186 protein-coding genes, 1 pseudogene and 2 riboswitches (1 of these 189 cut by a window edge) are annotated in these 230,686 nt (G+C 49.7%); of the genes and pseudogenes, 40 read left to right on the top strand and 147 right to left on the bottom strand.

The window, feature by feature from the left end:
* From AC0YNS_RS18600 to AC0YNS_RS18695, 20 genes are all read right to left on the bottom strand, one after another.
* A partial coding sequence (locus tag AC0YNS_RS18600) for an immunoglobulin-like domain-containing protein (RefSeq protein ID WP_475782482.1) occupies positions 1 to 4,389 on the bottom strand: 4,389 nt, incomplete at its 3' end.
* Between the two features lie 754 nt (positions 4,390 to 5,143).
* Entirely contained in the window at positions 5,144 to 5,884 is a 741-nt protein-coding gene (locus AC0YNS_RS18605) for a glycerophosphodiester phosphodiesterase (RefSeq protein ID WP_475782483.1), read from the bottom strand.
* 30 nt (positions 5,885 to 5,914) lie between these two features.
* Positions 5,915 to 6,745: a carbohydrate ABC transporter permease gene (locus AC0YNS_RS18610; RefSeq protein ID WP_475782922.1), complete on the bottom strand. Its 831-nt coding sequence runs from the start codon at positions 6,743 to 6,745 to the stop codon at positions 5,915 to 5,917.
* A gap of 108 nt (positions 6,746 to 6,853) precedes the next feature.
* Positions 6,854 to 7,726 (bottom strand): carbohydrate ABC transporter permease, encoded by an 873-nt coding sequence (locus AC0YNS_RS18615; protein WP_475782484.1) that lies wholly within the window; start codon positions 7,724 to 7,726, stop codon positions 6,854 to 6,856.
* A 1-nt stretch (position 7,727) separates the two neighbouring features.
* Positions 7,728 to 8,804 carry an ABC transporter ATP-binding protein gene (locus tag AC0YNS_RS18620; RefSeq protein ID WP_475782485.1) on the bottom strand — a complete coding sequence of 359 codons (1,077 nt, stop codon included), beginning with the start codon at positions 8,802 to 8,804 and terminating at the stop codon, positions 7,728 to 7,730.
* Positions 8,758 to 9,675 carry an HAD family hydrolase gene (locus AC0YNS_RS18625; protein ID WP_475782486.1) on the bottom strand — a complete coding sequence of 306 codons (918 nt, stop codon included), beginning with the start codon at positions 9,673 to 9,675 and terminating at the stop codon, positions 8,758 to 8,760. Before AC0YNS_RS18625 ends, AC0YNS_RS18620 begins: the two co-directional genes overlap by 47 nt.
* A gap of 84 nt (positions 9,676 to 9,759) precedes the next feature.
* Positions 9,760 to 11,130: an ABC transporter substrate-binding protein gene (locus AC0YNS_RS18630; RefSeq protein WP_475782487.1), complete on the bottom strand. Its 1,371-nt coding sequence runs from the start codon at positions 11,128 to 11,130 to the stop codon at positions 9,760 to 9,762.
* Positions 11,131 to 11,339: 209 nt separating this feature from the next.
* The gene (locus AC0YNS_RS18635) at positions 11,340 to 11,969 is read right to left on the bottom strand and encodes a glycerol-3-phosphate responsive antiterminator (RefSeq protein WP_475782488.1); all 630 of its coding nucleotides are present in this window, start codon (positions 11,967 to 11,969) and stop codon (positions 11,340 to 11,342) included.
* Positions 11,969 to 12,829, bottom strand: a complete 861-nt coding sequence (locus AC0YNS_RS18640) for a metallophosphoesterase family protein (RefSeq protein ID WP_475782489.1) — start codon at positions 12,827 to 12,829, stop codon at positions 11,969 to 11,971. The genes AC0YNS_RS18635 and AC0YNS_RS18640 overlap by 1 nt, the downstream gene beginning before the upstream one ends.
* A gap of 231 nt (positions 12,830 to 13,060) precedes the next feature.
* Entirely contained in the window at positions 13,061 to 14,077 is a 1,017-nt protein-coding gene (locus tag AC0YNS_RS18645; protein ID WP_475782490.1) for a glycoside hydrolase family 172 protein, read from the bottom strand.
* A gap of 26 nt (positions 14,078 to 14,103) precedes the next feature.
* Complete coding sequence (locus tag AC0YNS_RS18650) at positions 14,104 to 15,780, bottom strand: bifunctional diguanylate cyclase/phosphohydrolase (protein WP_475782491.1); 1,677 nt, start codon at positions 15,778 to 15,780, stop codon at positions 14,104 to 14,106.
* Positions 15,764 to 17,662 (bottom strand): SpoIIE family protein phosphatase, encoded by a 1,899-nt coding sequence (locus AC0YNS_RS18655; RefSeq protein ID WP_475782492.1) that lies wholly within the window; start codon positions 17,660 to 17,662, stop codon positions 15,764 to 15,766. Before AC0YNS_RS18655 ends, AC0YNS_RS18650 begins: the two co-directional genes overlap by 17 nt.
* Positions 17,659 to 18,051 carry a DUF1987 domain-containing protein gene (locus AC0YNS_RS18660; RefSeq protein ID WP_475782493.1) on the bottom strand — a complete coding sequence of 131 codons (393 nt, stop codon included), beginning with the start codon at positions 18,049 to 18,051 and terminating at the stop codon, positions 17,659 to 17,661. Before AC0YNS_RS18660 ends, AC0YNS_RS18655 begins: the two co-directional genes overlap by 4 nt.
* Before the next feature lie 11 nt (positions 18,052 to 18,062).
* Positions 18,063 to 18,611: a SiaB family protein kinase gene (locus tag AC0YNS_RS18665; RefSeq protein WP_475782494.1), complete on the bottom strand. Its 549-nt coding sequence runs from the start codon at positions 18,609 to 18,611 to the stop codon at positions 18,063 to 18,065.
* Between the two features lie 277 nt (positions 18,612 to 18,888).
* Positions 18,889 to 19,449 (bottom strand): GNAT family N-acetyltransferase, encoded by a 561-nt coding sequence (locus tag AC0YNS_RS18670; protein WP_475782495.1) that lies wholly within the window; start codon positions 19,447 to 19,449, stop codon positions 18,889 to 18,891.
* Between the two features lie 183 nt (positions 19,450 to 19,632).
* The gene (locus AC0YNS_RS18675) at positions 19,633 to 20,490 is read right to left on the bottom strand and encodes a metallophosphoesterase family protein (protein WP_475782496.1); all 858 of its coding nucleotides are present in this window, start codon (positions 20,488 to 20,490) and stop codon (positions 19,633 to 19,635) included.
* 497 nt (positions 20,491 to 20,987) lie between these two features.
* Complete coding sequence (locus tag AC0YNS_RS18680) at positions 20,988 to 23,042, bottom strand: AIPR family protein (RefSeq protein ID WP_475782497.1); 2,055 nt, start codon at positions 23,040 to 23,042, stop codon at positions 20,988 to 20,990.
* A gap of 3 nt (positions 23,043 to 23,045) precedes the next feature.
* Positions 23,046 to 24,071, bottom strand: coding sequence for a PD-(D/E)XK motif protein (locus AC0YNS_RS18685; protein ID WP_475782498.1), 1,026 nt, complete (start codon positions 24,069 to 24,071; stop codon positions 23,046 to 23,048).
* Position 24,072: 1 nt separating this feature from the next.
* Positions 24,073 to 26,823, bottom strand: coding sequence for a Z1 domain-containing protein (locus tag AC0YNS_RS18690; protein ID WP_475782499.1), 2,751 nt, complete (start codon positions 26,821 to 26,823; stop codon positions 24,073 to 24,075).
* Positions 26,823 to 28,313: an ATP-binding protein gene (locus AC0YNS_RS18695; protein WP_475782500.1), complete on the bottom strand. Its 1,491-nt coding sequence runs from the start codon at positions 28,311 to 28,313 to the stop codon at positions 26,823 to 26,825. Before AC0YNS_RS18695 ends, AC0YNS_RS18690 begins: the two co-directional genes overlap by 1 nt.
* Before the next feature lie 183 nt (positions 28,314 to 28,496).
* On the opposite strand from AC0YNS_RS18695, the gene AC0YNS_RS18700 reads away from it, so the two are divergent.
* Positions 28,497 to 29,150 (top strand): HhH-GPD family protein, encoded by a 654-nt coding sequence (locus AC0YNS_RS18700; protein WP_475782501.1) that lies wholly within the window; start codon positions 28,497 to 28,499, stop codon positions 29,148 to 29,150.
* 13 nt (positions 29,151 to 29,163) lie between these two features.
* On the opposite strand, the gene AC0YNS_RS18705 is transcribed toward AC0YNS_RS18700, so the two are convergent.
* The 19 genes from AC0YNS_RS18705 to AC0YNS_RS18795 all read right to left on the bottom strand — a co-directional run bounded on the left by AC0YNS_RS18705 (position 29,164) and on the right by AC0YNS_RS18795 (position 63,148).
* Positions 29,164 to 30,897 (bottom strand): DNA cytosine methyltransferase, encoded by a 1,734-nt coding sequence (locus AC0YNS_RS18705; protein ID WP_475782502.1) that lies wholly within the window; start codon positions 30,895 to 30,897, stop codon positions 29,164 to 29,166.
* 147 nt (positions 30,898 to 31,044) lie between these two features.
* A complete protein-coding gene (locus AC0YNS_RS18710) occupies positions 31,045 to 31,791 on the bottom strand; it encodes a DUF6339 family protein (protein WP_475782503.1) in 747 nt (248 codons plus the stop codon).
* 5 nt (positions 31,792 to 31,796) lie between these two features.
* Positions 31,797 to 32,648, bottom strand: coding sequence for a hypothetical protein (locus AC0YNS_RS18715; RefSeq protein WP_475782504.1), 852 nt, complete (start codon positions 32,646 to 32,648; stop codon positions 31,797 to 31,799).
* Positions 32,638 to 34,572: a hypothetical protein gene (locus AC0YNS_RS18720; RefSeq protein ID WP_475782505.1), complete on the bottom strand. Its 1,935-nt coding sequence runs from the start codon at positions 34,570 to 34,572 to the stop codon at positions 32,638 to 32,640. Before AC0YNS_RS18720 ends, AC0YNS_RS18715 begins: the two co-directional genes overlap by 11 nt.
* A 1-nt stretch (position 34,573) precedes the next feature.
* The gene (locus AC0YNS_RS18725) at positions 34,574 to 35,644 is read right to left on the bottom strand and encodes a DNA cytosine methyltransferase (protein ID WP_475782506.1); all 1,071 of its coding nucleotides are present in this window, start codon (positions 35,642 to 35,644) and stop codon (positions 34,574 to 34,576) included.
* Between the two features lie 567 nt (positions 35,645 to 36,211).
* Entirely contained in the window at positions 36,212 to 37,975 is a 1,764-nt protein-coding gene (locus AC0YNS_RS18730; protein ID WP_475782507.1) for a GTPase, read from the bottom strand.
* Positions 37,972 to 40,479: a GTPase gene (locus AC0YNS_RS18735; protein ID WP_475782508.1), complete on the bottom strand. Its 2,508-nt coding sequence runs from the start codon at positions 40,477 to 40,479 to the stop codon at positions 37,972 to 37,974. The genes AC0YNS_RS18730 and AC0YNS_RS18735 overlap by 4 nt, the downstream gene beginning before the upstream one ends.
* 400 nt (positions 40,480 to 40,879) lie before the next feature.
* The gene (locus AC0YNS_RS18740; RefSeq protein ID WP_475782509.1) at positions 40,880 to 41,545 is read right to left on the bottom strand and encodes a DUF6946 family protein; all 666 of its coding nucleotides are present in this window, start codon (positions 41,543 to 41,545) and stop codon (positions 40,880 to 40,882) included.
* A 10-nt stretch (positions 41,546 to 41,555) separates the two neighbouring features.
* Positions 41,556 to 41,873 (bottom strand): hypothetical protein, encoded by a 318-nt coding sequence (locus AC0YNS_RS18745; RefSeq protein ID WP_475782510.1) that lies wholly within the window; start codon positions 41,871 to 41,873, stop codon positions 41,556 to 41,558.
* Between the two features lie 46 nt (positions 41,874 to 41,919).
* Entirely contained in the window at positions 41,920 to 45,141 is a 3,222-nt protein-coding gene (locus AC0YNS_RS18750) for a UvrD-helicase domain-containing protein (RefSeq protein ID WP_475782511.1), read from the bottom strand.
* Positions 45,134 to 47,788, bottom strand: a complete 2,655-nt coding sequence (locus AC0YNS_RS18755) for a PD-(D/E)XK nuclease family protein (protein WP_475782512.1) — start codon at positions 47,786 to 47,788, stop codon at positions 45,134 to 45,136. The genes AC0YNS_RS18750 and AC0YNS_RS18755 overlap by 8 nt, the downstream gene beginning before the upstream one ends.
* 399 nt (positions 47,789 to 48,187) lie before the next feature.
* Positions 48,188 to 52,042: a hypothetical protein gene (locus AC0YNS_RS18760; RefSeq protein ID WP_475782513.1), complete on the bottom strand. Its 3,855-nt coding sequence runs from the start codon at positions 52,040 to 52,042 to the stop codon at positions 48,188 to 48,190.
* Positions 52,039 to 54,213 (bottom strand): hypothetical protein, encoded by a 2,175-nt coding sequence (locus AC0YNS_RS18765; protein WP_475782514.1) that lies wholly within the window; start codon positions 54,211 to 54,213, stop codon positions 52,039 to 52,041. The genes AC0YNS_RS18760 and AC0YNS_RS18765 overlap by 4 nt, the downstream gene beginning before the upstream one ends.
* 26 nt (positions 54,214 to 54,239) lie before the next feature.
* Positions 54,240 to 57,608, bottom strand: coding sequence for a tubulin-like doman-containing protein (locus AC0YNS_RS18770; RefSeq protein ID WP_475782515.1), 3,369 nt, complete (start codon positions 57,606 to 57,608; stop codon positions 54,240 to 54,242).
* Positions 57,609 to 57,653: 45 nt separating this feature from the next.
* Positions 57,654 to 59,864 (bottom strand): vWA domain-containing protein, encoded by a 2,211-nt coding sequence (locus tag AC0YNS_RS18775; protein WP_475782516.1) that lies wholly within the window; start codon positions 59,862 to 59,864, stop codon positions 57,654 to 57,656.
* Between the two features lie 329 nt (positions 59,865 to 60,193).
* Complete coding sequence (locus AC0YNS_RS18780) at positions 60,194 to 61,435, bottom strand: vWA domain-containing protein (protein ID WP_475782517.1); 1,242 nt, start codon at positions 61,433 to 61,435, stop codon at positions 60,194 to 60,196.
* A 30-nt stretch (positions 61,436 to 61,465) separates the two neighbouring features.
* Entirely contained in the window at positions 61,466 to 61,762 is a 297-nt protein-coding gene (locus tag AC0YNS_RS18785; protein ID WP_475782518.1) for a hypothetical protein, read from the bottom strand.
* Positions 61,763 to 61,767: 5 nt separating this feature from the next.
* Positions 61,768 to 62,070: an HIRAN domain-containing protein gene (locus tag AC0YNS_RS18790; protein WP_475782519.1), complete on the bottom strand. Its 303-nt coding sequence runs from the start codon at positions 62,068 to 62,070 to the stop codon at positions 61,768 to 61,770.
* Positions 62,071 to 62,194: 124 nt separating this feature from the next.
* Entirely contained in the window at positions 62,195 to 63,148 is a 954-nt protein-coding gene (locus AC0YNS_RS18795) for a helix-turn-helix transcriptional regulator (protein ID WP_475782520.1), read from the bottom strand.
* 436 nt (positions 63,149 to 63,584) lie between these two features.
* Between AC0YNS_RS18795 and AC0YNS_RS18800 the strand changes: the two genes are divergently transcribed.
* Positions 63,585 to 64,247, top strand: coding sequence for a 3'-5' exonuclease (locus tag AC0YNS_RS18800; protein ID WP_475782521.1), 663 nt, complete (start codon positions 63,585 to 63,587; stop codon positions 64,245 to 64,247).
* Positions 64,248 to 64,313: 66 nt separating this feature from the next.
* Here the strand turns inward: AC0YNS_RS18800 and AC0YNS_RS18805 are convergent, their stop codons facing one another.
* The 10 genes from AC0YNS_RS18805 to AC0YNS_RS18850 form a co-directional block, all read right to left on the bottom strand.
* Positions 64,314 to 65,618 (bottom strand): DNA recombination protein RmuC, encoded by a 1,305-nt coding sequence (locus AC0YNS_RS18805; protein WP_475782522.1) that lies wholly within the window; start codon positions 65,616 to 65,618, stop codon positions 64,314 to 64,316.
* A gap of 21 nt (positions 65,619 to 65,639) precedes the next feature.
* Positions 65,640 to 65,987, bottom strand: a complete 348-nt coding sequence (locus tag AC0YNS_RS18810; protein WP_475782523.1) for a hypothetical protein — start codon at positions 65,985 to 65,987, stop codon at positions 65,640 to 65,642.
* Positions 65,988 to 66,182: 195 nt separating this feature from the next.
* Positions 66,183 to 66,893: a hypothetical protein gene (locus AC0YNS_RS18815; protein ID WP_475782524.1), complete on the bottom strand. Its 711-nt coding sequence runs from the start codon at positions 66,891 to 66,893 to the stop codon at positions 66,183 to 66,185.
* An 89-nt stretch (positions 66,894 to 66,982) separates the two neighbouring features.
* Positions 66,983 to 67,489: a hypothetical protein gene (locus AC0YNS_RS18820; protein WP_475782525.1), complete on the bottom strand. Its 507-nt coding sequence runs from the start codon at positions 67,487 to 67,489 to the stop codon at positions 66,983 to 66,985.
* Positions 67,490 to 67,686: 197 nt separating this feature from the next.
* Positions 67,687 to 70,317 (bottom strand): DEAD/DEAH box helicase, encoded by a 2,631-nt coding sequence (locus AC0YNS_RS18825; RefSeq protein ID WP_475782526.1) that lies wholly within the window; start codon positions 70,315 to 70,317, stop codon positions 67,687 to 67,689.
* Positions 70,289 to 71,554: a hypothetical protein gene (locus AC0YNS_RS18830; RefSeq protein WP_475782527.1), complete on the bottom strand. Its 1,266-nt coding sequence runs from the start codon at positions 71,552 to 71,554 to the stop codon at positions 70,289 to 70,291. Before AC0YNS_RS18830 ends, AC0YNS_RS18825 begins: the two co-directional genes overlap by 29 nt.
* On the bottom strand, positions 71,554 to 72,297 hold the full coding sequence (locus AC0YNS_RS18835; protein ID WP_475782528.1) for an OmpA/MotB family protein: 744 nt from the start codon (positions 72,295 to 72,297) through the stop codon (positions 71,554 to 71,556). Before AC0YNS_RS18835 ends, AC0YNS_RS18830 begins: the two co-directional genes overlap by 1 nt.
* Positions 72,294 to 73,742 (bottom strand): MotA/TolQ/ExbB proton channel family protein, encoded by a 1,449-nt coding sequence (locus AC0YNS_RS18840; protein ID WP_475782529.1) that lies wholly within the window; start codon positions 73,740 to 73,742, stop codon positions 72,294 to 72,296. Before AC0YNS_RS18840 ends, AC0YNS_RS18835 begins: the two co-directional genes overlap by 4 nt.
* A gap of 176 nt (positions 73,743 to 73,918) precedes the next feature.
* Positions 73,919 to 78,286 carry a hypothetical protein gene (locus AC0YNS_RS18845; RefSeq protein WP_475782530.1) on the bottom strand — a complete coding sequence of 1,456 codons (4,368 nt, stop codon included), beginning with the start codon at positions 78,284 to 78,286 and terminating at the stop codon, positions 73,919 to 73,921.
* A gap of 42 nt (positions 78,287 to 78,328) precedes the next feature.
* Positions 78,329 to 80,491, bottom strand: a complete 2,163-nt coding sequence (locus AC0YNS_RS18850) for a Z1 domain-containing protein (protein WP_475782531.1) — start codon at positions 80,489 to 80,491, stop codon at positions 78,329 to 78,331.
* A gap of 542 nt (positions 80,492 to 81,033) precedes the next feature.
* Here AC0YNS_RS18850 and AC0YNS_RS18855 point away from each other — a divergent pair.
* Positions 81,034 to 81,732 (top strand): hypothetical protein, encoded by a 699-nt coding sequence (locus AC0YNS_RS18855; RefSeq protein WP_475782532.1) that lies wholly within the window; start codon positions 81,034 to 81,036, stop codon positions 81,730 to 81,732.
* Between the two features lie 255 nt (positions 81,733 to 81,987).
* Here the strand turns inward: AC0YNS_RS18855 and rlmD are convergent, their stop codons facing one another.
* The 4 genes from rlmD to AC0YNS_RS18875 form a co-directional block, all read right to left on the bottom strand.
* A complete protein-coding gene (gene rlmD, locus AC0YNS_RS18860; protein ID WP_475782533.1) occupies positions 81,988 to 83,454 on the bottom strand; it encodes a 23S rRNA (uracil(1939)-C(5))-methyltransferase RlmD in 1,467 nt (488 codons plus the stop codon).
* A gap of 100 nt (positions 83,455 to 83,554) precedes the next feature.
* Positions 83,555 to 84,469, bottom strand: coding sequence for a diacylglycerol kinase (locus AC0YNS_RS18865; RefSeq protein ID WP_090978955.1), 915 nt, complete (start codon positions 84,467 to 84,469; stop codon positions 83,555 to 83,557).
* A 155-nt stretch (positions 84,470 to 84,624) separates the two neighbouring features.
* Entirely contained in the window at positions 84,625 to 85,485 is an 861-nt protein-coding gene (locus AC0YNS_RS18870) for a sirohydrochlorin chelatase (protein ID WP_475782534.1), read from the bottom strand.
* Entirely contained in the window at positions 85,428 to 85,718 is a 291-nt protein-coding gene (locus AC0YNS_RS18875) for a YerC/YecD family TrpR-related protein (protein ID WP_090978952.1), read from the bottom strand. Before AC0YNS_RS18875 ends, AC0YNS_RS18870 begins: the two co-directional genes overlap by 58 nt.
* Before the next feature lie 236 nt (positions 85,719 to 85,954).
* Between AC0YNS_RS18875 and AC0YNS_RS18880 the strand changes: the two genes are divergently transcribed.
* On the top strand, positions 85,955 to 86,578 hold the full coding sequence (locus AC0YNS_RS18880; RefSeq protein WP_475782535.1) for a hypothetical protein: 624 nt from the start codon (positions 85,955 to 85,957) through the stop codon (positions 86,576 to 86,578).
* Between the two features lie 82 nt (positions 86,579 to 86,660).
* Here AC0YNS_RS18880 and AC0YNS_RS18885 read toward each other — a convergent pair whose 3' ends face one another.
* The 21 genes from AC0YNS_RS18885 to purE all read right to left on the bottom strand — a co-directional run bounded on the left by AC0YNS_RS18885 (position 86,661) and on the right by purE (position 112,357).
* Positions 86,661 to 87,659 (bottom strand): inorganic phosphate transporter, encoded by a 999-nt coding sequence (locus AC0YNS_RS18885; RefSeq protein ID WP_475782536.1) that lies wholly within the window; start codon positions 87,657 to 87,659, stop codon positions 86,661 to 86,663.
* A gap of 18 nt (positions 87,660 to 87,677) precedes the next feature.
* On the bottom strand, positions 87,678 to 88,292 hold the full coding sequence (locus AC0YNS_RS18890; RefSeq protein ID WP_090978944.1) for a DUF47 domain-containing protein: 615 nt from the start codon (positions 88,290 to 88,292) through the stop codon (positions 87,678 to 87,680).
* Positions 88,293 to 88,556: 264 nt separating this feature from the next.
* Positions 88,557 to 89,351 (bottom strand): class I SAM-dependent methyltransferase, encoded by a 795-nt coding sequence (locus tag AC0YNS_RS18895; RefSeq protein ID WP_475782537.1) that lies wholly within the window; start codon positions 89,349 to 89,351, stop codon positions 88,557 to 88,559.
* A gap of 36 nt (positions 89,352 to 89,387) precedes the next feature.
* Positions 89,388 to 90,494 (bottom strand): DUF3048 domain-containing protein, encoded by a 1,107-nt coding sequence (locus tag AC0YNS_RS18900; RefSeq protein ID WP_475782538.1) that lies wholly within the window; start codon positions 90,492 to 90,494, stop codon positions 89,388 to 89,390.
* A 453-nt stretch (positions 90,495 to 90,947) separates the two neighbouring features.
* Positions 90,948 to 92,456, bottom strand: a complete 1,509-nt coding sequence (locus AC0YNS_RS18905; protein ID WP_475782539.1) for a sensor histidine kinase — start codon at positions 92,454 to 92,456, stop codon at positions 90,948 to 90,950.
* A complete protein-coding gene (locus AC0YNS_RS18910; protein ID WP_475782540.1) occupies positions 92,456 to 93,268 on the bottom strand; it encodes a response regulator transcription factor in 813 nt (270 codons plus the stop codon). The genes AC0YNS_RS18905 and AC0YNS_RS18910 overlap by 1 nt, the downstream gene beginning before the upstream one ends.
* Before the next feature lie 138 nt (positions 93,269 to 93,406).
* Positions 93,407 to 94,798 (bottom strand): hypothetical protein, encoded by a 1,392-nt coding sequence (locus tag AC0YNS_RS18915; protein ID WP_475782541.1) that lies wholly within the window; start codon positions 94,796 to 94,798, stop codon positions 93,407 to 93,409.
* 22 nt (positions 94,799 to 94,820) lie between these two features.
* Positions 94,821 to 95,777 carry a polysaccharide deacetylase family protein gene (locus AC0YNS_RS18920; protein ID WP_475782542.1) on the bottom strand — a complete coding sequence of 319 codons (957 nt, stop codon included), beginning with the start codon at positions 95,775 to 95,777 and terminating at the stop codon, positions 94,821 to 94,823.
* Positions 95,778 to 96,044: 267 nt separating this feature from the next.
* Positions 96,045 to 98,423, bottom strand: coding sequence for a beta-galactosidase GalA (galA, locus tag AC0YNS_RS18925; RefSeq protein WP_475782543.1), 2,379 nt, complete (start codon positions 98,421 to 98,423; stop codon positions 96,045 to 96,047).
* A gap of 141 nt (positions 98,424 to 98,564) precedes the next feature.
* Positions 98,565 to 99,836, bottom strand: a complete 1,272-nt coding sequence (gene purD, locus AC0YNS_RS18930; protein ID WP_475782544.1) for a phosphoribosylamine--glycine ligase — start codon at positions 99,834 to 99,836, stop codon at positions 98,565 to 98,567.
* Between the two features lie 30 nt (positions 99,837 to 99,866).
* Positions 99,867 to 101,414, bottom strand: coding sequence for a bifunctional phosphoribosylaminoimidazolecarboxamide formyltransferase/IMP cyclohydrolase (gene purH / locus AC0YNS_RS18935; RefSeq protein WP_090978920.1), 1,548 nt, complete (start codon positions 101,412 to 101,414; stop codon positions 99,867 to 99,869).
* A 196-nt stretch (positions 101,415 to 101,610) separates the two neighbouring features.
* Entirely contained in the window at positions 101,611 to 102,222 is a 612-nt protein-coding gene (purN, locus tag AC0YNS_RS18940) for a phosphoribosylglycinamide formyltransferase (RefSeq protein ID WP_475782545.1), read from the bottom strand.
* A complete protein-coding gene (gene purM / locus AC0YNS_RS18945; protein ID WP_475782546.1) occupies positions 102,222 to 103,265 on the bottom strand; it encodes a phosphoribosylformylglycinamidine cyclo-ligase in 1,044 nt (347 codons plus the stop codon). The genes purN and purM overlap by 1 nt, the downstream gene beginning before the upstream one ends.
* 61 nt (positions 103,266 to 103,326) lie before the next feature.
* Entirely contained in the window at positions 103,327 to 104,805 is a 1,479-nt protein-coding gene (purF, locus tag AC0YNS_RS18950) for an amidophosphoribosyltransferase (RefSeq protein ID WP_475782547.1), read from the bottom strand.
* Entirely contained in the window at positions 104,790 to 107,033 is a 2,244-nt protein-coding gene (gene purL / locus AC0YNS_RS18955; RefSeq protein WP_475782548.1) for a phosphoribosylformylglycinamidine synthase subunit PurL, read from the bottom strand. Before purL ends, purF begins: the two co-directional genes overlap by 16 nt.
* Positions 107,011 to 107,706: a phosphoribosylformylglycinamidine synthase subunit PurQ gene (gene purQ, locus AC0YNS_RS18960; protein WP_475782549.1), complete on the bottom strand. Its 696-nt coding sequence runs from the start codon at positions 107,704 to 107,706 to the stop codon at positions 107,011 to 107,013. The genes purL and purQ overlap by 23 nt, the downstream gene beginning before the upstream one ends.
* A 3-nt stretch (positions 107,707 to 107,709) precedes the next feature.
* Complete coding sequence (gene purS / locus AC0YNS_RS18965; protein ID WP_090978904.1) at positions 107,710 to 107,952, bottom strand: phosphoribosylformylglycinamidine synthase subunit PurS; 243 nt, start codon at positions 107,950 to 107,952, stop codon at positions 107,710 to 107,712.
* Positions 107,953 to 108,270: 318 nt separating this feature from the next.
* Positions 108,271 to 109,161 (bottom strand): phosphoribosylaminoimidazolesuccinocarboxamide synthase, encoded by an 891-nt coding sequence (locus tag AC0YNS_RS18970; RefSeq protein ID WP_475782550.1) that lies wholly within the window; start codon positions 109,159 to 109,161, stop codon positions 108,271 to 108,273.
* 236 nt (positions 109,162 to 109,397) lie between these two features.
* Entirely contained in the window at positions 109,398 to 110,693 is a 1,296-nt protein-coding gene (gene purB / locus AC0YNS_RS18975) for an adenylosuccinate lyase (RefSeq protein ID WP_090978898.1), read from the bottom strand.
* 6 nt (positions 110,694 to 110,699) lie between these two features.
* Positions 110,700 to 111,875 carry a 5-(carboxyamino)imidazole ribonucleotide synthase gene (gene purK / locus AC0YNS_RS18980; RefSeq protein ID WP_475782551.1) on the bottom strand — a complete coding sequence of 392 codons (1,176 nt, stop codon included), beginning with the start codon at positions 111,873 to 111,875 and terminating at the stop codon, positions 110,700 to 110,702.
* On the bottom strand, positions 111,872 to 112,357 hold the full coding sequence (purE, locus tag AC0YNS_RS18985) for a 5-(carboxyamino)imidazole ribonucleotide mutase (protein ID WP_090978892.1): 486 nt from the start codon (positions 112,355 to 112,357) through the stop codon (positions 111,872 to 111,874). Before purE ends, purK begins: the two co-directional genes overlap by 4 nt.
* 206 nt (positions 112,358 to 112,563) lie before the next feature.
* Positions 112,564 to 112,664, bottom strand: a riboswitch (purine riboswitch).
* Between the two features lie 369 nt (positions 112,665 to 113,033).
* On the opposite strand from purE, the gene AC0YNS_RS18990 reads away from it, so the two are divergent.
* Genes AC0YNS_RS18990 through AC0YNS_RS19000 form a run of 3 tightly spaced genes read left to right on the top strand, consistent with a single transcriptional unit; the run spans position 113,034 to position 115,413 of the window.
* On the top strand, positions 113,034 to 113,918 hold the full coding sequence (locus AC0YNS_RS18990; protein ID WP_475782552.1) for an ABC transporter ATP-binding protein: 885 nt from the start codon (positions 113,034 to 113,036) through the stop codon (positions 113,916 to 113,918).
* Between the two features lie 12 nt (positions 113,919 to 113,930).
* Positions 113,931 to 114,728, top strand: coding sequence for an ABC transporter permease subunit (locus AC0YNS_RS18995; protein WP_475782553.1), 798 nt, complete (start codon positions 113,931 to 113,933; stop codon positions 114,726 to 114,728).
* A 25-nt stretch (positions 114,729 to 114,753) separates the two neighbouring features.
* Positions 114,754 to 115,413, top strand: a complete 660-nt coding sequence (locus tag AC0YNS_RS19000; RefSeq protein ID WP_475782554.1) for a TetR/AcrR family transcriptional regulator — start codon at positions 114,754 to 114,756, stop codon at positions 115,411 to 115,413.
* Positions 115,414 to 115,475: 62 nt separating this feature from the next.
* Here AC0YNS_RS19000 and AC0YNS_RS19005 read toward each other — a convergent pair whose 3' ends face one another.
* From AC0YNS_RS19005 to AC0YNS_RS19025, 5 genes are all read right to left on the bottom strand, one after another.
* The gene (locus AC0YNS_RS19005; RefSeq protein ID WP_475782555.1) at positions 115,476 to 116,870 is read right to left on the bottom strand and encodes an NCS2 family permease; all 1,395 of its coding nucleotides are present in this window, start codon (positions 116,868 to 116,870) and stop codon (positions 115,476 to 115,478) included.
* Positions 116,871 to 117,004: 134 nt separating this feature from the next.
* Positions 117,005 to 117,104, bottom strand: a riboswitch (purine riboswitch).
* A gap of 142 nt (positions 117,105 to 117,246) precedes the next feature.
* A complete protein-coding gene (locus AC0YNS_RS19010; RefSeq protein ID WP_475782556.1) occupies positions 117,247 to 117,417 on the bottom strand; it encodes a hypothetical protein in 171 nt (56 codons plus the stop codon).
* A 37-nt stretch (positions 117,418 to 117,454) separates the two neighbouring features.
* Positions 117,455 to 117,601, bottom strand: coding sequence for a hypothetical protein (locus AC0YNS_RS19015; RefSeq protein WP_475782557.1), 147 nt, complete (start codon positions 117,599 to 117,601; stop codon positions 117,455 to 117,457).
* Positions 117,602 to 117,713: 112 nt separating this feature from the next.
* Positions 117,714 to 118,709: a Gfo/Idh/MocA family protein gene (locus tag AC0YNS_RS19020; RefSeq protein ID WP_475782558.1), complete on the bottom strand. Its 996-nt coding sequence runs from the start codon at positions 118,707 to 118,709 to the stop codon at positions 117,714 to 117,716.
* Positions 118,706 to 119,740, bottom strand: coding sequence for an alcohol dehydrogenase catalytic domain-containing protein (locus AC0YNS_RS19025; RefSeq protein ID WP_475782559.1), 1,035 nt, complete (start codon positions 119,738 to 119,740; stop codon positions 118,706 to 118,708). Before AC0YNS_RS19025 ends, AC0YNS_RS19020 begins: the two co-directional genes overlap by 4 nt.
* A gap of 155 nt (positions 119,741 to 119,895) precedes the next feature.
* On the opposite strand from AC0YNS_RS19025, the gene AC0YNS_RS19030 reads away from it, so the two are divergent.
* The gene (locus AC0YNS_RS19030; protein ID WP_475782560.1) at positions 119,896 to 120,813 is read left to right on the top strand and encodes a helix-turn-helix domain-containing protein; all 918 of its coding nucleotides are present in this window, start codon (positions 119,896 to 119,898) and stop codon (positions 120,811 to 120,813) included.
* A 282-nt stretch (positions 120,814 to 121,095) separates the two neighbouring features.
* Here AC0YNS_RS19030 and AC0YNS_RS19035 read toward each other — a convergent pair whose 3' ends face one another.
* Positions 121,096 to 122,157, bottom strand: a complete 1,062-nt coding sequence (locus AC0YNS_RS19035) for a peptidylprolyl isomerase (protein ID WP_475782561.1) — start codon at positions 122,155 to 122,157, stop codon at positions 121,096 to 121,098.
* A gap of 338 nt (positions 122,158 to 122,495) precedes the next feature.
* Here AC0YNS_RS19035 and AC0YNS_RS19040 point away from each other — a divergent pair, with 338 nt between their 5' ends.
* Positions 122,496 to 123,278, top strand: a complete 783-nt coding sequence (locus AC0YNS_RS19040; RefSeq protein WP_475782562.1) for a hypothetical protein — start codon at positions 122,496 to 122,498, stop codon at positions 123,276 to 123,278.
* A 305-nt stretch (positions 123,279 to 123,583) separates the two neighbouring features.
* Here the strand turns inward: AC0YNS_RS19040 and guaA are convergent, their stop codons facing one another.
* The gene (gene guaA, locus AC0YNS_RS19045) at positions 123,584 to 125,122 is read right to left on the bottom strand and encodes a glutamine-hydrolyzing GMP synthase (RefSeq protein WP_475782563.1); all 1,539 of its coding nucleotides are present in this window, start codon (positions 125,120 to 125,122) and stop codon (positions 123,584 to 123,586) included.
* Between the two features lie 595 nt (positions 125,123 to 125,717).
* Positions 125,718 to 126,845: a ParM/StbA family protein gene (locus tag AC0YNS_RS19050; RefSeq protein WP_475782564.1), complete on the bottom strand. Its 1,128-nt coding sequence runs from the start codon at positions 126,843 to 126,845 to the stop codon at positions 125,718 to 125,720.
* Positions 126,846 to 127,055: 210 nt separating this feature from the next.
* Here AC0YNS_RS19050 and AC0YNS_RS19055 point away from each other — a divergent pair, with 210 nt between their 5' ends.
* Both AC0YNS_RS19055 and AC0YNS_RS19060 read left to right on the top strand, forming a co-directional pair.
* Complete coding sequence (locus AC0YNS_RS19055; RefSeq protein WP_475782565.1) at positions 127,056 to 128,060, top strand: M23 family metallopeptidase; 1,005 nt, start codon at positions 127,056 to 127,058, stop codon at positions 128,058 to 128,060.
* Positions 128,032 to 129,498, top strand: a complete 1,467-nt coding sequence (locus AC0YNS_RS19060; RefSeq protein ID WP_475782566.1) for a bactofilin family protein — start codon at positions 128,032 to 128,034, stop codon at positions 129,496 to 129,498. The genes AC0YNS_RS19055 and AC0YNS_RS19060 overlap by 29 nt, the downstream gene beginning before the upstream one ends.
* 359 nt (positions 129,499 to 129,857) lie before the next feature.
* Here AC0YNS_RS19060 and AC0YNS_RS19065 read toward each other — a convergent pair whose 3' ends face one another.
* From AC0YNS_RS19065 to AC0YNS_RS19075, 3 genes are read right to left on the bottom strand one after another with little or no spacing between them, the layout of a single operon-like run.
* Positions 129,858 to 132,503 carry a transglutaminase-like domain-containing protein gene (locus AC0YNS_RS19065; RefSeq protein ID WP_475782567.1) on the bottom strand — a complete coding sequence of 882 codons (2,646 nt, stop codon included), beginning with the start codon at positions 132,501 to 132,503 and terminating at the stop codon, positions 129,858 to 129,860.
* Entirely contained in the window at positions 132,481 to 134,004 is a 1,524-nt protein-coding gene (locus tag AC0YNS_RS19070; protein ID WP_475782568.1) for a DUF58 domain-containing protein, read from the bottom strand. Before AC0YNS_RS19070 ends, AC0YNS_RS19065 begins: the two co-directional genes overlap by 23 nt.
* Entirely contained in the window at positions 134,001 to 135,047 is a 1,047-nt protein-coding gene (locus AC0YNS_RS19075; protein WP_475782569.1) for an AAA family ATPase, read from the bottom strand. Before AC0YNS_RS19075 ends, AC0YNS_RS19070 begins: the two co-directional genes overlap by 4 nt.
* A gap of 180 nt (positions 135,048 to 135,227) precedes the next feature.
* On the opposite strand from AC0YNS_RS19075, the gene AC0YNS_RS19080 reads away from it, so the two are divergent.
* Entirely contained in the window at positions 135,228 to 135,788 is a 561-nt protein-coding gene (locus tag AC0YNS_RS19080; RefSeq protein ID WP_475782570.1) for a GNAT family N-acetyltransferase, read from the top strand.
* Between the two features lie 266 nt (positions 135,789 to 136,054).
* Here AC0YNS_RS19080 and bcp read toward each other — a convergent pair whose 3' ends face one another.
* Genes bcp through AC0YNS_RS19100 form a run of 4 tightly spaced genes read right to left on the bottom strand, consistent with a single transcriptional unit; the run spans position 136,055 to position 139,263 of the window.
* Positions 136,055 to 136,537: a thioredoxin-dependent thiol peroxidase gene (bcp, locus tag AC0YNS_RS19085; RefSeq protein WP_475782571.1), complete on the bottom strand. Its 483-nt coding sequence runs from the start codon at positions 136,535 to 136,537 to the stop codon at positions 136,055 to 136,057.
* A gap of 20 nt (positions 136,538 to 136,557) precedes the next feature.
* Complete coding sequence (locus AC0YNS_RS19090) at positions 136,558 to 137,349, bottom strand: ABC transporter permease (protein ID WP_475782572.1); 792 nt, start codon at positions 137,347 to 137,349, stop codon at positions 136,558 to 136,560.
* Positions 137,350 to 137,353: 4 nt separating this feature from the next.
* Positions 137,354 to 138,148 (bottom strand): ABC transporter permease, encoded by a 795-nt coding sequence (locus tag AC0YNS_RS19095; protein ID WP_091224106.1) that lies wholly within the window; start codon positions 138,146 to 138,148, stop codon positions 137,354 to 137,356.
* Positions 138,145 to 139,263 carry an ABC transporter ATP-binding protein gene (locus tag AC0YNS_RS19100; protein ID WP_475782573.1) on the bottom strand — a complete coding sequence of 373 codons (1,119 nt, stop codon included), beginning with the start codon at positions 139,261 to 139,263 and terminating at the stop codon, positions 138,145 to 138,147. The genes AC0YNS_RS19095 and AC0YNS_RS19100 overlap by 4 nt, the downstream gene beginning before the upstream one ends.
* Before the next feature lie 260 nt (positions 139,264 to 139,523).
* On the opposite strand from AC0YNS_RS19100, the gene AC0YNS_RS19105 reads away from it, so the two are divergent.
* Both AC0YNS_RS19105 and AC0YNS_RS19110 read left to right on the top strand, forming a co-directional pair.
* Complete coding sequence (locus tag AC0YNS_RS19105) at positions 139,524 to 140,600, top strand: LCP family protein (RefSeq protein WP_475782574.1); 1,077 nt, start codon at positions 139,524 to 139,526, stop codon at positions 140,598 to 140,600.
* 166 nt (positions 140,601 to 140,766) lie between these two features.
* Positions 140,767 to 142,083 (top strand): glutamate-1-semialdehyde 2,1-aminomutase, encoded by a 1,317-nt coding sequence (locus AC0YNS_RS19110; RefSeq protein ID WP_475782575.1) that lies wholly within the window; start codon positions 140,767 to 140,769, stop codon positions 142,081 to 142,083.
* A gap of 300 nt (positions 142,084 to 142,383) precedes the next feature.
* Here the strand turns inward: AC0YNS_RS19110 and AC0YNS_RS19115 are convergent, their stop codons facing one another.
* The 8 genes from AC0YNS_RS19115 to AC0YNS_RS19150 form a co-directional block, all read right to left on the bottom strand.
* The gene (locus AC0YNS_RS19115) at positions 142,384 to 143,079 is read right to left on the bottom strand and encodes a DUF5808 domain-containing protein (RefSeq protein WP_475782576.1); all 696 of its coding nucleotides are present in this window, start codon (positions 143,077 to 143,079) and stop codon (positions 142,384 to 142,386) included.
* On the bottom strand, positions 143,076 to 143,486 hold the full coding sequence (locus AC0YNS_RS19120) for a GntR family transcriptional regulator (protein ID WP_475782577.1): 411 nt from the start codon (positions 143,484 to 143,486) through the stop codon (positions 143,076 to 143,078). Before AC0YNS_RS19120 ends, AC0YNS_RS19115 begins: the two co-directional genes overlap by 4 nt.
* A 99-nt stretch (positions 143,487 to 143,585) precedes the next feature.
* Entirely contained in the window at positions 143,586 to 144,428 is an 843-nt protein-coding gene (locus AC0YNS_RS19125) for an inositol monophosphatase family protein (protein ID WP_475782578.1), read from the bottom strand.
* Between the two features lie 199 nt (positions 144,429 to 144,627).
* Positions 144,628 to 145,302: a sortase gene (locus AC0YNS_RS19130; RefSeq protein ID WP_475782579.1), complete on the bottom strand. Its 675-nt coding sequence runs from the start codon at positions 145,300 to 145,302 to the stop codon at positions 144,628 to 144,630.
* 5 nt (positions 145,303 to 145,307) lie between these two features.
* Positions 145,308 to 146,138 carry a hypothetical protein gene (locus AC0YNS_RS19135; protein WP_475782580.1) on the bottom strand — a complete coding sequence of 277 codons (831 nt, stop codon included), beginning with the start codon at positions 146,136 to 146,138 and terminating at the stop codon, positions 145,308 to 145,310.
* A gap of 195 nt (positions 146,139 to 146,333) precedes the next feature.
* Positions 146,334 to 146,894 (bottom strand): TasA family protein, encoded by a 561-nt coding sequence (locus tag AC0YNS_RS19140; RefSeq protein WP_475782581.1) that lies wholly within the window; start codon positions 146,892 to 146,894, stop codon positions 146,334 to 146,336.
* Positions 146,895 to 146,975: 81 nt separating this feature from the next.
* A complete protein-coding gene (sipW, locus tag AC0YNS_RS19145; protein WP_475782582.1) occupies positions 146,976 to 147,551 on the bottom strand; it encodes a signal peptidase I SipW in 576 nt (191 codons plus the stop codon).
* Positions 147,548 to 148,645 (bottom strand): hypothetical protein, encoded by a 1,098-nt coding sequence (locus tag AC0YNS_RS19150; RefSeq protein WP_475782583.1) that lies wholly within the window; start codon positions 148,643 to 148,645, stop codon positions 147,548 to 147,550. The genes sipW and AC0YNS_RS19150 overlap by 4 nt, the downstream gene beginning before the upstream one ends.
* 380 nt (positions 148,646 to 149,025) lie before the next feature.
* Here AC0YNS_RS19150 and AC0YNS_RS19155 point away from each other — a divergent pair, with 380 nt between their 5' ends.
* Entirely contained in the window at positions 149,026 to 149,367 is a 342-nt protein-coding gene (locus AC0YNS_RS19155) for a helix-turn-helix domain-containing protein (protein ID WP_475782584.1), read from the top strand.
* On the opposite strand, the gene AC0YNS_RS19160 is transcribed toward AC0YNS_RS19155, so the two are convergent.
* From AC0YNS_RS19160 to AC0YNS_RS19185, 6 genes are all read right to left on the bottom strand, one after another.
* The gene (locus AC0YNS_RS19160) at positions 149,364 to 149,513 is read right to left on the bottom strand and encodes an anti-repressor SinI family protein (protein ID WP_475782585.1); all 150 of its coding nucleotides are present in this window, start codon (positions 149,511 to 149,513) and stop codon (positions 149,364 to 149,366) included. The genes AC0YNS_RS19155 and AC0YNS_RS19160 overlap by 4 nt on opposite strands.
* A gap of 1,055 nt (positions 149,514 to 150,568) precedes the next feature.
* A complete protein-coding gene (gene fabI, locus AC0YNS_RS19165; RefSeq protein ID WP_090978824.1) occupies positions 150,569 to 151,339 on the bottom strand; it encodes an enoyl-ACP reductase FabI in 771 nt (256 codons plus the stop codon).
* A gap of 144 nt (positions 151,340 to 151,483) precedes the next feature.
* The gene (uvsE, locus tag AC0YNS_RS19170; protein WP_475782586.1) at positions 151,484 to 152,485 is read right to left on the bottom strand and encodes a UV DNA damage repair endonuclease UvsE; all 1,002 of its coding nucleotides are present in this window, start codon (positions 152,483 to 152,485) and stop codon (positions 151,484 to 151,486) included.
* Positions 152,482 to 152,799: a hypothetical protein gene (locus AC0YNS_RS19175; protein ID WP_475782587.1), complete on the bottom strand. Its 318-nt coding sequence runs from the start codon at positions 152,797 to 152,799 to the stop codon at positions 152,482 to 152,484. The genes uvsE and AC0YNS_RS19175 overlap by 4 nt, the downstream gene beginning before the upstream one ends.
* Before the next feature lie 386 nt (positions 152,800 to 153,185).
* Entirely contained in the window at positions 153,186 to 154,382 is a 1,197-nt protein-coding gene (locus tag AC0YNS_RS19180; protein WP_475782588.1) for a D-alanine--D-alanine ligase, read from the bottom strand.
* Between the two features lie 70 nt (positions 154,383 to 154,452).
* Positions 154,453 to 155,655 carry an amidase domain-containing protein gene (locus tag AC0YNS_RS19185; RefSeq protein WP_475782589.1) on the bottom strand — a complete coding sequence of 401 codons (1,203 nt, stop codon included), beginning with the start codon at positions 155,653 to 155,655 and terminating at the stop codon, positions 154,453 to 154,455.
* 304 nt (positions 155,656 to 155,959) lie between these two features.
* Here AC0YNS_RS19185 and acnA point away from each other — a divergent pair, with 304 nt between their 5' ends.
* On the top strand, positions 155,960 to 158,680 hold the full coding sequence (gene acnA / locus AC0YNS_RS19190) for an aconitate hydratase AcnA (RefSeq protein WP_475782590.1): 2,721 nt from the start codon (positions 155,960 to 155,962) through the stop codon (positions 158,678 to 158,680).
* Between the two features lie 67 nt (positions 158,681 to 158,747).
* Here acnA and AC0YNS_RS19195 read toward each other — a convergent pair whose 3' ends face one another.
* The 3 genes from AC0YNS_RS19195 to AC0YNS_RS19205 all read right to left on the bottom strand — a co-directional run bounded on the left by AC0YNS_RS19195 (position 158,748) and on the right by AC0YNS_RS19205 (position 161,587).
* On the bottom strand, positions 158,748 to 159,839 hold the full coding sequence (locus AC0YNS_RS19195; protein WP_475782591.1) for a glycosyltransferase family 4 protein: 1,092 nt from the start codon (positions 159,837 to 159,839) through the stop codon (positions 158,748 to 158,750).
* Entirely contained in the window at positions 159,836 to 161,062 is a 1,227-nt protein-coding gene (locus AC0YNS_RS19200; RefSeq protein WP_475782592.1) for a glycosyltransferase family 2 protein, read from the bottom strand. The genes AC0YNS_RS19195 and AC0YNS_RS19200 overlap by 4 nt, the downstream gene beginning before the upstream one ends.
* 156 nt (positions 161,063 to 161,218) lie before the next feature.
* A complete protein-coding gene (locus AC0YNS_RS19205) occupies positions 161,219 to 161,587 on the bottom strand; it encodes a hypothetical protein (RefSeq protein ID WP_475782593.1) in 369 nt (122 codons plus the stop codon).
* Between the two features lie 178 nt (positions 161,588 to 161,765).
* On the opposite strand from AC0YNS_RS19205, the gene AC0YNS_RS19210 reads away from it, so the two are divergent.
* Positions 161,766 to 163,010 carry an exo-alpha-sialidase gene (locus AC0YNS_RS19210; RefSeq protein WP_475782594.1) on the top strand — a complete coding sequence of 415 codons (1,245 nt, stop codon included), beginning with the start codon at positions 161,766 to 161,768 and terminating at the stop codon, positions 163,008 to 163,010.
* A gap of 62 nt (positions 163,011 to 163,072) precedes the next feature.
* On the opposite strand, the gene AC0YNS_RS19215 is transcribed toward AC0YNS_RS19210, so the two are convergent.
* Positions 163,073 to 163,819: an IclR family transcriptional regulator gene (locus AC0YNS_RS19215; protein ID WP_475782595.1), complete on the bottom strand. Its 747-nt coding sequence runs from the start codon at positions 163,817 to 163,819 to the stop codon at positions 163,073 to 163,075.
* 260 nt (positions 163,820 to 164,079) lie between these two features.
* Between AC0YNS_RS19215 and AC0YNS_RS19220 the strand changes: the two genes are divergently transcribed.
* On the top strand, positions 164,080 to 165,147 hold the full coding sequence (locus AC0YNS_RS19220) for an alpha/beta hydrolase (RefSeq protein ID WP_475782596.1): 1,068 nt from the start codon (positions 164,080 to 164,082) through the stop codon (positions 165,145 to 165,147).
* A gap of 68 nt (positions 165,148 to 165,215) precedes the next feature.
* On the opposite strand, the gene folE is transcribed toward AC0YNS_RS19220, so the two are convergent.
* The 10 genes from folE to rfbC form a co-directional block, all read right to left on the bottom strand.
* Complete coding sequence (gene folE, locus AC0YNS_RS19225; protein WP_475782597.1) at positions 165,216 to 165,809, bottom strand: GTP cyclohydrolase I FolE; 594 nt, start codon at positions 165,807 to 165,809, stop codon at positions 165,216 to 165,218.
* Positions 165,810 to 165,852: 43 nt separating this feature from the next.
* Entirely contained in the window at positions 165,853 to 166,092 is a 240-nt protein-coding gene (locus AC0YNS_RS19230) for a YneF family protein (protein WP_475782923.1), read from the bottom strand.
* A gap of 200 nt (positions 166,093 to 166,292) precedes the next feature.
* Positions 166,293 to 167,327: an HD-GYP domain-containing protein gene (locus tag AC0YNS_RS19235; RefSeq protein ID WP_475782598.1), complete on the bottom strand. Its 1,035-nt coding sequence runs from the start codon at positions 167,325 to 167,327 to the stop codon at positions 166,293 to 166,295.
* A 24-nt stretch (positions 167,328 to 167,351) separates the two neighbouring features.
* Complete coding sequence (queG, locus tag AC0YNS_RS19240) at positions 167,352 to 168,500, bottom strand: tRNA epoxyqueuosine(34) reductase QueG (RefSeq protein WP_475782924.1); 1,149 nt, start codon at positions 168,498 to 168,500, stop codon at positions 167,352 to 167,354.
* A gap of 34 nt (positions 168,501 to 168,534) precedes the next feature.
* Entirely contained in the window at positions 168,535 to 169,212 is a 678-nt protein-coding gene (gene lepB, locus AC0YNS_RS19245; protein ID WP_475782599.1) for a signal peptidase I, read from the bottom strand.
* 5 nt (positions 169,213 to 169,217) lie between these two features.
* Positions 169,218 to 169,769, bottom strand: a complete 552-nt coding sequence (locus tag AC0YNS_RS19250; RefSeq protein WP_475782600.1) for a DUF402 domain-containing protein — start codon at positions 169,767 to 169,769, stop codon at positions 169,218 to 169,220.
* 129 nt (positions 169,770 to 169,898) lie between these two features.
* The gene (locus tag AC0YNS_RS19255) at positions 169,899 to 170,321 is read right to left on the bottom strand and encodes a GNAT family N-acetyltransferase (protein WP_090978788.1); all 423 of its coding nucleotides are present in this window, start codon (positions 170,319 to 170,321) and stop codon (positions 169,899 to 169,901) included.
* A gap of 269 nt (positions 170,322 to 170,590) precedes the next feature.
* Complete coding sequence (rfbD, locus tag AC0YNS_RS19260; protein WP_475782601.1) at positions 170,591 to 171,463, bottom strand: dTDP-4-dehydrorhamnose reductase; 873 nt, start codon at positions 171,461 to 171,463, stop codon at positions 170,591 to 170,593.
* Positions 171,460 to 172,452 (bottom strand): dTDP-glucose 4,6-dehydratase, encoded by a 993-nt coding sequence (rfbB, locus tag AC0YNS_RS19265; protein ID WP_475782602.1) that lies wholly within the window; start codon positions 172,450 to 172,452, stop codon positions 171,460 to 171,462. The genes rfbD and rfbB overlap by 4 nt, the downstream gene beginning before the upstream one ends.
* A gap of 8 nt (positions 172,453 to 172,460) precedes the next feature.
* On the bottom strand, positions 172,461 to 173,018 hold the full coding sequence (gene rfbC / locus AC0YNS_RS19270) for a dTDP-4-dehydrorhamnose 3,5-epimerase (RefSeq protein ID WP_475782603.1): 558 nt from the start codon (positions 173,016 to 173,018) through the stop codon (positions 172,461 to 172,463).
* 293 nt (positions 173,019 to 173,311) lie between these two features.
* Here rfbC and AC0YNS_RS19275 point away from each other — a divergent pair, with 293 nt between their 5' ends.
* Both AC0YNS_RS19275 and AC0YNS_RS19280 read left to right on the top strand, forming a co-directional pair.
* Positions 173,312 to 173,923 (top strand): superoxide dismutase, encoded by a 612-nt coding sequence (locus AC0YNS_RS19275; RefSeq protein ID WP_475782604.1) that lies wholly within the window; start codon positions 173,312 to 173,314, stop codon positions 173,921 to 173,923.
* 191 nt (positions 173,924 to 174,114) lie between these two features.
* Positions 174,115 to 176,337, top strand: a complete 2,223-nt coding sequence (locus AC0YNS_RS19280; RefSeq protein WP_475782605.1) for a methyl-accepting chemotaxis protein — start codon at positions 174,115 to 174,117, stop codon at positions 176,335 to 176,337.
* A 186-nt stretch (positions 176,338 to 176,523) separates the two neighbouring features.
* Here the strand turns inward: AC0YNS_RS19280 and AC0YNS_RS19285 are convergent, their stop codons facing one another.
* A complete protein-coding gene (locus AC0YNS_RS19285; protein WP_475782606.1) occupies positions 176,524 to 177,360 on the bottom strand; it encodes an alpha/beta fold hydrolase in 837 nt (278 codons plus the stop codon).
* A gap of 157 nt (positions 177,361 to 177,517) precedes the next feature.
* Between AC0YNS_RS19285 and AC0YNS_RS19290 the strand changes: the two genes are divergently transcribed.
* On the top strand, positions 177,518 to 178,519 hold the full coding sequence (locus tag AC0YNS_RS19290; protein ID WP_475782607.1) for a hypothetical protein: 1,002 nt from the start codon (positions 177,518 to 177,520) through the stop codon (positions 178,517 to 178,519).
* A 419-nt stretch (positions 178,520 to 178,938) separates the two neighbouring features.
* Here AC0YNS_RS19290 and AC0YNS_RS19295 read toward each other — a convergent pair whose 3' ends face one another.
* The 3 genes from AC0YNS_RS19295 to AC0YNS_RS19305 form a co-directional block, all read right to left on the bottom strand.
* Entirely contained in the window at positions 178,939 to 180,618 is a 1,680-nt protein-coding gene (locus tag AC0YNS_RS19295) for a ribulokinase (protein WP_475782608.1), read from the bottom strand.
* Positions 180,619 to 180,700: 82 nt separating this feature from the next.
* Positions 180,701 to 181,396 (bottom strand): L-ribulose-5-phosphate 4-epimerase, encoded by a 696-nt coding sequence (araD, locus tag AC0YNS_RS19300; RefSeq protein ID WP_475782609.1) that lies wholly within the window; start codon positions 181,394 to 181,396, stop codon positions 180,701 to 180,703.
* Positions 181,397 to 181,467: 71 nt separating this feature from the next.
* Positions 181,468 to 182,598 (bottom strand): substrate-binding domain-containing protein, encoded by a 1,131-nt coding sequence (locus AC0YNS_RS19305; RefSeq protein ID WP_475782610.1) that lies wholly within the window; start codon positions 182,596 to 182,598, stop codon positions 181,468 to 181,470.
* A 204-nt stretch (positions 182,599 to 182,802) separates the two neighbouring features.
* Between AC0YNS_RS19305 and AC0YNS_RS19310 the strand changes: the two genes are divergently transcribed.
* Complete coding sequence (locus AC0YNS_RS19310; RefSeq protein ID WP_475782611.1) at positions 182,803 to 183,186, top strand: DUF6220 domain-containing protein; 384 nt, start codon at positions 182,803 to 182,805, stop codon at positions 183,184 to 183,186.
* A gap of 50 nt (positions 183,187 to 183,236) precedes the next feature.
* Here the strand turns inward: AC0YNS_RS19310 and AC0YNS_RS19315 are convergent, their stop codons facing one another.
* Together AC0YNS_RS19315 and AC0YNS_RS19320 are read right to left on the bottom strand one after the other, a co-directional pair.
* The gene (locus tag AC0YNS_RS19315; RefSeq protein ID WP_475782612.1) at positions 183,237 to 184,418 is read right to left on the bottom strand and encodes an ATP-binding protein; all 1,182 of its coding nucleotides are present in this window, start codon (positions 184,416 to 184,418) and stop codon (positions 183,237 to 183,239) included.
* 217 nt (positions 184,419 to 184,635) lie between these two features.
* Entirely contained in the window at positions 184,636 to 184,827 is a 192-nt protein-coding gene (locus AC0YNS_RS19320) for a hypothetical protein (protein WP_475782613.1), read from the bottom strand.
* Positions 184,828 to 184,904: 77 nt separating this feature from the next.
* Between AC0YNS_RS19320 and AC0YNS_RS19325 the strand changes: the two genes are divergently transcribed.
* Genes AC0YNS_RS19325 through AC0YNS_RS19335 form a run of 3 tightly spaced genes read left to right on the top strand, consistent with a single transcriptional unit; the run spans position 184,905 to position 188,800 of the window.
* Entirely contained in the window at positions 184,905 to 187,235 is a 2,331-nt protein-coding gene (locus tag AC0YNS_RS19325) for a sensor histidine kinase (protein WP_475782614.1), read from the top strand.
* Entirely contained in the window at positions 187,232 to 187,864 is a 633-nt protein-coding gene (locus AC0YNS_RS19330; protein ID WP_475782615.1) for a response regulator transcription factor, read from the top strand. The genes AC0YNS_RS19325 and AC0YNS_RS19330 overlap by 4 nt, the downstream gene beginning before the upstream one ends.
* A gap of 18 nt (positions 187,865 to 187,882) precedes the next feature.
* The gene (locus AC0YNS_RS19335; RefSeq protein WP_475782616.1) at positions 187,883 to 188,800 is read left to right on the top strand and encodes a polyprenyl synthetase family protein; all 918 of its coding nucleotides are present in this window, start codon (positions 187,883 to 187,885) and stop codon (positions 188,798 to 188,800) included.
* Between the two features lie 3 nt (positions 188,801 to 188,803).
* Here the strand turns inward: AC0YNS_RS19335 and AC0YNS_RS19340 are convergent, their stop codons facing one another.
* From AC0YNS_RS19340 to AC0YNS_RS19350, 3 genes are all read right to left on the bottom strand, one after another.
* A complete protein-coding gene (locus AC0YNS_RS19340) occupies positions 188,804 to 191,647 on the bottom strand; it encodes a response regulator (protein WP_475782617.1) in 2,844 nt (947 codons plus the stop codon).
* 213 nt (positions 191,648 to 191,860) lie between these two features.
* Complete coding sequence (locus AC0YNS_RS19345) at positions 191,861 to 192,682, bottom strand: hypothetical protein (RefSeq protein WP_475782618.1); 822 nt, start codon at positions 192,680 to 192,682, stop codon at positions 191,861 to 191,863.
* Positions 192,683 to 192,765: 83 nt separating this feature from the next.
* The gene (locus AC0YNS_RS19350) at positions 192,766 to 193,395 is read right to left on the bottom strand and encodes an NAD(P)-dependent oxidoreductase (RefSeq protein ID WP_475782619.1); all 630 of its coding nucleotides are present in this window, start codon (positions 193,393 to 193,395) and stop codon (positions 192,766 to 192,768) included.
* A 137-nt stretch (positions 193,396 to 193,532) separates the two neighbouring features.
* On the opposite strand from AC0YNS_RS19350, the gene trxB reads away from it, so the two are divergent.
* Positions 193,533 to 194,495, top strand: coding sequence for a thioredoxin-disulfide reductase (gene trxB, locus AC0YNS_RS19355; RefSeq protein WP_475782620.1), 963 nt, complete (start codon positions 193,533 to 193,535; stop codon positions 194,493 to 194,495).
* A 33-nt stretch (positions 194,496 to 194,528) separates the two neighbouring features.
* The gene (locus tag AC0YNS_RS19360; RefSeq protein ID WP_475782621.1) at positions 194,529 to 194,987 is read left to right on the top strand and encodes a Dps family protein; all 459 of its coding nucleotides are present in this window, start codon (positions 194,529 to 194,531) and stop codon (positions 194,985 to 194,987) included.
* A gap of 424 nt (positions 194,988 to 195,411) precedes the next feature.
* Here the strand turns inward: AC0YNS_RS19360 and AC0YNS_RS19365 are convergent, their stop codons facing one another.
* On the bottom strand, positions 195,412 to 197,358 hold the full coding sequence (locus AC0YNS_RS19365; protein ID WP_475782622.1) for an ABC-F family ATP-binding cassette domain-containing protein: 1,947 nt from the start codon (positions 197,356 to 197,358) through the stop codon (positions 195,412 to 195,414).
* Between the two features lie 156 nt (positions 197,359 to 197,514).
* A pseudogene (gene pyk, locus AC0YNS_RS19370) lies at positions 197,515 to 198,513 on the bottom strand (pyruvate kinase); the annotation flags it as partial.
* 129 nt (positions 198,514 to 198,642) lie between these two features.
* Between pyk and AC0YNS_RS19375 the strand changes: the two are divergent.
* Positions 198,643 to 199,431 (top strand): AraC family transcriptional regulator, encoded by a 789-nt coding sequence (locus tag AC0YNS_RS19375; RefSeq protein ID WP_475782623.1) that lies wholly within the window; start codon positions 198,643 to 198,645, stop codon positions 199,429 to 199,431.
* A 698-nt stretch (positions 199,432 to 200,129) separates the two neighbouring features.
* On the opposite strand, the gene AC0YNS_RS19380 is transcribed toward AC0YNS_RS19375, so the two are convergent.
* Complete coding sequence (locus AC0YNS_RS19380; RefSeq protein ID WP_475782624.1) at positions 200,130 to 200,786, bottom strand: SOS response-associated peptidase; 657 nt, start codon at positions 200,784 to 200,786, stop codon at positions 200,130 to 200,132.
* 121 nt (positions 200,787 to 200,907) lie between these two features.
* On the opposite strand from AC0YNS_RS19380, the gene AC0YNS_RS19385 reads away from it, so the two are divergent.
* Positions 200,908 to 201,834: a helix-turn-helix domain-containing protein gene (locus AC0YNS_RS19385; protein WP_475782625.1), complete on the top strand. Its 927-nt coding sequence runs from the start codon at positions 200,908 to 200,910 to the stop codon at positions 201,832 to 201,834.
* Between the two features lie 65 nt (positions 201,835 to 201,899).
* Here the strand turns inward: AC0YNS_RS19385 and map are convergent, their stop codons facing one another.
* The 9 genes from map to AC0YNS_RS19430 all read right to left on the bottom strand — a co-directional run bounded on the left by map (position 201,900) and on the right by AC0YNS_RS19430 (position 214,009).
* Positions 201,900 to 202,643: a type I methionyl aminopeptidase gene (gene map, locus AC0YNS_RS19390; RefSeq protein ID WP_475782626.1), complete on the bottom strand. Its 744-nt coding sequence runs from the start codon at positions 202,641 to 202,643 to the stop codon at positions 201,900 to 201,902.
* Positions 202,644 to 202,750: 107 nt separating this feature from the next.
* On the bottom strand, positions 202,751 to 202,939 hold the full coding sequence (locus AC0YNS_RS19395) for a hypothetical protein (protein WP_090978737.1): 189 nt from the start codon (positions 202,937 to 202,939) through the stop codon (positions 202,751 to 202,753).
* Between the two features lie 217 nt (positions 202,940 to 203,156).
* Positions 203,157 to 203,381, bottom strand: a complete 225-nt coding sequence (locus AC0YNS_RS19400; RefSeq protein WP_475782627.1) for a hypothetical protein — start codon at positions 203,379 to 203,381, stop codon at positions 203,157 to 203,159.
* A 105-nt stretch (positions 203,382 to 203,486) separates the two neighbouring features.
* Positions 203,487 to 203,930, bottom strand: coding sequence for a PaaI family thioesterase (locus AC0YNS_RS19405; RefSeq protein WP_475782628.1), 444 nt, complete (start codon positions 203,928 to 203,930; stop codon positions 203,487 to 203,489).
* Positions 203,887 to 205,623, bottom strand: a complete 1,737-nt coding sequence (locus tag AC0YNS_RS19410) for a long-chain-fatty-acid--CoA ligase (protein WP_475782629.1) — start codon at positions 205,621 to 205,623, stop codon at positions 203,887 to 203,889. Before AC0YNS_RS19410 ends, AC0YNS_RS19405 begins: the two co-directional genes overlap by 44 nt.
* A gap of 16 nt (positions 205,624 to 205,639) precedes the next feature.
* Positions 205,640 to 207,436 carry an acyl-CoA dehydrogenase family protein gene (locus tag AC0YNS_RS19415; RefSeq protein WP_475782630.1) on the bottom strand — a complete coding sequence of 599 codons (1,797 nt, stop codon included), beginning with the start codon at positions 207,434 to 207,436 and terminating at the stop codon, positions 205,640 to 205,642.
* A 516-nt stretch (positions 207,437 to 207,952) separates the two neighbouring features.
* Positions 207,953 to 209,155 carry an acetyl-CoA C-acyltransferase gene (locus AC0YNS_RS19420; protein ID WP_475782631.1) on the bottom strand — a complete coding sequence of 401 codons (1,203 nt, stop codon included), beginning with the start codon at positions 209,153 to 209,155 and terminating at the stop codon, positions 207,953 to 207,955.
* A 51-nt stretch (positions 209,156 to 209,206) separates the two neighbouring features.
* Positions 209,207 to 211,630 (bottom strand): 3-hydroxyacyl-CoA dehydrogenase/enoyl-CoA hydratase family protein, encoded by a 2,424-nt coding sequence (locus tag AC0YNS_RS19425; RefSeq protein ID WP_475782632.1) that lies wholly within the window; start codon positions 211,628 to 211,630, stop codon positions 209,207 to 209,209.
* 15 nt (positions 211,631 to 211,645) lie between these two features.
* The gene (locus tag AC0YNS_RS19430) at positions 211,646 to 214,009 is read right to left on the bottom strand and encodes a (Fe-S)-binding protein (RefSeq protein WP_475782925.1); all 2,364 of its coding nucleotides are present in this window, start codon (positions 214,007 to 214,009) and stop codon (positions 211,646 to 211,648) included.
* Positions 214,010 to 214,292: 283 nt separating this feature from the next.
* Here AC0YNS_RS19430 and AC0YNS_RS19435 point away from each other — a divergent pair, with 283 nt between their 5' ends.
* Both AC0YNS_RS19435 and AC0YNS_RS19440 read left to right on the top strand, forming a co-directional pair.
* Positions 214,293 to 215,081, top strand: coding sequence for an electron transfer flavoprotein subunit beta/FixA family protein (locus tag AC0YNS_RS19435; RefSeq protein ID WP_475782633.1), 789 nt, complete (start codon positions 214,293 to 214,295; stop codon positions 215,079 to 215,081).
* A gap of 538 nt (positions 215,082 to 215,619) precedes the next feature.
* Complete coding sequence (locus tag AC0YNS_RS19440) at positions 215,620 to 216,645, top strand: electron transfer flavoprotein subunit alpha/FixB family protein (protein WP_475782926.1); 1,026 nt, start codon at positions 215,620 to 215,622, stop codon at positions 216,643 to 216,645.
* A 426-nt stretch (positions 216,646 to 217,071) separates the two neighbouring features.
* Here the strand turns inward: AC0YNS_RS19440 and AC0YNS_RS19445 are convergent, their stop codons facing one another.
* The 6 genes from AC0YNS_RS19445 to AC0YNS_RS19470 all read right to left on the bottom strand — a co-directional run bounded on the left by AC0YNS_RS19445 (position 217,072) and on the right by AC0YNS_RS19470 (position 220,082).
* Positions 217,072 to 217,542: a GNAT family N-acetyltransferase gene (locus AC0YNS_RS19445; protein WP_475782634.1), complete on the bottom strand. Its 471-nt coding sequence runs from the start codon at positions 217,540 to 217,542 to the stop codon at positions 217,072 to 217,074.
* Positions 217,543 to 217,632: 90 nt separating this feature from the next.
* Positions 217,633 to 217,878, bottom strand: coding sequence for a hypothetical protein (locus AC0YNS_RS19450; RefSeq protein ID WP_475782635.1), 246 nt, complete (start codon positions 217,876 to 217,878; stop codon positions 217,633 to 217,635).
* 34 nt (positions 217,879 to 217,912) lie between these two features.
* Positions 217,913 to 218,218, bottom strand: coding sequence for a Dabb family protein (locus tag AC0YNS_RS19455; RefSeq protein ID WP_475782636.1), 306 nt, complete (start codon positions 218,216 to 218,218; stop codon positions 217,913 to 217,915).
* A 72-nt stretch (positions 218,219 to 218,290) separates the two neighbouring features.
* Positions 218,291 to 218,713 carry a GNAT family N-acetyltransferase gene (locus tag AC0YNS_RS19460; RefSeq protein ID WP_475782637.1) on the bottom strand — a complete coding sequence of 141 codons (423 nt, stop codon included), beginning with the start codon at positions 218,711 to 218,713 and terminating at the stop codon, positions 218,291 to 218,293.
* Positions 218,704 to 219,276: a histidine phosphatase family protein gene (locus AC0YNS_RS19465; RefSeq protein WP_475782638.1), complete on the bottom strand. Its 573-nt coding sequence runs from the start codon at positions 219,274 to 219,276 to the stop codon at positions 218,704 to 218,706. Before AC0YNS_RS19465 ends, AC0YNS_RS19460 begins: the two co-directional genes overlap by 10 nt.
* A gap of 197 nt (positions 219,277 to 219,473) precedes the next feature.
* On the bottom strand, positions 219,474 to 220,082 hold the full coding sequence (locus tag AC0YNS_RS19470) for a DUF2238 domain-containing protein (protein WP_475782639.1): 609 nt from the start codon (positions 220,080 to 220,082) through the stop codon (positions 219,474 to 219,476).
* A gap of 116 nt (positions 220,083 to 220,198) precedes the next feature.
* Here AC0YNS_RS19470 and AC0YNS_RS19475 point away from each other — a divergent pair, with 116 nt between their 5' ends.
* The 6 genes from AC0YNS_RS19475 (at position 220,199) to AC0YNS_RS19500 (ending at position 224,571) form a co-directional block, all read left to right on the top strand.
* Positions 220,199 to 220,399, top strand: coding sequence for a hypothetical protein (locus AC0YNS_RS19475; protein WP_475782640.1), 201 nt, complete (start codon positions 220,199 to 220,201; stop codon positions 220,397 to 220,399).
* A gap of 137 nt (positions 220,400 to 220,536) precedes the next feature.
* Positions 220,537 to 221,811 carry a threonine ammonia-lyase IlvA gene (ilvA, locus tag AC0YNS_RS19480; RefSeq protein ID WP_475782641.1) on the top strand — a complete coding sequence of 425 codons (1,275 nt, stop codon included), beginning with the start codon at positions 220,537 to 220,539 and terminating at the stop codon, positions 221,809 to 221,811.
* 224 nt (positions 221,812 to 222,035) lie between these two features.
* The gene (locus tag AC0YNS_RS19485; RefSeq protein WP_475782642.1) at positions 222,036 to 223,220 is read left to right on the top strand and encodes an MFS transporter; all 1,185 of its coding nucleotides are present in this window, start codon (positions 222,036 to 222,038) and stop codon (positions 223,218 to 223,220) included.
* A 22-nt stretch (positions 223,221 to 223,242) separates the two neighbouring features.
* Positions 223,243 to 223,848 (top strand): TVP38/TMEM64 family protein, encoded by a 606-nt coding sequence (locus AC0YNS_RS19490; RefSeq protein ID WP_475782643.1) that lies wholly within the window; start codon positions 223,243 to 223,245, stop codon positions 223,846 to 223,848.
* A gap of 19 nt (positions 223,849 to 223,867) precedes the next feature.
* The gene (locus AC0YNS_RS19495; RefSeq protein ID WP_475782644.1) at positions 223,868 to 224,179 is read left to right on the top strand and encodes a hypothetical protein; all 312 of its coding nucleotides are present in this window, start codon (positions 223,868 to 223,870) and stop codon (positions 224,177 to 224,179) included.
* A gap of 98 nt (positions 224,180 to 224,277) precedes the next feature.
* Entirely contained in the window at positions 224,278 to 224,571 is a 294-nt protein-coding gene (locus AC0YNS_RS19500; protein WP_475782645.1) for a transposase, read from the top strand.
* Between the two features lie 53 nt (positions 224,572 to 224,624).
* Here AC0YNS_RS19500 and AC0YNS_RS19505 read toward each other — a convergent pair whose 3' ends face one another.
* Together AC0YNS_RS19505 and AC0YNS_RS19510 are read right to left on the bottom strand one after the other, a co-directional pair.
* Positions 224,625 to 225,650, bottom strand: coding sequence for an FUSC family protein (locus AC0YNS_RS19505; RefSeq protein WP_475782646.1), 1,026 nt, complete (start codon positions 225,648 to 225,650; stop codon positions 224,625 to 224,627).
* Positions 225,647 to 226,783: a DNA alkylation repair protein gene (locus AC0YNS_RS19510; RefSeq protein WP_475782647.1), complete on the bottom strand. Its 1,137-nt coding sequence runs from the start codon at positions 226,781 to 226,783 to the stop codon at positions 225,647 to 225,649. Before AC0YNS_RS19510 ends, AC0YNS_RS19505 begins: the two co-directional genes overlap by 4 nt.
* Before the next feature lie 190 nt (positions 226,784 to 226,973).
* On the opposite strand from AC0YNS_RS19510, the gene AC0YNS_RS19515 reads away from it, so the two are divergent.
* Positions 226,974 to 227,993 (top strand): diacylglycerol/lipid kinase family protein, encoded by a 1,020-nt coding sequence (locus tag AC0YNS_RS19515; RefSeq protein ID WP_475782648.1) that lies wholly within the window; start codon positions 226,974 to 226,976, stop codon positions 227,991 to 227,993.
* A 44-nt stretch (positions 227,994 to 228,037) separates the two neighbouring features.
* Here AC0YNS_RS19515 and AC0YNS_RS19520 read toward each other — a convergent pair whose 3' ends face one another.
* A complete protein-coding gene (locus AC0YNS_RS19520) occupies positions 228,038 to 229,843 on the bottom strand; it encodes an ATP-binding protein (protein WP_475782649.1) in 1,806 nt (601 codons plus the stop codon).
* 175 nt (positions 229,844 to 230,018) lie between these two features.
* On the opposite strand from AC0YNS_RS19520, the gene mscL reads away from it, so the two are divergent.
* Both mscL and AC0YNS_RS19530 read left to right on the top strand, forming a co-directional pair.
* Complete coding sequence (mscL, locus tag AC0YNS_RS19525; RefSeq protein WP_475782650.1) at positions 230,019 to 230,525, top strand: large conductance mechanosensitive channel protein MscL; 507 nt, start codon at positions 230,019 to 230,021, stop codon at positions 230,523 to 230,525.
* A gap of 4 nt (positions 230,526 to 230,529) precedes the next feature.
* Positions 230,530 to 230,686: the 5' end (the start) of an NUDIX hydrolase gene (locus AC0YNS_RS19530; protein WP_475782651.1), read on the top strand. 503 nt of this gene lie beyond the right edge of the window; the window shows 157 of its 660 coding nt (coding positions 1–157); the start codon lies at positions 230,530 to 230,532; its stop codon lies off the right edge, out of view.

Below are 230,686 nucleotides of genomic sequence, written 5' to 3' on the forward strand. Positions count from 1 at the left end.
CGACAGCGTCACGGCTTGCGTTACACTTGCAGCTGTTTCGCTGCCGCCATAACCAACTTCCAGTACCGTCTTCGCTGCGGCTACCGCTTGCTCATCCGTTTGCTCCAACTCAATTACAGTCAGCGTGAACGTCTTGGTCTCGCTTGCTGCGCCCTTAGTGATCGTCGCAGTCAGCGTTACTGTCGCATCGCCCAAACCATATGATCGACGCGTTACCGCACCTGTCGTTGCATCGATTGCTGCATCATCGGATGACCACGAAATCGTCACACCGTTCTGTCCTGTTGCCGACAGCGTCACGGCTTGCGTTACACTTGCAGCTGTTTCGCTGCCGCCATAACCAACTTCCAGTACCGTCTTCGCTGCGGCTACCGCTTGCTCATCCGTTTGCTCCAACTCCATTACAGTCAGCGTGAACGTCTTGGTCTCAGTTACTGCATTCTTCGTTATCGTCGCAGTCAGCGTTACCGTTGCATCTCCCAATCCGTATGCCAAACGCGTTACTGCGCCTGTCGTTGCATCGATTGCTGCATCATCGGATGACCACGAAATCGTCACACCGTTCTGTCCTGTTGCCGACAGCGTCACTGCTTGCGTTACGCTTGCAGACGTATCGCCGACACCGTAACCAACTTCCAGTGCCGCCTTCGCTGCGGTTACCGCTTGCGCGTCTGTTTGTGCCAGCTGCGGTACGGTCAGCGTGAACGTCTTGGTCTCGCTTGCTGTGCCTTTAGCAATCGTCGCGGTCAGCGTTACCGTTGCATCACCCAATCCATATGCCGGACGCGTTACCACACCTGTCGTTGCAGCGATTGCTACATCATCGGATGACCACGAAATTGTCACTCCGTTCTGCCCTGTTGCCGCCAGCGTCACTGCTTGCGTTACACTTGCAGCTGTTTCGCCGCCACCGTAACCAACTTCCAGTGCCGCCTTCGCTGCGGTTACCGCTTGCTCATCTGTTTGCGCTAACTCTATTACAGTCAACGTGAACGTCTTCGTTTCGATTGCTGCATTCTTAGCTATCGTCGCAGTCAGCGTTACTGCCGCATCGCCCAAACCATATGACCGACGCGTTACCGCACCTGTCGTTGCATCGACTGCTACATCATCGGATGACCACGAAATCGTCACGCCGTTCTGCCCTGTTGCCGCTAACGACACGGCTTGCGTTACACTTGCAGCTGTTTCGCCGCCACCGTAACCAACTTCCAGTGCCGCCTTCGCTGCGGTTACCGCTTGCGCATCCGATTGAGGCAGCTCTTTCACAGATAGAGTGAATGTTTTGGTCTGGCTTACTCCACCTCTGGTGATTGTCGCAGTCAACGTTACCGTCGCATCGCCCGCTCCGTAGATCGGACGCGTTACCGCACCTGTCGCTCCGATTACTGCTGCATCATCGGACGACCACGTAACTGTCGTTCCAAGCAATCCTGCCACAGGCAGCGTTACCGCTCCTGTTACGTTTGCAGCTGTATCCGTACCGCTATAACTTACTTCTAAGGCCGTCTTAGCTGCGGCTACTGCTTGCGCATCCGTTGGCGCCTGCTCCAATACGGTTAGCTCAAATGTTTTTGTCTGGCTTATTCCGCTTTTGCTAATCGTCGCAGTTAACGTTACCGTTGCATCGCCCGCTCCGTATGCCGGGCGCGTTACTGTTCCTGTCGCCCCGATCGTTGCCGGAACGTTGGACGACCATGAAACGGTCGTTCCATTCAGCCCTGCAACCGGCAAAGTTAACGCTTGCGTTACGCTTGCAGACGAATCACTTCCACCGTAACCGATGGCCAGTGCCGTATTTGCTGCGCTAATCGTATCCTTCGTCACGCTAACCGTCAGCGTTCCGGAAACATTACCCACCGGATCCGTGACAACAATGGCAATACTATTGGCTCCCTCCGCCAGTTTCGAGAGGTCGATTGGCAATGTCGCTTTACCGCCCGCAGCCACGACGCTCGCTCCGGTTTGGAGAACGTTCGTGCTCCCAACTTTCGCCGTCACCGAAGCTCCTGTTTCAGCGTTCACGATGATGTTGAAGTTTGCGGTCTGAGTAGTCCCCGCTTTGTCAGCCGTTCCATCTTCTATCGCGTCTATTGGTGGTTTCGTATCCTTTGTTACATGAACCGTTAAATCTTCGGAAAAGTTGCCCGAGGCATCTTTCAAAGAGATCACAATTGGGTTGTCGCCTTCCGTCAACTTACCGATCGCTATCAGAAGTGTCGCTTTCCCGCTACCTACAGGTACTTCTGTACCCGATTGCAAAACGTTCACGCCGCCAACTTCCGCTTTGGCTTTTGGCCCGTTTTGGGCATTCACGACGATATTAAAATCGTCTCTCTGAGTTGTCCCCGCTTTATTAGCAGTGCCATCCTCTGTCGGTGTCTTATAAATCGTGACTGCACCGGAAGCTGCCGATTGGGAGCCATCTTTGTAATTCACAGTGTCCCCGATCGCTTTGACTTTGACCGTATAATTGCCTGCTCCTGCAGCACGCATAGCGGCTAGTAGATTTGTACTCGTGCTGCCGCCGGCGGCTACCGAGACTGGGCTGCCCCAGATGGATCCGTTACGGTACAGCTGCACCTCATAACTAACCGCTCCGGTCACACTTCCCCAAGAAGCTGTTCCATCCGAAAGAAGCTGTACCCCCGCAACCTGCGATAGCGATGGAGCCGTGTTCGTTACGTTGACGGCTGTCCTAAAGAATGATCCGCCGGCGTTGATGTGTACGGAAATGGTCTGCCAACCAAGAGGCAGCTGGGACAAATAGGACTTCTTAATCGTCACCGTACTGCCTGATACGGTATAATCCATACCTGGTATCAACATCGTCCCATTATTGCTGACACTCTTAAAAGTACCCGAAAACGTGATCGGAATGTCCGTTTGATTGGAACTCCGCTTGTCAAATGCAGTTATCGAGGGAACTACATCTCCCGTGCTTGCCCAAGTATTATTATCCCCATTCGTAGACTTAAGGAGTCCCGAATCCCCGGCAGCATAAAATGCCCCACCGCCACTGCTATAAGTAACGAACCATAACGGGTTATAGTCAATAAGATCAGACCTCACCAGTGTCCAGCTTGCACTGCTGTCTGCCGACTTATAAATAGACCCCGTTTCATCAACTGCTATAAATAGGGCGTTTGCAAAAACAATCGATGTGAATCCATACTCCGAAACAGCAGGAGATTTTACGGTCCAATTGATTTTGTCCGTTGATACGAGCATGGTCCCCGGAGAGTCGCTCACTGCAATATATTTACCCATCCCGCTGGCAATAGACTTTAGTGCAGGTACACGCTGTGACAGAGCAACAGACGTCCAATTCGCATAATCCGTAGACGTTTTAATAAATCCGTCGTTGCCATGTTTCCCTACAGCAATGTAGGTTGTACCGTCGAACATAACATCGGACACCACACCGCCGTAGGCGTAATCCCAAGCAGTTCCGTTTCTCGAAACGACAATTCCATCGTTACCAAGCTGCATATAGACCCCATTTGCATAGAACCCATTTTGCGCGGTCATCGTAGTGGTTTTTGGAGCTTGCTTCGTGAAGGATGTGCCGGTTGAAGACGTAAAGACTGCGCCGTAAGATGTCCCATCACTTCCAAACAAATAGTACCCAGTACCATCATAAAGGCCGCCGAAAACTTGACCCGTTATGCTGACGGGTGTCCAGGTATATCCATCTGTAGAGGTATAAGTCCCCGCAAGAGGGTCGTTTGCATAGAAACGATTATTTAGACCAAGAACGGAGTTGATAAAGAACGATTTAGTACTATCGATCTTCTTTTGAGTCCAAGTGGTTCCATTGGTCGAAGTATGTACGTATCCGCCTGAATCGCCAATTACGATTGCAGTGCCGTTGAATCCGATGGAGGTAAGATCCTTGCTCGTCCCCACAGAGGACGGGTACCACGTAACGCCATTGGACGACTTGAGCAGCGTTCCACTGGCAGTGACCGCGTAAAACGCATTGTCCACCGTAACGAAAGCAACTTTCGCAATCCTGCTCGTAACCGTAGAGTCTCGCTGCGTCCAAACCGCACCGTCGGGCGACGTCATAATCGTCCCGTCGTAACCCACTGCTACGAACACATTATTACCAAAAGCAACACCTGTATAGGTGATGTCCAGTCTCGTTTTATCTGCGGCAATTTGCCAATCAAGCCCATTCGCAGACGTTAGGATTTTGCCGTAATAGCCTACCGCAACGTAGACCCCATTCCCATATGCAGCACCAGAGATGGGCTCATTTGGAACAGAACTGGTCAGCGCACCTGTCGATGCGGCAGACACAAATGCCTTTTGCTGAAAAAACACGCCAAAAGCAAGCATAAAACAAATAAGCATGATGATGGATTTTGATACATTTCTACTCACTAGTACACCTCTATTAACTATTAGTTTGAACTGATTCATGAATCAAGCTGCTTACTGACTTGTTGCCAGTAACAAGGATCCTATCACGACCTTTCATTTGGCCTTATATACAAGCATCGCTATGTGTGTAGATCAAGGTGCTGCGCCAGTACATTATCAAAAACTATTATAGCGTATATCACTACCTTACTAGTCATATTTTGTCGAATATAAATCTTTTTTTCTGTAAAACATTCCTCTCAACTAAAAAAACTCCCCAAACGGGGAGGTTATATCTACGAAAGCTCCATCTGCCGATTCTTCGAGAACTCCGAGAACTCCGAGAGCGCACCAGTTCCTTTGAAGGCGCTTCTAGGATCGCGGCCGGCGACGCAGACGTTAGCTCACAAACACCAGAAAGACACGGAAAGATATTTCCGTGTCTTCCAAAGCTGCCCGAGAAAGTCTCGACGGCGTGAGGTTTCTTTGTGCATGTTTAATTCATCCGTGCAAAAGAACAACAGCTAACGGTTGTCAGCGTGCTTATTTCATGAAAAAATCGGCTTTTCAAACGCTAACGGTTGTGACAGCACTTATTTGCTGCAAAAGGGTTGATTTCCATGAGGAAATGGCCACTTAAGCTCTCTGGCAACCGTTAGCGTATAGAAATAGCTTTTTCATGTAAAATAACCACTCTCACAACCGTTACAATTTTTGAATGTTGTTGTTACGGGATCCACTTGTCATAATGCTTCGTGGTGACGCTATTGTGTCTCTAAGCCTTAACTGCGTCGCCACGCACAATGCGCAGCACGCGATCCGGATAATTCGTCGTAATCCGAATATTCGGATACGCCTCGATAATCCGCGCCAGCACCTCCGAATCATCTACCGTCCAGACACCCAGATCCATGCCGAGCGTCGTCATCTCGTCCACCAGCTCTTGCGTAACGAAGCCATAATGCACCGACAGGCCTGTTGCGCCTGTATAACGAAGCTGCTCCGCAAGCAGCGTCGGCTTGCCGAGGAAGATCAGAGCCGTCGCGATCGACGGGTCGATTTCATGCGCCCGCTTCATGGAATCATGATTGAAGGAGGAGAGCACGATTTCCTCCTGCATGCCGTGCCGCTGAATCAGCGAGATAACCCGCTCCTCGATGCCTTCATATTCATTGGCCAGCATCTTCAGTTCCACATGCAGCTTGCAGCAGCCTTTGGCAAGCAGCAGTACCTCCTCCAGCGTCGGAATTCCCTGTCCCGCAAAAGCAGGATCAAACTTACTCCCCGCATCGAATTGACGCAGCTCTTCCAGCGTATAGGCTTTGACCGGACCTGTCCCGCTCGTTGTGCGGTCCAGCGTATGGTCGTGAATGACAACAGGGACGCCGTCCTTAGACAAATGCACATCCAGCTCAATCATCGGAATATCCGGTTCACTTAGTGCCAGCTCGAATGCTGCCATCGTATTCTCCGGCGCCTCTCCTGAACATCCACGGTGTGCCACAATTCTTACCATCGTCACTTCATCCTTCCCATCACTCTTCTTTTATTTGACGCCGTTATACACGAAAGCCTTGATAATCTGCCGTTGCGATAAGAAGAATACGATGAGGATCGGCACTACCAAGATCACGTTGCCGGCCATCAGAATATTCCACGTCGCAACGCCTTCTACTTCTCGGATCTTGGCGATGCCGAGCGGCAGTGTTCTTGCTGTTTCGTTAGTGGTCATGACAAGCGGCCAGAAATAGTCGTTCCAATGCGCAATGAAGCTAAACAAGGCGAACGTCACCAGCACCGGCTTCACGAGCGGCACCATGATCTGGACAATAACCTTCCATTCGGCCGCCTGATCCAGTCGCGCCGCTTCGATCAGCTCATCGGAGATTTGCATGAATGCCTGCCGCAGCAGGAAGATGCCGAAGGCGCTGGACGCGAAAGGCAGGATCAGGCCAAGATGCGTATTGAGCAGCTTGAATGCACTCAGCTCCAGGTATACGGGCAGGAAGATCAGCTGAGCCGGAATCATCAGTGTCACCATGACGATGCCGAACAGGAAGCCCGAACCGACGAACTTATATCTGGCGAAAGCATACGCAGCCGGAATGATCGTCAGCATCTGCAGAATCAGAATACCGACCGCAATGATGACGCTGTTCATGAAATAGTTGAGGAAGGGTCCCGTGTTCCACGCTTTCGAATAATTCTCCCAAACCGGATGGAGCGGAATCCACTGCGGTGGGAATACCATCGTTTCGGACAGTGTCTTCAGCGATGTGGATAGCATCCAGAAGAACGGCATTGCAAAAATCAGCACCAGCACCAGAAGGCCAATCGTATTTAACCCGCCCAAAAGAGCAGATATCGCACGTCTGATCGTCGCTTCACGGGTACGCGCATGACCCCGCTTACTGCTTGCAGCAGCAGTCCCGATAGATGGCCCGCTGATCGTATTGTCTACGGCTTTCAAGAGCTTCACCTCTTCTTAACGGTAATGAACGCGCTTCGACAGTAATTTGAAATAGATAATCGTAAGGATCCCGATGATGACCAGCAAGATGACGCCGGCCGCAGAAGCATAGCCGATCTTGAAGAAGCGGAATCCGTTCTCGTAGATGAAATAGACGAGCGTATTGGTGGAGTTGATCGGGCCGCCTTGCGTCATAATGGCGATGGTCTCGAACACCTGGAACGAACCGATCATGTTAATGATCACCAGGAAGAAAATCGAAGGCGACAGCATCGGCAGGATCAGCTTCCTGAACGTCGTCCAAGGTTTGGAACGATCCAGGGAGGCCGCTTCATAGATATCCGGCGGGATGCTCTGCAGCCCTGCGATGAACACCAATGCGTTGTAGCCAAGCCCTTTCCATACGGCTACGATGACCAGAGATACGAGCGATGTGCTTGGATGGGACAGCCATGCCAGCTTGCCGAAACCCACGAGCCCGATTACCCAGTTGAGCAGCCCGTACTCGGGATCCATCAGCCAACTCCACAGCAGGGATATCGACACGAGCGAGATAATGTGCGGGCTGAAGATCGCGCCTTGAACGAAGCCGTGAAAGAAGCTTTTGCGATTCAGCCATAGGGCGAGCAGCAGCGCAATTCCGGTCGTCAACGTGACCGTCAGCAGCGTGTAGATCGTCGTGTTCGTAAGTACCTGCCGGAAATCCGGCTCCGACAGCAGGTCTTTGAAATTCTGCAGGCCAACGAAAGTCTTCGTCGGGCTGACGAAATTCCAATCGAACATGCTTAAGTAGATCATGTAGAAGATGGGATAGATGAAGAACAAGGAGAACACGATAATCGCCGGAGCGACCATGCTATACGGACGCAGTCTTTCCCATACGGTCATGTTATCTTCCTCCAGCCGTCGCCAATTGTTTCGCGCTTGCTCTGGCCTCCACGCCGCGCAGTCTCTCTCCGTTCAGCCCGAAATAATAGAGCTGCTCATACGGAATCGTGACCTTCACGTGCGCGGCCGACTCGAGCGGCGCAAGGAAGGTTTTGACGAAGAAGATGCCGCTTCGCGATTGGATCTGATAAATATTTTCCGCTCCCAAACTCTCACGGGTTAGAATCTCGCCTTCGATGTCGTAGCCTTCGACCGCTTCGGCCGCGCCAATCAGCGCCTGCTCCGGACGGAATCCTACACGGCCCACAGTGATAGAGGACTGGATCTCCAGCTCGTGGATATCTCGCACATCCATCATGTTCATGGCCGGCGTTCCGATGAACTCCGCAGTGAATTGGTTAGCCGGGTCGTGATACAGCTTCATCGGCGTATCCGCCTGCTGGATAACCCCTTTGTTCATGACGACGATCTCATCGCCCATCGACATCGCTTCTACCTGATCATGCGTCACGTAGACGAACGTCGTGCCAAGGCGCTTGTGCAGCTGAATCAGCTCCGTTCTCATCTGGTTGCGCAGCTTCGCGTCCAGATTGGACAAGGGCTCATCGAGGATGAACACCTTCGGCTTCTTTACCATTGCCCGAGCGAGCGCTACCCGTTGACGCTGACCGCCGGATAAGTTCTGGGGCTTCTTGTTCAGATGCGGTGCTAAGCCGACAATCTCGGAGATGTCCATGATCAGCTTCTCGCGCTCGCTCTTGGCAATGCCCATGTTCTTCAAACCGAATTCAATATTGCCGCGGACGGTCATCGTCGGATACAGCGCATAGTTCTGGAACACCATCGCCACATCCCGCAGCCCCGGCGGCGTATCGTTCACGCATTTATCGTCAATCCAGATCTCACCGCTCGTCAGCTTCTCAAGTCCCGCTACCATGCGCAGCGTCGTGGATTTGCCACAGCCCGAAGGGCCGACAAGAACGGTGAACGATCCATCCTTGATGGTCAGGTTTAAATTTTCAATAATCGTCTCATCCTTGAATTTCTTGCCTATCTGCTTCAGCTCGATCTTTGCCATCCGCAATGTTCCTCCTTGTGATGGATTCTTGCATCGTACGCATAAGCTGCTCCAGCTCTTCCAGATGGTGCAAACGCAAATCCCAGACCTCCCGATCACTGCTCGGATAAGGAGAGATAAAACAAGTTCTGCCGCCCAGCTGCTTCACCGGATGCAGATCATTCCACGGGTTATCCCCGATCGACAAAATTTCATGCGCCTGATACCCTTGCTCAAGCAGCGCTTGGATGTATGAATGAAGGCCGTTAGGCTTATTGGCGTCGTACACGACCTCTTCGAAAATATGACGGATTCCCATGTAGCTCGTGAACTCAATCCCGGAGATGTGATGGGTATTGGTCATGAGCGCTTTTATCTCGACAGCGGTCAGCTCTTGGATGGATTGGAACAAGTCGGTGTGGCAGATGAATTGATAGCGAGTTTCTTCGACCATTTCCTTACGAACCCGATCGAACGCGGCTTTCAAATTCTGTTCGGGAAGTTTATATCTGTGGTTGAGAGCCGCCGCAATTCCCCAAGGGTCGCCAATAGGAACCAGATGCGGCACTTGGGCAGACACCGTTCCGTAACCATGAGCTTGCTCATCGGCCACTTTAGTCCCCTCCCAGGTATTGCCCCGGACGAACAACGTTCCCTCTCGAACCAACCACAAATCATCCTGCTTATGATAGAAATGTCCGAATTGAATCTCATGCTCGCCGGCCCGAATCGCTCTCCCTAATTGAATAGTTGCCTCGGTTTCACCCTCATGCGCCGTTCCCTCTAGCAGGTAACGGATATACCGATCCAGATAGGTATCTTCCTGGTAGAGCGTTCCGTCCATATCGAAAATAACCACTTTAATCGCAGATAACCAATTCTCGTTGTGCATGAATGCAAGCTCCCCTTGCTCTTAGGATGACAAGGAGAAGACACTTGCGAGCGCAAGGCTCCTCCTTGGTTGTAGTGCGAAATCTTATTTGGCGAGCAGCTTGTTGGCTTTCTCCGCCGCTTCATCCATCGCTTCCTGCGGAGTCACCTTCGGATCGAGAATCGCCTTCTCGATAGCTCCTCTGATGATCTTCGCCACTTCCGGATAAGCGTTCTCCATCGGGCGCGGTCTGGCGAATTCCAGTTGGTCTACGGCTACTTTGAATTGCGGGAACTCGATAAAATGCTGCTTCAGCTCATCGCTCTCTACGGCAGACATACGCGTCGGCAAGTAACCGACATGCTTGTGCTGGTAGATGGTGTTTTCCTTCGACGTCATCCATTTGAGGAATTCCCATGCCGCTTGCTTCTCTTCATCGCTGCTCTTCGACGTAATAACCAGCTGACAGCCGCCTGTCGGCACGCCGTAGCTGACATTAGAAGGCATGAACGCCGTATCCATCTCGAAGCCGCCTTGCTTAGCCAGTTCCAGACTTCCCGTTACGCCTGCTGTCGAAGCAAATTTGAATGCGGACAATTGGTTGGACCAGTCTTTGTCAGCCGTTGCTCCCGCTTCGTCACCCATCGGAATCTTGATCAAACCTTCGCCGACCAGCTTCTTCCAGAACTCTACCGGTGCTACGCCTTCAGGCGAGTTGAATGCTGCCGTCTTGCCGTCTTCGCTGAGCATCTTGCCGCCGCTCTGAGCAACGAGTCCCTCATAGAACCAGATATCCGCCGGCACGGTCATGCCGAGCTTGCCTTTCTCCTTCAGCACTTTGGAGTATTGCTCCAGCTCGTCCCATGTCTTCGGACCGGCAGGGTCAAGTCCGGCGTCTTTGAGCATCGTGACGTTCTTGTATAGAATCGGCGTGCTGCGCATGAATGGAAGGCCGTACAGCTTTCCGTCGACATACGCGTTGCCCATCAAACCCGGGTTGAAATCATCCAGCATTAGCTGATCCTTGTCTTTCTCTGCAAAAGCGGTCAGCTCTTCCAGCATGCCGGAGTGAGCGAATACGCCCGTGGAGGAGATTTCAAGATCGGTAACCGCAGGCGCATCTCCGGCTGCGAAGGCTGCTTGCACTTTCGCGTGAAGATCGTCGTAAGTACCTTGGTGTTCAGCTATGACTTCGTATTTGTCCTGCGATTCATTGAAGGTTTGAACCATGTGCTGCTTCGCTTCTTCAATCTTGTCGCCATAGGCATACCAATATTTGATGACGATCTTCTCGGCTGCAGGTGCTTCTGCCGGGTCTGCTGCTCCTGCCGTCGTATTGTTCGTGTTGGCATTCGCGCTAGTGTTTGTGTTTGCGCTAGTGTTGTTGTCCGTGTTCGTTTCGCTCGCTCCGCATGCCGACAGCACCCCTGTTGTCATTAGCATTGCAAGTGTCACAGTAGTAAGCTTCTTAACCATCGTCCAATCCTCCACCTTTTCTCTACTTGTTTTTGTACAATCGGCAGGTGCAACAAAAGAAACCTTAATCCTGCCGAGGGCTATTAGCCCTCAAGCGGATAAGGTTTCTCCATTACTCCAACCGATCGCTATTTACTTTTCATAATGAATGATACAGGAGTTTCGTTAACGCCAGGTTATCCTATTGCAAAGATTATATGGATTTTCATCTAGTGCGTGAGGAGCGAAGAGCCGATGCATTTCCATAACTCCGGCTTTGACGTCGAGATGGCAGCGGCTCCGTGTTTCAAACAATTCTCTGCCTGCTCCGGCTCGTACAGCAAACCTCCGGTAATGATCGGAAGCGAAGTGAACGCCCTCACCTTGTCGAAAATATCAGGGATACGCGCAGGCATGACTTCCACGATATCCGGCTCGCTCTGGGCGAGACTCTTCGCGATGTTGTCCAAGCCTTCACTATCGACGAGGAAGAAACGCTGAATGGTGAGCAGCCCCATCTTCTTCGCGGTTTTCACGACATTGGTCTTGGTCGAAATAATGCCTGTCGGCTTGATGACCTTCGCCAGGTAATCCAGCCCGTAATTGTCCGTACTGAGGCCGCCGATCTTCTCCAGATGCAGGAAGACCGGGAGCTGGTGTTGCTTAAACACGTCCACATATCCTTGTATGACGCCGATGTGCCCGGTTAACAGAAAGACGCCGCTCAACTGGTTGCGTAAGGACAGGGCGGTCTCGATATGCCTCGGGTCCTTAATGGAAGCGATCATTCTGTGCGCGGCGAGGCGCTCCAGAAATGTGGCATGGTTCAAAGCAGCCTGCTTCGTTCTTGTTGTCTCCATTATTGGGGCTGCTCCGCTGTTGCTGTTACCGGCGACAAGGGAATGTTGTATTCCCGGTCGGCGTCTAGCCCGCGAGCGTCGGGGTTGTAGCGGTAATGCGAGATATGTCTGTGAAGGGTTTCAGCATGCTCCATCAGGCCTTCGTCTTCGACTGTGGCATCTATGGTCGAGATCCGGATGTGCTCATCCTCGAGCTCGACGATTCGGAAGCCAGGCTGATCCAACGCTGCGGCCAACTGCACGAACGTCCAGTTGTTCTGCGCTACGATCGAATTCACATGCGTGTGTCCGTTGAAATAAACACCTGTTCCCTGTTTCCGATTGAGAATGCGCCACATGTCGATGCTCGGATGAATGGAGCCTTTGTCCAGCTCCGATCGGGTCGTCGTCTGATACACAGGGTGATGACCGAAGACAAGCAGCGGCTTCGTGCCGGATTTCTCCACGCAGTACTCCAGCCACTGCAGCTGCTCATCATCCATCCAGCCGCTCCAATCGGCGGTGTTCATCTCTCTGGCCGTGTCCAGAAACACCAGCGTCGCCACGTCTGTATCGATGGCGTGATAACGCTCCTGCCCCGTGATCTCCAGTACCTGCTCACGTGTTTGCGAGTAGAGATCGTGGTTGCCCAGCACATGAATGAAATTCCGCTCCTCATGCCACAGCAGATCATACACGTCCAGCAGCTCTTCGCGCGAGCCGAAATTCGTCAGGTCCCCAAGCGATATATGCAAATCGGCATCGGTATTCAGGAATTGCTCCAGCAGCGTCCCGTAGAAAGCCGTCCTAGCTTCCGGCAGACCCGGAATCGCGGTATCGATGTCGTGATAATGTAAGTCACCCATTAGCAGTAGTTTCATTCGTTCTCTCCTCCTGGAAATACGGATTTTGCAATGCTCACCCTCATGTTACAGAGCGAGTGTTGATTGTCCGTTAAGCGTAGGAGATGTTTTTGTAAAGGTTTTGGGTGGGGAAGGGGCAGAGCGATTGTTAGCCATATCTGGTGATCGAAGAATGGAAATAAACCCGATTTCCACTGCTAAGCGGAAGTCGGGTTTATTGGGTTCTAAGCGATTGTGAACATCCCAGGCTTAAGGATAAGATTGATGATCCGTGTCGCGCCGTCTGTACATACTCATCAACTTGTCGACGGGAAGCTTCTCGGGAAGCGGTGCAGCCCTATCCTGATACCAGTAGGCGGTCGAAGAGTACCAGTAGGGCTTCAGGTGCTTTGCCTCCCATGGGTTCACGAACGAGATGCTAAGATTCTTCTCGAATGCAATGGCGTCATGTTCGTGAAACCGATACATGCTGATCATCGAACGCAGCGTGTCTTTCAGCGGCACGCCGTGCAGCTCTCCGTAAAATTCGCCGTCCCTGAAGTACCAGCCGCCATTGAAATAATCTTCCAGTCCGGTGCCAACGATCGTCGGGTTCTCGCGGTCTTCCGTGTCGATGAACATATATTCCGGCGCTTCCAAGTACGACAAGTAGTTGAGATCCTCTCCCTGCATGGACAGGCAGCATCCGACGTAATGGCCGCGTCCTTGAATGTCTACCAGAGGAAGCGGGTCCGTGCCTCCTAGACGGGCCGTCCGGAAGAGGCAATGGAACCGCCCGGCATTCTTCGGTAGTTCGTCGTATTCCTCGTAGTTGGCGTTAAAGAAAACATCAAGCGGGATGCTCTCATGCAAGTTCTCAAGCTCAATGCGCACTTGATTGTATGGCATCAGGAAGTAGGAATAGAATCCTCCGCTCGACATTCCGATATAACGTGAGACGAAGTGCCGGAATTCGCAATGGCCGATGCCGAAGAAATCGCCGATCGGACATTCCACGGACGGCTGTGACTCCCCGTCCCAATAGATACGGATGATGAGCTTCTTCAACGTAGATGTATCATTCTCGGCTTGCGTTTCCCAATGTCGCCAGAACCATCCGGGAAAGGTCAACCACATCCGGCTGATCATGCCTGGCTTGTCACTCTCTACAATCGTGCGCGGAGGCTCGCCGGGCATGATTCTCACCGTCTTGCTCTTGGTAACGGGATCGAAGGTCGTGAATTGACGGGTTGTCGCTTTTCTAATTTCATGTAAAGCGGGGAACATACTCATCTCTCCTATTCGCCTCTACTCTATCGTTCTGGCTGGATTATGGCTACGTTTGGCAAACGCTCAGAAATTGCTTTGTCGTCTCCTTCACGCAAGAATGCCAGCCACGCAGCCGCCAGTTGAGGATCAAACTGCCTGCCGGCCAGCGCTTCGATCTCGCGCTGTGCTTCACTCGCACATAAGGCTTGTTTGTAAACCTGATCATGTGTCATGACATCGTACGCATCCGCAATAGCAAGCAAACGGGATAGGTATGGAATTTGCTCCTGTGACAGCCCATAAGGATAACCGCTGCCGTCCCAGCGCTCATGCATGCCTCGAATCGCTTCGGCAAGCGCCCATTCGCCGATAGAAGCCGCCATCCGGTAGCCAACCTCACTATGGCTCTTAACGATCTCCCATTCTTCTTCGTTTAACGAACCAGGCTTGAGCAAGATATCAGAGGGAAGCGCCAAATAACCGATATTATGCATGGAAATCAGCGACTCCAGCACCTTCATGTCATGCGAGCTCGGCTGCATGCCGATCCAAAGGGCGAAGCGGGTTGCCTGTTCAGCCAGCCGCCTCTGATTCTTTCTCTCCACGAAGAGCTTGTCATGCAGTGCGGAAGTCACGCTTTTCATCATCTCGGCACGAACCAGTTGATTCTCCCGAAGCTTATTCTTGTACATCTGCTTCTCTGCGGCTACAAATGCAGTCATTAACGGCATGTCCGTATTCACGATTGCAGCGGATCCGATTGCCATGGATACTTGCACGGAATCGATGGTCGACTGCTCGCATGCCGCCTTCAACCGAGCTGCTGCAGCATCGCAATTATCCTTGTCCGTGCCTGGCAGAAGGACTACAAACTCGTCCCCGCCCCAACGGGCCAGCGTCGCCGTTTCGTCATCGAACACAGATTGTATCAGCTCTGCGCTGCGAACTAACAGTCGGTCGCCTTCGTGATGTCCGAATACATCGTTTGCCAGCTTTAAGCCGTTTAGATCAATGACAAGCACACTGACGGGCAGCCACTCAAGAGGAGGAGGCAGACTCAGAACAGGCTCCAAATAATTCCGGTTATAGAACGACGTCAACGGATCCCGATAACTTAAATATCGAATGCGTTCTTCGGAAGCAATTCGTTCCGTTACGTCGGTTATAATAAGCAGCAATAGGGGATCATCGGTCATTTCATCTACGATGGGGCGGTATTCCAGCGTCACGACAGCCTCCCCGATCATCGTTCTCTCCGGCATACTTGCAAGCAGCAGCCGGCCTTCGTTCAACGAAACGCCGGCACTTAGTGCCATGCTTAACAACTTGCGAAGTGTCGGTACATCTTCATGGGTCGAGCCGAAGAGCAAATCGACAATATCCTCTCCGAAGACGCTTCTGCCGAAGATGCGCTTACACTCCTTGCTGAACTGAGGATTGACGCGCAAATTGGAGCCGAATGTGAGGAAGCCTTGATTCGCATGATCCAGCAAACACTTCAAATCATTCTCGCGGCGCCTGAGCATGCTTGACTGCACATCGCTGATAGAAGCGATCTTCTTGGACAATTTCATCAGCTTCTCGTATTCAAGCAGCAGCCCCTCATACTCCTTTTTCAAGTCGTCCGCCGACAGCTCAGAACGCTCCAGCTCCTGCTTGCTTCGGAAGAGCACGCTCTGCTCATGCCGATAGATGTCATTATGCTTATCCAGATTCCCCATTCGATTCCCCTCTGTACCTGTGCTCGTCGTCGCCTACAAGAAAAGAAAGCACTGTAATATCATCACGCTGTCGCACTTCTCGCATATAGGATTCGAGAGATTGCATAATCTTATCGCGCTGCTCCGTCTCCTTCAAATCCCAAATGGACAGTAACAGCTCCTCAAACCGCTTTCGCCCGAAGGCATGATCCCGGTCTCCGCCGTTCTGGTCCATTAGTCCATCCGTTAAGAGATACATTCTTGCTTGGCCTTCCGGCAACGCAACATTCGTAAACCGGTAATCGCTTGGCGTGCGCCGATAGCCTATGCCGCTGCGGTCTCCCTTCCACGACTGCAATCCATCCGAGTCCAGCCTATATAACCAGCAGGACGCCCCGGCAAAGGTTACAGACCCGTCTTGCTCTATGGCGCATAAGCCGATGGACAAGCCGTCGTCCGTTATCCCCTCTTGCCCCCCGCGATGCAGCGTTTCCTTTATCAGCCGGTTCAGCTCCTCCAGCATATCCGCCGGGGTATAGCCGGCATCCGTCTCTACAATACGATTGAGCGAGGACAACGCCAGCATCGTCATGAACGCTCCGGGGACGCCATGTCCCGTACAATCTCCCACCGCAACGAAAGTTCTGCCGTGCCGCTGCGACACCCAGAAGAAATCGCCGCTGACAACATCTCTCGGCTGCCAGACCACGAAAGGCGCTCTCAGCAGCTCCTCGATCGCCTCGGGCTTCGGTAGAACGGATTGCTGCAGCAGACTCGCATAATTAATGCTGTCCAGCATCTCCTGGTTACGCTCCGACAGTTCCTTCGTCCGAAGTGTAATCTCCTCTTCCAGCCGCCGGTTCAAATCAACTGCCCGATTGTACGGATTTGCAATTCTGCGGGAGATATAGAAGAAGAATCCAATGGTCCCCAGAATGGTAACCAAAGCCGCGAAGGCCGTATTCCAGCGTATCGACTGCAGGAAGCCTGTCGTTTCCCGTCTCTCTACCTCGACGTATAACTGATGATCCGTCGATCGCAGGTGCTGTCTGATTAAGTCCACTCTGCCGGCTTCTGGCCGATCATAGTCCAGAACGACCATTTTGCCTTTCTTATCGCCGTCGATCTTCGACAGCTGACGTTGTGCCGAATCCGGCAGCACCTCGCTAATATTGCGTCCGTTATCGGAAGCATCGTCGGACAGATAAATTTCCCCATCGCTGCCGGTAAGCCATAGATTGATCCCTTTGCCGTCCTTATACGAATCAAACTCCTCCGACAGCTCATCCAGCTTCATGCCTACGCCGACGATACCGAGCGGCTTGCGGAGATCATCACCGGCCAAGACGTTGATGAAGGCGAATACGCCATGAAGCTCCTCATTATTATCAAAGTTAATGGATACCTGCCGCCCAGCTGCCAACGTATCGAAGAACCAGGCGTCCGAAGGATCTTCCTTCTTGATAACGGACAGCAGCCTGCCGTCGTAACTCCAATACTTGCGAGTGGATACGCCTACGATAAACGTAGCGCTGTAGCCGAGCTCCTCGTGCAGGTAGCTTGTCTTCTTGCTGATCATATCGGCAAGCCGTTTGTCCTTCTCTTCACCGGACAGCCACTCCAACACGAAAGGGTCATGGGAGAGCGTAAGCGACGTTTCCACTGCTCGTTCAATTCTACCGTCCACGCGTGCCGAGATAGAGTTCGCGAGCGACTGCAGATCACGCGTCTTCAGCTTATGCAGCGCTTCCTGCTCCGTGACTCTATAGATATAGGAACCTATTAGAATAATCGATAGAGCGATTAATGCGCTAGCCAGCACCATCACCCTGCGAATGCCAATATCTAATTGTCCATCAACAATACCCCTTGGCGCAATCCGCTGCCGCCCCTCTTCCTTCACGCTCCCGAACCTCGCGGGAGTATAGCGAACGGCAACTGCAGGTCTTCCTTAAATTCTTCCGCACATTCCTGCTCAGCTTCATTCTCTTCGTCGCAGAACCAGCGAACCTCGATCTTTTTGCCGCTTACAAACGCTTTGTCCAGCCTTTCCAATATATGCATTAAACATTTGGTGCTGCTCGTATTGACGTATGGCAGCTGAAGCTCAATTGTGACAATGGTGGTCTGCTTCATTTGGTCCAAGTAGTCATCCAGCCAGTTCATCAGAGGTTCATAGAATCGGAACGCATTCTCAGGAAAGGATTGACCTGTTATAACCAGCGTTCCTGCTTCCGGATCGAACCGGACCTCTGGGGTGCTTTTCGTTGATTCAACATATAATGAATTCATGCTGACACTCCTCATACAGTGGCCTTCAAAGTAAAAAAAGATAACCCATTATTCCGATCTACGATGGAATACTCCAGCTTAGAAGACGATTTACGCGCCATATCGATGAGTCCAAGCCCAGCGCCCGTTTCCTCCGGCGCGATCTCCGCTTTCAACTTCATTTTGTACAACGCTTTAAGCTCCGGCTTGTCCATCAGAATCAGCGAATCGAGATAGGCTTGAAGCGTTTGGGCATCCTCGTTATGGATCAGATTGCCGGAACAGACCATATAGCCTGCATCTTCCTGCTTGCCGATGGTCACAATGCTCGAATACAGCATTAAGTCATGATGAGGACTGCCGGACTTTGCAACATTATATTTATTAATATTTTGCGTTTGCTCGATGAATAAAGAGAAGATGTTGTACACTTCGTTCTGTGGACGGTGCTCCGTTTCCAGATAAGATTTTACTGCCTCTCCATATTCTGCAATAAGCGCTTGCGACAATTTCCCTGAGAAGCAGATCAGGATTCCGTGAGTACGCAGCGCTTGCTGTACTTCCAACACATCAATCATCATGAGTCAGCCCTATCCCCTAATCCCAAATTCATATCCGCAGCTTGTAACCTCGGATACGTCATATCAATGGAATAACATATCTTTACACATTCGACAACCCCTCTCTTCCTCCTGCCCCAATGTATGAAAATAGAATCATTCTCGCTCGAAATTTGTCGAATCACGAAATGAATCGAACCTATAATAAGAAAAACCGTCCACTCACATCGTGAGAGACGGTAATCGCATCATTGTCATCCTTTATTACAGCCCTAGGGCTGCCGTTTTGTCGTTGTTGTTATTCTATATCTCCGCCACGGTACGCTTTCTCATGATATTTGGTGATGATTGAGAACAGCGATTGTCCATCATCCTCCGGCTTAAACGTTGGCTCCAGCGGTAAATACATTGCCTGATACGTCTCAGGCACCCAGATATAAGGATGCACATAACTTGTAAGCTGAAAGCTTGTCCGCTGCCAGAATTGGATGCGCTCCGCATTCTCCTCCGTTTGCTCCGCTTCAACCTCGATAATGATCGCGCGGCAGGATTCCGACGACTTCGCCCACTCGCTGATCGCTTCCACACAATGGCGGCCAAGACCGCTGCCTCTTCGACTTGCCCGCACGGCGAGATAATCGAGCACGAGCACTTGCGCCTCACGGTCAGTAGCTGTCAGCGCCATAGCGACGACTTCGCCCGCCTCCATCCATGTATGCAGCTCGCTCAGCTTGCGCTGAAACATGCGGCGGATCACGCCTTCGCTCTTCCCTCTATGTTCGGGAAAGGCTTCCCGGTACACCGGCTCTACCTTGCGCCACAAGCGCTCATCCCAATTCGATGTAACTTGATAGTTCATTAACGTGACCTCACAGGTGCTCGCTCGAGCTGATTGATGACAAATTCATTTTCTCTCGTGTTCCTAACTACCCTTCTGGTCATTATACCACACGGTCTTGACTTCCAAATCGTGAACGAGGAAAGACCCAAGCGTGGGTTGCAGTTCAGGGTTCGCTTGGGTCTTTGTGTTTGTGGAGATTTCTTATAGGGGTTGCGCCGCTGTTGATGTTCGCAAGGAAATCACGCATCGTCGGTCTGCATCTTGTCCCCGGCCGTCCGGATTAGGATCAAAAAACGGCATATACTTGTGCATCAGGTCGGCATGCTCCATCATCTCATCGTCTGCCACATCCACCGTGGAGATTCGGATGTGCTCTCCCTCAAGCTCCACGATCCGGAAGTCAGGATAATCCAGACAAGCTGCCAGCTGCACGAACGTCCAATTGTTTTGGGAAACGATCGAATTCACATGTGTGTGACCGTTGAAATAGACGCCTATTCCTTGCTGTTTCCGATTCAGAATGCGCCACATATCAATGCTGGGATGAATCGATTCATTGTGCATGTCCGACCTTGTTGTCGTCCGATAAACAGGGTGATGACCGAAGACAAGCAGCGTCTTCGAGCCGGATAGCTCTACACAAGCCTCCAACCAACGCAGCTGTTCCTCGTCTACCCAACCGCTCCAGTCCATAATGTCCAGCTCTCTGGCCGTATCCAGAAACACCAGCATCGCCTCGTCCGTATCTATCGCGTGATAGCGCTGCTGCCCCGTCATCTCCAGCACCTGCTCGCGTGTCAGTAAGTAAAGATCGTGGTTGCCCAGCACATGAATGAATCTCCGATCACGCTTCTCGTACTGCAGCAGCTCATAAACCCCTTGTAGCTCCGAAGGCGATCCCACGTTCGTCAGATCTCCCAGCGATATATGCCAATCCCCAACCGTATTCATAAAACGCCCCAGCAACTTGTGGTAGAAAGCAAACCTAGCCGCAGCCAGCCCCGGAATCAATTCTTCGATATCGTGATAATGCAAGTCACCTATCAGAATCAATCTCATTAGCTCTCTCCTCCTGGAAAAACCTAATTTAGCTTCTTTCCTAATGGTAAAGAGCAACTATTGATTGGTTATTAAGTGGGGGAGAGTGATAGCACGAGACATCCAATTCATAAATTATGAACCCCCGTGCTTTTAATGCATCAGACTTTACCTAATACAAAAAGCGTATGCACATTACATACGCTTTATCTTAATAAATTTTAACTCCAACAACAGCTCACTTCTAAATAAATGAAGTATCATTCCTTAATTAAACTAAGAAGAAACCCAAGAGTCTCTTCATCCAACTGTAATGACTGGCTTGTCTTCTCCGGTCGTTCTCTATCGACCGTACCATAAGTGTCAATTTGTAAATACTTTTTCCCATCTTCACTAAAAGTGATATAAGTTCCCTTTACAGGCTTATGAATTTCTGCCTTTATTTTATTGTTTTTCTAAGATTACTTTTTGAAAGAAGAGCCACATTGCATTCCTCCGAGGTATCCATGTAATAAGGATTACTTTATAAACCACGCAGCTCTATTCTTTGTTGCTTTACTTCCATTAGAACTAAATGCAAAGCCGTACCCCAGCTTAGTTAGTTCCTTAATGATTTTGTTACACTCTAGGGTATCAACAACCCATAGGCAGCCGCCACTTGATCTCTTATCTATGAATTCAAGTGATGCTTCTTCCAAGAGAGCAATCAACTCTGAAATACCACTTAAAGAATCAGATGTATAACTTGGTTTCGTTTCAGCTACAATCGACTCTTTAACAGCCGTCGTTTGATACATACTTTGTGTAAGTGATCTCACTTCTACAGCATATTTATCCTTAAATTCATTCCAACAAGCTTCTTTTTTACACCACTGACTAATATTCGTTCCTTGAGAAGATGGATTAGAGATAAAATTCCATGTTATATCAGCTGTTTTCCGAATCATCTCACCCATTATTGGGCTAATCTTCTGATTGTCCCATACATCTGTAAGAGAGAAATACTTCTCAGTAGCGTATGAAATCATGGCAACTGTATAAGCAACAACATTCGCCTTGTACCCAGGAAGCTCCATTTTCTTGACAATATCATCAACAGCTGTAAAGAATATCGCTTTTGCGATCGCCATTTTAAAGAACTCAGCATCAATTTGCTGCTTTCTCTTAGCCAAGAGCTGCATGAAATCAGTAAAGTTAGCTTCATTTCCCTTCGATACGGTATGGGGAACCTGATGCCATGCCATAAAGTATTTTGCTAGCTGTGTTTTTGATATAACCTGCTGTTTTGGATGCTGCAGCTTAAACTTCTCTTTAGCTGAGCGGGTCCCTTGTCGATTTAAATCTACAGCGTACTGCCCGCGTGCGCGTTCATAATACCACTTTTTATCAGATTTCACTCCACCAGGTGCCGGTGCCCAAATATTTCTAGATAACTGTTCGAGTTGAATATGCAACGAGTCGTTTGCACCTAAATCCGAGAAAGAGATTTTATTTTGTGTATTCGCATACTTAGAGATGCGGGCAATAAGTGTATCTACACGTTGTTCTTCAGTTGTTTTAAGCAATGTGAGCTTCGCCTGAATATGCACACCGCTAATGTCTATACCTGCTTGCCATGCGTGATGTAATGAGGCTGTTGTTTGGCCACCATTTACAATCTGCCAACCAGTCAAGGACTGAACACGATAAAGGTTGGAATAATTGTTAGTTTGCTCAAGAACAGCATCTTCGGCCGTTGTTGAAATTCCATTGTTGTAAGCTATAAACCGTTCCTTTTCTTTTTCAAGTGTTTCTTTAATTCCCTTATTAACCGAGCCTTTTGTCTGAAGGAATGATCTAACGTTGCGCTCGATTAATCTCTGACCAAATTTTTCATATGTTTTTGCAAGAATAATTCCGGGTATATATCCGATATAAACTTCAAAATCGCAATCGTTATTATCGCTACTAGGTACTTTCATTAGTTCGAACGTTTCTCCGAAATCACTACCAAAGTTAAGATTAAAGGACTCCGTATCCTGCATTTCATTAATGAGTTGGTAAAGCCGTTCAATATCCCACACTTGAACGTTAGCTTCGTCAACCTCATCAATAGTCACGCTTACTGCGTCATTTGATTTATATACACAATTAGTGAGCATTATTATTTCCACATGCTTTATCTGATTTGCAAAGGTCTCTATTAAATGGGCTAAGTCATAAGCTTCAGCACTAGACTCATCAATAAAAGGCTTGAGTTTTCCGGATGCACATTGCTCATAAAACTTAACAGCCTTTTTAACAGCACGTTCTACATCTGCTCGGCTAACCGACCTTACCTTGTCATACGGCATCTCATGCACGGCAACAAACAGATGTAACTTACAAGCTTCCTCGTCGAACGTATAAGCATTAACTTTAATACCCTGTCCAGATTTTTGCCAGAAGCTTGGATGGACATTCTCCACCACACCGTTTTCCTCAAGGTGCATACACATTTTTTCTACAAACACAGCTTCAGCGTTGCCGTGATAACTGTTTAACTCGTCTAGTATCTGCTGAAAGAAATCTTGCGCGAATTCTTGAAGATCCATTGTTTACAACTCCTGAATCATATCAATAATTTTCGTATCCTGGACAATGTGATCTTGAAGCCCATCTAGAATAATATCGTAACGAACATTGGTTATACCTTTTGGCAGTTCACCAATAGACACTCTTGGAAAATCATGATTGACAGTATAATACTTTTTCTCAAGAACTCTATATTTTTCTGCCTGATAACTCTCCGATTGATTTTCAAGATACCCTACTTGGAACAGAGCATCTTGAAATACTTTCAAGTACGAAGGCCAGCCGCTTAATAGTATTTTGATCTCTTCAATAATATGAGATAAAGACTCTCCGTTATTTTTAGAAGGTTTGAGTGATAGCACACAAAGAATCAGGTTATCTACTTCATCACCTGTTAGCTGCTCCTCACTGGAAATTGTCACCTTTAGTGGGTTGTAGGAGAGAGTAGTCTTTACCTCAATCCCCAATCCATCAAAACGAAAATCGACATGCTCCTTATAAGGACCTCGCCAATTAGTAACAATCCCAGGATTTACTCCTTGCTGCAATAGACCTCTTAGCACATGGACTTCCCCAAGCAATCCACGGCGTTGTTCTGGAGACAACCCATCAACTCCAATATTACTGAAGAAATCACTCCATCTTTGGAATGTTTTATGAAGTGAGCCAAAAATCTCTTGTGACTTACTCAGCCATAAATCTTCTAAAAGATTGCTAATAAATGCTTCGAATGTAGCATTATCATTATTTGATTGAGTCAGGGTAATACAATTTTGATTCGATAGAGGTCCAATTTTGTCAAAATGGACTTTAGCAACTTTCGTGCCTCTACATATAGGTAGGTACTTCAAACTTACATTACCATGCTGCTGAAATATAGGAATGATAAGAATGCGTCTTTCTTCTTCTGGCTCTATGGCTAAGAAGAATATTTCCTTATGACCATTGCGCAGCTCTCTGACAATCATTTTATTATCTGCTGTATAACTAGATCTATTGACAGTCATATCGCAATCTAAATCTGATAATAGAGCTCGTATATCGTACATTTTACTCTCCACCATGAATAGATTTATTTACAATCATACTACGTTGGTGACGAGATACTTTGCTCTTCGGGAATGAAATAGCAAAACCAATAGCCATTTCTTTATCTGTAAGAGCAAGATCGCGTTTTGCTTTTCCCATAATTGTTTCTTCAACCTTATCGTCAGCTATTGGATAGAGAAGAAGAAGCCCCTTCTGTGCACTCCTCAATCCTCTAATTTTCGCCTGGAGGTTGGCTTTATGTTTCCGCTCTTTTGTCTCTTCACCTGCTTGCTTAATTAACTCCAGCTCTTTATGCTGATTATCATCAAAGTCTAAAAATTCATGACCCTCAGATGTTAAAATACGTATACTAATCGATTGTGAGTTTTTCGAGTAGTGTTCAACCTCACCTTTACGTTTTACGCCGTTGTTTATTGATAAATTAGCTATCTTCCTTTCACCATCACCAGCATTAATAAGAATCACAGTCCAATTAATCAACTCATTATCTTGGTTACATTTGATAATGTAATCCTTGATACTACTCGTATCCACTCTAGTAAGATTGGACGGGGTCTGATATTCCTCAAGGAAGTTCAAAATATGAGCTGGCTTTACATCATCCCAACGATAATGCTCCTTGGATGTTGAATTTTGGTTTTGGGTCCCAATATCCTCAATTAAATGTTCAGCTGCTGCAAAGTTCTTCGCAAAAAACGCTTTGTTATTATCAAATACTGTTGTCTGAACCAAACTCGAACTATAAGACACACTAACCTCACGTGCAGATCGCATTTTATCAGGGCTTGTAACTTGAAGATCTGGATGCGCACCTATCTCTAGAACGTACTCTTCTGGAGAATATCCGAATTCAGACATCTCTTCCAACTGTCCGCGAAGCTCTTCCGTTGCGATCGCGATGTGATAAAACCAGTTTGCGAGCTCTTCCGTTGTATAGATGCGGCATAAATCAAAGTAGCCTTCTCGGTAACCAAACCATCTGCCCATCTGCATTAACGTATCATAAACTTTACTAGTCCGCAGATAATAGCTTACAGTAAGACCGTCTAATGTCAGGCCACGAGATAACTTATCGCCACCAACAGCAAGTACATAAAGTCCTTCCTTATGTTCTTCATAATCTAATGCGTCACTACTTTTTCCATTAATCTCTTTCACCTTCAACTTTTCAAGCACATGTACGATCTCTTCTCTCACTTGGATCCATGTAAACATATCACCACTATCATTTCGAGCAGCAGATGTAACTACAAAGTCAGTATTATATAAATCCATCATTGCTTCATCGTGACTCGTTGCAGTACCACCGTACCGAACCGCATCTTTTATATTCGTCATATAATCTTTAATTTTGTGATAGACCTTTTTTTGAACGTCAGTAAATCTAGTAACGTGTACTAGCATGGAGCTGTGTTTATTTCCTTGGCCTCTTAATCTTCTAACTGCCGTCGCAATCAAAAAAGCATAAATACTTTTAATTAAGTCTGTTGGCAAAGGACCAGGAAAATGATCCTTCTTATGATTCTCAGGAATAAATTCCTTCTCTTGTACGATTTGTCGAACTAAACTCCCCTGTTGATTGTCGGCATCATCATTCAAGGAGAAGTATTCAGCCGGTCCTGCATAGTTGTTAGGTTTAGGAAGTGCAACAATAAAATCTCGTGGAAACAAATCCTGACCATGAGCAGCTGAAGAAGAATCACGATCGATAAGCATATTTGCAAATGGAGTTGCCGTATAGCCTACATATGCCCTTTGATCGAAAGTATTGAAAATTTTACGTATAAGCCCATTAATTGTTGATGGGTCAAATTCTGGATTGATTTTGTCATCATCATCATAAATTTCTGAAGTGTTTACAGTCGCCTGATCCGCCTCATCATCAATAATGAGGAGCGGTAGATCCGGAACAACTTTATGATCCAGGCCTTCTCTCGGCACAGCATAGTGACTCTTTTTCTGAAGATAATTTAATAGGTTAGTTAATACCGTCTTATTCTTTTTGACAACCAGCAGAATAGGAGGCTTAAACATAGTAGTTGCTTTCTGAATCGTAAAGTCACCATTATTATCCGAGTTAGTCAATGAAATGATAGGGTCGTGGAATTGGTAGCCTTCCATAAGTCCCACTCCAACCCTATAATCACTTGTTTGCTTCGTTTTCATGGAGAAGCCGATAACTTCTTCGTCAAGTCGAACTTGAGTTTGACTTCTAAGGTTATTATGCAACCCCCCCAAGACGATTACGACTTTATATCCAACATCAAAAGCTTTATTGATAACAGCAGTGAAATTGGCTGTTTTACCAGACTGAACATAACCCATAACAAGGCCTTTCCGCTCAAATTGCTCACCTTGTTTACGAGGATCATCCAATAGACCAAGAATTTCATCAGAAGTTGAATCCAATGAATCGATAGTCGATTCAGACCATTTCTTCTTAGTTCTAAGGTAAAACTTATAGCGATTCCACTGTCTCCAGTTTGTTTCATTTTTCACTTCATTATCAAGCCAAGGTTGGTGCCCATTCTTTCCACGTAAAATGGCTGGTATTGAAACGGTTGTATTAAAACTTGTTCTCAAATCTTCTACCAAGCGCTCTTTCATTTCAGCAGAAAGGCCCATCATTGTTTGAAATTGCCCTACGACAGATTCAATGACTTGATCCTGCTCTTCCTTTGCATTTGCCAGTTTAGGTTTTAATATAGGTAAAATGGCTTGTTTAAGATCCTCAAATTCTAAAACACTCACTATATTTCCTCCTTTAAACTAGCTTCTAATAATTCTTCTGGATATTTAGCAAACGAAGGCATTGCCTTTAGTGAATTGACAATATCTTTTATAGGTACTTTCATTTGTTTGTATATCTTAACAATATTATGCATCTGAATTTTGTCAGACTCATCAACAGTGAGATGAGCAGAGGTATCAGATTGCGGTGTATATACCAAAGTATTGATTGGGCAGAACTCTTGAAGAAGCTGCAGGTAGCTATCCAACTGCTCAACAACTTCTCCATCAATCTTTTCCTTTATACTTTGTAAAAGTGGATTCTCTTTGTATATCATAAAAAAGGATCTTTGATTTCTTGTCGACTGATTCCAAAGCAAGTCAATATCAGTGCGCCCCTTTGATCCACTAATCTGCTTCTGTGGAACACCTCTATGGTAGTACACTTTCTGCGACAATTCTCTTGCCTTTTCTGCCCAGCGTTTTAAAGTTTCAATTGATTCCTGAGGTGGCCTTGCCACTGATTTCTTAACATCGATTTGCCAGTCAAAATCTGAATCTTGCTCAATATCAACCCTTATTCGAGCTAACTTTGCAGCCTCCTCCTTGGGAAATAAGGAAAACCAGCTGCTTACCGTTAATAGACGTTTATTTCGATAGATATAAAATCCTTGTTGGTCGTACCAACCATAGGGTCCACCTGCATCTTTATGCTGATCTTTGGACATCTTACTATGATGAGGAAGAATAAAGCCTTCAATGGATATTAACTTTCCATCAATATACATTTGCTCCTTACTCATTTCATAAGTATGCTGCAACTTTGTGCAGAAGGGATCCCAAGGCACCAATTCGTTATTATTAAGTGTCATCCGTACACGGCCATTCCCCTCTAGAAACCGCTGGAATACCATGTTCAGATGTCTCTCTAAAGAGTTAATTTGCCGAAAGAACTTCTTTTCTTTATTGTTCGTATATGGTGCCAGAACGACTCTATCTAACTTTTCTATTAGTACTATCGTACCGGAGGAGTTCCCGATACTACCTAAAAACTCTAAAGAATCAGAGTATGCATGTTTCCGTAATTGCCACTCATTATTTTGTTGAACAACTTCTAAATCCCAACAACGAATGTGCACGTTACTTTCTCTTCTAGTCATAACTGTGAGTCGCTGTCCTAATGAAAAAGAAGCTGTCTTTAAGCCCATACCAAATCGGCCTAGCTCTTTAGCTCCACGTTTATCAAGTGGGTTTTTGGATCCAAGTCTCATGGCATTAGTTAACTCTTCTTCGGACATCCCTCTACCATTATCCTCAATTCGAATATAACTCCGCTCTTCTCCCCATTGCATCTGAATGGATATCTGCGTTGCCTTTGCGTCCAGACTATTATCGATAATGTCAGCTATCGCTGTTTCAAGAGAATAACCAATAGCACGTAATGATTGAATTACAGGTGAAGCATCAGGCGTTACAATTTCATGAAGTTCGTTTGAACTATCGTGAGCCATTCAACATTCCATCCTCTTCCAGAGATAGTTACATATACCCACTTAAGCATAACAGAGCGTTCCGATTATTGTAAATGTGTAATGTATAACAAAGAACATTAAATACAATAATATCCAAATTTTAAACAAATGGTAATTCGAGCTTGTTACTACCTTGAGTAAGAGTGAGGAGGTTGAAGCTATTTGAATATCCAAAAGGAATTTTGGGGAAAGTTATTAGAGTGGTTTAAGACCAATGCGCGATCTTACCCTTGGCGGATAACTAATGAGGTTTATCACATCATAATTGCTGAAATCCTTCTGCAGCAAACTCATGTACGAAAAGTAGAAGCGGTTTATTATAAGATACTTAAACAATATCCTAGTTTCACTGAACTTTCACAGGCTAATCAAGATGAACTTGTATCACTTATCGAACCTATAGGTTTAATATATAGAGCGAGTCGCCTTATAACAATAGCTAACATCGTAGAGAATGAACATGAAGGTAATTTACCTAACACCTATAAGTCATTAATTGCGCTTCCTGGTGTCGGTGATTACATTGCAAAAGCGGTGCTTTGTTATGGCTATGGAGAAAAAACTGTTCCTGTAGATACAAATGTCATTCGATTGTTCACCAGGTATTTCGCTCTCAACTCAACAGCAGCACGACCTCGTACAGATAAAAAACTATTTCAAGCTATAGCATCGCATTTTACATTAGAGTTGAATTACAGAAATGCAAATCTGGCGATATTAGATTTTGCAGGATTAATATGTACATCACATAATCCGGTATGCTCGATTTGCCCATTGGCAAGCAGCTGTGAATACCAAAAAACCCTTACCGATTAGTAAGGGTTTCAGCTTATATACGCGATGGAGCAGCTTCTTTTTTTGCTAAGTTCAGAGTTTGGTTTGTAATTACGTTAACCAATTTATTTTCTTCTTCTAGTTCTACATTGAGGTATTCCAGCATTCTTTCTGCTAGAGCTCTGCCTAACAGAGGCGGTACCGCATTTCCAATTTGTTGATACTGAGAATCCTTCGGCCCAACAAACTTAAATTTATCTTGAAAAGTTTGAAGCCTAGCTGCCTCACGAATACTAATTGCCCGATCCTTCGTAGGATGTATCCACATGGACTTACGTACGTTAAGGACAGTACCTGATTGACTATCATATTTCAATCGTAAATAAACCGTATTTTGGGTTCTATTAGGATTTGTATATGAAGCCTTCAGAGAGTCACTCAAATTATGAAAGTTATCCCCTTCATTTAAGACCTCGAATCTTTTAATAGCATCAACGGTTGAATCTGTCATAATGTGATTGTGAATTTTTGGTTCATCGGCATTTAGATACTTCTGAAGAGGATTTGAAAAATCCATTACTAACTTCTCCACTGGATCATTGTTCTGGATGTCGGTCTTCGGAGAATAAGCCTCTAGATCACTAATCGCGTTATAAACTTTGTACTTCTCCAATCCACTGACACGTTCTGGAAGCTGAATTTCTGCATTCCCTGCATATTCCTCTTTAATTCCAAGAATACATAATCGCTCTCTATTTTGTGGTGCTCCGAAATCAGATGCATTTAGTATTAAATTATCAGGATTAGTATTAAACTTATATTTTAGCTTCCTAAATCTTGCCTGCAAATAATCCAAAACATTGTAAGTTTCTAGAGTAATGACTATATTATCACCATCACACCTAAAGTCATCGGAATGAATCTTCTTCTCTTGAATCTCATTTAACTTCTGCAGTACTTTTTGTGATTCGCTGATAATTTTAAGATCGTTATACAACTTAGTTAGATTAAAATTATCGGGTGATATCCAATATTCTTCAACCTGGCAACGAATTTCGTTCCAAAGTTGCTTATATGCCGAGTTGTCATCCCAAAATCCGTTGTGAAGCGTGTCCCAACGATTTCGCACATAATTAATGAATGGATCTTTGTCAAGCTTTAGATACTTTTCAAATTCTTTCTCTTTCCTTAACATATGTGAGATTTTGGATAGGAAAGTTTTATCATGAATCATGAAGCCCTTTGCACCAAAATGATTCACACTCTCAACCAGCTGTTGCCCCCAAGGAATCGCTTCTCCTAATACAATGACCTCGGGTTTTAGAGTAATTCCTAGATCAGCGAAGCTTGTCTCATCGTCTATTTCGGCATAAAATTTATGTTTATCTGATTTTAAAGTTTTTACATTTTCCATTAGGAACGCATCTGGGTTTAGTTTTTCAATGACATTAACATATGCTTTGACCAATTGATTATTAGTGGAAATTAGCTCACTCTTCTGCCGGTTCGCATTAGAGAAACCTTGGCACGGAGGCCCGCCAATGACAATATCCACTTTCTTGTCTTGAGTTTTAAGTGATCCTAATAGTCCATCTATTTCAGACTTAAGAAACTCATTAATATCACCATACATCATAGTACCCGGGTGATTTAATTGATATGTTGAGCTGGCCCATTTATTATTCTCTATAGCAGCAACAATTTTAAACTTACCAGTTTGCAAAAAACCACTGCTTAGTCCGCCAGCCCCGGAAAACAAGTCAACAACGTTTAGTTTACTCAAACTCATTACCCCGCCTTCAGAACTAATGTTCTTATTCACTCTAAAAGAATATCATTCCATATTAGCATTTTCAACTTAAAATATTACCATGTATTTTCAAAAGCTTTTAAAGTAAAAAACCGCACAACATTATTGTGCGGCCTTCTATCTATTCTAAGCAAGTTTAGCCAACTTAAATGATATCATATCTTCAAGTTCAACTTGTTCATAAGAATCCAGTATTGTTACTCCGCCTAGATGATTTATATACATCATGAGTGAACGGAACTGTTCTCGACTAGGGGTTCGGTTTTCCGTTTTCTCCAAACTAACAAGAGAACTCAAAATAGCTTTAGTTATTACTGGATTCCTAGAAAAACTTCTCTCTAAAATACTTTGCGTAATATCCAGCTTCGAGAGCAGCATTTTAGTCAATTCAAATGGATTTTCTCGACTTTCATCGTAAGAGACGTATCCGTACCACCAAAGTCTAGCAATTCCATTTCGAATTAATGCTCTGTCTCTATTTGCCATGAAAAAATATCGCTCTTGTATTATATCAGCAGGATTACTTTTTTCCTTCTCCATATAAGTCTCTACCGGCCAACGCTTCCTCATATAAGCCCAAAATACAACATGAGTTAAATAGGTCCACAAGCGCTCATCTGTTGCTTGGGTAATTGTCAAATTCTTCATAGCAGTATAAATACGTTTAGTATTTTCATAATCGAAGTGCATGGTTGAACTTTGCGGAAGGAGCAGGTCCACATCATGCATCCGGAACCTAGTTTTCCTTGCCCATTCTTGACCTTCAAAAAGGGATCCTAGCCACTCCTCATCTAATTTATATTTATCAAGATTGGGCTGAATGTTAACCTTTATCTCATCTAAAATAGCTGTATCCAAGTATTTCAAATCCATATTGCTTAACCCTCCTCTTCCACATTTTCAAGAGCTACCAGAGCAGCGGTAACTGGGTCTCCAATTAATTTCTGTCCAATTACGACAACCGAATCACTTGAATTTAATAAGTCAATATTCATACCTCTGAGTCTTTGCTGTATTACTTGATACCACCTGCAGTCCTCATATTCGAATGCATCTTCAACAGTTCTCATCATTTCAAGGATAGAAACAAGTATGGGTAATGTAATTAATGATGCCAGCAGCGGCCGCAAACTCTGACTTACAGATAAATACTTGTAACGTTCGAAGTTATCAGCATTTAATTTGATAACAATTTTATTCCCCGAGCATTCATAATCAAGCGGTTGTGAATCTTCTCCATGATTCGGTACAACTGAGAAAATGGAAGGAATACGCTGAAGCGGATCTACATCTTTATCTGCGTAGAATGTTCGCTCGGAATCAATAGCTAATACGTCGCCTTTTTTAATTAAGAAGGTATGTCCGTTATAATCTTCATGGAATTCTGCTATCCTGTAGTTCTCCATTCCTTCTGCTGCGAGAACGAAGGCGCAAATTTGCACCTTCCCCTCTAGATCATCTGCTTGTATTTCGAAGGAAAAAGCATGATCAAATGAAGTAAACATTTTACGGTACCTGGTACTCGAACATTCAAAATGGAAAGCGAATCTTGCTTTTTGATCTAAGATAAGCTGATTAAGATCATCACTACTTGTGAAACAAGTAACCTCAAAGATATAGGTATTCCGAGTTTTTTGAGTTTTTAATGATGTCTGGAAATCTACGTCAACTACGTCATCAGAAAAAAAGGACAATACAGGATGAGGGAATTGCCGATAATTAATTTGCATGTATGGAAACCTCCAGCGCGCACCGCAGCGGCTCATCTAATGTAATGATAACGCTGCATTTGTTATCTTTTAGAAAGCTAATCGGACCTATTTTGCCATCGTTGCGGACATGAATGGACTCATCCAGCCCTTCAAGAACTGCCGAACGAATTGAAGCTGGTTCTCCACCAACCTCACCAACGATCTTGATCCCTAAGTAACCTAGTCTATTATCGTCAACCTGAACTGTAACTTTATATTGTCCTGCTTTAGGATCGATACAAAACACTCTTGAATGGTTCAATTTAAGCGGTCGTCTTTTGGAGGACTGATCCACAGGCTTATTGCTACTTTCATTTGTTCCAGAGTCTGGCGAATCAGTATCTGTTGAATCTCCATCGTCCTTACTGTCATCATTATTTGGTTCTTGATCGTTAGAATCTTCATCCATGTCATCAGTGTCATTTTCCTCGTTTGAACCCGCATCTTTATCAACGGAATCCTGCCCTGCAGCTTGCTCCATAGCGCCAGCGTATACTGCAGCCGCCATCGGCCTTCTGACAAATTCTATTTCGATATCTTTTGTCTCCGATTTATCAAATGATCGAGCCTTACCCGCATTAGGTGTTTGCTGCATGCCAGAATTATTCTCTAGCATATCAGGCAAATGATCACTCATTCCCTCTACATCCAGTTCTTCAGTCTCCATGTTAATTACAATGGACTTTACTTTGTCATTAATCCATGAATATAGTTTTTTAATGATCCCCTTTGCATAATCTGGATCTTCATAACGTTCCGGTTCCCAGGCAGTATGAGTAGGGGGCTCGATCTGTCTTAGGAACGCATTTAACGATTCCCCTTTAGCTTGTAGTACACCTGCAAATTTGAAAGGAGTGCGAAAGTTCCCTTTATCATAAATTTTCATTCCGGTTGATCGCACCATAGCTACTCGTTTAGATAAGTCTTTACCAGGAAGAACAAAAAGATCGATCCGTCCCATACCAAGAAAGTTCTCATCATAAAAGTGCGCTCTATTCGATAATGTGAAAGCTTCATGATACTGATAAGAATATGATTCCGTATCATCTTTCATATACATCTCTAATAGATCAGAGAGAGTAGCAGAATTAATTGTTGTAGTCCCCACTTTCACGACCAGTTTCTGCTCTAGAATAGAAACAAAAAAGTTCTCGAGTACAGACTTAATGACCTTTGTTTCCCAACCTTCTTCTGCGTGAAAACCAGCTACAAAAATATCTGTCCCCGTTTTATCTCTTCTGAAAGCACAATCTATTTCATCCTGCTCATAAATTGGTTTATTGCGAGACTCTTGACCGAAGTAACCGGTACCTTGAGTCGGTTCATCAGTAATGTCCAAATGTGTTACAAGCTTAGAAACGCCTTGGAATGCAAAAACTCCCTCATTATCATAAGTGCCATAAAAAACGGTCCTTAGATCAGAACATGCAAACGGAGCGTGTTTTCCAATCCCAAAAGATCCACCTGACTGCGAGCTTTTGTTAGATGATCCAACCGATTTAATTAAGTTATGCCAACCACCCTTGTTATCTTCCAGTGATCCGGTTAGTCCAGTGGTATTGAAATCGCTAATTTTTAAAAACGGAATTTTTTCTTGGTTCATAATAGAAAACGCCTGGTTGAAGAAGTTCGAGGTCTTCGAATTGTCAGACCAGTAGGCAAGACAAGATTTCAATGATTGGATAAACTGCTCCTTACCAGGAAATAAGTTTGAATCTAGATATTCCAACGTAAAATGAACTTCTACAGGACGTGATGCATCACTACCCTTAGCATCACATGAGTTCTGATTTATCTCCCTCGCTAGTGAGTCCCATGGGTTACCTTTGAAAGTTTCAATACCAGCGTCATTTAACCCTGTAACTTGACCATAATTATTATGCGGAAATTTCCAACCAATCATGTTATGACCCCTCAATCATATTCAGTTGATTTTTACATTCGATTGCAATTTTCTGAACTAAATCTACAGTCACTGCATTGCCTATTTGTTTGTATTGATGTGACCTTCCCATTCCTTCTGGAAATGTAAATTCGTCATCAAATCCTTGTAGACGAAGGCACTCACGAGGCGTAAGTTTCCTTATCCCCCAATCATCCTCTATAACAGGAACATTATGTCCACCCGCTCCCATATTGGCAGTGAGTGTAAACGAGCAATCCGATTTATTTTCTCTAACATAGGCCCTTCTAAGAAGATAGATGGAATTATGTCTGCCTTCTTTCTTTGCCTTTTCCATCTCTTGTACAAACAACTGCCCATACTTACTTTCTTTATCGAAATAGAGCTCAGGCTCGACTGGCTGATTCAGGTCAAAAAAACTTACAAGTTCTCGTCGCACCGTTGCTTCAACAGGGAACTGGAATGTATTCTTTTTAAAAATGTCGTTTCTAAAAGCAACCATGTATAATCGTTCTCTATTCTGAGGTATATCTGTATGCAAATTTGTATTAAGAACCCTAGCATTAGGGTTCTGTTTAGATAGTTCGCCGCCCTTAAGCAAATTAACACTAAATAAGTACCCCGCGGATCTTAATTCCTCTCTAATAATGGAAATTGTGTTACCATTATCATGACTAAGTAGATTTCGTACATTTTCTAAAACAACCATTTTGGGTCTCTCCGAGCCAAACTCTTTCAGTAACCTTATAATTTGAAAGAACAATCTCCCTCGAGCATCATCGAATCCCAATTTATTCCCTGCCTGTGAAAACGATTGGCATGGGAAACCTGCTGTTAAAATATCTACTTGTGCAAGGTTATCCGCACTAACTGAGAGTTCTTCAATCGATTTTTCATACAATTCCACTTCTGGGTAATTGTATCTGTATGACTGGCACGCATGAGTATCGATCTCATTCGCCCAAACGACTTGAAACCCTTCTCGTTTAAACCCTCTGCAAAATCCCCCGATGCCCGCGAATAGACTTGCAACTTTATACTTATGTGTGGAATCCTTGATGTTGTATGACAATACTTTCACCTTTTTCTCAAGTTACTTATAGATTAAATGTGCAACCTATTATTGTTCTTCTTCAAGGGCACAAATTCCTCTATAATCCGACAAAAAAGGCTATTACTATTTTCCCCATATACATTTTTATTTCTTGCTCAAGCATAAATGATTGCACTTGCCTAAAGATCTAATACTATTTAACCATCTAGGTTTGACAACAGTATGCCAGGGAACGAATGTTTGTGTTTTTTTATCACAGAGGAAAAGTAATTACATACAACGTTTAACAACCTCAACCAATGGTTGAGGCTATTAGTTAAGTTAATTAAAGTCTCTAAGCCTATGATTACATAGACTTTGGTAATACGGGGGATAAATGCGTACAATTAGGAATATCTTGATTTCCACTTGGTACAGCTGTTCCAGCCCTTCATCAAGAAATGCTTTTGGATACAAACCTGCTGCTCATTGGGATTATATTCCCAGACTCGCATCATGCCAACCCTCGGCTTTACTTCCTGTCCACCTTGATACCCATTCCAATGCATACACATGGCACAAATTCGAGTGGTCGGCGAACACAACTTATAAGACATACGGCTCAAGCCCTACTTTAGCAAATGATTCATCATGGATACCTGACAGCAGCTCCTGGAACTCATTACGAAATGCCAATAGCTTCTTCTCAAAATCCGAATTAGCTTGATGCTGGCTAATCGCTTCATTCCGACGTTCTGAGATTTCATCGAGTACATCGAAGTAGAAGTCATTCTTGTACAGCTCGAACTGTCGCTTAAATTCAGTCTCAAGCGATTCCGCTAGCTCGATAAAATCGCTCATACATGTCTGCTTCGCCGCCATCACTTTCTGGAAGTTTATGTTCTCTTTACTCATTTGAACCATATCCAGAATAATAGTCGCGATGGATAAAATCGGTCCTAATGCTTTCATAATATTGCCTAGTTTAGCAGCCAAATTGACTGCCTGCCACGGCTTAAAGCTGTGTCCGAAGAACTTGCCAATATTATAGATGCCTTTGTGCAAATTTGTCCCAGCTGCCGCGGTGGAACTGAAGAAGAATCCAGCCTGGGTAGAAGCTCCTTTCATTGTTAAGTCTAAGATGCCTCCGCTCACTTTATTCACGATCGAAGCCATTGATTTAAAGCTCTCCTGCATTGCGCTTAAATTACCGAAATTGACATTGGAGATGTTTAGATCAGCTGCATGCTGAATTTGGTACATAAAAGCTACGCCAAGATCGCTTTGGAATATGTCTTTTATTTCTGCATTTAAACGCTCTTGCTCCTCCTGCAGTAATTGCTCGAACCGGTTGCTAGCCTCTTCCACCAGACGCTGGATAGAAGCTTCAATTTGCTTAGTCTCTCCGTCAAAATCCACGTCAGGCTGCCCTACCTTAGCGGAAAGCCCGCTGCCTAACCCAACAATGTTGGCCCGGAGCTCTCCGGTGATCCACGATAGCTGGACTTCAATATGTCGGATACTTTTCTTTACTCGGACCTCAATTCGATCAAGTAACATATAGAATACTTTGTTATCGGAATTCCCAGAAGCCTCAATGAGTGCTTTATCAAGCTCGGACATTACAAGACGAAATGGAGTATCCATCTTGCCTAGCAATCCCTTCATCTCGACAAACTCATTAAGTTGAAGAATAAATTCATCAAAATGGGACATTGACTTATATGCTGGCTTATTATGGCTAACACCTTCTAAATAATCTGCAGCATCAATAAAAGAGATGTTAAAGTCCTTAATGTCATATGGACGCAAAGAATGCCCAAGTGTTTCAAGGTAATTTCCCTTCAACTCTTCATAATCACCGGGTTCCATAGACATCTTGTTCACGACGAGGTTCATCTTATGACGGAAGCTGTCGTGATAGGCAAGCTTAATGAAATTATTGAGAATAATATCATCAAACAGGTCGCTCGTAATGACGAATACCAGCAAATCAGATGCGCGAATCGCTTCGTAGGTTACGGTATCGTGATCTGCCCGATCTGTGTATAGCCCTGGAGTATCAGTTACCGTAATGCCATTCCATTGATATTCCGCAGCTTGATCAGTGGCAATGTCAGCATCAATTTTAATATGCCGATTACCAGTTAAAGCTGATATAATAGAGGATTTACCTGAACTGTACTGTCCTATGAAGGCCAGCTTTAAAACAGAACGGTTATTCAATTCCTGCAAAATTGTTTCGATTTGATCCGCGATTGTCGAAAACACTTCAGACTGCTGGCTCAAAACTGCTGCTGCTTCCATAGATAATTGAGTAAATTGTTCGCTTATGGCCCCTAAGCGGAAAGTATGATTATTTACTGTCATCCTGCTTGCCCCTTTTGTGTAAGTTGTTTAGGAATCGGAGATAAAATAATAGTTTCCTGTATTTTTTCGCTGACAGCCTGACGACGTTGCTCCGAGATCCGTTCTCTTGTATAAATGGTGATACTTTGTCCAAATTCGCGTTTGACACCAGAAACTGTACCGGCAATAAGAGTATCGTTTATTTCAATCGGTATTGTTTTGGACTTTTTAGCAAAATTAAGTATCCGCCAACCCAATGCCCGACTTAATCGGTTGGCACTCACTTCAAGCCCATCTTGAACTTCATTGATCTGCATATGCATTCCCGTACAGATCTGGACCATATCTTTGAAATAAGTATCCAATAATCCTGACACTTTCATATGTATTTCATTGAAATGCCGGTCAGCATTGTTCATCAGCTCTTCCTCCTGATCTGCGATAGAAGATGTGAGCGATGACTCTAATTTCTGAATTGCTTCTCTGATCTTTGTCTCCCTTGATTTAAAGAGACCGGATACTAATCCCAGCAAGCCGGCAATCCCCCCAATTATCCAGCCAATAGGATTAGAAGCCAAGAATATGGCAAGCCCTACTCCTAATATCCCTCCGCCGGCTGATAGAAAGCGAAGCATATTCCGAGAGCTAAATGTGCTGGATGTCCGGATATCCATTCCTTTTGCACGCAGCATTTCCTCCGAAATGGCCAAATCCTCAACAACCTCATGGAGATAATTTTCAATATCCCCCATATACCCGTTGATTTGACTTTCCATTCCACTTCGAATCATTTGCTCAAAGCCAATTGAGCGGACCCGTTCGGCCCAAGCTTCCTGAATTGTATCTTGATTCTCATCATAATACTCGTTTGCGAAGGTGGCCACCTGCTCGCGCAATTTGGAAAATTGAGCAGAAATATGTTGCTGTATGAGTCTTCCATATTTCTCATAGTTCCGGCTAGTCATTTTCTTACTATTGGTCTGAGTGCTTTTCAACTTGTTCATAATTACTAAGAGGTCCTGTAATTGTTCATGAACAGCCTTACGCGTCGTCTCAATTGTAAAATACGTGCCGTCCAATATCGTTTGTGATCTGCGAATAACACCGTCATCTATAATTGCCAGCCTGAGTGAGTCGAGGAATTTGCCAACATGACTAGCCTTAAACAAGATATCTGCATGCTGCTCATACGTATCCATACGTGACATCTGTGCGGCAAGCAGTTGGACGGGAATAATTTCAAAAAGTTCCTTCTTGTAGTGCTGTGCGGCATATCTTCTAATACGTTCGATATGACCTTTAATAGATCTCTCATCCGTCCGATCATACATCAGTTCTGGATCTTGCAGAAACTCGTTAAAACGAACTTCATGGAGGAGGTTTTCTTTAAGGTTAAGCAAAATTACAAATGGTTTGTTCTTCTCTCGAACCGTTCCGAGGAATTTAAATTCGCTCTCTTGGACACTGTCATTCTTAAGCACATAACAAATCATATCGGACTCATCAATAATCGATTCGGCAATTTCTTCGTCGCTTTTACCACCTGGGGCACCTATCCCTGGAGTATCGATAATCCTAATGTTTTTCCAATTGTAAACACGATTGAATCGAGTTGTTCTCTGTTTGCCTTTTCCAATAGCATCTGCACCTTCCCCCGTCACAATTGCATGCAAGGTACTCTTGCCTGCTTTCGTCTTGCCGAGAAACGAGATTGTAAATGAATGCATGGCACGTTTCTTCTTTAGAAGGGACTGCTTCTGAAAAGTAATCAGAGGCTGTAACTTATGTTGAATCGCTTGCTGCAGCGCCTCCATACTCCCTTTTACGTCGAGCTCTTCGTCTTTATTTTGTTTCATATGCTTAACAGTGTTCTGCACATTCTCCAGCAGTATCTGCAAAGCTTGCTCCGATTGTTCCAAAATAGGTTGCACATAACGATAGTCGCTTTCAGCAATCTTACCGCACACCTCAATCGCACTCGTATATTCAGGCCCACTGAGCAGCAGTTTGGTCTGGAAATCCTGTATTCGTTCACGTGTACCACGTCCTGCTAAACGCGAGGCCAGCTTAAGCATACTATCCGCCATTTTGGAATAGAAAAAGGGATGCAGCTTCTCGCCTTGTTCTTCCGGCTGCACTACAGCATTTTCAGTCGAAAGCTTTGTCTGTGTATCCTGCTTCAGTTTCTCATAGTCTGCAATAGACACGCCCAACTCTTTCACACTGAGCTTGAGAACCTGTTCCTCAGATGGATCTAGATAATCGTCAACCAACGCAATTGTTACACCCATGCCAATAATGTCTATTCTGGACTTTTCATCATATTGACCGCGAATTGAATCCAGCAGTTGGACCAGCGTCCTTCTGCCCTCTTGATCAACATAGACAGCCTGAACTCGTTTGTACGCATCCTCTGTCGCAACCGCTTCTGTCATAAACATATCGAGGAGTTGGAGCTCCCGGTCGTCGATCTGCCCATCCGAAATAATAATATTAGCCAAATACTCAAAAACATCATGATTCATCTTGTTGTACTCTCCTTATTAGCTATAGTGATAATACTAATCCATCTTTCTAGCTAAGACACAAGCAAATCCATTCCAACAGTTAGAAGTTTTATAAGAACACATTACAATATATTGGTGACAGCACACTGCCATGGAACATACGTTTGTAGGTATTCTTTCTCTCTAAGTAAGCCACTCCCAAAATCTGCACACTAAATATTCGTCAAATTATTACAAAAACCTCTCTGTTTTCCATCCTAAATAATCACAAAATTATATTTATTCCTCAAATTATAGTTCATTGGAATTGTTACTCGTGATTATTTAACAGATGCGAATGTCCTATAATCATAGTAGATAAAAATAAAGATACCACCAAAAACTAGGAGGTATCTGATATTGTAGACGCTTGGAAGATCTAGCTGCATGCATCATTAACCCAACCAAAAGAAAGGTCCACTTCATTCACAAGAACTGGATGAATGAGTTGATCTATTTGTCCATTACAATTAAACAGCTTGACGAATGCACAGTAATCATCAAACCAAGCAGAAGTGTCGCTGAAGGAATGAACGAGCACTATTGCCTTCTTAGCATTTAGTTTCTTAGCCTCCAATATTGCTGATGCCGTCCGGTGCAACAGTTGATATCGAATGTTGTCTAATGACAATGAGATAGGAATTTCTAATGTATTTATTAGAAACTTTAGTCGTTGCAGTTTACCTTCACTTGCTTCATATATCCAGTCCTTTACCTTTTCACCAAAGGGTTCATTAACCTTTCCTTCAACCATTATGACAACCAGGTCTTGATTTGCCTTCCCTAGAATAAAGAGGTCATTTTGCGAAGGAGCCTTTTTATTATCCAAATAAACCTGGTATTCAGGGAACGCGTAGAGGATTCTCATGGTACTAAATTCGGTATCATTAAATATAGTCTGAACCTTATTTGGAAGGCCATCAGATTGCGTCCAAGAATTCGCAAGCTCAAAGGCTGAGAAACCTTTCTTCCACTGCTTCTCTGGATCTGCGAGTAATCGCCTCCAATCATCAAGATTACCAGTTAGAGCGCAAAATGTTTTCATGACACCCTCCTTAATTTTCTTCTACATATCCAGAATCCTTCAGCCTCTTACGGGCTTCCGATAGTTCCTCATCTGTAAAGAGATGAGCGTACTTTGGCGTGTAGGCTACAAGCTTCTCTACGGTTAGATCAAGCCGCTTTCTTGTCCATAACTCAGTAAATCCACTACTAGAATGACTTGAAAGAACAAACTTCTTTGCAGTTTGTAACGAATGGTCAGGTGAAATAAGCATTTGTAGAAATCGGGTTGCATTGTACCCAGTTTCTTTTTTTGCTATATGATAGATATTGATCATATCCTTGTGAAACTCCTTAAGAATATCACTCATACTAACACCACCTCTCGATATGATTTTCTGTGATAACTTTCACCAACTAAACCCTCACATACTCATTCCGATGCAGAAACCACAATCCCAATTCCTTCACTCGAATCCCAAAAGCCCGAGCCAGCTCATCAGCATATGCCTTAACCTGAGGCCGATAGAAATCCACGAATGCAGTCTGATGGCCGTCTTCATAGACGTCAGTCTTAAAGTCAACGATGATCCAACCATCTTCCTCTTCAAACAGGTAATCGATAACGCCCTTAAGAATGGTACGAGCTACTAACTCGTCCCCTGCCATCTTTTCCATCTGAGTTCGATATGGAAGCTCGTGAATTCGTCTCTTCGCAGCCAATCCCCGCCTCCAGATCTCATGCCGCATAACATTATCTAGCATTGAATTTACATCCTCTAGTAGTGTCTCCACCAAGCCCTCTTCATCTGCAATGGCTCGTATCTCTGACTCCATCTCTTCTGGCGTCCTGCCGGTTCCAATAAGCTCAATACATCGATGTACGGTACTCCCAAATGCCATTCCCCGCCCTGCTAACGGACGCGGAGGCTGCACGCCAGCGCCTTTGGTGATCTCAGTGACAGATGCAACTCGGTACGAATGAATCGCAAGAGCTTCGCGTTGCTGCCGACCACTGCTAGCGTCCTCTACTTCATCGTGCCTCGCATCATATACAGGCGGTGTGATTTCTCGTACTTTTACATCTTCAAGCTCCTTCGCATCCTGCAGACTGCTCTCAAATCCGCTCCACGGATCAATTGCAGGTCGATCAGGGTATCTGCTAATGACCAGAAGCTGCTTAGCCCGAGTAGCAGCAACATAGAGGAGCCTCTCCTTCTCGGCATTCATATACAGGCGCTCTCGCTCCGCAAGTTCAATCCACCTTGGAGGATGAGCGATAACATCATTTTGATATCCCTTTTTACGTGTAATGCTGAAATACCCTTGAACCAAATCCCCAGAGCGATCAATATGTTCAGACGCATCATGATCCGATTCCCCGCATGGACAAGCTAAGAAGACAACTGGAGCTTCTAATCCCTTAGCCTTGTGTAAATTCATAATCCACACAGCATCCTGCTGACCCGCAAATAAGTCTTCTCCTTCTACTGACGCCTCTTCAGTCAAACGCACTAAATACGCGCAGAGCTCTGGCCAACTTGCAACAGCTGCTTCTTCCCGCTGTAGAAGGTACAGTAATTTAATCAATGTACCCGCCCGAGTCGAGCCGCTTTGTCCCATAGCAGCAAGCGGAATCAATCCCAAATCATTTATAATAAACAGGAGTGCCGATAAAGCCGGCATTCTTCGAACTTTTCTCCAAAAAACAGATAGTTGTTCCAAGGCTTCAAATACTGGCATAGCTGTTGCAGATACACCTGAACGATCGGGTAAATATGTATACGAAACTGGGAAGCCTTCCATTTTATAATGGAACAATGCATTATCACTTACGCCAAACAGCACACCACGCAACACCGCGAGAAGAGCGATTCGATCATCCGAATCATTTAAGCTTTTGGCAAGTGTAGCCAAACCTCTGATTTCCTCATACAGCGTCGAGCTGCCCGCCGTTACAGAAGGTATGCCGTAACCTTCAAGCTTCTGTGCATATAAGTGCAGAAACTCCCTGCGCTTATGCAGAATGAGAAAATCCCCAGGTACCGCAGGTCTCGAAACAACTTCCCCTGATAAGCTCTTCTCTAGGATCTTTAGATTCCCCGCACACGCCCAAGCAATATAACGGGTTACCCAATCAGCATCAGCTTCTGCGATAACAGCTTTTCCGCCTTGCAACTTTGGAATGGTTAACGTTTGAATGCCGTACTGTGCGCCAGAGCTATTAACCGGATTGGCTGAGTTCGTCTCCATCTGGACAAAAGCAGCCTGATGCTCGGTTTCAATTCGTGGAAACCGTGAGTTGAATTCATAGTTAACAAACTGACCAATGGCATGCACGGATCTAAAATTCGAACTCAGCTGCAGCACTTCACCGCACAACTTGATCTTGCTTTTCACCGCATTATAAGTAGAAATATCTGCTCTGCGGAAACGATAGATGGACTGTTTGGGATCACCAACGACGAATAAAGATCCAGGCTTCGGAGTCGCGTTACGCCAATTGGATTCAGCCGGATTGTCACCCGTAAGCAGAAACATCAACTCTGCTTGAATCGGGTCCGTATCTTGAAATTCATCAACGAATAATCTGCTATAACGATCAGCGAAGAAAGAACGCACTTCACTATGTTCGCGAAGCAGCGATGTTGCCCGCATCAACAAATCCTGAAAATCCAGTAGCCCCAGCTCATTGCGCCTTCTGGCGCAGAAATGAATTGCCGGCATGACAAACGCAATTAACTGTGGATACAGATGCTCCCGCCATGATCGCAGAAAGGGATTTAGGACTCGGAATTGCCACTCTTGAAAAGCCAACTTAAAATGCTTGGCCATCTCTTTATCCGTCCATCGATTTAAGGTTGCTGCCACTTCCCGTTCAAACACCAGCGCCAGATTCAGAACGCGCATGTCATCCTTCAAGCCATACAAATCAATCATCCGTCTGCCTTCCCGAATCATCTGCTGCAGTTTATCCCAGCCTTTCTCCGGCTTGAAGGTTGGCATGTAATCGAATGCCTCATCCATCATAGATGGCAGCGATAGCCGGATTAGATCAAAATCAGGACGCGGTACAAACCGCAAATCAATGTGTACATCGGTATACAATGAAACTCGATTATACACCTGTCTAAGATCCTCAATGGAGACCTGCAGCGACTCAAGAGCCTTAATTTCTTGCTCCTGCCCAGCTTCGTTCAACTGCAGCAGATAATCATCCCAGCAGCGGTCCTGGAATCTCAAAGCTTCTTGATCTTCCAGCTCCCGGAACATCGGGTCGAGCTTCGCCTCAATGGGACGCTCACGCAAGAGTCTGCCGCAGAAGGCATGAATCGTACCGATATAACAACGGTCAATGGATTGCAGCGCTTGACGTAAAAGCGGTGCAACGGTTTCAATTACAGCAGTTCTCAAACGCTTCTCCAGCTCCAACCGAAACCGGCTCTTAAGCTCATCCGCTGCTTTACGTGTGAACGTAATCGCTGCCATCTGCTCGGCAGTTGCCTTGCCGTTCTCAATTAGTGCAATCATTCTGCCTACTAGAGAGGTCGTCTTTCCGGACCCGGCTCCCGCTTCAACCAGAAATGTCGTATCCAAATCTTGAATGATGCGATCTCTGGCTACTTGATCATTATGCATATTGGGCTGCCTCCTTGACCTGAAGCATGGCCGCTTCATTGCCGCATACTTCTCGATAATCGCACCATCTGCAGTGTGCAGCATCAACAGTAGGAGCAAATGTACCGGTTTCAATGCCATGAAGCATCGTGGTCAGCAGCTCGGATAGTTCCCCTCGTCTGTTTTGAATCCGGGACACTTCCTCCCCTTTTCCCCGTTCAGTCGGAAAGTAGTAGGCGGACTCCACGACTCGCGCATCCGAATCAATACCTTTCTTTCTTAACCATTGTTCGACAGCCACTGCGTACAACGCATGCTGAAGCTGCGTACCTTGAGCGAAGTAGTCATTCTCATCATATTTGCTCGGTCTTCCCGTCTTATAGTCAAAGATCTTATATTCATGCGGCCGAAGTTCATCTACCCGATCCACGAACCCTTTCAGCCGAATAACGAGGCCATTCTCTAACACCACCGTCAGCGGCTCGTCTTCCACTTCCAGCTCCAGCTCGAAATAACGCGGTTTTGTCATCCGTTGCTTCTCTACTTTAAAGAAAACGTCCACATCCTTCCGGATAGACTCTGCTTCCTTATGGAAGATATGCGGGCTCGGCGGCGGTACAATAACCTGATACTCTTGAATCGTTTGCTCCGTAAGTTCCAATAACCGTGCACGATCATGATGAGGCTCACCATTTTTAGTCAGTGATATGGCTTCTTGTAAATAGAGATAATAGATACGGTGCAGCAGACTACCCCGATCCGCTGCTCCCAACCATTGTGAGCGGTCGAATACAGCTATATCTTTATCACGAATCTTCAATATGAAAGAGTAGTAGAATTTTCTCGGACACTCCGCATACCGCTCTAGTTGCGTCACGCTCAGATAAGCTTCCGAATTCTCTCTATACTTAATGGTAAATGTACCCGTATCCAGAACCCCATTATCTCCGGAATGGGCAGCTTGATATGCTTTAGAGGCAAAACGGTACGAACCTAGCAATGAAGTTAACCCGTTGCTTAGCCTGCTTCCATCCGTTAATCGACTCAGCCATCGGTCCGTGCTATCCAAATGATAAGCCGTCCCCTCACCCTTCACAGGCATATAGCCAACAGGTGTTCCCAGGTAGCTGTTCATTGTCGAGAAATCCATTAACGGATTGCCACACAGTGCTCGACAAACCTGAAGCAGTTCAAATGCCGCATTCTCTTCTTTCTGATCAAATGGATCATACGAACAGAAGCTAAGTGTCACGTTTCCGCTGACTTTGCCTAAACGACTGTTTCTTTCCAAAACCTTCCGTTCAGCTCGCTGTGCCGAAGTAGGTAAATGACCGATACGATCCCGCTCCTTATCGAGCAATACCGGATCCTGCCTCGTCTGGACCGACCATGCAGATTCATTCATACCCACAATATAGGTGTGATGCCGCCCAGAATCCCCGCCTTCCTGCAAGGAAGAGACGTAAATATGTCCGCTTCTCGGACCACTACCGAGAATGCTTATGTCGGTTAATATTTCCTTCACATATCGAATGGAACTCTCACTGTTTACCGTTTGCGGATTAACAACGGCTAAGGAATCTGCTTGATTGCGTAATGCCGAGAGCAACGCCGCGTCTTCCGAGCTAGCAGAAGCTGTATAGCTCTCCAGAAACTGAATTAATGCCTGCAGTACGGTTAGCGGATTCCAATCGCCTTCTTCCGGCAGAACTGCAAACAAACTGCCAAAAACAACATTCAGTAACCCAACTGCCGGGTCTTCTGCTCCAACAACAGCCTTATTCAGAACCGTATATCGTGCTCTTCCCCAGCCAATCCCACTTTGTTCTAAGCATCGAGAAATAGAGGCCGTTGAAACCGGATCTTCGTCGTTCCGAAAAGAAATAAACCCATGCCTAAGCGCATTCAGCATGCAGTCTACATCATGGTTACCAGACAACCATTCCAGATAGGCATGCGCTGCTTTGCCTACTTGCGAGAATGAGGCAGGTAACCCTTTAGAGAATGTACAAGGTATATCTAAGGACTGTGATATGGTGTGCATCACCGTGCTATATGTATTGTAGTCAGAGAGAATCACTTCTACCTTGTCAAATGGAATGCTGCTACTGCATATTCTTCGCAGCACTTCACGAATTTCAGCTATGCTACCTGCTGCCTGAAATAATTCTGGCTTCGTAGCCGGTTGTAAGAAGAGCGCCTCTGGGAATAGCAGCTCTTCTTTAATAACATGAAGACGAGTCCCTGCAAGCCGAACCAGCATCTCTCGCTCCATGCTGGAATTCCCTGCTGTATCCCTTGTAATGATTAGTTCATCTTTGGTGCTGCTGCTTGGAGTTAAACATGGCCGCAGCCCGGCAAAATCGGTGAAGTTTCCGTCTGTTAAGCGGTTCTCATACGCAGCTAGAAGCTCTAACATGTACGAACCTTTTTGCATATTTTCAAACTTATCGACTGTTAATTCAGATGACAGAAGGCCTGCCTCTCTAAGCTCCTGAATGGCATGATGAAAACTCTCGACAATGCCCGGTGTGATCATCTCAACCGGGAGATAATCGGAATGCTGCTGAGCCATATCCATCATTACATTGTTAATAAGCCAGAAGGTTTGATCTCCGCTGAGTAATGTAAGTCCCCGCCTTACTAACTCCTGCTTCGTTCGTTTCATGATCAAAGACCTTATCGTTTCAATTTCTACATTCATAATTGGACCATACTCCGTGCAGATTCGGTTCAACCATTGCTCGCCCTGCTCATACCGATCAACCAGGATGATTTTCCGACAAAAGAGGTTCTCCCTGCAAATCTTATACAAATTTGTCATCCAAGATTGATTCATATGTCTTACACCGCCTTAGCTGCAATAGGTTCCTTAGTTCCGTGTATCCGCCTTAAAGACCACTTAAATGAATTCGCGATCATTTATGAATCTCCTTGTTATCCCCATTTCTTCCTGTATATCTATTTTAGTACTCACTAACGACATCATGATGACAGCGAATATATGTTCTAAGCACCAAATAAACGCGAAGAAGCATACTCCACAGTGAGGAATATGCTTCTTCTTTCACGATTTTCCCGGTTTTTTTACATCAACTCTGCCATAGGTATCCAACAAAACAGCAAAAACATCGTCCGCCTCAGGGTGATCCTGAAGCTTCTTTAGCAAAGTACGGTATCCTTCCCCATACTCATCGTTACGATCCATCCAAATAACTCGCATTACTTCCGCTAAGTCCGCGTATCCCAGCCTTTCCAGCACATAGATGCCCGCCCATACGGCATGGCCCTCTAGCTCGGTATTGGATAAGACCTCCATTTGCAAGTTATCAACCTGCCAAGTATAGGTCAGCTCTTTGGCGAGTGCCACCACAGCATTCATTCTGGTCGTATTCTCCGCCAATTGGATACTTACACTACCTTCCTCAGAATGAATGGCTTGACCATACCGTGGAATACCTGGCACTGACATGTACAGAACGACTCCTTCGGACATCTCATCTCTATGGAGTAGTCTGTCTTTCGGAACAAGAACAATATCGATACGATCTCTTAGATGAATCCTAAGTTTGTCAACTAGCACATCTCTAACTTCCTCGAACACAACCAGCAGGTCATCCTGCGTTTGGATCGGATTGGTACTCTTAGGCTCAGGTTGTGCTGATTTGACCAGAGGCACATCATCCAACAACTCCACAGTTGCAGCTACCTCAGTATCGGCAGTACTGCCTTCGGCTGCCTTGCGTTGTTCCTGCCGACGTCTCGTACGTTCATTTTGCAACATGGAGACCAATTTATTCCGCAGCTTCATTTCTTCATCAATTGCAGGCTCCGCCTCTTCCGGTGCCCTATTAACCGCAAACTTAGCATGCTGTATACGCAAAGTCCGAAGCGATGGCTCCTTTAGCCAGCGCCGCATTACTCCTGCAAGTTCCCGCAATGCTAAATCACTTAACGGTCTATTACCTCCATGACAGAGATAGTCGTCTCTGCCAGCTGTTTCGCTTACCTGTTCAAATGCCCAGTAGAGGTAATCATCCAAGATCTCAATAAAATGATTCCAGTTTTCCATCACACTCTCAATTAGACCAAGATTGCGCTCGCTGTCCTCAAAAATAAACAGTTGCAGAATCTCCTTGGTATTCCCCTGCAGTGAGATTGATTTCAAACGTGGAACATAGAGGCCAAGCCGCTCTCGTGAGACATTCCGACCGATATTGTCACTATAAAATGAATCCGGCAGCGGCGTCGTAACACTCAGATTATGATGATTATGTGGATACAACGTCACGAATAATTCATTAAGAAGGTAGGAGAGCGTTAACGCCAGCCGGTCGGGTTGTTCAAACTCGGCATACTTAGATTGAATCATAATGGATAAGACACTACCCTGAATAAGTGTGCGTCGCGCCCCTTGGTCCTCTTCGCTGAGCGGCACGTACACGGCACGCTCGCTCTGCAGGTTGATGCCGCCTTCAAAATCGAAGTACCCGTTGGTTAGTACTTCGAAACTCCGAAAATCACTTCGTAATGTTAGTTCAAACCAATCGATCGTCCACCTAACAGGCTTACCGCTTGGTATGGTGAGGCTGTCCTTGCGAAAGGTGTACGTACGGCTCTGCTTATAAAAATGTGGACTTGTCATAGGCTCCGCGGCCAGCTCCAGGCACTTTAAATGATCATCGATCCGATTAATCCGATACCATCGGCTGTTAAACGCTGTGATCTGACCGGGGAGATACTGTTGATACACATCTCCTCGCAGCTGCGCTATAGTGTCCCCATTTTGCAGCCGAACTGCATAACCGGACTGCATTCTTTTGTTGTATCGATCAGCTTCCTCAGCGTTCAGTCGGTATAGAGTGTTCTCACTATAACGTCCCTCTGCACGGTCAAACCGCTTCAGGAATCGCACCTCAAGCATATCTCTCCGTACAGTGCTCCTTCCAAAAAGCTCAGCATACTTCCGTACCCCGTCATCTGGGGAGCTCTCCTCTATGCCAGCGTGTCGGAGACTAGCCTGCAGCTCGGCGGTGGTCAGCCAGGTCCGTGACAATTGGTCCATCATAAAGAGATAGTTAGTCTTGAGATTCGCCATAGGCTTTGGCACGATGGGGGCGATTTTCCGATGGTTTTGCAAATAATAATTCTTGTTGTCCGCTAGATAATCTCGCAGAAGATAAGGAGGAGAAACCACCACCACAATTGTGTTTTCTTTACCTACAGACCACCATCGACCAATGCTATTAATAAGGTTTCGCGAGGCATCGCGCATGATGATCACCGCATTGTCGCGCTCGGCAACCGTCCAATCGCGCACGTGCAGCTCAACCCCTGTCCGCAGAAGATCGGCGGTTAGGTTTGGCAGCCTGTAGTCTTGTACTGCGTGCAAAATATTTTCGGATAACTCGTCCAAATTGTCGCGTCCGGGCATGCTGTCATAATCGACGATAAGCAAGTCATCAAGCCCCAGTTTAAGTGCAGGAAGAACAAGACTGGCTTCAGGGTCGAGTACCCGGTGCGCCAGACGTGGCATAACCCCTGCTTGAAGCATCCCGCGCTCCTGTGCAATGGACATAAAATACAGTTCTCTACTCCTGATTTGGTGAATCGTGATATCATCCGGCAGGACGGAAAATATTTTCTGCATCGCATCTTTGAGTGATTCCGCCCAATCTGAGAAGACGACAAACTGCGGTTTGCTACTTAACCCCACACTCAGCCTGCCTGCGAACAATTTCAGATCATCGCCATACTTAGAGAACAGCCTCTCACCATCCACCACAAAGACAACAAGGTCGGACCTATGCTGCTCATGCTCATGCTGGATGTAATCCGACAACTTATCCGAAAGAAGGTCGCTGGCCTTTACCAGCAGCAGGTTAGCTTCAAGATTCTTTTCTACCGCATCCCTCAGCGAAGCGGCCGTCCAGGCAAAGGTAGGGCCTCCCGCTTCTCTTACTCCTTCGTAGAACCAAGCAATTCCTTGAGTAAGATCCTGTTGTGACTCTACAATCATCAGCAGTTTCTTGTTCTGGAACAGAAGTCTGTAAATCTCCGGAAAGATTATCCGGCTGGTCGACCTAAACATGCCGTCCCGGACAAGCAAATGCCTCCCCTGCATTAGTGCCTCCACAACTGCCATCGCATCCCCGCTTCCCCGCGTCTCCACCTTATCTTCCGACTCCAAAGAATCACTGATAACGCCGGAAGTCAGTATTTGCGATGGCCATAATCTGCGGTACTCCTCGAACAGATCACGGAATGGAACATGGGCACGTACCCTCTCATAGCGGCGCGTCTGCATTAGCAGCTTACCCTTGTCTCCGCTAAGGAACCAACTGCATTCAACCAGCACTAGAAACGAAATCGCCAAATAGTCGGGCAGCAGCGATCTGTACGACTCAACCCCCGGAATAATTGCGAGCGCAAAATACACGGCAAGCAGTAACCCTGCAATAATGGACGAATAACGGAAAATGAGGCCGGCATACAGGTATTCCGATTTAAGCCTCACCTTCTCTTGATGGACTTCAAAGAACATCAGGAGCGTATTCCCTGTGTTTAACTTTCGTAATGGTGAAGTTTTCAATTTTTTCTTGCCTGCCAAACTGCCGAAACTGCGTTGTCCGAACATCAAAATAACTTTAATAATCGCAAAGACGGCCAGGTAGGCCAGATTGGCTACCAATAACAAGTAGGGCGATAGCCATGGCAAAGAAGCATCCAGCAACCTCTCAATCCAAACGCCGATTGAACCATGAAACACTAGAACGACCACTCCAGCGCCAAATGCCAATGGCGGTAACCAGAACTGTAAATAACGCTCGCCTCTCACGTGATTGGAATGCTTTAGAAATCCGACAACAATAGCATAGATGATGAGGATGCCTATCAATAATGCCCATCGAAATGTATTCATAACCGATACACCCGATCATGTTCGTACACAAGTCGTTCCACCGGATAGAGTAATGGACCTTTAATGACATCACGAGACATGCCAACGACAAACTCCGCCATGGCTTCCGTATCCTGTCCATTGCCGGCTTGTTCCCATAACGGGCAGTAGACCGGATGCGCAGTTGCATCCTTATCAAACCATGATTGCTCGTCATACCAGCTCTCCAAGGATTGATCCTGTACCTCTTTCACCTGGATATTCAAGAGATAAGCGAGACGCTTTCCAATATCAATCGCCTCCTCCAGAGCTGTCTGATGAAACCGAAGCTGCAAGTTCTGTTCGCCTTTCTCGCTGCTGAACCTGCTAACGTCGTGTATTCGATTTGTCAGTTTCAGCAACTTATACAGCCTGTTCAAGTAATCCGTATATTGCTTCTGTGTATCCTCCTGCAGCATCTTGAGCTCATCTAAGCGTTTATTAGTCTTAAGAGTCATTTTCTTTATTAAGGCGATGATTCGACCGCGTGACACACGATGGCAGAGTGCGAGTACTACTGCAACCACAGCTGGATAAGCGCCATAAACGAGAATGGGTTGCAGGTTGTCCGCCGCGGCCATCCTGCCCCCATTCCATTTCACAACCACGGGCACAAGCAGAATCCCTGCCACTATGCAGGAGAGCCAACCAATCTGGCGGGGGGCAGGCATCCCGTGTAGAAGATAGACCATCTCCTGCTTCGCCTGCTTCGTGTAGTCATTCCATAGCGATACCGCTGCAGGAGCGTGCGGAACCGTCGTGAGCAGCTGCTGCCTAGTCTCACTCACTTCCGCTTGAAGATTATGGATAATCTCCTCCGGCGATTTCTTAATAAAAGCTAATGGCTCTTCCTTGAGCTTTTTCTGGATATCCAGTTTTAGCATGCCTTCCTTTGCTAAATGGAGCACTCGCTGATCACGCCGTTCCATCATTTCTCGTGCCTCGTCCTCGAATACACGGAACTGTTGCTCGAATTGTGTATGCAGGCCATATTTGAACTGCGGTGTCGGCATCTCCATCTCTTCAAGCGACTCTCGTCCGTGCGGGAGTGCCATCCAAGCCGCATAATCCGGCACCATGTCAAGGCGCCTGTTACGGAGCGAATCTTCTATGCGAGATTTAGATATATAAAGTCTTGTAAGATAACGATTAAGCAGTAAGCCTAACTCTCGCTCTCGAATCGACACGTCCAACGTATACGCATTTCCCTCCTGCCAATAACGCGATACAGGACCGTTAAGCGTAATTGCGTTTATGGCGTAAACGACCTTGAGCAGCGTTCTTACTCTTCTTGCAGCAAATTCTTGTGGATAAGGGACGCGGATAAAAATATAGGAGGCAATCGACGCCTTCGTGCCCATTAGTTCTTTCAGAACGAGCTTCAAATCATCTGAAGGTTTATAACTTTTCAGCTTTGGGGAAAGCGGCGGTTTCTTGATGAGATCAATGCGAGAGTAGAACCCGTTCTCCACGTCACTGATTTCTTCCTCTTTGAGTACATCCGTTGGAATGGAAGCCGGATCAGCAGTATATTGCTGTTCGATTCTCCTCTTCTCTGTCAGCATGTCTCCGAAGCTCACCTTCACCTGTTCTACCTGGATCTCTAGGAGCTCCAAATACGCTGGTTTTGGAGACTCCATTGGACCAGCATCATTAAGATCAGGCAGAGCCCATGAATGGTCAAGTGCTGTAATCTCATCCAAGTGAAACAAATTACTTTCACCTCTGGGCCTGCTCGGCAGATAACCGTGGATGTCGAGTGTCCAGACTTCCCTTAAAGACTTATTCAGCGGTGCCCCGTCCTCTTCCCGCTCAATTCCGTCGAGAGCAATAATATAAACTTTGTTAGGTGCGAGTTTTCGGCTCTTGAGCTCACCTAGGAACAGCTCACGAAATCTAGCAAGCTGCGAACTTAACCGCTCACGAAAATCCCGCTCCTGGGAGATGTTCATCATCCAAACCAACTGCCATTTTTCTACCATATTGACATGCAGATACTCATTAACTCTGCTCAGCAAATCATGATAAGCCGTTTTGCTGTTGGTATGGCGAAAGAAGACTAGTGATCCCGATGCAATTCCTGAATGGAGGAAGCGTTCGATAAGGTTCCAATCTTGAGGGGGCTCGTCATAATGCACTACAATTGTCAGCATTGCATCATTCCATCCTTCAGCGGGAGCTAAACTCTCGCTATAGTATCTAGTCTACTTTTAATTAGATTCTCCCATTGCCCGTATGTATAAGAATCAGTTTCAACCATCTCTCGTTGGGCTGAGTTATCCCAAAGCTGCTTAATGAAGCAGGAAGCCATCTCGCTTGCGAGCGTACTGCGATGACTGCCATACGTGTCCTTAAAATAGTGTTCGATCTCATCCAACAGCAGGACCCGCAGGCTGTTCGCCTTCTCGGAGAGATCCTGTCGTGAAGAGTCTTCCAGTTCGTACAGAAACAGAATATCCAAGATATTGTTCACTTTCTTGTTGGTCATGGATAGTTCGGAGGCGTGCTTAATGAAAGGGTGATTCTCGATGATGTCACCATTTTTCTTCCGGTCATGATCGAACTCTTCTCTCTGCCGTTCCAGGATTTCCTCGCAGATGATTGGATTATGCAGCAGCCCCCTATGAAGCAGGTAGATCTCGCCGCCAATATCCCTCCCATTTCGGTAAATCAAACGAGAGCTCGTCCGGTCCATATACTGATAGAGATACTTCCCATGCGTATTCTTCATTGCAAGCCACCCATAAATAATGCCAAGTACAAAAGCCCGGTCCACACGCTTGTTATCGAGCTCCGCCTGTTTGGGATTCAGATCCGGCATGAAGGCCGGCACGTGCCAGCGCCGATCAAGATGCGGTGTGACCCCCGGTTCATTCCGATTAAGCCGTTCAACCCGCTTCTTATAAGCGGCATAATACTGCCCGGCAGGCTGTACATACGTATCGGAGTAATCCCCCGATGAGAACTTACCGAAATTCTGTACGCTGAGACCATAATGGGCCCGGTAGCAAATTAGCTCATACCGTGAAAAAGCTGTATCTGCAATCGCTTGTTCACCGAACAGCTCCTGCCTTTGATTTGTCGTGAATGATAGCAGACTGTCCGGATGAATGCCCCAGAATCGGATCTCGCGGCTTTCCGGAATACTTGGAATAAAAGGACTGGATAGTTCTTTCAACGCCGCTGTCTTCTTTTCAATATAGGATGCCGGTTCCTTGTCCAAAATGGCAGCTTCACGCAGCAGGGCAGTCGTCAAATCGATATCCAGACGATCGATGCAGCGCTCCCTGGTATCCTCTCTGAGATAAGAAAGCACATGTTGGCGGTATAGCTCTTCCACCCGTAATTCCTGCTGCATTTCCTCTGGGAGACGATTCTCATTTCGGCGGCAGAACTGCGTATAGTGAGCCTTGTAAATTTGCCCGGCCACATCACGCGGCAGCACGTCGTTATCGAACATGCGGCGAATGCCTTCCCAGGTTTTCTGCATCATGGAGGCAGAAGCCAGCACGTAATTTTTTGGGGTGTTATCGGTATTCTCGAACTTCGTCTCAAGGCGTCCCATTTCATGGAGCAGATTAATACGCGTGTCTTTAAGATTGTCGAAAAATCGCTCCCAGTCCTTACACATTTGCTCGATCGACTGTTCTATGGAACTTAAAACAAGCTCCAGCAGCAGGGAGCGCTCATATCTTTTCAATGTCGACAGTTGGCGGGTTGCCTTCTCTAGGTATTCCGCACGAAAATCTTTCAACTGATTCTTATAGAGTGTGCTGATCACGTTCTGCTTCAACGCGTTATCCACGCGCTGCTGGGCGGACTCTTTACGGTCCGTACGGCTTAAATTGTAAGCTTCCGGATACTTATCGATCTGCTGCTTAGCGGTAGTATTTTGAGTGCGAAGTGTCTGACGCTTCATCCGGAGCATCTTCCTGATCTGATAGAGCATGTACCGAACTGCAATCGGATGAACAGGTTCGGGTTTACCTAGGAACCAGGTATTTAATCGGTAACCTTGACCCTCGGTGAACTGCTGTACATTCGCATCCTGCTCAATAATTTGGTAAGCGGCATAAGTCCGATATTCATAGACCTTTTTGTTGATCTGTTCCAGATAGTAGGATAGCTGGCTCTCAACTCGGTTAATCTCCTGTTTCATCTGCATCTTAATGCCAAGCTTGCCCTCGTCCACACGGCTGTTCGCTTCAAGCGATCGCAGCTCCGCGTCATCATGCAGAATATGGTTAACAAACTCCTCCACTTTGAGAAGGAACGCTTCTGATTTCATATCTCCGAGTTGGCCCTTTTCCAGTTGTTCGTACGCTTGGCGGTATACCTGGGTGTAGAACGGCTGCGGCTTCTCGTCATTAACCATTTTTTCCAGGTAAAGCATATAGAGACCGCCACGGTCAGGCCGATCGCGCACCACGCCTCGACGCAGATCCCCATCATACCGGTCCATTTCTTCCTCAAAGAGACTATCCAAATAGAGCCAGTTTTCACCCAACCCTTCCACCGACCGCTTGAGCGCGCAATATTCGACAATATCGTGATAGGGATATTTCAAGGAGGCGACTCCCGCACCACAGAATCTGCCGCGGCCTTCAGACGAAATCAGCTCGAGGATCTGATTATCCTCCTGAGAGAAATGCTTAGCTGACATGGGGCTGAACAACTGCAAATAAATCGTCCTTGTAACAAGCTCGAGATAATCGCTAAACCCGTTCAGATGCTGACCCTTGAGATTCTCATAATCGTAAAAAAAGCAAAAATCAAACGGCAGCTGCTTTTCCGTTACAGCATGGGTCACATTGCCCTCGAGATCTTCCTGATTCGGACGATATTCCAACTCGATGGTTACGCCGTCCTCTTCCTTTTGGCTCCACTTGCCGGCAACGCTTAACGTGATTGCATTTAGTTCCTTCATGCATGCATAACCATTGGCCTGAACCGACTCCCACTCCCGATGGTCCAGAATACCCGTATGTACGAACAGATCAGGAAGCAGAAAAGCGCCTCGAATTAGAACGCTCGACTGTCCAAACCGGCTCTCCAGCACCTCACGGAGGTACATCGCTACCTGAAGGAATATGCCGGATCCCGTACCACCTGCAAGGGAGCTTAGAATAATTACGCGTACTCCTTGAACCGTATTATCGCGCTGCAGCGGGAAAATCTCGTTGATACTTTCCCAGAGGCCATTCATTTTTCTTTCTTCCATAGCTGCGCGAAACGCAAGCCTGGATACTGCGCGAATTTGTCCTGCACCTTCTGTCATCGTTTTCCGATTCAGCTGCGGGTTCTCCGGAAACCATGACTTGAGCGATTGGTTCTGAGCCAGGTACTCGCCGACAGACCGTGTCGTACTGGTTTGTGTCACGTTGCCCTTCAGATGTACCAGCTTTTGCAGGCTGTTCACATCCGTGTCAAATGCGTGGATTGCGACTCGATCCCGGCTGCCCTCCGGAATCCTCCCGTAGATTTCATTGACGATCTGTCCGCCGATTCCACCAAGACCGATCAGAATTGTTGGTACACTGTTTGACATATCTGTTCCAGCTCCCTTCTAATGCTTGGATAATCGAAAGAATCATTATTTACAATAACGGTATATCGTCTCCACCTGACCGTTGCGGATTACAACTACATCATTGTTGTATATTCGGCGGTCGCCTCTGCCGACATCCTCATCCAGCAGCACTTCCTCCGCCACTTTCATGCCCGGAGTCTGTGAGCTCTTTGGCAGAACAATATAATCATCCTTCTCACCGGCTTTAAACGTACAATCTTGGATAAGAGCCATCTCCGCTTTATAGGGAATGAGCCAACGATTCAACCAACCGGTTTGAAACGTTATCGAAGACTCGTACCCTCCTAAAGTTCGACCGTTAATTATAGTCCGATTCATAACAGACATGTACGATGACTTGCGGTTAAAGCGCGACTTCTTAATCATGCCTAACAACCACCATACAAATAGAATCAGTCCTACCAGCAAGAGTATCGGAATGCCCCATCGGTACAACCAAGGCACATCTTTAATAAGGGCCTCATAGCTGATGCTAGCCTTCTCATTTGGAAATGTACCGTTAATCGTCAACGTTAATGGAATTCTACCGGCATCCGTAAACCAGATATTCCATTGGGGATGCGGCTGAAGTCTAATCTCACTGCCTTCCTGATAGATATCGAAATGGATTCGTTTTCCTCCGGTATCGACCTTGAGAGAAGGCATAATTTCCTTTAGTTCTTCGCTGCTGATCGGTATGCCATCGGCTGTGGCGAAGAACCGAAGCGGCTCTGCTTGATCTAGCTTATCTACACGAGTCGACCATTCCACCTGCCCTGATTCCATGCCAAATTTTCGCTGCGCAGATCCATGGAATTCAATCGATTTCTCATTCTGATAAAACCCTCGGATATGGACAAGCGCCTTCACCTTGCTGAGGGTCTGGCTTGGGAGATCAAACGGCGCCGTGTATGCTTGCAGTTTGTTGTCCCACTGAAATTCCAGTGCCGCATTGTCATTAAGCACACCTGTGATATCCACGAGTTTCTGCGTTGCGGGTAACATACTAAGGGGCTCGTTCATGGCGTTACTTTTAACTAGCTTAATCTGGGCAAGCATCTGACCGCCGAAGAAGAACTCCTTCTCCTTCTCACCGAGCGTGCCGTCTTCATTACGTTTATGTACAGTCAACTGGAAGTCAAGCGCCGGCTCCACCAAAAACTGCAAGCGCTTCTGTCGCTCCTCGGATCCCTTGAGTTCAATCTGATACTCTCCATCTTGCATAACTCCTTCAGCCGTCAGATCGCGATAGTGAGTAATCTGACCGAGAATCGGCGGATGGAGTCTTGTAGGATCGACGGGGGTTTTTATTTGGAACAGCCCCTCCAATCCTGCCCCGCCACTCTGGTTAATGGTCAACTTGCCATTGCTCTTCGGTATTGAAACCCCTGCAGAATCCTGAACCACTTGTTCCAGCATCGTTATCCGTTTGATGGGAAATAGAGATTTGAACTTCACCAATCCGTCAGCAAAAACGGGATGCAGATTATCGTTTCCAGCCCCCGCTGAAGGATCACGGTTCGTAATTAACGCCGCAACTTCGCTGACTTTGCTAATAATATTTTGCTGTCCGTTGCTCTCAATAATCTTGGCGTCGAGCGAATCCCGCCACATTGCTTTAATCGTGTTCATCGTTGTTTTAGCATCATCGTTCAGATATTGTTCAATCGTAACTAGAGCACTTTGGGCTTTAACGTTATATGACTTCATTTTATTTAGATACGTTTGAAATTCCTGGTGTGCCCTATTCAGCTTACCTTCCTGATCCGCAACGTCACCATTATTCGGATCGAAGTCACTAAACACACCGTCAGTCAATACGACTAACCAGAACTCTGAGTCTGCGTTCTCCGCGGCCTTCTCTGTTAAGTGTTTCATTGCTGTCTCTACCGAGAGGAATGGCGTAGATGTGTTTTTATCGACGGTCCATTGCTGTATAGAATCAATGGAGCTCTGTCGTTTATCTTGTGAAAGCGCTATCTCCTCTACGATACTTGGATTGCTCATTCGCGTCACATACAGCCTATCTTCAGCTCCCAGCAAGCCTGCAAGACTCTGCACGGAATAATTCGCATACTTCCAGTTATCAATAAGCTTGAGTATCCCTGTTGAAGGATCACGTGTATATTTCATGCTTCCGGAATCGTCGAATACCAGGGCAATTACACGATTTTTGATAAAAGACTGTCCGGCAGGTCCGGTTGCAGCTGCCAGCGCTCTATTTGATTTCGACAACCATGCAGGAGTACTCGTAAGCAAAGTCGATAAGGAAAACATTATTAAAATTCCTATAATTGTAATTTTTCTCATAAACCCCCCTTATCTATTGAAAACAGTGGAACATTCGTTTTGTAATTTTAGAATAAGTACCTCATTGATACAGAACGTATCATATTTTGATACGAATTTCTACTCTTATTTCTAAAAGAAGCATTTATTGCTCTGGGTCTTCTAGCCTAGTGCTCTTTTCCATTACATGAGGATGACAGCGAAGAGGTAGTTTGGTCATGCAAGAAAGCATACTCCACAACAGGGAATATGCTCTCGTTGCCAACACTATTTGATTATCGCCGCTTCATCTGACGGTATTTTTGCTCATGCAGTTCTTTACGGGTGCGGCTGGAATAATCGAAATTTTCTAGCCGGCTGTATAATTTCTCAGACTCTTCCGCTAAGATCGGTGCACCCAGCTGTACGGACATCGCAAGCATTTGATCGGCCTGCTGCTTAAGCATTTCCTGTCCACCCTCCATATCCCCGCTGTCAAAGGCATCCATTGCCGCTTCAATTACTTTGGCGGACTGGGTCAGCTGCACCTGCTTCTGAACATCAGCATTAACGGGAAGATTCAACAGCTGAAGATCATTCGTAAATTCCGCATGAACCTCGCAGCTGTATGAACAAGCCACAGCTCCTTCCGAAACATCGACGTAATCCCAGTTTAATAGAAGCACCGGATGCTCACCTTGCTCATGCGGATCAAGGCTGAGTTCCACTAGAATTGTTTTTACCTCCTCATGATAAAGATCGCCGACAAGCACGGTATGCTCGCCTAAGTATTGCTCAGACTTATGACCGTAGATGCCCGTAATTCGAGCCGAATCCGTTGTCTGCAGCGTCAGCTTCATATTTTGTGATACTACATTAAGCAAGCCTTGAAGCTCTTGTTCGAAGATAGCAGGGATATTGTCTGGCTTGTCGATATAGTAGAAATTACCTCCACCATGCTCAGCGATCGCTTCCATTAGCTCCTCGTCGAACCCGTCACCCACCCCCATCGCCGTAACTCCCACTCCAGAGGAACGGAATTCCGTAGCAATAGCGGCCAGCTTGTCCTTATTTGTAATACCTATATTTGCATGGCCGTCCGACAGGAGAATGACACGATTTACAACGCCTTCCTTAGCTCTCTTCCGAACATACTGCGCTCCTTCGATTAAACCGCCGCTTAAATTTGTACTGCCGCCTGTCTGGATCGATTCGATCTTCTGCTTCATTAAGTCCTTGTGCGTTACCTTCGATGGGGGGAATACGGTGCGTACTTCATCGTCAAATGCTACCAGACTAAGTCTATCCCCTCCATCCATCTGGTCGATGACGAATTGGCAGGCTTTCTTGCTGTATGCAAGCGGCGCACCATCCATAGACCCACTCCGGTCAAGTACAAGAGATAGATTAATCGGAGCCCGCTCCGAGTTTGAAGATGCGTTGCCCTTGACTTCAATGAGCAGATATACTTTCTCTGTTCCACCAATAGATAGATATGGGCTGCTCCATGCGTGGCTGAATAATACGGTTTGATCCATTTTCGAGTTCCTCCTGTCGATTTGTCCGTACTAAATGGCTGACTTCCTTGTGAAGCGGTTGTTTCTAGCCGTGAATGTATTGAAACTGATAAATTCGAGAATGCTGAGGCAGGAAATTAATGTAACTTCCTGTTTATCCGCATTTATTTCATAACGCCAATAAGCTTGTTGAAGATAAATAACCGGCTCACCTCTCCACTCAAGGAAATAAAAATCACGTTTGGCTTCATCTCTAAGTTGGTTTTGAAAGCAACTGAAGTCCATTTCGATTGCATGGCCTCGTTCGCAATAACGGTCAAAGGCATGTTTGGTCAAATGCAGCTTCATTTGGCTTACTCCCCCTCCGAAAGTATCTCAATAATCAGCGTATCTTTAACAACGAAACGAATAACTCCCTCTGTAGTCACATCGAAAGAATCATAAATTCTCCCTGCACTTCTGCAGCCCTTCGGTACTGTAGCAATACTGTTTGCAACATGGCCGATTTTCCCGAACGGTTGGATCTCGGCTAGCACAGCTTCCTCATCGTGTACGTTATCCGGCTCTTTCGTTAACTTCACTTTCATGCCGACTCTGACCATTTGTGTTCCGTGATAATGATTCGTTCCGGTTACAGCGACAAACCTTTGCTCCATCTCGTGTACACTCCCGCTGTCTTTTGTCTTTATTATGCAGTTCTGTTACGACAGCATAGGCGTCAGCGAATGTTTGTTCGGCCATAGAAAAAGGAGACCTGTATTCAGGTCTCCTCATAAAACACTATTTGTTGTACATCGCTACCCATTCATCCAGCTGTTTCTTTAACGAATCCCTAACTGACTTTGGCTCCAGTATTTCCGCAGCAGGCCCATATTGAAGAATCCATCTCATGAATTCTTTCTCGTTATTTACCGTTACCTCGAATGTCATGCTGCCATCTTTATTATCTTTCATGCGCGGATGCACGAACAATTCTTCTTCCTTGATGTATCGGGCGACTTCGGCACTGAAACGAACTTTGAAAGTAATATTCTTGTCACCTTGCTCGATGGACCAAGTGTTCTTCAAATACTTCTTGATATTGAACTCGCCCTTATCGAACGACTGGGCCGTAAGCTCTGCTTTCAAGAAACGGCTGATCCGGAACGTCCGAATGCCTTGCTTCAAATGACAATAGCCGATTAAATAAAACCGTTGATCCCGTGGAACAAGATAGTAGGGATCGATTTTACGCTCAGTTGTCTCATTACGTGACTGCGTGTGGTATTCCGTATGAATCGTTCTCTGCTCTAGAATTGCCTGTATGATGGGCTGCAGAAAATTCGGGTTCTCTTTGCGATATGCCGGCGTTCCCATTTGAATAATGCTGGTGATATCCTCGATAATATTGTTTTGACGAGACTTTTCCTTCAAATGAGTTCCCATTACTTTATCGTATGCGGTTTGAAAACCGGGCGGCAGCTTGTCATGATCCAGTACAGAAGGGAGTAATGAAAATACCAACGCTTCCTGTTCAGAGAAATTGAGTGGATACATGAAAAATCTGCCCATAAACCGGTATCCGGTTCCCCTGCCTTCGTTGGTAACAGGAGCAATATGGTTGAGAACATCGAGGTCCCTGTAAATGGTACGGATATTTACATCACACTTCAGTGCGAGGTCGGCAGCGGAGATACCCGGGTTCGCTTGAATAGCGTTAATAATATTAAAGATGCGGATGACTTTATCGATCATACTTGTTCTCCTCAGAATCGTTTTACAAATCTTGAAGAGTTATATTCGACATCATTCGGCCGCATCCTCCAAATATCTGCTACTCCTGACAATTATTCCTTATACATACACCATGATCATCCTTACTGCTGTATTTCACCTTCAATTGCATATAAAACGCTAAAGTATCCTTGTGACTAAGACCTAGTTGTTCAATTATTCTTGCTACCTCTAACTGAATCACTTTATCGCAAACCATATGACCCCTCCATAACAGTTCCGAATATAACCTCATGGTAGAGGATTATTCTGACAACCGCATGTCATGGAACGTACGTTTGTGGAAAGAAATGTGATAAGCGATTATTAATAATAGTCAAACACCCGTTCGTGACATCCTGCTGTCACTTCAATCAATTATGCTAACTATAGCTAGTTGAAATCGGAGGGAACCTGCATGGATTACATCGTGTTTGATATGGAGTTTACTGTTTTGAAGGAGAAGCAGCATCAGGCCGAGATTCTAGAGATCGGAGCAATTAAACTCAGTGATGAAGGCGGGAAGCTGTGGATGACTGATTTGTTTCACACCTACGTCAAGCCCAGCAGCATTTCTCCCCTCTCAAGGCGCACCACAGAGTTTACCGGTATTACTCAAGAGGATGTGGATACGGCTCCTTACTTTCACGATGCGATTTCCTTATTCCGTTCCTGGCTCGGAACAAGCACGTACTATTTATGTTCTTGGGGGCCGGATGACAAGCATCAGATGGTGCGACAATGTAGCTATCAAAGGCTGGACTTGAATTGGTTCCGCAATTATAACGATATCCAACTCATGTTCACTCGTTTGAACGGCGGAGATCACGGGCAACGTTGGGGACTCAAAAAGGCTCTCAAACAGCTTGAGCTCCCCTTTTTCGGGAAACAGCATAATGCGTTGGATGATGCATTTAATACAGCAAAGATATTTACGCAGATATTCGCGCGGCTTAATCTTGAACAGAACAATATAGCGGATGAACCGCTCTATACTTCTAAGCTCGTCTACACAGACTGTGTTGATGACAAGTATTCGCCTTTTGGAAAGTTAGCAGGTTTATTTGAATCAGTCATGTAACTTGTGTCTCTCAAAATAAGAATGACGCGAGTAAGTCCTCGCGTCATTCTCTGCAAAAGGATTTTGTTAATCAACACCGATTTCAATCAAAATTTTATTTGCCTCAGCTACTGGCAGCTCCTGTACTTCTTTGAGCTTGCGTTCGATCGCTCTAGTACTTTTTGAGGCTGTATCGATCGAGTTACTTGCCTCCTGGAGTTTCTTTTGTGTCTTTTCAAGCACGTCTCCAAACTTTCCAAATTCTGTTTTGACTGCACCAAGCAGCTGCCATACTTCGCTAGATCGTTTTTGGATAGCTAAAGTTTGAAACCCTAGCTGCAGACTGTTAAGAACAGCTGTTAGCGTGGTCGGACCCGCTATAATAACACGATGCTCTCTTTGGATCGATTCCCAAAGACCCGGCTTACGTAAAACTTCAGCAAACAGTCCCTCAATCGGCAAAAACATAATTGCAAAATCAGTCGTATTTGGTGGGTCGATATATTTTTCCTTGATCGATTTTGCTTCATTCTTTATCCTAGCCTCAAGGAGTTTAGCATGTTCACCAGCAGCCTGGTTATTATTCTCCTCAAATGCTTCTAACAGTCGCTGGTAATCTTCAATTGGAAATTTCGAGTCAATTGGTAGGAAAATAGTAGAATCCTCATTATTCTTGTCAGGAATCTTCACCGCATATTCTACTCTGTTATTGCTGCCTTTCTTCGTCACAGCATTTTTTGCATATTGCTCAGTCGTAAGGGTTTGCTCCAATAAATTTCCGAGCTGGATCTCCCCTAAAGTTCCTCGCGTTTTAACATTGGTGAGCACTCTTCTGAGATCACCGACTCCGTTTGCCAGGCTCTTCATTTCACCGAGGCCTGTATGTACAAGTTCCAGACGTTCACTAACCAGCTTAAAGGATTCTCCTAATCGTTGTTCCAACGTTGCATGTAACTTTTCGTCGACAGTAGCCCTCATCTGTTCAAGTTTATTATTATTATCCTCTTGTAGGTGAAGTAGTTTCTCTTCCACTGTATTCCTGATTTTATCTAGCTTAGTCTCATTTATCATAGTTAAATCTGTTAGACGCGTCGAAAAGCTATCCAGTAAATTTTTCTGCTGGGAAGACATTTCTCCAATATTGGTTATCAGCGTCTGATTCATTGTATTCATCGAACTGATCTGTTCCTCGCGATTCAATTTTGCCGCTATATTTGCTTCTTGTCGACTAAGTGAAGATTGATCCATTATAAATTTCTTGAGATCATCTCCCTTTCTCTCTAGTTCTATGCGCAGCTCGGATGACGAATTACCTTTCTGTTTCCCGAGAATGAATACTGCGATAATAAAAAGCAGTGTAAGAGTATTTAGTATCAGAAGAGCTACTGCCATCTTCGATTTCCTTCTCCCGGCTTATATTTTTTTTACCTGAAGGGTTTGAATCGTTTTATGTTCGAAGGTTCCCTCTAAGATAACCTCTGATAGAATTCCCAGCTTTACCATACTAGATATTTTATTAGCATCTGCTTTTGAGACAAGCCTCCAAACACCTGGTTCAGGTAGCGCTTCAAATAGCTTGGTGGTATCGTAATCTCTTCTCTCTTGGTTAATGAGACGTACCTGGTAGTCTCCAGAATTAATTATATCGACTCTCTGTGCGGCACAAAAAGAGATAATATTCTCCCTTAATCCCTCCAATTCTTGTTCCATTTGTTTCTGCTTCTGCTTTAAATCGTAGTACCGTTTTAGTTTTTCCTCCATACTAAATCACTCCCTTAGTTTCCGTCCCTTCATTCTATGAATGCATAGTGATCCATAGTACTGAAAGTGAATTAATGGGAAACTTAAAGAGAACTTCCCCTTTATTTAGGGAGTTCTCTTTAAGTTTTATTCTAGACTTACTTCAGGCATATTACATTTCATTTCATTAAGATCTACGATTATTGTTTTCTGTATTCACTCATCAAAGTAACCTTTTTTATCTATCGGTGAGTGTTTGAAAACACCATAACTGTTAAATTGACTATTACTATATTCGCTTCCCTTTTTCTTCGTCTTTTGATTACTTGAAATTTTAGAAGAATTAGATCTCTTTCCTAGTTCGTCTGATGAAGACAAATTTGTTTCATTTTTTATTACTATTTCATAAGGCTGGAAATTAGTCTGTAAAGACACATAATGATGCCTTCGTAGCATCCACTTTCGACAAGATGTGCACTGAAAGGCAGTGCACGGGATATAATCAGCACTACTTCCTTTCACTATCCTGAGTTCGATATTGCACTTGACCAAAATAACCGCACACTTGGTACAAGTGTCGGCATGATCATGTAGTATACTATCAATAAACTCAAGCCTTATTACTTTTGCAGCAGGTTTCTGATGCAAATTGGGAAGCTCGACATTCCGTTCCACTTTCTTATTTTCTTGCAATAGCCAGCTATGATTCTTTCCGTCCAGTACTTTCTGAAATGAAGATAACGCATACCCCTTATCGCACGGCTTACAGTACCACACATCTGTATTCATATAAGTAGTATGCCCTTTTCTTTGGATTGAGGTATACAACACTTCCAATTTACGTGCAGCCAAATTACCATTACACGTTTTACATTTCATTATAGGCACATGTACCAACTCGACACCTTGTAGCCTGAATATACTCATGACTTACACTATCCTTTCAAGTGCAGAGTTTTTCGAAGTATATATTAGCCTGTGTTCAAATATATCGATCGTTACTGACACCTCAAAAATCAGAAATCTTGTATAACCTCTTTCTGTAAAACTCTCCCTCTAGTCTTTCTAACTTTCTCGGCCCATTCAAAAATAACACTGGCAGCCGGCTGCAATCGAATGCCACTCCACTCTTGTTTAACGTTATGATGAGAATTTATGTAATTACGCTTCAGATATTGGGATGGTTTAATATTATGAAAACTGAATTGTAAATTAAATAATGAAACATATGTAACCTCATGATTGAGATATATATCTACACCTTTGATTTTTTTAAGTAGTACTTGCTCTATGCCACCAACCACATACTCTTTAAAAATATAGCGTTTGGCAAATTCCCCTGTTTTATCCTTTTTAACATATGCATTCAATAAGTTCATACATGAAAAGAAGTATAGAGCATCATATTGATCATTTATATGAACAAGCGCACTTATATACGCCTTAGATGCTTGGCTTTCATTTATTTCCGGAAAGATCGCTGTTTGATTATCAATGAGGTGTAATAATTCGTATTCCGTCATATAGGTGCTCCTTTTCTTCAACGAGTCCATTAATTAATGTTCCGCCATTACTGATACCCTCAGAATAACACTCTTCTGTGACAATTAGCTGTCAGAAACACTTGTTCTTATCAAAGTTCCATAAATAAAAAGTTGAGAGGATTACTCATCAAGTACATCCCCTCAACTCTTTAGCTAATTAATTCATATTCATACATCTAAATGTCCACAGCACTCGCCATTAACCTATCTTCCAACATCTTCTTAATCTCATTTACATCAAAAGGCACTATTACATTCTCCGCCATTTCACGTTTACTCTCAAGTAACTCATGCATGAGTTCTTCTACCGTACCTTGCGGGAAGTTCTGAGAATCCCGGGTAATGATGTGATGAACATAAACGTCTTTCTCTTGGCCAATACGGTAGGCTCGGTCAGTGGCCTGGTTCTCGACTGCTGGATTCCACCAACGTGTATAGTGGATAACATGGTTGGCACTTGTAATCGTTAACCCTACCCCTGCTGCCTTCTGAGATAGCAGCATAACGCCGAACCCCTTAGTCAAGTTAAACTCCCGTACAACCGACTGCCTATTCGGTGTATCACCATCTATGATGGGCACGGATATTCCGTAACGATGCATAAGTACACGCTTAACTATACTGTGGATACGTCGGAACTCAGTAAAGATGAGTGCTTTTTCTCCTCGTTCCTTCACCTGGTCTAAGATTTCAATTACCTTAGCAAGTTTCGGTACTTCATTTAGCTCAAGAGTCTCGTAATTCGGAATGATAGCTCCAGGATGCCCATACAATTGACGGAGTTTGGTTAACATATTAAGAATAGCAACTTGCCCGGTTCCCTTTGTCTGCAGCATGGATCGAGAGATAGCACGTTGAACCGAAGATGCTTCAATATAGATTGGGTCTTTCTCTATCTTCTCAGGTAAGTGATCCGCAAGAACTTGTTTCTTAGTTCGACGCATGTAGTGAGGTTCAATCATCCGAAGCAGTCCATCATAATCTGTATTCGCACTAAATCGATTACGAAACTCTTTTAATGAATATAGGCATCCCGGTTGAACAAAATCCATAATAGCCCACAGTTCATCCATACTATTCTCAACTGGTGTTCCCGTCATAGCAAGCCGGAAATCGCCTTGCATAGCCCGAAGTGCGCGAGATCTCTGACTTGTATGGGATTTAATATTTTGCGCTTCATCACATATAATGGCACAAAAGTTGATTTTACCAAAAATCAACTGATCCGTTTTTAATGTGTCATAGCTGGTCAACACGAGATCGTATTGGCTAATTTGCTCATGGGACCGTAACCGGCCGCTTCCATGATGCACATATACACTACGGGATAGAGCAGGAGCAAATTTCTCGATTTCCACGAGCCAGTTCTCAATCAATGCTATCGGCAGCACCAGTAATGTTGGTTTCAATAGATTTCTATCCTGCTGTCGCAGCAAAAAAGCAATAACTTGAATCGTTTTCCCAAGCCCCATATCATCAGCCAAGAGCCCTCCACGGCCTTGTTCATACAGACGACATAACCATTGATAACCTTCCAGTTGATGCTGGAATAGATCAGCTTTCAGACCTACAGGAAGAGGATATAGTGATGGATTATACTCATTCTTAGCGCTTACGGAATACTCCAGATTCTCTTCATTCTCCATGATGTCAAGTACATGACCTCTAGACGGGTCAGCTTCCTCCTCGACCCTATCGTCGCCGAGAAGCCTTTTCCGTAGAGTCGGATCTAGGTACACCCATGCACCATCATGGACTACATATTGCTTATCTGGATTTTCTTCCATTAAAGCTCTTAAAATGGACTCATCTATCGGTACGCTTTCACCCGACTCACTATCAAACCAACTGATTTTGCCGCCCCCTATTGGACGTGGATGAGCTTTTTGAATCGGAATAATTCCTCGTACCCTGTTCGAAAAAGCTTCTAAATCAATCATATAGTCGGACTCTGGAAGAAGAGCTGATGGATTCTCAAGAAACATGGGCACTTCTTCCCCATGAATATGCCTCTTAGTGAGCAGTTTATTCAGTTCCTCGCTCACTTTCGGGCTTCTAACATAGCGTTCACGCCGATCGCCTTTAGAGAAACTCTTTCTCGGGTTAGGATCTTGAAGAGTCTCACTTTCAAAATCATTCTCTCCACGAGGTACAAGTTCAATATGTTCCGGACTGTGTACCTTAACATCGATATCATATTGATCAATCACATGATAATGTTCTTTCTCTAAGAAAGAGTCAGTTCGAATCCCCGCTTGCTGGGCTAACCCCTGACAAACAGCAACCTTCTGGTAAGGGTCCTGATATGAAGTATCCTGTATTGCGTTTCTCAAACGATAGATTTCCTCAGGAAGCAGAAATAGTGATTCCTTCGTTTCCACAACTGCACCAATAACTTTTCCAATTCGTTCAAGATTTCGCCCTTGATTGTCCGCTAGATCTAGCCGCAACTTTGCTTCTTGCGGCAATGACTCCAAATGGAGTGTTCCGGTAACTTCAGCAGGCTTGACAGGCAGCCCTAAAGTGCGAAGGATTGCTATCCCATCTTCATCATTAATCATCTTGAAATAGGTCTCATAGGGCAGCAGACCTTCTTGAAGCACTTCTAAGTCATAAAGATCTTCCCATGCTATATAGCGCTCAAATCCTGAAGCCTTATATAAGTTTTGGATCAATTCCTTATTCAATGGTAGCTGAAGTTCATCAATCTGCTTACCGACTACTTCTTGGAATGATATCTTCACACCAGTTTCAGTTATGCCGAAAGTTGTTTTAAGCTCACTCAGCTTCTTTTTGAAGAAGGACATGTTTGTTTACCTCCCACCCTAAATTGCTACGCAACCAGTGGTCAAAAATGTGCTGCCAAACCCCAACGTGCCTGAGCCACCCGCCATCTACAACAAGTTCTTTATTCATCAATTCAACACGTTTCACATCACCAGCATAGAACGACTGATTTTTTTTCATTACTTCACGTCGTGCTAATAATTGATCAATCTTTTGCTGGTAATGCATTTTAAAAGTTGCATTGTCATACACGTAAACCGCACCACCTCCTAAAACTTCCATGACGACAACATCAGGGAAGTACATCAGAAGCGTTGTGTTCTTATCCACTACCACTGCATCATTCAAACGACTAATAAATTTCTCCCAATATTTATAACGTTCATGATTAATATTAACATCCTTAAAAAATTCCTTGAGCGTTTTATTTAGTCTCCAACGATGGAATTTCTCTTTCTCCGCCTGCCCAACATTTTCCCATAATATGGGCTTATACTTGTAAGTTCCCATTAAGTCGTAAATCAATTCTGCTAACTTAGCCACTTGATCCAAATTACAGTTTGCAATTAAGCTATGTACCATCTGCTGCTGTTCCTGGCTGGTAGCCCCATAGAGAATCGATAGGTAAAGTTGCTGCTCTTGAAGAAAAAAAGCTGCCTTTGCTTCCTTTAATGTTTCAAGAAATACGGTTCGGTAGAAGGTATGATGCTCACTAACAACATAAACAGCAATTCGGTCTTTGAATGGACCTGCATCCACGGAAACTAACTGACCACTCAAATAAACAATGGGATTTACATCATGGAGATATCTTCTCCATTGATCCCTTGATGAATCTTGGAGTCTTCTTTCGATCGTATCAGGATGAGTTAGATACGCATACTGAACAAGATGCCACATTGGATCTATCACACCGACCTGATAGAATGCTTCTAACATAAGCCTAAATGAACGGTGGTTAGTTTCTATTTGGCCTCTTATCGTATGTACTAAAGCTACCTTCCACTCCATTGACAACTCGTGCTGAAATAAAAATGGTAAAAGACCTTTCTTTCGCCGGTTAAGTCTAGTTGTCCATTCTCGGAAAGCTTCTTGATTCCCTGAATCCCTAAGCAGAACAAACTCGGCATATAACTCATCAATACTATTCTGATATTTAGAGAAATCGATTGGTTTTACCTTTTCTGTCCTGCCGTTCTTCAGTTCATACTCCACAACCCACGTCTGCAACGACATTGGAAGATACTCGAAATTCATTACTGTCGCACCAACTTCTCAATGGCTTGGAATGCTTCTTCATCTTTTAACCGGAACAGAAACTCTACCCTACGTGATTTTTCTGCATCGATTTTCCCATTGCTCGTAAGTATTGGTTCACTGAAGCTTCTGCCATTACAGGTAACGAATTTTTGACTATAAGCTCGCTGCGAGAAGTTAGGGAAATCATCGCTATACATATACTTCAGCACTGAAAATGCCCTGTTCTGCGATAGCTCCATATTATACATATAGGTCCCATTGTCATCTGTATGACCTTCAATCATAATTGTAGCGATTTTACTTTTAAATTTTTCTTGAAGTAAGATTCCCATATACTTAGGAACAAAGTCCTTCAAGAATGCCTTACCATTATCTGAGATTGTATAAGACTTAGACTCGAACAGAATACTCCCCGGAAAACGAATCGCTCCCGTTTGTTGATCGATCTCAATTTGTAAATTGGACTTCTTGAAGAATGCCATTAACTCCTTGATAATCTCGGTTTTAAGACCAATGGCTTGCTCGATCTCTTTTGTCTTCTGTTCAGCCATTTCCCTTAACTCTTTAGCCTGTTCTTGCGACTCTTCAGCCTTCTGTTCTGCAGCAGCCCTCTTCTCAGAGCTGTCTTGAACATCTAGAACAACGACAACCATAATAAGCGCAAAGACCATAAGCATAACACTCATTAAATCTGCATAAGACATCCACCAATTTACATTCTCTTTTTTGTTACTTTTCATGATGCGGATACCATTTCATCTTTTTGGTTCGTTAGGATCTCGCCAAGTTCCTCGAATACTTCCATCAACTCTTCCTGCAGTTCATGCATCCGGCTAACTGTTCCGGACATACTTTGCATGGCTTTAGTTAATGTATTATCGAAATGATTGTATGTCTTACTCAGGCCACTATCTATATTGTCTGCAAAATCTTTGACAGAAACGTTTAGCACATCTCGGGTAGCTTTCATATGCTCACTAGCGTCCTGCCAATGCGTCTGCATTTGTCCAATCTGATGCTCGACACGATTCAAGTAGTATTCAGACTTCTCTAATGTATCTATGACTACGTCATTTGTTTTGGAGCGTAACTCTGTCAGCTCTGGTAAGAGCTTCGTCTGAATGCCTTGCATTTCAAGCAACTGTTCTTGCATCATCCCAACATTCATGACCACATGATTCACGTTTTCGCTTAGCTTCTCTGAGTCGTTCACGATTTTACGGAACTGATTGGACATATGTGAGAATTGATCCAACGCATCCAAATGCTGACGTTCTGTCTCTTTATAACGATTTACAATGTCGTTCATCGTTTCTAGCATCTTCGATTGCATTTTTTGAGTCTGTTCGATAAGATCACTGAATGCTTGAACGGTTTTATCGGTTCCACCTGTAATCTGGTTGACCAAATTCTTAGTAATATCTTGCGATTGATGCTGAGAGATATGTACTTGCTGCTGCATAAGGTCTGTTATTGGACGCATCGCATTTTCTAATGCATCTGTGAGTAATGTCTTCAAATGATCAGCCTGATTTCTCGAAACCTTCTCAAGTCGATTCAAGAACAACTCTTCATCATCAGCATTAAGCAGAAAATTTAGCCGTTCTGCATGCCAATCGATCTGTGCTTCAAATTGTGCACTACTAAAACGATCAATAATAGTCCACAAAATTGATAGCCCAATACCCAAAATTGATGTATAGAATGCGGACTCCATGCCGGAAAGAAGTTGACGGATACTCGTCTTCAGCGTATCTGTTGTTCCCAGATCAAGATGAGCCAATCCAAATACGAGACCGATAAATGTCCCGAGAACACCGAGACTAACGAAAATACCACCCATTACATCGACCCATGCTCGATAACCCATGTGATGATTTAGAGCCTCTGCCCCTAAATAAGGCTCTATTCGAATCCGTTCATCTGCATTCTTCTGAGAGACACGGTCAAAGTACCTTTTCCATTGCTGAGCATACTTTATTTTAGAAGTGCTCTTATCACTAAAAATAATATTAATCTGCCGATCAAGATCAGCTGAAGAACTCCCTTTATGTAACATATCTAAACTACCTTTAATTTGTCTCATTAACATCCACTCACGTAAAATTAATCTACCTAGCAGAATGCCAGCTAATAAAAACACAACAATTTGAAGAGAAATCCATAACTCTTTATAAAGCTCCACTCGCAGCCGCTCCCTTGGGAAATTTCGTTACTCACACTATACAAAATAGTACTATAATCCCAGATTTTTGTCTTTAGCAATAAAAGTGATTTACTGGAAACAGATGTATACTTTGGGATGAAAAAAAAACAAGCTGACACCGGTTTATTCGAAGTCAGCTTGTCTTTACATCTCGACTATTTGGATAATAAGGTAGTTGAATCTAATATAAATGGAGCAGATCCGTCGTCAAGTCTGGTTACCGTCTCAAATAAAAAGCGACCGTCTTTCGAATACCTGTACTCCATCAATTTATTTTGGAATTGTTTCAATGATGTTTGACCATTGAATTCCAGCTTCAAAACATGGGCAATCCAATCCGTTTCACTCTGAATACGAGTATCCTCAGTTCGAACGATGATACAATCAACCGAACCAAGAAGCCTAAACTTCCCGCTTTTCCTTACACAATCAATGAATAAATCCTCGGTCCATTCCAGACTATTATCTAAAGCTGGGAAATCCTCCGGATTCCAAGCGGAATCTAAGGTCACGAAATATCGTCCCTTCGCTTCCTCGCTATCTAGAAGCATAGTAACGAAAGCAACGAGGCTTTCCTCCTTCTCATCCGACCAACCAAGGCAATTGCGATGAATATACTCCCCGAATTGCCCACTTTGGTAGTAATAAATATTCCTGCTGCTCGCTAATGCCATATCCAGTGTCTCTTCTCTAGCCCCTACTTCCTCAGTCACCCAGTGGTAGACCAATTCCCTTGGAACCTCAGCTCCTTGATCTTCAATATACTGTTCCACCATGTTGAGAAGTGTCAACTCTTCCAATGGATGATCTTCATGAGCAATAAGAGGATATCGTACAAAGCGCATACTGGACAATTCTAGGCCCTGCAGCAAATCATATAACAGATAGGACGATGTAATTCCCATTTTAGCGCAATCATGACTCGCAAGCTCATACAGTCTGTTAACATGAATAACACCTGTTTCAGATAGCAGCGGCTCTAATTGTTGAATAATAGGTCCAAAATCCTGCTCATAGTACGGATAGAACTCTCTAAGTGCAACTTTTCCAAGATCGGCACTAACGAAGTCACGGTCAGCGCTAATCGAGAAATCAAGCGTGAACCACTTCCAACCACGCTTGCGAATGAACTCTTCGCGAAGTTGTTCCACCGTCAGCGGTTCCTGATGCTCACGGATGAATACTTTGATTTGTTCGCCATTACTTAGTTGGAATGCGTCATCTTTATGCCAGATATGCGGAAATTTATTTGGCGCAAGCTGATCCGAACCATATTTGCGAAGCATCGTATATAACGCATATTCATTCGGAACATTGCCATGAATGAGTCTCTCCTCAAACAATTGGAACAGCCGACCTACTGAAATTGGACTTCTACGCTCCAACAGCTGCAGGGCTTGATCGGAAACTTCTTGAATAAGTTCTTGAGCGACATGAACAAAGGAATGATGGATATAAGTTCCGCGTCCCCACAGATATGCGATCTGGCTATATTCATCCCGCTGAATGACCGAAGTAAAATCACGATCTCGTGTAAACTCATCTGGGCGAATTCTATTCGCTCTCTCGCACAACTCGCCGGCTCTTTTGTATATCTCCACACCATCAGGATAATAGCGCATGACCATCTCAACAACTTCATATTTCATCGTTTTGGTTAGAATGTATTGACCATCTGCAGTTTCAACAAGTTCCGTTTTTACGATCTTGTACCCTAAATCAGAAGGAAGATCCGAACTTGCAAGTTCGGCTGTAATAGATTTAACTTGCTCAAGCGGTTCTAACCTTCCACGCATTGCTGCACGGAAACTCTGGCGTAGTTTCTCCGCTTTAAGCTCGAACTCCTCTTGGGATTGGATCGTCCACCAACCATAATGTTCGAGATAAACCAGCCCTTCATACTCCTCTACTACCTGTTCAATCATGCCATGCGTGAAACTTCCATTAATGTCAATCGGATAATAATAATAATTTCCATTTTCTTCGCAAGCTTCTTTAAGCGCCTTCTCCAGCATAATTACATCCGGATGAAACTTCTTGAGCATTTTGTTAATGACTTGTCGAACTCGCTCACGCGTTAGCTCATAACGCTGGCCCAGCCATTCCAAGGTAGCCTTGCGACCTTCTCTTCTTTCCATCCAACGCAAGTGGAGGATTTCAAGATTACGGTTTTGAGCAATTTCACTCTCCGAAAGTTTCTCCGCTAAAATAGTTTCCACGTGCTTAATGCTAAATGGAATGCGCTTCTCGATGGACATCCCTAGCCACTCCTGCGCCTGCTGATGCTCAAGCTGGGTAACATTTAATAGCGAACTTAGATGTGTTATAAATTTGGTGACAGCCGTTCTCCCTGTTCCTCGAATGCTTAATAACATATCAAGCCTCGTTGGAAGATCCCCAACCTTCAACATTTGTTTGTCTATTAAGCTCTGTATAAGTCGAGGAACATTAGGAAAATATGCAGGATCCAGTTCGGTATCATAGTCGTTCTCCTGAAGTTCTACGACGGTATCTTGCCATATCAACTTCCCACTCAGACTTGCAGATTGAGAATCATATTGAAGTGCGTTTACATAAACTGCTGGATCATTTTCTTCAACTGGTTTACAAACGAACGTCGCCAATTGATTAAGCATTTTCTCAATCGTTCCCGCACCGGCACCTTTAATTCGCGTAATCAACTCGCTTAAATCCGACGGAAGATCTCTCAAATAAATAATATTACATGGTGACTTCATTTTACCGAGCAATGCAGTACATCCATAGATAGGAATGCTGCTGATTTCCACATCTAACAGACTGTCCGGAATCTCTAAAGTGCGTCCTTGAAAGAGCACCATAAATGATTCATTACGAACAGCCTCCGAATGATGCGCATTTGCATCCGACTCAGGATTATCTGTAATAGGATCAATCTGCATAAATTGCTCCATAATTTGAATCGTATCCTGATAACGCCCTCGCAGTAACCACTCCAAGGAAGGCAGTGGAACACCATTTAACTGATCGGTCAAGCGAATGCCGAATCTCTCCAACATTCTGGACACATCAAGAGACAGTACATCGTGAAGAACAACGCCCGGCTTCAGTCCATTCAATATTGAAACGTTCGCTGGACGTTCCAGTTTAATAAACCGACTTAATTCTCCTCGGAATTCCACGCCAAAGAACCACAGCTGAACTAGCACATCATGAAGAAGCTTCGGCTGCTTACGATAAAGCTCCTTCAGTTTTCCCTCTGTCCAATCTTTAAAACAAATGATATCAAGATCGTTAGAGATTTCGCTTAATCGGCTCGGCTGATACACGTCAATACGATTAAAGCTGATTTCAGTCGGAACGATTACACCATTCTCAATCGCATTGATTTCATCTGACTCTTCGACACTACTTACCGCTTTCTCTTCCGTTTCGGTCACCGTTTCCTCTACTGGATTAGCTACCGCTACAGAAGTTGAAGTTAACTGAACAGTTTCTTCGCTGGATTCAACATCATCAGCTGCATCTGCATCTTGTTCATTTCCCAAGCTTTCTGCAGTCAGTAATTCAATATTAACCCACCGCTGTGCTGACGGGTCTTTTCCCATCAGAAACCATGCTGGCTGACGCTTCGTGGATTGGCTGCCATTGCGTGCAAAACGGAAATAAAGACCTTGTGGTTTTAGTGAGAATAACATGTCTTTATGTTCCCATCCGCCAATAACCCATATAGCCCCACCATTGCCCCGCTTATCCAAGACTTCTAACGAGATGCTATTCAGGTATTCTGCAATTTCAATCTCTTGATTTGTCTCTTTCGTTTCGACCGCAACTGCTACCGCAGCTTCTTGCTCAGCAACGAGTTCTGCTGTAGCTGTTGTGTCAGTCGTGTCAGTCGTGTCAGTCGTGTCCGTTGTGTTCACATTGTCGTCTTTCGTAATCTCGTTACTTTTACGAGCCCATTCGTCCATACCAACAGCAAACTTATTGAGCATCTTTTGAATCTCAATAAACCTTTCGTCAATGGAAGATAGCAGCTTCCCTGAGACTTGATCTTCAATTAGCTTTTGGAGTTTCTCGCTAAGTTCGTTTGTCGATGAATTCTCTTTATCTGGGTTGTTAGTCGTTGCAGGCATAGGCATAACATACGTCGGTATCTCCAGAGTTACCGGTCCATAAGCTTCAGCATACCAAGCGCTCAATTCAAACAATTGTCGATGTGCCGTTAATGCGATATCTAAGGGTATTTCTCTAGCATCGTGAGCTGCCGAATTACCATTCTTTCGAAGCCATTCAAAACTGTTTCTAATTAAAGGATCAATGAGTTCTTTTCGTTCGAGCAAATGGAGCCGGTCAATTTGCTTAATCGCATATACCGGTTCCACTTTTTCATTTCGAGCTACAACAGTCGCTAATTGTTCACCGAATAACCGGCCCTGCACTAACATCGAGCGCGGATTCGTCCAGAGCGACTGTTCTGCTTCTTTAACAAGCGATGCTAATTCTGGAATTATGTCTTTAAGTAGAAGATATGAAGAAGACATTCGTCTGCCTCCCGCTAAAGTATATTCTCGAGTTGAGTTGATTTAATCCGCGAATAAGTGATTCGCAAACACAACTGTCTGTATTTGCTTAGGAGCTACGAGTACTGGCCAGTAGAAGGGGTTCCCATTCCAACCGACAGCGTTACCATTTTGCTTCAGTAGAATTACTGCTGGAATATCCGTTGCTAGATTCTTTGCATGACCCTTCTCTTGATAAGAGTCGGGGGAGTTCTCGAGACGTCCGTCCTGTTTCATTCGTGCAATATCCCGATTTCGCCTTACAATAACCCAAACTTTACCTTGGCGATCCTTGTCTTTACTTATCGTTGCTAGATATTCAAGACTAGCAATAAAGGCATCTTTATTCCAGGAATGCCCTTCTTTGAAGGTCTCTGCAATATGATTCACGATTCGTACCATATCACCGACATCCATAAGAAACTCGTCTGGTGTATTACTGCTGTCAGAGCAGTATGTTGATATCAGCTTATCAATAGCCTCCACATGCTTTGAGGTGTGGGTCTTGGCCTTCTGCTCGAAGCCAACAGGAAGTAACCTTGAAGAAGGTTTCAACGTTGTTGTATCCGCAAGCATGATTTTATTAGGGGAACATGGAATAATCTGATTGGACAAGTCCTTTTGAACAAAGATAACCCCTTTGTCGTGGTTGCCCTTCTCAAAAGCATCGCGCAGTGCAGTATCAAACTCATGAATGCGCTGCATAACAGAATAAATATCCGACGTGGTATAGAAGCGCGTTACAGTCAAATCCTCAATTGGTCTCGCTCCGTACATACGAGAATGCTGCAGTACAGTATCCTGTTGAAACGTCTTTGGGCGGCGTCCATAGTAGAAACCAATTAAGTTGCCAATCGTGATTCCGCGATCGAGAATTTGGCCGCCAATAAAGATATTCAATGGTGTCCGCAGCTTCAATTGCCCGGAGGTATCCAATAGCTCATTAACATCTTTCTCCGAGTTCACCTTTGTAATCATGATGTGGCCACCATCTAATGCCTGCTTCACTTCCTCTTGAACTACCGCGAAGCTTGGCAGCTTCAACTGAGAGAGCTCGATAGATAACTTCAGATTTGCATACGCTTCTTTAAGTAGTCTCTGGAACAGTGCAGAGTTGTCCCGAGATTCTTCCGTTAACTTCTCCGCAATGGCATCAATGATGCTTTCTTGCCAACCATGAGCAGCTTTGTTCTGCTCGGTATGAATAATAAAGCTGAATTTCTTCGGTACTTTACTCTCCTGGCGATCTTGAATACGTCTGATACAACCGCCAACGATAAAGTTTACAAGTGCATTTCGTAGTGAAGCAATCTTCCCGCTAATGAGACACTCCTCGATTTTGAACACGCGACGATCCTGCTTCTTCAGAACGTCAAGTTCACCTGCAGGTACTTCCTCGTACAGGTGATATGCGACAGTACCTTCTTCTTCACTTTCATGAAAGTAGAAGTCACCACCAATATACTTATCGTGTATGGGAACAAGCTCTGTAAACGCCGGCTTAATCGGCTTAAATACAGCTGAATCTACTATAATGTCTTCTGGTTGCAGATAGAGTGAGTATGGAGTAGCTGTAACCTGCAAGAAGCTGCTTTGGGCTGTGTTTTTTCGAAATTCATCGATTTTTCCAGCAATCTTCTTAATCTCAAGATTGTCATTATCCTTTGAAGAAGTAAATCCAATGCTCGCAAAATCTGCTTCATCATCGATGATCAATATCTTTTTATCAGCCATCTCAGGATATTGTTTAAAGAATGCATCATTCAGTTTTGCCATGTTCTTGATCTCTTTCTTCACGACAAAGCACAGTTTCTGACTAAGCTCATATCTCGTAAGCCTTGGCATGACCATAATATCGTAAATCTGAATGGCATCCTGTTCATGTAAATCGAAGAACTCTGATTTCAGCCTTTCCAACGTTTGCTGCGCAAGCGCCCGTGTTCCTTTCGTTAACACAATAACAATGTCATAGCTATTGTCATATGCCAGCGACATAACACCAAGGAACGTTCTTGTTTTACCTGATTGTATTTTCCCTAGCAGCATTCCTGGGCGATCTAATGTCGTTTGCGTATCCTGTAGCTTCTGCACGGTACGTTCCATACATGCTTGCATCTCAGTACCGTAATTGTTCTTATCATTGAGGTATGTAAAGAAGGTGCCGTTCAATTGTAATGTTTGAATCATGTTATCACACTCCCTTTTACCTAAAGTTTAACTCACCATTACGTCAGCAGTTCGTCAGCAAACAGGTGTTCGAACTAAAAAAGCATGCTCTTACAGCCTTTGTAGTGCAGCTGAAAGAGTATGCTTTTCGTGGCACACAATCTGACTGGTACAAATGACATAATTCATTGTGACTAGTGATTCGACATAGTCTAGACAGACTCCTCTCGCCACGAAAAGGAAAATAAATATTTATATTGAAAATACTGTATTTTTAGTAAAGTTAATCATAGCCCCTATTTATCTATAGCAAATTTTTTATTTCACTATTACCGTTAACGGTCTGTAATTTCAATAGACATATGATCCAGTTCTGTCTCACTCAATTCGTCTGAGTCAGTATGATTATCGGAGATTCACCTTATTTTCTCTTCTTACCAGTTCACGTACTTTCTGGTGTACTAATTGTCTTTCAATATTCATCGCTATTTTGATTGACAATTTGTAGATACAAATTGTATCTTTTAATTGAAATCATATGTAATATAAAGGAGTGTTAACAAGTGAATGATATTACTATGCACACTGAACAGATCCAGAGTAATCCCACTCCTATAAACCATCTTCCACCTGTGAGTAAATGGATTTTCACGCTTTTATTATCATTTATCCCACCCATAAACATAGTTTTTTTGTGTATTTGGGCTTTCGGTAAAGAAGACGAACGAAGGAATTACTCGCGTGCGCTTTTAATTATATTTTCACTTTTAATTTTATTAGGATCTTGGTTACTTCTAGGACTCGTTATAAACACTTTGAATGAAAAAAAAAGCAATAATTCCAGCGAGATGCACCTTGACTTAACAGAACATGATTCGACAGCAACTTCCACCGTTAATTCCACAGTTCCTAATGAAAACTTAACAGATTCTATAAATTTTGTTGATCCCTTATTAGCAAAGGAACAAGAATTAAACAATAATTTACTAATTAAAGATATAAGAATTACCGAGAAAAAAGGTGCTGCGACTACATATAATCTTATTGTTGGTAAAGTTCAAAACCTCGCCAATGACAAATCATATTCAGATTTTGTGATAGAGGTGAATATCTGTGATAAAGACGGTTACATACTATCTAGCAAAGAAATTGTGATAACCGACACCCTTCCACCAGGTGAAACAAAATTGTTTTCTTATTATGCAGGCCTAGGGGAAACTGTAAAAGTCATTGGCATCAGACAAAAAAAATACTGGGAATAACTGCTCTCCATATGTTTAGTTTGGCACTTAAAGTAAGCGAACATGACCATACATAAGTAAGTCCGTATAGTTCTACTGAGTTACCTTGCTACCTGTCCAATAATTACAATCGTTTCTTTATGGAATAACTCTTTATTCAAGTAAGTGAATGCCTACACTATAAATTATAAAATGTATAACAAAAAGACATCACGGTTCGATTGATATCAATTACAATTACAATATCCATTAAAGAAGAGGCATAGCCATAAGCGGCTAGCCCCTTCTTTCCATCAATATTACGCACTCCACATGCACCGTATGCGGGAACATATCCACCGGTTGTACTTCAACCGTCCGGTACCCGCCATCCTCCAACACGCGTAGATCGCGTGCCAACGTCGAAGGATTACACGACACATACACCACACGCTCCGGACGCATCGCCAAGATCGTCTCTAACAAAGCTTCATCGCAGCCTTTCCTCGGCGGATCGACGACAATCACGTCGGGAACGATGCCTTCCTTACGCCAGCGCGGAATGACAACTTCGGCTGGACCAGCTTCGAACGAGGCATTCTCGATCCCGTTCAGCTTCGCATTACGCTCCGCATCCGCAATAGCCTCCGGCACGATCTCGACGCCGTAAACATGGCCAGCTTGGCGCGCCAGGAATAGCGAAATTGTACCGATGCCGCAATAGGCATCGATAACCCGCTCGCTCCCCGTCAGCGCCGCGTATTCAACCGCTTTGCGGTACAATTCCACAGTTTGCACTGGGTTCACCTGATAGAACGACCTAGCAGAGATAGCGAAGCGAATGCCATCGAGCTCGTCGTAGATAACCTCGCTGCCCCACAGCACGCGGGTCTCTTCGCCGAAGATCACATTCGTATCACGTTTGTTCACGTTCTGCACGATACTCTTCACGTTAGGCACGGCTTCACGGATCATCTCGATCCAGCGATCCACTTGAGGAATGTGCTGGCCATTGGTGATGAGCACGATCATCGCCTCGCCAGACACGAAACCAACACGCGTCATCACATGACGCAGCAGCCCACGGCCTGTCTCTTCGTTATAGGCAGAAACACCAAGCTCGCGGCCAATCGACTTAACGCGGGCTACTATATCATCATTGTGCGAGTGCTGAATCATGCACTCGTCCATATCAATGATGCGGTGACTCCCGCGCGCGTAGAAGCCGCCGATCAGGCGCTCCTCTGAGAACAGCCCGTCGCCATCTCCGCCAGTCGCCACAGCGGCCATGCCCATCGGCACGGACGCTTTGTTCCGGTAACGCCATGGCTCGTCCATTCCAACAGTCGGATGAACAATCACTGCATCAGCCTCACCGCCGTCTAGGCTATCGTCCGCCCCAGCAACCCGCAGCTTTCCAATCCGCTCCAAATTGTCCACCACATGCTGCCGCTTCCACTCCAGCTGGCCCTTATAACTCAAGTGCTGCAGCTGGCAGCCACCGCACTGCTTATAGATCGGGCATGGCGCGTCCACGCGATCCGCGCTCTTAACAAGCAGCTCCTGCAGCTTCGCGTAGCCGTACGTCTTCTTCACCTTCAGCACCTTCGCGCGGACGCGTTCGCCGGGAAGGGCTCCCTGTATAAAAAGGGTAAAGCCGTCTGCACGGCCTACCCCTTCGCCCTCATGCGTCAAGCCGACAATGTCGACGACGACTTCATCATTTTTGCTTACTGTCGGTACTTTAACCTTATTGTTGCTCATTGTACGTAACCCGCTCCGTTTTCCTCAATCAGTTGTCTTCCCTATTTCATATCTCTGCTTTGAGCTTATCTGCGCTATCCATCTATCTGCTTTGTGCCGTTTATTTATAAGTAGAATTGCCCGCTTCATCTACAATAATGTTCAAATGAGACGGTAGCACCGTAAACGTACATGGCAGCGTGCCACCATACTCGCCGTCCAGGTTCAGCTGCACGTAATCCGGTGTCGTGACGATCAGCTCGCGCGTCTGAAAATGCACCACATGCGGATCATGCAAATGCTCGCCGCGCAGCGCCAGTGACGCCAGCCGGATGAACTCTCCGAGGTTGCATTTCTTCAGCACGACCACGTCGAACAGGCCATCGCTGAGGCTCGCCTCCGGTGCCAACTTCTCGAAGCCGCCGACCGAATTGCTGTTACAGATGAGGAACATCATAATCTCCTCATGGATCTCGCCGATCTCCTTCGCCTGGAGCCGCAGCTCCGTTGGCCGAAGGCGGGTCATTTTCTCAAGACCCTTCATATAATAGGCCAGCTGCCCGATCATCGTCTTCAGCTTGCTCGGCACTTCATAGGTCAGCTCCGTCAAGGAGCCCCCGCCCGCAATATTGATAAAATACCGCTGATTCGCCCGTCCCAGATCGATCGACTTCGTGTACTGCTGAATGATGAGATCGCATGCGTACTCCCAGTGCTTCGGAATGCCAAGCGCCCGGGCAAAATCATTCGTGGTTCCCAGCGGCAAAATCCCTAGCGGCGGCCGTACGTCCTTCTCCGCCAAGCCGTTGATCACTTCATACAGCGTCCCGTCCCCGCCGGCCGCGATGATCATGTCGAAGCCGCGGTCCGCAGCTTCGGATGCCGCGATCGTCGCGTCGCCTTCACTCACGGTGGCGTGACAGCTCGTCTCGATGCCGCCACGCTCAAGCCGCTGCAGGATATCCGGCAGCCGCTTCTTAATTTCTTCCCGACCCGATGTCGGGTTATAGATCAATCTCGCCCTCTTAATCGTCACTTAGTCCACCTCCGGCACATTCACTCCGGACCGTGTACGGCAGCGCCTTCCGCGCATCCGTAAACACAGCAACCGGCAAGCTTCCTGCTGCCCGTATCTTCTCACGTTCTCTACTCTCTACTATACACTGAAATGGCGAACTTCCCAAACGCCAATCACGCACCATTCCGCTCACTCAGCCAGCTCTCAATCTGACGCTCCATCCAGCGCACAATGCACGGATTCGGCAGCAGCGAGCGGCCATTGTACCGATAATCCAGACCTTCAAGCCGACCCGGAATGACCGTTCTTGTAAAATAACCCTCGCTCAGAAAGAGAGGCACTACGAGGAACGAGTCACCTTCATACCGCCGCTGCAGCGCGCGCAGCTTGCAGGCCGCCTGATTCGGCAGCAGCATCGCAATGTCTGCGCCGGCAAACCCGCCAAGCTCGCGCACACGCGCCGCGAGCTGCCGCATGCCGCTTCGCCAGCGGCCGTGAAAGACCGCCTCGCGCGAACCATGCGCGACGAGCAGCAATCGCTCCCGCGCGGGCGCCGACGACAGCTCCGCAATATTACCGAGCAGCAGCTCGGCAATATCCGCGTCGTCGTCGATCGGCAAGCCGAAGCGGACGCTCATGCCCGCGCCAACCCGGAACGGCGCCAGCTCACCTCGGCGCGCTGTGGATACCGGCTGAGCGCCGAACGCTTGCGCGATGTCGTCCACATGCGTACTACCGGACGACACAAAAAGCGGAAGGACGTAGAGCTCCGTCACGCCTTCCGCTTCTAGCTGATCTATGCCGTCTTGAATCAGACGTCCTTCCACAATCTCCAGAAAAGCCGAGACAACCGGAGGCATTTCTGAACCAGCAGGGTTAGGTGTAATACTCCCAACCGCCTCATCAACAAGCTTCACCCAGTTCGCCTCACGCGAACCGTGACTAATTACTAAAACACCAGGCTTCCGCACCACGCTTAGCGTCCTGCGCGCTCCAGCGCCATCTTGTATCCATCGTTGCCGTAGTTCAGGCACCGCTTCACTCGCGAAATCGTCGCCGTGCTTGCGCCGGTCTCTGCTTCAATCTGATTATATGTCGCACCCTTGCCAAGCATGCGTGCCACTTCAAGCCGCTGGGACAGCGACTGGATCTCGTTTACCGTACACAAATCATCAAAGAACACATAGCATTCTTCCACCGTCTCCAGCGTTAGAATTGCTTCAAACAGCTGGTCGAACGTCTTGTCATTCAGCTTCTTTAATTGCATCGTCCGCACACTCCTACTTGAACTATTAAGCTAATTGTATTCGTTTCTCTACTATTATTCAAGCATCACCGTTGTAGCGCTTCACAGAACAGAAGGCATACTCGGTCCACGACCAGCGTCTAATGTTCCCCTGCATCAGCGGAAATTTATTCCGAAAATACGGGCATTCGTCCAGTCCGTATGTTTGCCTATCCCATAGACTACTATATAAAACGCCAAAAAAGGTTGTGATCTGCGTGAAATACCGCTATGATCCACCCGCCGGCAGCTACGAGCAGCAGCGCCAGAGCGGCGGGCAAGGTCAAGGCCTGCATAATGAGCGGCAGCAAAGTCCTTTTCCGGGTATATCTGATCCATTTCAAGGCTTGAACACTAACAAAAGCGTAGGGCTAGTGAAAACCCCGGTCCCGTTCTCATCCTCCGAGTTCTCTACCGGAGTCCCATCCATTACGATTCAACCGCCATCAGGCCAGCAAATTATACCTCTTCCGGAGTCTGACGGCAATCTCCCTTCGCTCATCGAGCAAACCAAAGTCGAAGAGAAGACCGACGCCAAGTCCGGCTTCAACCTCGCCACCAGTCTCAATGACCTCAAGGGCGTAGTGGATCGCATGGGCGGAATCGACGGTATCGTGACCACGATGGGCAAGGTGCAGAAGGTCGTCGGCAGCATCACCCAGATGGCGCCGCTGATTAAAGTACTTGCCGGCTCCTTCGGGAAGAAAGGCGCCAGCGTGACCAGCACCGATGACGACGATGACGCACCGCCGAAGCGCCGCAAGCGCAAACGTCGGCGTACGGCCACAGGCAAATCCGGCGTAACACCCGGCGGCCCGCGCCGAAGACGCCCGCGTAGATAACCGCCGCGACAAGCAAAAAAGGCTGAACCTCTCCGCAAGCGCACCTAAGTGCCGCTTGCGAGACGTTCAGCCTTTTAACATGTTAGATAAACAAAGCAATCACTTGATAAATCAGCGCTGCAAGAATCATCGTAATCGGAATCGTGATGATCCATGAGATGATAATCTTACCCGCCAAGTCCCATTTCACAGCGGAGAAGCGTTTCGCGCTGCCCACACCGAGAATGGAAGACGTGATAACATGTGTCGTACTTACCGGCAGATGCGTCATCGTTGCGGTCAAGATAACGGTTGCCGATGTAATATCTGCCGCGAAGCCGTTGATCGGCTCGATTTTGAAAATCTTCGTACCCATCGTCTTGATGATCTTCCAGCCGCCGATCGACGTTCCGAGCGCCATAGCCGTAGCTGCGGAAACCTTGACCCACAGCGGAATGTGATCGGTGTTGTCTTGGATGCCGGCCGTGACGAGCGCAAACGTGATGATCCCCATCGCCTTCTGCGCATCGTTCGTCCCATGGGTGAACGATTGGAACGCCGCCGTCAGAATTTGACTCGAACGGAACACCTTATTGACATGATGCGGACTGGATTTGGCAAAAATCTGCTTCAATATCCACATCACGATAAAGCCCCCGGCGAATGCGATGAGCGGCGAAAGAATGAGTGCCTTTAAGATATCGATAAATCCGCTGCCATTAATAGCGTCTAGTCCAGCAGAGCTGACAACAGCCCCGGTCAACGACCCGATCAAAGCATGTGAAGATGAAGATGGAATACCGAACCACCATGTCAGCAGGTTCCATGCAATGGCCCCGATCAGCGTCGCGACTACAACCTGCACGCCGTGGTCCAGCGTAGCCGGATTCGCGATTTTGCCCCCGATCGTCTTCGCCACGCCTGTAAACATAATCGCCCCGACGAAGTTCATCACTGACGCAAGGATAATCGCCTTCCGCGGCGACAATGCCCGAGTAGACACGGTAGTCGCGATTGCATTCGCTGTATCGTGGAAGCCATTGATAAAGTCAAAACCGAGTGCTAGAAAAATAACGATGCCAACCCAAATGTAAATGTCCATACCTGCTCGTCCCGCTCCTTAGCTGTTGCGCATAATGATGGTTTCGAGTGTGTTTGCGACATCCTCACAATAGTCGGTCGTTTGCTCCAGACGCTCATAAACCTCTTTGCGCTTAATCAGCTCAATCGGATCCTTCACGTTCGTGAACAAGCTCTTTACGCTGATGCGAAGCAGGTCATCGGCTTGGTTCTCAAGCTCATTGATATGGATAGCAGGCTCGCGCATGGCAAGCAGCTTCTTCTCGGATAACAGGTAAATCGCTTTCTTGATTTGCTGCGCGCAGCGAAGGATATTCTCTGCGAATAGAGTGACATACTCGTCCGGCTCCGTAATGTTGTACATTTCGAAACGGGAAGCACAAGCTTCAATGCCATCAAGCACATCATCAAGCGATGTGGTCAGTTTCATAATATCTTCACGCTCAATTGGCGTAATGAACGTTTTGTTCAGTTCAGTCAGAATCGTATGTACATGACGGTCGCATTTGCTCTCATACTCTTTCATTGTTTTCGCAAACTGTCCGACATCTTTAATTTTGGAGACGTTTTGTTCAAAATAGTGCACGCCTTCCAAAATCGTATCCGCCATCGCTTCCAGTGTCGTAAAGAACACATCGTTCTTTTTCTTAAACATAACTATCCCCTTCGCTGTCGCGCTAATTTGATTGCCGGCAAATTTCATCAAACTCCATATGAAACCGACAATATCTTATCATAGAATACAACTCGATTGTTAAGCGATTGTAAAGGTTTTATGACTATTTTCAAAAAACGTACATTATTTTCGTCCGGGGACCGCCTTGCCCTTCTATTGTTTTCCGGCACATCCGATTTTAACCGCCTCCGGAGCAAAAAAAAGAAACCGGATTACCTCCGGCTTCTGCTGATTTACAGCCATTTACAGCTTCTCGGCTGCGATTGTAAATGTCTTCGGAATCCCTTTGTCGAACACGTCGGACGAGGCGTTCGGCAGCTCTTCGAGCAGCTTGATGCACAGCCCTCCGGAAGCAACTCCCGTTACGATCTCCCCGAGCGTCCAGTTGCGCAGCAATACTTTGGGAACTTCCACTGCTCCGCCCTGCTCCTCCGACATAAACTTGGAGAAAGCGACTTCCTTCTCCTCCAGCTCCGTGCTGAAATAATCGCCGTCCACCTTGTGCTTGCGAATGTTCGCCGTTGTGCCGCGCGAGGAGATCAGCTTCGTGGAGACCGGATGGAAATCCTGCAGCACCAGCGTGCCTCCTGGGCGGAGTAATCCGCGGACAACCTCAAACAGCGGCAGCAGATCTTGAAAATAATGCAGAATCCCAAACTCCATATACACGATGTCGTAGCTGCCGTTTAGCACCTCGTTAGGCAGTTTCAGCACATCCGCAACGATGTAGGTGAGCGGAACACCAGCTGCTGCGGCTAGTTCCGTTGCATAGCGCTCGTTCTCCGCGGAGAAATCGATGACGGTTGCATCTGCGCCAAGCAGCGCAAGCGCAACGGCTTTATTGCCGTTCGAGCCAAGCAGATTGACGATCCGCTTCCCGCTCACATCTCCCATATGCTCAAGTGCCGAACCGACACGTTTCTCGGGTGCTGCTTTGATTTTGCCTGCCGCTTCAGCCGGTGTGCCGAAACGCTTCAGCCACGCCCCATATGCGCCGGTGTTCCAGGACTGTTCATTTTGCTTCGTAGTCGATTCCAATCTCTGTTCCTCCACGTTACACGTCTAATCTATTCATTATATGCCGAGCTTCACATGCCCCGCAAACGTCGGCGTCATCGGAACGATGTGATAGAACGTATGTCCCGGTACGAACGGCAGCTCCTGCCCGTCCTTCATGATGCGAATAACGCCGTCACTGCTGCGCTCCCATGTGCAGTCGACTTCCTTGCCCTTCTGGATCAGCATCGCCGGACCGCCGCTTTCGAGGTCAATCTCAAGTCTGCCGTAGTCGTCGTAGGTCTTATGCTTCGCGCCGATGACGACCAGATTCGTTGCCGTCAGCTGATTGTTCGTTGTCAGATCGGTATGCGGTTTGCCGTTAATCGAGCGTTCATAGAGCCCCGTCGCCTCATTGTAGCGGTAGGACAGCTTATAATCCTTCAGCAGAAAATGAATCTCGACCGTCGTTGCCGCCGTTCCCGCTGCCGTCGCCCCTTGCTCGGACCAAGTAAACGTCGGGATCTCGACGGTTTCGGCATATTTCTTCTTCGCGGCTCCGGCTCGCAGCTTCTCCAAATTGGAGTACAGATTGTGCGGCGGTTTGCGGAACGATTCACGGTAGAAGTACGCGCCTGCATTGGAGATTTCATCTAAGTAATCTTTGTTATGATGCTGCAGGATATCATAGCCATCTGTGCTCGCACCTGCATGAGCCAGTACAGAATGGTAGGCTTCGCCGATCCGAATGAGATAAGGGCGGTTGCTGCGAATCGGGCCGATTGGATTCGTTGAGGTGTCGCTTTGGAAGACAGCTACAAGGCGCGTAATGCCCCCCTCGGCTAGCACTTCCCAGACGACATCGGCGTTCGGCAATCCCGATTGCGGACGCGCCGCAGCGAAATTGTTGACCATCACGGCGATGGGCCGCAGCGTGGATTCGCTATCCATCGGCAAGCCGGTCAGCGGTGCAATATATTGAGGCGGATCCACAGCGGGCGGATCAACCGGCGCCGTCTCTGCAGGCGCTTCCGCTGGTTCCGTCGGTTCTTCGGCAACCGGTGGCGTATCGTTGACGTTAAGCTTCTTCTCATTGCAGCCTGTGAGCACCATACCTGCCACTAGCAGCATGACTACGCCAAGCATGAGTGTAAAGCGAAAGGATGACCGTTTAGCATGCTTCATCTGCAAGCCCACCTTCTGGAAGAATTGAGTAGTTTGGATATTATTTATTAAACCACACTAGCGGTGGAATTGTCTTCCGCAGTTGCTAAGAATGAACATTCTGACTGAAACTCCCCCACACTAACACCTTGCGGTTCGTAGAAGCTCGAATCCACGAAATCCGGGGATGCCGAGTGGGATCCTGGGTTCGAGGTGCTGATGCTGGTTATGCGCGAATCGCCCCTTCCTCGCATACTCCCCCTAAGATTTGGCACACTAATTCTATCTCGCTTCACCCGAGGGGGCTGTGTATGCCAGCTTTTATCGACTGGATCACCGCACATTGGTTCTCCAGCCTTGTCATCCTATTGGCCATCTTCGCGATTGCCTATGTAACCAAGAATCACAAGTCGCTGTTCTATAAAGAATAGATGTTAGCTCAGCAAATAACCCGATCGGCCGTTGCCGATCGGGTTATTTGCTGTTTGCCGCGTCCGGCGGCTGTTGGTGTGGCGTCTGTTGCGGCTGCTGCCGTTCCTGCTGTTGCTGTTGCTGCTGCTGCTGTTGCTGTTGCTGCTGCTGTTGCGGCTGCTGGGCGCGGATCAGCGGCAGTGCAATCGTCACCGTTGTGCCTTCGCCAACGGTGCTCTCCAGTCGGAAGCTGCCGCCGTGCAGCTCGACGATCTCTTTGCAGATGGCTAGGCCCAGTCCGCTTCCGGAGCGCTGGCTTGTCCCTTTGTAGAACTTCTCGGTGACATGGGGCAAATCCTCAGGCGGAATGCCGCTCCCCGTATCCTGAATCCGGATTCGTGCCATCCCCTCGTCTTGATCTGCTGTTACTGTAATCGTCCCATTCCGCGGAGTAAACTTAATCGCATTGTCGAGCACATTAATGAACACTTGCTTGAGCCGATTGGCATCCACTTCGGCAACGAGCGGCTTATCCCCGCCGGTTCCTACTATGGCAATCGATTCACGCTGTCCGCGCGCTTCGAACTGGCGAATCGTTTCTTCGATCGTCTTCCGTATGTCGAGCGACTCGGGATGAAGCACGATGCTCTTGGCATAGAGCTTCGAGAAGTCGAGCAGATCCTCTACGAGTCCCGCCAACCGTTCCGTCTCCCGGTCAATGATCGCAAGCCCCAGATTCAGCTCCTCGACATCGCTCGGATCGCCGGAGGCCAGCGTTTCGCTCCAACCTTTAATCGAGGTAAGCGGCGTCCGAAGCTCGTGGGAAATGGAGGAGATAAAATCCTCCTTCAGCTTCTCCCTCCGCGTCAGCTCCGAGGCCATCGTGTTCAGCGTTTCCCCCAATCGCCCGATCTCATCTCGATCATGCGGCGCTGCGCGGCGCGTCCAATCGCCTTCGGCCATCTTCTCGGCAACTCGCGTCAGGTTGCGGATCGGTCTGGCGATTCGGTTCGCGATCAACACGCTCATCGTGAAGAAGAGCAGCACGACCACCGTACCGACAAGCAGCGTAATCCACAGCACGTTGCGGACGGTGGTGTCCACTTCTTTGAGCGAAGCGGTATAGCGAAACATCGCCACCACGCGCTGGCCCTGCTTGACCGGCAGCGTAACCGCCGCGATTCGCTCGTTCGTCAGCGGGTCTGTGCCGCGCCATACCCCTTTTCCGCCATAGATCGCCCGCCTGACATCAGGCGTCTCCGCAAGCTTGCCATCGCCGCCAAGTCCGTTGCTATCGACGACGATAACGCCGGAGCCGGTAAGCAGCTGGAGGTGGGCAGTGCCTTCGGACATATTTTGCAGCATGTATCTGGCTTTCTCTCTCATCGGTTCGTACGCGATCATCCGATTATGTAGGGCCGCCTCCGTCTCTGCACGCTGCAGAACAGAGCCGACCGCGCTGCTGTAATAGTAGTTCCAGACGAGGGTCACGAACATCGAACCGAGCATCACGACCACGAGCACAATCAGGATGCCATAGCTCCATACGATGCGTGTGCGCAGACTTCTCATTATTCGTCGCTCCGTTTCCAGCGGTAGCCATACCCCCACAGCGTCTCGATATGCTGCGGATCGGATGGCTGAATCTCGATCTTCTGGCGGATGCGGCGAATGTTCACGTCGACGATCTTCAGATCACCGACATAATGGCGTCCCCATACCGCATTCAAAATATCATCACGGCTGAGCCCCTCGCCCTCCCGCTCCATCAACAGCTTCACAAGCGTCCATTCCGTCGGCGTCAGCACGATCTCGACGCCATCCTTCCACAGCCGGCGCTCCGCCGAAGACAGGCGGAACGCCCCCGAGCTCAGCTCGCCGGGCCGCTGCGGCACCGGCTGCGCCGCGCCTCCCGCCGAGGCGCCGGAGCCCCCTTGCGCCGCCGATGCGGGCAAAGCTCCTGCCTCGGCAGCTCCTGCAGCCCCGTCACCGCCAAGCGCCGGCTCCTCCCCAAACGGCTGCATCCGCCGCTTAAGGGCGTTCAGCCGGGCGACAAGCTCGCCCGGGCTGAACGGCTTCTGCACATAATCGTCCGCGCCAAGCTCAAGACCGCGGATCTTATCTTCCTCCTGTGATTTCGCCGTCAGCATGATGATGCCCATGCGGGGAAATTGCTGCCTAAGCTGCTCGCACACTTCAAACCCACTGATACCGGGCAGCATCAGATCAAGCAGCGCAACATCAAAAGGCGGGGAAGCCGCCAGCGCAAGCGCCAAAGCAGTTTCCCCATCCTCGGCCTCCGTCACTTCCATGCCGCCTCGTTTTAAATTAATGCGGACAAACCCGCGAATCGCTTCTTCATCCTCAACAATTAATATTTTCAAAGCAGCGGTTCCCCCTCTTTTCTCATCCAAGTGAAACGGCGGCTGTCGCCCTCCTCTTGGAGGCGCAGCTCGTTCCATTCCTCTAAAATATTACATACGGTGACACTTATTATTTCTTACATGTCCAGTTTAAAAAACTCAACCTTCCGGCAGCAGCTTGAAGAGTTTGCGCATCGTCACCTCATCCGGCGGGAAGATGACGCCGGGCTTCCCCGCATCTTCCTTCACAAGCGGGGCATCCCATATCGCTACATAAACCAGCCCGCTTCCGCTGCCAAGCTGCACGAAGCGGCTCCCTTCCTCTTGCAGCTGCTGCTCTTTATTGTTCCACTCTGCAATTGGAATGACACGCAGCGCCAGTATCCCCTCGCGCCGATTCGTCTCCTCGTCAAACTGATCAAGCGCAACATCGTCGCTATTCCCATCTGTTAGTCTTCGGAACGTGTAATGGCTCCATTCCATCGGCAGAGATAACGCGTAGGATCGATTCACATCTACATATTGCTCGCCAACGACATCAAACCCGTCGACACCGTTCCACTGCTTATACTGCTGAATCCATAATAAATCGCTGTAGGCCACACCTTCAGATTGCCCGGGAGCCTCGCGCAGCTCGATCACATCCAGAATCCCATCCCCATTGCCGTCATCGCTCAGCTGCATGGTCGCATTGACCTGTACATTCTCATCGCCGGATTGCTTAGGCGGGTAGATCGGAACCAGCTTTCCTGCTTTCCAGGCATACATCGTCGTCATGGATGAGTTCGCGCCAATAGCCGCATCTGCGAGCACGCCATATTGATCCTTCGCGATTTTGCCAAGCTTCACCTGCAAATATTCGTTCACGGAGCCATCCAGCGCGGCGGAAGCCATCTTCGACACACGGTCTCCTGCAAAATGATAAATTCCAATCGAAGCCGTCAGCTTCTGCCGCTGCAATTGGATTAAAGCAAGCTCATCGTGACCGTCGCCTTCCGCATCACCGACGCCAAGCGTGTCGTATGGCAGCTCTGCAATCGGCTTCGGTGCTACGATTCCACTGGTTACAGGCACATGATAAAGGGTCAAAATATGCTGCGGCTCTCCATATTGATTCCACCCGATAAGCACCTCAGGCTCTCCGTCCCGGTCTAAGTCAACCGTACGCAGCACATCGATGCCGTAGCTGGATGTCTCGTCGAACGTAAACCACTGCTGCCAGCCGATATCCGCATTGCGCTTCAGTACCATCACATGCTCCGTGCCGCTCTCATCCGAGTAGATGACAAAAGCTTCCTGTTTCCCATCGCCATCCGCATCCATCTTGACCACAGCCGAATTCGACCGCTCCTGCATGGCAAGCGACAGCTTGGCTCTCGCCGGGAGATGATCGCGAACGGCCGAAGCCAGCTCGGCGTTCTCCGGCGTTGAGCTTGGATTAAGCAGCAGATCAGCAGGAGTCGCTGTATACTGACAGCCGGATACGATTAAGAAGCAGAGCAAGACGCCGGCCAGAACAGCGGTTTGTTTCATCCATTTCAATACGTTCATCCCTCGTGCTCCTTCCGCACTGTCAGCCGTTCTTCGTCTTCGCATGATTGCTATGTGCTTTCGCAGCCAGGAGCTCACTCACGGTAACGAAGGTATAACCCTTGTTTTGCAGATCTTTAATGATGAGCGGCAGAAGCTCTACCGTGTTGCGGATATGTTTACTTCCGAATGAATGCATAAGGATAATTCCGCCGGGATGCGTGTTCTTATTCACGTTAGCCCGCATTGCGGCAACGGAGCTTCCAGCCCAATCGCGCGTATCGACCGTCCAACCGATCAGCTCGCGTCCATTGTCCTTCACAATCTGCTTCAGCAGCGGCGAGGTAGCGCCATACGGCGCTCGGACCAAATGGGGCACGTAGCCGATCTGGTTATTAATTAAGGCGTCTGTCCATTTAATTTGATTCATAATAGGGTCGCTGTCAAGCTTTGACAAATCTTTATGCGCGTAGCTGTGATTGCCGATCTCGCTGCCTTCATCGCGGATCCGTCTCATCACTTTACCGTACCTTTTCACTTGGGTCCCTACCGTAAAGAAAGTGGCATGGATCTTCTTCGCTTTCAATATATCGAGTATAGCCGGTGTGAAATGACTGTCCGGCCCGTCGTCGAACGTTAAGGCAACCAACTTCGTGCCCTTTGTCGTTACAAAATCCGTCTGCTGCTCGGTCGGCTGATCCAGCATAACAGGGGGCTGAGTCGTAACAACCGGCGGCTTAGGATGAAGCAGCGCAACCGTTTCTCCTGGCGCCGATACAACCGGCTCGTCGTCCTTGCCGCCACCGCCGCCTGAATGATTCCAATCTGCATGGGATGCAGACCCCGAACCGCCTTTGCCGCTATCCGCGTGCGCCCCGGCGCCTCCCGCCAATTCATGCTTGCTCATTCCGCAGCTGGTCGACAATAGGCCTACCATTAGCGTAACCACAATCAATGTGGCTAATCTTCTCTGATATCGCAATTCTCGCAGCTGTCGCATCCTACCAATCCTCTCGCACTTCTTCTACTACTTCCTATGCTAGTAGATTTAGGCGACTTAGTAGTTACAAAGAAGTAACACCTCGCATGCCAAACTATGGCCCTCTTCCTAAACAATGGCAGGTTGCAACTATGCAAAAAAAACGCCTCAAAAGTGTAGGCAACTTTTGAGACGTTTTATTTTCGTAGACTCCGTTAGTAGTTTACTCCCCTGTAGATCCCCTGGTCCGCTTCTTTCGCTCATTTCGCCGGTGTTGAATGGTCCGAACTACATGTCCAAGCCAACCGTGATAATCGCACCGGCATCCAGCAACCCCGTTGAATGGGCTCGCAGCTCGAGCTCCCCGATCTCTGTTCCGGCTTGCAGGATAAGGAGGCAGCGGCCGTTAAAAGCTCTGCGCTTGCTCGCTTTATCCGCTTCATGCGAGATCGGGTCGCCATTTCCTACCCCGATAATCCGTCCGCCGCCTCCGTTCACCGTGAAATGCACGAGGTTGTCCGCAGTTGGCACGACCCGACCCTGATCATCGCAAATCGAGACGCGCACCGCGACAGCGTCTGTATCGTTCGCTTGCAGCGTACTCCGATGCGGCTCAAGTCGAATATGATGAGCTGCCCCCGTCGTTTCCACGGCTGTCTCCGCAACGACTTCGCCATCTCTTCTTCCCACGGCCAGCAGCTTGCCCGCCTCATAAGGCACCTTCCATTCCACATGCCCGTTTGGCGTGCGCTTCTGTTCTCCGGCAGAACCGCCGTTCACGAACAGCTCAATCGAGTCGAGGTTGCTGTACGCCCAGACGTCAATCTCTTGCCCCTCCTTGCCTGCCCAGTTCCAGTGCGGGAACAAATGAATCATCGGCTGCTCCGTCCAAGCGGACTTGTAGTAGTAATAGTTGTCTTTTGGGAAACCGCATGTATCCATCGTGCCGTATTGCGAGTTGATATTCGGCCACTTGAATGGCGATGGCTCGCCGCGATAATCAAAGCCTGCCCAAATGAACAGCCCTGCTAGGAAAGCATTGTCTGCCACTGCACCCCATGCTTGCTCCGGTGATGTCGTCCAGCTGTTCAGCCATTCATTCTCCCGCCAGCTTGTCCCGTATTCCGAGCAGTAGCCTTTGGACTCGTCATGCTCATAGATCCCCCGTGTAACCGCGTAAGCGGAAACTTCACTTCCGTATATGATGCGCTCCGGATGTTTGGCATGATCATTGATGAAGCTGCCCCATTTATGCCCGTAATTATAGCCGACGATATCAAGCTCATCGCTATAGCCGCCATCATTGAAGCCATGATTCAGCGCTGCTGTCGTTGGCCGTGTTGGATCGAGCTTCTTCGTGACCTGCACCAGCGTCGCCAAGATGCGGGCACCCATAACGGTGCCTTCCAGCTGCTCCTCGTTCTCCAGCGACCATGCGATAATGCTGGGATGGTTGCGATCCCGATAAAGCATATGCTTGAGATTCTTGATCCCTTCCGGAGAGCTGTCCAGCCGCCGATTCTCATCGATGACCATGATGCCCATGCGGTCGCACATGTCCAACAATTCTTTCGTAGGAGGATGGTGCGCGGAACGGTAAGCGTTTGCACCCATCTCCTTGAGAAGCTGCAATTTATATGCGATGATGCTATCCGGGAGCGCTACCCCGACACCTGCAAAATCTTGATGAACACAAAGCCCTTTAATAACAGTCCTGTTGCCATTCAGGAAGAACCCGTTATTGTTCGTAAACGCAATCGTACGAATGCCGAATCCCGTTTCGTATCGATCGGTTTCCGTGCCGTTCTCTCTAACGATGGCAATGGCTTTATATAGGTTTGGTGCCTCCAGTGACCATAAGAGCGAATCAGACACGTCGATCTGCTGCACGAAAGTATGTGCTTCTCCGTCCGGAATCGTAGCCCCTGAATTCGCAGTCGCAACGACTTCCCCGTTGGCATCGTGAATCTCTACTGTTAGCTCAGCATGCTTTGCGATCCGATATTCGTTGTTTACAGTCGTCTCTATCCGCACCGTTGATGATTCTTCAGACACCGTTGGCGTTGTAATATAGGTTCCCCATTGACCGACATGCAGCCGATCCGTCGTGCTCAGCCACACATGGCGATAAATGCCCGCTCCGTCATACCACCAGCCTTCGAAATCTCTCGCATCCACTTTGACAAAAATCACATTGCTTCCTTCATCGCCATAACGAACGATATCCGTAATATCGTAGAAGAAAGGAACACTGCCGCTAGGATGCGTGCCGACAAAATGACCGTTTACCCAAACGCTGCTATGACGCATGACACCGTCAAACTCGATGGTGATCTTGTTGCCTAACTCGGCGGCCGGGATATCGAACATCTTGCGGTAGCAGCCTACGCCGGATTTTTTGTATCCACGTTCCAACGGCCCGTCCTTCGAGAACTCCTCTTCCACGAGCCAGTCATGGGGCAGGTTAACCTTCTCCCATTCATCCGGTGCGACCGATACGCCTGCTTTCTTATCTGTAAAAGCGATCTGCTGCCACTGACCTTCTTCGCCTTTCTCGCAATCGGTTAGGCTGCCGACGCCACCCGCTTTCACCACGTATGGAATTTCGAGATTTCCTTTGTAGAACAACCAGTCTCTGTCAAAACTCGTTATCGTCCTTCTGCCCATTTCTCGACACCTCCGGAAAAATTACCCTCATTCTGAATCATACCTGAAACGGTGTGTGGATAGTGTGGGAAAGTGTGTTGATACGAAAAAAAGAGTTGTCCACATGTGGACAACCCTCTTCGTCGTTGCTGACGTTCACGCTTACGATTTCAGCGCTTTCGCCGCAATATCGGTACGGCAATGCATGCCGTCAAAATGAATCGCAGCCGCTGCTTCGTACGCCTTCGCGCGCGCTTCTGCAATATCGCTGCCACGGCCGACGATGCCGAGCACACGTCCGCCGTTCGTCACGATCTCGCCTTCGGCAGAAAGAGCCGTGCCGGCGTGGAATACGAGCGCGCCTTGCGCTTTTGCAGCTTCCAGGCCTGTGATAGGAAGGCCTTTCGGATAAGCCGCAGGGTAGCCTTCGGATGCGGCTATGACGCACACCGCAGCTTCGTCGCTCCACTCGATTTCAAGCTGATCGAGACGTCCGTTCATGGAAGCTAGCACGATATCGAGCAGGTCGGTTTTGAGGCGAGGAAGCACAACCTGTGTCTCCGGATCGCCCATCCGTGCGTTGAACTCAATCGTCTTAGGGCCGTCTTTGGTGATCATGAGACCTGCGAACAAGACGCCACGGAACGGGCGACCTTCGCTGACCATCGCTCGCGCCGTCGGCTTGATGATGTTCTCGATGGACTCTTCCACGATTGCCGGGTCGATATGCGGCAGCGGGGAATACGTGCCCATACCGCCTGTGTTCGGTCCTTTGTCGTTGTCGTAGACAGGCTTGTGATCTTGAGCCGGCACCATGGCGCGCACCGTTTCGCCATCCACGAAGGCCAGGATCGACATCTCTTGTCCAGACAGGAACTCCTCGATGACGACGCGTCCGCCGGATTCGCCGAACACTTTGCCTACCATCATGCCGTGGAGCGCTTCTTCAGCTTCTTCCAACGTTGCCGCAACCGTTACGCCTTTACCTGCCGCGAGGCCGTCTGCCTTCACGACGATCGGCAGCTCTTGCTCACGCAAGTAAGCCAGTGCCGTCTCGTATTCGGTGAACGTCTCGTATTTGGCTGTCGGAATCTCGTATTTCTTCAGCAAATTCTTCATGAAGATTTTGCTGCCTTCGATTTCAGCCGCATTCTTGCGAGGTCCGTAGACCGGAATATTGCGCGCTTCGAAAGCGTCGACGATTCCGTCCGCAAGCGGATCATCCGGTCCTACGAAGACCAGATCCACCGCGTTATCGCATGCAAACTGCATGAGCTCGTCGAACCGGTTAACCGGAATCGGCGCGCATTCTGCCAGCTCCGCAATACCGGCATTACCCGGCGCACAGAAAATCTTGCTTACTTTATCGCTCTTATTCAGCGCCCAGACGATGGCGTGCTCTCGCCCGCCGCCGCCGATGACCATAATCCGCAAAGGAAACCCTCCTTTTATGCCAAGCCTGTACTAGTGTTTAAAATGACGAACGCCTGTCAGCACCATCGCGATGTTATGCGCATTTGCTACTGCGATCGATTCTTCGTCCTTGATCGAGCCGCCTGGTTGAATAACGGCTGTGATGCCGGCTTTCGCTGCCAGCTCCAGCGTGTCGCCCATTGGGAAGAACGCGTCGGAAGCAAGAACGGCGCCTTTGGCTTTGTCGCCTGCTTGCTCGATCGCGATGCGTGCAGCGCCGACACGGTTCATTTGACCAGCGCCTACGCCGACTGTCATATCGTCCGATGCCAGAAGGATCGCGTTCGACTTCACATGCTTCACAACCTTCCAACCGAATAGCAGCTGCTTCAGCTCTTCTTCCGTTGGCTTGCGGTTCGTTACGATTTGGATGTCCGCTTCCGTCAGGCTGTGGACGTCGCTCTCTTGCACGAGCATGCCGCCGTCTACGCTCGTTACGAGCCATTCCGGTTTGCGCTCGCTTGCCGCTTGGATTTCGCCGAGCTTCATCAAGCGGATGTTCTTCTTCTTCGTCAGCACTTCAAGCGCTTCAGGAGTGAAGTCCGGTGCAATGACGATCTCCAGGAAAATCTCGCTCAGCAGTTTAGCCGTCTCTACGCCGATTGCGCGGTTAGCCGCTACAATGCCGCCGAAGATCGAAGTAGGATCTGCTGCGTATGCTTTCTGGTAGGCTTCGTGAATGTCGCTGCCGATGCCCACGCCGCAAGGATTCATATGTTTGACCGCTACGACAGCCGGTTCGTTGAATTCTTTGACAATAGCGAGCGCCGCGTTGGCGTCGTTGATATTGTTATAGGACAGCTCTTTGCCGTGCAGCTGCTCAGCAGTCGTGATGTTGCCTGCGGATGCCAGCGGCTTGCGGTAGAACGCTGCTTTCTGATGCGGGTTCTCGCCATAACGCAGATCCTGCACTTTCTCGTACGTAACGGTGTAGCTCTCCGGAAGCGGATTTCCTTGCAGCTTGGAGAGGTAGTCCGAGATAAGCGCATCGTAAGCGCCGGTGTGGCGGAATACCTTCGCTGCGAGGCTCTTACGAGTCTCAAGCGTCGTATCGCCTTGCGCTTTCACTTCGTCGAGCACGGTTTGGTAGTCCGCCGCGTCTACGACTACGGTTACGAAAGCGTGGTTCTTCGCTGCCGAACGAAGCATCGTCGGGCCGCCGATATCGATGTTCTCGATCGCATCCTCGTAGGATACATCCGGCTTAGCAATCGTAGCTGCGAACGGATATAGATTCACGACAACCAGGTCGATGTAGTCGAGACCAAGCTCTTGCATCGCTTTCTGATGCTCTTCGTCATCGCGAACAGCAAGCAGACCGCTGTGCACAGCAGGGTGCAGCGTCTTCACGCGGCCATCCAGAATCTCCGGGAAGCCCGTTACATCGGAGATTCCGATAACCGGAACGCCTTCCTTCTCCAGCAGGCTCGCCGTACCGCCTGTCGAAATAATTTGCACGCCAAGGCCAGCCAGCGCCCGCGAAAACTCCACAATCCCCGTCTTATCCGATACGCTAATAAGTGCTCTGCGAATGGTCAAAATAGAACCTCCTAAAAGTTGTTTTACGTATAGCTCATTCCGCTGATTTCACGCCAATGTGAGGTACCCAGTACCTCTCTTTAGCTCAATCCGCCGGTTTCCCACCGATGTAGCTCACCAGCAGATCCTCATCTACTCAAACACACCGGTTTTCCACCAATGTAGCTCACCAGTTGATCATCTTCTACTCCTGCTACTAGCTAACGGTCACGTTCCGACCGTCGATCGCGACCGCCCCGGCGGCGATGCGCGAGACGACCCACGGGAGTAGCGCCTGCTCCGCCGCGTGTACTCGCGGCGCGAGCGTCTCCAGCGTGTCGCCGTCCACGACTTCGACCGTACGCTGCGCGATAATCGCGCCGCTGTCCAGACCGCCGTCTACGAAGTGAACGGTGACCCCCGTCACCTTCACGCCATAGGCCAGCGCCTGGCCGATCCCGTTCACGCCCGGGAATGCGGGCAGCAGCGACGGATGCACGTTGATCATCCGTCCGAAGAACGGCTCAACGAGCACCGGCGTCAGAATCCGCATATAGCCGGCCAGCACGATCAACTCGATTCCGCGTCTTGTCAGCTCGGCCAGAATCTCCGTTTCATACGCTTCACGCGAAGCGTACTCCTTCGGTTTGAACAAGAACACATCAATGCCGGCTTCTCGCGCGCGCGCAACTACAGGCGCCTCCGGCTTATCACAAACAAGAAGCTCGAGGCTTGCGCCCTCGAGCCTTTGTTGTTTTGCCGCATCCACGAGCGCCCCGAAGTTCGAGCCGAAGCCCGAAGCAAACACGGCGACGCGCATGCCGGCCATTAAACGTCAGCTCCCGTAAAGGTAACTACACGGCTGCCTTCCGTTACTTTACCGATGATGTAAGCATCCTCGCCAAGCTCGCGTGCAACGCGCAGCGCGTCTTCGGCTTGTTCAGCAGGAACGACAACGACCATACCCACACCCATGTTGAAGGTTGTGAACATGTCGCGGTTCGTGATCGAGCCTTTTTCTTGCATCAGCCCGAAGATCGGCTGAATCGGCCATGAACCGTATGCAATCTCTACGTTAACGCCTTCAGGCAGAACCCGCGGAATATTCTCGATAAATCCGCCGCCTGTAATATGGGCCATACCTTTAACTTGTACTTGTTTGATCAGCTCAAGAACGGATTTCACATAAATCCGAGTCGGCTCGATGATGACATCGCCGAGCTTCTTGCCGCCAAGCTCAGGCAGCTCCGCATCCAGACTGTAGCCAGCCGTATCAAGCAGCAAACGGCGAACCAGCGAGTAGCCGTTGCTATGGATACCGCTCGAAGCGAGACCAAGCACGACATCGCCAGGTGCGATCGTTTTGCCGTCGATGATGTTTTTCTTGTCTACGATTCCGACTGTGAAACCAGCGATATCATATTCGTCGCCTTGGTACATACCAGGCATTTCAGCGGTTTCGCCGCCGATTAGAGCGCAGCCGGACTGCACGCAGCCATCGGAAATCCCCTTCACGATCGCTTCGATCTTCGCAGGCTCTACTTTGCCGCAAGCCAGGTAATCGAGGAAGAACAGCGGCTCTGCGCCTTGAACGATAATATCGTTCACGCACATTGCAACCGCATCAATACCGATCGTGTCATGCTTGTCCATCGCAAAAGCAACCTTCAGCTTCGTACCCACGCCATCCGTACCCGAAACCAATACCGGCTCCTCGTACTTGTCTTTATTAAGACCAAACAGACCGCCGAAGCCGCCAAGATCCGTCAATACTTCCGGACGGAACGTCTTCTTCACGTGTTTCTTCATCCGTTCGACTGCTTCGTTACCCGCCGAGATATCTACGCCGGCTTGTTTATAAGCTTCTGACACGATAGTCACTCCTCAATTGTTTTCAACCATATCGGCCGTAGGCCAACACTTTCACCTTAAACTAACAGCTGCAGCTCTTCTCCGAAGTCGGATCAACCGGTGTCGGATAATCATTATCGAAGCAAGCCAAGCACATACCGCGATTGTATTCGCCGTCGTTGCCTCCAACAGCCTCAATAAAACCATCATGACTTAGAAAATATAACGAATCCGCATTGATCGCCTGGCGAATTTCTTCGACCGTCTTCTGCGATGCAATCAATTCCTTGCGGTCAGGCGTGTCGATGCCGTAATAGCAAGGGTTCTTGAAAGGAGGTGAAGTAATGCACACATGAACCTCAGTCGCGCCTGCTTCGCGAAGCAGGTTAACGATGCGAAGGCTTGTCGTACCGCGCACGATCGAGTCATCGATCATGACAACGCGCTTGCCTTCAACCACTTTGCGAACCGCGGACAGCTTCATTTTGACACCTTTTTCACGAAGCTCTTGCGATGGTTGAATGAACGTACGGCCTGTGTATTTGTTCTTGATCAGACCAAGCTCATAAGGAATCCCCGTTTGCTCCGCATAACCGATAGCTGCCGAAATACTGGAATCCGGTACGCCTGTTACGAGATCGGCATCGAAGAACGCTTCAAGTGCCAGCTTCTGCCCCATACGCTTGCGCGCCGAGTGCAGGTTGATTCCGTTAATATCGCTGTCCGGTCTTGCAAAATAAATATATTCCATCGCACAAGTCGCGCGGCGCTCCAGCTTCTCGAAACGATCCTCACGCAGACCGTTCTTATCCAGCACAAGCAGCTCGCCCGGCTGCACGTCACGTACATATTCAGCGCCGCAAGTTTCAAGCGCGCAGGTCTCTGAAGCGAACACATAACCGCCGTCCAGCTTACCCATGACGAGTGGACGAAGGCCATGAGCGTCAGAGGCAACAAGCAGCTTGTCATTCGTCATAATGAGAAAAGCAAAACCGCCAATAATCCGCTGCAGCGCATCTTTTGCCGCATTGACGAAGTCTTTGCTCGAGCGCGCAATCAGATGGGCAATAACTTCCGTATCACTTGTCGTTTGAAAAATCGAGCCCTGGCTCTCCAGCTCCTTGCGGATCGAAGGCGCGTTCACGATATTTCCGTTCGTTGCGACAGCGAGGTCGCCGTCACGATATTTGAAGACAAGCGGCTGCGCATTCGCGAGCTTGCTTTCCCCTGCAGTCGAATAGCGCACATGGCCGATGACACAATTGCCCGGAAGGCCTTCCAACGTTGCCTGGTCGAACACTTCCTTTACGAGACCCATGCCCCGGTGATACGTAAACTTACCGGTTGTCGATTCCACTGCGGCCATGCCGGAGCTCTCTTCACCGCGGTGCTGCAAAGCATGCAGCCCGTAATAGCCAAGGGAGCAGGCATCCGGGATGCCGTACACCCCGAATACCCCACACTCTTCACGCAATTTATCAAAAATATCATCCCGGCCAATGCCTTCGTTATAGTGATCGCCAGTCCACAGCTTCGGCAGCTGTTTTATTTCATCAGACATGGAATCGCATCCTTCCAAACCTTCTCCAGTTGATCAACCGGTGCGTTGATGCCCGGTTTGCCATTTACAGTAACAACAAGTCCGCTTGTGCGAACAACGCCGAGTGCCGCGTTCGGTACGCCTTTGTCTGTCAGGTACTTTTGCAGCGCTACCGCTTGCTCCGGCTTAGCCGAGAGCAGAATGCGGGATTGCGATTCACTGAACAAAGCTGCATCCGGACGCAAATCTGTCGTAATGTCCACTTCAGCGCCAAGCTTGCCGCTGATTGCCGATTCCGCAAGCGCAACCGCTAGGCCGCCTTCGGACAAGTCATGCGCCGAAGCAACAAGACCTTCGCGGATCGCGCCAAGAACAGCGTTAAGCAGCTTCTTCTCTGTAGCGAGGTCAATTTGCGGAGGACGTCCTTCGCTCTTGCCTTGCAGCACGTATTGCAATTCACTTCCGCCAAACTCATGCTTCGTTTCGCCGGCAAGGAAGATAACATCGCCTTCTGCTTTGAAGCCTTGTGTCGTAATATGATCAACGTCTTGCACGAGTCCAACCATCCCGATAACCGGTGTTGGGTAGATCGCGCCTTTCGCGTTCTCGTTGTATAAGCTGACGTTACCGCCGATAACCGGCGTATCCAGAATCCGGCAAGCATCGGAAATTCCGTCTGCCGCTTTCTCGAGCTGCCAGAACACTTCCGGCTTCTCCGGGCTGCCGAAGTTCAGGTTATCCGTAATCGCGAGCGGCTCAGCACCGGAACAAACGATGTTACGAGCTGCTTCTGCTACTGCGATACGTCCGCCTACTTCTGGATCAAGATATACATAGCGGCCGTTGCAATCTGTAGTCATCGCAAGCGCTTTGCGCGTTCCGCGAATCGTCACAACCGCAGCATCGGAGCCTGGTTGTACGGCAGTGCTTGTGCGCACCATGTAATCATATTGATTGTAAACCCACTCTTTGCTCGCAACCGTCGGCGAACCCAATACTTGCTTAAGCGCACCCGTCAGATCCGTCACTTCCGGATAAGCCGCTGTATCGATTGCCGCATTAGCCGCGTAGTAAGCAGGCTCTTGGGAAGGCTTGTCGTACATTGGGCACTCGTCAACGAGCGCTGTAACCGGCATGTTCGCCACTTCTTCGCCTTGGTGGAACAGACGCAGACGGCCATCATCCGTAACTTTACCAACCTTCACGCAGATAATGCCCCAACGGTCAAAAATTTCCTGCGCTTGCGCTTCATGCTGCGGTTCAACAACGAACAGCATACGCTCCTGCGACTCGGACAGCATCATTTCGTAAGGTGTCATGCCTTCTTCGCGCTGAGGAACCTCATCCAGGTATAGCTCCAAGCCGTTACCCGCTTTGGACGCCATCTCCGCGCTGGAGCAAGTCAGACCGGCTGCTCCCATATCTTGAATCCCGACAACGATGCCGGAATCAATAAGTTCCAGCGTTGCTTCCATAACAAGCTTCTCCATGAATGGATCGCCTACTTGGACAGCGGTACGTTTCTCTTCGGACTCTTCGGACAATTCGACCGATGCGAATGTCGCACCGTGAATACCGTCACGGCCGGTAGCAGGACCCACATAGAATACCGGGTTGCCTACCCCTTTAGCTACACCACGCTGGATTTTATCATGATCGATAAGACCCACGCACATCGCGTTAACAAGCGGATTGCCTTCGTAGCTCTCATCGAACATAACCTCGCCTGCAACTGTCGGAATCCCGATACAGTTACCGTAGCCTGCAATACCGCCAACTACGTGCTCGAACAAATATTTAACGCGCGGATTCTCAAGGTTACCGAAACGCAAGCTGTTCAGCAGCGCAACCGGACGAGCACCCATGGAGAAAATGTCGCGGATAATGCCGCCTACGCCTGTTGCTGCGCCTTGGTACGGCTCAACTGCGGACGGATGGTTATGCGATTCGATTTTGAATACAACCGCTTGGTTGTCGCCGATATCCACGATACCTGCGCCTTCACCCGGTCCCATCAATACTTTTGGTCCGGTAATCGGGAACTTCTTCAGAATTTTCTTCGAGTTCTTGTAAGAGCAGTGCTCCGACCACATAACACTGAAAACGCCGATTTCTGTATAGTTCGGCTTGCGTCCAAGAAAACCGCAAACCAGTTCATATTCATGATCCGTCACGCCGAACTGCGTATAAATGCGTTGCTCCGCAATTTGTTCCGCTGTTGGCTCCTTAGCCGTTAACTGCTGCGCCATTCTTTTCCCTCCAAGCATTCAAAATCGATGTAAACATCCGTTTGCCGTCTTCCGAGCCAAGCAGTTGATCAACCGCGCGCTCCGGATGCGGCATCATGCCGACCACGTTGCCGCGCTCATTGCTGATCCCTGCAATATTGTCGATGGAACCGTTCGGGTTCGTGTTACCCGCATAACGGAACACAATTTGGTTGTTTGCTTTAAGCTGCGCGAGTGTTTCGTCGTCGCAGTAGTAGTTTCCTTCGCCATGCGCGATCGGAATATCGATCACTTCACCAGCGCTGTATTGGCTAGTGAATGCTGTTGCGTTGTTCACTACTTCCAGCTGTGTTTGCTGGCAGATGAATTTCATACCGCTGTTGCGGCGCAGTGCGCCTGGCAGCAGGCCCGCCTCCGTAAGGATTTGGAAGCCGTTGCAGATGCCGAGAATGAATTTGCCGGCTTCAGCTGCTTTTACAACTTCGTTCATAACCGGTGCAAAACGAGCAATTGCGCCGCAGCGCAGGTAGTCTCCATAGGAGAATCCGCCTGGAACGAGAATCGCATCATACGCGGAAAGATCCGTAGCCGTATGCCATACGTATTCGACTTGCTGTCCGATTGTATCTTCTACTGCTTTGAAGCAGTCGATATCACAGTTGGAGCCTGGAAAAACGATAACCGCAAACTTCATCGTTTAGCCCTCCAATTCAAAACGGTAGTCTTCCACTACTGTGTTCGCCAGCAGCTTCTCGCACATCGCTTTCAGACGAGCTTCCGCTTCTGCACGATCCGTAGTATCTAGGTTCAGTTCCAAATATTTGCCGATGCGGACTTTGCCAACTTCCTCGAAGCCCATGGTGTGAAGCGCGCCTTGTACAGCGCTGCCTTGCGGGTCAAGCACGTTTTGTTTGATCGTTACGTAAACTTTAGCCTTCATTTGGGGGGTCGCCTCCTGGAAAATGGGGTTTTTGGGATGGGAGCGCTGCGCAAATGCTGGGAGTTCTCGACTCCGTCGCTGTTGAACGTACGGAAACTTTGAACAATGACCTGCGGTAGTTTCCTACGTTCAAAGGCGATCGCTATCGCTCTTCGTTCGAGAATCCCGCATTTGCTTCGCCCATCCTGGTAAAACACTTATTTTGCAGGATGCTCTGGGAGCACCCTGGGCTCGCTTCGCGGGTCTATCCGCCGCCTCTTGCGTCGCCTGATTTATGTGGTGCGAGCCATCTGTGCTTGGCCCGCGGGTTTTTGGTTACTAGACCAGTGCTTCGCCTGTTAGCGCTTTGTAGATCGCTAGGTAGCGGTTGGTTGTTTCTTCTACGACGGCTTGCGGGAGTGGAGCCGGTTTACTGTCGCGGTCCCAGTCGGAGCCGAGCAAGTAGGTGCGTACCGGTTCTTTGTCCATGCTGTCGATTTCGATGTCGTAGGCATAGTTGTCTTGAGCCCAGAAACGGGAGGAATCCGGGGTGAAGATTTCGTCGATGAGAATGACTTTACCATCTATAAGGCCGAACTCGAACTTGCAATCTGCCAGAATGATGCCCCGCTCTTCGCAGAAGCCGCGCGCATATTCGTACAGGGCAATGCTCTTATCGCGAAGCTCTTCCGCAAGCTCGGCGCCAACCATCTCTTGCATCCGCTCGAACGGGATGTCCTCGTCATGGCCAACGTCGTTCTTCGCAGCCGGCGTGAACAACGGAGCTGCAAAACGCTCGTTCTTGCGCAAGCCTTCCGGAAGCTCGATGCCGTTTATTGCCGATGTTTTCACATATTGTCTCCAACCGCCGCCGGTGATATAGCCGCGAACGACACATTCGATATCAATACGCTCCGCTTTCTTTGAAACCATAATGCGGTTTTTCAGAAGTTCAGGCTCCGATACGAGATCGCCAAGCTTGTACACGTCCGTGTGAACAATATGATTAGGCATCATCTCCGCCGTTTGATCAAACCAGAAGGTCGACAGACGATTCAGCACATTACCTTTCTCCGGTACAGCCGGGTCCAGCACATAGTCAAACGCGCTGATGCGATCCGTTACCACAATGAGATAATGCTCCCCAAGATCATAAAGCTCGCGAACCTTGCCTTTATAAAGCAGCGGCGCTTTAACATACTCCACAGCCGTGGACAACGCTTGTGTCATTCTACTCTCTCCTTTTTTCAGTGGTTTAATGTTGCTTTTAAGGTTTGTGACGGAGCAGGCATGAACGCAATCTGGAGAAGCGTCAGCGTTCGCCTTGGCGAAATGATATGCGTTGTATAACTACGCATATCATTTGCGCCTTTGTACCCGAGTTTCAATCTATAATCGTTTATAGTTAACAGAAACTCAGGGTACAACAGCGATCGAAAGATGTTCATGCATGCGCAGTCATGCCCTTAAATCAATTCCAAACGTCTGAAAATCGTATCCACATGCTTCAAATGCCAAGCCGGATTAAACGCATCCGCGATTTCATCCGCGCTCAGATGAGCCGTGATCTCCGGCGTCGATTCGATAATGTCGCGGAATTGGCGCTGCTCTTCCCATGCTTGCATCGCGCGCGGTTGTACAGTGTCGTACGCTTGCTCGCGGCTCATGCCTTTATCGATCAGCTTCGTCATGACGCGGCCGGAGAACGGCACGCCGAACGTACGCTGCATATTGCGTTTCATGTTCTCAGGGAACACTTGAAGGTTCTTAATGATGTTGCCAAGACGGTTCAACATGTAGTTGAGCAGCATCGTGGAATCCGGCAAAATCACGCGCTCAGCCGACGAATGGCTGATATCGCGCTCATGCCATAGCACTACGTTCTCGTAAGCTGTCAGCATATGACCGCGGATAACGCGGGACAGACCGGAGATGTTCTCGCAGCCGATCGGGTTGCGTTTGTGCGGCATTGCGGATGAACCCTTCTGACCTTTAGCGAACGGCTCTTCCACTTCACGGAACTCACTCTTCTGCAGAGCGCGGATTTCCGTAGCGAATTTATCAAGCGATGTCGCGATTAGTGCCAATGCGCCGACGTACTCCGCATGACGGTCACGCTGAAGTGTTTGTGTCGAGATTGGAGCCGGCGTAATGCCAAGCTTCTTGCAAGTGAATTCTTCTACAAAAGGATCGATGTTCGCGTATGTGCCTACTGCACCGGAGATTTTGCCGAATTGCACGCCGTCAGCCGCATGGCGGAAACGCTCCAGGTTACGCTTCATTTCTTCATACCAGAGGGCCAGCTTCAAACCGAACGTTGTCGGCTCCGCGTGTACGCCATGCGTACGTCCCATCATGGCTGTATCTTTATAAGCAACCGCTTGGCCGCGGAGGATTTCAATAAAGTTCGTGATGTCCTTCTCCAAGATGGTGTTCGCTTGAAGAAGAAGGTAACCCATCGCTGTATCCACAACGTCTGTGGAAGTCAGACCATAATGCACCCATTTGCGCTCAGGTCCTACAGTTTCGGATACTGCGCGTGTGAAGGCAATGACGTCATGGCGTGTCTCAAGCTCGATCTCGTTGATGCGGTCGATATTGAAAGTCGCGCCTTTGCGCAGGGCTTCAACATCCTCGCGCGGGATAACGCCAAGCTCTACCCAAGCCTCGCATGCGCAAAGCTCAACCTCGAGCCATGCCTTGAATTTGTTCTCTTCTGTCCAAATCGCTCTCATTTCCGGTCTGCTGTAACGTTCTAACATCGTGAATTAAACCCTCCAAATGTTGGTTTCGGAAATCCACGCCAGCGCTTGCTCAACATCTGACGCAAGAACATTGACGTGACCCATTTTCCGTTTATGTTTGGCTTCATGTTTCCCATATAAATGAATTTTAGGCGCTACGCCTAAACGTTCCGCATTCTCATCCCGCTGAGCAATCAGCTCCAGCAGCGGTTCAACATGCTCGCCGAGCACGTTCACCATAACTACCGGCGTCAGAAGTGCCGTGTCGCCAAGCGGCAAACCGCATACGGCGCGCACATGCTGCTCGAACTGCGATGTCCGGCAAGCTTCCATCGTATAATGGCCGCTGTTATGCGGACGCGGTGCGAGCTCATTAACGAACAGCTCGCCGTCTTCCGTCAAGAACAGCTCCACCGCGATCAAGCCAACGGCGCCAAGCCCTTCGGCAATTCTCGCCGCCAATCGCTCCGCTTCCCGTTGAAGCTCTTCATCAATGCGTGCAGGCACGATCGACAGATGCAGAATATTATCGACGTGGATATTCTCCGCTGCCGGGAACGTACGAATCTCTCCCTGCGGGCTTCTGGCCGCAATGACCGAAAGCTCCTTCTGGAAGCGAATGAACTGCTCCAGCACAAGCTCCGTGCCGGCACGGTTCAGCGTCTCGAACGCTTCGTCGATTTCGGCTTCGCTGCGGATGACCCACTGTCCTTTGCCGTCATAGCCGCCCATGGCGGTCTTCAGCACGCAAGGCAGTCCGAATCGGCCTACCGCTTCGCGAAGTTCATCTGTACTTCGCACCTCTGCATAAGGCGCCACCTTCACGCCCGCCGCTTCAATCGCCCGTTTCTCACGCAGCCGATGCTGCGTCGTATAGAGCAGCTCGCTGCCTTGCGGCACGTACGATTCCTCCATCAGCATAGCCGCAACGCCGGCATCGACGTTCTCAAACTCATACGTGATGACATCAGACCGCTCCGCCAGCTCGCGAGCCGCATCGCGATTGTCATACGCGGCCACGATTTGACCGGCAACTTGTCCGGTAGGCGCATCCGGCGTAGGATCAAGTGCCACGAACCGATAGCCCATAGCGCTGCCCGCATTCGCCATCATCCTGCCAAGCTGACCGCCGCCCAGAATGCCAACAGTCGCTCCAGGCAAAATCACCTTCACGTCTTTACCCGCCAAGCCGTTGCTCATAGCGTTTCACTGCTTTCGAGCACTTCCTGCTCAATCCGCTCGCGGCGCGCAAGCACCCGTGCTTGAACATCAGGATCAAACGCGCCAAGCATCTGTGCCGCAAGCAATCCGGCGTTCGTGCCGCCGGCGTTGCCGATCGCAACCGTTGCAACCGGAATGCCGCCGGGCATCTGCACGATGGACAGCAGCGAGTCAAGTCCGTTCAAATTCGAGGACTTCACAGGCACACCAATTACCGGCAAGATCGTCTTAGCGGCGACCATGCCGGGCAAGTGTGCAGCTCCGCCAGCACCCGCGATAATAACCTTCAAACCGCGTTCTACTGCTGTTTCTGCGTATTGGAACATAAGGTCCGGTGTCCGGTGAGCCGAAACAACCTTCTTCTCATAGGGGATTTGTAACTCGTCCAGAACGTCACAGGCTAGCTTCATTGTCTCCCAGTCTGACTTACTGCCCATGATGACGCCGACTTTTGCTGACATCTGCTTATAACCACCTTTGTTTGATGAAGGAATCTTATTACAGTACAAGCCACAAAAAAAGTCCCTCAGCACAGGCTCCACAACATGGATGGCTTCGGGACTTACAAGTCCAGCAATGAAGATTGCACCCTATCGCAGCCTGCTAACAAATAGACAGGACAGGCAATAGACAACATCAGGCTGCCCCGTCAAGGCGGCAACCTGGTTCTTCAACTGCATGGGCTCGTAGTCCGAAAATTAAGGTTCTCGGGTAGATACTCTCGGGCCAAATCCCCAAGGATATACGAGTCTTGCACGGCAAGTATATGATTCGTTTTTCGCTATCCCTAGTTTATCAATCCTGACGCAGAATGTCAACGAAAAAACACGAACATTAAATTCAAATAAACTTAATAAAGTTCGTGTTTTACCTAGTTTTTGCAATATTCACTATTTATTTTGAACAATCTGTGATTTTGTTGGTTAATCGGACCATTGCTGACGCAACCTTCCACATCAGCCATCCTACAAAAACCGACAAAATACGCAGGCCAATTAAGTCGATATGATCACTAAATCCCTCCTTGTGAACGCATAAAAATACTCATTGACTCATCAGTCAATCTGGGATTACAATCACATTGACTCATTAGTCAACATTACTTATTAACCCTCTAAACGATAGGAGGCTCCAAGCGTGAAACCAATCGTCGAACTTCGTCAGTTGACGAAAACGTACGGCAAGAGCCGCGGCATATCTGATGTAACCTTTGCGATCGGAGAAGGCGAGGTATTTGGCTTCATCGGACCGAACGGCGCCGGCAAGAGCACTGCGATCCGAACGCTGCTCAATTTCGTCTTCCCTACCTCAGGCAGCGCTTCGATCCTAGGTATGGACATCGTGAAGGATGCTAAGGCCATCCGCCGCCAAGTCGGTTATTTGCCTTCGGAAGTATTTTATTATGACGACATGAAAGTGATGGATTTGCTCAAGTATTCGTCAGCTTTCTACGGGCAAACAGACTCCAAACGTATCGCTGAGCTGGCCGAGCGCCTCGACTTGGATCTCTCCCGCAAGATTGAAGACCTCTCCTTCGGCAATCGCAAGAAGGTAGGTATCGTTCAAGCCCTGCTGCACAGACCGAAGCTGCTCATACTCGATGAGCCAACCGGCGGCCTTGACCCGCTGATGCAGAATACGTTCTTTGAACTGCTTACGGAAGAGCGCCTAAACGGCACCACCATCTTCTTCTCTTCCCACATTCTGAGCGAGGTACAGAAGATGTGCGACCGGGTCGCCATTATCAAAGAGGGAGCGCTAATTAAAGTGGAATCCGTCGAGCAGCTGCTGAAGAACAACCTGAAGAAAATCACCCTGACAGTAAGGCAGCCCGATGCCATGAGGCTTCCGCAATTAAGCGGTATTTTGAAGCAAGAAACGACCGGTTCCCATGTGAAGCTGCTGTATGGCGGCGATATGAAAGCTCTCATTCAAGGCTTGGCGGAATGCGCCTTCACGGATATTTTGATCGAAGAGCCTTCGCTTGAGGAAGTATTCATTCATTATTACGAGAAAGAATAAGGAGGCCGCACTATGCTTCTCGGAAGAGAATTCAAACGGAATCTTCGGGGATTGATCATCTGGAGTATTATTATGGCCGGTATCATCCTCTTATATTTAAGCATTTACCCGGAATTCGCTAAGCAGCAAGAAGGGCTGGACGATATGGTGAGTACCCTTCCTGATGCGATGAAGAAAGCGTTCGGCATGGATCGGCTGAATATGAGCTCCTTGCTCGGATTTTATGGGATCGAGATTCATTTGATGACGACCTTGCTCGGCAGTATTTTCGCATCCTTATTGGCCTCAAACATTGTAGCGAAGGAGCAGCACGAGAAGACGATCGAGTTCCTGCTCTCAAGGCCGATTACGAGAACTCAGATTATCACGCAGAAGCTCGCTGCCGTAGTCATCAACATTGTGCTCTTCAACCTAGTCATTGTGACTGCCAGCCTGATTGGATTTCAATTCTCGAAGGACAACGAAGTCTCGCTGCCTACCTTCTTCCTGCTGGAATCGGCCGTCCTGCTCATGCACCTGACCTTCGCAAGCATCTCGTTCTTGTTCTCGACGATATTGAGAAGGACCCGGTCCGTCGTATCCCTGTCGCTCGGACTTGTCTTCATTACGTATTTCTTCAGCATTATCTCAGGCGTCTCTGAGCATTTCGCTTGGTTCAAATATATCAGTCCCTTTAAGTACGCCGAAGCAGCAGCTATTATCACGGACCGGTATTTCGATCCGCTGTACATCACCATTATGGCCGTCGTTATCGTCTGTTGCGCGTTGTCCGCATACTGGTATTATAGTAGAAAAGACATCACCGTTTAGCTGATGAGGAACTGAGGTGTAGGCTGTGTACCCCGCATTCGCGAAGCTTCCTGAAGAGAAACAGGAGCTCATTATGACGATTTGTATCGAGGAGTTTGCCAAGAACGGCTACACGAACACATCCACGGATACCATAACGGCGAGAGCCGGCATTTCTAAAGGCATTCTATTTCATTATTTCAAAAGCAAAAAGAACCTCTATCTCGCCGTCGTCCAGCATGCGATGGATGTGTTGGTGGAGAAGACGGTAAGCGCGGTTGAAGCGATCGGTGCGACCGATTTCTTCGAGCATATTAAGGAGATCGTGCTGGCGAAGCAGCGCGTGACCTTGCATTATTTGCACGAGACCGAGCTCGTACAGCGCGTCATCAGCCATCCGCCGAAGGCTGTACAGGCCGAGATTGAGAAGCTGATCGAAGCGTATCAGAAGACGTTTACGACCCCGGCCATGCTAAGGTCGATCTATAAAGCAGAACTTCTGGACGCCGCTCCACTGCGGGATGGGCTGGACGCCGATGCGGTTTTCAACCACGTCACCTTCGTCTTGAATGCCCTGTCTAACAAATATCTGCAGCTTCACAAGACCCATTCGCTCGCTCCCACCATCATTGAGAAGAAGTTAATTCAAGAAATCGATACGTTTATCGATATGATCAAATATGGGGTTTATAAGCAGCCAACTTAGACCACGCACGCACAAAAAAAAGGACGACGCAGATTCTGCGCCGTCCTCTTTTCGTTCTTCTATTAGCCTTGGCTTCCGATAAACGCGTAACGTGCGATGATAAGAATCGCAAGCACCCACATGAGCCAGTGCACTTTATAGCCGCCTTTTTTGCCGGCAAGATTAGCTGTTGTTGCAAGTACGACATACGAAACGATACCGAAGGAAATACCGTTAGCGATGTTATACGTGAAAGGCATAAGCGCAATCGTCAGGAACGATGGGATCGCGTAAACCATGTCTTGGAAGTCGATTTCTTTGATCGATTGAACCATCAGGACGCCCACGATGATCAGTGCCGCTGCCGTTGCAGAGCCCGGAATCAACGAGATGAGCGGCCACAGGAACAAGGCAGCCAAGAATGCAATGCCCGTTGTTACCGCAGTAAGACCCGTACGCCCGCCTTGCGCGATACCCGCGGAGCTTTCAACGAAAGCCGTTACCGTACTCGTACCCAGCATCGCGCCGCCGCTTACGCCGACTGCATCGACAAGCATCGCTTTACCGACAAGCTTCTTGCCCTTCTCAGGGTCTTTCATATAGCCTGCACGGTTCGCTGTACCTACAAGCGTTCCGAATGTATCGAACAATTCAACGAATGTAAATGTAGCGATGATGGAGATCAAGCCGGTGTCCATAACACCTTTAAAGTCGAAGTCCCAGAAGTTGCCTTTGCTGAAATCAGGGCTCCACGATTGACCTTTCAGGCCTTCCGATACGTTCACATCACCGGTTAGAATCGCGATGAGCGTCACGCCAAGAATACCGAACAGGATTGCACCAGGTACGCGCAGCACCATCAGAACCGCAATCAGCAATACGCCGATCAGCGTCAGGTACACGCTGGAGCTCTCCAGGCTGCCCATGTGGAACACGGACTCGAAGCCCAGTACATCTGTGAATACGCCTTTCGGAATATCCGTAACTGTATTCTCAACACCAACTGTCATGATACCGCTGTTCTTCAAACCGATGATCGTGATGAAGAGTCCAATACCTACTGTAATGGAATGCTTCAAGCTGTCAGGAATAGCTACGATTAGCAATTGACGAACTTGTGTAATAGTTAAGATGAAGAACACGATACCGGAAATAAATACAGCTGTCAGTGCCATCGAAGGCGAGATCGGTGTGTCTGTTGCTTTGGAAGCAAGCACCGTTGCCGCGAAGTATGCATTAAGACCCATACCTGGCGCGAGCGCAACCGGGAAGTTCGCGAACAACCCCATCGCAATCGTGAAGATACCGCCGGCTAAAGCTGTTGCCAAAAATACCGAATACCCATCCAGTCCTGCAGTTCCGAGAATACCCGGATTGACGGCCAATATGTAAGCCATCGTCATGAAAGTCGTAAGGCCCGCCATAATCTCTGTCCTTACATTTGTTCCGTGTTCCTTCAAACGAAAGAAACTACCCATTTTTCAAAAACCCTCCCCAAAAAATGTTTCAGAACAAACAAGAACCCAGAAAAAAAATGCCGATAGCGTCGGCATTTCTCCCTAGGTTCCACGCAAAACAAGACAAGAAGGCGCGATATGACCCATCAGCGCCTTACTTCTGTCTTGCTTCTCGTAGACAGGTCATTACGGTGACCTCGTAGAGACTCTCAAGCCGATTCTTGAGATTATACGAAAAGATATGCTGTTTCTGTTTGTATTGATCTGTGAATATTTTAGCGAGGAACTCCTGAGCCTGTCAATGGGAAACGTTTGCAAATTAGGTAATTGTCCTTATAAAGTGGAAAAGCACCCTCTATTGCGCTTTGCCCTATGCTTCTGCTCGTCCACCACGATACTAGCCAAATCGTTTCATTAACTGCTTAATTGCTGCTGACATCTTCTGTTGGCTTCGTTTCTCCGAATCGGCTTTCTCAAGTGCAAGCAGCCCTATTCCGTAGCCAAGGATGGCAAGAGTTGAGGAAATTTTCGCGAGATCGTCGGCTGTAATCTGCTTTTGTTCCGGCATTTGCGCAACGCTCCTTCTTCATGATGCATGATGATGCTTATAATTCCTCTTTCTCTGTTCTGGCTTTCAGCACGGCAAGCAACCCAAACAAGTCCCCGACAACCAGAATGATCGCCGCCCATAAAGCAAGGTCATCCGCAGATAACTCATTCAACTCCTTATTGCTTCTTGTTGCTTTCGCCATTTGGATTACCCCTTGTTTCGTTAGCTGATAGTAGCCTATGCGCTAAGGGCATTAGCCGCGTAGGCTACTGCCTTGGGGGCCAAAATTTTATACGGCGACTATACTCATTCGGTCAACGAGCTGCATCCACCTTAACTCGTCTGCCACTTTCAAACGAACGAATGGCCGCATCCGCGATAGCCAAAGCACGATACCCGGCAGTTGCAGGAATGGGAGGCTGCTGCCCGGCCATGAATGCTGCCAGCATGGCATCCACATGTTTATCCATCGTAAGATGGAACTGGCGATCGACATCGTTGAAGTATCCCGCCTCCCAGGTTTCACCCAGCTCGCTACCTGAAGGATGGAACGTATACTTCTTGACCGTATCGTGAATCACGATCCGTCCTTTCGTACCGTCGAGTTCAACACGGTGCGTATCCGGATATGCGTAAGAAGAATCGTAAGTACCGATGAGCGTGCCAACCGCGCCGCTGCTGAATTTCAATGCAAGTGCAAGGGTTCTGAAGCCTCCCCCCGTCAAGTCGGACATCTCTGCTGACACCGCTTCGATTGGGCCACACAGATGCTCCAGCATGTCGAAACCGTGGCATTGCGTCTCGATGAGATTGGCTTGCGGATGAGTGCTCGAACCGTCTCCACCGAAGCGCCAAGATGCGAAAGTCAATTGCCCCAGCCGCCCTGCGTCAATCGCTTCACGAGCCAGTTGGACAGGCTTGGCATACCTATGATTGAAGTTGATCGCAAAGAACAACCCCCGCTTGTCTGCTTCGTTCAACAGCATATCCGCTTCTCGCAAGGAGAACACCAAGGGCTTCTCCACGAATAACGGCACACCTGCCTGAATGATTTGAAGCGTCGTTTCGAAATGCCCCTGATTCGGCAGGCATAGGCTGACCAAATCAGGCTGTTCCTTCTCCAGCATAACGGCAAGATCCGTATAAGCCGTCGTGTGAAACTCCTCGGCACGCTCCCTTGCTTTCTCCGGATTTCGCCCAACCAACGCGCAGAATTGCACATGCTCATGGGCATCGAAAATTCTGGCATGCTGCTTTCCCCAGCCGCCTGTGCCGACTAATGCTACTTTGACTTTCTTCGTCTCGCTCATTGTTCGACGATCACCTTTCCGGTATTCCCTTGGAAAAATAACTCATACGCTTCTTGGAGTTTACTTTGCGGGAATCGATGCGTAATGATTTGCTTGAGATAAGGCAGGTTCGCTAAGAGCCGTTCATGATTGTCCACCAAATCCTGATAGCGGAAATACTCGCTGCCAAGCACCGTCCGCTCCGTCGCGATTAGATCGCCGGAAACCTGCAAGCTCAGTCCTTCGCCGTGTCCCACGCATACGAGTGCACCGGGCTTGTTTAGAACGGAAAGTATGGATTGGCGTGCCGCCGTTCTGCCGCTTGTATCTACGGCCAGATCGACACCCTCAAACTGCATCGCGTCCAACCGCTCACGAACACTCTCGCGGCCAAGGTACACAGGAATCGCCCCCATCCGCTCCGCCAATTGAAGACGATATTCGTTGAAATCCATGATGAATACAGGCGTTTCCTCGCCGAGAAGCAGTTTCGTCATGGCCAGAACACCAAGTCCGATTGGGCCGGCGCCTGCAATAACCGCAGATCCGATGTTCGGGAGCACTTGAAGGCCGCGCTGGATGGCATGTCCCCCGGTCCCCATAATATCCAGCAGTATCGTTGCTTCCGCCATCGGAATAGAAGCGTCTATTTCAAAAAAAACATTTTCGTTCACCAGCATATAAGGCGTATAGCCGCCATCATGCGAGAAACCGTAATCCGCACGTTTATTGAGGCATAGATTCGTGAAGCCCGACTTGCAATTCCGGCATACGCTGCAGAAATCCATGAGGAAAACAACACCATGCGCACCTTCTCGTGTGACTGTATCAGCTCCCGCAGCAACGACGACACCCGCAGCTTCATGGCCCGGCACGACGCTTGTTCCATGCTCGAATTGTCCCCGATCCGAACCGCACAAGGCGTTCGCTTTGACCTTCAGAAGCAACTGGCCGGGACCTGGCACCGGGATCTCTTTTTCCCCATATTCGATTCGCCCTCCCCCTGCAAAAACCGGGACCGTCATCAAACCAATTGCGCTAGTGTTTTCCATTGTCAAATCTCCTCCTCTATGCCGCCAAAAGTTATTGTGAATATACTTGAATATACGAATAATGATATAATATTGAACGTAATTTTCCTTACAGGAATCCATGGTTTTCTTGTCAAAAACACTTATTCCTCTAAGCATATGAAAGGGCGTTCGGGATGGAATTGAAGGACAATACGAAGGACAATACGAAGGACAATATGATGAACTATCACGTCTCCCCACATGTTCGGCTGTGCTATACCTTCGAGCGTTCTGATTTCTTTCAAGGACCGAGGCGGCTACTTGACTACCTGTTTCTGTATTTGGACAAGGGGCGCTACGTGCTGACAATCGAAGGGAAGGAGTATGAGCTGCTGGAGGGGGAATTTGCGCTAATCCAACCCGGGCTGCTGTTTACAACGCACGGTTACGGCGATTGCGTCGTCCCGAACGCTCATCTGGATTTCTTCTATAATCCGCTTCGCGAACAGAGCTTCGTCACCACGCCGGGGATGACGACGCTGACCAAATATGCCGAGCTGCTGCAGCTGCGGCTTGATGAATTGGGACTGGCCCAGCTCCCACCGATCATCGTTCCTGAGAACGCGAAGAAGCTGAAACAAACCCTCATGCAAATGATCGATAATTTCAAAAATCACGACGTGGTCAGCATGATAAAGGTGCAGCAATTGGCGATGGAACTGCTGATACAGCTCATTGGCAGCAGCGACCGCCAAAGCCCGACTACTGATTACTATGAGCACCGATTCAGAGCGCGCATGGAAGCTTATTTATCCTCCAATCTGTCAGCACCGCTAAGCATCGCTGACATGGCGCAGCATATCGGTTACTCCGAATCCCATTTCTGCCTCATATTCAAACAAGTCTTCGGCGAGCCGCCGCACAGTTACCTCGTAGGGATGCGAGTCGGCAAAGCACAAGAGCTGCTGCGCTCCACCGATCTGCATCTCGAGGTAATCGCCGACTATTGCGGCTTCGCCAACGCTTCCCATTTCTCCAAAGCGTTCAAACAGATTACCGCGCTAACGCCGAGCGGGTATCGGCAGAGCTCGGAAGAGCACGATGGGGAATGATTCGTACATAACATAAAAAGCCTCAATCCCCGCATTGGGCGGAAATTGAGGCTTTTTGAACACGTGACAAACTGGCTATTCCCCATTCACACAGAGCTCTTGTCTTAGAAGAATGTTAAGCTTCTCCGGGGGATTGCAATGCGGGTGATTCATGAAAATCTCATGGATTTTTCCTTTGACTCGATACCCTTCTTCAGCGACTCCGTCCACTAATGCGCGTACCGAAGATTCGATTTGATCGTAGCTTCCCGTATGTAATAACTGCGGAGGTTATGTTCTTGATTACTTTCCTTTAAGCGTATTCGTAATTTTCGCCTTAGACTTCAGCTCTGCCAGCATTGATGGGGAAAGTTCTTGAACCTTCTGACTGATGAGCTGTTCCTTAATTTCAGCTTGTTTCTCTGCAAGTGTCGCTGCCTTCGCCGCCTTATGGTCGCTTACTTTGATGATGTGATAACCATACTCCGACTTGATCGGCTCGCTAAGCTCGCCAACTTTAAGCGAGAACGCTGCATTTTCAAACTCTGGGACCATGTCGCCCTTGCTGAAGTAGCCAAGATCACCGCCAGCGGCACCACTTCCTATGTCAGTTGATTTCTCTTTCGCCAGCTTTGCAAAATCCGCTCCTGCCTTCAACTGCTTCAGGATTTCATCAGCTTCTGCTTTCGTCGCGACTAAGATATGCGATGCTTTGACCTGCTCAGGCTCATCGAATTCAGCTCTATTTGCTTCGAAAAATTGTTTTACATCTGCATCAGTCACTTTCACACGCGGCTCTATGATCTTCCGAATACGAAGCTGCATCGGTGTTTGCTTCCTCAAATCTTCGAGCGTCATGCCCGCTTGCTGCAGGGCAGTTTCAAACTCCGCTTCAGACGGGAAGCGCTTCTTGATTTTCTCTATTTCCGCATCCACATCTTTGTCGCTGATTACGATCCCTTTTTTATTCGCCTCTTGCTTAATAAGCTCATCTTGAATGAGGTTGTCCAACGTTTGTGCTCCGCCAACTGCAGCCATCTCCGTGTACAGCTGGTTCCTGGTAATCGATGTGCCGTTAACGGAACCAACCGCTTGATTACCCGCATCGCCTAATGGAGAATTTTCGGGCTTGCTCGCAATAATGACTGAATTCGAAGCGGCATTGTAGTTGACAGTTGCACCGAGCATCTCAGCGGCGGAGCGAATAGGAACGTAAGTAACCCCCTTAATGGATACCGGTTCTACCGTCGATTTCTTACCATTTACAACTAAGCTAATCTTCGTTGCTGCGTACGCTCCCGCACCTGCCGCGAGCGTCATGCCCACTACGATCAGTGCTGTTATTCCCACTTTACTTTTAATCACAAAATAAACCTCCCGCTGGAATCATTTATGATGATTGCTAATGAATTTCATACTAGGATTCTATCTCATTACTTTGGATACATAAACCATTTTGATCCAATCTTTAAATTGGTCATAAAAAAACTCCCTTCTATTTCGAATTAACGCAGATAGAAAGGAGTTTTTGATCGGAAATGTGCCTATTTTATTGTGGCGCAAAGTTCGACAACCTTTTCAATATACAATTCGTATCATTGTAATATACCGTTTGTATCATTTTAGTAAAAATTTACAAGTCGCTTACTATTCTGTTTATTAAACGAATACCGCGCAGAGGCGCAAAAGGAGATCAAAGTTCCATGAGATTAACGAACAAAAAGCAAAGAAACAAGAAAGTAGTAATCGCAGTAGCAACTGGGGCAATTGCACTTACTATGATTGCAGGTAGCGCATATGCAGCAACAGTAGGATTAACATTCACTGGAAGTGCAACGCTTGCTACCATCACCAACCAGTTAACCGGTCTTGGCAACAAGGTAAATACTTACGAAGCAAATGAGTCCAAGTTGCTTGCTAAGATCAACGATGTAAAGGCAAACGCAAACTCACGCATTGCGGCTGCAAACGAAATTATTCAACATCTTAAAACTGAATTGGCGGCTTCGCAGTCTGACAGAGCTCAACTTGCCGGACAAGTCAGCCAGCTTCAGGCTCAAGTTATCGATCTTCAAAAACAACTCGATAAATTAGATCTAGAAAACCAACAACTCAGAGTGAATCAACGTGGGTATAGTCGTTTAGTTGAGCAGTTGCAGAGTCAGATTGGACAATTAGGTAACACGATTATGAATCTTAATGAACAAATCGGATGGCTTAATGATGAAAAAGCAGAACTGCAAGCTAAGAATGCTGAACAGGCGACTGAGATTGAGCGATTGAAGACAGAGCTTAACAACGCCAGCCCAAATGAACAGGCGACTGAGATTGAGCGATTGAACACAGAGCTAAACAACGCCAACCAAGCTGTACAAGATGCTGGCAATGCATCTGATGCAGTTGGCGCTCAAACCAATGGCGACAATCCACTGTCAGCTGACGAAATCAACAGCATTGACACAACGCTTGTTGATGTTACAAATTAATTAATCCAATAGAGTAGACCTCCAAAAAGGGGGTTCCTGACAAACAAATCTAAAAAGATGGGATGAGGGATGGGGTTGTTTCCATCTCTCTTTTTGTGTATGCCTGTTTTATGCTGAAAAGGGGTTCAAGTGATATTGCGGTCATAAAAAATACTCCCTTCAATTTGCTAAATAACGCAAATAAAAGAGAGTAATTGTATGCACTCTATTGTAGCAGGTGTACGTGGAATCTCAATGCCGTCAATGCCGTAAACCCTTATGTAGCAAGGCTTCCGAGCAATTGAAGGCAGCAATAATTATCCAACCTATTCCCACTCAATTGTAGCAGGCGGTTTCGACGTTACATCGTAAACGATACGGTTAACGTTATCCACTTCGTTAACGATACGTACCGAGATTTTCTCGAGAACGTCCCATGGAATACGCGCCCAGTCTGCAGTCATTCCGTCGATGGAAGTAACGGCGCGAATGCCGACCGTGTACGAATACGTACGCGCATCGCCCATTACGCCAACGCTCTTCATGTTCGGCAATGCCGTGAAATACTGCCAAATTTCGCGGTCAAGACCTGCTTTGGCAATCTCATCACGCAGAATCGCATCGGAATCGCGAACGATCTTCAGCTTTTCTTCGGTTACTTCGCCAAGCACGCGGATGGCAAGACCCGGGCCTGGGAACGGTTGACGCCATACGATCGCTTCAGGCAGACCGCATTCTTCGCCGACTTTACGAACCTCATCCTTGAACAACGTCTTAAGCGGTTCAACGAGCTTGAATTTAATATCTTCCGGCAAGCCGCCGACATTGTGATGCGACTTGATGGTTTGTGCAGTAGCCGTACCGCTCTCCACGATATCGGTGTAAAGCGTGCCCTGGGCCAAGAATTCGAAATCGTCGAATTTCGCGGATTCCTCTTGGAACACGTAGATGAACTCGTTGCCGATGATTTTGCGCTTCTGCTCGGGATCGTCGACGCCTTTCAGCTTGCCCATGAAGCGCTCTTTGGCATCGATTTTGACAACCTTCATATCGAACTTGCCTACGAACGTTTCCATAACGCCTTCTGCTTCGTCTTTACGCAGCAAGCCGTGATCGATAAACATGCAAGTCAGCTGGTCGCCGATTGCTTTGTGCAGCAAAATCGCTACAACAGAGGAATCTACGCCGCCGGACAGAGCGCACAGCACTTTGCCATTGCCCACTTGTGCACGGATATCGCGGATCGTGTCATCAATAAACGTAGTCATGCTCCAGTTGCCTTCGCAGCCGCACACGTTATAGAGGAAGTTGCGAATCATTTCGTTCCCTTGTACGGAGTGACGTACTTCCGGATGGAATTGAACCGCGAATACTTTGCGATCCGGATTACTCATCGCCGCGATCGGCGCATGGTCCGTGCTCGCATCAACGCGGAAGCCTGCAGGCAATTCCACAACATGGTCGCCGTGGCTCATCCATACGGTTTGTTTGCTGTCGAGATCCTTCACAAGCTCGCTGCCCGCGATGAACTCTACGTCAGCTTTGCCGTATTCGCGTTTGCCTGCACGCTCAACTTTACCGTCAAGTTGGTGCGCAATCAGCTGCATGCCGTAGCAAATACCGAAGATTGGCAATCCCAGATCATAAATCGCAGGGTCTACAAGCGGAGATTTCTCTTCATACACACTTGCGGGTCCTCCCGAGAACACGATGCCTTTCGGCTGCAGCTCGCGGATCCGTTCCACCGAAGTATTGTATGGCAGCATTTCGCTGTATACACCCAAATCCCGAATACGTCTTGCAATTAACTGGTTGTACTGTCCGCCGAAATCGAGGACGACGATCATTTCATTTGGCTTGTCCACTTTTTTAAAGCCTCCCTCAAATCATTGTGTCAATTATATATAGGCGGTAAGTGACAGTCAAGGCGAATGGAGGCAATACGATAAGGATGTGGAGAACAGCTGGCCGTCCGGCAGGTGGAACTTGAGATGAATGAGTGAAAGCGTCTTTGGCGACGGGATCTGAGTGCAATTTATGGGGAGTTGATGCTCCCCTGGGAGGCGGTAGATACAATCCCCTGCCAGGGCAAAGGGGCGATGTTCTAACGGTTGCCACGACGCTTATTTGGTGTTATTTGGCTTTGAATTTAGGCTAACGGTTGTCAGAGGGCTTATCTACCCTTTTACGGCCCAAAACCACACCTAAATCGCAAAATAGCCTCCCTGGCAACCGTTACAATTATCGGATGCCGATAATTGGGCGATTAGGCGCTCTGGCAACCGTTAGACATCGGGGAGCGACTTTGAGGGAGGTCATAAGATCTCTGGGAGAGCTGCTTTCTGCGAATTCCCGCGTTTTCGGCGGATGTAGACCTCTGGGTGAGCTACATCCGCCCCAGCCAACTAAAAAAGTCGAACCGCCTTCTACAGGCAGCCCGACTCTCTTCATACGATCGTTCTATTCTTGCTCGCTTGTGGCTGCAACTGCTGTTGTGGCCGCGATGGATTGGTTCGTTTTGTTCTTGGCCAGCTTCAGGTAGCCGTAGACGTTCTGGAATTCGCTGTCGTTCACGAAACGAATTCGAACGGAGCCAGCCGCCTCGTTGATGTACTCGCGGAGTGCGGAAGCTCCGCCGCCCAGCATATAGAAGCACTGGATGTCGGGGTTCTTCTTCCAACGCTTCAGAATCAGATCAAGTACTTTATTCGCAGCACGGCTAAAGTAGTTGTCCACGATCGGACGAATATCCGCCTGACCTTCACCAATCCGATGGATGATGTAGTCACGGTTCTTGATGCGTTGAATCAGCTTCGTGCGGCTCGGGAAGCGGTGACCGAACTGATCTTCGACGTCACGAATGATATTGTCCAAATAAGTCGCAAGGCCGAATTGCTCGCCTGTGCTGAACTGGTTATCGATACTCATTCGTTTAATGACCGGGAAATCCGTCGTGAGCGCACCCATTTCACAAATACCGATGCAGCCGTAGTACAGCTCTTCGTTCTTCACTGTCAGGTTGTCGTGTGTGGCCATGTGGAACAGCGCTGCTGCGCCTTCAATGGAAACAACCGCACGTTTGATAATGACGCGAATCGAGCGGCCGCGCAGCTTCGGCGTGGAAAGGAAGGTAACCTCATGCTCGCCTACCAGGCGTTCCTCGAACGTTTTGTGAAAACCTGCATAGGTACGTACCGGCAAACCCGTTCCCACGATATACTCTACCGCTTGCGTCGTTTGTCCCTCTACCGGCTCATAGGTTTGACTGGTCAGCCCAGCATAAGCAAGTGCCGTCAGCGCCACGATCAACGCTTGATCGCTGGTCGCTTTGTTATCGGTCTCTTCGAGCTCCGAAATATCTTGATCTTCCATCGCCAGCAAGCCTACGAAGTAGCGTTGGTTGTTTTTCTTTAATTTAGGACTGTATACACGTACGTCTAGTGCTTTAAGCGGTGAATCCTCATCTTGAAAAATATGACGCTCATAGCCCGGGGAGAGAATACTTGGGACTACAATCGGCTCCGATGCACCATCAATCACCAGCTTCACACTATCGTTTCCTACGTCAATACCTGCAATTTTGATCACAAGAGTGCCTCCGTTCGTTGTCATAGCCTAATTCCGCTGTTAAGGAGTTTCAATTCGCTATATGGCGACAAAATCCTTTTTTGTTATTCTTTTTTCGCTACGTCTAAGTTTTCTGGTTCAATCTGCCGAAATAGTTCGGTATGTATGTTTTTTGCCATGACTATGGACACATAGAAACGTAAGCTCAAACACAAAACGTAGGAGGTAAGCATGAAACTTTTCCCACGCAACACCCATTTCACCTTTCTTGTCTTACCAGACGGCAGCAAGCCAGCGCTGCGGTTTCGGGTTTCTGCCGCCCTATTACTGGTGATTCCGATCCTTATCTCCTTGTTGATCGTAATAGCATCAACGTTATACCTGCTTCATGAACGCAACAACCGTCAGCTGGAACGGCTTCATCTTCAGATCGCTTCGGACTCCGAGGCCCATCAAGTTCAGCTGGCAGACAAAGAGGCGCTTATTACTAAGCTGCAAACCGATCTGGTTCAACTGGCCCAGCAGGCCGATGCCGTAGATGCCCGAATGGAAGAACTGAACAAGCTGGAATCCGATATGAAATCGCTCGTCGGACTCTCTACTTCCAAGTCGGCTAAGGAAACGGACGGAGACGGCGTTGGAGGCGAGCAGTTGGACGCAACCGATGCAGATATCCGGGAGCTCGTAGATCAGACCAAATCGTTCTATACTTCTATCGGCGGCGAAATCAATGAATTGAAGAACAGACTGACCTCTACCTCTAAAGAGGTGCAAAAAAAGAAGCAAGTCCTTCGACTAACGCCTACTTATTGGCCAACGGAATCGGAGCGCATTACCTCTTTGTTCGGGGTCCGAATTGATCCTTTCACGAACCACCCCGGGGTACATAAAGGCATGGACATTGCCGGCAAAACAGGCGATTCCGTCTTCGCGGCGGCAGATGGCTACGTACAAGAAACCGGATATATGTCTGAACGCGGGAATTACATTGTCGTCTCTCACAAGAACGGCATTGCTACTAAATATATGCATTTGTACAAGGTACTGACGCAAAAAGGGGACCGCATCGAGCAAGGCGATCTTATTGGTTTGCTCGGTTCAACAGGCCGCAGCACAGGTCCTCATCTTCATTTTGAAGTGATGAAGTATGGGGTGTCTGTCGATCCAAAACCATATTTAAAAATGGGGATAAAGGGGATACCAACTGATGTTCAATTGGAAAAGAGACAAGATTAGCGCCAAGCTGACCGATACGTTCATCGGGGAAGGTACGATTGTTGAAGGCACGATCCGCTCTGCGGGCGGCGTCCGTTTGGAAGGTCAGCTGCGCGGAGATATTTCCTGTGACGGCGATGTCGTCGTCGGAGAAAGCGGTTTTGCCGTATCGAATATCACGGCTCGCAATGTCACTCTTGCCGGACAAGTCACCGGTAATGTGCATATTTTAGGGAAATTGACCATCACCTCCACAGGTAAGTTATATGGCGACATGACTGCAGCTACGTTGATGATTGAAGACGGTGGTCTTTTCCAGGGGAAAAGTACAATGGACCAGGACGAACCTGCAGTCAACCCTGCTGATCGCAGAACCGGAATTGAACGACGAAGCGGAAACAGCGGCAGCTACACGGGTGTAGAGCGCCGCAGTGGATATGACCGCAGAGATATGGTGGTTGGTGAAGACGGTGCTGTTGTATGGGCCGCTCCGAAGAAGATCAGTTACCGTGCAATTGAGAAACCAAGTGAAACCGATGAGACGACAGTCGGTAACGAAGGCAGCGAAGCTGAAGGTAAAGCAGGAGATCCGCTCCGGGAAAGCGGAAAAGCTTTTATCAGTAGTATCAGCGGAGGCGGCAAGCCGATTAGTGCAGCCGCTGGCGCTGCGTCGTCGGCAGATCTGGCGGGTAGAGGCGAAGACCGGGCTGAACGAGTTGCGAGTATTGGCAATGACCGAGCTGAACGAGATGCTAGTAAAGACAAAGAAGCGTTTAATCAAGTCGTGATTCGGATCAACCAAGGCATCAATGAGGCGGAGCGTGCTGCTTTGAGCGGCGTGATTTGGTCGGAAGCCGACGTCAGTGACAGTAACGTTGCCGCTGAAACCGCTGCAGGGTCGGAATTCGTCAGTGAGCACTCGGAGCTGATGGATGAGGACATGGTGAGTGCGGTGGATCTGGTGCTGGATACCGGCAGTTTCGAGAGTGATAATGTGGATGTAGGGAGTTCATTGGCTGGTGAGGCTAGTTCGGGGAGCTTAGGGGATGATGAGGCTCGTGCGGGGAGCTTCGGGGATGATACAGCAAGTTCGGAGAGCTTCGAGGTGAGCGAGATTCGTGTGGAGGATAGCGTTTATGCGAGCGTGGAACAACAAGACGGGGTCGGCACTGAGGCCGGCGTTGATGATGTAGTCGCACAAGCGGAAGCGGTGGTTGAATCTTCAGAAGTTGAAGAAGTTAGCGTAGTTCAGCTTACTGTCGACTCTCCGGAAGAGCACGTTATAAACGGGTCGGAACCTTTGAACCCTGCTGAGAACGTGTATAGCTACGGTTTCGAGGAGCTTGCCAATGGCAACGCTTCGACTAACGAGCCAGCGCAATCGGAGAAAGAGACATTTCAAAACCAATCCAACGCTCGCAGTGCTGCGGAAGCCGCGGCTCTGCTTAAGAACTGGTAAGCAGCGAATAGATGCATCTTGTGCAGTTTGGTGCGAAGTACCAGGATGTACAAGGGATATGCGCTAGATGAATCAGAATGTTGCGCAATCTGCAACATTTCCGAGGTAAACAGCCTGAATTGAGTAAAATGTTGCTTTGTTTGCAGCATTTTCAGCTCATTATGCCGTTTGGCAGTCTTATCTCCTATCGATGTTGCAGTTTGAGCAACAAATTACTGTTCGAAGCAGCGGGAAGAGTGATTTCCTGCATATTCTGCAACATTTTCTCGCGGGAATCAGCATATCGGGTCCCCTGTGAAAGAATAAACAAAAGGCTGTTTCAACCGTCGCATTTCGCGGACGTTTTGAAACAGCCTTTTTTAGGTTTGGCGCGCTTGTAAGCCCGCGACCAATACGGTCATTTGCTGAAGCGTTGGCTGATTGTGCCAATGCGCGTCATAGCGCGCCGCTTCATCCCAGCGCACAAATTCAGCGACCAGCTTCGCGGTTTCCGGCGGCAGGCCCGGCAGCGCCTCCGCTGCGAATTCGCGTGTGGTGCGGTGCAGCGGTTTCGCACCGCACCTGCTATACAGCTCGCGCCAGCAGGCATCCGCGAGCTGGAGGAAGTGCCCGCGGGCCGCGGTATGACGGCCCGCTTGAAGCGCGCTGCCATAGCGGCGCAGCGCGCTTCCGAACGCGAAGCGTTCGCTCTTGCGCCGCCGCGCGGCCGCCAGGGCGAGCCCGGCTGCGCCGACGGCGCTCGCGGCTAGCGCGGCCATGGCCCACGGCTTCGCCGCCATGGCGCCTTGCGCCGCTTGCGCGAGGGCATGCGCCCCGCGCTGCGCGGCATCGGCGGCATGCTGCGCCGCCGCCTGCAGCTGCGCTGCCAAGCGCCCCGCCAGCGCGCCGGCGGCGGTGCTTGCGGCTTCGCCGCCCGCCGCAGCCCCGGCTGCGCCATCGGCGCCTGCGGCAGCGCCTTGCTGCGCCCCATTGCCTGCTCCGGCAGGCAACAGGGCTTCGCCGGCGGCACCGCTGCCCGGTGCCGCAAAACCCGGCGTCGGCTCAAACGGCAGCCAGCCGACGCCCGGGAAAAACACCTCCACCCAAGCGTGCGCATCACTTGCACGCACGGTGTACAGTCCCGCTGCGCCGCCGGCTTTATTCTCGACAGCCTCGCCCGGCGCAAACCCCTTCACGTAACGCGCAGGAATCCCTTGCGTCCGCAGCATAACCGTCATCGCCGACGCAAAATGCACACAGTACCCTTGCTGCTGGCGGAACAAAAAATCATCGACAAAGTCGGTTCCCTCAGCCGGAACCGACGACTGCAGCGAGTACGCATAGCGGCTGCGCAAATACGCCGCAATGGCCTCCACTTGATCGTAGCGGCTCGCAGGATTCCCGGCATCCGCGACAATCTGCGAAGCCAGCTCCCCGACCCGCGCAGGCAGTTCCTTAGGCAGCTGCGTATATGCATCCTCTAGAGCTACCGTCTCAACAAAAGCGCGCCCGCCCGCCGATGCAACACTCGAACTCGTCATTGTCCCCGTACCTGTCTCCGTCCCTGCCCCTGTCCCTGTCCCTGTACCTGTCTCCGACTCTGCTTCCGTCCCATCCCCAACTCCACCAACCACCGGCTCCACGTTCGCCGACAGCTTCCTCAGCTCATCCAGTGCCAGCTCCGGCAGCTCCGCGGCCACCGTATAGCTGACCACCCGATCGTTTTCGTCAATCGGATAGAGCGCTCCTGTCGCCGAATCGCGCCTATAACCGGCCGTTTCGCCGTCCAGCATCCGGATAGCGGTAATCCTCGCCTCCGCACCGCCTGCCAGCAGCGGCCAGCCGGCTGTCGGATGCACGGCCGTTATCGTTTGCACCAACAGACGCGCGTCTTCCTCCGCTTCGTAGGTGGATACATTCAGCGTGAGCCAATCATGAACATTTTGCACCCAGCCTTTGCCGGTATAGTCGGATTTGCTTTCGGCGCGCAAGTAGGTCGCTTCTTTCGAAGCAACGGTGAATAAGACCGCATGGTTTTGCGTTAACGAACTCCCCAGCACCTGATCGTCGATCCCATAGCCGGTCATGCCCGAGTCACCGAATCCCGCAGCAGCCATCGCTTCCTCCGCAGTAGTAACTTGATCGTGACGCCCCGCTCCTCCATTCTGATGCTCAAGCAGCTTCTGCTGTCCCCAATCTACAGCTTCCGCAGCCCATGGGGCCGGCTCGTTCGGCGTTTGTCTGGCTAAGCTCCATACAGCTCCAATGCCTATTGCCAGTATGAGAACGACCATCCACGCCGACCCGTTCCACCAAGGGAGCGACCAGCCTGCCATCTGCTTGTTACCATCATCCCTCGTGCGGACGAACAGATTGAATCCGATTAATCTCTCCATACGAGGCACCGTGACCAGCGCACCGAGCAGCAGCCCTTCCGCCAGCGCACGCATCAGATTCGGAAACACCTGCAGACCAAGGAACCCATAAAGCATCAGCAAATACACGACCGTCAGCGCGGTAAGCCCCAGCCCCCACTGCCTAAGCCACACTAAGGACTGCAGTGCCAGCGCCATCATCCCAAGTCCGCTGACAAGCAGCATCGTTCGCATTTCTCCGCTCAGCACTATTTTTCCATGAAGCAATTGGCTCAGATCATGCGTAAACGCATGCACCAACCCCACCAGCGCATCCTGCACCGAAGGATACTGCCCCTGAAAGAGAATAAGGACCGTCCCAATCGTAATCACGCTATTGAGCACAATGGATAACCATGTCGGAGGGACAAACAGGCCGACAACGAGAAACAAACCGACAGTCGCGAGCAGCGGCTCCACCTGATACAGTTCCGTATATTCCTTCAGCTGTGCAAGCGGGAGAAGCCATTCCACGATCAGCCCAAACAGCAGCAAGCTCGTTACGAGCCGGCGCGATCCCATTTGAAAAAAATCCAGCCCCGTCCGCTCTCGCTGCCGCTTCGATAGCTGCGCACCACTGCCGCCGCTGTTAGCTGCTTGCTGTGCTGACATCCATGACGCCTCCTTCCCCGTTCGCAGTCATACTCAATTCCGCCATTACCGGCACTTGTTTCCGGTAGGACAGCGGTACAGGCAAAGCCTTCACGCTGCAGTCCGTGCCTTGAAGCCGTGCTCGCCAGTTCACTTCCGCCGGAGCCGCCTCGGTCTCTGCAAAAGATAACAGCAGTACCAGCTTCACGCCTCGCACACCTGCGAGTTTAGCGCCGTAGAACACATTTTCCGAGGCGCTTGATTCCCTCGCTACAGCACCGGCACCTTTCGTACCCGCAGTCAGACAAATCAGCGCCGAGCCGCGTGGCATTCCCGCCACTACATCAGAGAGACACTGCGACAGCGGCTTCCGAGGGGAAGTTTCCCACTGTAAGCGAGCAAGCTTCTCCTCCGCAGCTAACTGAGCACTTCTCTCTCCCGCGCGCACGACAAGCTCTAGTTCCTCCGTGGTTAGCAAAACAACGCTTTTGCCTTCCCTCACCGCCTGCCTCATCACAAGGACAGCACGCCCGACATGGGCATCGAAGAGCCTCGTGTCACCGCCATAGGCGGCTTTCGACGTATCCAGCAGCACGATGAGCTGGCCCGCCTCTTCCGCATTGCTGATTCGCGTCTGCATCCCAAGCCCCCTGGCCATCGCGCGCCAATCTACTCGCCTAGGCGAATCGCCGGGGATATAGCTTCGCACGTCCGGACCCGCTCCGCCTCGGCTTGCACGCGCAGCCGCCGTTATCATCTGGCCGCCGAGCGACGCGATAGGCTGACGTTCACTGCTCTTGGCACTTGGCCGGAAACCCGGCAAATCCGCAAAAGCTTCCCCAGCCGGCGCCATCGCATGAACAAGCAGACTGCCTGGACAGGCCACTTCAAATTTACGAACGGTCAAGCCCAGCATATCCCCAGCAGATACTTGCAGCGGGCTATAGTTGGACTCACCACGCCGCAAGCCGCGAACCGAATAATGAATATGGAATACACGCTTAAAACCAGGCAGAAAAGCACCCTGCACCTTCAGACTCTTCCCGGACTGCGCGGTAGCAGGAACGATGGCTTCGCTGATTCCCAGCCACATGAAAGGCACGGGTCTGCTAAGCCGAAGCGTTAGCTTGACCTGCATTTCTCCGCCGTCAACCAGCCTTTCGGCTTCCGCTATCGACCGCTCAACAGTAATTTTCCCTACCGCCATATACGGCAAAATAATGCAGCAAAACGCCACCGCCGCCGTAACCGTAGCAAGCAGCCACTCCACTGCGCCCCCTCGCGCATGCAGCGCCGCCATGCTGGCACCAAGCAGCAGAATCAACACTGCGCGCGCCACAAAGCGACTGCGCAGCCTCGACCCTTCGCCCCACACTTCAGGCGCCGCCTTCGCAAGCCCCGCCTCTCTTTGCCCCTGCCCCGCCAATCCTGCCTCTCCTCGTCCCTTCGAACTTTGCCCTTGCCCCGCAAGCCCGCTCCCTTGCCCTGTCTCCCCCGGCCCCGATTGCTCTGCCCGTTTCATCGCCGACGACCGCCATCGCCGGACGGAATCGGAATCGGCTGCGCAGACATAATAGCCCCAAGCACTGCGGCGGCTGTTTTCCCGCGCACCAGCGCTTCGTCGCGCACGAGCAGTCGATGCGCCAGCACATGCTCCGCCGTTTGCTTCAAATCATCCGGCACCACAAAACGCCGCCCTCCGATATACGCGGTTGCCTGAGCTGCTCGCACCCAGTCCAGCGTTGCCCGCGGACTTGCGCCAAGCAGCAGATCCTGCGAGGTCCGGGTCGCATTGACAATGTGAACCGCATAAGCCATCAGCGCCGGATGCACATGGACGGACAGTGCATCCCGCTGCATCCGCAGCCATTCCTCCGGTATGATGACCGGACGCAGTGATTCCGGATGCAGGCGCTGCGCTGTTTTTCCCTCCAGCATTGCAATCTCATCCTCCGCTGCCGGGTAGCCGATCGACAGCCGCATCATAAACCGGTCAAGCTGCGCTTCAGGCAGCGGATACGTGCCGTCGTCACGCAGCGGATTTTGCGTCGCGAGCAGCATAAAAGGCTGCGGCAGCAGTCTCGTCTCCCCATCTGCCGACACGCTCCGCTCTTCCATCGCTTCAAGCAGCGCGGACTGCGTACGCGGGGGCGTCCGGTTAATTTCGTCCGCAAGCACGACATTGGCCATCAGCGGCCCCTGCCGGAATACGAGCTCGCCTCGTTTGCCATCCCAAATCATCCCGCCTACCACATCGGCAGGCTGCATATCTGAAGTAAACTGAATGCGGCGGAACTCGCCTCCCATTACGCGTGCGATGGCCCGTACGAGCAGTGTTTTGCCGACTCCCGGTACATCCTCAAGCAGCACATGCCCACCTGCAAGCAATGCGCTGAACACCTGCGTGACAACTTCTTTCTTGCCAAGCAGCACGCTATTCACTCTAGCCATCATGAGCTGCAGCGATTGCTGCGCTGCCTCCGGCCATGCATCCTGCTGGATTTTACCCTCATGCTCCGCCACTCTGCTGCCATAAGACTGCTCCGACATTTGTTTGGGTATCATTTGAGCTTCATCTCCTACTCTTTCAACCTATGAATTCCTCTAGTTGATAGTTTCGCCAGACTGCGCTCTCTTTACACCTTCCTCTCAGACACGTTTCTATTTACATGAATCAGGGCAGGCTGTAGGATAATTTTTACAGACGTGACGCTTCCCGTAAGATGATGTAATGGAGGGTTTGCCATGGATCCCATAATGATTGATTTCCCCAATGAATTTACTACGGCGCGCTTGTTCATTCGCATGCCTTTGCCCGGAGACGGCAAGGCCGTTCTGGAAGCTGTGAATGCCTCGATTAACGAGCTAAAGCCATGGATGAAATGGGCACAAGAGGAGCATTCGGAGTATGACGCTGAACGAGGAATTCGCGAGGCTCATGTGAAGTTTTTGCAGCGGGAAAATCTTCGCCTGCATGTGTTCCTACGAGATTGTGGAACGTTCATCGCATCGGCTAGCTTGCATGGCTTGGACTGGGATGTGCGCAAGTTCGAAATCGGTTATTGGATCGATAGTCGCTACAGCGGGCAGGGTTATATGATCGAAGCTGTTGAGGGGATCTGCAGCTTTGCCTTCGAGCAGCTGCAAGCCCGTCGATTGGAGATACGCTGTGATACGCTCAACACCAGGAGCATGCTGATTCCGCAGCGCCTCGGCTTTGAGCTGGAAGGGATTATTCGCAACGAGGACCTCTCCGCCGATGGCAGCGAGTGGCGGGACACGTGTATATTTGCAAAGATCAGATAAACCAGTAAAAACTCAACCAGGCGATGCATTTACACGATATTACGTGCCGAACCGTAGCAGCCTTAGTCAGATTCATCCCTACCGATATGCTAACGAACCGTACGGGCCTTATTGGGCCGGATTTCTCCCCTTCGAAAAGCTAACGAACCATTCGGTTCGTCAGCTCCGACTAGTGGCTATGTGCCAACATCCCGACATACAACAAGGGGTTGTCCAGCAAGCCAATCGGCTTCCGGACAACCCCCTCCTGACAACCCTACCTCTACCTACAGCGCCTGCGCGGCTTCGAGCACCTCTTGCACATGCCCCTTCACGCGCAAATTGCGCCATTCCCGCACAAGCTTGCCTTTCTCATTGACGAGGAAGGTCGAGCGAACGAGTCCCATATACTCTCTGCCGTACAGCTTCTTCATCTGCCACACGCCATACAGCTCGCACACGCGATGCTCCGGGTCAGCCAGCAGCTCGTATGGCAGCTCGTATTTCTCCGCAAACCGTTCATGTGTCGCCACATCGTCGATGCTGATTCCAAGCACAACCGTATTACTATCGCCGAAGGCTGCATACGAATCCCGATAATCGCATGACTCCTGCGTACAAGCCGGCGTCAAATCCTTCGGATAGAAGAACAAGACAACCTTCTTGCCCGCAAATTGACTTAAGCTGACCTCACGGCCGCCTAAGGCAGGCAGCGTAAAGTCGGGTGCTTTTTTCCCTACAAATGCTTTTGCTTTAATCGCTCTGGCCATCGAACCTTCTCCCCCACTACTTAAGATCCCGCACCCCGGTAGCGCTTCACGCCATGATTCCAGATCGTCAGGCCAATCGCGAATGCGACAATTCCCACAACCGGCGTAAGGAGCGCAAGCGACGATAATCCTTCATGATCCTTCTCTAGGAAATAAGAAGCCGGGATGACGCCGACGAATGCAAAAGGCAGCAGCCACGTCAGCAGGAATCGAATGATTTTGTTATAAATGTTAACCGGATAACGGCCATAGTTCGAAATGTTGTACATCAGCGGCAGTATACCCGTTGGCGCATCCGAATAGAATGAGATGGCCGTCAGCGATGTGAATATTCCTGCGTAGATCATCACCGACCCGATTGTAAACACAGCAAGCATGAGAATATCGGTAAACGAAAACGCGAGCCCCAAATCTCCCCAGCCAAGCACCATAATTATAAGGCCGACAAGCGAACCGAACAAGGACGCCGGATCGAGATTCTCGAGCAGCACCTGATACAGATTATAGGCTGGCCGCGTCAGTATACGGTCCATTTCCCCTTTGACAATATACCGTTCGCTGAAGTTCCAGATGTTGAAGACGGCACCGAAGATGCCGGCAGGCACCATGAAATAACCATAGACGAAAATCACTTCCGCCTCCGACCAGCCTCCAAGCGAAGGCGTATGTTGAAACACAATCAGGATAAAGATCAAATTGACACCTTGGAACAACAGGTCAGATAAGAGCTCGATCCAGAAGTCCATCCGGTAGGTTAGCTTTGTTTTGGCATAGTTCTTGATATATTCCACTGCGAGCGACCAATAAAACATGTCCTCAACCTCCCTGCACGAACAATCGGGACCGCGCCTGACGCCACACCCATGCGATGGGAATGATCAAGACAACGAACCAGATCAATTGAATTCCGAATACTCGCAGCACATCATCGCCTGCCGTACGGCCGGTGAAGACGGAGCTTGGCAGGTAGGTGATCGCTTGGAAAGGCAGCCATTTCATCGTGACTGCAAGCCACCCCGGGAAGAAGGAAATCGGCACGATAACGCCGGAGAACAAGTCAACGACTACGCGCTTCATCCGCAGCATCCCCTCGTTATTCTCAACGAAGAAGGCAAACAAACCCACGAGCATATTGATTTGGGTATTGATTAAGAAACTGAACAGCAGCATGACCACATAGATGCCCCATACACCGGGATCCGTCGGCAGCTTCACGGGGAAGATGAGACAAACAATCGCAAGTCCCGGCCCCATGAACAGCAATAAGCGGAACAGCCCTTCACCAAAGCCCTGCATCAGCTTCACGAACAAATAGTTATAGGGTCGGATGAATTGAACCGCCACGCTGCCGTCACGGATTTCGTTTGCGATTTCACGATCAAGGTTATTGAAGTAGAAAGCCCTTGCCATCCAGGAAACCGCTACGTAGGTTGTCATTTGGGCCAGCGTGAAGCCGGCTAGCACCTTCTGTTCACCGAAGATCGCTTCCCACAAGAAATAGTAAGCGCCAATATTGATGGTGTAGATGACGATACCGCTGTAGTAATTAACGCGATAGGCCAGCATCATGAGAAACCGAATTCGGATGAGATCTAGATAGGCGCTGTTCATGATTGCGGCTCCTTCTCCCTATCCGAGGCAGCAGCAACCGGCACTTTGCCAGCCTCGTTGACGGCTTCAGCCGTTACCGAGCTTTGGCTCAGCTTCTCCGTCGCTTCCGTGGAAGCGGAGCCGGATTGATAAATCTCACGAACGATATCGTCCGTGTTCGTTTCCGTGATCTTAATATCGCGGATATCCGCCCTACTGCCAACTACGCGGGAAAGGGCATCCGACACATTGACTTCATGCGGCAGCCACATGGTTGCTGTCAGCTCGTTGTCGATCGTCCAGTGTACGCCTTCCAAACCTTCCGTCAGCTGCTTCAGCACATCATGCGGCGGCAGCTCGCCGAATTGGAATTGCAGCTCGCGCCCTTTGCTCCATCTCGACTTCAGCTCATCCAAGCTGCCGTCATAAATAATCCGGCCATCGTCAAGCATAATAACGCGTGAGCACAAGGCTTCAATATCTTGCAGGTCGTGAGTGGTAAGCAGAATGGTCGTGCCGTGCTCGCGGTTGATTTTTTTGAGAAACTCCCGAATTTCCGTTTTCACGACAATATCCAGTCCGATCGTAGGCTCATCGAGGAACACAATGGATGGGTTGTGCAGCAGCGAAGCAACAAGCTCACAGCGCATTCGTTGACCGAGGCTCAGCTTCCGTACAGGTCGGTTCAGCAGTTCGCCAAGGTGCAGCCGCTCCACGAGTTCATCAAGCCGCGCGCGGAATTCCGCTTCCGGTACACGGTACACTTTGCGAAGCAGCTGGAACGACTCGATGACGCCGATATCCCACCAGAGCTGACTGCGCTGACCGAAAACAACGCCGATTTCTCGCACAAACTTCTCCCGTTCCTTGTATGGAACGTAGCCGTTTACTTGCAGATGGCCGGATGTCGGCACAAGAATGCCTGTCAGCATCTTGATCGTCGTTGATTTGCCCGCCCCGTTCTCACCTATGTAACCGCAAATCTCCCCTTGGGGAATTTGAAAGGTGATGTCTTTGACAGCCGTTATATCGTTGTACTCCCGTTTAAACAGATCCTTCAGCGCACCGCCGAGCCCTTCACGGTTCTTCTGAACCTGGAACTGTTTTCGCAAATCCCTTACATCTATTGCCAGCATAGGATGCTAAGCTCCTCTCTTCTTCACCTTCGACATTTCCTGGGAAATATCTGGCTTTTTCGATTCTATCAGATAAAACTTGCTTCTCTACGACAAACCATTTTATAATTTTATGATATGTAATGCTATAGTGAATTTATCGGCACCGGACAATCAACCCTAAATTATAGCTATTCACTAGGACTCATTACCCCTGCTCCGCGTCGGCCTCGGATTCTCCATCCGTACACGGACCTATTACAAGGAGGAACAGATCTTTAATGTCACGCTCCCAGAAAAATAAGAAGAAGAAGCCCTGGAAATGGGCACTGTTTGGCGGACTGGTCGCAGTAGCTTTGGTGGTCGGATATTTCGTTTATCAAGGTGTCGGCGTCTACAACGGACTCGATGGCTTCAGCAAGCCTAAGGAAGAGTCCCGCTTCGGTCAATTTGAAGAGGTTGCCGAGGAGAAGCCTCCCGAATGGGAAGGCACTGAACGCGTCAACATTCTCATTATGGGCGGCGACAACCGCGGCTTGAAAAAAAGCGAAACTGCACGTTCCGACTCCATGATGGTCGTTTCGGTCGATCCGGTGACGAAGAAAGCGCATCTGTTCTCCGTGCTGCGTGATACGTATGTGGACATTGAAGGTCATGAAGATGGCCGGATTAATACGGCACTGGCGCTTGGCGGTCCTAACTTAGCTATGAAGACCATCGGCGGCTTGCTTGGTCTGGATATTCAATATTATGTGTATACGGACTTCGAAGGATTCAAATCTCTGATCGATGCGATCGGCGGCATTCAGAACTTCGAGGTTGAGAAGAATATGAACTACGTCGATAATGCCGACGGCAACCGGTATGACATTCATCTGAAGAAAGGCATTCAGGATCTGGATGGTACGACAGCGTTGCAATATGTTCGTTTCCGTCACGATGCCATGAGTGATTTCACTCGTACAGAACGTCAACGCAAGCTGCTGAACGCGGTTGCGGATAAGATGAAGAACGGTTGGAACCTGCTCAAGATGAAGAAGATCGTGGACAGCATTCAGCCTTATGTAGAATCCAACATTGAAGTTTCCGACATGATCAAGCTCGCACAGCTTGGCGTTCAAACTCACATTGCGGGTCAAGCCCAAGTGCCTCCTATGGAGCTCATCGGCGACAAGAAAGTCGGCGGCGCGTCCGTGCTGTCCGTACGTGATGATAGCGAGCTGCTTCAGTTCGTACAAGACGAGCTGACGAAGGATACAGCGGCAACTCCGCCGGCAGTTGCGGGCAGCGGTAACGCGACCGAAAGCAATGGAACAAACGGCAGCTCGAACGGAAATACGGCAAACGGAAGCAAATAATGCTTTATGCAGGGAGGGTGAATGGACCGGTGGCGGTCTGTTCACCTTCTCTTTGGTTGTACTACTGCAGATTCTGGGGTTACAATAAGATATTGTGTAGGTGGTACAAGCAGTATCCTTATCAGATATCGTTCACGTACTCGTAAACCATTTAGGAGGTTTCACCATGTCCATTCAACGACCGCGCTCGGAACAGCTTTATGCCGAAGCGCTTGAGCATATTGTCGGCGGCGTCAACAGTCCATCCCGCTCGTTTAAAGCGGTAGGCGGCGGTGCGCCTGTCTTCATGAAACGCGCGCAAGGCGCGCATTTCTGGGATGTCGACGACAATCGTTATATCGATTATTTGTGTGCCTACGGTCCGATTATTACCGGTCATGCACATCCGCATATCACGGAGGCAATCACTACTGCGGCCACTAACGGCACGCTCTACGGAACGCCGACAGAGCTGGAGATCCGACTGGCTCGCATGCTGAAGGATGCCATCCCTTCCATGGATAAAGTGAGATTCGTCAACTCCGGTACAGAGGCCGTTATGACGACCATCCGCGTCGCACGTGCTTACACCAAACGGAGCAAAATCATCAAATTCGCCGGCTGCTATCATGGCCATTCTGACCTGGTGCTCGTAGCAGCGGGCTCCGGTCCTTCGACGCTCGGTATTCCAGACAGCGCCGGTGTACCGACAAGCATTGCCAGCGAAGTCATCACGGTGCCGTTCAATGATCTTGACGGACTACGCGTCGCGCTGGATACTTTCGGTAATGAGGTCGCAGCCGTTATGGTCGAGCCGATTGTCGGCAACTTCGGCATGGTGATGCCGAAGCCGGGTTTCCTTGAGGGGTTGTGCCAGATGACCCGTGATGCCGGTGCGCTTGTCATCTATGACGAAGTCATCAGCGCCTTCCGCTTCCACTACGGCAGTGCGCAAACCTACAGCGCATTCCCTGATCATGCAGCTATTGAGCCTGACCTCACGGCGCTTGGCAAAATCATCGGCGGCGGCCTGCCGATCGGCGCCTACGGCGGCCGCAAGCATGTAATGGAGCAGGTCGCTCCGCTTGGACCTGCTTATCAGGCGGGTACGATGGCCGGCAATCCCGCGTCCATCTCCGCCGGGATCGCCTGCTTGGAAGTACTGCAGCAGCCCGGCGCCTATGAGCGCATGGATGCGCAGGCAGCTGAGCTTGCCGCTGCGCTGCAAGTGTCGGCCGAGAAGCATGGCATCGCGCTTACGATAAACCGTATTCGCGGCTCGTTCTCCGCTCATTTTTGCGATCATCCCGTTACGAATTACGATGAAGCGCAGGATACGGACGGCGAGAAGTTCGCTGAATTCTTCCGCCTCATGCTCGATCAAGGCATCTGCCTCGCACCGTCCAAGTATGAAGCGTGGTTCCTGACTACCGCCCATACGAGCGAAGATATTGCAGCGACGATCGCTGCGGCTGAGCATGCTTTTGCCGCGATGGCGAAGTAAATGAATAAGGCTGAATAGGAGTGGGACTCCTGTTCAGCCTTATTTTTGTAGTAGTGGTGATTTAGTTACCCGCAAATTCTAACGAACCGTACGGGCCTTATTTGGTCAATGAGCAGTGTTTTGAAATTCTAACGAACCCCACAGGCGCTATTCGGCCAACACTCGAGTATTTCAGCGAATATTGACTCAATAAGGCCCCTGTGGTTCGTGGAACCTTTTTCTCTCAAATAAGGCCTCCACGGTTCGTTAGAATAGCGAAGGTTGGCTTTCAGTTGCTGGCGCGGGGCAGCCATGACCCCACTACTCCATCAGCGCAATCACGCCGGCTATGAGAAACGGAATCGCGAACAACGTCGCGATCACCAGCCACCCCATCGGCCTCCCGAAATTCAATGTCCAACCAACGCCATATTTCTTAGGCACAAATATGGACGGATCCTGTGGATTATAATAAATACCGCCTGCCATCCAGCGCCCCTCTTCACCCAGATCACCTTCCACGTGCTGCGTTAGTCGCAACCTCCGGATATACATGATCAGAAAAGCCAAGCCGCCAATAATGAGTACAAACAAAGCTATGGTGCCAATGAGAAGAAGCGGCCTCGACCAGCCGTACAATGTAGTTGCTTGTACATAACTGAAATACAAGACGAGCAAGAGCGATAACCCATATAGAAAAACGCTGTTCGCATACCGAAAGTGAAAGCTTTTCTCATTCGTCATCCCTGTCCCTGCTTGCTGCGTGGCATGCTTAACAACGTAGTCAGCCCCCATCATGATGGCGAGTAGAAACAGCTGCACGATGTTAAACATGAACACCGGACCGAAACCCTTCGCAGCGTAGCGATCGGGTTGAAAAGTAATATTGTAGTGCACAGCGAGCTTATTGGGAATCTGATCCCACAGCAATACTGCGGATATGGCCGATACCGCAATTAGTGCCAGTTGCAGCAAATACCAGCCGGGCGCAACCGACTGTTTGTGATTCGTCTTCATTCCAGTGAATCTCCCATCCTCGTCAAATCACTTCGATAAATGTTCAGGCAAGCTTTGCTGAATTCAGCTTCTGTCATCCCTCTGGCCCGACCTTCCGCCGCCAATGCGCGCAGCTGCTTCGAAAGCCGATCCTTGTAGCCGTCCGTTACGCGCGGCATTTCGCCAAGTGCAGGGATGAGTACGCCTAATTTGCCATCATAACGCTCTTGCAGAAACCCTTCCGATAACAGCGTATGATAGGCTTTATGAACAATCGTTGATTTTATCCTCAGATCCGAAGCAAGCCGCCTTGCCGAAGGCAAGGTTTTGCCAGGCTTCAGTGCTCCGGAGGCAATGCCCGCTATGATTTGATGCGCAATTTGCTCCTGAAGCGGCACGTCTCCGTGCACATCGAGCTCGATAAACATCCTGCCCGCCTCCCCTCATGAAAGCTTCTTACGCTATCATATGCAAAAGAACGCCTCTTCTCCCGTCATACTTGACGGTTGCAGAGACGTTCTCTTCACTTAGATGCCTGATTCCGCTTGCTGGAGCGCTTGCACAAACTCGTCATGAATATGTCCGTTCGAAGCGGCCACATGGCGTACGCCTAAATCATATGGACTGCCTTTTACATCGGTTACCCGTCCGCCGGATTCTGTAATCAGCAGCGTGCCTGCCGCTAGATCCCATGAATTCAGACCGTATTCCCAGAAGCCGCTAAGCCGTCCGGATGCAACATAAGCCATATGCAGCGCAGCCGATCCGCCGGAACGAATATTACGAACTTGCGGTACCAGCGCTTGAAGCCCCTTCATATTGAGTGGAAGCGCATACTCTTGATCCGCCGGGAAGCCTGTCGCGATTAAGCTCTCACGCAGTGTGTCCTCCGCAGAAACACCCATACGGCGACCGCGCACATAAGCGCCTTTGCCCTTCTCGGCTACGAACAATTCGTCTCGTATCGGATCATACACCACGCCGACGATAATTTCTCCCTTATGCGCAAGCGCAATCGATACCGAGAAGAACGGGAAGCTATGTACGAAGTTCGTCGTCCCGTCCAGTGGATCTACGATCCATAGATACTCAGCATCTCTAACACTTTGCAGTGCCTTGGTCGATGCTTCCGGTCCCGGCTGTACGCCTTCCTCACCCAGAAAAGAATGCTGAGGGAAATGCGTCATAATTAGATTGCGAATCATTGCCTCCGCGCCTTTGTCCACTTCCGTGACTAAGTCTTGCGCGGAATATTTAAGCGAAAGGCTTGTATGGTTACCAAGCTTCGTCTTTATCCATTCTCCGGCTTTCGCTGCACAATTAATCGCAACAGCGGTAAAGCTCTTCCCTCCGATAACCTGTTCACTCATGGTTAAACCACGCTACTTTCCTATGAGTTCATAAATGTTTATGTACAATACGTTTTACGCTTGGCAAAGTTTCGCTCGGATACAACACTATACATCTTACCTATTTTACTCCAATTGGTATCCTAAATGCCAGCAGAGCCATTGCAAAAAACCTCGTACTGCAAATATTAGCAGTAAGGGGTTTTTATTGGACTTTAAATTATTGTACCATTTCTATCAGCTTCGCTGTGAGGATATACCTCTGTGGAGCAGGACCTATAAATTGGAAAGGATAGCAGGTTATCAGCGTGAGGATACGGTCTTGTGACTGTACTATTGCATTTCGTTCATTCTCATCTACAACTCGGCTACTGGCCATTTCATAAATGAATGTCCCATCTATTGTTGTGACCTCAATTTTATCTCCAAATTTTAAGCGACCTAATCTACGAAAAACCGTATCTCGGTGTCCCGCCAGCACACTATTCCCTACCGATCCGAGGCTGCTGCTGCCAATGAGATGTCCAACTCCTCTAGCGAGTTGGATGGAACCCGTGCCCTCAATTATGGCAAATCTCTTTTTAAACTTTGGGAAATATAGCTCACCTAAAATATCTCCTGACGTTCCGGATGGCGTACGATTCAGCGAACTTGCATCAGTTTGTGGAATAGATGAGCTGGCATATTGTTCTGAATCAACAAATCCGGTCGGAATGACAAGTTCTGCTGACTTAGAAGGCTGGGTGATTTTCAATTTTAGTTGATTCCACTCTTCTAGTGCCAGATTCTCTTGAATAGGAGCAGCAAATATATGATAGACCGCATACAGAAGTACGCTAATGGATAACAGGAGAATGGCCCTCGCGACAGTTATCGTTAGCTTTCTTTTCACCATCCGAGCTACTTCACTTCCGGCTTCGATTTCAGTTTCTTCAATAGAGTTGCAGAGACAAGGATCAATAACGAGCTTGCGATAGCTAGGTTGTACCAATTATTTGCTGTGCTTGGTAGTAACCCTTGAAGTGGTAACCTCATGCTTGGCAATTGTTGCTCATCTTTGGTAGTTATCAGTGCCCCAGAAGTACCGGGGGGCGGTAATGAATCCGATTCTGGAATCTGTTCAGTATTCGGCGAGTTTCCTTGTTGTGCATTAGTTTGAGGATCATCAAGTATTATGTCTGAAGATGTTTGCATCGGTTCCGATTCTGCTTTCGGACCTGGAGTCGTCGGTGTATTCGGGCCTTGAGACGTTGTTGGTTCATCCTCTAAAGCAGTGAAATCAAATGCTATTGTGACTTGCTTCCCCTGAAACTCATTCCCGGCTTCTGGTGGAAATATTACACTAAAATCCATAGTGTCTTCGGCGTTGATTGCTAGCTTACCGATTTTGATTTGGTTTATAAGCTGGCTCAATTTCCCGTTGTATACCACATTTTCATCTTCACTTATTTTTATTTCAAGAAGATCGTAAAAATTTCTGTCACCGGATACAAAGATTGAATTTATGAGGTACGAAAATTCTTCATCCCCAGCATTTTTTATTTTTAGTTTCGATGTAATTTGATCTCCAGGCTTTAAATTAGTCATACTTAAAAAGCTTACCTGATTCGTATCTATTTTTAGTTTTAATGTCTCTGCGTTGACTTGCCCTGCACTCCAGAACACGCTTACTAAGAAAATTAATACATATCCTAGAACAAATAGTGCTCGAAGTCTTTTCCAAAACTCCATCACTACCCACCTCCTCTTCTTTTGTCATTTTCCTTGGATAAAGGAGAGTTCTAGTTCTCTAATCAGAACTCTCTGTCGTTCGTCATTAGGGCATGCGGAAAACCATATTCTGTATACGCCTAATTTAAAAAACGGACGCCTGCGAAACTCACAGGTGCCCGTTTTTAATAAAGGGGAATTCAACATACTACTCTTTTAGGAAGGATTAATGATCTGCCCTGCTCTTTGTAGCACATTAAAGGTAATTTTGTATTTAAGCGATTGACCTTGGTAAATATTTTGATCGCCTTCATTTTTAAATTTATACATTAGTTTAATAATTTGTGTCCCGCCAGCTGTCTTAATGCTGCTCATCAAAGCAGTTACGTCTTGGTTGACGTAGGCAAGATCAGCCAAAGTTCCAACAAGTACCGGACTGTTTTCATTGGTAGTTATGTCATATAATTCTATTTGACTAGCAAGTGCTGGGTTATCGACAATTGTAGTCGCTAGTACTTGGGATAAATCTATGCTGCCTGCGTTCTTCAAAGTAATTGTTCTTTTCATAGTGTCACCAGGAGCAATATTATTAAACGAGATTTCTTCAAAATCTACTGGATTTCCGCTCGAGAGTAGTTTTAAATCAACTGTTCCCGAATTGAGTACTGTATTGGCCCGCACTGCATCGCTAAAGTAAGCAAACGTTCCTCCACCAATTAAAGACAATCCAAGTGCTGCTGTTGCCAATCCCAATCCCAATTTAACTTTAATACTCATTCTTATTTCCTCCCCAGGTATCCTCTTTCGAGGTGATTAATATTATTGCATCCTTACTTTGCGTAAGGAGAACAACCACCATTAACTACTTGTTTCTGGATTAGATCTGGCTTGTTCTGATTTTTTCTTCTCCAACTCGGAGATCGCTTTCCAAGAAACCAGGATTGAATAAAGCAGGAGAAGTGCGCCGGGTACAACCATTAGGAGCAAGCTACCCATTTTCGAATTCGCGAAACTCATTCCATATCCGATGTACGGTACGGTAAAACCACTATACTCACCTTCGATCTTTGAGGATGGAACAGGTATCGAATCTGCAATACTGTTATTATCGCCCTTGGTTGTATACAGCTTCTGCCCTGCATTATCCACAACAGATGCGATTCTATGCGTTACGACATGATCTTCCTTATCCTTGAACGTGATGACATCGCCTTTCACAAATCGATTCATATCACCACCGGGCTTAATGGCAATAATGGAACCTGTATGAATACCTGGCTCCATGGAGCCGGATAATACAATCTTGATTTCATAACCGTAAAATGTCGGCTCACCGCCTGAAGCCTTGGAAATAACAACCGATGTGGCCACAACAAGGAATAAAATAAGGAGCACTGTCGTAAAGGTATTGCTGATAAAACGTCTTAACTTCATTCTGATCCACCACCTGATTCATCTGAATTTTGAGGCTCTGATACAGATTTTTTCGACTGACTCTGATCTTCCGGAGAATCTATTGGATTCATATCGTCTGGACTATCTTGCTGCATTTGATCTTGATCCTGGTCCTGTTTTGGAACTTGATCCTGCCCTTGATCTGGAACTTGAACTTGGTCTGAATTCGGATCCACCTGTTCACCAGTTTTATCTTCTGACTTCTCCGTAACCGGATCTGCCAATTTACTGATCTCTTCAGCCAAATTCCTGGCAACAATTTCATCATCAATCTGATTAAGCTGCGCAACCAATTTTGTTTTAAGCTCCATATAGGCCGATGCACCATTGCTATATTCTGTTTGTAGTGTGTTATACATATCAACAAATTCCGAATTGTGAGGATCTATCCAAGCATTGTCTGCGTATGACAGTGCCGGTACCTCCCCAGTTCTTATAGCTTGAAGCTCTTCATAAACATGTAACGCCTGTTCTTGGAGAGCGCTAGAATCCATAACGCTTTGATTTATTGCTTCATGGAAACGTTCAAGCGCCGTTTCAGCTTTAACAGTTAAGCAATTAGAAGCAACCGATTCCAAATATCCGGATAGCTGTACTATGACAGCCTCACCATCACTTAGCTCGCTTTGCACGTTTGTCCAAGCCTGTTCATTTGCAACCGCAAGTTCTTGAATGGATTGGAGCGCTGATGAAATAGTATTAATCTGCGAATTCAATGATTGCTGTAGTTCTTCCAATTGCTCATCCGTTGCCCCGGAAATATCAACCTCTGCCGGCACTTCAACTGGTGGAGAAGTATAAGGAACCAGACTGGCATAAGCAGCTTTGCTTTGGTTTATATCAACTGCGAAACTATCAAGCAGCTCTTGAATAACACTTGGAAACACCGGACAGGATGTAATTTGAGTGGTAACCTCAGCTGTCGATGTAAATAGGCCATAAGTGACTCCCACACGGTTGGATGTCATCACGAACAACAAACAACTGACAATGAGGATATTCAGTGAAATCAAGAGCCTTCTCTGTCGACGAACTCTACGTGCTTGTTTGGTTTTCTCGGATCTCGGTAGCAAGGACTCCCTCCTCGTCCTGTGTTCGTTCTTTATTGAGAACGTTTCATGTCTCAACTATATCCTATTATCTTCCATTATGAAAAGGTTGAATTAGCCCGTATTGTTCTTGTTTGAGAACAATATCCTCTCATAAGCCTATAATTCCTTCATTTTACTCACTAAGGATCTTTTTTTCTCCATATTACGTTCTTTATAGTGAACAACGATTCTTTTAACATCTTTCACCGACAACACAAAAAACCGATCCCAAGGACCGGTTTCACATTTTCATGGCAGATTACTTTACAATTCAATCTATTGACCTTAAGATATCAGTAGACGTGAAAGGAATTTGTAAGAATTTGTATCTTAACTCTACAAACATAAAAGGATGCATGCTCATGTTCGAGGAAATTGGAAAGAGAATTCAGCAGCTTCGGATCAGTAAAGAAATGTCTATCTCGGAGCTCGCCGAACGAGCCGATGTAGCCAAGTCCTATATCAGCAGCGTAGAACGCGGCTTACAATCCAATCCATCCATTCAGTTTCTTGAGAAAGTAGCTACTGCGCTCGACGTATCCATCCATGCCATTCTATATGGAGACAATGCCGAGCTGGCTCAGCAATTAGACCCAGACTGGCAACTGCTCCTTAAAGAAGCCATGGCTTCAGGGATCAGCAAGAGCCAATTCAAAGAGTTTCTAGAGTTTCAGAAGTGGAAGAAAAATAACGAGAGCAACTAATTAGCCTGCTTTTGGGTATCGTTCAACCTTTTGCAGCGTTCAATAAACTGCTTCACTTCTTCAACGGTCACGCCGAGAGCTTTGGCTTGCAGCAATAATTCTACCCATTCCATTTCTTTGGCTTCCTCTTTTGCAGGATATAACATAACCAATTGAACCCTCCAGCATGTCATTTGTTTTAACGACGACAAGAAACCTTAGGTCTAATTACCCAACTCCAGAACTTTCTTCTAACAACATGATACAAGTTGTATACAAAAAAGGCTGTCGAATGGTGCTTTTTGCGATAAAAATTTATCTTCTCCTATAAAACCGCATTTTCACTACTTATTCACCGAGTACACAAAACTTAGCATGTCGAAAAAACTCGACTAACAGGGATTAAATGTTAATTATTCCCTCTGATTCCACACTAAGTTTAAAATTCGTTTGAAAACTCTTAGTATCGAAACCCACAAAAAAAAGACGACCCCGGCTTAGAAGCCACAAACTCGACTTCTCACCGATAATCGCCCCTCTATTCATCCTGCTGACTTAACCCCGACAAACAGATAGCTTTCATGTATTCGGTTCTGCCAAAAACATGTTCAATCCTCTATAGAAACAAAAACACCTCGTAATGCCACCAAAGGGCAACACGAGGCATTGACGTTTTATTCAAATCAGCCATTTGCCTGTGTCTTAGAATCGATCCTACTATTGCATTTCTCCATACACTGCTTCACTTTCTCAATGGTCTCACCTTGAACTTGGGCTTGAAGCAATATGACGATCCAATCCATTTCTCTAGCTTCATCTTTTGCAGCGTATAACATAACCGTTCGACCCTCCAGCATGTCATTTATATTCACTACGGCAAGGAAGGTAGGTCTAATTACCCAATGTCCAAACCTTCTTCCTATCACAATAATACAAATTTCACACAAAAAAGGCTGTCGAACGATGTTTTGCGCAAAAATATTTTATAATGCCCTATAAAACCTCATATTTACCGCATTTCCATGGGAAAAACGTGACTTTCTATGTCGGTAAAGCGCGAAAATCAGGAATAATATGTTAATAATTACCTCCTATCCCACACTTAGTTATCACTCCCTGAAATACATTTTGTATCGCAATCCACACAAAAAAGACGACCCTGGAGTAGAAGCCTACTTGCTCGGCTTCACTCAAGAATCGCCTATATCCTCACGAGCCTACGTTATACTCCGACAATATTGTATCCATTATCCACATAAATGATCTCGCCTGTAATCCCGCGCGACAGATGACTGAGCAGGAACATCGCCGTATCGCCGACTTCCGCAGCTTCGGTCGTTTTGCGAAGCGGGGATTTCTCTTCCACTTGGCGCAGGATCGAGTTGAAATCCTTGATGCCTTTGGCAGCCAGTGTCCGGATCGGACCCGCCGACACAGCATTAACGCGAATATTATGCGGTCCCAGATCTGCAGCGAGATAGCGAACCGAAGCTTCCAAAGCCGCCTTCGCCACGCCCATGACATTGTAATTGCGAAGCGCACGCTCGGCACCGAGGTACGTCATCGTCATGATGCTGCCGCCTTCTGTCATCAGCGGATAGACGCGCTGCGCAACAGCTGCAAGCGAGTAAGCGCTAATATCGTGCGCCAGAGCGAAGCCGGCACGCGAAGTGTCGACGAACATGCCGTCAAGCTCTTCTGTCTTCGCAAATGCGATACTGTGAACAAGTCCGTGCAGCACGCCGAACGATTCTTTCAACTGAACCGCAAGCGACTCGATTTCTTCATCCACCGTGACATTGCACTGGAGGAATAAGGAGCCCGGAATCGTCTCCGCCAGCTTGCGTACCCGTTCCTCTACGCGCTCATTCTCGTATGTAAAAGCTAGGCGAGCCCCCTGTGCAGCAAGCGACTGGGCAATCGCCCAGGCAATACTGCGGTCATTCGCCACACCCATAACAAGCACATTTTTCCCTGCTAATAATCCATTCATCGTTTCACAATCCTCTCGAGAATATTTGTGAGCCCATGATGATTGACCAGGGTGTGATTGCACCTTAGGAATCCCCAGAAATGATAGCGCTTCCTTAACCAAAAATAACCTAAGGGACTGAAAAGATCAAGCTTTTCCTGTCCCTTAGGTTATCTCAATACTTCCTCCGTTGATGACGCGAATGCCGGCCCCTTCAGCTTCCAGCTGGCGCATATCTGCCATGAGCTGCAGCAATGCCGCATCCTTCTGCTTGGCTTCAATCATGACGTCCAGCTGATCGACCGAGCCCGCCGTTTCCCGCAGAAACCGCAGCAACGGACCTACGTCGACATTGTCGGCATGGCCGCGCGGATCGCGCTCGCTCTTCGGGCTGGATACATGCAGCTTCGGCGGCAGTGCCAAAGGCTGTCCGTCCGGCCCCGTCCATGTCCGCAGAATGCGCGGCCATAGCTCGCCGTACAGCGTACTGTCCGTTTCGCCTCCGTCATTAACCGCATGATGATGGATATCCAGCACCATCGGCGTCCCAACCGCTTCGGCTGCGCCGAGCGTTTCGCGCAAAGTGAACGTCTTATCGTCATTCTCAAGTGTGATCCGATTGCGAATTCGGTTATCCAACTGACCGAACTGCTGCACGAACCGCTCAGCAGACGCAGGCTTGTCCCCATACGCACCGCCGACATGGATGTTGCACTTGGCTGACTCATCAAGCCCCATATGCTCCAGCATCCGGACATGGTACTCCAGATCCTCCTTGGACTTCGCCAGCACCTCTGGCCTTGGCGTACTGAATACGCAGAAGTGGTCAGGATGAAACGAAAGCCGCATCCCCTTCTCCTTCGCATACTGCCCAATCTCGGCAAAAGCTTGCTCCAGCGGCGGATACGGATCCCAATCCTTCAGCGCATCATGGGTAGCAAGCGGAATAATCTTGGAGGTCATCCGATAAACAAACACGTCATGACCCACGCAGTGCTTCATTAAGCGAAGCGTGGTGCGGAGATTATCCTCCGCAATCCGCTCCAGTCTGCGAAGTGCAGCCTCACGATCATCCAGCTTGGAAAATGTCGCATACGTCATCGTCCTCGAGGGCGAAGCATTCTCCAGTAATACGCTCATGGCAACGAAGCCGAAGCGAACGATCATGCCTGATCCCCGAAGAACATTTCATAAGCCAGCGCCGTCTGCACGCGCGCTTCTTCCTCCGTCAGCTTACGAACAAGGTCCATTTCCACTTCGGTTACTTCCTCGCCTTGAAAATTAATTTCTGCAATAGAAACGCGGATTTTCACGATTGCAATCGCCTCGTTCTCCGGCGTGTAAGCAATCACCTTCTGACCGGTAGGGTATACCCGGAAGCCGCTCTTTACCATTTTGCCGCGGCCGTATTCCAGCAGCTCGTACAGCTCTTGCTTGGATTTAAATTTGCATACAGAGTTAAACTCGGTTTGGAATCCCATGAACAAACCTCCAGTAATCGTTAGTATAGGTATGTAAACTTTGCCAAAAACCTTAATGCTGCGCATCCCCTCTCGGACACAGCATGTCCGACAATTTGCCGTCTAGTTGGAACGTGCGCGGAGGAAATGTTGCACAATATGCAACACTTTTGCGCATTTAGCTAACTAGGAGAGGAATTGTTGCATCAATTGCAACATTTTTTCTGAGAAATGCACTTCTAGCCTCAAATGTCCGCAACATGTTGCACTTTATGCAACATTTACCCTTTATCAGCTAAAAACGAGCTAAAATGTTGCACAATATGCAACATTACCGCCGCGCGAACCGCCGCCCGGTACGCGGCCTCGCTCGCTCGAACCTACAAAAAAACGGGGAAAACCGGCCCTTAAGCCGGCGTTCCTCCGCTATAATCGATCAGCTGCTTTTCTGCGTGACGCTCGATCGCAAGCGCGATCAATGTATCGAGAAGTTCCGTATACGGAACGCCGCTTTCCTTCCACATCAGTGGATACATGCTGTACGGCGTGAAGCCGGGCATCGTATTCACTTCATTGATGAACAGCTGGCCATCTTCCTTGCGCATGAAGAAGTCGACACGCGACAAACCGGAGCCGTCAATCGCAAGGAACGCGCGAAGCGCCATTTCTCGAACGGAATCCGAGACTTCTGCCGGGATGTTGGCCGGAATATGCATCATCGATTTGCCATCGATGTATTTCGCCTTATAGTCGTAGAACTCGCTCGAAGATGTAATTTCGCCGACAACAGAAGTACGCGGCTCATCGTTGCCAAGCACGCTTACTTCGATTTCACGCGCGTCCACGAACTCCTCGACGATGACTTTACGGTCAAATCGAAGCGCATAATCCACAGCCGCGATGAGCTCTTCACGGTTGCGCGCTTTGGAGATCCCAACGCTCGAGCCAAGGTTCGCCGGTTTCACGAAGCAAGGATAGCCAAGTGCGGTTTCAATTTCCATGATATAAAAGTCGTCCGAATCCTTCTGCCACTGCGTGCGGTTGAAGTAGCGGAACACGCACTGGGGTAAGCCTTCTTGCGCGAAAACTTTCTTCATCGTGATTTTGTCCATGCCGACTGCCGAAGCCAGAACGCCTGCCCCAACATACGGGATGTTCGCCATCTCGAATAAGCCTTGAATCGTGCCGTCTTCACCGAATGTACCGTGCAGCAGCGGGAATACGACGTCAATTTGACCATCATCAGCCGCTTCGACCGCATCCACCTGTTGACCCACGGAAGAGATCGTCACAGCTCCGGGTACCGAAGAGATGTCAATAGACGCATCTTGAAGCTCCGACAATTGTCCTCCGAATACCGGCATTAACGCTCCGGTACCGATAATCGCATCGCTGCCGGCCAGCCGCAGCTGCTCCAGACCGCTTGGCGCAGCCAGCAGCGTATCCCCTGCGCGCCACTCGCCGTCTTTACCAATATAGAAAGGTTTAATTTCGTATTTGCTGTAATCAAAAGCTTTCATGACCGCAAGAGCGGTTTGTAGAGAGACCTCGTGCTCGCCTGAGCGTCCTCCGTAAACAAGTCCTACGCGCACTTTCTCCCCCATGATTCATCCTCCGGTTATGTTAAAATTCCCATACGTATGGGTTGTCATACTCACCTGGGTTAATGCGCAGCTAAAACTCATCCGCAATATGAAAAAAACGGTATTTCGTCTGCTCCGTCCATGCATAGGAATCCTGATAATCCCAATAACGATGACGGCTTGCAACCGTGTTGGCATTCACAAGCGGCATGCCCGCTGCATCGAATGCAGTGACAACCGTACTGTGCTGGAAGCGATTATCGCCGCTCCAGTCATACGTGATTACATCGCCAAGGGCAAGCTGATCGGCGGAATCGACAACAGTCGCTCGCAACGCCGAGCTGTTAGAAGACGACAACAAAGTCTTCAGTGCATTGGATACAGCCCAGCTGTAGCTCCAATTTTCTCGGCCGCCGCTGAAGCCGCGGTACCACCAGCCGGAATCCCTTTTACCAGTATAGTTCATCGGTGCGCTGCCTGCAAAGAGACATTGGGACACGTAATTCGTGCAATTCACCTCAAAATTTTCGTACCCGGGATTAGCTTCGTTCCACCAACGATCCGCATAAGCAGCCGCCAAATCCCTCCTATATCTGACACCTGCACGAGTATGTTTGAAAAACGGCAAAACATCATAATTTATATAGGGTATGGATTGCTGCTGACTGCCGGAAGAAGCTTCCCGCTCCTGCATCAGCTCGGCGGCAAGGATGGCATCGGACGAGCTGTAGCGCGGCCGCCGCTCCGAGACAATCGGCTCGATTCGGGAGATGAAGTAATCGTCTTCCTCTGCGCTCAGCCACAGCCGTTCGCGATCACAGCGTTCCTCCTGATACGTGCGTCCATTATGATCCATGGTTCGTTTGATGCGCAGCTCAATAAGCACCACCACTTCCGACCGCGAGCTGGACTCGCTGATTCGGATAAGCTCGGCGCTCGTCTCGCTGCGCGAAGGAAGAACGCCGCGAAGCAGCTCCTGCTCACGCAGACGGTCCAGCCGCTGTGTAAACCGGTGCAAGTGATCCTCATCTCGGATGATTTCTTCGAACGGCGGCGCATAGCGATCGATTTCGGCTTGATTGTACAGCTTTACGTAGCGATGGACAGCAGCTTTCCAGCCTTGAAGCTGTGTCTGCTGCGAGGACGTTGGCGACTCCGACTTAGGCTCGCGGCTGCGGCTCGGCTTGCCGCTGCTTCCCGGTTCCGCTCCCAGTAGAGTCGCCCGGCTCTGCACCGTACTTTTTTTCGGTGCTGAAGGTTTATTGGTTCCGACCCATATTCGAGTTCGCGGCACGCTGGTTCCCCTCCTTGTTTCTGGCATAAGGACAGCACGGAACCGAACACCAGTTGGGTGCATAAGCGACTCGTGCGTGACTATAGCCGTATTTTTCCTTGGACCGATAAAGTTGGTTCATTATATGTGCAGGCGGGCGAATTCATGTAAAAACGGGCGAAACATCTTCCCCGGAAGGTGATATTTGCACTTTCTAAATCGAATAAAAAACGCTATACTTAGGGTATCAAATGTTTTTTGAAATTGTGTTTCACACAGTGAAACCACAAAATGATTATGGATGCCAAGGAGGCGCGAATTGCAAATGACACATCAAAACGAATACTCCGTTCGCGAATCGCTTGAAGTCGGCGGTAAGCCCTTTGCTTACTACCGCTTGGGCGGTCTGGAAGAGCAAGGCCTGGGACAAATCTCGAAGCTCCCTTTCTCCATCAAGGTGCTTCTTGAAGCAGCTGTCCGTCAATTCGACGGTCGCGCAATTACGAAAGAACATGTCAAGCAGCTTGCAACTTGGGCTGATGGCCGCGAAGACAAAGAAATTCCATTCATCCCTGCACGTATCGTACTGCAGGACTTCACCGGCGTACCGGTTGTAGTCGATCTGGCAGCAATGCGCGATACCGTGAAGAAATCAGGCGGCGACCCTAAACAAATCAACCCGCTCGTTCCGGTTGACCTTGTAATCGACCACTCGATTATGGTGGATGCATTCGGTACACCTGAAGCACTTGAGTACAACACAGACATCGAATTCAAACGTAACGGAGAGCGTTACCGTTTCCTTCGTTGGGCGCAAACGGCATTCGAGAACTTCCGCGCAGTACCACCGGGAACAGGTATCGTTCACCAAGTTAACCTCGAGTACTTGGCTTCCGTTGCAGCAACGAAATCCATCGACGGCGAAACTGTCGTTTACCCGGATTCCCTTGTAGGTACGGATTCCCATACAACGATGATCAACGGTCTTGGCGTAGTCGGCTGGGGCGTTGGCGGTATCGAAGCAGAAGCAGGTATGCTTGGCCAACCGCTTTACTTCGTTACACCGGAAGTTATCGGCTTCCGCCTTACAGGCAGCTTGGCAGAAGGCTCAACAGCGACTGACCTTGCACTGACGGTTACACAAATCCTTCGTAAGAAAGGCGTAGTTGGCAAATTCGTCGAGTTCTTCGGCCCTGGTTTGTCCAACATCAGCCTTGCTGACCGTGCAACAGTTGCTAACATGGCTCCTGAGTATGGCGCTACGGTCGGGTTCTTCCCGGTTGACAGCGAAACAATCAACTTCCTGCGCGCTACCGGCCGCGAAGAAGAGCAAATTGCACTCGTTGAAGCTTATTACAAAGCACAAGACATGTTCCGTACAGATGATACGCCGGAGCCGACTTTCTCCGATATCGTAGAACTTGACTTGTCCACAATCGTACCTTCCCTTGCAGGTCCGAAGCGTCCGCAAGACCGCGTTGAGCTGACGAACATGAAAGAAGAGTTCAACAGCATCATTCGCACGCCGATCGACAAAGGCGGCTACGGTCTGAGCGACAACAAGATCGAAGAATTCGTAGAAGTGAAACACACGAACGGCCAAGTTAGCAAAATGGGTACCGGCGCAGTTGTAATCGCAGCTATCACAAGCTGTACGAATACGTCCAACCCAAGCGTAATGCTCGGCGCTGCACTCGTAGCGAAGAAAGCTGTTGAGCGCGGGTTGAAGAAACCGGCTTACGTGAAGAGCTCCCTAACACCGGGTTCCCTGGTTGTTACCGAATACTTGAAGAGAGCGAACCTGCTTGAGTCCCTTGAAGCACTTGGCTTCCACGTTGCCGGCTATGGCTGCGCAACTTGTATCGGTAACTCCGGTCCGCTTCCGGATGAAGTAAGCAAAGCAATCGCGGATAACGATATGACGGTTGCGGCTGTTCTTTCCGGTAACCGTAACTTTGAAGGCCGCGTTCACGCGCAAGTGAAAGCCAACTACCTGGCATCTCCGCCGCTGGTCGTTGCTTACGCGCTTGCAGGTACAGTGAACATCGACCTGTCCTCCGATCCAATCGGTTATGACAGCAAGAACGAGCCTGTATATTTGAAAGACATCTGGCCAACATCCAAAGAAATTGCGGATACAATTGCTGCGGCAATGGGTCCTGACATGTTCCGCGACAAATACGCTAACGTATTTACGCAGAACGAGCGTTGGAACGCAATCGATGTACCGACAGGTGAAAGCTATGAGTGGGATGACAAATCCACTTATATCCAGAACCCGCCGTTCTTCGAAGGCCTTGGCGCTGACATCGGCGACATCGCGGACATCAAAAGTTCGAGCGTACTCGCGCTTCTTGGCGATTCCGTTACGACTGACCATATTTCGCCGGCTGGTAACATCAAGGCTGACAGCCCTGCAGGCGAATACCTGATGAAACACGGCGTGGACAGAGTCGACTTCAACTCCTACGGTTCCCGTCGTGGTAACCATGAAGTTATGATGCGCGGCACATTCGCCAACATTCGTATTCGTAACCAAGTGGCTCCAGGCACAGAGGGCGGCGTAACGACTTACCTGCCAACTGAAGAAGTTATGTCGATCTACGATGCTTCCATGCTGTACCAAAAGAACAACAAGAACCTTGTCGTTATCGCTGGCAAAGAGTACGGAACAGGCAGCTCCCGTGACTGGGCGGCAAAAGGTACGTTCCTGCTCGGCGTAAAAGCCGTTATCGCAGAAAGCTTCGAGCGTATTCACCGCTCCAACTTGGTAGGCATGGGCGTACTGCCACTGCAATTCCAAGCAGGAACAAGCTGGAAGACGCTGAACATTACAGGCCGCGAAACATTCGATATCGTGGGACTTAGCAACGATGTTCAACCAAGCCAAACGGTTCAAGTCGTCGCTACTCGCGAAGACGGAACTACGTTCGAATTCCCGGCTATCGTTCGTCTTGATTCCATGGTTGATGTCGATTACTACCGGAACAGCGGTATTCTTCAAACCGTTCTCCGCCAAATGATCGCAGCAAACAACAACAACTAATTGCAACGCAAACAATTAAGCGGGTCCGCTCCTCATGGAGCGGACCCGCTTTTTCTGTTTATCTATATCAGACATGCCCAGACTTGGGTTTTAACTTCGATAAGCTCCTAAGCATGTTCATAAAGTTAGTGGTGTATTTCTCGGAAGAGAAATGCTGTTTAATATGCTTCTCGGCATTCTTGCGAATGTTGTTGCGAAGTGAAGTGTCCTTCATTAGTGATTCGCCTTGGATCACGGCTTGATTGACGTTGCCGCGCGCATACAGCTTCCCTGTTACATCATGAATCAGAAATCTCCGGATACCATCAGAATCCGTTGTCAGCACCGGACAACGGCAGAGCATCGCTTCCGCTACCGCATAGCCGAAGCCTTCCAGAATGGAGGTCGAGCAGAGAAATCCCCCCGAATCCCCAATGACCGAGAAATAGTCTGCAATTTGCTCATGCGGAATGTTCGAATAGGCAATGAGTTTATGCTGCAATTGCAGGCCGTTAACCCATCTGTCATAATGCTCCTTCTCCACCGGTTCGCCCAGTGTCGTATCGCCAAAGATCCACAGATAGCCTTCAGGATGTTTTTGCAGCATGCGGGATCCAATGAGAAGAAACTCCCGCCAGTTCTTATTGGCCTCAATTCGGCCGACCCAGCCAATGATCGGAAACGGCTTCGGCGGATAAGAGCTGTAGCCGAACCCCTCCGTATCCAGCGGATCGTCAAAGCAGAAATGAGGGATTCCTTGCAGATGCGCCGCCATCAGCTCCTGCAGATGACTCGTCTGCGGGTACAGCACGCCGTCTGCCGCCTGCAGCACGCGCGCCGATATATCGGTGAGCACCGCGCTAGCGGTTTGCAGCGTTCCCAGGCCCTGAATTTCAAAGATAAGATGTCCTTTAAAACCGGCCTTCTTGATGGTCAGCAGCATCATCACATCTGTACATACGACGATGGCATCGTAGTTTTGCCTTTGGATCAGCTTGGCGATGGAAGCCTCATCATTCATCACGAAAGTAGGAATGTCTTTAATGTTTTTGAGTCCCTCGCCATCCAAGGAATAGAGCAAGTGGCATTCCACGTCCATTTTCTTAAAGGCCTGACAGCGAATCCGATTGAGTGTTTCCATCCCGCCGCTGGGATTAAAGAAGGTAAATAAAAGTTTCATCCCGGATCACTCATTTGAGCAAAATTAGCTTTCACATACTCAACCAGACTTTGCCTGCGGAACAGCTCGTCGTACATCCCGGCTTTAGCACATTCAGTGCTGGAATGACGGTAACCAACCGCGCTGCCATCCTCGGTGTAGTAGTTGGACATGAGATCGGGAGCGGCTTTCTCCATCTCATTGTGCAGCACCGTAAGCTCCATTAAGTCATTAAAGAGACGCGGTCCAAGGATGTAGCTGTAAGGCGTTTGAATCATCTGAGTAGCGTGAAGCAGCGCCGTTGCCACATTGGCATTCGGGAACCATTTGAAATCCGTCGTCGGATGGGAAATGTGCGACAGATCAGCCGTTACCCGCATGTCCGGAGAGAGATCCAGGATATAGCATGTATAGTTACTGAAGGTTTGCTCGTAGAGGTTCTCGATTCGCGCGATCGCCTCTGGACTAGACTCCTTCACCGGAAATAGTATCGTCGTGTAGGGGGCAATCCCCCTGCGCATCCTGGCACGATGTCTGGCCAAATGATACGCGTACCGCCATATGCGGTGCTGGGCGGTCGATTGCAGCGTTGCTGATACACTAAACGTGGAGTTCACGCGATAATCGAGCAGCTCCACCGGAATATACTTGATTTTGCAATGCTCCGTAATACGCAGCCAGTAATCATAATCCTCTACCGGTACAAGCTCATAACCGTCAATCTGTTTGGCATAAATCGATTTATACATAAAAGAGACACCGATGAGAGAGGAATCCAGCAGCTTCTCAATGGGCTGCGATTGATACTGCCGCTGGACGGCGAGCAACTTCTCATCATAGATCGTATGCCCTTCGTTATCGACCGATTGGAATGAGCTATAGACAAGGCCCAGCTCCTGCGGTCCTTTCACTAAGGCGTTTCGAAGCGTCTCCAGAAATCTCGGATAGTAGACATTATCGCTGGACACCCACGTTAAATAGTCAATATTGGGCATGTCATGTAGATATTGAAAGCCGGTGTTCAGCGCTTTGGCGACTCCCTGATTATAAACATGGGAAACGATTTGCACTCGTTTATCGCCTTGAATGAGCATGCGGACGAGCGGCTCCATTTCTGGTGCCCCGTCAATGACAATAATTAGCTTGAACTGCTGGAACGTTTGCTTAAGCACGGATTCCAGCGCCGCTGCAAGGAACGCCGGTTTCTGCTTGTATAGTGGCATGACAACCCCTAAGTCGATCATACTGTCACTCCTTCCAATGCACCATCCTGTACTATTGTATTTATATGGCATCCGTTTGCTTGTGCGGCTATCCCTTGAGGCGTTAGCCTTTTCATAAAAAAAATGGGAATTCAGCGCCATTCGCTAAACTCCCATCTCTAATCTTGGACCTTATTACTATGGTGTTGTCGAGAAAGCAGTAATTTCCTGCCAATCCATCGCAAGCATCTGTTGGCCATCAACAGGTAAACCGTAATTATCCACCCCGAAAGCCGTAAAGGCAACCTCTGAAAGTACCCCTGATGCATTTACCTGAATTTCATAGGCAATGTCGCCTGCAATATTAAACTCACGAGAATCGCTCGATTTGCCGGGCAGATTATAGCCGGTTAGATAGATCAGCGTAAGCGTATTCGTCGTTGGAGGTACAACATAGACCTCAATCAACACCAAAGCCGTCGTGCTAGTGATGTTCCGTGCGTTTATAACAACACCTGTAGCGGGCGTCGGTAAATCGTTATGAATCAATCCGGATGTAAACGGCATGTCCTCACCTCCTATATGTCAATTAATTACATTTTATTCCTTTCATAGCATGAATGATTGGGAAATAATCCACCTCCAATCACACATTTTCAATCATTTCGTGATACTTTAACAAGCAATATTCGACAAACTCCGTACAATACATTATGAAAATATTAATTTGTAAAGGAGGATAAATATGACCAATTTTAACTTTCAGGTCACGCCGTCAGGGAATCCTAAATTCGAACCGAGTGTAGCTGTCAACTTACTCATTCCGGGCATCATGCTTTCGGTTGCCGTCGACGAGTCATCAGGTCCCCCTCTGATTGGTCTGTATCGTTCCTTAGACGGCGGATTCAGCTGGGCCAACAGCCTGCTTCCTTTGCCCCCGGGATTTAACGGCGCAGAAGCTCCTGTTGTGTCGTATGGATTCCCAAATATCTTTATTGTGACGGCTCACGTATTCCCTGGCGAAGAATATGGTACAACCGTCGTCTACAAGTCCCTCGACAATGGTGCGACATTCAGCGCACCCGTGATTGTCAACCCAGGCTTTGGATCGTATATTAACAACGATGAAACAAACTGCACGGTTGATGCCTCGCAAGCGAGTCCTTTTATCGGGAATATGTATGTTACGTATAACCGCCAATTCAACGTTGATAATGGCGGTAACTCGGTTGCCTTCTTCAATCGATCCAGAGATAACGGCACCACCTGGGATCAGCCTTTGCTGCTTTCGAACGAAGCCGATCAAGTTGAACGGCCCGATATTACAGTGGATCTGGTCGGTGTTGTCGATGTCGCTTATGTCACAGTTGACCCCAGTTTCAACTTCATCGTTCGTCAGTCGACTGACGGCGGTGCTTCCTTTCCAAACGCTGTCATCGTCTCGAACGTCGTCCCTGTCCCTTCCCCTCTGCCCGTTGTCGGATATAACTTCCGCGTACTCACCTTTGCCAATATTTCAACGGATCGTTCGGTAGGCCCCTTCACGAACCAGGCCTATGCCGTGTGGCAGGATAATCGGCTTGGTTATGCCGATATCTTTATGTCTAAGCGAGCACCCGACACGAACAACTGGACGATACCGGTCAGCATAACAGGCGCTCCGGCCAATTCGCAAAACTTCTTCCCAGCCATTGATGTCGATCCATTAACAGGGGTTGTCAATGTCATTTATTACAGCAACCAAATTAACGGCTTTGACCTCGACGTTTATGTGGCCCGGTCGATTAACGGCGGAGCTACTTTTACGAACACAAGGATCACCAACGTCTCGTTCAATCCGAATGCCAGCAGCCCTACACCGGTTCCGCTCATCGGCGATTATATCGACATTGTCAGCGTTCCGCCGGGCGGCTATATCGGCGTATGGATGGATACAACGCCAGGAACGTTCTGTATCTTCGCAGGCTATTCAGATGTCATTATTCCATAGGTTATTCGTACAAAAAAGAGTCGAGCTCGAAGGCAAATGCCTTTAGCTCGACTCTTATTCGTTTATTTCAACATGACGCCAAGCCGGCGCGCCGCCTCAATAACAGCAAGCGCTTGGCTGCGCATGATTTCCGTCGTCAGCCGATTCGCCGGACCGGACACGGACAATGCCGCGACCAGCTTGCCCGTGCGAGAGAAGACCGGCGCAGCAACCGCTGCCGCACCCTGCTCGCGCTCTTCCACGCTCATCGCGTAACCGAGCTTCTGCCACTCCGCCATCTGCTCCCGATACTGGTGCCGGTCGAAGGCTGCCGGCCACGAGGCGTCAGCAAGCAGCTCTTCGCGTTTGACAGACTCCTCGAAGGCGATAAGCACTTTGCTTGATGCACCGACATACAGCGGCAATCTTGCTCCAATCGGAGCCACCCTGCGTATGGCCTGGATGCTCTGGACCGCTTGAATGCGAATCCGCTCATTGCCGTCACGCAGATACAGGCTGACGGTTTCCCCCAGCATATCGCGCAGTCGCTCCATCTCCGGCAGCCCGATAACAGCAGGGTCATCCGCGCCTGACATATTCGCCGACAGTTCCCAGATGCGAAGCCCAAGCTTATAGCGATCCGATGCCGCATCGCGGGCTACGAAGCCTCGTTCCTCAAGCGTGGCGAGCATGCGATGCACGGTGCTTTTATGCAGCCCTACGTTATCGGCAAGCTCCGTCATCGCCCACTCCTTCTTCACCGTAAAGCAAAGCAATATATCCAGTGCTCGTTCGACAGCACGAACCGTTGATTTTCCATCCTCAGCCATAGTAAGTTGGCTCCTCGCTATAGTTTCACTCAGTGAAACTTGGTTACAGTCAGTATAACGTAAGGATGGCGGCTCGGTAAAGCTTTGCCCCCAGAATTGACTTATTTTACAGCCATGTTACAGGACGTTAACATTACGTCGACACGCATTGACAGGCCACGGCAGCGCGCCATACGATAGGAATATAGAACTAGTTAAGCGCTTTCATTATTCTACTGGCAATCGTTATCATAATTACTCTTCTTAAGGGGGCATCCACCATGAGCACAACGACACTGAGTCCTGCACTTCCCGCAGCCGGCGGCTTTACGCCCGGACTGCTCCCCCCGCTGCTCCCTTCGCCGCAAGTACCCGAACGGGCAAATGCCGGAACACGCACACGCCGCAAACATGCTGCACTTGCTGTACTGTCAGCCATGGCAGCCTTGCTGCTGTTCACTGCGCTCGCCTTCCACGGCTATGTCGCATGGGTAATCGCACATCCTTATGTACCTGCGTTATACTCGAACCCGAAGATTGCTCAAGGGCTGGATTACAGCGATGTCTCCTTCCCAAGCAAGAGCGGCCGCACGACCGTACACGGCTGGTATATCCCCGCAGTAGGAGCGGCAACACATTCCGACAGAACGGTTGTTTTCAGCCACGGCTATGGCGCGAACCGTGAGGAAACTTGGGTGCCTATGTACGAGCTGGCGGCACTCCTGAATCGGCTGCACTATAATGTATTCATGTTTGATTACGGCTACGCCTCCTCCGGCCAGCGTTCTCCGGCTACAGGCGGTAAGGAGGAATCGCAGCAATTGCTGGCGGCGGTCAATTATGCGCGGTCGCAAGGCGCTGACGAGGTAGTTGTCTGGGGCTTCTCGATGGGAGCCGGCACCGCGCTGCAGGCAGCGCTGCAGACAGATTCGACGGACAGCATCGATGCGATGATTCTCGACAGTACGTTTCTCCCAAGCTCTGATTCCTTATACAATAACGTACGCCAATATATGGATTTACCTAAATACCCATCCATCCCGATTATCGAATGGATGCTCCCGTTCTTCACCGGTGTAAAGTTTAATCAGCTGCCTGTGGAGCAGGTACTGCAAACGACCTATACTATGCCGCTCTTCATTATGCATGGCACCGCAGATGCGATAGCACCGGTGGCCACCGCAGAGCAGGTGTCTGCAAGCCAGTACAATTCCCTCTCTCGGGAGTGGATCGTGGAAGGCGGTATGCATGAGATGCTCTACCGTACCCATCCGAAAGAATATATTCAGCGCGCTGCGCTGTTCCTTAGTCAAGTCGATGCCGCTCGCAAATCCACAGCAGCCGCTTAAAACAAAAGGCTCTTTCTTGTTCAGACCGCCGATGACCGGCAGCCTGCAAGAAAGAGCCTTTATAGTTATTATTGCTTAAGCAGCGAGAGAAACTCCGAACGGAGCGCCGCGCTTGTGCGGAAGTCACCGCGGACTGCCGACGTTACCGTCTTGCTGCCCGACTTCTTCACGCCGCGCGCGCACATGCACAAATGCTCGCCTTCGACGACTACCATAATGCCATGGGGCTGAAGCACTTCATCCATAATATCCGCGATTTGCGAAGTAATGCGCTCTTGCACTTGAAGACGGCGTGTCACCGCATCAACCAGACGCGCAAACTTGCTCAAACCTGCGATCTTGCCGCTTGGAATATACCCGATATGCGCTTTGCCGAAGAACGGAGCCATGTGATGCTCGCACTGGCTGTAGTACACAATGTCACGTACGATAACCAGCTCTTCATGCTGCTCGTCAAACGTAACACCCAGCACTTCGCGCGGATCAACCTCATAGCCTGCGAAAATTTCCTCATACATACGCGTTACGCGTGCCGGTGTTTCCAGCAAACCTTCGCGCTCCACATCTTCTCCGATGAGCTTCAATATTTCACGAACATGATGCTCTATCTGTTCCCGATTCGATGAAACGGCTGCATTGACGTAATCTTTCTTGCCCGCCATATCTGCAACGTCTCCTTTCCTGTGAACCAATCGCCCTTGCCTATTATTTCCGTCCGCCCGGCCGATTGTTCCCCTTCGTAAATTGCTGGTTCTTCATCATTTGCTGTGCTTTAGACATTTGTTGGTTATTCATATTGTAGCCCATTTGCTTTGCCATCTTTTTCAGCATTTCCGGATCGTTTTGCATCTTCTCCAGCTGCTTGCGCAAGTAGTATACGCCCGCGAAAAAGCCGCCAACAGCGCCGACTATGAGCGTAATGATCGAAATAATGACCGTCCACATTGTCATCTCACCTTGTCCTTATCTGTAAGTATATTGCAACTTATAATAGCATGTAGGACCATGCGTTCGCAAACAATCTGTAAAGGAAAGTAGGACCCCAGCTTGCAGAAGGGATCCTCCTATGTCCGAACGCTATAACTGCGCATGGCGGGCACTGTGTTGGAGCAAATTGGCACGAACGTTCATTAGAGAATCCCAGCTTAACCCAGCACTTGTTCAATAAACACCGTCGTATGCTTCGCCATATCAATCTCGCGGCTCTCCACGCTGTCATTCGACTCACGTTGAAGGACCCGTACGATTGGCCGCCCCGGCAGTCCGCGGTGCTGTCCAACGACAATGCCCGTCTCCTTCGTCGTAAGCCTGACCGACACACCGTTCGGGTAAATCGAAACAATCCGCATGAAATGAACAAGAATCTCGTGATCCAGGCGCGTTCCCGACATCGCCATCATCCGCTCACAGGCTTCATGCGGAAGCAGTCTTCCACTGCCTTCACCTCCGCTTGTGAGCAGGTTATCGAAAGTGTTAGCCACCGCCACAATGCGGGAATACAAGTGAATTTGATCCCCGATCAGTCCGCGCGGTTCGCCTGTCCCATCCACATGCTCATGATGCTGAAAGGCAACATGAGCGATAAGAAGGCTGAACTCGCGTTTGGCCTTCAGCAGCTCGAAACCTCTCCACGTATGGCGCTTAGGCTCGTCATTCTCCCCATCCGCCTCAAGGTCCGGCTTCCCGAGATCATGCAGCAGCGCACCGATTGCCAGCTCCTTCAGCTGCACTTGATTCAGCTGCAAGCTGACACCGAGCAGAGATGAGATCATGCAGACATTCATCGCATGAATATACTCCGCATTATCACGCGTTCGGATGTCGTTCAATTGAACGAGCACATCCTTATTGCGGATCACATCGAAGAGCAAATCTTCAATCGTTAGACTGATTGAGCGAGAGTTGAAATCCTTGCCGGAGCGAATCGAGTCCATCGTCTCGGACATCTGCTTAATGATGCCGACCTTCGTTTCCTCCGACAGAATCTCTTCTTGCTCCTCCATCTCCTGAATGCCGGCATCTTTAATATAGACATTGGTGACGCCAATGCGTCTTAAGGTGCTGATCATGAAGACCGTCAGCTGCACATTCGAGGAAAGCAGCACCGCCCCGTTGACGGCGTAGATCGTCTTGCCAAGAATATCGCCTGGTTCAACCGCTTCGATATCGACATATTTCATGATGTCTACCTCTTCCCCATATCTTTACGTCGAAGCTGTCATACTCATGAGCGCGTCCTTAATCGCTTTCTGTACCGTTTCATCCTGCTCGCGCAGCGCAGCCGATTGGAGCACTTCCACCGCGACCTCGCCGCCGATGCGGCCAAGCGACCATGCGGCAGTTGCTCGCAGCTCAAACCGCGCATCCGTGCGCAGCACATCCGCAAGCGCAGGAACCGCGCTTGCATCCTTGAAGTTGCCAAGCGCGATAACTGCGTTGCGCTGAATCGGTTTCCTCCCGCGCCAAGACGAGGAGCTGTTGCCGTACTGTTCCTTGAACGCCCGATTCCCTATTGTGAGCAGCGGTACCAGAAGCGGCTTTACTTTGTCGTGATCAGGAATAAGCTCCGGATGGTGAGTGGCATTCTTACCCTTATTCTCGGGACAAACGACCTGACAGGTATCGCAGCCATAGAGCCGATTGCCGATCTTGCGCATCAGCTCATCGGTCACGACGCCTTTGGTCTGCGTGACGAAGGAGATACAGCGCTGTGAATTCAGCTGTCCCGGTGCCACAAGCGCGTCCGTCGGACAGGCATCGATACAAGCTGTGCAGCTGCCGCAGCTCTCCGTGACAGGCGCATCCGGCGGAAGCGGCAAATTCGTAATCATCTCGCCGAGGTACACATAAGAGCCCCACTCCGGCGTAATAATCGAGCAGTTGCTGCCAATCCAGCCGATCCCGGCCCGCTCTGCTACTGCACGATCTGAGAGCGCTCCCGTGTCCACCATGCTTAAGAAGCGTCCTTCAGGCACGCGTTCCAGCAGCCAAGCTTCCAGCCGCCGCAGCCGCTCGCGCAGGACGCCGTGATAGTCATCGCCCCAAGAGGATCTCGAGAACAAACCGCGCCTTGCTCCCGGCTCGGACTTCGGCGGATCCACAAGCTTAGATGGATAAGCGATTGCAATCGCAATAATGGACTTCGGATCTTCGAAGAGCAGCGAAGGCTCCGTCCGTTTATCAAGGTCCGGCTCTTCGAAGCCGGACTCATAGCCAAGCTCCCGATGCCGCACCAGCCGCTGCTTCAGCTCCGTGAACGGCTCCGCGGAAGCGATTCCGATTTTGTCGATGCCAAGACTCGCCGCAGCGTCCTTCATCTCGGCTTTTAACTGTTGCCAGTTGATCTTGTTCATGCTGCTCCCGTCCAACTCGGAGTCTCCTTTAAACCTACAAATGGTTCAATTTACTGATCGGCCACAGAATGAAATCTGCACGGCCAAGAATCATATCGCGCGGTACAGCCTGAAACGACCGGCTGTCGCGACTCGCCTTATTGTGGCGGTTATCACCCATCACAAAATAATGATCGGCAGTAACCGTTTCCGGTCCATAATCCGAATCTTCAATTTCCGTGTCTGTATAAGACTCAACTACGAGCTTGCCATTGCGATACAGCTGACCCTCGCGTATTTCAATCGAGTCGCCCGGCATCCCAATAATTCGTTTAACCAAGTATTCTTTATGCTCCACACCGTTTGAAGGGTCCTTCAGAATGACCACATCGCCTTGCTTAGGTGCGCCCATTAAGTATGTAGCCTTATTCACAAACAGCCATTCCTTCTCATACAAGGTCGGCTCCATGGACTGCCCTTTGACCGTAGAGAGGTTAAACACGAATACATTCAAGCAAAGCACGATCACAGCGGCAATCGCCAGCGTAATGAACCAGCTGCGCAATTCAGCAACCCAAGGGGACAGCGGCTTCGACTCCTTGCGAGAAGCGGAAGAGGATGAAGCCCTTGCTGCCTTTGCTTTCACCTTGACCTTCGGGGAGCCTGACCGTTTGCGCGGCCCGAACTCCGCCTGCTGCGAAGACTCCGTATCCGAACCGGGATTGACGTTCATAGCTGCTACACCTCGCCCATATGTTTGTTCCACGCCTCAAAATAACCGAGAATAAGGTCATCATTGAAAGGGGCTTGTCCGTTCTCGATCCGCTTCAGCAGCGCACCTAGCCCCTCCATTACTTTTCGGTTAACTTCTTCCGAATAGTGATAGGCAATCTTATGGAGCTCATATTCTTCTTGATCGACGACTTGCGCTTTCCCTCCGCGGGGCACGATAACATCGAGGTCGTAATCGATGTAGGTAAGAACATCATGTTTGAAGAAGAGTGGGGAGGCTACATTGCAATAGTAGCGAACGCCGTGATCCTCGAGCAGGCCAACCACATTGAACCATTCGCCGGGGATAAAGAAGGATACTGCAGGCACTCGGCTGATCCACTGCTTGCCGTCTGCCTCTTGAATCGGTGTCTGTCTGTTGATGAACACATGCATCGATTCCGCCGCATGCTCGCTTGCCAGCAGCTCTGTCGGAACCTGCCAATTCTCCAGCCACATCCGGTGCAAATGGCCGTTGTTCTTGAAACTCTTGATGACACAAGGACGGTACGTAGTCATAAGCGTAATACTCCTAGTGAGGTACTTTCTTACTATAAGAAAAGCATATCTGTACGCCAAAATCAATGACGCACTAGATATGCTTGTCCATAATTGCTTATTTATAAGTGCCTCAAGCCGATTTGTTGCTTAACCGGCAACAATACTTAGTTTCTGAAAGGAACGGAAAAAGTCCGTTGCCGCATAACCCAATGATTCATAAAGCGAAAGAATCGGCTCGTTATGTTCGTCAGCCGTCACCATAATTTTCGTTACATTCCGCTGCTCGAATCGTCCGCGAAGGGAGCGAATCAGCTCTTTACCCAATCCTTGACGTTGGTAATTCGGATGTACGGCAATACGGTAATAATACCCTCTGCCCTTGTCTATCGTCCCGATAATGATACCTGCGATTTCTTCGTCAACTGCAGCGACGAGTACTAGCTCGCTGTCCCATGACAGCTGGCGGCCGAAAGCCTCCATCGTTTGTTCATAGCATTCTTCTGACAGCACAGTCTCCAGCAGTTCCGTAACGGGCCGATAATCAGCTAATTGGAAGGATCGAACGTCCATAACTTTAAGCTCCTCTTCAAACGCAGTATGGAAATAACGGCATTGCTAGGGAAGAAATGAACTTCGTTTCATGCAGACAACGACAGCCCTTCTTCTTTAGGTAAATTTAATAATACGACAAATTCGCTCGAATTCCTTCTAAAATCTTTAAAAAACCTTAAAAAATATAATAAATCTACATTATTCTATTGAAAACGCTTTAAATTAAGCGTTTTCATAACATTAACCCTATCAATCCATTCAAAAAAGTGCCGCATGGGCACTTTTCCTCACGGATGCTTCATATAATGCGCTAATGCTTCCCGCCATGGTCTTAGGTCTTGCAAGCCGGCCCCCCGGATTGCGGAGTGACTCATGACGGAATATGCCGGTCTCGCTGCAGGTCTCGGGAATTCCGCTGTTGTACAAGGTTCAATCGTGAAAGTCGAATCAGCCATGCCCTTGTTCTGTACGATCGCCTGTGCAAATTCAAACCACGAGCAGCTTCCGGTATTGGACGCATGATAGACGCCATAGTTGTCGGTCTGGACAAGCTCGATCAGAAATAACGCCAGATCAAGCGTATACGTAGGCGAGCCGATTTGATCATGGACGACCTTCAATCGATCTCGTTCACTCGCCAGCTTGAGAATGGTCCGGACAAAATTGCTGCCGTATTTCCCATACACCCATGACGTGCGAACGATGTAATAGCGATGAAGCAGCGCTACAACTTCCTGCTCGCCGGCGAGCTTTGATTGCCCATAGACCGTCTGCGGATTAGTCGGCTCCTCAATCTCGTAGGGTACACTCCCACTGCCATCGAACACATAGTCTGTGCTGATATAGCAAAGCTTGGCGCCGCATGCCTTCGCGGCCATTGCAATATTACGCGTGCCCAGGGCATTGATTCGATACGCTTCATCCGCGTCGGATTCCGCCTTGTCCACCGCAGTGTAGGCTGCGCAATGGATAATGACATCCGGGCGATAGGCGTTCACGACATCGGCACACTGCTCGGCGTTTGTAATATCAAGGTTATCTCGTCCGTACCCAAGGATGTGTATTTCCGGCCGGACATTCAGTTGTACGAGCTCTTGTCCCAATTGACCGTTAGCGCCTGTAACGAGAATCTTCAGTTGTTCCTGCTTGGCAGCTGTCATGAGCGACCTCCCAAGTAAGCGCCCGATTGAATGTGTTCGATCCAGGCTTGATTGTCCAGATACCACCGGATCGTGGATTTGATGCCTGATTGATAATCGTATTTGGGGGTCCACCCAAGCTCCTTACGGATCTTGTCCGCATCGATAGCATATCGGCGATCATGCCCTAAACGATCTTGGACGAATGTAAGAAGTGATTCCGGTTTGCCTAGCTCCGATAGGATCGTAGAAACCACTTGAAGATTGCTGCGTTCATTGTTTCCGCCCACGTTGTACACCTCACCGGGACGCCCCGCGTGCAGCACGCGGTCAATGGCACTGCAATGATCCTCGACATACAGCCAATCCCGCACATTGAGGCCATCACCGTAGACAGGCAAAGGCTGGTCGGCGAGCGCTCTTTGAATCATGAGCGGGATAAGCTTTTCCGGAAACTGATAAGGCCCGTAGTTGTTGGAGCACCTCGTAATATTCACGTTCATGCCGTACGTTTCATGATAGGCACGGACAAGCAGGTCACTCCCCGCTTTACTGGCTGAGTATGGACTGTTAGGCGCAAGCGGCGTAGACTCTGTGAATAGACCTGTGTCGCCAAGCGTCCCGTACACCTCGTCGGTGGATACATGCACGAACTTAGCCACATCGTATTGTTTGGCCAGATCCAGCAGCGTCTGTGTGCCGAGCACATTCGTTCTGATGAAAATATCCGGCTGCGCGATGCTGCGGTCCACATGGGATTCAGCGGCAAAATGAATGACGGCGTCAACACCTTCTTGTGCAAAAATGAGTTCCATGGCAGCGCGATCCGCGATGTCGGCTTGCGCAAACCGGTAGTTTGGGTGATTCGCAATCGACGTTAAATTCGCCGGATTGCCTGCGTAGGTCAGAGCATCGACGTTAATGAAGGTGTAGCTGGGATAGTTTGCGATCATGTACTGAAGATAATTGCTGCCGATAAATCCGGACCCGCCGGTTACAATCAGTTTCACAGGCTCACTCACCCTCCATAATAGAAATTTTTCTCCGCAGTGGACAGAGGGGGATGACCCCGATCCTTATCCGACAATATCGGATTCGCCAGCGGCCAATCAATGGCAAGCAGCGGGTCATTCCATGCAATGCCGCGATCATGCTCCGGTGAATACAGCGCATCCACTTTATATTGCACCTCGCAGTTCGGGACAAGCGTACAGAACCCATGGGCGAAGCCCTGTGGAACGAGAAGCTGTCTTTTGTTCGATGCGCTCAGAATGAACCCCTGCCAATGGCCGTATGTCGGCGACCCTGCACGTATATCCAAGACGACATCGTAAATCGCTCCCGCCGTAACGCGGACGAGCTTCGTTTGGGCTTTCGGATTCAATTGATAATGCAGTCCGCGAAGCACACCTGCTTCCGTAGACATGGAATGATTATCTTGCACGAAGATATGGGGAATGCCTTGCTTCACGAATAACTCCTGATTGTAGCTCTCTGTAAAAAAACCACGATGATCGCCATGTACCGCTGCCTCTATCAATTTGACATCTTTCAACCTTGTTTCGAATATTCTCATCGTTACCCCTCGTTTGAACGACATTACCCTCGGACTATATCAAGAAGTTCTACTATCTATAGATATATACAAAATCAGATGGCATTGCCCTTAGGCGTCCGTGGTTTTTCATGAAAATAGACAGCTTTATTTCATTTTCCATGAATTGCAAGGTCTGAATTTGATCATGCTAGAAGGTGTTCCAAGGGAGTTGTCAGCAGGTCGTACTTTACAAACATTTATGTTGATTTATTGCCCGAGAACGAGCATAATGGAAATGAAAAACGATACATATTATAGGAGGTTTTTGATTAATGGCACACCAATTGCCCGCTTTGCCTTATGCAAACAATGCGCTTGAGCCGCATATCGATGAAACAACGATGATGATTCACCACGACCGTCATCATAACGCTTATGTAACTAACCTTAACGCTGCACTGGAGTCCGCTCCTGAGCTTGCAAGCAAATCCATCGAGGATTTGATCGCTGATCTGAACAGCGTACCGGAAGCTATCCGCACTGCTGTTCGCAACAACGGCGGCGGCCACGCTAACCACTCCCTGTTCTGGGAAACAATCGGACCAGACGCCGGCGGCGCACCAACAGGCGCTATCGCTGATGCTATCGCAAGCGAACTGGGCGGCTTCGATCAATTCAAAGCTGACTTCGCGAAAGCGGCAACTACTCGTTTCGGCAGCGGCTGGGCTTGGCTTGCACTTAGCCAAGACGGCAAGCTGAAAGTATACAGCCTTCCGAACCAAGACAGCCCGATCATGGAAGGCGACACGCCTCTTCTTGGTCTGGACGTTTGGGAGCATGCTTACTACCTGAACTACCAAAACAAACGCCCTGACTACATTGCAGCGTTCTGGAACGTTGTAAATTGGTCCGAAGTTGGCAAACGTTACGACGCAGCGAAATAAGTTTTCGCTCGCATTCGAAGACCTTCGTGCTCTATGCACGGAGGTCTTTTTGCTGTTACTTCGTTAAACTGTGTCCAATTACCTAACATTAGTTTGCTTTTTTTAAAGAAAATCTATATTTTTAGACAATTCGAACTAATTACATGTTATAATTCCTCCCATATAGCTCAGTAGAGAGATGGGGATACCTAATGTTTAATTGGCTGGGATTTCGCAAAGGACTGCCTTTATGGTGGTCGTACAAGCTGAATGCGGGGTTGAAAGAAGATGTAGCGGATATTTTCGAAGGCATCGCCGATACGCGTATGGATATCCTCACCGCATGGACGACGGAATATTGGGATCATCTGGACCGATTGCACCACCAGCTGTCCTTCCGTCAGCCCGGAGCGGCAGAAGACGAAGCTTGGGACCCCTCTGCCTTGGAGCGCTTATTCGCAGGAACTCGGGCACGCGCATCGGATTTCTCCGAAATCTTCATGCTGGACGAAGATGGTCGCGTCGCTTTCTCAACAGATGGTCGTCATACCGGCGAGCATTATGGAACGGACAGTCTGCTTGAACCGGGTCTGGCATACTCGAAAGGTGGCGCGCCTGGCGGCCGCAACTGCTTATTCGGTCCCTATGCTGATCCTAGGACGCTGAAGATTGGGCCGAGCTCGTCTTCTTTTCACGATAAGATGACCCTTCTGTTTATTTCTCCAATTATACATGGCGGCAAGTGGAAAGGCGCACTCTGCGGCCGTGTTCCCAATGATGTCATCGGTGACCTCATCCAACGGGAATCCGGGCATGTGTATCCCGACTCCGGGGATAACTATTTGTTCATGGCGCGTCCCGGCTTGAATACTCATATCGCACCGGGAACTGCTTTATCGCGAAGCAGATTCGAAGACCGCACGTTTACGCATGGCGAGAATTTGATGGACGGTGTAACCACGGATTGGGGCATCGTTTCCGTTAAGGAACACACGGAGCTGGAGCTCGTATTCACGGATCCCGCTACAGGACAGCTGCACCCCGGCGTGGCGAACACGATTCGGAACGGCAGCAACTTGTTCGTGGAGTTCCCCGGTTATTCGGATTATCGGCACATCCCCGTTATCGGCAAGGGCGTAACTTTCCAGCTTCCCCATTGTCCGGATGTGTGGGGAATGATGTGCGAAGGTGATTTAGAGGAAGTGTACCGCATTCGGAGCATTCGCTTCACCCAGTTCCGGCATGCCTTGGGCTGGTTGGCTGGTCTGGGCGCGCTTGGAACTATTCTCGCGTACTATTTGTTCACGAATGCCCTGCCAGTTGCCGGTGCCATTCTTGTCGGTCTCTTTAATATAGTATTCGGACTGGCTATGGTGTGGTCCTTGGATCGTAAAGGCAACTTGGTGACTTCCCTCCAGATGCGTAGGCTGAACCAGTTTATCCGCATTAATGCCGAGGGGAAGGGCGACCTTACTCAGCGGCTCGATACGAGCTTGTTTCCGGCTAACGAAACCCGCGAGCTTGCCAAATGGATTAACAACATGATCGACTCTCTTGAAGGCGTCATGCTGCAGGTGAAGCTCGCCTCCGGCGATGTGTTGACCAACCAACGTGCGCTGCTTGAAACGACCGGAGCAACTGCGAGCACAACCGAGCGTGTCAGCGGCCGGATCGGGGATATGATTCTCAGCATTCGGAATCAGCTGAAGGATATCGACATCGCCAAGGATGTGGCCGGCGAGATGCGCGAGACGCTGCGACAGCTTGAAGATAAGGCCTCTGCCAACATCACTGTGGCACAAGGGGAGCTGCTCCGGATTGGCGATAAAATGGAGCAGATAGCCGGCCGCGTAACGGAAACGAACCGGTCGATCGAATCGTTCATGCAAACAACGAATGAAATTCGCAATGTCCTTGGTGTTATTGAGGAAATCTCGGCGCAAACGCATCTGCTTGCGTTGAATGCTTCTATTGAAGCGGCTCGAGTCGGCGAGCAAGGCAGAGGTTTCGCCGTCGTTGCAGGCGAAATCAGGAAGCTGGCCGCCCTCACCAAGAAGTCGACGGAAGAAGTTCACAGCATCGTTCAAGATATCTATCTCCATGCCAAGGACGCTACTACTACGATGGCTCAAGGCACGCAAGTCGTGTCTGAAGGAACGGCACTCGTCGCGGCTGCTTCGGAGCTGCTCAGCAGCACCCAGGAAGATGATTCGCTGAAATCGCAAATTATCGACGAGGTCGTCGTGATTATGGAGAAAATCGCGACGGTCAGCAAGCAGAACCGCCGCATTTCGACGGAGGTTGAGGGTAATGTGCAGGAGCTGCTTGGCGACTTCGTCAACGTCCGCCATACCTCCAATCATGTTGAAGCCATTACCGCGTTCCTGCAGCAGCTGGTTGGACAGTTCCAATTGAGCGAAGCTCGCAAGCGGTAGTGGAAGATGAGTGAAGTTCGCGAGCGGTAGCTGAATCGCGAGCCGCAATTGAAATTGAGCGAAGTTCGCGAACGGCAGCTGAAATTGAGCGAAGTTCGCGAGCGGCAATTGAATACGTTGAGCGGCTGGCTTAGCCCCTCCGATTGCAGGTGTTGCGATTGGCGGGGCTTTCTGGTTGTTTCAGCATCAATCGTAGATCGGGGTGTGGGGGCCGAGTTTACCTGTGAGTACACTCAGCAGTTCTCGGTTAAATTTCTCTCTCTCGTCGTAGAACAGCCCGTGCCCGCTTCCCTCGAAGGGGATGAATCTGGAGTTCCGGATGCCTTTATGCTGCAGTTCGCCGAGTGCGAACGGAACGATGCGGTCTTGCTTGCCGTGCAGGATGGTGGTCGGCACATGGACATGAGCCAAGTCTGCGCGAAGATCCTCGTCTCGCAGCGCCTTCATCCCTCCGATGGCACCATAAGGAGAAGCATCGAATCCAAGGCCGTTGAACCACGTGCGAAAGGGGTCGCTGATAGGTTTATGGAAGAATAGCTGGCCAAAGCCGTCAATCGTCTTTGGCCTGTCGGTCATGAGCCCGACAATCGTGGTGTCGAATTCGGAGGCCGGTTGGCCATAAGGGTAGCCGGGGCGCCGGGTCATCAACGGCGCAGCGGCAGCGGCGAGGACAAGCCCGCACATTCCGCGGGCTGCGTGCCGTGTGATGTAGCGGATGGTGATCGCACCGCCCATGGAGAAGCCGACAAGCGTCGCGTTCTGGATGCCGAGTGATTCCACCACCATGCGAATGTCGTCCGACATTCGGTTGTAATTGTACCCATGCCAAGGGGCATCCGACTTGCCGAAGCCCCGCATATCAATGCTGATGCAGCGAAAACCGTATTTCGGCACTACATTCAGCTGGTACTCCCACATTCGGCGGTCGACCGGCCAGCCGTGCACGAATACGACAGGTCTGCCGTATCCGACATCTTCGACGTACACTTTTACACCGCGCTCTACCTCCACATAGAACCCCATCAATCAGCCACCTTTCTCCCATCTCTATATGTATACCGAGAGGCGGGCGTATAGTATTGAAACCTGCCAAACTCAAACACCAGATAGGCGATAGCCGCATACACTGAACCGAGACAATTACCTATCCACGCTTATGGAAAAGGAGTTTGATTGCTACATGAATACCTACACGTATATTCCTGGTGCGCCTGCAGGCTACTCCAGTAAATATTCGGATTGTGGCTGCGGCGGACCACGCGCGTTTCCCGGCGGCGGGGGCGGCATGCTTCCCGGTGGCGGCATGTTCCCCGGCGGCGGCGGGGGCGGCATGTTCCCTGGCGGCGGCGGAGGCGGCATGTTCCCTGGCGGCGGAGGCGGCGGCTTCCCTGGTGGCGGCGGGGGTGGCGGCTTCCCTGGTGGCGGCGGGGGTGGCGGCTTCCCTGGCGGCGGCGGCTTCCCTGGCGGCGGGGGCGGCTTCCCTGGCGGCGGGGGCGGCGGCTTCCCTGGCGGCGGGGGCGGCGGCGGCTTCCCTGGCGGCGGCGGTGGCGGCGGCTTCCCTGGCGGCGGCGGAGGCGGCGGCTTCCCTGGCGGCGGGGGCGGCGGCTTCCCTGGCGGTGGCGGGGGCGGATTTCCGCCTGGGCCTGGGCCTGGACCAGGGCCTTTCCCACCTCCACCATTCCCTGGACCGGGGCCTTTCCCACCTCCACCGTTCCCTGGACCGGGACCATTCCCGATTCCAATTCCGATCCCTATTCCGATTCCGGGACCGGGGCCTTTCCCAGGACCGGGTCAGCGGTTTGTGCGAGTTGTTATTAACGGCGGAACGTTCTTCCCTTGGGTAACACAGGTGTATAACGTAAGACACTTCCCGGGGATGACCATTGCACAGGCGCTCGCAGGCACAGGTGTTGTTCGTTTTGGCAATAACGGCCGAATCATATCCGTCAATGGCGTTGCTACCGTTGGCAGCGTCGACACCATACTGCGTCTCAACGGTCGCCGTATTCCGGAGTCACTGCTGTACCTGCCGGTTCAATTCAACGACACCGTCGGACTTGAGCTCACCGTATCCCCATTTGGCGGCCCGCGTAGTGATGATGAGCATTTCGGTCTTCACCCCGACCAAATCGAGAATAACTACGAACAACTCCAGCGCTTGGAGGAGAACAACCAAGGCTAAACGACACAAAAAAACCGCCCGCAGTCAGTAACTGCGGGCGGGTTTTTGTAGTCTAGGAGCTGGCCACTTCGCAGCTCTCCTAACGGTTGAACCATTAAGGCCGACTACTACTTTCTCTTACCATTTCCCAACTGATATGCCGCTTTCGTTGTCGCTAACGCTACATATTTGATCCCTTCTCGCACCCCCGCTGTAAGCGGCTATTCCGCTTACAGTTACCGAATCTGGGCTAGTGTCAGCACAGGCGGAGTCAGATAGGTTAGTTTGACTGCTGAGAGTCGCATTTCCCGACTCTCAGCCTCTTTTCGGCGCAGTCTCGGTAGTGAGAGCGGCACATTCCCACCACCTCCTCCTCCTCCAAACACAAAACAAAAAAGCGGATGCGCAGCCTCCCCGGCTGCTCCATCCGCTCTTATAATTTAGTGCGTGCTGCTCGCTTCTTCTTTGATCGCTTTCAGGCGCTTCATGACGTCGTTCGCGCCGCGGCCGTAGTAGTCGTGCAGCAGGTTATACTCGGCGTACAGCTTCTCGTAGACGGCAACGTTCGCCGGGATCGGCTTGAACGTTTCCTCGCGAACGCGGGCCATTGCTGCCGCTGCGTCAACGACGCTGTCGTAGCCGCCTTTGCTCGCTCCGGCCGCGACTGCGCCGAACATCGCCGCGCCGAGCGCTGGCGTTTGCTTCGAAGCCGCGATCTTAATCTCGCGGTTGGTGACGTCTGCGTAGATTTGCATCAGCAGACGGTTCTTCTGCGGCAAGCCGCCGCAGGCGTACAGCTCGTGCACTTCCACGCCGTTGCTGTGGAAAGCGTCGATGATTTTGCGCGTGCCGAATGCGGTTGCTTCCAGCAAAGCACGGTAAATTTCCTGCGGCTTCGTCAGCAGCGTGAGCCCTACCAGCATGCCGGTCAAGTTCGTGTCGACAAGCACGGAGCGGTTGCCGTTCCACCAGTCGAGCGCAAGCACGCCGGATTCGCCGACATTCAGCTCGGCTGCCGCCTTCTCCAGCCATTCGTGGACGCTGATTCCTTCCCCTCGGGCCGCATCAACGACATAGGCCGGAACCGCCTCATCCACATACCAGGCAAAAATATCGCCAACCGCCGATTGCCCCGCCTCATAGCCAAAATAACCCGGAATGATGCCGTCTTCCACTACGCCGCACATGCCTTCCACTTGCTTCTCTTCCGATCCAAGCAGCATGTGGCAAATCGACGTGCCCATCGCCATGACAAGCTTGCCCGGTGTTACCACGCCAACCGCCGGAACGGCCGCATGTGCATCAACGTTTCCGACTGCAATAGCAGTGCCGGCAGCAAGCCCCATACGTGAAGCCATCTCAGCGGTAAGCTCGCCGGCCTTCGTACCGAGCGGAAGAACATCGCCGCGCAGCTTCGTTTCCGCCAAATCCTCGAGCCGCTCGTCAAGCGCTTTCAAGAAGGCGCGATTCGGATAGCCGTCTTGCTTATGCCAAACCGCTTTGTAGCCGGCCGTGCAGCTGTTGCGCACAATGTTGCCCGTCATTTGACCCACGACCCAGTCGGTCGCCTCAACGAATTGATCGGCTGTTTCATAGATATCCGGTGCTTCATTCAAGATTTGCCATACTTTCGCGAGCATCCACTCCGAGGAGATTTTGCCGCCGTAGCGAGGCAGGAACGCTTCTCCGCGTGCCGCTGCAATTTCATTAATGCGGTTCGCCTCATCCTGAGCTGCATGGTGCTTCCACAGCTTCACCCAGCTATGCGGGTTCTCCTTGTAAGCCGGATCGAAGCATAGCGGCTGGCCCGCTTCATTAATCGGCAGCATCGTGCACGCGGTGAAATCAATCCCCAGTCCGATTATATCGGCAGCATCAATACCGGATTCACGCACAACCGCGGGCACGGATTGCTCCAATACCTCAATGTAGTCGGCCGGGTGCTGCAGCGCCCAATCATGCTCCAATTTCAATCCGGTTTCTGGCAAACGCTCATCAATTACGTTGTGACGATAAGGCGTGACATGCTCGGCAATCTCGGCTCCATCGGACAATCGAACAAGCACCGCGCGGCCAGACTCCGTACCATAGTCAACACCAATTGCATATTTAAAATTCATGATTAGGCCTCCTAGAATAGTGTACACTGCGACTTCCGACGATTAAGTTGACGACGACTACCTAAGCCATACTCCCGACTTACTACTTCTGCCCGTAATACGCATTCTTGCCATGCTTCCGCAAGTAATGACGATCGAGCAGATGCTGATCCATCGGCTGGACCTGCGGGTTCAGCTGGAACGTATGCAGCGCCATCTTGGCCGCTTCCTCTACGACAACGGCGTTATGGACCGCATTATGCGCGTCCTTCCCCCAGCAGAAAGGCGCATGGCTGTACACAAGTGCTGCCGGTACCTGAACCGGATCGATGCCACCCTTCACGAAGGTCTCTATGATGACATTGCCCGTTTCAAGCTCGTAAGCCCCATCAATTTCAGCCTCCGTCATCGGACGCGTACAAGGGATTTCTCCGTAGAAATAATCCGCATGCGTCGTGCCCAGTGCCGGAATCGCGCGTCCCGCTTGTGCCCAGCTCGTAGCCCATGGCGAGTGGGTATGCACAATGCCGCCAATGCCTTCGAACGCCTTATATAACGCCACATGCGTCGGCGTATCTGAGGAGGGACGAAGATTGCCCTCCACAACATGGCCTTCCAAATCCACCAGAACAATCTGCTCGGCACGCAGCTCCTCATACGGCACTCCGCTCGGCTTAATGGCAACCAATCCGCTTTCGCGGTCAATGCCGCTCACATTTCCCCAAGTGAACGTCACAAGTCCGTAGCGGGGCAACTCCATGTTCGCTTCCCAAACCGCTTGCTTCAATGCTTCCAACATACGCCTTCAAACTCCCCTCACCAGGTCAATAGTAAGCCCATTATAACTTGTACGTACAAGTGTGTCACGACTTAATTTAGAGCCTGTACCGGAACAGGGCCGGTAGATTCACGAATAATCAGCTTTGGTTCATAGATCACATCGGCGATACGTTCCTGGCCGCCGCGCTGCTCGATCATAGACATCAATAGTGCTACAGCATCCTCACCCATCTTCGTCTTGGGATGCTCGAACGTCGTAAGCTTCACTTCCGTTGCTGTCGCAAGCGTGGCATCATCGAAGCCGATCATGGACAAATCGCTTGGGATACTTAGCCCGCTGCGTCGAATGACATCCAGCAGCCTCACGGCCAGCTCGTCGTTATAGCACACAATAGCCGTGGGACGCTCCGACGGGTCATGCAGCAGCAGCTCGGCCAGCATTGCAGCAGGCTTAACTAACTTCTCCTCAGTCGTATAACGGATGATATACTCAGGCTGAAGGGTAAGCTTCCTCTCCCTGAGCCCGCGCATAAAGCCCCGCATTCGGTGTACACCTTGGAAGTCGTCCGTCTTAAAAAATCCCGCAATGCGCTGATGCCCAAGTTTCACAAGATGCTCCACCGCGCGGAAGCCGCCAAGCTCATCATCCACCTTCAAGCAGACCGCATCCAGATCGCTGTATCGCTCATTCAGCATGACATAAGGGATATTCCGTGCCTCCAGCGCGAGAAAATAATCCAAATTCGGATTGCCCTCCGCACTCTTGGTAGGCTCAATGATCAGACCCCCAAGCTGCTGCTGAAGCAGCATAGACTCCAGATTCTCCCGCTCTCGCGTCTTCTCATTCTCGGTGCTGGAGAGCAGCAATCGGGCTCCCTGCTTCCGCAGCTCGGATTCCACGCCGCGCACGATCGTGGGGAAAATATAATCCGAAATATGCGTCGTCATCATCCCAATCGTCAGCTTCTGCTGAGGCTCGGTACGCGACTGGCCCCTCTCCGCATCCGAAACAAAAGTTCCTTTACCCTGAGCACGGTATAGCCAGCCCTCGGCCTCCAAATCGCCAAGCGCTTGACGAACGGTCTGCCGGCTGAAGCCGAACCGCGATGCGATTTCATTCTCAGATGGAAGCTTATCATGGGGCTTAAACTGAGCCATTGCGATCCATGAGACAATTTCCTCTTTGAGCTGTATGTATTTGGGTGGAAGCTGTTCCTTCATGGCCAAGCACCTCTATTTTCTGTTGTTTCCGCCAACTTGTATGGTTGTAGTATAGCATGCACGCAACTTGTACGTACATACAAGAAGGATGAGGACCATCGCTAGCTCCATGTGTACCAAAAACTAGACTACCGCACAATTTACAAACACGATCAGACAGCAGTAAAATGATAGCAGCACGGCCATTTTGAGAGGAGGGTTTGCATGCCCGAAGGCAATCGTTATTTGCGCTTGACGATCTTTTTGCTTGCGGTATTATTTGCAGCTTGTATTGTCATTCAAGTGTACATAGCCGGAATGGCTACTTTTATCGATGGCACGCATTGGTCCGATCATAAGAATTTCGTCCATATTATTGAACCGGTGCCGCTGGCAATATTCGTCCTGTCCTTCTTCGGCCGCGTGCGCGGAGCCGTTCGCTGGATTGGACTAGCCATGCTCGTTCTCGTTATGGCCCAGTATGCAACCGCTCATTTGAGCGAGAAGCTCCCGTACTTCTCCGCTACTCATCCTGTCATCGCCTTGATTCTGCTTTGGTTGTCCGTTTCCACGGTGAAGCGATCTTATCTGATTTGGCGCCGTACATGATAGCAAACAAAACCCGCATGTTCCGTTTAATGGACATGCGGGTTTATTATTTAAGCATCGCAAATAGCAGGCAAGCTGATCTTGACGACAGTTCCTCGATTCAGCTCACTCGTAATTTCAATCTCACCATGATGTTCATGAATGATTTTGAAGCTGGTCATTAATCCAAGTCCAATACCTTGTTCTTTCGTCCCATAGTAGGGCTGTCCCAAATATTGAATTCGTTCAGGTTCAATGCCGCGTCCCGTATCCGCTACCCGGATGATGACACGATTGCCTGTATCCACACAAGTCACTTTCACCACGCCGCCATCCGGCATGGCATCGATACCATTTTTGACAACATTGATAATGGCTCGTTTGAGCAGCTGCTCGTCGCAATAAAGGTAAGAGTTCCCCGGCCCTTCAACTTCCACCTCGATGGTAACTCCGTTCTGCAACGCTTCGGTCGCTAGCGTGGACTGTACCTGCCTGATAATATTATGCGGCTCGCGTTTCACAAACTGCACAGAAGGATAGGGCCTCGACAGCAAAATAAATTCTTTGGTGAGCGCCTCAATCTGGTTCAGCTCCTCCGTCATAATTTCGATATAGGATTGAAACTCAGAGCGCATGCCCATCAACTGCAGAAACCCTTTCACCGTTGTAAGCGGGTTCCGGATTTCATGCGCTAATCCAGCCGCCAGCTGCTGAGAGACATGCAATTTGCTGAAATGGTGTTTAAGTTCCTCTGTGCGAAGCTCATCCGCAATCCGTTTAAGCTCCAACTCGTCCATAACTACTTGGGCAAGCTTTTCAAGGATACTGACGTCTTCAACTGAAATATGCCGCGGCTTGTAATCCAGTACACAAAGTACGCCTAGATGCTGCCCATCACGACTGGTTAGCGGCACTCCCGCATAGAAGTGAATACCGCTATGTCCGTCGATAAAAGACTCCGTACTTGCACAATTATCAAGACATACATCCACTACAATATAAGGCTGACTACAATAGACAGCTGCACCACATAGACCGGAATCTCTTTCAATCTCCCGAAGATCAGTGCCATAACTCGATTTCACCCAAATTCGGTCTTCATCAATGAACATAATCATGCATATCGGGATGCCCAGCAGTTGTGCTGCCAGACTCGTAATTCTATTAAAAGCATCTACCGGTGTGTTGCCCTGGATCGGATAGGGTCGAAAAGCCTTTAAACGTGCATATTCGTTCTCGGATGAATTGGGCATGGATGCCTGCCTTTCAAGTCGTAGAATGCCGAATTTTTTCCATTAATATACTATTTATCATAATGTTAGTTCCGAATAAGTTCATCACATAATGGTTGCGCGATCACGCAATTAATTTTGCGCACTAATGAAAAAAGAATTGCACGTTCAGCATGACACTGAATATGCAATCCTTAGTTAGTTTGGTAAAATAATGGTTAAGTATAGAATGAGAGACTTATAACCAGTAATCTGCCGGCTTAACAACTTCAGATCTCATCGTACCGCTGAAGGCTCCGTTTACTGCAGCTGTTTCTTGCATCGTAAGTCCCTGCTTGCTAAGAAACGTGCTGACCGTCTCGCGCAAATCAACCTTTTTCATCTTGTAAACCGTGTTGTGAAGCTGGGAGCTTAACTGAATCGCTAGCATGGTGAACAACTCCTTATGTCGAATTTTGTCTTACAAACCTATTATAGCAAACTTTACTATCATATGGGAGAATTTGCGTGCGAAATAACTTCATGATCAAGCTTTGTGTTTTCACATTCGTCTTGCTGCAGTTGTGGTGTTCATTTATTACGTTTACGAACCCTTATACAGGCATTAATCTTGCCTATACACCCGACCAGCAATGGGTAATCTCGAAATTGGATCTTGAAGGGGCAAGCAGTCAGCTGGATGTAAGCGTTGGGGATATTATTATAGAGGTAGATGGGATGAATCCCAATGATTTTCATACCGTCAAGACCTGGCATGTCATCGAACAGGCGCATCAGATCTTACTCTCAAGAGCAGGACATGAGCATATAGTCCAAATAGAGATGACCAGACTCTCCGCTTTCACGATAATTCCATTCCTCGAGGGAATTTTTTGTCAATTTATGGCACTTTTTCTCCTTGTTAGAATGAGACATTCGTTATCGGCAAGACTCCTGCTGTTGTTCTTCTTAACTACAGCGATTATCTATATGAGTTTAGGCGCATCCATTAGAGGCGATGCCGTCGGCAAACTGCTGATAGCCAGTTTTATAGTAATTCTGCCTCTCGTTTTCTATCACTTTTTAGGTGACTTTTTCAGAGAAAAGGGAGAGATCCGATTACGGACAGGGTTCTTAAAGGCACTCTATGCGATAACAGCATTAGCCGCCGTTGTTCGTCTATATGTTTACTTCATTAACACGCGGTTCGCTTACACGTTGATTCACTTTGAGAATCCGGTCACCTTGTTGCTATTTATCGCCGGATTTCTATTCAACATGTACATCTTAACGGCACTTTACTTTAAGTTTCGCAAGCAGCAATCACCTACCTCCACCGTCGTGAAGACCGCATGGTGGTCAATGCTTGTCTCGTTCTCTCCTGTTATTGGTTTAACTTTTCTTCCTCAACTATTGACCGGTTCGCGGTTATTAGATGGTATCTATACCAGCTGGGCTATTTTATTGTTCCCCATTACATTGGCGTACCTCCTCATGTCCGATCAGGTTCATGATATCGCGCTGGTACTGCGCCGATTTCTATTTACCGGGCTCATTGCCGCTCTACCGGTCACCATGTTTACGGGAATCTATATGCTGTTCTTCCACAATTCGGTGGATATGAAGCAACTATTATTCATTCTCTTCGGAACACTTTCACTTGTAGCCGCGATGCTGTATGCTGCAGAATATTTAATGACGCGGTTCGAACCGTTTCTATTTCCTAGGAAATTCATCCTGCAGTCCGCACTTATGAATATCTCACGTCAACTCGGCAGCATCTCCAGCTTCCGCGAATTGAAGGAATTGTTCCTCGTCGATATCGTCAAGACGCTTCAGGTGACGGGAGGGGCGATCGTGTTCCAATATAATGGCGAAACGGAGATTATTCATGAAGGGGATTTGGATGCGGAGGATATCAAACGGCTGCTGGTATCGCAATCCCTTACCGGCAATCCGGACTACACGTGTTTGAAGATGAACAATCACGAGGATTATACCAGCTATTTGATCATGTCTCGGAAGAAAACGAATATGCGCCTTGGCAAAGAAGAGCTGCACTGGCTTGGATTAATTGCGAACTATCTGGAAATCAGCTTGGAGAATCTTCATCTGATCAATAAGCTGAAGGGCAGGCTGCAGGAGCTGGCCGCAAGGCTTCCCGATGAGAGCTCCGCCAAAGACATTCAATGGTTTCGCAAAATCATGTTCGATCTTCAAGAAGAAGAACGCATCCGCATATCCGCTGATCTTCACGATACAACGATGCAGGACCTCTTCTTCCTGAAACGAAGGCTGCTCCAGCTTGGCGAGAAGCTCGAACGAAGCCCAGAGAACCAGGAGCAGTTAAATAATACGGTTAATTTCGTAGACATGATTAATGCCAGCCTGCGTCAAAGCTGCTTTGATTTGAATCCGTATTTGCTGAGCGAAATCGGACTTGTGCAGACGGTAAGAACGTATCTCGATAAGGAAGCGTACACCGTGCCTTTCGCGCTTACCTTCAACGCAGAGCAGGTCCAATTTATTGAAACGAAGGATTTGCAGGTGCAGCGTCATATCTTTCGAATCGTTCAAGAGCTGCTCAACAATGCGAAGAAACATTCTGAAGCTTCTAAAGTCAGGTTCCGTTTCACCGAGTCCGATTCACAGTTTCATTTGAGTTATCAAGATGACGGGGTAGGTTTCCTGCATGAGGAACTTGCTCAAAGGCACATCGGGCAATCATCCGGCATTGGCATGGAACAGATTAGAAGCAGAGTACAGCATCTGGGCGGTAAACTGCAGATTGTTTCGATGAAAGGCAACGGCGTGAACATCAAGATTACCTTACAGAATGAAAAGGAGATTTCGGCATGAACGAAAGGGTCAAAACACTCATAGTAGACGATCACCCACTCTTCGCCAGCGCCACCAAAGCATTGCTCGAGCAAATCGAGGGCATTGAAGTCATCGGTATTGTCAGCAGTGCCGCGCAATGCCTTCAGCAAGTATCCTTGCTGAAGCCCGGACTCGTATTCTTGGATTATCATCTGCCCGATCAGCACGGCACTGAGGTAGCCGCGCAAATTAAAAGCCAGTTTCCGGATACGCATATCGTTATTTTCTCCGGTATTGAGCTTACTGACATCTACAACAAGCTCATCGATATCAAAGTTAGCGGAGTGCTCTCGAAGGAATCCAGCGAACGCACGATTAAGAATATGGTGAATTGCATTTTGGACAACCATACGATGATGCCGCTTGCCCTCTATCAACAATGTCAGCTGAACGGAACGCTTGCAAGCAAAGCAGCACTCTTGGAAGAAGAAGAAATACTCATGATGAATTTGCTTGTCAAAGGCTCCACCTTGGATCAGATCGCAGCCCGCATCCATATGAGCAAACGTACCGTCGATAATTATTTGCGCAAAATCTACGATAAATTAGGCGTGCGGACGAGAACGGAAGCGATTGAGTCTTTTATTAAAAGCAGCTATTATTCCTAAACAACGGAGCGTGCAGCTATGGAGTCGACAATCAAAGAGCATATGTACCGTATCGTGGATGACTATATAGATTCGGAGGATTTGAACGGTCTGCTGAAATCGTTTATTGACGACAAAGCAGAAGAAACGAGTGTTTGGTCGCAGATTACCATTCTGACGCACCGGATGCTAGGCGGCGATGATGCAGGAATAGACCGGCTCGCAGCAGCAGGGGAGCTGATGATTCTCAGTCTGGATATGATGGATGATCTGCAGGATCAAGACCAACCCGGCAAGCCCTGGATGCAATGTCCGCAAGGGTATGTCTTGAATGCCATTCTGGCTATGCAGATGGGATTCATCGGAGAGCTGGGCAAGCAGCAGCTAGCACCGCAAGCCTTCACTGAAGCAAGTCGAACCGTCGCAAGAGCAGTGAACGGACAGCAGAAGGATTTAAACCACTCCGCAGAAAGTGCGGAAGCGTACTTAACGATGGTGCAGGAGAAGTCCGGCTCGATCTTCCGTCTGGCCTGCTGCATCGGCTATGCTCCTCTTGCCGTCGATGAGGAAACAACATCGCAGCTTATGGATCTCGCTGACTGCATCGGCCTCATTCATCAAATTCAGAATGATTGTAGAGATGTGCTGCGCCTCGATGTGAAGAACGATTTGCTCGGCAAGAAACGCACGCTTCCCTTGCTCTATTTGTTGACCATCGAGGATCACGACTTCGCTCCTATCCAGGATTATTACAAGGGCAATGTATCTACCGACTTCATCCTGAGCAATAAGAATGAAATCATGCAGCTCATTCAAGATTCGGGATGCTTGGAATATGCTCGCGTCATTCAGTACATTTGCCTGCAACAAGCAGAGGAGCTGTTCGACCGTCTGCCGCTCAGCTCCCCGTGGAAAGATCAGTTCAAGACCCTTACGTTTGGATCATTCGTCTCGTAACGCTTACCCGCTTACTGCTCTATGGCCATAGGCGCTAATAATCGCTTGATGTTTCTCATCAGCCTGCTGCATGAGGAGACTGAATGCCTCCCGGTCTCCTCGCAGCAGCGCCATTTGGCCCTTCTCCATAATGGCCGCTAACGAGTTGGCGCCAATATCTAAGGCCACCCCTTTGAGCGTATGGACAAGCCGCTTCGCTGAGCTCAGGTCCCCATCGTGAACGGCTTGAACAATCTGCTCAATCGCATCCGAGTGATTGCTTATGAATAGTGCGAGTATCCGATTATAAAGTGCCGCATTTCCTCCAAGCCTCGTGATAACACCTTCGGAATCCAGCTTTTCAATCGATGCTTGCTCCTTGTTCTGACAGAACCGCAGCAGTACATTATAGAGATCTACGGGGTCAAACGGCTTCGTGAGATATCCGTTCATGCCAATCGACAGCACCTGATCCTCTACGCCCTTCATTACATCGGCGGTCATGGCAATGATCGGAACCGCTTGTCCCGCATCCTGCGCTCTTTCCTGTGCTCGGATTGCTTTGGCCGCCTCATAACCGTCCATTATCGGCATTTGCAGATCCATCAGAATGGCGTCATAGGCCTTAATCCCCGCGAGTTTAACAGCTTCTTCCCCATTGTGAGCAACATCAACATGGCGGACCACCTCACGAAGCAGCTCTTTGGCGACCAACTGATTAATTTCATTATCCTCTACCAGCAAGATTACAGCATCCTTCAGATCTGTAGGCTGAATCGGCTTCATCCCGCCATCCGGCAGGTTGTAGACACCATCTCGGTGAAGCAGCTCACCCAGTTCGTTATACAATTGAGACTGGCTGATCGGATACAGCAGCGCCTTCGAGATGAACGGTAATTGCCCCGCTTCTTCATACTCCGCTTCATGATAAGCGTTAATGAACAGGACAGACGGGCTTTTGCCATCGAAATCCCGGATAATCTCTTCAGCAAGCTTAGTCGCGGGTAACCCTCTCAGCTTCCAATCTATGAGAATAAGATCATAGGCATGGCCTGCCAGCAGCAGCGTCCTTGTCTCATCGGCATCCGAGCTTGTTTGGACTTTGAATTCCAGCTGCCCCAACTGCTGCTCAAGCACAGAACGCATTTCGTTATTCTCACAAACGAGTAACAGGCGAGGAATCTTCTTGCCGTAAACTTGTCTCTCATGGCTTTGTTTATCTGAAGTTAACGCCGATTGGAATGGCAGCGTGACAGTGAACAGGCTGCCTGCACCGAGCTTGCTTTCAACCGCGATACTTCCGCCCATCGTTTCGGTAAGCTTCTTGCTAATGACTAAACCAAGGCCTGTACCGCCGAATTTGCGCGTAGTTGTCATATCAGCCTGTGTAAACTCGAAGAACAGCTTGCTAAGCTGCTCCTCGCTCATGCCAATTCCGGTATCGCGGATTCCAAAGGACAGCGTAGTCGTCTGCTCCTCCTGCGAAACCAGATTTACGGCGATGGAAAGCTCGCCTTTAGGCGTGAATTTGACCGCATTATTCGTAATGTTCAGCAGCACCTGCTGCAAGCGGAACGGGTCGCCTATCAGCATCTGAGGAACATCATGACGGATGTCAAAATGGAACCTCAAGCCGGACTCATTCGCCTTGTAGCTGATGAGATTCGAAATATTGCGGAGCACCTCGTACAGGTCAAACCGCGTCGATTCCAAGATGATCTTATTGGCCTCGATTTTGGACAGATCAAGCACATCGTTGACCAAATTCAGCAGGCTCTTGGCAGCTGTAATGGACTTATCCACGTATTCCAGCTGTTTCGGATTCAAATTGGATTGCTGCAGAATATAATTGAGTCCGATAATCGCATTAATCGGCGTGCGGATTTCGTGACTCATATGAGCCAGAAATTGACTCTTCGCTTTGTTCGATTCATCCGCTGCCTTGCGCTTCATGATATCGCTAATGTCTACGGCGCTTCCGATGACATCAACGACCGCACCGTGATTCTTGATGGGATGCAGCGTAACGAGAATGCCGATACCATTTATTGTCGTTTCGTAGGATACCTTCTCCCCTTGCCAGGCCTTCTCATACTGGACTTGAAGAAATGCTGCAAAGTCTTCCGAGAATATGCGGACATCCTCTATCTTTTTCCCAATAAAATCAATCGGTTTCGCCCCCACTTGCTTCAAGAGCTGCCCTTCGATCAAGCTGTATATAAATTGACCGTTCTTCTTCTGGAAGCGAAACGTAAAGCCAGGCTGCATGCGAAGCAAATAGCTCATGTCACGTTCGGCCTGGAGCATTTTGGTCTTATAGCGATGATTGCGGATCAGATAGTACAGGAAGCAGGCGATTAATTGGGAGTAAATCATTTGAATGAGGATGTACAGCAGGATGGTTTTGAATGTCAACTGGCCGGCCAAACATAAGGCGCCATAGTAATAGATTAATAGAAACAGAGCGCCGATAGGCCACCTGACCCAATACGAGCGGATTCGGAAGAACAGATAACCCGTCCCGTATGCAGCCGTTATGCCAATAGCCATTTGTACCCAATTAATAGAGCCTTCTTTAATAAATCTTCCGATGTACACGACGAGCAGCTCTGCAAACGCCCCCGCCGGACCCCCGAAGAAGGCAGCCATCATGAGCGCGATTCCCCGCAAGTTCAAAGGCACTTCCGTACCTTGAATCAGTACGCCGAAGAACATCAGAATGACACCTAATAATCCGAATACGCCGCCTATGTACAAACGTTTAACTAATGTCGGCTTATCCTGATTCTCCTCTCGGATGAAGAACGGGGAGACAAAGAAAAGAAACACGCTGAGTATTGCAAAATTCAGGATTAAATCTTTAGGCACACCGTCACCGTCCAAGGGGCTTTTTATACTAATTTACAACATAAATCGACAATGCAATAGCCCTTGGACATAAATAAATTCGTTAATTGGAGCTGGCCATTTCTCCTTTATTTACTGACTCTAAATCTGACATGAAATGGAAAGTTTAACCCTAAATTGAATGGTAATATTAAACAGTAATGGATCTATTCCGCATGCCGAACGACGATATTCTCATGTACGAACCTGCAGCGTGTAGTTTACCGTAATGAGCCTGCCTTCTCTTGCGAATTGACCCCAAACTTTATAAATACCCGGAGCAGGGAAGATCGTATGAAAAACAGGTGCCGCCTCTTGGGATTTCGCATCATCAGGATGCACATGAATGTACTGCTCCGAATCGCCGCTAATAATGACGACATGCCCGGCAGCTCCCAGATAAGGTTCAAGGTTGTTTGCCGGCTTCTTCGTCTTGGCATCCGCAATATGGAAGGTTAGGTTCGTCTCCTTTCCTGCCGCCAATCGGTCATAAGTTAAAGTAATCAGCTCGTGCTCGGTAGACTTCGTGAGCGTCGTGTCCGGCAAGAGTGGCTTGGCCTCTGCTCTACCGCTTAGCATAATGGCTTGTCTCGATACGACTGAGTCGCCGCCCTCCGGCTGAAATTCCGCGAATAAACGGTACTCGCCCCCGAAAGGAAACGTCGTATCGATCGTAAACATACCTTCTCCGTCATATTCCGGATGGATATGGTTGAAATACGACAAATCCTTACTCACAACAATCAGGTGAAGCAGCTTTTCATGCATCACCGAGAACTGCGTAACGAGCTTCCCATCCGGGCCATGAGCCATAAATTGAATCCGCGTGTTCGACTTCGGTGTCGGTATCTCCGGATTTAATCGCCACATGCCTTGAATCGAGGAGCTCCCCCTCTCATGGTGCTCATGATGCCCACTGACAGGCGCGGAGTCTCCCTTCATGCTTGCCGCTCTGGAGCAAGCACTTATACTAAGCACGAGTAATGCCAAGCCAACTATTGCCGCGTTTCTATTCAAGCTTTCCACCTCTTCAATAAATCATCCTATCCTCCTCTATATTCCACAAATTGGCATTATCCATACCCTCGGCAGCAGTAAGCTCAATAGGACAATGCTACAGATTGGTTCACATAAGTCATATCCTTGAGCGTCCTGAGTAGAAAATGAGCCACGTCGGCACGGGAAATACGCCCTTTCCCGCTTGGCACACCATGTCTGGCTTCAAGGTATTCTCCTCTAGGCCTTCCATTCACGAGCTGCAGCGGACGAACAATTGTCCATTGTAGTCCGCTTGATTGAAGCGCATCTGCCGCCTTCCTATGATTGGCAAGCACCTGTCGCAGCAGCAGCTGCACCAGAAATCCGGTCATTCCCGGAATCTCGTTATAGATCCCCGCTGATGCAACGAAACTGATCCGCCCCACATCATGCTTCTGCATGCCGGCGATAAGATTAGCCGTCATTTCTGAAAGGCTCTCTCCCCGGCCGAACCCCTTTGTACCGAGACAAGAAACGACACTATCATGACCTTCAATGGCTCTGCTTACAGCTTCACGATCCAGTGCGTTGCCCTGCACATACCGTAACTTCGTATCGCCTCTGCTCGGCAGGTCTATATTCAGCTTCTGCGGCGAACGAACGAATGCGGTTACGGCTTGCCCCTGCTCCAATGCTTGCCTGACTACCTCTTGCCCCGTCCTTCCGCTTGCACCAAAGACGATGATCCTCATCGCGCTTCGACCTCCCGCCTGCTGCATTTTACTATTGACTTTCGACCTTATTTATAATAATTTTAATTTAGTAATAATTATTATCTAGATTCAATTGCAATCGCTTTGGTGTATAGATGGGAAAGGAGCACTCATTCATGGAAAACATCGTTATCGTAGGCACAGGGCCAGCCGGCTTAACGGCAGCCATCTATCTCGCGCGTGCCGGTTACAGTCCGCTCGTACTTGAGGGACCGCAGCCGGGCGGCCAATTGACCACCACAACAGAGGTGGAGAACTTCCCGGGATTCCCCGAAGGCATACTTGGCTCCGAACTCATGGCGAACATGCGCACTCAAGCTGAGCGCTTCGGCGCACGTTTTGAGACAGGCTGGGTGCAGCATGCTGACTTATCTGAGCGTCCTTTCAAGCTGTCCTTGGATGGCGGACGTGAATGGATTGCAGATGCCATGATTATTTCGACAGGTGCTTCGGCAAAATATATGGGTATCCCTGGTGAACGTGACAATATTGGGCGAGGTGTGAGCACCTGTGCAACTTGTGACGGTTTCTTCTTCCGAGGCAAGAAGATCATTGTTGTTGGCGGCGGCGATTCCGCAATGGAGGAAGCAGGCTTCCTGACCAGGTTCGCGACTGAGGTTCGCCTCGTGCACCGCCGGGAGGAGCTTCGCGCATCCAAGATTATGCAGGACCGGGCACGTGCCAATGACAAAATCAAATGGAGCCTCGGCGTCACTCCTATCGCAGTCGAAGCAGACGAGCACCGTGTGAAGGGTCTTCGTGTCCGCGATAACGCCACTGGCGAAGAAACGCTCCTTGAAGCAGATGGTGTATTCGTAGCCATCGGCCATACGCCGAATACCGCTTTCCTCGGCGGTCTAGTGACGACCGATGAGCTCGGTTACGTCGCAGTAACACCGGGCACCTCGAAGACGAACATTGAAGGCGTCTATGCCTGCGGCGACGTACAAGATCACCGTTACCGTCAAGCGATCACGGCGGCAGGAAGCGGCTGCATGGCTGCACTGGATTGCGAACATGATCTGGAAGCATGGAACAGGGCAGCAGGGTTTGTGACTGACACGGCAGTAGAAGTGTAATACCTATATCCTATTATGAAGGAGTTGTTCAAGATGACGACTAAACAGACGACTAAACTACAAAGCATTCTAAACAAACAAATCGCAACGTGGAGCGTAATGTATATCAAGCTTCATAATTACCATTGGTACGTGAAGGGCAACCAGTTCTTCACCCTGCACGTGAAGTTCCAGGAGCTGTACGAAGAAGCCACGCTGCATGTGGATGAAATCGCGGAACGCTTGCTCGCGATTGGCGGCGAACCGATTGCGACTATGGCAGAGTATCTCAAGCAATCCAGCGTGAAAGAAGCGACAGGCAGCGAGTCCGCCGTGCAAATGGTCGACTCCGTCGTAGCCGATTTCACCTTGATAGCTTCCGAGCTCAAGGAAGGTATGGAAGAAGCGCAGTCCGCCGGCGACGAGACAACCGGAGACATGCTGCTTGCGATCCACAGCGGACTTGAGAAACACATTTGGATGCTCAAAGCGTTTAACGGGAAACAAGTTTAAGTCAGCGATAGGGCGATAAGACGATATGGCGATAACCGCGATATTGTCCATATCGACGATAGCCACTATATCCGACTGCCATTCGCCGGCCGGCCTCCGAATGTTGCATAAATAGCAACATTTGACCATAACAAACACTCTCTACGATCTGAATGTTGCATGGAATGCAACTTTTGAGTCTACTATGAGGCACCGAGGGCAATTTTCAATAAAAATGTTGCATGCAATGCAGCATTTCCATATATTCCGGGAAAATCACACCAAAATGTTGCATGCTATGCAACAATTCACTCTCGCATACTGTCTCGCCAATGCACTTGCAGCAGCAGGCTATCAACTATTATGCGTGAGGTTTACTTATACAAAAGACACCTATTGCAGTCGGGAGCTTCCCGCTGTAATAGGTGTCTTTTGCGTATATCATTTATTTCTTCTTATTCGCCGCAATTTGCTCGGCAAGCTCGTTCAAGTACGCCCATCGGTCCATCAGCTGCTCGAGCTTTGTTTCGAGCTCCTGCTGTTCCTTCAGCAGGTCTTGCAGCGTAGCCGAATCGCTGCTGGATACTTCCATCTTCGTTTGAACGGCCGTAAGCGCAGCTTCGGCTTTCTCGATATCCGTGTCGATGGATTCAAATTCCTTCTGTTCTTTGTAGGTCATTTTGGTCGGAAGAACAGGTTCATTGCTGGACGCGTCCGGAGTCGGAGCCGTTTCCGCCTTGCGCTCCACTGCTGTCGCGCCGCCTGAGCCGGCGTTCGTTCCGGAACGACTGCCGTACTGCGCCGCATACTGCTGATAATCCGAGAAGTTGCCCACATGCTGCTCGATGACGCCATCGCCCTCGAAAGCGAAGATACGCTCGGATGTACGATCTAGGAAATAACGGTCATGGGATACGGTGAACACGACACCCGGGAAGTCGTCCAAGTAATCCTCCAGCACCGTTAGTGTTGTAATGTCCAAATCATTCGTCGGCTCATCGAGCAGCAGCACGTTTGGCGCTTCCATCAGCACACGCAGCAGCTGCAATCTGCGCTTCTCTCCGCCGGAGAGCTTCGCAATTGGCGTCCACTGCTGCGCCGGCGGAAACAGAAACCGCTCCAGCATTTGCCCAGCGGTTATGTTCGTTCCGTCGCCGGTCGTGATACGCTCCGCACTCTCGCGGATGTAATCAATGACGCGCAGCGTCTCGTCCATTTCTTCCCGCTCTTGCGAGAAGACTCCGAGCTTCACCGTCGGTCCAAGTCGAACCTCGCCTGCATCCGGCGTAAGCTTGCCGGCGATCAGCTTCAGCAGCGTCGACTTGCCGAGCCCGTTACGACCGACGATGCCTACCCGATCCTCCGGTACCGCAATATAGCTGAAATCACGGATGACCGTCCGCCCTTCGAAGGCTTTGGTCAACCCTTCCAGCTCGATAATTTTCTTGCCGAGCCGCGTAGAAGCTACGGAAACCTCAAGCTTCCCGTTCGCTTTCTCCGGAGCTGCGGCATTCAGTGCTTCAAACCGCTGAATACGCGCCTGCTGCTTGGTCGTCCGCGCCTTTGCGCCTTTACGCATCCATGCGAGCTCATTGCGAAGCAAGTTCTTGCGCTTCGCTTCCGACGATGCCTCGCGCTCCTCGCGATCCAGCTTCAATTCAATAAATGCACTGTAGTTCGCCGTATAGAAATAGGCTTTCCCTTTGTCCAGCTCCAGCGTCCGGTTGCTGACACGGTCCAGGAAATACCGATCATGCGTAATCATAAGCAGCGCGCCTTTGCGCTTCTGCAGCATGCCTTCCAACCACGCGACAGACTCGTTGTCGATGTGGTTGGTAGGCTCATCGAGCAGCAGCACGTCGGCCGGCTGAATCAGCGACGCAGCCATCGCGACACGCTTGCGCTGACCGCCCGAGAGCGTGCCCAGCTTGGCGCCATAGCTTGCGATGCCGAGCTTCGAGAGCGCGATCTTCGCTTCGCTCTCGATGCCCCAAGCATCCAGCTCCGCCATCCGCTGATTGGCGCGAACCAGCCGCTCCTGCAGCGCAGCGTCGCCGGGCAGCAGCTCCAGTGCTTGCAGCGCCTCTTCATAGGCGCGCACGGCAACCATCTGCGGCGAATCGCCGCCAAGCACATGCTCGAGCACAGTCTGCTCGGGATCGAACTGCGGATCCTGCGAGAGCATCCGCACCGTTACGCCCCCGGCAATAAGAATAGAGCCCGAATCAGGGGGCTCTATTCCTGCAACAACTTGAAGAAACGTCGATTTACCGGTGCCGTTGACGCCGATAATTCCGATTTTGTCGCCCGTTTCCACGCCGAACGACACGTCTTGAAACAATATTTTTTCACCGTAGGTCTTTGAAATATGATCAACCGTTAATACGTGCATCTTATTATTCCCGCCCAACGTTAGTAAATCGCCAAACGCACTGCGCTACGCGTGAATGGTTCGAACATAGCGACAGCCGTTAATCCGTATCTACTCACTTTAAACGATCTACTAAGCTTCAATCAAATCTTTCTTCGCAAAATCGCCTGCCGCTTGCTCCGCCTTGATCGCAATAGCTGCCATCGTACGAACCGCTTCAACCGGATAGTTACCCGAAGCTGTCTCGCCGGAGAGCATAACTGCATCTGTGCCATCCCATACCGCATTGGCAACATCGCATGCTTCTGCGCGCGTCGGACGCGGATTGCTTTGCATCGAATCCAGCATTTGCGTAGCGGTAATAACGAATTTGCCTGCGCGGTTGCATGCTGCAATCATGCGCTTCTGTGCCATTGGCACGTCTTCAATCGGAATTTCCACACCAAGATCGCCGCGAGCAACCATGATGCCTTCAGACGCTTCCACGATTGCAGCAAGCTCATCCAGACCTTCTTGGTTTTCGATTTTCGAAATAATTTGGATATGGCTTGCGCCCTTCTCTGCCAGCAGACGCTTCACTTCAAGGACATCCTCTGCGCGGCGGACGAACGACATTGCGATCATATCCACGCCTGTTTCGATACCGAAGGCGATATGCAGCTTGTCTTTTTCCGTTACGCCCGGAAGGCTTGTTTGAATACCCGGCAAGTTAACGCCTTTGCGAGATTTAATGATGCCGCCGTTTAGAATCACGCAAACGACATCGCTGCCTTCAATGCGCACAACTTGCAGTTCGATCAAACCGTCATCGATCATAATGCGCGAGCCGACCGTAACATCTTTGGCCAAGTCATAGGAGACCGAAATGCGCGTAGCCGTACCAGCGATCTGCTCGGTTGTCAGCGTTAGGAACTCTCCGCTTCTAAGCATATAAGAAGATTCTTGAAGGACCCCCGTCCGAATTTCCGGTCCTTTAATATCAAGCATAATGGAAACAGGTACGTTCAATTTGCTTGCTGCTGCCCGAACCGATAGAATCCGTCCGCGGTGGTCATCCAGCTCGCCATGTGCCAAATTCAGTCTTGCTATATTCATGCCTGCTTTCAGCATTTCTTCCAACATGTCAGCCGACATACAAGCAGGTCCCATAGTACATACAATCGCCGTCTTCTTCATGTCGATCACTCCCAAGTCTAATTTCGTTCTGTTGCCTTTATTGTAAAAGAACAATTGCACGAGTAGATAGGACTATAGTACAGTGGTTGTAAAATAGTACGATCATTGTCTGAAAGTGAGCGTTGCCCCATGTTTCATATCTTCGATATCCGGCAAGAGCGCGGCATTCTGCAAGGGGAGCGGCGCGCCCTCGGTATGGACAGCTATACGCTGGTCTGGGTCCGTTTCGGCCAAACGAGCTACACCTACTCCGGGCAAACCATCAGCTGTCGCAAAAACGAGCTGCTGCTTATCCCCGCCGGCGTTCCCGCTGCGGAGCTGCATGGCGCCGGGAGCATCCGCGAGAGCGTCACGGTACGCTTCAGCCCGGCCGATATTTCGGCGATGCAGCTGCTGCCTATTCTGGCGAGAAGAACACCGCTGCGCTGGGTTACTCATATGCCTGAGCTGCTGCTAGAGAAGCTGCTCTATATCGTGGAGCAATGGAGCGCCCGCGACCGTTACTTCTCCGTCATGTGTTCGGCACTGCTGACCGAGCTGATCGTGACGATCAGCCGGGAGTACGACGAAGGCGAGAAGGCCCCATCCTCCATCCAGCACATTGAGCGGATGAAGCGCTACGTCGAAGACAATTACCGCAGCAAAATCACGAAGCTCGAGCTCGGCACCTGCATCAACGTCAGTCCGAACTACGCGGCATCGCTTTTTCGCAAAGTAACCGGCCTCACCATCAGTGAATACGTGCACCGCAGACGGATGAAGACGGCCCACTATATGCTGCGCCACTCCCAACTAACTGCGCAGGATATCTCCGAGCATCTCGGTTATAGCGATCCCTCGTATTTCAATCGTATCTTCAAACGCATCATCGGCAAGCTGCCCTCGGATTTGATCGCAGAGCGCACGGCGCGGGAGTGAGGTCGGCTCAGGCGAGAGAGAGTAATCGGTGACGCGGTGCGGGATGGTGCAGGATTGCGGGGGATGGCGCAGGAATGGCGCGGCAGGCGCGGGAATGGCGCGGGAGATATTGCTCCCTTTTTTGGGTCGTATCGTTCTTGTTCGATGAGAGCGGATATGCCTCTTATAGCATGCAAATGTGGCAGTTCGGCGCGGGATTGGCTCCGAAAAAAATCTAACGAACCGTGGAGGTCTTATTTGGCGGTGGATGGGCATTTGGGGGCGATTAACACCATAATAGCGCCTCTACGATCCGTTAGAAGTTCAAACCGTGGGAAATCGCACCAATAAGGCCTCTACGATCCGTTAGATTTTCAAACCGCAGAAAATCGCTCCAAAAACGCTTCTACGATCTGTTAGATTTAAAATTCACTCCAATCACTAGTCTCCACAGGTCGCCAGAACCACCAACCACCTCAATTTACTAGATGTTTTGGTAAATATGCCAATAAAAAAGTAAACGTAATGGATATTCATCCAACTAATAATGTGGTCACAGCACCGAATTACAGCACAAATCCACCAGTCTTGACCGGATCGCATCATGCAAGCGTCATACAACGCGCGCTAGGAGCCTCGCGCGTTGCGAAAACATACTTTTCTCCCCCACAAACCAACAAAAAAAGCCGCCAACATAACCTTGGCGGCCTTGCAAAACGTCAACCCATTCCTCTACCCCACTCCGTGCGCGGTGACTCGAAATCAACCATATCGTCGATGCTCGGAGACAGCGGAATGGCAACCATACGCAGCGCATCCATCGGGCGAAGCATCGAACGCAATTCGTACGGCGTCCGCTGCCCGCGTATCAGCCAATCGCTGATGTCCTCTTGCTCTAGGATCGCCGGCATCAGCGGCTGATACGGAGACACATGCGAGTTAGCCGGTGTCATCAACATTGTGCAAGTGCGCATCTCTTCCCCGGAAGCCGGACGAAACACATCATACAGCCCAGCAATAGCAAATGTCCCGCTTCGCATCGTAAGCTTCATCCGATGCACTTCCTTGCCAATCGTGCGCGTCACATAGAACCCCGTGCACGGAATGATGCAGCGCTGCTTATTCGCGATACGCTCATAAATGGGTTTATCAAACAATTCCGAGCTGTCCATCCGCACCGAATCGCGTGCCCAGTAAGGCACCATTCCCCACCTGAACTCATCCAATATCCTTCCGTTCTTCGTCTCAATAATCGCCGAAACCGAATCCGTTGGATTCACTTCATACCGGTTAGAAATATAGAACAGTACATTGTCGAGCTCGAACCGCTCCGTCAGCTCAGAAGCTTGAGCCGTTATCGATATTGACTGACACATGGTAAACACCTCCATCTATTTCGGCTATTATTTCCGGTTTAGCCAAAATCATGTGCGCCCATGGACAGTTCCGCTATAATATTACTCATCACACTCAACGAGAGGAGGGTATACGCGGCTAATGACCGATAACTCCATTCCACATTTCTCCAAAGGAGAACGGCTGCTGCCGTACGCCTCCCTATTCGAGACGGATCACGAATCGCAGCAGCTGCCTATTTTCGTCAACCGCGTCCAGGAGTCTTTCGACCTCGTCATGCATGCGCATGATTTTATCGAAATCTGCATGGTGACCGAAGGCGCCGGCTTCCACTATATCGGTGAAGACCAAATGCCTGTTTCTCGCGGCGATCTGTTCTTCATTCCGGTCGGCATCTCGCATGTATTCCGTCCCAGCTCCATGGCCAAAGGCCGCTCGCTCATTATGTACAACTGCATCTTCACCACGGAGCAGCTGGACAAGCTATTGCAAGCCGTCTACGCAGAACCCCAAATAACGAAATCGCTGAGCGAGCTGAATCATGCCGGGCAATGGCTACATGTCCGAGATCGCAACGAAGAAGGTCAGCAGCTCTTTCATAAGCTGCATGACGAGTTTACGTCTCGCAAACCAGGGTTCACCGCCAATCTATGCGCCGCAACCATCGAGCTGCTCATCATGGTCTATCGCAGATGGCTCGAGCAGTCGCAGCCACATACCACGCAGCAACAGCAGCCCAAGACCACAACCTCCGCTTCCATGCAGCAGATCGTGGAGCAGATTGACGCTAACTGCACCTCAGAGCTGCATGTCGCCGATATGGCGGCGCAGCTTGGAATCAGCGAGCGGCATTTTCAGCGCGGCTTTAAGAAAGCGACAGGCATGACGTTTCTGGACTATGTACAGAGTGCGCGAATTGATCTCAGCTGCAAGCTGCTGCTGCGAACAGATGCCAGGATCAGCGAAATTGCCGCCCAAGCCGGCTACCAGGACATGAAGTTTTTTAACGAGCTGTTTAAGAAGAAAACAGGCGTAACGCCGCGCCAATACCGACTCGCTCCCAAGTAACTGCGGGTAGCAGTTTCAAACTAAACCTGGGAGTCCGCCGACCGGGCGAACTCCCTCTTCCTCTACTAGCTCGTCAATATAAAAGCTTCTCCGTCCGTAATCGCCACCGTATGCTCATATTGCGCGCCGATGGTTCCATCCAGAGTCCGGGCCGTCCAGCCGTCCTGATCAATATTGATGTACGGCTTCCCCAGAACGAAGATCGGCTCGACGGTAATGACCATGCCCTTAGCGAGCTTCTTGCCCGTCCCCGCTTTCCCCTTGTGGTGAACCTGCGGTTCCTCATGCATGCTGCGTCCAATCCCGTGTCCGATAAACGCATCTACGATGGAGTACCCCTCCGATTCCGCCACACGCTGCACAGCATTCCCGATATCACCGATTCTTTTGCCCGCAGTCGCCTGTGCAATCCCTTGATACAGGGCATGCTTCGTCGCATTCATCAGCCGCTGCAGATCAGCACTTACGTGACCAACCGCATACGTCCATGCCGAATCCGCCATCCAGCCATCAAGCTCCGCGACCATATCGATGGTCACGATCTCCCCTTCGCGAAGCGGCACATCCTTCGGAAAACCATGGCAAACGACCTCACCGACAGAAGCACATGTCGCGTACGGATAACCTTTGTAGCCCTTCTGAGCAGGACGTGCACCATTTTGGCGCATATAGGCATCGACGAACCGGTCGATTTCAAGCGTGGTGACACCGGGCCGAAGCCGCTTGGCAATTTCGGCGTGACAGCCCGAAACAATTCGGCCTGCTTTGCGAATCAGGAGCAGCTGTTCATCAGTCTTGTAATGAATCATACGGCATCCCTCCAGAAGCATTAGCTGAGGTGCAGGAAGCAGAACACGACGTATAACAAAAAAACCTTGTCCCTATCGTGCCGGGCAAGGTTAATGGTTCAACGTATTTAGCTTACTGATGACCGAAGTCGTCCCATCTCATGTTCAACGAGCATCGTCAATTCTTCCTCATACCCGCCCATAATCCGATATTTGCGGATATAATCTCGGACAAACTTCCGTGAATCCTTCGGCTGAAAAATCCTTGTTAGTTCCTTGAGGCTTTCTTTGACTTCATTATGGCTGCGTTTCGCCATGAAATCCCCTCCTAGCATCGGCTTAGTGGTCCTAACAATAACTGCACGAGAACGCACACGGCGGAACTTGAACCGCGGCTGGTACTCCTCATAGGTGTCGAACGATCGGCTTAAATGAAGGTGGGTTAGGAGTTTAGGGAAATTGTTTCATTTATCAATCAATTATAACATTTTAAACTTAGATATAAAAGCGAACAGAATTAATTTTACAATTCCTTCAGATTTTGTCGTCTTCTATGGGTTCATCTCTGGTCGCAGCTGACTCTTCCGCGGACGGAATGAGATTGTCGCTTGGTTGATCGGTTCGGCGAGAGTTTGACGATGATGCGGCTGACCAGGCACTATTCTTATAGACCCGCAAATAGGCCACTACACCTACGATTGCGACAATGATGCCAAACAAGATAACTACGTTCGTCATCCATGGACTAACCACGATCATTCTCCCCTCTCCCCAGTTTGTTTTCCAGATATGCTAATTATAGGGGAAAGGGATAACGCTTTCAATGTCACGAACAACCCTCTGCGAAAATGTAACATGTTACAATTAAGTTACTCTGCGAAACGTTCCGCTCCCCCATGCAAGCAGCTCTTCATTATTATCGACAATACGCCCTTGCATTGTGAGTGTTCGTCGTGATTTATGAATAAGCAAAGCCTCACAACGGATAATCCCAATGCCTGCGCTCTGCAAATAATGGACATTCAGCTGCGTCGTCACCGTCTTCTCGCCCGGACACTCCAAGATCACGACAAGCCCCATTGCGTTATCCAGCAAGGAAGCCAGCACGCCGCCATGCACGATGCGGGCGAGATTGAGATGCTCCGGGCGCACATTCAGCGACACGACCGCCTTCCCTGGTTCTGCATGATCCAGCTCACAGCCAAGGTGTCCCCAGAAAGTCGGTTTGGCCGCCTCTGCCAACGCATCAAGCGAAGCTCTTGCATCATGGGGGCGTATCTGCTCCGATCCCTTTTCCTTCTCGCTCATTCGCTTCCTCCTCCTGCAGCTTGCGCCGCAGCACCTTCCCAATCATCGTCATGGGAAGCTCGGTTCGAAATTCATACAGATGCGGCACCTTAAACACAGCCAACCGGTCTCGGCACCACCGATCAAGCTGCATCGATGAGATGTTCACATCTTTGCGCAGTACGATAAACGCCTTCACCGTCTCCCCCCGATAAGGGTCCTTTACACCAATAACGGCAGCATCACGAACGCCCGGATGCTCGTAGAGCACTTCTTCCACCTCGCGCGGGTAGATATTAAAACCGCCTGCGATAATGATATCTTTGATCCGGTCCACGATAGCAAAGAAACCGTCACTGTCCATTTGGGCCAAGTCTCCGGTACGCAGCCAGCCGTCCTTGAATGTCGCAGCGGTAGCCTCCGGCCTCCCCCAATAACCGAGCATAACCTGGGGTCCACGTACGAGCAGCTCGCCTACTTCACCTTGCGGGAGATCTTCGCCTGTCGTCATATCGACGATTTTGGCATCTGTATTGGGGAAGGGCAGGCCGACAGTACCGATTTTGCGCTTCGTCCAGATTGGATTGACATGCGTCACCGGCGACGCTTCCGTGAGTCCATAACCTTCGATAATTTTGCCGCCGGTCAGCGCTTCGAACTGCGTCTGTACCTCCAGCGGCAACGGCGACGACCCGCTGACACATACTCGAATAGAGGATAAATCATACTTCTTCACATCGGGATGGTTTAAGAGGGCGATGTACATCGTAGGGGCACCCGGAAAAAGCGTTGGTTTCAGCTTCTTAATCGTCTCCAGTACCACACCAACCTCGAAGCGGGGAAGCAATATAATAGTGCCGCCGATCATCACGGACAAATTCATAATGACCGTCAATCCAAAAACATGAAAGAGCGGCAGCGCTGCAAGTAAACGTTCCTTGCCCTCCTCCATCCGGTAAAACCACGCCACGGACTGCTTGGCATTCGCGATTAAGTTTCGGTTTGTGAGCATGACGCCTTTCGCAATTCCCGTTGTACCGCCGGTGTATTGAATCAGCGCAACATCGTTGGCGGGATCAACGGCTACCTCAGACGGCAATTTAGGTGCCTTTGACATAAAGGAGGTATATCGTTTGACGCCGTGCTTCCCATACGTGACTTGTGGATTATTTCCGGAGCGTCTTTGTTTGATGGGGAAGAGCAGGTTCTTCGGAAAAGGGAGCGCGTCTTGGATGGAGGTGACAATTACAGTGTGCAGCTGAGGTACGGGGCCATCCTCAGGCGTCTTGCCCCGCACCCGCTCCAGACGGGGATACAACAAATCCAAGGTCACAATCGCTACCGCGCCGCTATCCTTGAGTTGGTGCTCAAGCTCCCGCTCTACATAGAGCGGGTTCGTCATGACGACAACAGCACCGGCAAGCATCACGCCGAAGTATGCAATGATCGTCTGCGGGCAGTTCGGCAGCATAATGGCGACACGGTCGCCTCTGACGATGCCGGCAGCCTGCAGCCCTGCAGCCATCCGCTGGGAAGCGGACAGCAGCTCGCGGTAGGTTGTTTTCTTGCCGTAGAAATGCAGCGCTTCATGGGTGGGGTATTTGGCGGTTGTTTGAAGCAGCATATCGCTTATGCTTATATTCGGAATTTCCACATCAGGCGCAATTTCACCGGGATAGCAGCGAAGCCAGGGCCTCTCTTGCGGTTCTTCCATCTCCAAAAGCCTCCCCCTACAACGTGTATTGCTGGCTGCGGATGACGCGCGCGGCTATGCCGCGTTTAAGCGAGATTGTATCGACAAGCGGGGAGCGAGTGAGCTTCTTCATGACGGCCAGCTGGGTTTGGAGCGCATCCCCTTCTTCCAGCGCGGCGAGCGTTGTTTTGGCGTACCGCTCGATCCGCTCCATCGCCTCTTGAACGAAGACGACGGTCATGTCGATTGCATTTTGCGTGGCTGCAGCTGATGCGCTGTCGCCGCGAAGCAGCATTTTGCGTGTACGCAGATTGGCGCTTTCCATGGCGAACACTTGAATCATCATGTCAGCCAACAGGCATAACACCTCTTGCTGCTGCTCCAGTGCAAGTCCGTACTTCTGTACCGCCATGCCGCCGACCGCGAGGAAGATTTTCTTCCCCTGCTGAATGCGGAACGTTTCCTTGCTAAGCGGCTCATCGAATGGTGGAAGCGGCATGGGCTGCAGCAGCTCCGCCTGCAAAGCGCGCGCTTTACGAAGGAGAGGCAGCTCGCCCTTGAGCGCTTTCTTCATCAAGGTGCCGGGGATGAGCATCCGATTGATCTCGTTCGTACCTTCGAAAATACGGTTGATTCGAGAATCGCGGTAGATTCGCTCTACCTTGTAATCCTTGATATAGCCGTAGCCCCCGTGGATTTGGACGCCTTCGTCCGCCACATAATCGAGCACTTCCGTTGCAAAAACTTTGTTAATGGAGCATTCCAGCGCATACTCGGAAATGGCTTTTGCCGCAATCGCCCCGGCGTCTGCACTATTATCTGAGCCTGCGGCTTCGCTCTCCTTGAGCATTTCGTCGATCCAGCCTGCTGTCCGGTAGACCATGCTCTCCAGCACATAGGTGGCAATGTTCATATCCGCCAGCTTCGCGCCAATCAGAGGGAACGACGCAATTGCCCGGCCGAACTGTTTGCGCGTATTCGCGTATTTGACGGCAAGCCCGATCGTTTCCTTCGCCCCTCCGACGCAGGCTGCCGCCAGCTTGAAGCGACCGATGTTCAGGATGTTAAAGGCGATGATATGTCCTTTGCCGACCTCGCCGAGCACATTTCCGGCCGGAACCGGCGTATCGTCGAAGAAGATTGGGCAGGTCGAGGAGCCTTTAATGCCCATCTTGTGCTCCTCCGGTCCAATGCTGAAGCCAGGCAAGCCGCGCTCCACGATAAAGGCGGTGAAGTGGTCCCCGTTCACCTTCGCGTATACGATGAATAAATCCGCAAAACCGGAGTTCGTAATATATAATTTCGATCCGTTTAGAATGTAGTGCTTCCCATCCGGCGTCAGCCTCGCCGTTGTGCGCGCACCAAGCGCGTCGGAACCTGAAGCAGGCTCTGTCAGGCAGTAAGCGGCGATTTTCTTGCCTATGGCCAGGTCAGGCAGATACTTTTCCTTCTGCGCCTGCGAGCCGAAGAAGACAATCGGCAATGTGCCGATGCCGACATGTGCCCCGACGGAGAGCGCGAAGGACGAAGCTTCGGCGAGCGTTTCGGCGAGAAGCGTCGAGCTCACCTTGTCGAGCCCGAGTCCGCCGTATGCCTCGGGTACGTCAGCGCCGAGCAAGCCGAGCTCGCCCGCCTTCTGCATCAGCTCCACCGTCAGCTTATAGTCGAGCGCCTCGATTTGGGCATCGCGGGGGCGAATTTCGCCCACCAGAAAAGCGCGCGCCGCATCAGCAATCATCCGCTGCTCATCGGTAAAATCCTCCGGGGTGACGATTGCGCTCGGCGACATATCCTCCACGACAAACCGGCCGCCCCATCGATTGTTTTGCGCCATCTGACGTTCACTCCTTTCTATCTGCTTGCGATCAAGACGCAGCCTGCTTGCTGCGATCGACTTGAGATCAAGCAACGTGCGCCTTAGCGGCGCATTGTGCTCGAATTCGTGGTGCGATTTCGCGCGGGGAGAGGGAGAGAAGGAAGAGGGAGGAAATGTTGCAAATACTGCAGCATTTCTCGTCTCCCGGTGAGAAAACGAGGGAAATGTTGCTGTTTATGCAACATTTTTGCCCGTTTTCAGCTAGATAGGCCTCTTGGCGGATCAAATGTTGCATTCCATGCAACATTCGATCATACCCGGCGGTAATTCAGCGGAAATGTTGTATTTTCAGCAACATTTCTAAAGAAAGACTCGGTTAGTTAGGCAGCTGGGAAGAGCATGGCGGATTTTAGTGCGTGTTGGTGAGTTTGGTTAGTATGGTGTGGTGTGTGTGGTGTGTGTGATGTGTGTGATGTGTGGTGTGTGTGTGTGTGTGGTGTGTGTGATGTGTGTGGTGTGTGAAAGTTGAAATCTTTAAGGTGACACCTCGAGCACGCCTGCTGCACCCATGCCGCCGCCGATGCACATCGAGACGACACCGATTCCGCCGCCGCGGCGCCGCAGCTCGTGGATGAGCGAGACGGTCAGCTTCGTTCCCGTACAGCCAAGCGGGTGACCAAGCGCGATGGCGCCGCCGTTTACATTGACGCGTTCCGGATCCAGGCCGAGCTGCTCAATAATAGGCAAGCACTGCGCGGCAAACGCCTCATTCAGCTCGAACACATCCACCTGCTCTTTCGTAATACCGGCGCGGTCCAGCACCTTCGGAATGGCTTCAATCGGGCCGATCCCCATCACCTCAGGAGCGACGCCCGCTACACTGTAGGCGCGGAAGACGGCAAGCGGCTTCGTAATCCCCAGTTTCTCGGCGCGCGCGCGGCTCATCACGATAACGGCCGCGGCACCGTCACTCATCTGCGAGGTATTGCCCGCCGTGACCGTCCCTTCGCGCGCGAAGGAAGGCTTCAGCTTCGCCAGCACCTCTGGGGTCGTATCTGCCCTGACCCCTTCATCTCGATCAAAGAGCAAGCTGCGCGCCCATGGCCGGCCGTTATCGTCTACCCCTTCCCGCTGCACTTGAAGGGGGACGATCTCGTCACTGAACCGGCCTTCCACTTGCGCCCTCGCCGCCTTGCGGTGGCTCTCCGCAGCGAAAGCATCCTGCGCCTCGCGGCTAACGCCATAGCGCCGGGCCACCTCCTCGGCGGTATGGCCCATGCCCATGTACACCTCCGGCATCGCATCGGCAATGCCGGGATGCGGCGAAAGCTTGAAGCCGGTCATCGGGACATGGCTCATGCTTTCAACCCCTCCGGCGAGCACGACCTCTGCCTCGCCAAGACGAATTCGCTCCGCCGCGTAAGCAATCGCCTGCAAGCCGGAGGCGCAGAAGCGATTCACGGTAACAGCCGGCGTCGTGACCGGATAGCCCGCATACAACGTCATAATGCGGGCGAAGTTCAGCCCCTGCTCGCCCTCGGGCATGGCGCACCCGATAATAACATCCTGCACATCGCCGTACGTCAGTCCGGGCACGCGATCAACCGCAGCACGGAGCACCGCACGCCCCAGATCCTCGGCTCTCGTATCCGCCAGACTGCCTTTCTTCGCTTTGCCTACAGCCGTCCGTACCGCCGACACAATGACAGCGTCGAGCGGATGGTTTGCTTTCAACATTGGCGGTCACCTCCTTGAGCTTATCGCTTCATGCTTTTTGCTAATCGCTCGCTAATTCCGCAGCGGCTTACCCGTTGCAAGCATATGCCGCATCCTCGCCTGCGTCAGCGGCTCGCCGCACAAGCTGAGGAACGCTTCGCGTTCCAAATCGAGCAAATACTGCTCGCTAACTTCCGCGCCAGGCGCGGCATCGCCTCCGGCGAGCACATGCGCGAGCTTGCGGCCGATGCGCACGTCATGCTCGCTCACTTGCCCGCCAAGGCGCATCGCGTCGACGGCCAGCTGCAGCACGGCACGGCCTTCGCGCCCCGCTACGCGGATGCGGCCTCCCGCAGGCTGCGGCGTGTAGCCCGCTTGATCAAGCTCAAGCACGCGCCGCTTCGCCTCGGCCACGCGACTCTCGCCGCGGATAATGACGCGATCCTGCGGCCGCATCAGGCCGATGCGCTGCACGTCATAGCCGCTGCCGGATGTCTTCGCCATCGCGATCGTCTCGAACAGCGCATTCACATGCGGCTGCAGATCGCCTCCCGCTCCTGCGCGCGAAGCCGCCATAGCCGCCGCTTCCTTACAGCCGCCTCCGGCAGGAATAAGCCCTACGCCGGTCTCGACGAGACCATAATACGTCTCTGCGGAGTAGATTATTTCATCTGCCGGCAAGCAGGCTTCCACGCCCCCGCCAAGCGTCATCCGATGAGGCGCAGCAACGACAGGTCGATCAAGCCGTTTGAGCAGCAGCATGCTGTCCTGGAATAAGCGGATGATATCGTCCACTTCATCGAAGTCACCGTTCTGCGCTTCCATCAGCAGCATCATCAGATTAGCGCCGACACAGAAGTGACGACCCTCATTCGCGACGACAAGTCCGCGCCAATTGCGGCTGACCTCGTCTGCACTCTGGCGAATCGCCGTCAGAATATCTCCGCCAATCGCATTGTTCGGGGAGTGGAAAGCCAAGCATGCCACTTCATCGCCCAGATCGAGCAGCGATGCGCCGGAATTGCCCAGGATCACTTTGCCCGCCCGTTTAAGGCCGGCCAGCGAAATAACATCCGTTTCTTCCGGCTGCAGCCGATATTCCTCGCGATTCACATAGAACCTTCGCTGTCCCTCTTCCTTGTAAAAGCTTGCGTTTCCCGACGCCAGCCACTCGGAGAGCCACGTCGGAATATCATCGCCCTCGGCGCGCATCCGCTGTACCGACCGTTCGAGCCCAATGGCATCCCACAGCTCAAAAGGTCCAAGTTCCCAGTTGAAGCCCCAGACGAGCGCGCGATCCACATCATGAACCGTATCCGCCACAACGCCGATCTGCCTTGCCGCATAGAGCAGCACCGTCTTGATCGACTGCCAAGCAAACTGCGCGTAGCGGTCGTTCGTATCCGTGAAGAGCAGCGCTTTCACCTTACCTGCTGCGCCTTTGGCCGACTTCGACGCTTCAATAATCGGCGAATTCACGTTCTTCTTCGGGGCGTACGTCATCGTATCCAGCTGCAAGGTTTCAATATCGCTGCCTCCGCCGGGTCGTTTGATTTTGCGATAGAATCCGGCTCCCGCCTTCTCCCCAATCCATCCGCGCGCAACCAGCGCTTCAAGCTCCGGAGGCCTCGTGAACGCTTCTTGATCAATCGCATCCTCACTGCGCTCCCGCACATTATCGACAACATGGAGCAACGTATCCAGTCCGACCAAATCAAGCATGCGGAACGTCGCCGTCTTCGGCCTCCCCATAGCAGGCCCTGTCAGGGCATCCACCTCATCGACGCTCAGTCCGAATTGCTTCATGGCCGCAATCGTAGTCAGCATGCCATACGTTCCGATCCGATTGGCGATGAAGTTCGGCGTGTCCTTCGCGATCACGACACCTTTGCCAAGCTGAAGCTCGCAGATGCGGGTCAGCCGACTCATGACAGCAGCATCCGTATCCGGTCCCGCCACAAGCTCAACCAACTTCATATGTCGAGGGGGATTGAAGAAATGTGCAGCTGCAAAATAATTCCGAAACGCTTCGCTCCGCCCCTCCGACATCGCGGCAACCGATAGCCCGGAGGTGTTCGTCGTAATGAGCGTCCCCGGCTTCAGCACCTTTTCCACTCGGGCAAACACATTGCGTTTCACGTCGAGCCGCTCCACTACAGCTTCAACAATCCACTCCACGCCGGCCAGCTTGGCGAGATCATCCTCCAGATTTCCTGCCGTAATCCGCTGTGCGAATGCCAAATCATACAGAGCAGGCGGCTGCTGGCCCGCCAGCTTCGCAATGCTTGCCGCCGCCAGCCTATTGCGGACACTTCGATCCTCCAGCGTCAATCCGGCACGGCTTTCCTGCTCGGTCAACGCGGCAGGCGGCACGTCGAGCAGCAGCACGCTAATGCCTGCATTGGCAAGATGAGCGGCGATGCCGGCTCCCATAACCCCCGACCCAATTACAGCCGCGCGGCGAATTGGTGTCGACCGTGAAGCTCGTACTCCCACATAGCTCCCCCCCTTTTAAGTAACAGTGCTTGTTTGCGATTTGCCGAAAACACTCTCAGCGAGCAGTTCCGCTACATCTCTTGCTCGTACCTTCTCCTCCACGCCAAGCTGCTTGATGCCATCCTCCATCATCGTGAGACAATACGGGCAAGCCGAACCGATGACCGTTGGCGAGGTCTCCAGTGCCTGTGAGGTTCTGGCCTCGTTAACCCGCAGACCGGTTCGTTCTTCCATCCACATCAGGCCGCCGCCGGCTCCGCAGCACATCCCGTTCTGCCGGCTTCGCTCCATCTCCACCAGGTTGACGCCGGGTATCGCGCTGAGCACCTGACGCGGCGCATCGTAGATGCCGTTATACCGACCCAAATAACAAGAATCGTGATACACAATCCGTTCCTTCACTTGATGTAGAGGCCGCAGCTTACCTTGTGCAACAAGCCGGGCAAGCATCGTAGTATGATGCTCGACGACGACCGAAGTGCTTAGGCCAAAGTCGGTATACTCATTTTTCAGAGAGTTAAAGGTATGCGGGCAAATCGTCACGATCCGCCGAATGCCATATCGCTGCAGCGTCTCGACATTATCGCGGCAAAGCGTCTGGAACAGCAGCTCGTTGCCCATCCGCCGCGCAGTATCCCCGGAATTTTTCTCTTCACCGCCTAGCACGGCGAACGGGATACCAGCCTCCTGCAACAGACGGACGAAAGCAAAAAGCACCTTACGGCTCCGCTGATCATAAGCCCCCATTGTGCCGGCCCACAACAGCAGCTCCGGCTGCTCGCCCTGCCGAATGGCTTCCTGCATCGTGCGTACGGGTTTTGCTGTTTGACTGCCACCGGCACCGCCGCCGACACCGGCGCCGCTTAGAACAGCTGCTTCTGCCTCGTATGCCTTCAGCCATGCTGCACGTTCGCCGCGCGGAAGCCCCCACGGATTGCCCTGCCGCTCGATATTGTTCATCGCGCGCTGGCCTTCTGCCGGAATGCGGCCTTCCATGAGGACGAGGTAGCGCCGCATGTCGATGATTTTGTCCACGTGCTCATTGCCTACGGGGCACTGTTCCTCGCAGCTGCGACACGTGGTGCAGGCCCACAGCTCCGACTCCGTCATCACCTCGCCGATCAGCGCCACTTCCGAAACCGTTGTGTCCTCGTGCACGTTCCATGCTTGCTGCTGCACGGTCATCGTGGGCTCGATCGTAGTCATCGTTGCCGCCGAATGGTGGACGTTGCCGCTGCGCTGCACCCATATCGGCGTTGCGCTTGTCATCACATGCGCACTCGTTTGCAGCTTATTGACTTGCCCGCCGAATGAAGGTACCCAAGGGGACTTGGAAGTAATCGCCGCCCCTTTCTCGGTCAAGTGGTCACGCAGCTTCACGATGAGATGCATCGGTGACAGCAGCTTGCCGGTGTTTGAAGCGGGACAAACGTTGGTACAGCGCCCGCATTCGACGCATGCGTAGAGATCCAGCAGCTGTTTGGACGTGAATTGCTCCACCGTGCCGACGCCGAAGGACTCCGCTTCCTCATCCTCCAGATCGAGCGGCACCAGTTTGCCTGGGGGCGTTTTGCGGTGAAGCCACAGATTAATGGGCGCTGTCATGATGTGAAAATGCTTCGACTGCGGCACATACACCAGAAAAGCGAGCAGCACCGCATAGTGCAGCCACCAAAATAACTCGTAGAATACCCTTCCCACAGCAGCTGTCATGCCGATGTCCCGCAGCGCTTCCGCTATGGTGGAGGAAACGGGAGCATGGCTCGTGAAGAGCGAATCAGCCCGAAGCAAATGCCCAGTCTCATGCAGTCTGTCGAACGATTGTGTAAGGAGAACCGTAACCATCAGTCCGCCAATAAACCAAAGCACGAGGGAGGGTTTCCAGCCCCTCTTGAGACGTCTAATCCGCTCCACGTAACGTCGAAAACCGCCGTACAGAATAGCCAGAAGGACGAGCAGCACGGTTATTTCCTGAGACTGGACAAAAGCATCATAAGCCGGCAGCGGCAGCGGCTTCCCGCTAATTCCTTTCCAGATAATATCGATCGCACCGAATTGCAGCATGATAAACCCGTAGAAGATGACGACATGCATAAGTCCGCTGCGAATATCCTTCAGCAGCTTCCGATGGCCGAACACCTGAAGCACCCAATCCCAGCCTCTGCGCGTACTTTCGTTTCCCGTTGCCGCCGATGCGAGCGCTGCGTTCGCCGCGAAGGAAGAGGTATGCAGCATCTCCTCGCGGTTATCATTTTCGGGATCGGACGTATCGTGGGAGGTAGTGGATGGCCGATTGGGACCACCGCTGCGGCCCATCCGAATGTAGCCGATCCGCCGCATCACAACGGTGTAGAAGCACCAGAGCGCCGTTCCCGTCATCCCTGCAAAAAGCAGCCATCGCAACAACGCCGCAAGCAGATGCGTACTTAAAAACCCCACAAGGATCCCTCCTTTTCTGGAATCGCGGAGTGATTCAGTATATGTCCTCTTAAGCGGTAACATGCGGAAAGGGCTCCATTGAAGGCGCCCGCTGCGGTCTATTTTAAGGGCCAAGTTCATAAGGTAACACTGGGCGAAGCATGTTTAGATGGCTTAGTTTAACGTATTCGGACACGGCGCGGCCGTATGACTGATACGAACGATCGGGAGGTGTTTGGTACCGATGCAAGTAGTGGTTTTGATAAAGCAAACCTTTGATACGGAGGAAAAAATCGAGCTCGTTGGCGGGGCTGTATCCGAGCATAGCGTGAAATACATCATTAATCCGTATGACGAATACGCGCTGGAGGAAGCGCTTCGGCTGCGCGAAACCCATGGCGGCAGCGTCACTGTCGTCAGCTGCGGACCGGAGCGCACCATTGAAGCGCTTCGCACCGGCCTTGCGATGGGCGCCGATGAAGCGGTGCATGTGAGCGAAGAGGGGCTGCAAGGAAACGACCGCGCCATTGCGGCGGCACTAGCCGCAGCCGTGAAGTCGCTGCAGCCAGACCTGCTGATGGCCGGGCTGTTTGCCGTTGACCGCGGAGCGGGAAGCATCGCCCTGCAGGCCGCGGAGCTGCTGGGTCTGCCGCATGCGTCTGCGGCGCTGAAGATCGAGGTGCGGGACGGCGGCGGTGGCGGTGGTGGACTGACTGCAGTAGTAGAAAGGGATACTGAGTGGGGCTTGGAAACGGTGGAAATCCCCCTCCCCGCGCTCATTACAGCGCAACAAGGGCTGAACGAGCCGCGCTACCCTTCGCTGCCGGGCATCATGAAAGCGAAGCGCAAGCCGCTTCGGCAAGTGACCGCAGCGGAGCTCGGACTCACCGCCGATGACCTGGCGCCGCGGACGGAGCGGGTCGCGCTGCTCGCGCCGCCGGTGCGCGCCGCAGGTCGCAAGCTCGCCGGCACGCCTGGCGAGCAAGCCGCAGCCCTAGCGGATTTGCTGCAGCGCGAAGCGAAGCTGTTCTAGCACGGCGAAAGCTTCAACGGAGCGAAAGCCGCTATGAATTGGCGGCCTACTCATCTTGATGTCTAAGTAAGTATATCCCTAGGTGAGCTACTTTCTCACAATTGCTTAATTTCTCGCCAATGTAGATGCCTGGGTATGCTACTCTCTCTCAGTTCCTTGATTTCTCGCTAATGTAGACCTCTGGGGCAGCTACTTATCTCATTTCCCTCATTTCTCGCTAATGTAGGCCTCTGGGTATGCTACTTTCTCTCATTTCCCTGATTTCTTGCTAATGTAGACCTCTGGGGCAGCTACTTTCTCTCAGTTCCTTGATTTCTCGCTAATGTAGCTCCCTGGGTGAGCTACTTAATAGCTTAACAACCACAGCGCCGCGGACGGAGCGGTCGCGGTACCTCTGTTCGCGCTGCCGATTCTCGCTAATGGCCGCAAGCTCGCCGGCACGACTGGCGAACAGGCAGCCGTGCTGCGGGGCGCGAAGCGAAGCTGTTCTGAGCACCACTATTTATTCTGTGGAGGTATACGAGCGATGAGCAATCAATTGAAACGAACGGCACTCGTGTATGCCGAGTGCGCGGAGGGCAAGCTGCGGCGCGTGGCGCTTGAAGCGCTTGGCGCCGCCAGGCTGCTGGCCGGAGACGGCGGCAGCGTGCATGCCGTCTTGGCCGGCGGCGGTTCGGCGGCAAGCTCGGCGGCGCTCGCTGCAGCTGCCGCCGAGCTTGCCGCCCGGGGGGCAGAGGTCGTCCATGTCGTTGACGACCCCGCCCTGGCGGGCTTTGCGCCCGAGGCGTTCGCCGCCGCCATCGGCGCAGCCGTTGCTGCGGTGCAGCCGAGCATCATTCTGCTCGGCCACACCGCGGCGGGGCGCGAGCTCGCGCCCCGCGTGGCCGCCGCCGTGCAAGGCGGCCACATCGCGGATGTGACTGCCGTCACCGTGCCGGGGGACGGCGATGTCGCAGACGCGATCTTCACTCGTCCGATCTACGCCGGCAAGGCGTTCGAGCAGCGGCGAATCGAGCGAGGCGCACCGTGCGTCATCACGGTGCGTCCGAACAACCTGCCCGTCGCGGAGCCGGTCGACGCCGGCAGCGAGGGCACAATAGCGGCGCTGCCTTACACCGCGCCACCTTTATGGACCATTGTCCGCGACGTCGTTCGCAAAGCCAGCGGACGGGTCGATCTTGCCGAGGCGGATATCATCATCGCCGGCGGCAGAGGTGTGCGCAGCGCGGACGGCTTCGCGCCTCTCGAAGCGCTGGCACAGGTGCTCGGCGGCGCAGTCGGCGCCTCGCGTGGTGCCTGCGATGCCGGCTACTGTGATTACGCGCTGCAGATCGGCCAGACCGGCAAAACGGTCACGCCAAAGCTCTACATCGCCTGCGGAATAAGCGGTGCCATTCAGCATCTCGCCGGCATGAGCCAATCCCGCGTCATCGTTGCGATCAACAAAGACCCCGACGCCCCCATCTTCGGCGTAGCCGATTACGGCATCGTCGGCGACTTGTTCGAGGTCGTACCGCTCCTCACCGCGGAGTTCGAGCGGATCCTATCGAATTCGAGCAACTAAATATGTGTAGCACCCAGAACCACACATCCACTCAAATCCGACGAATCTAGCCCATGTGTAACACCCAGAACCACACATCCACTCAAATCCAACGAATCTAGCCCATGTGTAGCACCCAGAAGCACACATCCACTCAAATCCAACGAATCTAGCCCATGTGTAGCACCCAGAACCACACATCCCCCCGATGATCTCACTAAATAAGCTAGTAGCTGCTCAAGTCCATCAACCTGAGCGGTACCCATTACCGCACGTTGGTCAGAAATGAGCATTTCTGCTCAAAGAGCGGTCCACCATAACGCTCACACAGCGAAAAGCAACATTTTCAGCTAAAGAAAGGTACCTGTTACCTCTCTTATACAAATCAAAAGGGGTTGCCCTCCATCCGCGAAATCCGGATGACGTGGCAACCCCTTTATCAACATACTAACCAAGCAACTTCCTCATCACATACCAGCTGTCCGTGCCCTCTGAGTAGAAGAGATGCTCCCTCACCTCATACTGCAATCCCGCGTAGAAATTTACATTTCCCGGAATGGAAAGCCTAACACCAACTTCGGTTTCCGAGTAGCCGCGTTCGCCTGCAAAAGCCTCCAAGTACGACATGATCTCGCGCCCAATGCCTTTGCCGCGCCAAGCCGGCTTCACGGAAACTCTGCCGATGTACATGTATGTATCCTTGAACGAGTAGACCGCCGTCCCAATCGGTTCAGCACCTTCCCAGACGATCACCGCGCCGCCGCCTGCCTCGATTTCACGGCGAATGCTCTCTTCCGTCTCCCTTAGCGCACCTGATTGCGGTAACAGCTTTCCTTCATACTCCATAAAAGATTCCCGTATCGTACGATGCACGATGCCAAGCTCATGCGGTTCAGCTTGTTTGATTATACGAGTCAATAGCACCACCGCTCCCACAGCCTTGTATCTGGTTCGAAAACCGATGTACAATCTCGTACTCCGCTCTGCCTCGAATGCTGCCTCGCATTGCTACTTGAACAGCTTCCTCACGAACCAATATCCCCAGATAACGATCGTAAACAGAAGCATCGCAAGCACCGCACAAGCCAGATAGCCGCCCCATCCCACATGCATCACCAGAAAATAGCTATCATGATAGGCAAAGTCCTGTTCAGCCCTATTTTTCAACGCGACAATAGCATACAGGATGACATATACGAGGCCCGGGAAAACCAATGATAGGACGGTGCCAACAACAGCTTGTCTCCTTGTCATTCCAGTATCCCCTTCCTCCCAATGCGGCGATAACCTATAGTTTCTTAAAATCAATTTCCAAGAATCGGTCAACCTCCGGAATCCATCTGTTCTCTACAAAATCAACATGGACCGGATGCGCATTGTAAGTCTCGTAATCCTCCTGGCTGCTGAACACCATGGAGAAGCCATAGTCGTAGTCGTTCTTGACGCTGACTTGCTTAAACACGCTGAACTCCTGCACAACCGGAATCGAGGTCAACAGACGCTCCCCATCCTTCAAGAACTGCTCCGCCGCAGCCGATCCTAGCTCGTGCTTCAAATTGAAAATAACCATGTGCTGAATGCTTGTTTGATTCATATTGTTGTGCCTCCCAATGTTTAGTGTGATTTATATTGGCCTTGCTTCAAACTACACTCGCCAATGCCGCCCCTAAGTATCCATCGAAAACAACGCAATACCCGATCGTCTAGTCCAGCCCGATCGCGCCCAGAAGCGATTGCCAATCTCGTTGTTCTCCTGGACGAACAGATGACATTTCTGAATACCGGCTTCACGCAGCTTGTCCAGACTCCGCTTCACCAGCTGCCCGCCAATTCCCTTACCACGATGATCCCGCGACACGGCCAAATGATAGATAAAGCCGCGCCTGCCATCATGCCCACCTAATATTGTACCAACCAATTGCCCGCCGCTATCCTCACAGACGAAGCTGCAGCCCGGATTACGCGCTAAGTAGCCTTCGATTTCTTCGCAGGAATCGGCTTCGCTCAGCACCATTCCTTCTGTCTTCAGCCACAATGCGTGAGATTCATCGTAGTCGGCTATTAACATTTCTCTGTAAGTCAGCTCCATAAACGCTCCACTCCAATCAGCTCATCCAGTCGAAACTCCAGTCGGTACACGTCCGGCATCGAGGTACTCTTCCAGAACTCCCAACCATAACGAGCATCAAACGCATGTAAAATCATACTCATCACATTGCCATGCGTACCGACAGCAATGGATCGACCTTGATAATCACGAAGCAGCTTTTTAATAACCGGCACCGCCCGTTGCTGCGCCTGCCTGAAGGATTCCCCGCCGGGAAGCACCGCGTCATGATCTGAGAAGGATCGCTTAATCGCCGCCTGAAACTCGCCCTCTGATAGTGGATAGTCGATGCCATGAAGCTGCCGTTCTCGCAGCTCTTCAAACGAAACAATCGGCAAGCCGCGCTGCTCGGCGATCCCCTGCACGGTTAGTGATGCTCTGGCATACGGACTGGAAACGACTGCATCGATAGGTAGGTCTCGCAGAAGCGCCGTTACTCGGTGAACATCCTCTTGGCCTCGTGCCGACAAGCCCCGCGTACGATCTTCCCTGAGCGAATAGGAGGATTCCGCATGTCTAACCATATAAAGCCGCGTATGCAACACGCACCACTTCCCCTCTGCTTCTCATACCCATGTCATCCATTATAATCCAAGCTGCCTGCCGGAAACACCCTCTTTTGCATACAAAAATAAGGCGCCACGCTCTCACTAGCCGGACACCTCTCTCGCCGATTCTATAGACAGAACTGTAGTTTCACTCTCATAAACATAGACAATAATAAAAGTACGTCTATTATATTCTAAATACCCTCGTGTTTGTACCTATAAATCCACACCCAAAGCATCGTAATTATCGCGCCGTAAAGTGTAACCTCCATATCGTGCTGAGCATCCCACTTGTCCCCCTGGGCACCAAGAAATAAGTTCCCTTTCTCCGGAGGCGCCACAAATACGACCCACATCTCACCAATTTCGTAAATCGCAGCAAAACCAAGAAGCAGCCACGGAACGAGCAGGTAGGACCAGCCTCTGCGCAAACCCGTGACGCCGGTTAATAACTCGACTGCCGGATAAGCAAGCAATAAGCCAAAAGCAAAATGAACTACACGGTCATACTGGTTCCGCTTGAAATCAAACACCTTATGCATGAAGCGATCCAAAGGAGTTACCCCGTATGCGTAATGCGCACCAACTGTATGCAGCAATAGGAAGACCATGATCAGCGTATAGGCGATGTTGTTGAATTTGAAATAGCGATATCCGATTACTAGTGTGATTACCGTCAGGAAGTTCAAAATATTTTCCATCCACCAATCAAAAATATTAACGGGGTAGAGCGCCAGCAGCCCCCACAGAATGACAAACACGATGATGTCGACTTGGAGCCACCGATTGCTTCGAAAAGGCATGTTCATTCCCTCCTCACTGGCATGTTCCCTCATCATTACCGAGCTGCTGGCGAAATATCCTAGGCAAATGCCCGTTGACAATTACCCGGCTTGGGAGTATAACAAGGATAATCGAAATGTTCAAATTCGTTGATGGGAACACGCACATCGCTATGGACAATCCTCAGAGAGTCGGCGCATCGCTGAAAGCCGACGTTTGCCGAGCTATGCTGCATCCTCCCGAAGAAGCCCTGCAGAACACGCCCGCTTCAAGCACGCTTGAAGTTTGGCAAGTAAGCATGGACGGTATCCGCCGTTACACGGAGCGCGTATGGTAGTACGTGACAAAGAGCCGTTTCAGCCTTCGATGATGAAGGTTTTAGCGGAAGTAGGGTGGTAACGCGAGATCAATCTCGTCCCTTGTGGGACGGGATTTTTTTGTTGTTTATACGTATCCGGGGAGGAATGGGCTGTCATGGGAAATGAATGGAATGTTAGCGCGACGATCTCAGTTGGCTTGACCGAAATTGCACAAGCGCAAATGCACGTAAAGGAAGTGGCGGCACGTACACCGCTGCAGCATAACCGCGTGTTGTCCGAGCGCTACGGCTGCAATGTTTATCTGAAACGGGAGGATCTGCAGGTCGTCCGTTCGTTCAAGCTGCGTGGCGCGTATCACTTGATCAAGTCGCTTCCCGAAGAGCGTGTAATGCGCGGCGTCGTATGCGCCAGTGCCGGCAATCACGCCCAAGGCGTCGCTTATTCCTGCCATACGCTCGGTATCCCCGGCAAAATCTATATGCCAAGCACAACGCCTAGGCAGAAGGTCAATCAAGTCGCTTTCTTCGGCGGCGCCGATGTCGAAATTATTCTAACCGGCGATACGTTCGACGATGCATTCAACGAGGCAATCGCAGCGAGCCGCAAGGACGATCTCGCCTTCATTCATCCCTTCGACGATCCGAAGATCATTGCAGGCAACGGAACGATTGGCAAAGAGATCATGGAAGCCATCGAATCTGCACCTGACTTCGTGTTCGTTACGATCGGCGGCGGCGGCCTCGCTGCGGGCGTTGGCGCTTATGTCAAAGCCGTCTCGCCTAGTACGAAGCTGATCGGGATTGAGCCGGAAGGCGCCGCATCCATGCGCGCCTCGCTCGATGCGGGCGAAGTACAGACGATGGATACGATCGATAAATTCGTCGACGGCGCTGCCGTTAAACGCGTAGGCGAACTCACCTTCCGCATGTGCCGGGATATGATCGACGACATTATTCTCGTACCGGAAGGCAAAGCTTGCACAGCGATGCTGGATCTGTACAACGAGAATGCCATCGTCGTCGAGCCGGCAGGTTCACTGCCGATTGCGGCACTCGATCTGTACCGGGATCAAATCGCCGGCAAAACAGTCGTTTGCGTCGTCAGCGGCGGCAATAACGATGTCGACCGCATGCAGGAAATCAAGGAGCGCTCGCTCGTATTTGAAGGGCTGAAGCATTACTTCATGGTTAACTTCCCGCAGCGGGCAGGCGCGTTGCGCGAATTCCTCGATGAGGTGCTCGGACCCGATGATGATATCACTCGGTTTGAATATACGAAGAAGCATAACAAAGACAACGGTCCTGCGCTTGTCGGCATCGAGCTCAAGAACCGTAACGATTATGAACCGCTCGTTGCGCGCATGCACAAGAAGGGACTTAATTTCCTGGAACTGAACAAGGACCCGGTGTTGTTCAATCTCCTGATTTAATGTTTTTGTAAAGCCTGGCCAGCTCCTCCCTTGGAGCGGTCAGGCTTTTTTACTATCTCCCGTTACAACAAGCAATGATCCGCAATTTTCTGGGGAATCCTATAGCGTACCTGCTGTGGAGGCGTCACTTGGATTTTTGTTCCAGCTTGCATATAATGAAGAAGACGTCTGCCCACCGGTGATTGAACTTATGATTAATCTGCCTAAAGGGGATGTGACACATCATGACTACTCGTCTATTCGGCCGTGAAATTGTATTGTTCTCGGTCATTTTATTTCTGGTTGAATTTATCCGCGGCGCTGCTTTAATCAGCTTCCTTCCGATCTTCGGCGAGAAGACGCTCGGCTTGTCTCTGGACATTATTGGCATTGCCATTACCGCTCACTACTTAACCGACACCGCACTCAAAATGGCCATCGGCTATTTGCTCGATCGCTTCTCCATCCGGTTTGTCGTACATACCGGCCTGTTTGCTTCGCTCGTCGGCATTTTCCTCCTGCAATTCGCTCAGCAGCCATGGCTGTTTATTACTGCTGCCGCCTTATATGGCGTTGGCATATCGCCGATTTGGATCGTTTGTCTGACGAAGGTTTCCGAGGATCGCCGCGCCATGCAGATGGGCTTTCTCTACACGATCTGGTTCATCGGCATCGGCTCCGGACCGATCGTGACGAATATTTTGCTCGATCACAGCACGGCTTGGACCTATTATTTGCTGCTTGGGCTGGCGCTTCTCTGTTGGCTGCTCTCCTTGTTCATCAGCAACCGGAAGTCATCCGGCGCAACTTCTTCGCTACCATTACGCGAACAGCTCGTAATACTAAAGGAACGTCTTCGGCATATGCGTCTGCTGCTGCCCGGAATGGTGCTTCAAACGATGGGCGCGGGCATGCTTGTGCCTATTCTGCCGAGCTTTGCCGAGAACAAACTCGGGATGAACGGCGCGCAATATTCGCTGCTCTTACTTGCAGGCGGCGCTTGCACCGTTGCAGGCCTCATCCCCCTTGGACGCTTATCGGACATCCTCGGCGGGAAGAAATGGTTCCTCGTCTTCGGCTTCGTTATGATCGGTGCAGCCCTTTACTTCCTATCGCTTGCTCCTCCAATGTGGCAATGCATCGTGCTGACCGCCGTTCTTGGCTTGTCGTACGCCACACTGCTGCCTGCTTGGAATGCGCTTCTGGCCAATTATGTGCCGCCTAAGCAGCAGGGGCTCGGATGGGGAATCTTCTCTACCGTCGAGGGCATTGGCGGGATGATCGGTCCTGTTGTCGGCGGCACATTGGCTACATGGCAGGGACAATCCGCCGTACTTTGGTACAGCGGAATCATGTATGCATTAATCGGTTTTTTCTACATTTGGTTCCCATTCCGTGCGTTTAAAGACAGCAGCCACGGCAAAACGTGATGAAGCAAGGAGAGAACACGGAATGAATGTTTTGCAAGAATTGATTGACTCCTTTAAGAAAATGGACCTTGAACACCTGCAGCGAACGCTGGAAAGCTACAAAGCATACGGACCGCTGCCGGGTATTCTGCTGCCCTTGGCAGAATCGTTTCTGCCGATTCTGCCGCTGCTCGTATTTGTTGCCGCGAATGCGAATATTTACGGGCTGTGGCTCGGTTCCTTCTATTCCTGGCTTGGCGTTTCCGTCGGATCGATTCTTGTGTTCTGGCTCGCTCGCAAGCTAGGCGGTCATTTCAGCGGCTGGCTTCGCCGCCGTTTCCCAAGAGCCTCGAAGCTGCTCACGTTCATTGAACGCCGCGGCTTTACACCGATCTTTCTATTCGCGTGTTTTCCATTCTCGCCTTCTGCCATCATTAACATCGTATCCGGTCTTAGCGGGATTTCCTTCGGTTCCTTCGTGCTTGCCATCTTGCTCGGTAAAGCGGTTATGATTTTCAGCGTATCGCTGCTGAGCTTCAATATCGGCGATCTGCTCGAAGAACCGTGGCGCATCATCATCACTCTTGTGCTGCTTGTCGTAATGTGGTTTGGCGGCAAGAAACTGGAGTCACGTTATCATCTGAAATAATCCTGGGGAGGGTCCGCTTATGATGAATGTATTTGCGACCAGCATTGTATTGCTGATAGCAGGCGGACTTGTCGCAGCCATGGTTTTCATGATTCGTTTGTCGACGGATGATTCGGACAAACATCCGGAAATCAAACAATTCGTGACAGCCTTGTTCGGGGGTACCGCTTCCCCTGTTCAAGCTGATCCTGCCACCAGCGGGCAACAAGAGAGTGCTGCAGCTCGGGATGCCTTATCTGAAGAATCCTTCACCGAGCCTTGCCCGGCTTGCGGTGATCCCGTCACTCATCAGCATGTGGAGTGCCCTTCTTGCGGGCTTCGACTGATATAACCGCTATTCGCAAACGTTCTTCACAGTCCGATTCGCACATAGTTTCCCTCTCCCTGTGGCAAACTGTTAAGGATGCCATTCATCAGGAGGAGAGCGTTATGAGCGAAGAAAAAGGCCATTTTGAAATGGATCCCATGTCCGGTGAACCGGTTGAAGTAGACGGCGTATATAAGAATGAGTGGGGCCGGGAGGAGAAGCTGAAACGCGGCGATGTGTTCCCGGCTGATCCTGCGCTTGGCGCCACCGAATGGGAGCTCACGCAGCTCGATATCAACACGCATGAGACCGGCGAGACCGATCCCCGTCTCTACCCGCAGAAGGATGCCACCGCGCACGAGGCGCATCTTCAGCATCCGAAGCGACATCCTGCTCAACCGAATAAGCTGCAGTAATGAATAACGCCCCTGTATCCGGCGCCAAGCGCCGGTACAAGGGCGTTAAATCGTTATAGACTATCGCTGCGCTGCTGGACTTGGTCCGACACACGTTCTAATCGGCGCAAATGGTAAGCGTACTCCAGCATGGCCGATGCGACGAAGACAAGCCGCTTATGCTCGTCCGGGTCCTCGCGCATGTAATCGTTCAGCTGCTTAATGAGCCTCGCTTCACGTTCTTCCTCGGGCTCGATTGCAGCGCTCGGCTTCATTTTTCCCTCAATCTTCAGCAAGATCTGCTCGTGGTACTTGGTCAGCTCTTCAATCTGGCGATCGAATTGCTTCGCCCACGCTTCTGCTCCTGCAGCTGCAAAATAATGCTCTTCCACCACTTCCAGCAAATCGACGCCTTGATGCAGCGCCTTGATGAGATGCTTGGACAGAATCAATTGCCGTGCACGAATCTGCCTGCGCTGCGGCCTCAGTGAGCGCTCTTCTTCAAATAGCAGGTAAGCCTCATCGAGCTTGCGAAGCGTTCCTTGCAGCTTCTCTTTCTCCTTGCGATGCACGTCCTCGCGCATCTCGTTCGAAATCGCCATGCGCAGCAGCAATGATAATTGCGTATAGGCTTCCTGTACCTGGACGGTGAACAGCTTTCGCGGACGCGGGGGAATGACGAGAATGTTGACCGCGAAGGCGGCACCCATTCCTGTCAGTACCATGAGGAAACGTTCAACGGCAAACAGCCAGCCTCCCTGATTCGCTTCCATCACCGCTACTACAGTTACGAGCGTCAGCCCGATCGTATTCTCCATCCGGAGCTTAATACTGATCAGGATGACGATAATACAAACCAAGCCAACCGCAATCGGGGTATGCCCGAATAACCTGACGGCTGCGAGTGCCACTATGGCCCCCAGCACATTCGTTTGCAGCTGATCCACAATCTGCTGCCAAGAGCGTGAGATGGAGGGCTGAATCGTAAATATGGAAGCAACCGCCGCAATGATCGGGGAAGGGAACTCCAGCAGGCTGCTCAGATAGACCGCCAGCGCTACCGCGAGGCCTGTTTTCAACACGCGTGCGCCAATGGTCATTCCACTCTGCTCCCCTTCTTGAGCTCATCAACCGAACCATAGATCATGACTGCTGTTTCAGCAACGGGTTCGCCATTCACGACAAGCTCAAGCCTGTGCAGTCCCGGATAATGCTTACGTGTCGTTAAGTCTCTGAAGTCCAGCTTCTTCCCGCCGGCTAATCTTGTTCCAGGCGCTGTACGCTTGTCGCTCAGCAGGAACCGTTTCTGCGATACCTTGCCTCCAGCCTTCACATAGCAAACACCAAGCTCGATACGAAGCTTGATCGGTTCGTTTGTCGAATCGCTCAGTCGCATCGCGTAATTGACCTGAACGATACCGCCGATCTCGACATTATCCGGCATAACCTCGATTTCAGCGGCATCCACGCAGCTTTGCGCAGCCCCTTCCTCATAACCGAACAACGCCATAATCTCCGGATCGGCAGCTTTAATCAGCGTACGACAGCCATGACGAACAATCCAGTCTGTGAGTGTATGCTGTCCCTTCCAGCGCGCAGCGATTGCTTTTACCACACCAGGGTGATCTTTGGCGATATCGTTCAGATTGTTCGCGACACTCTTGCGTACATAGAGCGATGGATCGCATTTGAGCAGCTCCAGCAGCGGGAGGATCGGAGACGGATCACGCTTGAACATCGTGAGTGCCTGTCCCCATGGCAATCGCGGTCTGCAGCCTTCGCTGGCCAGACGTCGTAAATGCTCGTTATCGCTCTGTGCCCATTCCATCATTCGGGCCATCGTCCGCTCCGTCTCTTGTATTAGAAATTGCCGAATCGCAAATTCCGCCGACGATTGAATCGTAAACTTCTCCAGTGCACGCATGGAACGTTCCCAATCGGAAAGCCCATATCGCTCTACAAAATCGGGGAAGAATAAATAAGGAAATCCGGCACACCGCTCATGAATCGCAAGCAGCACATCCAGTGCCTCCGGGTAAGTTGCGGGCAATACAGCCCCTAATGATTCCGTAATGCGGCGAATTCGGCCCTTGAGCTCTAGCGCCTCCCAGCCTTCGCCTGTGACCAATGCAATGAAGCGTTCGCGCTCGAAGGCCGGCCACTCGGATGCGGTTAGCTCCGCAAATTGCCGCAGGAACGGCATGTCATACATCAATTTCAACGGTTCTGCCATCTCTCTGTTCTCGCCTCCTTTCGCTATTATACTTGAGTCTTCCGATTTTTTTGCAACACTCAAGTATTATACTTGAGTCTTCCGATTTTTTTGCAACACTCAAGTATTATAGCCGATTCTTCAGCAAAAAGAAGTTTTCAACCCGCTGATCCACCTTTATAATGAGCACATCAGAGGAGGCGTCAAGCACATGTGGATTTTTGCCGTAAATGACAAGTCCGGCGGCGGCCGGGGCAAGAAAGTATGGACGCTCGTGGAGGCTGAGCTGCAACGCCGCAAGCTCCCCTACCAAGCGATCATGGCACAAACGCCGGAAGAAGCATGCACGGAAATCCGCAAGCAGCTTGCCATATACACGGGCAGCACTACGGACTTGCCGGCCGATGTGCCTGCTTCCGCGAATAGCAACGATTCGTACGGCAGCCCCGCAGCGCGGTCGTCCGTTCAGGCCGTCATAGTGATCGGCGGAGACGGTACGATCCACAGCATATTGCCTGCTTTATATGAGAGCGGCGTGCCGCTTGGCATCATCCCTTCCGGTTCAGGCAATGACACTGCGCGCGCCTTCGAGATTCCTGCGGAGCCGATCGAAGCGCTCAATCGCATCCTCCGTTGCGAAAGCGCTTTACCGGTAGATCTCATCCTGCTGCGCAGCAGTGCTCCGGGCGAACAATCGACGATGCGCCCTGTTCTCACCGCTCTTGCCGTCGGCTTCGATGCCGCAATTGCCGCAGCCGTTAACCGTTCCGCCTATAAGAAAATATGCAACCTGTTCGGGGCCGGCTCCTTCGCCTATGTCATCGGTCTCTTTCAAATGCTAATGTCCTATCGCCCACGGCCGATTATTGTGACGGTAGACGGTGCGGCACACGAATTCGAACGCGGTTGGATGGCAGCCGTATGCAGCGTTCCGGCTTATGGCGGAGGCTTGCGCATTTGCCCGGATGCTTCGCCGACTGACGGCCTGCTGGACGTGTGCGTGATCCATACCTGCACCGCGCTGCAGATGCTGCGCGTCTTCCCTACGCTCCTAAGCGGCAAACACGTTCACCTTCCCTACGTGAAGATGCTGCGGGGCAAGGTTGTGACCGTCGCAGCCCAGCAGAGGACCGGCGAAGAGCCGATTGGGATATATGGTGACGGCGAACCTGCCGGTGCCACCCCCTTATACGCAGAAGCAGCCGGCAACCGCATTCGCTTACTGCGGTAACCGGCTGCCATTTTGCAGCTTATAGCTGGCGCATCATGACAAGTTCATGATGCGCTTTCGTCTTCTTGGCGCAGCCGGTGGATCGGCGTGACCTTATTCCAAACCTCAACGTCCGTAACCTCTGCCGGAATCTGATAAGGCAATATAATATCAAACGTTGTTCCATCACCCACAGAGCTTTTCACTTCGATGCTGCCTTGATGATTGTCTACGATTTTGTAAGTCACCATCAGCCCGAGACCCGTGCCCTTCTCCTTCGTCGTATAGAAAGGTTGACCAATCTTCGCGAGCTGATCCTGCGGAATACCGGGACCCCGATCCGCGATGCGCGCGATAATACGATTGCCTTCGCGCAAGCATGTCACTGTGATATGGCCGCCGTCCATCATGACCTCGATCGCGTTCTTGAGCACATTGATAAACACTTGCTTGAGCTGATTCTCAACGCCTCTTACCCACAGCGCTTCCTCGCCCATATTGGATTCAATCTCTATATTGTGCAGGATCGCCTGTGCTTCCAGCAGCGTAATCGTATCCGCCATAATGGAGCGGATATCCTTGTAAGCCAGTTCGTAAATCTGAGGCTTGGACAGCATCAGCAGCTCGCTCACGATCGATTCGATCCGATTCAATTCCGATTTCATAATGTCGTAGTAGTTCTTACTGTTGTTGCGCCCGGATGCGATGAGCTGCAGGAATCCCTTCAAGGAGGTGAGCGGGTTGCGGATTTCATGCGCGATCCCTGCCGCCAGCTGACCGGCTACATAGAGCTTCTCGGAATTAATGAGCAGCTCTTCGTTCTTCTTGCGCTCCGAGATGTCGCGGATAATGATTTGAAACACCGGTTTACCCGACAGCTTCGTACTCGTCTCAATGACTTCCGTATGCAGCGGTTTACCTTGCACCGTATACCAATCCAACTCTATCGGGCTCTGTCGAACCCGCTGCTTCGTCACTTGAAGCATTCTCTTCAGCACCGTATGAAACTTGGGCTGCAGAAATTGGTAGACCGGCTTGCCGAGCATATCGGCTTCGCTGTCCGCCGCGAACATTTGGAGTCCGGAACGATTAATATATTCCCATTTCTCATCATGAATGATGGCGATCATATCAATGGACGTTTCAACCAGCAGCTTATACCGTTCATTCATCGAGGTATAACGGCGGTCTACATAACGGGCTACCAAGCTGAACACAAAGATGACCAGCGTAGCCAGACCAAGTACAACAGAGAGCAACTGCATGTAATCATTCAGTCGATCTGCGGTAAGCACAACCGAATAGATCACGGTAACCGTTTCAAGCCCTAACAGCTGCATAATAATGCCGACGAATCCGAGCATCAGGCCCGCAATCAGCATGGAGCCGTTCTTCCGCTCGAAGATATAGAACGAACACGCCGTCCCGAAGAAGCTAAACAGAAACGAGAAGCATGCTAAATTGTAATGAATGCTGTAGCCTTCCACCTGCATGCTAAGCAGCGTGGAATAAATCAAAGAGCTCGTTCCGAGTGCCATCAGCAAGCTGCAGCCCAGTAAACGGACCGTATGCGGTAATCTGGAACCTAGCAGCCGGAAGGACCCGTAAGCGCTTGCCATTATGCTGAATAGTTTAACAATGATCGTCCAGTCAATGAGAATCATGGTGTCTGATGTCAATAATATGATGAAATGGCTCACCCACAACCCGAGACCATAAACAAGCGCACCGCTAAGCAGCCAATATTGCCGCATGACACGGAGCATTTGGAGGTGACCAATCATGCTGTACATCGTGATGGAGGCAAATAAATTGATTGTGAGTGCCAGCATCAACAGCATCCACTTATCGCCAATCATAAGTTCACTCATTACGATTCTCCGATAACGATAGATTTTGGGAAGTCTACTCGCTGTGGAATTCGACATTTTCCCAAATTATCCTTTTTTCTTCGCCAGGAAAGTGTAGGAATATCCTTCCTATGACATCTGGACTGTTCCTAAACTGGGAGGTGCGCTATAATATTGCAAGTAAAGGAGTGAACTTATGGTTAAAATTTTAAAAGAGTTTAGAGAGTTTGCCGTCCGCGGCAACGTGCTGGATTTAGCAGTCGGTGTTATCATCGGCGGCGCCTTCGGTAAAATCGTAACCTCACTGGTCAATGACATTATTATGCCTCCGATCAGTAAGCTGCTTGGCAATGTAAATTTGGTCGATCAGTTTTTGATCTTATCCAAGATTAAAGAGAATCAAGAGACGCCAACAACATTGGCCAACGCGCAAAAAGCATCCATTTCCGTCATTGCATACGGTAATTTCCTCAACGTAGTGCTCGACTTTACCATCGTCGCATTCTGTATCTTCCTAATGGTTAAAGGCGCTAATACCTTGCGACGAATCGGGCAGCCCGAGCCTGTAGTGGCGCCTGCTGAACCGACGGATAAGACTTGCCCTTACTGCTTGTCCAAGATCCCTATCAAAGCTACTCGCTGCGGCCATTGCACGTCTCATCTGACTGATGAGCCTGCTGAGCTGCAAGAAGGCTTGTCCTAATCCGATGACCACTCTTGGGCACTTATCTGGCTCTGAAGAGGAGCACTTCGACATTTACGACGAAGCCGGCATATGGCTCGGAACGGCGCCTCGCAGCGAAGTGCATGCGCGAGGTCTGTGGCATCACTCCATTCACTGCTGGCTGGTGCGGCGCGAAGGCA

The organism is Paenibacillus sp. J22FR21 (assembly GCF_056269135.1).

Coding starts and splice junctions, on each gene's coding strand:
- AC0YNS_RS19350 (WP_475782619.1), bottom strand. CDS start 193,395: ATGAGGATCATCGTCTTTGGTGCAAGCGGAAGGACGGGGCAAGAGGTA.
- AC0YNS_RS18885 (WP_475782536.1), bottom strand. CDS start 87,659: ATGGACATTTACATTTGGGTTGGCATCGTTATTTTTCTAGCACTCGGT.
- AC0YNS_RS18670 (WP_475782495.1), bottom strand. CDS start 19,449: ATGAACTATCAAGTTACATCGAATTGGGATGAGCGCTTGTGGCGCAAG.
- AC0YNS_RS19125 (WP_475782578.1), bottom strand. CDS start 144,428: ATGAGTGAACAGGTTATCGGAGGGAAGAGCTTTACCGCTGTTGCGATT.
- AC0YNS_RS19415 (WP_475782630.1), bottom strand. CDS start 207,436: ATGGCGCAAAACAATCGATGGGGCGGCCGGTTTGTCGTGGAGGATATG.
- AC0YNS_RS19400 (WP_475782627.1), bottom strand. CDS start 203,381: ATGATCGTGGTTAGTCCATGGATGACGAACGTAGTTATCTTGTTTGGC.
- AC0YNS_RS19255 (WP_090978788.1), bottom strand. CDS start 170,321: ATGGACGTTCGATCCTTCCAATTAGCTGATTATCGGCCCGTTACGGAA.
- AC0YNS_RS19015 (WP_475782557.1), bottom strand. CDS start 117,601: ATGGCGAAAGCAACAAGAAGCAATAAGGAGTTGAATGAGTTATCTGCG.
- AC0YNS_RS19055 (WP_475782565.1), top strand. CDS start 127,056: ATGAAACTTTTCCCACGCAACACCCATTTCACCTTTCTTGTCTTACCA.
- acnA (WP_475782590.1), top strand. CDS start 155,960: ATGACACATCAAAACGAATACTCCGTTCGCGAATCGCTTGAAGTCGGC.
- araD (WP_475782609.1), bottom strand. CDS start 181,396: ATGTTGGAAGCATTGAAGCAAGCGGTTTGGGAAGCGAACATGGAGTTG.
- AC0YNS_RS19515 (WP_475782648.1), top strand. CDS start 226,974: ATGTGGATTTTTGCCGTAAATGACAAGTCCGGCGGCGGCCGGGGCAAG.
- AC0YNS_RS18760 (WP_475782513.1), bottom strand. CDS start 52,042: ATGAATACATTTCGATGGGCATTATTGATAGGCATCCTCATCATCTAT.
- AC0YNS_RS19040 (WP_475782562.1), top strand. CDS start 122,496: ATGAGATTAACGAACAAAAAGCAAAGAAACAAGAAAGTAGTAATCGCA.
- purN (WP_475782545.1), bottom strand. CDS start 102,222: ATGGCCGGCATGCGCGTCGCCGTGTTTGCTTCGGGCTTCGGCTCGAAC.
- AC0YNS_RS19330 (WP_475782615.1), top strand. CDS start 187,232: ATGAACGAAAGGGTCAAAACACTCATAGTAGACGATCACCCACTCTTC.
- AC0YNS_RS19080 (WP_475782570.1), top strand. CDS start 135,228: ATGGATCCCATAATGATTGATTTCCCCAATGAATTTACTACGGCGCGC.
- AC0YNS_RS19455 (WP_475782636.1), bottom strand. CDS start 218,218: ATGAATCAAACAAGCATTCAGCACATGGTTATTTTCAATTTGAAGCAC.
- AC0YNS_RS19420 (WP_475782631.1), bottom strand. CDS start 209,155: ATGTTGAAAGCAAACCATCCGCTCGACGCTGTCATTGTGTCGGCGGTA.
- AC0YNS_RS19520 (WP_475782649.1), bottom strand. CDS start 229,843: ATGAGTGAACTTATGATTGGCGATAAGTGGATGCTGTTGATGCTGGCA.
- AC0YNS_RS18890 (WP_090978944.1), bottom strand. CDS start 88,292: ATGTTTAAGAAAAAGAACGATGTGTTCTTTACGACACTGGAAGCGATG.
- AC0YNS_RS18645 (WP_475782490.1), bottom strand. CDS start 14,077: ATGTTCCCCGCTTTACATGAAATTAGAAAAGCGACAACCCGTCAATTC.
- AC0YNS_RS18795 (WP_475782520.1), bottom strand. CDS start 63,148: ATGATCGATAAAGTCATCCGCATCTTTAATATTATTAACGCTATTCAA.
- AC0YNS_RS19510 (WP_475782647.1), bottom strand. CDS start 226,783: ATGGCAGAACCGTTGAAATTGATGTATGACATGCCGTTCCTGCGGCAA.
- AC0YNS_RS19305 (WP_475782610.1), bottom strand. CDS start 182,598: ATGAAGGAACAGCTTCCACCCAAATACATACAGCTCAAAGAGGAAATT.
- AC0YNS_RS19180 (WP_475782588.1), bottom strand. CDS start 154,382: ATGGGGGAGAAAGTGCGCGTAGGACTTGTTTACGGAGGACGCTCAGGC.
- AC0YNS_RS18845 (WP_475782530.1), bottom strand. CDS start 78,286: ATGTCTTCTTCATATCTTCTACTTAAAGACATAATTCCAGAATTAGCA.
- AC0YNS_RS19385 (WP_475782625.1), top strand. CDS start 200,908: ATGACCGATAACTCCATTCCACATTTCTCCAAAGGAGAACGGCTGCTG.
- AC0YNS_RS18740 (WP_475782509.1), bottom strand. CDS start 41,545: ATGAAAACATTTTGCGCTCTAACTGGTAATCTTGATGATTGGAGGCGA.
- AC0YNS_RS19160 (WP_475782585.1), bottom strand. CDS start 149,513: ATGTTATATCCTGCAAAAGAGGAAGCCAAAGAAATGGAATGGGTAGAA.
- AC0YNS_RS19435 (WP_475782633.1), top strand. CDS start 214,293: ATGCAAGTAGTGGTTTTGATAAAGCAAACCTTTGATACGGAGGAAAAA.
- AC0YNS_RS19490 (WP_475782643.1), top strand. CDS start 223,243: ATGAATGTTTTGCAAGAATTGATTGACTCCTTTAAGAAAATGGACCTT.
- AC0YNS_RS18755 (WP_475782512.1), bottom strand. CDS start 47,788: ATGAAACGAACGAAGCAGGAGTTAGTAAGGCGGGGACTTACATTACTC.
- purK (WP_475782551.1), bottom strand. CDS start 111,875: ATGAGCAACGGCTTGGCGGGTAAAGACGTGAAGGTGATTTTGCCTGGA.
- AC0YNS_RS19410 (WP_475782629.1), bottom strand. CDS start 205,623: ATGGAAGAACCGCAAGAGAGGCCCTGGCTTCGCTGCTATCCCGGTGAA.
- purF (WP_475782547.1), bottom strand. CDS start 104,805: ATGTCTGATGAAATAAAACAGCTGCCGAAGCTGTGGACTGGCGATCAC.
- AC0YNS_RS19250 (WP_475782600.1), bottom strand. CDS start 169,769: ATGACTACGTACCGTCCTTGTGTCATCAAGAGTTTCAAGAACAACGGC.
- AC0YNS_RS19130 (WP_475782579.1), bottom strand. CDS start 145,302: ATGGTGAAAAGAAAGCTAACGATAACTGTCGCGAGGGCCATTCTCCTG.
- AC0YNS_RS18605 (WP_475782483.1), bottom strand. CDS start 5,884: ATGGTAAGAATTGTGGCACACCGTGGATGTTCAGGAGAGGCGCCGGAG.
- fabI (WP_090978824.1), bottom strand. CDS start 151,339: ATGAATGGATTATTAGCAGGGAAAAATGTGCTTGTTATGGGTGTGGCG.
- folE (WP_475782597.1), bottom strand. CDS start 165,809: ATGGCGGGCAAGAAAGATTACGTCAATGCAGCCGTTTCATCGAATCGG.
- AC0YNS_RS18750 (WP_475782511.1), bottom strand. CDS start 45,141: ATGCATAATGATCAAGTAGCCAGAGATCGCATCATTCAAGATTTGGAT.
- AC0YNS_RS19470 (WP_475782639.1), bottom strand. CDS start 220,082: ATGCCTTTTCGAAGCAATCGGTGGCTCCAAGTCGACATCATCGTGTTT.
- AC0YNS_RS19485 (WP_475782642.1), top strand. CDS start 222,036: ATGACTACTCGTCTATTCGGCCGTGAAATTGTATTGTTCTCGGTCATT.
- sipW (WP_475782582.1), bottom strand. CDS start 147,551: ATGAAGTTAAGACGTTTTATCAGCAATACCTTTACGACAGTGCTCCTT.
- ilvA (WP_475782641.1), top strand. CDS start 220,537: ATGGGAAATGAATGGAATGTTAGCGCGACGATCTCAGTTGGCTTGACC.
- AC0YNS_RS18785 (WP_475782518.1), bottom strand. CDS start 61,762: ATGAAGCTGCATTTGACCAAACATGCCTTTGACCGTTATTGCGAACGA.
- AC0YNS_RS18660 (WP_475782493.1), bottom strand. CDS start 18,051: ATGAATTCATTATATGTTGAATCAACGAAAAGCACCCCAGAGGTCCGG.
- AC0YNS_RS18995 (WP_475782553.1), top strand. CDS start 113,931: ATGCTTCTCGGAAGAGAATTCAAACGGAATCTTCGGGGATTGATCATC.
- AC0YNS_RS18705 (WP_475782502.1), bottom strand. CDS start 30,897: ATGAGTTTGAGTAAACTAAACGTTGTTGACTTGTTTTCCGGGGCTGGC.
- AC0YNS_RS19095 (WP_091224106.1), bottom strand. CDS start 138,148: ATGAACAGCGCCTATCTAGATCTCATCCGAATTCGGTTTCTCATGATG.
- AC0YNS_RS19500 (WP_475782645.1), top strand. CDS start 224,278: ATGAGCGAAGAAAAAGGCCATTTTGAAATGGATCCCATGTCCGGTGAA.
- AC0YNS_RS19060 (WP_475782566.1), top strand. CDS start 128,032: ATGTTCAATTGGAAAAGAGACAAGATTAGCGCCAAGCTGACCGATACG.
- AC0YNS_RS18790 (WP_475782519.1), bottom strand. CDS start 62,070: ATGGAGCAAAGGTTTGTCGCTGTAACCGGAACGAATCATTATCACGGA.
- rfbD (WP_475782601.1), bottom strand. CDS start 171,463: ATGACAGCTGCCAAGCAGGAACAACTGAAGATTCTCGTTACAGGCGCT.
- AC0YNS_RS19475 (WP_475782640.1), top strand. CDS start 220,199: ATGTTCAAATTCGTTGATGGGAACACGCACATCGCTATGGACAATCCT.
- AC0YNS_RS19140 (WP_475782581.1), bottom strand. CDS start 146,894: ATGAGTATTAAAGTTAAATTGGGATTGGGATTGGCAACAGCAGCACTT.
- AC0YNS_RS18715 (WP_475782504.1), bottom strand. CDS start 32,648: ATGCAAATTAATTATCGGCAATTCCCTCATCCTGTATTGTCCTTTTTT.
- AC0YNS_RS18665 (WP_475782494.1), bottom strand. CDS start 18,611: ATGATGATTGATGTGTTGGAAGTACAGCAAGCGCTGCGTACTCACGGA.
- AC0YNS_RS18680 (WP_475782497.1), bottom strand. CDS start 23,042: ATGGATCTTCAAGAATTCGCGCAAGATTTCTTTCAGCAGATACTAGAC.
- purL (WP_475782548.1), bottom strand. CDS start 107,033: ATGGCGCAGCAGTTAACGGCTAAGGAGCCAACAGCGGAACAAATTGCG.
- bcp (WP_475782571.1), bottom strand. CDS start 136,537: ATGGCCAGAGCGATTAAAGCAAAAGCATTTGTAGGGAAAAAAGCACCC.
- uvsE (WP_475782586.1), bottom strand. CDS start 152,485: ATGATCGTTCGCTTCGGCTTCGTTGCCATGAGCGTATTACTGGAGAAT.
- AC0YNS_RS19220 (WP_475782596.1), top strand. CDS start 164,080: ATGAGCACAACGACACTGAGTCCTGCACTTCCCGCAGCCGGCGGCTTT.
- AC0YNS_RS19375 (WP_475782623.1), top strand. CDS start 198,643: ATGTTTCATATCTTCGATATCCGGCAAGAGCGCGGCATTCTGCAAGGG.
- AC0YNS_RS18650 (WP_475782491.1), bottom strand. CDS start 15,780: ATGGGGAATCTGGATAAGCATAATGACATCTATCGGCATGAGCAGAGC.
- AC0YNS_RS19110 (WP_475782575.1), top strand. CDS start 140,767: ATGTCCATTCAACGACCGCGCTCGGAACAGCTTTATGCCGAAGCGCTT.
- mscL (WP_475782650.1), top strand. CDS start 230,019: ATGGTTAAAATTTTAAAAGAGTTTAGAGAGTTTGCCGTCCGCGGCAAC.
- AC0YNS_RS18825 (WP_475782526.1), bottom strand. CDS start 70,317: ATGTCCTTCTTCAAAAAGAAGCTGAGTGAGCTTAAAACAACTTTCGGC.
- AC0YNS_RS19105 (WP_475782574.1), top strand. CDS start 139,524: ATGTCACGCTCCCAGAAAAATAAGAAGAAGAAGCCCTGGAAATGGGCA.
- AC0YNS_RS19285 (WP_475782606.1), bottom strand. CDS start 177,360: ATGGGGTTCTATGTGGAGGTAGAGCGCGGTGTAAAAGTGTACGTCGAA.
- AC0YNS_RS19175 (WP_475782587.1), bottom strand. CDS start 152,799: ATGGGATTCCAAACCGAGTTTAACTCTGTATGCAAATTTAAATCCAAG.
- AC0YNS_RS19495 (WP_475782644.1), top strand. CDS start 223,868: ATGATGAATGTATTTGCGACCAGCATTGTATTGCTGATAGCAGGCGGA.
- AC0YNS_RS19115 (WP_475782576.1), bottom strand. CDS start 143,079: ATGAAGACGAATCACAAACAGTCGGTTGCGCCCGGCTGGTATTTGCTG.
- purS (WP_090978904.1), bottom strand. CDS start 107,952: ATGAAGGCTAAAGTTTACGTAACGATCAAACAAAACGTGCTTGACCCG.
- AC0YNS_RS19030 (WP_475782560.1), top strand. CDS start 119,896: ATGGAATTGAAGGACAATACGAAGGACAATACGAAGGACAATATGATG.
- AC0YNS_RS19065 (WP_475782567.1), bottom strand. CDS start 132,503: ATGTCAGCACAGCAAGCAGCTAACAGCGGCGGCAGTGGTGCGCAGCTA.
- AC0YNS_RS18745 (WP_475782510.1), bottom strand. CDS start 41,873: ATGAGTGATATTCTTAAGGAGTTTCACAAGGATATGATCAATATCTAT.
- AC0YNS_RS18800 (WP_475782521.1), top strand. CDS start 63,585: ATGGATTACATCGTGTTTGATATGGAGTTTACTGTTTTGAAGGAGAAG.
- AC0YNS_RS19380 (WP_475782624.1), bottom strand. CDS start 200,786: ATGTGTCAGTCAATATCGATAACGGCTCAAGCTTCTGAGCTGACGGAG.
- AC0YNS_RS18820 (WP_475782525.1), bottom strand. CDS start 67,489: ATGACGGAATACGAATTATTACACCTCATTGATAATCAAACAGCGATC.
- AC0YNS_RS18640 (WP_475782489.1), bottom strand. CDS start 12,829: ATGAAACTACTGCTAATGGGTGACTTACATTATCACGACATCGATACC.
- AC0YNS_RS18625 (WP_475782486.1), bottom strand. CDS start 9,675: ATGCACAACGAGAATTGGTTATCTGCGATTAAAGTGGTTATTTTCGAT.
- AC0YNS_RS18830 (WP_475782527.1), bottom strand. CDS start 71,554: ATGAATTTCGAGTATCTTCCAATGTCGTTGCAGACGTGGGTTGTGGAG.
- trxB (WP_475782620.1), top strand. CDS start 193,533: ATGGAAAACATCGTTATCGTAGGCACAGGGCCAGCCGGCTTAACGGCA.
- AC0YNS_RS18685 (WP_475782498.1), bottom strand. CDS start 24,071: ATGTACGATATACGAGCTCTATTATCAGATTTAGATTGCGATATGACT.
- AC0YNS_RS18970 (WP_475782550.1), bottom strand. CDS start 109,161: ATGACACAAGCGTTGTCCACGGCTGTGGAGTATGTTAAAGCGCCGCTG.
- AC0YNS_RS18675 (WP_475782496.1), bottom strand. CDS start 20,490: ATGAGATTGATTCTGATAGGTGACTTGCATTATCACGATATCGAAGAA.
- AC0YNS_RS19135 (WP_475782580.1), bottom strand. CDS start 146,138: ATGGAGTTTTGGAAAAGACTTCGAGCACTATTTGTTCTAGGATATGTA.
- AC0YNS_RS19365 (WP_475782622.1), bottom strand. CDS start 197,358: ATGCACGTATTAACGGTTGATCATATTTCAAAGACCTACGGTGAAAAA.
- AC0YNS_RS19025 (WP_475782559.1), bottom strand. CDS start 119,740: ATGGAAAACACTAGCGCAATTGGTTTGATGACGGTCCCGGTTTTTGCA.
- AC0YNS_RS19395 (WP_090978737.1), bottom strand. CDS start 202,939: ATGGCGAAACGCAGCCATAATGAAGTCAAAGAAAGCCTCAAGGAACTA.
- AC0YNS_RS19310 (WP_475782611.1), top strand. CDS start 182,803: ATGCCCGAAGGCAATCGTTATTTGCGCTTGACGATCTTTTTGCTTGCG.
- queG (WP_475782924.1), bottom strand. CDS start 168,500: ATGAACAAGATCAACTGGCAACAGTTAAAAGCCGAGATGAAGGACGCT.
- AC0YNS_RS18920 (WP_475782542.1), bottom strand. CDS start 95,777: ATGCGACAGCTGCGAGAATTGCGATATCAGAGAAGATTAGCCACATTG.
- AC0YNS_RS19315 (WP_475782612.1), bottom strand. CDS start 184,418: ATGCCCAATTCATCCGAGAACGAATATGCACGTTTAAAGGCTTTTCGA.
- AC0YNS_RS18710 (WP_475782503.1), bottom strand. CDS start 31,791: ATGGATTTGAAATACTTGGATACAGCTATTTTAGATGAGATAAAGGTT.
- AC0YNS_RS18780 (WP_475782517.1), bottom strand. CDS start 61,435: ATGGATCAAACCGTATTATTCAGCCACGCATGGAGCAGCCCATATCTA.
- AC0YNS_RS19205 (WP_475782593.1), bottom strand. CDS start 161,587: ATGCCGTTTACATCCGGATTGATTCATAACGATTTACCGACGCCCGCT.
- AC0YNS_RS18770 (WP_475782515.1), bottom strand. CDS start 57,608: ATGTCAAACAGTGTACCAACAATTCTGATCGGTCTTGGTGGAATCGGC.
- lepB (WP_475782599.1), bottom strand. CDS start 169,212: ATGAACGTCAATCCCGGTTCGGATACGGAGTCTTCGCAGCAGGCGGAG.
- AC0YNS_RS19200 (WP_475782592.1), bottom strand. CDS start 161,062: ATGATCGACTTAGGGGTTGTCATGCCACTATACAAGCAGAAACCGGCG.
- AC0YNS_RS19430 (WP_475782925.1), bottom strand. CDS start 214,009: ATGACGGGAACGGCGCTCTGGTGCTTCTACACCGTTGTGATGCGGCGG.
- AC0YNS_RS18835 (WP_475782528.1), bottom strand. CDS start 72,297: ATGAAAAGTAACAAAAAAGAGAATGTAAATTGGTGGATGTCTTATGCA.
- rlmD (WP_475782533.1), bottom strand. CDS start 83,454: ATGAGCAACAATAAGGTTAAAGTACCGACAGTAAGCAAAAATGATGAA.
- AC0YNS_RS18905 (WP_475782539.1), bottom strand. CDS start 92,456: ATGAGAAGTCTGCGCACACGCATCGTATGGAGCTATGGCATCCTGATT.
- AC0YNS_RS19195 (WP_475782591.1), bottom strand. CDS start 159,839: ATGAAACTTTTATTTACCTTCTTTAATCCCAGCGGCGGGATGGAAACA.
- AC0YNS_RS19405 (WP_475782628.1), bottom strand. CDS start 203,930: ATGAGCGAGAAGGAAAAGGGATCGGAGCAGATACGCCCCCATGATGCA.
- rfbC (WP_475782603.1), bottom strand. CDS start 173,018: ATGAGAATATTCGAAACAAGGTTGAAAGATGTCAAATTGATAGAGGCA.
- AC0YNS_RS18875 (WP_090978952.1), bottom strand. CDS start 85,718: ATGCAATTAAAGAAGCTGAATGACAAGACGTTCGACCAGCTGTTTGAA.
- AC0YNS_RS18635 (WP_475782488.1), bottom strand. CDS start 11,969: ATGGAGACAACAAGAACGAAGCAGGCTGCTTTGAACCATGCCACATTT.
- AC0YNS_RS19460 (WP_475782637.1), bottom strand. CDS start 218,713: ATGGAGCTGACTTACAGAGAAATGTTAATAGCCGACTACGATGAATCT.
- AC0YNS_RS19010 (WP_475782556.1), bottom strand. CDS start 117,417: ATGCCGGAACAAAAGCAGATTACAGCCGACGATCTCGCGAAAATTTCC.
- AC0YNS_RS19070 (WP_475782568.1), bottom strand. CDS start 134,004: ATGAAACGGGCAGAGCAATCGGGGCCGGGGGAGACAGGGCAAGGGAGC.
- AC0YNS_RS19100 (WP_475782573.1), bottom strand. CDS start 139,263: ATGCTGGCAATAGATGTAAGGGATTTGCGAAAACAGTTCCAGGTTCAG.
- AC0YNS_RS18815 (WP_475782524.1), bottom strand. CDS start 66,893: ATGAGTATATTCAGGCTACAAGGTGTCGAGTTGGTACATGTGCCTATA.
- AC0YNS_RS19215 (WP_475782595.1), bottom strand. CDS start 163,819: ATGGCTGAGGATGGAAAATCAACGGTTCGTGCTGTCGAACGAGCACTG.
- AC0YNS_RS19210 (WP_475782594.1), top strand. CDS start 161,766: ATGACCAATTTTAACTTTCAGGTCACGCCGTCAGGGAATCCTAAATTC.
- AC0YNS_RS19280 (WP_475782605.1), top strand. CDS start 174,115: ATGTTTAATTGGCTGGGATTTCGCAAAGGACTGCCTTTATGGTGGTCG.
- AC0YNS_RS19450 (WP_475782635.1), bottom strand. CDS start 217,878: ATGACAAGGAGACAAGCTGTTGTTGGCACCGTCCTATCATTGGTTTTC.
- AC0YNS_RS19505 (WP_475782646.1), bottom strand. CDS start 225,650: ATGACCATTGGCGCACGCGTGTTGAAAACAGGCCTCGCGGTAGCGCTG.
- AC0YNS_RS19235 (WP_475782598.1), bottom strand. CDS start 167,327: ATGAAATATGTCGATATCGAAGCGGTTGAACCAGGCGATATTCTTGGC.
- AC0YNS_RS19075 (WP_475782569.1), bottom strand. CDS start 135,047: ATGATACCCAAACAAATGTCGGAGCAGTCTTATGGCAGCAGAGTGGCG.
- purB (WP_090978898.1), bottom strand. CDS start 110,693: ATGTTAGAACGTTACAGCAGACCGGAAATGAGAGCGATTTGGACAGAA.
- AC0YNS_RS18730 (WP_475782507.1), bottom strand. CDS start 37,975: ATGACAGTAAATAATCATACTTTCCGCTTAGGGGCCATAAGCGAACAA.
- purQ (WP_475782549.1), bottom strand. CDS start 107,706: ATGAAGTTTGCGGTTATCGTTTTTCCAGGCTCCAACTGTGATATCGAC.
- AC0YNS_RS19320 (WP_475782613.1), bottom strand. CDS start 184,827: ATGCTAGCGATTCAGTTAAGCTCCCAGCTTCACAACACGGTTTACAAG.
- AC0YNS_RS19290 (WP_475782607.1), top strand. CDS start 177,518: ATGAATACCTACACGTATATTCCTGGTGCGCCTGCAGGCTACTCCAGT.
- AC0YNS_RS19230 (WP_475782923.1), bottom strand. CDS start 166,092: ATGTGGACGGTCATTATTTCGATCATTACGCTCATAGTCGGCGCTGTT.
- map (WP_475782626.1), bottom strand. CDS start 202,643: ATGATTCATTACAAGACTGATGAACAGCTGCTCCTGATTCGCAAAGCA.
- AC0YNS_RS19295 (WP_475782608.1), bottom strand. CDS start 180,618: ATGAATTTTAAATATGCAATTGGTGTTGACTATGGTACGGAGTCTGGC.
- AC0YNS_RS19020 (WP_475782558.1), bottom strand. CDS start 118,709: ATGAGCGAGACGAAGAAAGTCAAAGTAGCATTAGTCGGCACAGGCGGC.
- AC0YNS_RS19090 (WP_475782572.1), bottom strand. CDS start 137,349: ATGTTTTATTGGTCGCTCGCAGTGGAATATATCAAGAACTATGCCAAA.
- AC0YNS_RS18630 (WP_475782487.1), bottom strand. CDS start 11,130: ATGGTTAAGAAGCTTACTACTGTGACACTTGCAATGCTAATGACAACA.
- AC0YNS_RS18765 (WP_475782514.1), bottom strand. CDS start 54,213: ATGCTGACAATTGTAGTGCATTATGACGAGCCCCCTCAAGATTGGAAC.
- AC0YNS_RS18850 (WP_475782531.1), bottom strand. CDS start 80,491: ATGATTCAAACATTACAATTGAACGGCACCTTCTTTACATACCTCAAT.
- AC0YNS_RS18900 (WP_475782538.1), bottom strand. CDS start 90,494: ATGAAGCATGCTAAACGGTCATCCTTTCGCTTTACACTCATGCTTGGC.
- AC0YNS_RS19275 (WP_475782604.1), top strand. CDS start 173,312: ATGGCACACCAATTGCCCGCTTTGCCTTATGCAAACAATGCGCTTGAG.
- AC0YNS_RS19360 (WP_475782621.1), top strand. CDS start 194,529: ATGACGACTAAACAGACGACTAAACTACAAAGCATTCTAAACAAACAA.
- purE (WP_090978892.1), bottom strand. CDS start 112,357: ATGTCAGCAAAAGTCGGCGTCATCATGGGCAGTAAGTCAGACTGGGAG.
- AC0YNS_RS18810 (WP_475782523.1), bottom strand. CDS start 65,987: ATGGAGGAAAAACTAAAACGGTACTACGATTTAAAGCAGAAGCAGAAA.
- AC0YNS_RS18695 (WP_475782500.1), bottom strand. CDS start 28,313: ATGGCTCACGATAGTTCAAACGAACTTCATGAAATTGTAACGCCTGAT.
- AC0YNS_RS18915 (WP_475782541.1), bottom strand. CDS start 94,798: ATGAACGTATTGAAATGGATGAAACAAACCGCTGTTCTGGCCGGCGTC.
- AC0YNS_RS18805 (WP_475782522.1), bottom strand. CDS start 65,618: ATGGCAGTAGCTCTTCTGATACTAAATACTCTTACACTGCTTTTTATT.
- AC0YNS_RS18720 (WP_475782505.1), bottom strand. CDS start 34,572: ATGATTGGTTGGAAATTTCCGCATAATAATTATGGTCAAGTTACAGGG.
- AC0YNS_RS18735 (WP_475782508.1), bottom strand. CDS start 40,479: ATGAATCATGATGTTTTTGAGTATTTGGCTAATATTATTATTTCGGAT.
- AC0YNS_RS19155 (WP_475782584.1), top strand. CDS start 149,026: ATGTTCGAGGAAATTGGAAAGAGAATTCAGCAGCTTCGGATCAGTAAA.
- galA (WP_475782543.1), bottom strand. CDS start 98,423: ATGGGCAGAAGGACGATAACGAGTTTTGACAGAGACTGGTTGTTCTAC.
- AC0YNS_RS19120 (WP_475782577.1), bottom strand. CDS start 143,486: ATGTTTATCGAGCTCGATGTGCACGGAGACGTGCCGCTTCAGGAGCAA.
- AC0YNS_RS18615 (WP_475782484.1), bottom strand. CDS start 7,726: ATGACCGTATGGGAAAGACTGCGTCCGTATAGCATGGTCGCTCCGGCG.
- AC0YNS_RS18620 (WP_475782485.1), bottom strand. CDS start 8,804: ATGGCAAAGATCGAGCTGAAGCAGATAGGCAAGAAATTCAAGGATGAG.
- AC0YNS_RS19005 (WP_475782555.1), bottom strand. CDS start 116,870: ATGGGTAGTTTCTTTCGTTTGAAGGAACACGGAACAAATGTAAGGACA.
- AC0YNS_RS19335 (WP_475782616.1), top strand. CDS start 187,883: ATGGAGTCGACAATCAAAGAGCATATGTACCGTATCGTGGATGACTAT.